Source organism: Acidovorax sp. 106 (assembly GCF_003663825.1).
In the GTDB taxonomy this organism is placed as follows: domain Bacteria; phylum Pseudomonadota; class Gammaproteobacteria; order Burkholderiales; family Burkholderiaceae_C; genus Acidovorax.
Genome location: NZ_RCCC01000001.1, coordinates 4,664,369 through 4,884,083, shown reverse-complemented (window position 1 = coordinate 4,884,083; position 219,715 = coordinate 4,664,369). Strand labels below are relative to the sequence as shown.

General features: G+C 62.9%; 191 protein-coding genes, 5 tRNA genes, 1 other RNA gene, 6 pseudogenes and 1 riboswitch (1 of these 204 only partly in view). Of the genes and pseudogenes, 116 read left to right on the top strand and 87 right to left on the bottom strand.

Annotation, left to right across the window (positions count from 1 at the left end; all coding sequences use genetic code 11):
* Window positions 1-866, top strand: a pseudogene (locus C8C98_RS21470) (putative bifunctional diguanylate cyclase/phosphodiesterase); the annotation flags it as partial.
* 73 nt (window positions 867-939) lie between these two features.
* Here C8C98_RS21470 and dusA read toward each other — a convergent pair.
* Window positions 940-1,912, bottom strand: a pseudogene (gene dusA / locus C8C98_RS21465) (tRNA dihydrouridine(20/20a) synthase DusA).
* A 340-nt stretch (window positions 1,913-2,252) separates the two neighbouring features.
* On the opposite strand from dusA, the pseudogene C8C98_RS21460 reads away from it, so the two are divergent.
* From C8C98_RS21460 to C8C98_RS21710, 3 genes and pseudogenes are all read left to right on the top strand, one after another.
* Window positions 2,253-2,839: pseudogene (locus tag C8C98_RS21460) on the top strand (lysophospholipid acyltransferase family protein).
* Between the two features lie 112 nt (window positions 2,840-2,951).
* A pseudogene (locus C8C98_RS21455) lies at window positions 2,952-3,923 on the top strand (IS1595 family transposase).
* A gap of 112 nt (window positions 3,924-4,035) precedes the next feature.
* Window positions 4,036-4,524, top strand: coding sequence for a hypothetical protein (locus tag C8C98_RS21710; RefSeq protein ID WP_147436444.1), 489 nt, complete (start codon window positions 4,036-4,038; stop codon window positions 4,522-4,524).
* A 712-nt stretch (window positions 4,525-5,236) separates the two neighbouring features.
* On the opposite strand, the pseudogene C8C98_RS22190 reads toward C8C98_RS21710, so the two are convergent.
* Window positions 5,237-7,167 (bottom strand): annotated as a pseudogene (locus tag C8C98_RS22190) (sigma 54-interacting transcriptional regulator).
* Window positions 7,168-7,441: 274 nt separating this feature from the next.
* Between C8C98_RS22190 and C8C98_RS21445 the strand changes: the two are divergent.
* The 6 genes from C8C98_RS21445 (at window position 7,442) to C8C98_RS21420 (ending at window position 13,235) form a co-directional block, all read left to right on the top strand.
* Window positions 7,442-8,917, top strand: a complete 1,476-nt coding sequence (locus tag C8C98_RS21445) for a benzaldehyde dehydrogenase (RefSeq protein WP_121452640.1) — start codon at window positions 7,442-7,444, stop codon at window positions 8,915-8,917.
* A gap of 220 nt (window positions 8,918-9,137) precedes the next feature.
* Window positions 9,138-9,905 carry a coniferyl-alcohol dehydrogenase gene (locus tag C8C98_RS21440; protein ID WP_121452639.1) on the top strand — a complete coding sequence of 256 codons (768 nt, stop codon included), beginning with the start codon at window positions 9,138-9,140 and terminating at the stop codon, window positions 9,903-9,905.
* 15 nt (window positions 9,906-9,920) lie between these two features.
* Window positions 9,921-10,844, top strand: a complete 924-nt coding sequence (locus C8C98_RS21435; protein ID WP_121455917.1) for an alpha/beta hydrolase — start codon at window positions 9,921-9,923, stop codon at window positions 10,842-10,844.
* A gap of 141 nt (window positions 10,845-10,985) precedes the next feature.
* On the top strand, window positions 10,986-11,903 hold the full coding sequence (locus tag C8C98_RS21430) for a transporter (protein ID WP_121455916.1): 918 nt from the start codon (window positions 10,986-10,988) through the stop codon (window positions 11,901-11,903).
* 193 nt (window positions 11,904-12,096) lie between these two features.
* Window positions 12,097-12,489 (top strand): YkvA family protein, encoded by a 393-nt coding sequence (locus C8C98_RS21425; protein WP_121455915.1) that lies wholly within the window; start codon window positions 12,097-12,099, stop codon window positions 12,487-12,489.
* 101 nt (window positions 12,490-12,590) lie between these two features.
* Entirely contained in the window at window positions 12,591-13,235 is a 645-nt protein-coding gene (locus tag C8C98_RS21420; protein ID WP_121455914.1) for a glutathione S-transferase family protein, read from the top strand.
* A gap of 108 nt (window positions 13,236-13,343) precedes the next feature.
* Here the strand turns inward: C8C98_RS21420 and C8C98_RS21415 are convergent, their stop codons facing one another.
* Window positions 13,344-15,884: a Lon protease family protein gene (locus tag C8C98_RS21415; RefSeq protein WP_121455913.1), complete on the bottom strand. Its 2,541-nt coding sequence runs from the start codon at window positions 15,882-15,884 to the stop codon at window positions 13,344-13,346.
* Window positions 15,885-16,054: 170 nt separating this feature from the next.
* Window positions 16,055-17,170: a ferrochelatase gene (gene hemH, locus C8C98_RS21410; protein WP_121455912.1), complete on the bottom strand. Its 1,116-nt coding sequence runs from the start codon at window positions 17,168-17,170 to the stop codon at window positions 16,055-16,057.
* 59 nt (window positions 17,171-17,229) lie between these two features.
* Between hemH and C8C98_RS21405 the strand changes: the two genes are divergently transcribed.
* The 4 genes from C8C98_RS21405 to C8C98_RS21390 all read left to right on the top strand — a co-directional run bounded on the left by C8C98_RS21405 (window position 17,230) and on the right by C8C98_RS21390 (window position 20,593).
* Complete coding sequence (locus tag C8C98_RS21405) at window positions 17,230-17,970, top strand: HAD family hydrolase (protein ID WP_121455911.1); 741 nt, start codon at window positions 17,230-17,232, stop codon at window positions 17,968-17,970.
* An 81-nt stretch (window positions 17,971-18,051) separates the two neighbouring features.
* Window positions 18,052-18,900 (top strand): DUF2189 domain-containing protein, encoded by an 849-nt coding sequence (locus C8C98_RS21400; protein WP_121456444.1) that lies wholly within the window; start codon window positions 18,052-18,054, stop codon window positions 18,898-18,900.
* Window positions 18,897-19,109 carry a DUF2788 domain-containing protein gene (locus C8C98_RS21395; protein ID WP_099655904.1) on the top strand — a complete coding sequence of 71 codons (213 nt, stop codon included), beginning with the start codon at window positions 18,897-18,899 and terminating at the stop codon, window positions 19,107-19,109. Before C8C98_RS21400 ends, C8C98_RS21395 begins: the two co-directional genes overlap by 4 nt.
* Before the next feature lie 158 nt (window positions 19,110-19,267).
* Window positions 19,268-20,593, top strand: a complete 1,326-nt coding sequence (locus C8C98_RS21390) for a hemolysin family protein (RefSeq protein WP_121455910.1) — start codon at window positions 19,268-19,270, stop codon at window positions 20,591-20,593.
* A 34-nt stretch (window positions 20,594-20,627) separates the two neighbouring features.
* Here the strand turns inward: C8C98_RS21390 and C8C98_RS21385 are convergent, their stop codons facing one another.
* From C8C98_RS21385 to hpnC, 10 genes are all read right to left on the bottom strand, one after another.
* Window positions 20,628-21,662: a tripartite tricarboxylate transporter substrate-binding protein gene (locus tag C8C98_RS21385; protein WP_121455909.1), complete on the bottom strand. Its 1,035-nt coding sequence runs from the start codon at window positions 21,660-21,662 to the stop codon at window positions 20,628-20,630.
* Window positions 21,663-21,693: 31 nt separating this feature from the next.
* Entirely contained in the window at window positions 21,694-23,145 is a 1,452-nt protein-coding gene (locus tag C8C98_RS21380) for a sensor histidine kinase (RefSeq protein WP_121455908.1), read from the bottom strand.
* Window positions 23,146-23,154: 9 nt separating this feature from the next.
* Window positions 23,155-23,820, bottom strand: coding sequence for a response regulator (locus C8C98_RS21375; RefSeq protein ID WP_099741495.1), 666 nt, complete (start codon window positions 23,818-23,820; stop codon window positions 23,155-23,157).
* 229 nt (window positions 23,821-24,049) lie between these two features.
* Window positions 24,050-25,054 carry a tripartite tricarboxylate transporter substrate binding protein gene (locus C8C98_RS21370; RefSeq protein ID WP_121455907.1) on the bottom strand — a complete coding sequence of 335 codons (1,005 nt, stop codon included), beginning with the start codon at window positions 25,052-25,054 and terminating at the stop codon, window positions 24,050-24,052.
* A 133-nt stretch (window positions 25,055-25,187) separates the two neighbouring features.
* Window positions 25,188-28,604 carry a PAS domain-containing protein gene (locus C8C98_RS21365; protein WP_121455906.1) on the bottom strand — a complete coding sequence of 1,139 codons (3,417 nt, stop codon included), beginning with the start codon at window positions 28,602-28,604 and terminating at the stop codon, window positions 25,188-25,190.
* Between the two features lie 267 nt (window positions 28,605-28,871).
* Entirely contained in the window at window positions 28,872-30,233 is a 1,362-nt protein-coding gene (gene hpnE / locus C8C98_RS21360) for a hydroxysqualene dehydroxylase HpnE (RefSeq protein WP_121455905.1), read from the bottom strand.
* Window positions 30,233-31,072, bottom strand: a complete 840-nt coding sequence (hpnD, locus tag C8C98_RS21355) for a presqualene diphosphate synthase HpnD (RefSeq protein WP_121456443.1) — start codon at window positions 31,070-31,072, stop codon at window positions 30,233-30,235. The genes hpnE and hpnD overlap by 1 nt, the downstream gene beginning before the upstream one ends.
* A 110-nt stretch (window positions 31,073-31,182) precedes the next feature.
* On the bottom strand, window positions 31,183-32,079 hold the full coding sequence (locus tag C8C98_RS21350; protein ID WP_121455904.1) for an amino acid ABC transporter substrate-binding protein: 897 nt from the start codon (window positions 32,077-32,079) through the stop codon (window positions 31,183-31,185).
* A 105-nt stretch (window positions 32,080-32,184) separates the two neighbouring features.
* A complete protein-coding gene (locus tag C8C98_RS21345; RefSeq protein WP_121455903.1) occupies window positions 32,185-33,585 on the bottom strand; it encodes an L-serine ammonia-lyase in 1,401 nt (466 codons plus the stop codon).
* Between the two features lie 316 nt (window positions 33,586-33,901).
* Complete coding sequence (gene hpnC / locus C8C98_RS21340) at window positions 33,902-34,804, bottom strand: squalene synthase HpnC (RefSeq protein WP_121455902.1); 903 nt, start codon at window positions 34,802-34,804, stop codon at window positions 33,902-33,904.
* 328 nt (window positions 34,805-35,132) lie between these two features.
* Between hpnC and C8C98_RS21335 the strand changes: the two genes are divergently transcribed.
* From C8C98_RS21335 to C8C98_RS21275, 13 genes are all read left to right on the top strand, one after another.
* Window positions 35,133-36,350, top strand: coding sequence for an efflux RND transporter periplasmic adaptor subunit (locus C8C98_RS21335; RefSeq protein WP_121455901.1), 1,218 nt, complete (start codon window positions 35,133-35,135; stop codon window positions 36,348-36,350).
* A gap of 8 nt (window positions 36,351-36,358) precedes the next feature.
* Window positions 36,359-39,532: an efflux RND transporter permease subunit gene (locus tag C8C98_RS21330; protein WP_121455900.1), complete on the top strand. Its 3,174-nt coding sequence runs from the start codon at window positions 36,359-36,361 to the stop codon at window positions 39,530-39,532.
* 105 nt (window positions 39,533-39,637) lie between these two features.
* A tRNA-Leu gene (locus C8C98_RS21325) sits at window positions 39,638-39,724 on the top strand.
* 75 nt (window positions 39,725-39,799) lie between these two features.
* Window positions 39,800-41,110, top strand: a complete 1,311-nt coding sequence (tig, locus tag C8C98_RS21320; protein WP_099655892.1) for a trigger factor — start codon at window positions 39,800-39,802, stop codon at window positions 41,108-41,110.
* 120 nt (window positions 41,111-41,230) lie between these two features.
* Window positions 41,231-41,839 (top strand): ATP-dependent Clp endopeptidase proteolytic subunit ClpP, encoded by a 609-nt coding sequence (clpP, locus tag C8C98_RS21315; RefSeq protein ID WP_099655891.1) that lies wholly within the window; start codon window positions 41,231-41,233, stop codon window positions 41,837-41,839.
* Window positions 41,840-41,934: 95 nt separating this feature from the next.
* Window positions 41,935-43,200 (top strand): ATP-dependent Clp protease ATP-binding subunit ClpX, encoded by a 1,266-nt coding sequence (gene clpX, locus C8C98_RS21310; RefSeq protein WP_121455899.1) that lies wholly within the window; start codon window positions 41,935-41,937, stop codon window positions 43,198-43,200.
* A 130-nt stretch (window positions 43,201-43,330) separates the two neighbouring features.
* The gene (lon, locus tag C8C98_RS21305) at window positions 43,331-45,757 is read left to right on the top strand and encodes an endopeptidase La (protein ID WP_121455898.1); all 2,427 of its coding nucleotides are present in this window, start codon (window positions 43,331-43,333) and stop codon (window positions 45,755-45,757) included.
* An 83-nt stretch (window positions 45,758-45,840) separates the two neighbouring features.
* Window positions 45,841-45,916, top strand: a tRNA-Gly gene (locus tag C8C98_RS21300).
* Between the two features lie 54 nt (window positions 45,917-45,970).
* Window positions 45,971-46,044, top strand: a tRNA-Cys gene (locus C8C98_RS21295).
* A gap of 135 nt (window positions 46,045-46,179) precedes the next feature.
* A tRNA-Gly gene (locus C8C98_RS21290) sits at window positions 46,180-46,255 on the top strand.
* Window positions 46,256-46,407: 152 nt separating this feature from the next.
* A tRNA-Leu gene (locus C8C98_RS21285) sits at window positions 46,408-46,500 on the top strand.
* Between the two features lie 13 nt (window positions 46,501-46,513).
* Window positions 46,514-47,146 carry a DUF6806 family protein gene (locus C8C98_RS21280; protein WP_121455897.1) on the top strand — a complete coding sequence of 211 codons (633 nt, stop codon included), beginning with the start codon at window positions 46,514-46,516 and terminating at the stop codon, window positions 47,144-47,146.
* A gap of 123 nt (window positions 47,147-47,269) precedes the next feature.
* Entirely contained in the window at window positions 47,270-47,794 is a 525-nt protein-coding gene (locus C8C98_RS21275) for a M48 family metallopeptidase (protein WP_121456442.1), read from the top strand.
* Window positions 47,795-47,880: 86 nt separating this feature from the next.
* Here the strand turns inward: C8C98_RS21275 and murI are convergent, their stop codons facing one another.
* Window positions 47,881-48,774: a glutamate racemase gene (gene murI, locus C8C98_RS21270; protein WP_121455896.1), complete on the bottom strand. Its 894-nt coding sequence runs from the start codon at window positions 48,772-48,774 to the stop codon at window positions 47,881-47,883.
* A gap of 183 nt (window positions 48,775-48,957) precedes the next feature.
* Complete coding sequence (locus tag C8C98_RS21265; RefSeq protein ID WP_121455895.1) at window positions 48,958-50,526, bottom strand: fumarate hydratase; 1,569 nt, start codon at window positions 50,524-50,526, stop codon at window positions 48,958-48,960.
* A 178-nt stretch (window positions 50,527-50,704) separates the two neighbouring features.
* Here C8C98_RS21265 and fumC point away from each other — a divergent pair, with 178 nt between their 5' ends.
* A complete protein-coding gene (gene fumC / locus C8C98_RS21260; RefSeq protein WP_121455894.1) occupies window positions 50,705-52,108 on the top strand; it encodes a class II fumarate hydratase in 1,404 nt (467 codons plus the stop codon).
* 66 nt (window positions 52,109-52,174) lie between these two features.
* Here the strand turns inward: fumC and C8C98_RS21255 are convergent, their stop codons facing one another.
* Complete coding sequence (locus C8C98_RS21255; RefSeq protein WP_121455893.1) at window positions 52,175-52,774, bottom strand: TIGR00645 family protein; 600 nt, start codon at window positions 52,772-52,774, stop codon at window positions 52,175-52,177.
* 175 nt (window positions 52,775-52,949) lie between these two features.
* Here C8C98_RS21255 and acs point away from each other — a divergent pair, with 175 nt between their 5' ends.
* Window positions 52,950-54,944, top strand: a complete 1,995-nt coding sequence (gene acs / locus C8C98_RS21250) for an acetate--CoA ligase (protein ID WP_121455892.1) — start codon at window positions 52,950-52,952, stop codon at window positions 54,942-54,944.
* Between the two features lie 540 nt (window positions 54,945-55,484).
* A complete protein-coding gene (locus tag C8C98_RS21245; RefSeq protein ID WP_370450453.1) occupies window positions 55,485-55,943 on the top strand; it encodes a LapA family protein in 459 nt (152 codons plus the stop codon).
* A 108-nt stretch (window positions 55,944-56,051) separates the two neighbouring features.
* Here the strand turns inward: C8C98_RS21245 and C8C98_RS21240 are convergent, their stop codons facing one another.
* The gene (locus tag C8C98_RS21240; protein WP_121455890.1) at window positions 56,052-56,357 is read right to left on the bottom strand and encodes a c-type cytochrome; all 306 of its coding nucleotides are present in this window, start codon (window positions 56,355-56,357) and stop codon (window positions 56,052-56,054) included.
* 116 nt (window positions 56,358-56,473) lie between these two features.
* On the opposite strand from C8C98_RS21240, the gene C8C98_RS21235 reads away from it, so the two are divergent.
* Together C8C98_RS21235 and ilvD are read left to right on the top strand one after the other, a co-directional pair.
* Window positions 56,474-56,716 (top strand): TIGR04438 family Trp-rich protein, encoded by a 243-nt coding sequence (locus tag C8C98_RS21235; RefSeq protein WP_121455889.1) that lies wholly within the window; start codon window positions 56,474-56,476, stop codon window positions 56,714-56,716.
* A 168-nt stretch (window positions 56,717-56,884) separates the two neighbouring features.
* Entirely contained in the window at window positions 56,885-58,744 is a 1,860-nt protein-coding gene (gene ilvD / locus C8C98_RS21230; protein ID WP_121455888.1) for a dihydroxy-acid dehydratase, read from the top strand.
* Window positions 58,745-58,977: 233 nt separating this feature from the next.
* Here ilvD and bfr read toward each other — a convergent pair whose 3' ends face one another.
* The 4 genes from bfr to C8C98_RS21210 all read right to left on the bottom strand — a co-directional run bounded on the left by bfr (window position 58,978) and on the right by C8C98_RS21210 (window position 63,807).
* Complete coding sequence (gene bfr, locus C8C98_RS21225; RefSeq protein ID WP_121455887.1) at window positions 58,978-59,454, bottom strand: bacterioferritin; 477 nt, start codon at window positions 59,452-59,454, stop codon at window positions 58,978-58,980.
* A gap of 174 nt (window positions 59,455-59,628) precedes the next feature.
* Entirely contained in the window at window positions 59,629-62,073 is a 2,445-nt protein-coding gene (locus C8C98_RS21220) for a TonB-dependent receptor (protein ID WP_233574633.1), read from the bottom strand.
* 237 nt (window positions 62,074-62,310) lie between these two features.
* A complete protein-coding gene (locus C8C98_RS21215; protein ID WP_121455886.1) occupies window positions 62,311-63,270 on the bottom strand; it encodes a FecR domain-containing protein in 960 nt (319 codons plus the stop codon).
* A 24-nt stretch (window positions 63,271-63,294) separates the two neighbouring features.
* Complete coding sequence (locus C8C98_RS21210) at window positions 63,295-63,807, bottom strand: sigma-70 family RNA polymerase sigma factor (RefSeq protein ID WP_370450431.1); 513 nt, start codon at window positions 63,805-63,807, stop codon at window positions 63,295-63,297.
* Between the two features lie 141 nt (window positions 63,808-63,948).
* Between C8C98_RS21210 and lgt the strand changes: the two genes are divergently transcribed.
* Window positions 63,949-64,770 carry a prolipoprotein diacylglyceryl transferase gene (lgt, locus tag C8C98_RS21205; RefSeq protein WP_121455884.1) on the top strand — a complete coding sequence of 274 codons (822 nt, stop codon included), beginning with the start codon at window positions 63,949-63,951 and terminating at the stop codon, window positions 64,768-64,770.
* Window positions 64,771-64,982: 212 nt separating this feature from the next.
* On the opposite strand, the gene C8C98_RS21200 is transcribed toward lgt, so the two are convergent.
* The gene (locus C8C98_RS21200) at window positions 64,983-65,429 is read right to left on the bottom strand and encodes a hypothetical protein (RefSeq protein ID WP_121455883.1); all 447 of its coding nucleotides are present in this window, start codon (window positions 65,427-65,429) and stop codon (window positions 64,983-64,985) included.
* Window positions 65,430-66,081: 652 nt separating this feature from the next.
* Between C8C98_RS21200 and C8C98_RS21195 the strand changes: the two genes are divergently transcribed.
* The 7 genes from C8C98_RS21195 to C8C98_RS21165 all read left to right on the top strand — a co-directional run bounded on the left by C8C98_RS21195 (window position 66,082) and on the right by C8C98_RS21165 (window position 73,859).
* Entirely contained in the window at window positions 66,082-66,750 is a 669-nt protein-coding gene (locus C8C98_RS21195) for a GntR family transcriptional regulator (RefSeq protein ID WP_121455882.1), read from the top strand.
* Entirely contained in the window at window positions 66,747-68,255 is a 1,509-nt protein-coding gene (locus tag C8C98_RS21190) for a malonyl-CoA decarboxylase (protein ID WP_121455881.1), read from the top strand. Before C8C98_RS21195 ends, C8C98_RS21190 begins: the two co-directional genes overlap by 4 nt.
* Window positions 68,256-68,336: 81 nt before the next feature.
* Entirely contained in the window at window positions 68,337-69,362 is a 1,026-nt protein-coding gene (locus tag C8C98_RS21185; RefSeq protein WP_121455880.1) for a tripartite tricarboxylate transporter substrate binding protein, read from the top strand.
* A 265-nt stretch (window positions 69,363-69,627) separates the two neighbouring features.
* On the top strand, window positions 69,628-70,434 hold the full coding sequence (locus C8C98_RS21180; protein WP_121455879.1) for an enoyl-CoA hydratase/isomerase family protein: 807 nt from the start codon (window positions 69,628-69,630) through the stop codon (window positions 70,432-70,434).
* 196 nt (window positions 70,435-70,630) lie between these two features.
* Window positions 70,631-72,184 carry a malonyl-CoA synthase gene (locus C8C98_RS21175; protein WP_121455878.1) on the top strand — a complete coding sequence of 518 codons (1,554 nt, stop codon included), beginning with the start codon at window positions 70,631-70,633 and terminating at the stop codon, window positions 72,182-72,184.
* A 189-nt stretch (window positions 72,185-72,373) separates the two neighbouring features.
* Window positions 72,374-73,180 carry a HEPN domain-containing protein gene (locus C8C98_RS21170; protein WP_121455877.1) on the top strand — a complete coding sequence of 269 codons (807 nt, stop codon included), beginning with the start codon at window positions 72,374-72,376 and terminating at the stop codon, window positions 73,178-73,180.
* A gap of 388 nt (window positions 73,181-73,568) precedes the next feature.
* Complete coding sequence (locus C8C98_RS21165) at window positions 73,569-73,859, top strand: hypothetical protein (protein WP_147436442.1); 291 nt, start codon at window positions 73,569-73,571, stop codon at window positions 73,857-73,859.
* Between the two features lie 308 nt (window positions 73,860-74,167).
* Here the strand turns inward: C8C98_RS21165 and C8C98_RS21155 are convergent, their stop codons facing one another.
* Both C8C98_RS21155 and C8C98_RS21150 read right to left on the bottom strand, forming a co-directional pair.
* On the bottom strand, window positions 74,168-75,097 hold the full coding sequence (locus tag C8C98_RS21155) for an EamA family transporter (RefSeq protein ID WP_121455875.1): 930 nt from the start codon (window positions 75,095-75,097) through the stop codon (window positions 74,168-74,170).
* A 131-nt stretch (window positions 75,098-75,228) separates the two neighbouring features.
* On the bottom strand, window positions 75,229-75,966 hold the full coding sequence (locus C8C98_RS21150; protein WP_121455874.1) for a GntR family transcriptional regulator: 738 nt from the start codon (window positions 75,964-75,966) through the stop codon (window positions 75,229-75,231).
* Window positions 75,967-76,149: 183 nt separating this feature from the next.
* On the opposite strand from C8C98_RS21150, the gene C8C98_RS21145 reads away from it, so the two are divergent.
* Window positions 76,150-76,395 carry a hypothetical protein gene (locus C8C98_RS21145; RefSeq protein ID WP_121455873.1) on the top strand — a complete coding sequence of 82 codons (246 nt, stop codon included), beginning with the start codon at window positions 76,150-76,152 and terminating at the stop codon, window positions 76,393-76,395.
* 139 nt (window positions 76,396-76,534) lie between these two features.
* On the opposite strand, the gene C8C98_RS21140 is transcribed toward C8C98_RS21145, so the two are convergent.
* Window positions 76,535-77,542 (bottom strand): LysR substrate-binding domain-containing protein, encoded by a 1,008-nt coding sequence (locus C8C98_RS21140; RefSeq protein ID WP_121455872.1) that lies wholly within the window; start codon window positions 77,540-77,542, stop codon window positions 76,535-76,537.
* 247 nt (window positions 77,543-77,789) lie between these two features.
* Here C8C98_RS21140 and C8C98_RS21135 point away from each other — a divergent pair, with 247 nt between their 5' ends.
* The 6 genes from C8C98_RS21135 (at window position 77,790) to C8C98_RS21110 (ending at window position 83,736) form a co-directional block, all read left to right on the top strand.
* Window positions 77,790-79,022 (top strand): amidohydrolase family protein, encoded by a 1,233-nt coding sequence (locus C8C98_RS21135; RefSeq protein WP_121455871.1) that lies wholly within the window; start codon window positions 77,790-77,792, stop codon window positions 79,020-79,022.
* Window positions 79,023-79,052: 30 nt separating this feature from the next.
* Window positions 79,053-80,273 carry an ABC transporter substrate-binding protein gene (locus C8C98_RS21130; protein WP_121455870.1) on the top strand — a complete coding sequence of 407 codons (1,221 nt, stop codon included), beginning with the start codon at window positions 79,053-79,055 and terminating at the stop codon, window positions 80,271-80,273.
* A 216-nt stretch (window positions 80,274-80,489) separates the two neighbouring features.
* Complete coding sequence (locus C8C98_RS21125) at window positions 80,490-81,365, top strand: branched-chain amino acid ABC transporter permease (RefSeq protein WP_121455869.1); 876 nt, start codon at window positions 80,490-80,492, stop codon at window positions 81,363-81,365.
* A 12-nt stretch (window positions 81,366-81,377) separates the two neighbouring features.
* Complete coding sequence (locus tag C8C98_RS21120) at window positions 81,378-82,259, top strand: branched-chain amino acid ABC transporter permease (RefSeq protein WP_121455868.1); 882 nt, start codon at window positions 81,378-81,380, stop codon at window positions 82,257-82,259.
* The gene (locus C8C98_RS21115) at window positions 82,256-83,026 is read left to right on the top strand and encodes an ABC transporter ATP-binding protein (RefSeq protein ID WP_121455867.1); all 771 of its coding nucleotides are present in this window, start codon (window positions 82,256-82,258) and stop codon (window positions 83,024-83,026) included. The genes C8C98_RS21120 and C8C98_RS21115 overlap by 4 nt, the downstream gene beginning before the upstream one ends.
* Window positions 83,023-83,736 carry an ABC transporter ATP-binding protein gene (locus C8C98_RS21110; RefSeq protein WP_121455866.1) on the top strand — a complete coding sequence of 238 codons (714 nt, stop codon included), beginning with the start codon at window positions 83,023-83,025 and terminating at the stop codon, window positions 83,734-83,736. The genes C8C98_RS21115 and C8C98_RS21110 overlap by 4 nt, the downstream gene beginning before the upstream one ends.
* A gap of 134 nt (window positions 83,737-83,870) precedes the next feature.
* Here C8C98_RS21110 and C8C98_RS21105 read toward each other — a convergent pair whose 3' ends face one another.
* A complete protein-coding gene (locus C8C98_RS21105) occupies window positions 83,871-84,314 on the bottom strand; it encodes a universal stress protein (RefSeq protein WP_121455865.1) in 444 nt (147 codons plus the stop codon).
* A 107-nt stretch (window positions 84,315-84,421) separates the two neighbouring features.
* Here C8C98_RS21105 and C8C98_RS21100 point away from each other — a divergent pair, with 107 nt between their 5' ends.
* The 9 genes from C8C98_RS21100 (at window position 84,422) to C8C98_RS21060 (ending at window position 92,558) form a co-directional block, all read left to right on the top strand.
* Window positions 84,422-86,947, top strand: a complete 2,526-nt coding sequence (locus C8C98_RS21100; RefSeq protein ID WP_121455864.1) for a cation-translocating P-type ATPase — start codon at window positions 84,422-84,424, stop codon at window positions 86,945-86,947.
* Window positions 86,947-87,084, top strand: coding sequence for a cbb3-type cytochrome oxidase assembly protein CcoS (gene ccoS, locus C8C98_RS21095; RefSeq protein ID WP_044398643.1), 138 nt, complete (start codon window positions 86,947-86,949; stop codon window positions 87,082-87,084). The genes C8C98_RS21100 and ccoS overlap by 1 nt, the downstream gene beginning before the upstream one ends.
* Window positions 87,085-87,148: 64 nt before the next feature.
* The gene (gene ccoN / locus C8C98_RS21090) at window positions 87,149-88,588 is read left to right on the top strand and encodes a cytochrome-c oxidase, cbb3-type subunit I (protein WP_121455863.1); all 1,440 of its coding nucleotides are present in this window, start codon (window positions 87,149-87,151) and stop codon (window positions 88,586-88,588) included.
* Window positions 88,589-88,604: 16 nt separating this feature from the next.
* Complete coding sequence (gene ccoO, locus C8C98_RS21085) at window positions 88,605-89,237, top strand: cytochrome-c oxidase, cbb3-type subunit II (RefSeq protein WP_121455862.1); 633 nt, start codon at window positions 88,605-88,607, stop codon at window positions 89,235-89,237.
* Window positions 89,238-89,249: 12 nt separating this feature from the next.
* On the top strand, window positions 89,250-89,387 hold the full coding sequence (locus C8C98_RS21080) for a cbb3-type cytochrome c oxidase subunit 3 (protein WP_121455861.1): 138 nt from the start codon (window positions 89,250-89,252) through the stop codon (window positions 89,385-89,387).
* A gap of 24 nt (window positions 89,388-89,411) precedes the next feature.
* Entirely contained in the window at window positions 89,412-90,320 is a 909-nt protein-coding gene (gene ccoP, locus C8C98_RS21075) for a cytochrome-c oxidase, cbb3-type subunit III (RefSeq protein ID WP_121455860.1), read from the top strand.
* Between the two features lie 80 nt (window positions 90,321-90,400).
* A complete protein-coding gene (gene ccoG / locus C8C98_RS21070; protein ID WP_121455859.1) occupies window positions 90,401-91,858 on the top strand; it encodes a cytochrome c oxidase accessory protein CcoG in 1,458 nt (485 codons plus the stop codon).
* Between the two features lie 45 nt (window positions 91,859-91,903).
* Window positions 91,904-92,191 (top strand): FixH family protein, encoded by a 288-nt coding sequence (locus tag C8C98_RS21065; RefSeq protein WP_121456440.1) that lies wholly within the window; start codon window positions 91,904-91,906, stop codon window positions 92,189-92,191.
* A gap of 73 nt (window positions 92,192-92,264) precedes the next feature.
* The gene (locus C8C98_RS21060; protein ID WP_121455858.1) at window positions 92,265-92,558 is read left to right on the top strand and encodes a hypothetical protein; all 294 of its coding nucleotides are present in this window, start codon (window positions 92,265-92,267) and stop codon (window positions 92,556-92,558) included.
* A gap of 45 nt (window positions 92,559-92,603) precedes the next feature.
* Here C8C98_RS21060 and fnr read toward each other — a convergent pair whose 3' ends face one another.
* Window positions 92,604-93,326 (bottom strand): fumarate/nitrate reduction transcriptional regulator Fnr, encoded by a 723-nt coding sequence (gene fnr / locus C8C98_RS21055; RefSeq protein ID WP_099655852.1) that lies wholly within the window; start codon window positions 93,324-93,326, stop codon window positions 92,604-92,606.
* Window positions 93,327-93,515: 189 nt separating this feature from the next.
* On the opposite strand from fnr, the gene hemN reads away from it, so the two are divergent.
* The 4 genes from hemN to C8C98_RS21035 all read left to right on the top strand — a co-directional run bounded on the left by hemN (window position 93,516) and on the right by C8C98_RS21035 (window position 99,782).
* Complete coding sequence (hemN, locus tag C8C98_RS21050; RefSeq protein ID WP_121455857.1) at window positions 93,516-94,898, top strand: oxygen-independent coproporphyrinogen III oxidase; 1,383 nt, start codon at window positions 93,516-93,518, stop codon at window positions 94,896-94,898.
* 8 nt (window positions 94,899-94,906) lie between these two features.
* On the top strand, window positions 94,907-95,638 hold the full coding sequence (locus C8C98_RS21045; RefSeq protein ID WP_121455856.1) for a sulfite exporter TauE/SafE family protein: 732 nt from the start codon (window positions 94,907-94,909) through the stop codon (window positions 95,636-95,638).
* Between the two features lie 419 nt (window positions 95,639-96,057).
* Window positions 96,058-97,338: an HD-GYP domain-containing protein gene (locus C8C98_RS21040; RefSeq protein ID WP_233574632.1), complete on the top strand. Its 1,281-nt coding sequence runs from the start codon at window positions 96,058-96,060 to the stop codon at window positions 97,336-97,338.
* 32 nt (window positions 97,339-97,370) lie between these two features.
* Window positions 97,371-99,782 (top strand): bifunctional diguanylate cyclase/phosphodiesterase, encoded by a 2,412-nt coding sequence (locus C8C98_RS21035; RefSeq protein WP_121455854.1) that lies wholly within the window; start codon window positions 97,371-97,373, stop codon window positions 99,780-99,782.
* A 52-nt stretch (window positions 99,783-99,834) separates the two neighbouring features.
* On the opposite strand, the gene C8C98_RS21030 is transcribed toward C8C98_RS21035, so the two are convergent.
* The 3 genes from C8C98_RS21030 to C8C98_RS21020 all read right to left on the bottom strand — a co-directional run bounded on the left by C8C98_RS21030 (window position 99,835) and on the right by C8C98_RS21020 (window position 101,705).
* The gene (locus C8C98_RS21030; RefSeq protein ID WP_121455853.1) at window positions 99,835-100,650 is read right to left on the bottom strand and encodes a sulfite exporter TauE/SafE family protein; all 816 of its coding nucleotides are present in this window, start codon (window positions 100,648-100,650) and stop codon (window positions 99,835-99,837) included.
* Between the two features lie 468 nt (window positions 100,651-101,118).
* Window positions 101,119-101,469, bottom strand: a complete 351-nt coding sequence (locus C8C98_RS21025; RefSeq protein WP_121455852.1) for a cell division protein ZapA — start codon at window positions 101,467-101,469, stop codon at window positions 101,119-101,121.
* Window positions 101,466-101,705 carry a DUF904 domain-containing protein gene (locus C8C98_RS21020; RefSeq protein ID WP_099655845.1) on the bottom strand — a complete coding sequence of 80 codons (240 nt, stop codon included), beginning with the start codon at window positions 101,703-101,705 and terminating at the stop codon, window positions 101,466-101,468. The genes C8C98_RS21025 and C8C98_RS21020 overlap by 4 nt, the downstream gene beginning before the upstream one ends.
* 48 nt (window positions 101,706-101,753) lie before the next feature.
* Window positions 101,754-101,994: riboswitch (cobalamin riboswitch) on the top strand.
* 86 nt (window positions 101,995-102,080) lie between these two features.
* Here C8C98_RS21020 and C8C98_RS21015 point away from each other — a divergent pair.
* From C8C98_RS21015 to bluB, 8 genes are all read left to right on the top strand, one after another.
* Window positions 102,081-103,973, top strand: coding sequence for a TonB-dependent receptor domain-containing protein (locus tag C8C98_RS21015; RefSeq protein WP_121455851.1), 1,893 nt, complete (start codon window positions 102,081-102,083; stop codon window positions 103,971-103,973).
* A 17-nt stretch (window positions 103,974-103,990) separates the two neighbouring features.
* Window positions 103,991-105,361, top strand: coding sequence for a cobyrinate a,c-diamide synthase (locus tag C8C98_RS21010; RefSeq protein ID WP_121456439.1), 1,371 nt, complete (start codon window positions 103,991-103,993; stop codon window positions 105,359-105,361).
* 8 nt (window positions 105,362-105,369) lie between these two features.
* Window positions 105,370-105,951 (top strand): bifunctional adenosylcobinamide kinase/adenosylcobinamide-phosphate guanylyltransferase, encoded by a 582-nt coding sequence (gene cobU, locus C8C98_RS21005; protein WP_121455850.1) that lies wholly within the window; start codon window positions 105,370-105,372, stop codon window positions 105,949-105,951.
* Between the two features lie 189 nt (window positions 105,952-106,140).
* Window positions 106,141-107,091 (top strand): ABC transporter substrate-binding protein, encoded by a 951-nt coding sequence (locus C8C98_RS21000; protein WP_121455849.1) that lies wholly within the window; start codon window positions 106,141-106,143, stop codon window positions 107,089-107,091.
* Window positions 107,092-107,134: 43 nt separating this feature from the next.
* A complete protein-coding gene (locus tag C8C98_RS20995; RefSeq protein WP_121456438.1) occupies window positions 107,135-108,178 on the top strand; it encodes an iron ABC transporter permease in 1,044 nt (347 codons plus the stop codon).
* 44 nt (window positions 108,179-108,222) lie between these two features.
* Complete coding sequence (locus tag C8C98_RS20990) at window positions 108,223-109,017, top strand: ABC transporter ATP-binding protein (RefSeq protein ID WP_121455848.1); 795 nt, start codon at window positions 108,223-108,225, stop codon at window positions 109,015-109,017.
* Window positions 109,007-109,576 carry a cob(I)yrinic acid a,c-diamide adenosyltransferase gene (gene cobO, locus C8C98_RS20985; RefSeq protein WP_121455847.1) on the top strand — a complete coding sequence of 190 codons (570 nt, stop codon included), beginning with the start codon at window positions 109,007-109,009 and terminating at the stop codon, window positions 109,574-109,576. Before C8C98_RS20990 ends, cobO begins: the two co-directional genes overlap by 11 nt.
* 17 nt (window positions 109,577-109,593) lie before the next feature.
* Entirely contained in the window at window positions 109,594-110,298 is a 705-nt protein-coding gene (bluB, locus tag C8C98_RS20980) for a 5,6-dimethylbenzimidazole synthase (RefSeq protein WP_121455846.1), read from the top strand.
* Window positions 110,299-110,342: 44 nt separating this feature from the next.
* Here the strand turns inward: bluB and C8C98_RS20975 are convergent, their stop codons facing one another.
* The 5 genes from C8C98_RS20975 to C8C98_RS20955 all read right to left on the bottom strand — a co-directional run bounded on the left by C8C98_RS20975 (window position 110,343) and on the right by C8C98_RS20955 (window position 114,557).
* Window positions 110,343-111,206 (bottom strand): TIGR00730 family Rossman fold protein, encoded by an 864-nt coding sequence (locus C8C98_RS20975; protein WP_121455845.1) that lies wholly within the window; start codon window positions 111,204-111,206, stop codon window positions 110,343-110,345.
* Window positions 111,207-111,307: 101 nt separating this feature from the next.
* Entirely contained in the window at window positions 111,308-111,691 is a 384-nt protein-coding gene (crcB, locus tag C8C98_RS20970) for a fluoride efflux transporter CrcB (RefSeq protein WP_121455844.1), read from the bottom strand.
* Between the two features lie 43 nt (window positions 111,692-111,734).
* A complete protein-coding gene (locus tag C8C98_RS20965) occupies window positions 111,735-113,039 on the bottom strand; it encodes a TRAP transporter large permease (protein ID WP_121455843.1) in 1,305 nt (434 codons plus the stop codon).
* Window positions 113,040-113,054: 15 nt separating this feature from the next.
* Window positions 113,055-113,564, bottom strand: a complete 510-nt coding sequence (locus C8C98_RS20960; RefSeq protein ID WP_121455842.1) for a TRAP transporter small permease — start codon at window positions 113,562-113,564, stop codon at window positions 113,055-113,057.
* Between the two features lie 9 nt (window positions 113,565-113,573).
* The gene (locus C8C98_RS20955) at window positions 113,574-114,557 is read right to left on the bottom strand and encodes a TRAP transporter substrate-binding protein (RefSeq protein ID WP_121455841.1); all 984 of its coding nucleotides are present in this window, start codon (window positions 114,555-114,557) and stop codon (window positions 113,574-113,576) included.
* Window positions 114,558-114,736: 179 nt separating this feature from the next.
* Here C8C98_RS20955 and C8C98_RS20950 point away from each other — a divergent pair, with 179 nt between their 5' ends.
* The 3 genes from C8C98_RS20950 to C8C98_RS20940 are packed head-to-tail and all read left to right on the top strand — an operon-like array spanning window position 114,737 to window position 120,031.
* Entirely contained in the window at window positions 114,737-115,309 is a 573-nt protein-coding gene (locus C8C98_RS20950; protein ID WP_121455840.1) for a winged helix DNA-binding protein, read from the top strand.
* 55 nt (window positions 115,310-115,364) lie between these two features.
* On the top strand, window positions 115,365-116,369 hold the full coding sequence (locus tag C8C98_RS20945) for a TRAP transporter substrate-binding protein (RefSeq protein ID WP_233574631.1): 1,005 nt from the start codon (window positions 115,365-115,367) through the stop codon (window positions 116,367-116,369).
* A gap of 2 nt (window positions 116,370-116,371) precedes the next feature.
* Complete coding sequence (locus tag C8C98_RS20940) at window positions 116,372-120,031, top strand: hydantoinase B/oxoprolinase family protein (protein ID WP_121456436.1); 3,660 nt, start codon at window positions 116,372-116,374, stop codon at window positions 120,029-120,031.
* Window positions 120,032-120,114: 83 nt separating this feature from the next.
* Here C8C98_RS20940 and mnhG read toward each other — a convergent pair whose 3' ends face one another.
* From mnhG to gyrA, 16 genes are all read right to left on the bottom strand, one after another.
* Complete coding sequence (mnhG, locus tag C8C98_RS20935) at window positions 120,115-120,489, bottom strand: monovalent cation/H(+) antiporter subunit G (RefSeq protein ID WP_121455839.1); 375 nt, start codon at window positions 120,487-120,489, stop codon at window positions 120,115-120,117.
* Window positions 120,486-120,764 carry a K+/H+ antiporter subunit F gene (locus tag C8C98_RS20930; protein ID WP_121455838.1) on the bottom strand — a complete coding sequence of 93 codons (279 nt, stop codon included), beginning with the start codon at window positions 120,762-120,764 and terminating at the stop codon, window positions 120,486-120,488. Before C8C98_RS20930 ends, mnhG begins: the two co-directional genes overlap by 4 nt.
* The gene (locus tag C8C98_RS20925; RefSeq protein WP_121455837.1) at window positions 120,761-121,261 is read right to left on the bottom strand and encodes a Na+/H+ antiporter subunit E; all 501 of its coding nucleotides are present in this window, start codon (window positions 121,259-121,261) and stop codon (window positions 120,761-120,763) included. The genes C8C98_RS20930 and C8C98_RS20925 overlap by 4 nt, the downstream gene beginning before the upstream one ends.
* A complete protein-coding gene (locus C8C98_RS20920) occupies window positions 121,258-123,006 on the bottom strand; it encodes a monovalent cation/H+ antiporter subunit D (RefSeq protein WP_121455836.1) in 1,749 nt (582 codons plus the stop codon). The genes C8C98_RS20925 and C8C98_RS20920 overlap by 4 nt, the downstream gene beginning before the upstream one ends.
* The gene (locus tag C8C98_RS20915) at window positions 123,003-123,389 is read right to left on the bottom strand and encodes a Na+/H+ antiporter subunit C (protein WP_121455835.1); all 387 of its coding nucleotides are present in this window, start codon (window positions 123,387-123,389) and stop codon (window positions 123,003-123,005) included. Before C8C98_RS20915 ends, C8C98_RS20920 begins: the two co-directional genes overlap by 4 nt.
* Window positions 123,389-126,352, bottom strand: a complete 2,964-nt coding sequence (locus tag C8C98_RS20910) for a monovalent cation/H+ antiporter subunit A (RefSeq protein ID WP_121455834.1) — start codon at window positions 126,350-126,352, stop codon at window positions 123,389-123,391. Before C8C98_RS20910 ends, C8C98_RS20915 begins: the two co-directional genes overlap by 1 nt.
* Window positions 126,353-126,528: 176 nt before the next feature.
* The gene (locus C8C98_RS20905; RefSeq protein WP_121455833.1) at window positions 126,529-126,930 is read right to left on the bottom strand and encodes a helix-hairpin-helix domain-containing protein; all 402 of its coding nucleotides are present in this window, start codon (window positions 126,928-126,930) and stop codon (window positions 126,529-126,531) included.
* Window positions 126,931-126,973: 43 nt separating this feature from the next.
* Window positions 126,974-128,131, bottom strand: a complete 1,158-nt coding sequence (gene lapB, locus C8C98_RS20900) for a lipopolysaccharide assembly protein LapB (RefSeq protein WP_121455832.1) — start codon at window positions 128,129-128,131, stop codon at window positions 126,974-126,976.
* Window positions 128,121-128,450, bottom strand: coding sequence for a lipopolysaccharide assembly LapA domain-containing protein (locus tag C8C98_RS20895; RefSeq protein WP_121455831.1), 330 nt, complete (start codon window positions 128,448-128,450; stop codon window positions 128,121-128,123). Before C8C98_RS20895 ends, lapB begins: the two co-directional genes overlap by 11 nt.
* A 228-nt stretch (window positions 128,451-128,678) precedes the next feature.
* Window positions 128,679-129,008 carry an integration host factor subunit beta gene (locus C8C98_RS20890; RefSeq protein WP_121456435.1) on the bottom strand — a complete coding sequence of 110 codons (330 nt, stop codon included), beginning with the start codon at window positions 129,006-129,008 and terminating at the stop codon, window positions 128,679-128,681.
* Between the two features lie 165 nt (window positions 129,009-129,173).
* Window positions 129,174-131,000: a 30S ribosomal protein S1 gene (rpsA, locus tag C8C98_RS20885; RefSeq protein WP_255423189.1), complete on the bottom strand. Its 1,827-nt coding sequence runs from the start codon at window positions 130,998-131,000 to the stop codon at window positions 129,174-129,176.
* Between the two features lie 33 nt (window positions 131,001-131,033).
* Window positions 131,034-133,064 carry a bifunctional 3-phosphoshikimate 1-carboxyvinyltransferase/cytidylate kinase gene (locus C8C98_RS20880; protein ID WP_121455830.1) on the bottom strand — a complete coding sequence of 677 codons (2,031 nt, stop codon included), beginning with the start codon at window positions 133,062-133,064 and terminating at the stop codon, window positions 131,034-131,036.
* Window positions 133,065-133,949 (bottom strand): prephenate dehydrogenase/arogenate dehydrogenase family protein, encoded by an 885-nt coding sequence (locus C8C98_RS20875; RefSeq protein ID WP_121455829.1) that lies wholly within the window; start codon window positions 133,947-133,949, stop codon window positions 133,065-133,067.
* Window positions 133,950-133,961: 12 nt separating this feature from the next.
* Window positions 133,962-135,059, bottom strand: a complete 1,098-nt coding sequence (gene pheA / locus C8C98_RS20870; protein WP_121455828.1) for a prephenate dehydratase — start codon at window positions 135,057-135,059, stop codon at window positions 133,962-133,964.
* A gap of 23 nt (window positions 135,060-135,082) precedes the next feature.
* Window positions 135,083-136,192 carry a 3-phosphoserine/phosphohydroxythreonine transaminase gene (gene serC, locus C8C98_RS20865; protein ID WP_121455827.1) on the bottom strand — a complete coding sequence of 370 codons (1,110 nt, stop codon included), beginning with the start codon at window positions 136,190-136,192 and terminating at the stop codon, window positions 135,083-135,085.
* 110 nt (window positions 136,193-136,302) lie between these two features.
* A complete protein-coding gene (gene gyrA / locus C8C98_RS20860) occupies window positions 136,303-138,969 on the bottom strand; it encodes a DNA gyrase subunit A (protein WP_121455826.1) in 2,667 nt (888 codons plus the stop codon).
* 223 nt (window positions 138,970-139,192) lie between these two features.
* Between gyrA and ompA the strand changes: the two genes are divergently transcribed.
* From ompA to ssrA, 4 genes are all read left to right on the top strand, one after another.
* On the top strand, window positions 139,193-139,837 hold the full coding sequence (gene ompA / locus C8C98_RS20855) for an outer membrane protein OmpA (RefSeq protein WP_099655817.1): 645 nt from the start codon (window positions 139,193-139,195) through the stop codon (window positions 139,835-139,837).
* Between the two features lie 168 nt (window positions 139,838-140,005).
* Window positions 140,006-140,716, top strand: coding sequence for a bifunctional 2-polyprenyl-6-hydroxyphenol methylase/3-demethylubiquinol 3-O-methyltransferase UbiG (gene ubiG, locus C8C98_RS20850; protein ID WP_121455825.1), 711 nt, complete (start codon window positions 140,006-140,008; stop codon window positions 140,714-140,716).
* Between the two features lie 9 nt (window positions 140,717-140,725).
* Window positions 140,726-141,391, top strand: a complete 666-nt coding sequence (locus C8C98_RS20845) for an HAD-IA family hydrolase (protein ID WP_121455824.1) — start codon at window positions 140,726-140,728, stop codon at window positions 141,389-141,391.
* Between the two features lie 12 nt (window positions 141,392-141,403).
* Window positions 141,404-141,790, top strand: a transfer-messenger RNA (tmRNA) gene (gene ssrA / locus C8C98_RS20840).
* 471 nt (window positions 141,791-142,261) lie between these two features.
* On the opposite strand, the gene C8C98_RS20835 is transcribed toward ssrA, so the two are convergent.
* The 6 genes and pseudogenes from C8C98_RS20835 to C8C98_RS20815 form a co-directional block, all read right to left on the bottom strand.
* On the bottom strand, window positions 142,262-142,765 hold the full coding sequence (locus C8C98_RS20835) for a nuclear transport factor 2 family protein (RefSeq protein WP_121455823.1): 504 nt from the start codon (window positions 142,763-142,765) through the stop codon (window positions 142,262-142,264).
* Between the two features lie 400 nt (window positions 142,766-143,165).
* Window positions 143,166-143,819, bottom strand: coding sequence for an SEL1-like repeat protein (locus tag C8C98_RS20830; RefSeq protein WP_233574630.1), 654 nt, complete (start codon window positions 143,817-143,819; stop codon window positions 143,166-143,168).
* Between the two features lie 117 nt (window positions 143,820-143,936).
* Window positions 143,937-144,323: pseudogene (locus tag C8C98_RS22260) on the bottom strand (SEL1-like repeat protein); the annotation flags it as partial.
* Between the two features lie 18 nt (window positions 144,324-144,341).
* The gene (locus tag C8C98_RS20825; protein WP_121455821.1) at window positions 144,342-146,096 is read right to left on the bottom strand and encodes a DUF4384 domain-containing protein; all 1,755 of its coding nucleotides are present in this window, start codon (window positions 146,094-146,096) and stop codon (window positions 144,342-144,344) included.
* Window positions 146,097-146,140: 44 nt separating this feature from the next.
* Window positions 146,141-146,569 (bottom strand): hypothetical protein, encoded by a 429-nt coding sequence (locus C8C98_RS20820; protein WP_199726625.1) that lies wholly within the window; start codon window positions 146,567-146,569, stop codon window positions 146,141-146,143.
* A gap of 178 nt (window positions 146,570-146,747) precedes the next feature.
* Complete coding sequence (locus tag C8C98_RS20815; RefSeq protein WP_147436440.1) at window positions 146,748-147,221, bottom strand: hypothetical protein; 474 nt, start codon at window positions 147,219-147,221, stop codon at window positions 146,748-146,750.
* Between the two features lie 610 nt (window positions 147,222-147,831).
* Here C8C98_RS20815 and C8C98_RS20810 point away from each other — a divergent pair.
* Both C8C98_RS20810 and C8C98_RS22255 read left to right on the top strand, forming a co-directional pair.
* Entirely contained in the window at window positions 147,832-148,572 is a 741-nt protein-coding gene (locus C8C98_RS20810) for a response regulator transcription factor (RefSeq protein WP_121456434.1), read from the top strand.
* Between the two features lie 37 nt (window positions 148,573-148,609).
* Complete coding sequence (locus tag C8C98_RS22255) at window positions 148,610-149,449, top strand: sensor histidine kinase (RefSeq protein ID WP_121455819.1); 840 nt, start codon at window positions 148,610-148,612, stop codon at window positions 149,447-149,449.
* Window positions 149,450-149,888: 439 nt separating this feature from the next.
* Here the strand turns inward: C8C98_RS22255 and C8C98_RS20800 are convergent, their stop codons facing one another.
* On the bottom strand, window positions 149,889-150,437 hold the full coding sequence (locus tag C8C98_RS20800; RefSeq protein ID WP_121455818.1) for a phasin family protein: 549 nt from the start codon (window positions 150,435-150,437) through the stop codon (window positions 149,889-149,891).
* Window positions 150,438-150,640: 203 nt separating this feature from the next.
* Here C8C98_RS20800 and C8C98_RS20795 point away from each other — a divergent pair, with 203 nt between their 5' ends.
* From C8C98_RS20795 to C8C98_RS20695, 21 genes are all read left to right on the top strand, one after another.
* Window positions 150,641-151,600 carry a histone deacetylase gene (locus C8C98_RS20795; RefSeq protein ID WP_121455817.1) on the top strand — a complete coding sequence of 320 codons (960 nt, stop codon included), beginning with the start codon at window positions 150,641-150,643 and terminating at the stop codon, window positions 151,598-151,600.
* Entirely contained in the window at window positions 151,597-152,094 is a 498-nt protein-coding gene (locus C8C98_RS20790; RefSeq protein WP_121455816.1) for a thioesterase family protein, read from the top strand. The genes C8C98_RS20795 and C8C98_RS20790 overlap by 4 nt, the downstream gene beginning before the upstream one ends.
* Window positions 152,095-152,202: 108 nt before the next feature.
* Window positions 152,203-153,318: an ISAs1 family transposase gene (locus C8C98_RS20785; RefSeq protein WP_158600189.1), complete on the top strand. Its 1,116-nt coding sequence runs from the start codon at window positions 152,203-152,205 to the stop codon at window positions 153,316-153,318.
* Window positions 153,319-153,700: 382 nt separating this feature from the next.
* Window positions 153,701-154,948, top strand: coding sequence for a nicotinate phosphoribosyltransferase (pncB, locus tag C8C98_RS20780; RefSeq protein WP_121455814.1), 1,248 nt, complete (start codon window positions 153,701-153,703; stop codon window positions 154,946-154,948).
* A 71-nt stretch (window positions 154,949-155,019) separates the two neighbouring features.
* A complete protein-coding gene (locus tag C8C98_RS20775; protein ID WP_121455813.1) occupies window positions 155,020-156,438 on the top strand; it encodes a sodium:proton antiporter in 1,419 nt (472 codons plus the stop codon).
* Window positions 156,439-156,608: 170 nt separating this feature from the next.
* Window positions 156,609-157,601 carry a D-glycerate dehydrogenase gene (locus C8C98_RS20770; protein WP_121455812.1) on the top strand — a complete coding sequence of 331 codons (993 nt, stop codon included), beginning with the start codon at window positions 156,609-156,611 and terminating at the stop codon, window positions 157,599-157,601.
* A 79-nt stretch (window positions 157,602-157,680) separates the two neighbouring features.
* Window positions 157,681-159,291, top strand: a complete 1,611-nt coding sequence (gene rmuC / locus C8C98_RS20765) for a DNA recombination protein RmuC (RefSeq protein WP_233574628.1) — start codon at window positions 157,681-157,683, stop codon at window positions 159,289-159,291.
* Window positions 159,288-160,484, top strand: a complete 1,197-nt coding sequence (locus C8C98_RS20760; protein ID WP_121455811.1) for an MFS transporter — start codon at window positions 159,288-159,290, stop codon at window positions 160,482-160,484. Before rmuC ends, C8C98_RS20760 begins: the two co-directional genes overlap by 4 nt.
* Window positions 160,474-161,505: an adenosylcobinamide-phosphate synthase CbiB gene (cbiB, locus tag C8C98_RS20755; RefSeq protein ID WP_121456432.1), complete on the top strand. Its 1,032-nt coding sequence runs from the start codon at window positions 160,474-160,476 to the stop codon at window positions 161,503-161,505. Before C8C98_RS20760 ends, cbiB begins: the two co-directional genes overlap by 11 nt.
* A gap of 3 nt (window positions 161,506-161,508) precedes the next feature.
* Window positions 161,509-162,756 carry an aminotransferase class I/II-fold pyridoxal phosphate-dependent enzyme gene (locus C8C98_RS20750; RefSeq protein ID WP_121455810.1) on the top strand — a complete coding sequence of 416 codons (1,248 nt, stop codon included), beginning with the start codon at window positions 161,509-161,511 and terminating at the stop codon, window positions 162,754-162,756.
* 71 nt (window positions 162,757-162,827) lie between these two features.
* On the top strand, window positions 162,828-164,297 hold the full coding sequence (locus C8C98_RS20745) for a cobyric acid synthase (protein ID WP_121456431.1): 1,470 nt from the start codon (window positions 162,828-162,830) through the stop codon (window positions 164,295-164,297).
* 93 nt (window positions 164,298-164,390) lie between these two features.
* On the top strand, window positions 164,391-165,452 hold the full coding sequence (gene cobT / locus C8C98_RS20740; RefSeq protein WP_121455809.1) for a nicotinate-nucleotide--dimethylbenzimidazole phosphoribosyltransferase: 1,062 nt from the start codon (window positions 164,391-164,393) through the stop codon (window positions 165,450-165,452).
* A 413-nt stretch (window positions 165,453-165,865) separates the two neighbouring features.
* Window positions 165,866-166,768 (top strand): alpha/beta hydrolase, encoded by a 903-nt coding sequence (locus C8C98_RS20735; protein ID WP_233574627.1) that lies wholly within the window; start codon window positions 165,866-165,868, stop codon window positions 166,766-166,768.
* A 168-nt stretch (window positions 166,769-166,936) separates the two neighbouring features.
* Window positions 166,937-168,043 carry an ABC transporter ATP-binding protein gene (locus tag C8C98_RS20730; protein ID WP_121455807.1) on the top strand — a complete coding sequence of 369 codons (1,107 nt, stop codon included), beginning with the start codon at window positions 166,937-166,939 and terminating at the stop codon, window positions 168,041-168,043.
* Between the two features lie 61 nt (window positions 168,044-168,104).
* Window positions 168,105-169,418 (top strand): PotD/PotF family extracellular solute-binding protein, encoded by a 1,314-nt coding sequence (locus tag C8C98_RS20725; protein WP_121455806.1) that lies wholly within the window; start codon window positions 168,105-168,107, stop codon window positions 169,416-169,418.
* A gap of 291 nt (window positions 169,419-169,709) precedes the next feature.
* Window positions 169,710-170,624 (top strand): ABC transporter permease, encoded by a 915-nt coding sequence (locus C8C98_RS20720; protein ID WP_121456430.1) that lies wholly within the window; start codon window positions 169,710-169,712, stop codon window positions 170,622-170,624.
* A gap of 1 nt (window position 170,625) precedes the next feature.
* Window positions 170,626-171,513: an ABC transporter permease gene (locus C8C98_RS20715; RefSeq protein ID WP_121455805.1), complete on the top strand. Its 888-nt coding sequence runs from the start codon at window positions 170,626-170,628 to the stop codon at window positions 171,511-171,513.
* A 27-nt stretch (window positions 171,514-171,540) separates the two neighbouring features.
* The gene (locus tag C8C98_RS20710; protein WP_121455804.1) at window positions 171,541-172,329 is read left to right on the top strand and encodes a GntR family transcriptional regulator; all 789 of its coding nucleotides are present in this window, start codon (window positions 171,541-171,543) and stop codon (window positions 172,327-172,329) included.
* 37 nt (window positions 172,330-172,366) lie between these two features.
* A complete protein-coding gene (locus C8C98_RS20705) occupies window positions 172,367-173,113 on the top strand; it encodes an aspartate/glutamate racemase family protein (RefSeq protein WP_121455803.1) in 747 nt (248 codons plus the stop codon).
* Window positions 173,114-173,167: 54 nt separating this feature from the next.
* On the top strand, window positions 173,168-173,392 hold the full coding sequence (locus C8C98_RS20700; RefSeq protein WP_056169497.1) for an AbrB/MazE/SpoVT family DNA-binding domain-containing protein: 225 nt from the start codon (window positions 173,168-173,170) through the stop codon (window positions 173,390-173,392).
* A complete protein-coding gene (locus C8C98_RS20695; protein WP_121455802.1) occupies window positions 173,389-173,781 on the top strand; it encodes a type II toxin-antitoxin system death-on-curing family toxin in 393 nt (130 codons plus the stop codon). The genes C8C98_RS20700 and C8C98_RS20695 overlap by 4 nt, the downstream gene beginning before the upstream one ends.
* Window positions 173,782-173,876: 95 nt before the next feature.
* On the opposite strand, the gene nth is transcribed toward C8C98_RS20695, so the two are convergent.
* On the bottom strand, window positions 173,877-174,515 hold the full coding sequence (gene nth, locus C8C98_RS20690; protein WP_121456429.1) for an endonuclease III: 639 nt from the start codon (window positions 174,513-174,515) through the stop codon (window positions 173,877-173,879).
* Window positions 174,516-174,630: 115 nt separating this feature from the next.
* On the opposite strand from nth, the gene C8C98_RS20685 reads away from it, so the two are divergent.
* Together C8C98_RS20685 and C8C98_RS20680 are read left to right on the top strand one after the other, a co-directional pair.
* Window positions 174,631-175,821, top strand: a complete 1,191-nt coding sequence (locus C8C98_RS20685; RefSeq protein ID WP_121455801.1) for a PLP-dependent aminotransferase family protein — start codon at window positions 174,631-174,633, stop codon at window positions 175,819-175,821.
* Window positions 175,822-175,824: 3 nt separating this feature from the next.
* Entirely contained in the window at window positions 175,825-176,058 is a 234-nt protein-coding gene (locus tag C8C98_RS20680; protein ID WP_121455800.1) for a SlyX family protein, read from the top strand.
* 117 nt (window positions 176,059-176,175) lie between these two features.
* Here the strand turns inward: C8C98_RS20680 and C8C98_RS20675 are convergent, their stop codons facing one another.
* Complete coding sequence (locus C8C98_RS20675; protein ID WP_121455799.1) at window positions 176,176-177,438, bottom strand: sensor domain-containing diguanylate cyclase; 1,263 nt, start codon at window positions 177,436-177,438, stop codon at window positions 176,176-176,178.
* A 179-nt stretch (window positions 177,439-177,617) separates the two neighbouring features.
* Here C8C98_RS20675 and C8C98_RS20670 point away from each other — a divergent pair, with 179 nt between their 5' ends.
* The gene (locus tag C8C98_RS20670) at window positions 177,618-177,950 is read left to right on the top strand and encodes a DUF6172 family protein (protein WP_121455798.1); all 333 of its coding nucleotides are present in this window, start codon (window positions 177,618-177,620) and stop codon (window positions 177,948-177,950) included.
* Between the two features lie 83 nt (window positions 177,951-178,033).
* Here the strand turns inward: C8C98_RS20670 and C8C98_RS20665 are convergent, their stop codons facing one another.
* Window positions 178,034-179,299 (bottom strand): DEAD/DEAH box helicase, encoded by a 1,266-nt coding sequence (locus tag C8C98_RS20665; protein WP_121456428.1) that lies wholly within the window; start codon window positions 179,297-179,299, stop codon window positions 178,034-178,036.
* 300 nt (window positions 179,300-179,599) lie between these two features.
* Here C8C98_RS20665 and C8C98_RS20660 point away from each other — a divergent pair, with 300 nt between their 5' ends.
* The 4 genes from C8C98_RS20660 to C8C98_RS21940 all read left to right on the top strand — a co-directional run bounded on the left by C8C98_RS20660 (window position 179,600) and on the right by C8C98_RS21940 (window position 180,923).
* Window positions 179,600-180,058 (top strand): DUF2721 domain-containing protein, encoded by a 459-nt coding sequence (locus C8C98_RS20660; RefSeq protein WP_099741408.1) that lies wholly within the window; start codon window positions 179,600-179,602, stop codon window positions 180,056-180,058.
* Between the two features lie 2 nt (window positions 180,059-180,060).
* Window positions 180,061-180,432 carry a translation initiation factor Sui1 gene (locus tag C8C98_RS20655; protein ID WP_199726624.1) on the top strand — a complete coding sequence of 124 codons (372 nt, stop codon included), beginning with the start codon at window positions 180,061-180,063 and terminating at the stop codon, window positions 180,430-180,432.
* An 18-nt stretch (window positions 180,433-180,450) separates the two neighbouring features.
* A complete protein-coding gene (locus tag C8C98_RS20650) occupies window positions 180,451-180,657 on the top strand; it encodes a DUF3820 family protein (protein WP_099655780.1) in 207 nt (68 codons plus the stop codon).
* 92 nt (window positions 180,658-180,749) lie between these two features.
* Window positions 180,750-180,923, top strand: coding sequence for a LiaI-LiaF-like domain-containing protein (locus C8C98_RS21940; RefSeq protein ID WP_162995942.1), 174 nt, complete (start codon window positions 180,750-180,752; stop codon window positions 180,921-180,923).
* A gap of 111 nt (window positions 180,924-181,034) precedes the next feature.
* Here the strand turns inward: C8C98_RS21940 and C8C98_RS20645 are convergent, their stop codons facing one another.
* Window positions 181,035-181,460 carry a group III truncated hemoglobin gene (locus tag C8C98_RS20645; RefSeq protein WP_121455797.1) on the bottom strand — a complete coding sequence of 142 codons (426 nt, stop codon included), beginning with the start codon at window positions 181,458-181,460 and terminating at the stop codon, window positions 181,035-181,037.
* Between the two features lie 17 nt (window positions 181,461-181,477).
* Window positions 181,478-182,203 carry an iron-sulfur cluster repair protein YtfE gene (ytfE, locus tag C8C98_RS20640; protein WP_121455796.1) on the bottom strand — a complete coding sequence of 242 codons (726 nt, stop codon included), beginning with the start codon at window positions 182,201-182,203 and terminating at the stop codon, window positions 181,478-181,480.
* A 92-nt stretch (window positions 182,204-182,295) separates the two neighbouring features.
* Here ytfE and C8C98_RS20635 point away from each other — a divergent pair, with 92 nt between their 5' ends.
* Window positions 182,296-182,787 carry an Rrf2 family transcriptional regulator gene (locus C8C98_RS20635; RefSeq protein ID WP_121455795.1) on the top strand — a complete coding sequence of 164 codons (492 nt, stop codon included), beginning with the start codon at window positions 182,296-182,298 and terminating at the stop codon, window positions 182,785-182,787.
* Window positions 182,788-182,875: 88 nt separating this feature from the next.
* Here the strand turns inward: C8C98_RS20635 and C8C98_RS20630 are convergent, their stop codons facing one another.
* Complete coding sequence (locus C8C98_RS20630; protein WP_121455794.1) at window positions 182,876-183,919, bottom strand: YiiG family protein; 1,044 nt, start codon at window positions 183,917-183,919, stop codon at window positions 182,876-182,878.
* Between the two features lie 342 nt (window positions 183,920-184,261).
* Window positions 184,262-184,978 carry a phosphoserine phosphatase SerB gene (gene serB, locus C8C98_RS20625; protein ID WP_121455793.1) on the bottom strand — a complete coding sequence of 239 codons (717 nt, stop codon included), beginning with the start codon at window positions 184,976-184,978 and terminating at the stop codon, window positions 184,262-184,264.
* A 322-nt stretch (window positions 184,979-185,300) separates the two neighbouring features.
* Between serB and C8C98_RS20615 the strand changes: the two genes are divergently transcribed.
* Window positions 185,301-185,519 carry a hypothetical protein gene (locus C8C98_RS20615; RefSeq protein ID WP_121455791.1) on the top strand — a complete coding sequence of 73 codons (219 nt, stop codon included), beginning with the start codon at window positions 185,301-185,303 and terminating at the stop codon, window positions 185,517-185,519.
* A 40-nt stretch (window positions 185,520-185,559) separates the two neighbouring features.
* On the opposite strand, the gene C8C98_RS20610 is transcribed toward C8C98_RS20615, so the two are convergent.
* From C8C98_RS20610 to mfd, 5 genes are all read right to left on the bottom strand, one after another.
* Entirely contained in the window at window positions 185,560-185,961 is a 402-nt protein-coding gene (locus tag C8C98_RS20610) for a carboxymuconolactone decarboxylase family protein (RefSeq protein WP_121455790.1), read from the bottom strand.
* Window positions 185,888-186,367, bottom strand: a complete 480-nt coding sequence (locus tag C8C98_RS20605; protein WP_121455789.1) for a MerR family transcriptional regulator — start codon at window positions 186,365-186,367, stop codon at window positions 185,888-185,890. The genes C8C98_RS20610 and C8C98_RS20605 overlap by 74 nt, the downstream gene beginning before the upstream one ends.
* A 319-nt stretch (window positions 186,368-186,686) precedes the next feature.
* Window positions 186,687-187,667, bottom strand: a complete 981-nt coding sequence (locus C8C98_RS20600) for a tripartite tricarboxylate transporter substrate binding protein (RefSeq protein ID WP_121456426.1) — start codon at window positions 187,665-187,667, stop codon at window positions 186,687-186,689.
* Between the two features lie 215 nt (window positions 187,668-187,882).
* Complete coding sequence (locus C8C98_RS20595; RefSeq protein ID WP_121455788.1) at window positions 187,883-188,545, bottom strand: hypothetical protein; 663 nt, start codon at window positions 188,543-188,545, stop codon at window positions 187,883-187,885.
* Between the two features lie 78 nt (window positions 188,546-188,623).
* Window positions 188,624-192,097, bottom strand: a complete 3,474-nt coding sequence (gene mfd, locus C8C98_RS20590) for a transcription-repair coupling factor (protein ID WP_121455787.1) — start codon at window positions 192,095-192,097, stop codon at window positions 188,624-188,626.
* Window positions 192,098-192,193: 96 nt separating this feature from the next.
* On the opposite strand from mfd, the gene C8C98_RS20585 reads away from it, so the two are divergent.
* Window positions 192,194-193,021 carry a 2-C-methyl-D-erythritol 4-phosphate cytidylyltransferase gene (locus tag C8C98_RS20585; protein WP_121455786.1) on the top strand — a complete coding sequence of 276 codons (828 nt, stop codon included), beginning with the start codon at window positions 192,194-192,196 and terminating at the stop codon, window positions 193,019-193,021.
* Window positions 193,022-193,219: 198 nt separating this feature from the next.
* Window positions 193,220-193,699 carry a 2-C-methyl-D-erythritol 2,4-cyclodiphosphate synthase gene (gene ispF, locus C8C98_RS20580; RefSeq protein ID WP_099658678.1) on the top strand — a complete coding sequence of 160 codons (480 nt, stop codon included), beginning with the start codon at window positions 193,220-193,222 and terminating at the stop codon, window positions 193,697-193,699.
* Between the two features lie 61 nt (window positions 193,700-193,760).
* On the opposite strand, the gene C8C98_RS20575 is transcribed toward ispF, so the two are convergent.
* Complete coding sequence (locus tag C8C98_RS20575) at window positions 193,761-195,290, bottom strand: sensor histidine kinase (RefSeq protein ID WP_121455785.1); 1,530 nt, start codon at window positions 195,288-195,290, stop codon at window positions 193,761-193,763.
* A 6-nt stretch (window positions 195,291-195,296) separates the two neighbouring features.
* The gene (ompR, locus tag C8C98_RS20570) at window positions 195,297-196,028 is read right to left on the bottom strand and encodes a two-component system response regulator OmpR (RefSeq protein ID WP_010460834.1); all 732 of its coding nucleotides are present in this window, start codon (window positions 196,026-196,028) and stop codon (window positions 195,297-195,299) included.
* 228 nt (window positions 196,029-196,256) lie between these two features.
* Here ompR and C8C98_RS20565 point away from each other — a divergent pair, with 228 nt between their 5' ends.
* On the top strand, window positions 196,257-196,976 hold the full coding sequence (locus tag C8C98_RS20565; RefSeq protein WP_121455784.1) for an SIMPL domain-containing protein: 720 nt from the start codon (window positions 196,257-196,259) through the stop codon (window positions 196,974-196,976).
* 22 nt (window positions 196,977-196,998) lie between these two features.
* Here the strand turns inward: C8C98_RS20565 and C8C98_RS20560 are convergent, their stop codons facing one another.
* The 5 genes from C8C98_RS20560 to moaA form a co-directional block, all read right to left on the bottom strand.
* On the bottom strand, window positions 196,999-197,325 hold the full coding sequence (locus C8C98_RS20560; RefSeq protein ID WP_121455783.1) for a thioredoxin family protein: 327 nt from the start codon (window positions 197,323-197,325) through the stop codon (window positions 196,999-197,001).
* A 15-nt stretch (window positions 197,326-197,340) separates the two neighbouring features.
* The gene (locus C8C98_RS20555; protein WP_121455782.1) at window positions 197,341-198,693 is read right to left on the bottom strand and encodes a molybdopterin molybdotransferase MoeA; all 1,353 of its coding nucleotides are present in this window, start codon (window positions 198,691-198,693) and stop codon (window positions 197,341-197,343) included.
* Between the two features lie 61 nt (window positions 198,694-198,754).
* Window positions 198,755-199,381, bottom strand: coding sequence for a GNAT family N-acetyltransferase (locus C8C98_RS20550; RefSeq protein ID WP_121455781.1), 627 nt, complete (start codon window positions 199,379-199,381; stop codon window positions 198,755-198,757).
* Between the two features lie 2 nt (window positions 199,382-199,383).
* Window positions 199,384-200,010, bottom strand: coding sequence for a molybdenum cofactor guanylyltransferase MobA (mobA, locus tag C8C98_RS20545; protein ID WP_121455780.1), 627 nt, complete (start codon window positions 200,008-200,010; stop codon window positions 199,384-199,386).
* A gap of 198 nt (window positions 200,011-200,208) precedes the next feature.
* Window positions 200,209-201,345 (bottom strand): GTP 3',8-cyclase MoaA, encoded by a 1,137-nt coding sequence (moaA, locus tag C8C98_RS20540; protein ID WP_121455779.1) that lies wholly within the window; start codon window positions 201,343-201,345, stop codon window positions 200,209-200,211.
* Window positions 201,346-201,565: 220 nt separating this feature from the next.
* Here moaA and C8C98_RS20535 point away from each other — a divergent pair, with 220 nt between their 5' ends.
* Window positions 201,566-202,405, top strand: a complete 840-nt coding sequence (locus C8C98_RS20535; protein ID WP_121455778.1) for a type IV pili methyl-accepting chemotaxis transducer N-terminal domain-containing protein — start codon at window positions 201,566-201,568, stop codon at window positions 202,403-202,405.
* Between the two features lie 175 nt (window positions 202,406-202,580).
* Here C8C98_RS20535 and C8C98_RS20530 read toward each other — a convergent pair whose 3' ends face one another.
* From C8C98_RS20530 to C8C98_RS20515, 4 genes are all read right to left on the bottom strand, one after another.
* Complete coding sequence (locus C8C98_RS20530) at window positions 202,581-203,342, bottom strand: SDR family oxidoreductase (RefSeq protein WP_121455777.1); 762 nt, start codon at window positions 203,340-203,342, stop codon at window positions 202,581-202,583.
* Window positions 203,343-203,409: 67 nt separating this feature from the next.
* Window positions 203,410-204,003: a DUF2889 domain-containing protein gene (locus C8C98_RS20525; RefSeq protein WP_121455776.1), complete on the bottom strand. Its 594-nt coding sequence runs from the start codon at window positions 204,001-204,003 to the stop codon at window positions 203,410-203,412.
* A gap of 58 nt (window positions 204,004-204,061) precedes the next feature.
* Window positions 204,062-205,495, bottom strand: coding sequence for an aldehyde dehydrogenase family protein (locus tag C8C98_RS20520; protein ID WP_121456425.1), 1,434 nt, complete (start codon window positions 205,493-205,495; stop codon window positions 204,062-204,064).
* 123 nt (window positions 205,496-205,618) lie between these two features.
* Window positions 205,619-206,326, bottom strand: a complete 708-nt coding sequence (locus C8C98_RS20515; protein ID WP_121455775.1) for a Crp/Fnr family transcriptional regulator — start codon at window positions 206,324-206,326, stop codon at window positions 205,619-205,621.
* A 215-nt stretch (window positions 206,327-206,541) separates the two neighbouring features.
* Here C8C98_RS20515 and C8C98_RS20510 point away from each other — a divergent pair, with 215 nt between their 5' ends.
* Window positions 206,542-207,066 carry a DUF962 domain-containing protein gene (locus C8C98_RS20510; RefSeq protein ID WP_121455774.1) on the top strand — a complete coding sequence of 175 codons (525 nt, stop codon included), beginning with the start codon at window positions 206,542-206,544 and terminating at the stop codon, window positions 207,064-207,066.
* Window positions 207,067-207,119: 53 nt separating this feature from the next.
* On the opposite strand, the gene C8C98_RS20505 is transcribed toward C8C98_RS20510, so the two are convergent.
* The 3 genes from C8C98_RS20505 to C8C98_RS20495 all read right to left on the bottom strand — a co-directional run bounded on the left by C8C98_RS20505 (window position 207,120) and on the right by C8C98_RS20495 (window position 211,344).
* On the bottom strand, window positions 207,120-208,082 hold the full coding sequence (locus tag C8C98_RS20505; RefSeq protein ID WP_121452643.1) for an IS1595 family transposase: 963 nt from the start codon (window positions 208,080-208,082) through the stop codon (window positions 207,120-207,122).
* A 188-nt stretch (window positions 208,083-208,270) separates the two neighbouring features.
* Window positions 208,271-209,095 (bottom strand): metal-dependent hydrolase, encoded by an 825-nt coding sequence (locus tag C8C98_RS20500; RefSeq protein WP_121455773.1) that lies wholly within the window; start codon window positions 209,093-209,095, stop codon window positions 208,271-208,273.
* A gap of 167 nt (window positions 209,096-209,262) precedes the next feature.
* Window positions 209,263-211,344, bottom strand: a complete 2,082-nt coding sequence (locus tag C8C98_RS20495; RefSeq protein ID WP_121455772.1) for a sodium-translocating pyrophosphatase — start codon at window positions 211,342-211,344, stop codon at window positions 209,263-209,265.
* A gap of 241 nt (window positions 211,345-211,585) precedes the next feature.
* On the opposite strand from C8C98_RS20495, the gene ppa reads away from it, so the two are divergent.
* A complete protein-coding gene (gene ppa / locus C8C98_RS20490) occupies window positions 211,586-212,122 on the top strand; it encodes an inorganic diphosphatase (protein ID WP_121455771.1) in 537 nt (178 codons plus the stop codon).
* Here the strand turns inward: ppa and C8C98_RS21705 are convergent.
* On the bottom strand, window positions 212,103-212,483 hold the full coding sequence (locus C8C98_RS21705) for a hypothetical protein (protein WP_147436438.1): 381 nt from the start codon (window positions 212,481-212,483) through the stop codon (window positions 212,103-212,105). The genes ppa and C8C98_RS21705 overlap by 20 nt on opposite strands.
* A gap of 77 nt (window positions 212,484-212,560) precedes the next feature.
* Between C8C98_RS21705 and C8C98_RS20485 the strand changes: the two genes are divergently transcribed.
* Window positions 212,561-214,336, top strand: coding sequence for a methyl-accepting chemotaxis protein (locus tag C8C98_RS20485; RefSeq protein ID WP_121455770.1), 1,776 nt, complete (start codon window positions 212,561-212,563; stop codon window positions 214,334-214,336).
* A gap of 522 nt (window positions 214,337-214,858) precedes the next feature.
* Window positions 214,859-216,607, top strand: a complete 1,749-nt coding sequence (locus tag C8C98_RS20480; RefSeq protein WP_121455769.1) for a methyl-accepting chemotaxis protein — start codon at window positions 214,859-214,861, stop codon at window positions 216,605-216,607.
* Window positions 216,608-216,738: 131 nt separating this feature from the next.
* Here the strand turns inward: C8C98_RS20480 and C8C98_RS20475 are convergent, their stop codons facing one another.
* Complete coding sequence (locus C8C98_RS20475) at window positions 216,739-217,995, bottom strand: GNAT family N-acetyltransferase (protein WP_233574626.1); 1,257 nt, start codon at window positions 217,993-217,995, stop codon at window positions 216,739-216,741.
* Window positions 217,996-218,099: 104 nt separating this feature from the next.
* Between C8C98_RS20475 and C8C98_RS20470 the strand changes: the two genes are divergently transcribed.
* On the top strand, window positions 218,100-219,715 hold the 5' portion of the coding sequence (locus tag C8C98_RS20470) for an NAD+ synthase (RefSeq protein ID WP_121455768.1). Its footprint extends 43 nt past the window's final position; only the first 1,616 of its 1,659 coding nucleotides appear in the window; its start codon is at window positions 218,100-218,102; its stop codon lies off the right edge, out of view.

Sequence of the window (219,715 nt, the reverse complement as noted above, 5' to 3'; positions counted from 1 at the left end):
ACCTGCTGCGCGAAGCAGACACCGCCATGTACGCGCCAAAGACATGGGGCGCAATCGCATCCGTTTTTATGAAGCCGCGATGCAGGCCGATGTGCAAGAGCGCCTGGCGCTGGAACAAGACCTGAAGAAAGCCGCAGCCGAAGGGCAATTGGCGGTGTATGTGCAACCCCAGGTCAATGCCCAGGGCGCCGTGGTGGGCGGCGAGCTGCTGATGCGCTGGAACCCACCCCGAGCGCGCGGTAACGTGCCGCCCAGCCGCTTCATTCCCCTGGCAGAGGCATCAGGGCTCATCCTGCGCATGGGCGACTGGATGATTGGCCAGGCCTGTGATGCCCTGGCCAAGCTGCAGGCCCAAGGGCAGGCGCTGTCAATCTCTGTCAATGTGAGCGAGCGGCAGTTTCGGCAAGAAGACTTGTGGAGCGTATCCGCAATGTGCTGGCCGCCACCGGCGCCAAGCCCGAGTTGCTGATCCTGGAGGTGACCGAAAGCCTGCTGATTGAGAACCTGGACGACACCATCGCCCGCATGACGGAGCTGGTGCAGCTGGGCGTGCGGTTTTCCATCGATGACTTTGGCACCGGCTATTCCAGCCTGGCCTACCTCAAGCGGCTGCCGCTGTACGAGCTCAAGATTGACAAGAGCTTTGTCCAGGATACCCCGGGGGACCCAACGATACGGCCATCGTGCAATCTATCCTGGCGGTCGCTGGCCACCTGAAGCTGCGGGTGGTAGCCGAAGGGGTCGAGACGCAGGCGCAGGCAGACTTCCTCATCCAAAGCCATTGCGAGTGCCTGCAGGGGTATCTGTTCGGGCGCCCCCAGCCACTATTGGCCTGGCTGGACAAGCAAATGGCCCTTGGCGCATAGCGAGGATGGGCTGGGTCGCCGGGCACAAACCTAAACGCAGACCCAGACCCAGACCCAGCAGGTCATTGAACGATCAATGCTCTTGGTGGTGGAGCAAGGACTCTGCCACTGCCTGTTGGGCCAGTGCAAACACTTCGCGAGCAGGGGCGGTTTTGAGCAGGTGATTGCTCCACACTTGGCGCCAGATGCGCGCGCCCCGGCAAACTGTGGCGCAGGCCCAGCATGTGGCGGGCAATGTGCGCCCAGGGCGTGCCATACAGTGCAGCTTCGCGCTCCATGTACTCCACCATCGCGAGTTCCACCTCTTCACGGCTCAGGGGGCAGGGCACACCGCCCTGGCTGCCGTAGTAGAGCGAGTCCCAGCGTGCCAGCCACCAGGGGTTGTGATAGGCCTCTCGGCCAATCATCACGCCGTCCAGGTGCTCCAGCTGCTGCTGCACCACCGCATCTGTGGTGATGCCTCCGTTGATGGCGATGGTGAACTGCGGAAACTCTGCCTTCAGGTGGTGCACCACCTCATAGCGCAGCGGTGGGACATCGCGGTTTTCCTTTGGGCTCAGGCCTTGTAGCCAGGCATTGCGCGCATGCACGATGAACACGGTGCAGCCCGCGTCCGCCACGGTGCCGATGAAGTCGCGCACAAAGCCATAGCTCTCGTCTTTGTCGATGCCAATGCGGTGCTTCACCGTCACGGGCACCGTCACCACGTCCTTCATCGCCTTCACACAGTCGGCCACCAGTTGGGGCGCTTTCATCAGGCTGGCGCCAAACGCACCGCGCTGCACACGGTCGCTGGGGCAGCCGCAGTTCAGGTTGATCTCGTCATAGCCCCATTCCTCGCCCAGCCGCGCGGCCTGGGCCAGTTTGTCGGGTTCGTTGCCGCCCAGCTGCAGGGCCACCGGGTGTTCCTCGGCGTTGTAGCGCAGGTGCCGTTCGGTGCCGCCATGGATGATGGCCCCTACATTCACCATTTCTGTGTACAGCAGCGTGTGTTGCGTAAGCAGGCGGTGAAAGTAACGGCAGTGGCGATCCGTCCAGTCCATCATCGGGGCGATGGACATGCGCCAAGGGCTGAGTTTGGTTTCCACAGGATTCAAAAAAGAAAAAACAAAGTGAGCGCGGCGGCGCAGGAGCGCGCCAGGTCCGGGTGAGGCAGCCGTGCTGCAATCCCCTCGTGCAGCGGCGGATTATCCCATTTGCCCAGTGCTGCAAAGTAGGCGTTGTGGGTGAAATGCCATCCAAGCCTTTATTGGAAAGCGCTAATAGCTATTAATTTAATAGCTAAATGGCCTGACCAATCCGCAGCTATGCCCCTGCAAATGTCGCAAAAAGTTTCGGCGATACTTGCGGCAGATCCCTGTCAGGGGGCGTTTCCTTTTTTTGTCCATGCACCACACCATTTTTGACACCCCGGTGGTCAACACCTTGCTGCGCGCCTTTTCTGTGGCTACTTTGCGTTTGACCGGCTGGCGGATAGAAGGCGCTTTGCCATCCCACGCGGCCAAAAGCGTGTTGATTGCCGCACCCCACACCAGCAATTGGGATTTGCCATACACGCTGATGCTCGCTTTCACACTGCGCCTGCGCGTGTACTGGATGGGCAAGCACAGCCTGTTCCGAGCGCCGTTTGGTGGCGTGATGCGCTGGCTGGGGGGCATCCCGGTGAACCGGGAGCAGTCCACCAATCTCGTTGCGCGTTCTGCCCAAACCATCAGGGACGCAACAGGCCCCATGCAACTCATCGTGCCGCCCGAAGGCACGCGCGGCAAAACGCGGCACTGGAAGACGGGTTTCTATTTCATCGCCCAACAGGCAGGCGTGCCCATCGTGCTCGCGTTTGTGGACTACGGCCGCAAGGTGGCGGCCTCGGGCCGGTGTTCGAGCCCACCGGCGATTTGGACGCCGACATGGCCGCCATCAAGGCGTTCTATGCCCCCATCCAGGGCAAGAACCCGACGCAGTTCGAGGCCTGAGGGCTTGCGCAAAAAAATGCCTGATTAGCGACATATCTCAGAGTGAGCAGAACAAAGCCTAGGCGCAGGACTCCAACGGACATGCCGAGTTCTCGGCGCCAAGGAGCAAGCGATGTCCATCAACGCGATCCAGTTCCAACGGGGCCTGTCACTGCCTCAGTTTCAGAGCCTTTACTGCAGCGAGCAGCAGTGCGAGCAGGCCCTGGTGGGCGCACGATGGCCCTTGGGCTGGCGGTGCGCGCACTGCGGCTGCAAGCGCCTTTTTTCACACCCGCAATGGCACGGGTCGACTGCCTGTGGGAGTGCTTCCTTTTGTGGCTACCAAAGCTCCTCCATCGTGGGCACTGTAATGGAACACTCCCATGTGCCCCTGAGGCTGTGGTTCCTGGCCATGTACCTGCTGACGCAGAACAAGAATGCCATCAGCGCCCTGGCGCTCAAGCGCCAGTTGGGCGTGTCCTACAAAACGGCATGGCTGATGAAGCACAAACTGATGCAGGCCATGGCCCAGCGCGATGCGCGCTACCTGCTGCAAGGGCGGGTGGAGATTGACGATGCCTACCTTGGGGGCGAGCGGGCAGGACACATCAACGGCGGGCGCCGCGCAGCCAACAAGACGGCCCTTCGTCGCTGCGGTGCAGACCAGCACCGATGGCCGGCCCCTGTAACATGTGCCTGACACCTGTGGCGGACTTCACCAACGAGCACATGCGGCAATGGGCACAGGCTCACCTAGCGGCGCGCTGCCACGTGGTCAGCGACGGCACTCGGGCCTTTGCGCAAGTGCAGGCAGGCGCAGGCTACGCATGAGCGCTACGTGACTGGCGGTGGGCGCAAGGGGGCAACAGACACCTCAGCTGCGTTGGGTGAACACCTTGCTGGGCAACCTCAAGACCAGCATGGCGGGCACCTATCACTCGTTTGAGCCATACCAGGTATGCACCAGCGCTACTTGGCCGAGTTCTGCTGGCGATTCAACCGCCGCTTTGATCTGCCTGCCATGCTGCCCAGGCTGTTGAAAGCCTTGGTGACTGCTGGGCCACTGCCTTTGAAAGTGCTGCGGGTATCTGAGGTAAGTAGCTAATCAGGCAATTTGGCTGGGGGTTTTCGATGCGAGCGGGTGCTAGGGGTGAAGTGCAGACCTGACCCCTCTGATCCTCCAGTGGGCCTAGAATTTGTAACTAGGAGGGTAGAACATGGACGACGCGAAGACCTTTGTGCTGGGAATATTTCAAACAGTGAGAGAGCGATTTGGCAACCCACTTGTGAGTGCATTTGTAGTGGCTTGGGCAATTTGGAACTTTCGTCTACTTTTGGTTTTTTTGGGCAGCGGCGATGGGGGCTGGAAAGCCAAAATCAGCTATATCGATAATTACCTCTTTCCTAAGCAATTAGACTGGCTAATCCACGGCTCTCTAATTCCTCTTGGGATAGCACTTACATGGATTTATCTACTTCCTCCGCTACTCAGAAGAATTGCTGCCGATCACGAAAAAAATTTGAACCGTACTCGTGATGCCATTTTTAGTGCAACAGAAGTTCGCACGCTTTCCTCTGAAGAGGCTCTCCACCTTCGCTCGGTGATGATTAAACAGAGGGCAGAGTGGCAGACAGAAAAAGCAGAAACAGTCCAATCACTTGAGAATTTCGCCAAGCGTACTGAAGAGCAGGCCCAAGGCCCTTGAATTATCGAAGAAAAGGGAAAATGAGCTTGAGGATGAGATTAAAAAGCTCAAGGCTCCCCCGCCCAAAAAACCATTCGATTTCAATGGAAAATCAACGGAAGAGAAAGCTAAAGCTATCGGAATTCAACTGGATTTGATGGCTGCTTTCAAATAATGCACTGGTGACTTTTGATGGAAAGAGAGTCAAATGGCCGTGGTCTACCAATGAGGATGCCAAATTTAATATTCCGCTTGCCCGCTTTGTTGAGAGGTCCGTTACGCGAAGAGACGATGGCAGCGACTTTGCTCATCTATTAAGCTAGGTTATGTAGGGGAAAAAAATGTCTTTCAAAGATTGGGAGGCATTGCTCGAAAAGCATGGATTCAACCGTGCTGCTCAAGAGGTTAACCATCTTTATTTGGGTTGGTGTTCTCAGTGGTTTGTCTGCTGAACCAGCATTCGCTGTGAATGAACAAAATATTCCTTTGTGGCTAGCTCAAATCGGGTTCGCCATAACAATCTCTGAAAAGCCATCGGATTAATATTGCTGAAGGCGCTGTGTGCGAATGGTGGGAATTGTAGGTTCATCTATCCTGCACAACCCTACTGTTGGCACGCGGTCTTGAATATGGGTTGGTGGACAATTTTTGCCATATTTCTGTATTGCTGGATGTGTTTTGATGAAATATGTCCAGATGCTTTATGGTTTTAACAGGCTGAATCTGTGATTCACTATTTCCCAATCCCAAACTTCTTCACCCGATAAGCCATCGTCGCGCGGCTTAATCCCCAACAACCGTCCCGCCAGCGCCACATTCCCCCCCGCACTCTGCAACGCCTGCCGCAGCATCTGCTCCTCCGCCTGGTGCAGCGGCGCCACCACGGGCTCAGCGGCTGGCGCTAGCGCCGCACCAGCCCGCGCACTCGCTGCTGCAGTGGATTGGGGAACCTGCACCGCAGCCCCCACCCCCGCCACCCCCTGCGCATGCAACGTCCCCCCGCTGTTCCCCTGCAAGTGCAGCGACATCACCCCGCCGCCACTTTGCTCACCCCCCGCAAACAGGTGGTGCGGCTCAATTGGTTCGCCGTCCGTCGCCAAGATCACCGCCCGTTCAATCAGGTTCTGCAACTCGCGGATGTTGCCGGGGAAGGGGTAATGAAACATCGCCTTCACGGCAGCCTGGCTAAAGCCGGGCACCTGGCGCTGGTGCTTGCGCTGGTAGTGGGCCAGGAAGTGGCTCATCAGCAGGGGGATGTCGTCGCGCCGGTCGCGCAGTGGGGGCAGGTGGATGGGGAAGACGTTGAGGCGGTAGAACAAGTCTTCGCGGAAGGTGCCTTCGCGCACGGCCTGGCGCAGGTTGACGTTGGTGGCGGCCACCAGGCGCACATCTACGCGCACGGTGCGGGTGCCGCCCACGCGCTCTACCTCGCCTTCTTGCAGGGCGCGCAGCAGTTTGCCTTGGGCTACCAACTTAGCGTGCCGATTTCGTCAAGGAAGAGGGTGCCGCCGTGGGCGCGCTCAAACCGGCCAGGGCGCGATGTGCCTGCGCCCGTGTAGGCGCCGCGCTCCACGCCAAAGAGTTCGCTCTCGACCAGCGTCTCGGGGATGGCCGCGCAGTTGATGGCCACAAAGGGCTGGCTGCTGCGCGGGCTGATGCGGTGGAGCATGCTGGCAAACATCTCTTTGCCCACGCCCGATTCGCCGGTGAACAGCACGGTGGCGGCGGTGGGGCCACGCGCTGCAGCATGTGGCAGGCGGCGTTGAAGGCGGATGAGGCGCCCACCATGGTGGCGTTTGCCGTGGGATCAGCGGCGGTGCCTGCATTGCCTGACGCCGCCTTGCCCGGTGGCACGCCCAGGTAGGTGGTGCGGGCCTTGCCCTGCGCCCCTTCTGGCATGGAGGTGGGCAGTGTTGCGGGCGGGGTGCCCACAAAGTCCTGTGCGTTCAGATAGAACAGGTCTTGCTCGGGGTCGTCCCACAGTTCGGCCGATTTGCCCACCACGCGGCAGTGCGCCGCGCCGGACGAGCGGCAGTCCACCTCGCGGAAGACGATCATGCGGCCAAACAAGGTGCTGACGTAGCCGGTGGCGTAGCCCACCTGCATCCAGCACGCGGGCGAGCCGCCCACGCCGTAGGCGGCGATGTGTTCGTCGTCTTCGCTGGAGTTGTGCCAGAGGAATTCACCGTCGTAGTCGCCCAGCTCGGCGTTGTAGCGGGCGTGCACCACCTCCACCTGCACCACGCCCTCCAGCGCGTGCAGGCGGGTGCCGGCCATGGCGGCGGCGGTGGGCTCGGCATCGGGCCACTGCTGGCGCACCAGGCGGGCATCGCGCGCGCCGCTGACGTAGCCCGCGCGGGTGAGCAGGCCGCGTGCCTTGTCCAGGCCAATGCTGTCGATCAGCTCGCGCCGCAGCGAGCCCAGCGCCTCGGTGTGCACCAGCACCATGCGCTGGTCTTGCAGCCAGATGCGCCCGTCGCCGGGCGAGAAGAACAGGCATTCGCTGATGTCGGCCACCGTGGGGTGGGCGTGCTGGCTGATGCCGTGGGTGTCAAACCCGCCTAGGGCACGGGGGGCTGCGGCGGGCACGGTGCCCAGCAAGGCCTGGCCTTGGCCCACGGCGTTGCGGTGCAGGTCGGCCAGAGAGATGCGGCGTTTGGGCATGGGCGTGGATTCACCAAAAGTTCATCAAAAAGTGATCATTTGATCCATTGTGATGGACGCATTTGATGATGAATGGTAACTATTTGGCGGCAAAAAATCGCCCGCGCCAGCCGTTTTTTTGCCTAGGGAAAGTCCGTAGCGCTCCCTCTCAAAAAGCCCCTGTTTCGGGCGTTTGGGGGTGCCGTGGCCCCGGTGGCTGGTATGCCCGTTGCAATTTCAGTCCACACCGCTGCAGCCATGCGGTGGGTTTTGATTTCAACCAAGGAGCAATGCGATGGGTGTTTCAGAAAAACCAGGCCTGCTGGACAACCGCCTGTGGGCGGGCAAGGCCTTTGATGGTGCGTGGTCTACCGCGCTGAGCACGGCGCGTGATGCGGTCGAGCCAGCCACGGGCCAGGTGCTCAGCCGCGTGGGCATTGCCAGTGCGGCAGACATGCAGGCCTCCATTGGCCGGGCGCAGCAAGCGCAGGCCGCGTGGGCGGCCACGGGGCCGCGCGAGCGTGCGGCGGTGTTCCACCGCGCGGCCAGCATTTTTGAGCAGCACTTTGACGAGCTGGCCATGACGGTGGCCCGCGAAACCGGCGGTATCGTGCCCAAGGGCCAGCACGAGGTGCGCGAGGCCATCACGCTGTGCCAGCTGGCAGCAGCTTTGCCCATGCAGGCCCAGGGCCAGGTGCTGCCCAGCACGCCGGGGCGCCTGTCGATGGCGCGGCGCGTGCCGCATGGTGTGGTGGGGGTGATCTCGCCGTTCAACTTCCCGCTCATTCTGGGCTTGCGCTCTGTGGCCCCCGCGCTGGCGCTGGGCAATGCGGTGGTGCTCAAGCCCGATACGCGCACGCCGGTGAGCGGCGGTTTCATGATGGCCCGCGTGTTTGAAGAAGCGGGCCTGCCCAAGGGCTTGCTGCAGGTGGTGCCCGGCGATGCCGAGGCGGGCGAGGCGCTGGTGGTGGACGAGCGCGTGCCCATGATCGCCTTCACCGGCTCGCCCGCCGTGGGCCGCCGCATTGGCGCGCTGGCGGGGCAGCACCTCAAAAAGGTGTCGCTGGAGCTGGGCGGCGCCAACAACCTCATCATTTTGGAAGACGCCGACCTGGACGCCGCAGCCAGTGCTGCCGCGTTTGGCGCGTGGTTCCACCAGGGGCAGATCTGCATGGCATCGAACCGCATCCTGGTGCACGAGTCGATTGCCGAAGCCATCTTGCAGCGCATGGTGGGCAAGGCCACGCACCTGCCTGTGGGCGATGGCGCCAGCGGCCAAGTGGCCCTGGGGCCGATGATCGACGCCAAGCAACTGCGGCACTTTGACAGCGTGATCAAGGACAGCGTGGCCCAGGGCGCCAAGCTCGAAGCGGGTGGCACCTTTGAGGGCCTTTGCTACAAGCCCACGGTGCTCTCGGGTGTCAAGCCTGGCATTCGTTCGTTTGACGAAGAGCCCTTTGGCCCGGTGGCCAACCTCGTCACCTTCCGCACCGACGACGAAGCTGTGCAACTGGCCAATACCAGCCAGGGTGGGCTGGCGGCTGCCGTCATCAGCCCCAACGTGGGCCGCGCCCTGGCGCTGGGCCAGCGGCTGCGTGCGGGGATGGTGCACATCAACGACCAGACGGTGAACGACGAATGCATTAACCCCTTTGGCGGCCCTGGCCTGGGGGGCAATGGCAGCAGTGTGGGCGGGCCTGCAGACATGGACGAATACACGCAGTGGCAGTGGATCACCGTGAAGGATGCGCCACCCGCGTTTCCTTTCTGACAGCGCATCAACCTCCCGTTCCGCCTGAGCTTGTCAAAGGCAGGGCGGGCTCCGTACCCTGGCTTCGACAGGCTCAGCCCGAACGGTTGGGGGATGGCAAGACGCTGCTCAAGGCGCGCCAGCCCGTTCGACGGAGCACCCCCAGCCCGTTCACGCTGAGCTTGTCGAAGCGCCGCGCTCACCCCTCGCACCACAACAACATTTGCAGGAGACAACTTTCATGACCCTCAACAACAAAACCATCGTCGTCACCGGCTGCTGCTCCGGCATCGGCGCTGACTTTGCCAAGCTCGCCCGCCAGCAGGGCGCCCGCGTGATTGGTGTGGACCGCAATGCGCCCACGCTCACGCTCGACGGCTTTGTGCCCATAGATCTGGGTGATCCTGCGGCGATTGACGCCGCTATGGCACGGCTGCCCGCCAAGGTGGATGCGCTGGCCAATATTGCGGGTGTGCCCGGCACATCGCCCGCCGAGCTGGTCGGCCGCGTCAATTACCTGGGCCTGCGCCACTTCACGCACCGCGTGCTGGAGCGCATGGGCGAAGGCGGTTCCATCGTCAACATTGCCTCCATCCTGGGGGCAGAGTGGCCCCAGCGCCTGGAACCCCACCGCGCCCTGGGGGCCACCGCCAGCTTTGAAGAGGGCGCCAAGTGGCTGGCTGCGCACCCCGTGCCGCAAGAGACCTGCTACCAGTACTTCAAGGAAGCGCTGATTGTGTGGACGTACACCCAGTCGCAAAAGATCTTCATGGAGCGCGGTGTGCGCATGAACTGCGTGGCCCCCGGCCCGGTGTTCACGCCCATCCTGGGCGACTTTGTGCAGATGCTGGGCCAGGAGCGCGTGGAGAAGGATGCCCACCGCATGAAGCGCCCGGCCTTCAGCGACGAAGTGGCGCCGGTGATCGCCTTCCTGTGCAGCGATGCGGCCCGCTGGGTGAGCGGCATCAACCTGCCTGTGGATGGCGGACTCGCCTCCACCTACCTGTGATCGAAGGGCCCGCACATGTCCGCACAACAGCTCCAGGCCATCTTGCAGATGGCCACGCAAAACCCGCCGCCACCGCAAGCCACCCCCGCGCAGTTGCGCGCGTGGTTTGATGCCAGCAATTCGCAGATGCCTATGGCCCAGGGGCTTCCCGTCCGCACACTGCACATCCCCAACGGGGCGGGTGGCACTATGGCGGCCGAGTTGCTGAGCACGGCCCATGCCGATGCGCGCAGGCTTGTCATCTACCACCACGCGGGTGGTTTTGTGTTTGGCTCGCTGGCGTCGCACCGGGCGCTGTGCTCGTACTTGGCGCAGTTCAGCGGGGCGCCGGTGCTCAATGTGGACTACCGGCTGGCGCCGGAACACCCCGCGCCCGCCGCGCACGACGATGCGCTGGCTGCGTACGAGTGGGCGCTGGCCCAGGGCTACGCCGCGTCGGCCATCGTGCTGGCGGGCGACTCGGCGGGCGGCAACCTGGCCTTGTCCACGGCAGTGCGTGCCCGCGACCTGGGCATGCCGTTGCCTGCGGCCATCGTGGCGTTGTCGCCCGCGCTGGACATGGCGTCGGAAGGCGGGTCCCACCACACCGTGGACGACCCGTTCATCACGCGCGAGCTGATGGGCTTTTTCAACGCCATGTACGTGCCAGGCGGCGACGTGCGTTCGCCCACGGTCACACCGTTCTACAGCGCCAACCTGCAAGGGCTGCCGCCCGTGCAACTGCAGGTGGGCAGCCAGGAGCGCCTGCGCGACGACGCCGTCACCATGGCCGCGCGCCTGAAAGCAGCGGGTGTGGAAGCGGACTGCACCGTGTGGGACGGCATGGTGCATTGCTGGCAGCTGTTTGCGCCCGTGCTGGATGAAGCACTGGCTTCGCTGGAGCAAGCGGGCCGGTTCATCGCAGCGCACCAGCGCACGGCGGTGGCGGCTGCTGCATAGCGCAGCGGCACCCCTCAGCCCAACGACCCCAAGGGCCGACGCATCGGCCGCACCGGCACAGGCCGGGGAGCGAGCCTGCGCGCCTTTTGGTCGGGCATTCCTGAAAAAACCTGTTCACACAACAAAAAGGAGACAAGCACCATGAAACATCGGACAAAAAACACACCATCCTCCAGCACACGCCGCCTGGCACTGCTGGCACTGGCCGGCACGCTGTGCACCGGGGTCTTTGCCACCGAGGGCGGGGGCTCCACCTACCCCGTCGGCACTGAAAACTTCACCGCAGGGGCAGCGCCACCGCCCGGCTTGTATGTGCTGGAGTACCTGAACCGTTACACCGCCACGCGGGTGAACGACGCGCAAGGCGATGCCGTGCCTGTGCCCGGCTTCAAGGTGCGGGCCAACGTGGCGGCGACGCGCATCATCTGGGTCACCCCGGTAGAGTTGCTGGGGGGCAATCTGGCGGCCCACACCATCTTGCCGCTGGTAGACCTTTCGGTGCGTGCCGGGGGCGCAAGCGATTCGCGCACTGGCCTGGGCGATGTGACGGTGGGCGGTGCCGTTGCCTGGCACCACTCGGCCAAGTTGCACACGGTGGCGGGGCTGGACGCCGTGCTGCCCACCGGCGCGTACGACCGCAACCGCCAGGCCAACATCGGGCGCAATTACCTCTCGTTGCAGCCCATTGGCGTGGTGACGTGGATGGACCCGCATGGCCTGAACGCCGACGTGAAGGCCACGCTCAACTTCAACCGCACCAACGACGACACGGGTTACCGCTCAGGGCGCGAGTTCATTGCCGACTACGCCCTGGGCTGGGGCCTGGGGGGCGGCTGGATTGTGGGTGTGAGCGGGTATGTTTACCGGCAGTGGAGTGACGACAAGCTCAATGGCGCGGTGGTGTCCGGCGCACGCGGGCGCAGCCAATCCATAGGCCCGTCCATCCGCTACGCCAACGACAAGGGCTGGCTCATCACCGCCAAGGTCGAAAAAGAGTTTGGCGCACGCAACCGTGCGCAGGGCTCGGCGTTTTGGCTGCGCACCACAGTGCCGTTCTGAGTTCATTGATGCACGCCGAGGGCCTGGCTTTGGGGGCCTGGGTGTGCACGCGCTCTGTATGTGCTGTCATGCGCTTTGATGGGGCTTTGCTTGCAACCCCTGCGTTGCTGAAGTGCGAGGCAGGCGACCTCTCTTTGGATCCAAGCGTGGTACATCATGGGAGCTGTGCCCGTTGGCACATCGAAAGATTGGCATGGGCATCGGCAGCACGTTGAAGATTTGGGCCAAGCGCGTCAAGCGCGATGGGGTAACCCTGTGGTTTGCTGGCAAGCACCCCAAGACGCCTTGGTATGCCAAGGCGCTTGGGCTGTTTGTGGTGGCGTATGCGCTGAGTCCGATTGACCTGATCCCCGATTTCATTCCCGTGCTGGGTTATGTGGACGATGTGTTGCTGTTGCCTGGTTTGATCTGGCTGACCTTGCGGCTGTTACCGCCCGATGTGCTGGCCGATTGCCGTGGCCAGGCCGATGCCTGGATGCAGGCCAAGGGCGCCAAGCCCCGCAGCATGGCAGGGGCCGTGCTGGTGGTGGCTTTGTGGCTGGCCGCGGGGGCCGCTTTGTGGATGTGGTTGCGGCCGCTGGGTTGAGGGCTAATGTCAGGTGCTCGGCGCCTGTGGCGATTTTTTGTGACACTGCTCAGCCCGGGGCAGATGGCCTGCCCCTTTGGGATACCAAGGAGGAGTGTGCGATGTACCGTCTTCACAGCTTTTGCCAGTCTGGCAATTCGTACAAGGTGGCGTTCTTTTTACGGGCACTGGGCGTGGCGTGGGAGCCCGTGTTTGTGGACTTCATGAACGGCATGACCCGCACGGCGGATTGGCGCGAGCAGACCAATCCCATGGGCGAGGCGCCGGTGCTGGAGGATGGTGAGCGCAGCCTGACGCAGTCGGGGGTGATCCTGACTTATCTGGCCCAAAGGCATGCGCCAGCGTATCTGGGGGAGTCTGAGGACGACAAGCTGGAGGTGCTGCGCTGGCTGCTGTTCGACAACCACAAGTTCACCAGTTACTTCGCCACGTTCCGTTTCATGAAGGCCTTTGGTGCCACACCGCCCGAGCCCGCACTGATGGCCTGGCTGCAGGGGCGCATGGACAACGCGTTTGGCATTGTGGACAAGCACCTGGAGGGCCGCACCTTCATGGTGGGTGAGCAGCCCACGATTGCCGACTTCTCGCTGTGCGGCTACCTGTTCTACCCGGTGGAGGAAAGCGGCTACGACGTGGCCACGCGCTACCCGCACATCCATGCATGGCTGCAGCGCTTGCGCCAGCTGCCGGGTTGGGCAGTGCCGTATGAGATTTTGCCGGGCGAGCGCATTTTGCCCAAGTGGTAGGGCGGCCACTTTCGCCCCGCCGGGTGGCAGGCTGGGTTTGGGGGGCGTAACCCCCGTGCCCCTTGCTACCAACCAAGCCTGCTTCGCTTGGGGGCGCGCTGGTTGGTATCAGTCTGCGCCAGGCTTGTGTGCCCACCGCGCTGCTGGACGTGTGCGGCCCCGGCGCGTGTGCCCTGCACTTTGGCAGGCGCGTCGGTAGGCACGCAGGGTTTGCTCGGCACGGCTGAGCACGGTTTCTTCGAGTGCGCTGGCGTGGTCTGGAGGCAGGGCGCCGGGGGCCATGCCAGAGGCTTCGCCCGTGAGCAGTGCAATGCCCTCGCTTACATGGCCCACGGTGTAGACGTGGAACAGGCCACGCTGCACGGCCTCTAGCACCTCGCGTGGCAGCATCAGGTGGCGCTGGTTGCGTGACGGGATGAGCACGCCCTGCGTCCCATCCAGTCCTGCTGTGGCGCAGGCGCGAAACCAGCCCTCGATCTTTTCGTTGATGCCGCCCACGGGCAGCACCTCGCCATGCTGGTTCAGTGCGCCGGTCACGGCAATGCCTTGGCGCAGGGGTAGGCCCGACAAGCTCGACAGCAGCGCGTACAGCTCGGCGCACGAGGCCGAATCGCCTTCTACGCCGCTGTACTCCTGCTCGAACACGATGGAAGCATTCAGCGCCAGGGGGGCTACGTGGCTGAACAGCGCGGTGAGGTAGCTGTGCAGGATGAGCACGCCCTTGTCGTGGATGGGGCCGGACATGTCCACCTCGCGCTCAATGTTGAGCAGGCCTTCCTGCCCCGCGAACGTGCGGGCGGTGATGCGCACCGGAAAGCCGAAGCGGTAGTCGCCCAGGTCGATCTGGGTCAGGGCATTGATCTGGCCGGTGACGCTGCCGCTCAAGGTGATGAGGCGCTCGCCCTCTACGATGGATTCGTGCAGTTGCTCTTCCGGGTAGTTGTGGCGCAGTTGGTGGGCGTGTTGGGCTGCGTGCACGTCGGCAGGCTCTACCAAGGCGCCGCTGCGGGCTTGGCACAGGGTGGCGGCTTCCATCAGCAGGGCCTCGATGTGAGCGAACTGGGCGCTTTGGCGGCCTTGGTCATCGGCTTCGCGGTGGGCTTGCTCCAGCAGCAAGGCCACGGCGGGGGCGCTGAAGTGGGGCAGGCCCCGGCGTTTGCAGCTGTGCGCCACAAAGATGGCACTGGCCTGGCGCGTGGCGGGGCTGGCGGCAAAGCGCTCGACAAAGTCCACCTTGGCGCGAAAGCGCCGGGCGGTGTCGGGGTCGGCGTCTTGCAGGGCGTAGTACTCGTCCACCGATCCGATCAGCACGATCTTCACATTCACGGCCACCGCCTCGGGTTGCAGGGCCACGGGTGCGCCGCTGCTGTTGCTGCCGCCAGACTCGTCGATGTGCAGGCGGTTGCAGCGCAGAAAGCGGCGCAGGCGGGCCCACAGGCCTTCTTCGGTCGTCAGGTCGTGCAGGTGCAGCAACAAGAAGCCGCCATGCGCGCGCAGCAGGCTGCCTGCGCGGATGCCGGTGTAGTCGGCGTGCGGGGTGTCGCCGTCGCTGTGCGCCTCGATGCTGCCAAACAGGCTGCGGTGCTGGGGGTTGTCTTCGACGATGACGGGTGCGTGGGTCTGGCCGTGGTGGTCCACGGCCAGGTGCACCTGGCACAGGTGCAGCAGGCGGTTCAGGGCGTTGTGGGCGTCGTCGTCTTCGTCGTCATGGGTGGCGCCGGCCGTGTTGGCTGCGCTGCTGCTTTTATCGCTGCTGGGCTCGGCTGGGCCGTCTTTGGGCTCGATCAGCTCAAACCAGTGCAGGTGTTGCAGCAGTTCTCGCTCGATGTGCTGCAGCCAGGAGGGCAGGGGGTCGGGCTGCTCTGGCAAGGCGGCGCGCACTGCGTCCAGTGCTTGTTGCACCAGGGGGCGCACGGTGCGCTTGCGCAGTTGGTTCAGTGCATCGTCGCGCACCCGCTCCAGAGGGCGCAGGGTGTGGGCAAAGGCCACGATTTCTGCGCGCAGTGCCTGCTCGGCCGCGTCGATGTGGGCGCGCTGCTCAGGGGGCAGGGCGCGGGCTTCGCTCTCGGTCAAGGGTTGGCCGTTGCTGCCGGTGAGCGTGAAGACCATGTGCCCGCCGTCTTCGTCAGTGCGCGACAGGTGGAACTGCCGGGCCTGGGCAAAGGCTTGCAGCGCGGCAAAGGCCTGGGCCTCTTGCGCTTCGTAGGCTTGCTCGATGGTGCGGGCCTGGGCCCGAAAGTCGGGGCTGCTCAGGTGGCGGGGGATGTCGGTTTGCAGGGCCTTGGCCAGCTCGGCCATGGCGCGGCGCAGCACGCGGCCCTGGCCTGCGGGCAGGCGCAGGGCGCGGGGGCGCTCAGGGGCGTCAAAGTTGTGCAGGTAGCACAGGTCAGGCGGCACAGGGCGCAGCGCAGCGGCTGCGTGCATGGCTTGGCGCATGAGCGATGCGCGCCCGCTGCCCACTTCGCCGAGCACAAACAGGTGGTAGTCGGGCTGGGCCATGCCCAGCCCAAACTGCGCCGCTGCCTGCGCGCGTTCTTGCCCAATCCAGGGCAAGGGCAGGTCTTGCAACTCGGCCGTGCTGGCAAAACCCAGGGTGCTGGGGTCGATGGTCAGGCGCAGTTGCGAAGCGGGAAGGGCGGTGGCGGGCATGGCTGAAGTGGAGGGCCTGCAAGCGCCAGGCGCTGGATGCAGAGAATTTCAATAAAAAAGGCTTCTGGCGCAATAGGAATAAGCGCAAGAAGCTATAAATTTAGTAGCAATTTGGTGGATGAAAGGGGTGTGCGTGCATTGCGTGGGGCACGCGTTGCGCACACCGTTTGTCAGTGTGCCACCGGGCAGCGGCCCTGCGGTGCGCCACCTGCATGGGCGTGCTGGCGTGCATCTTCCAGCGCGGCTGCGCTGGCCACTTCGGTGGGCCAGCCTTGCAGGTGCTGCTGGGCCACCTGGCTCAGGGCGCCGATCCAGGCGTGGTTATCGTTCAGGCAGGGGATGTAGTGAAATTCTTTGCCGCCGTGGTGCAAAAAGGCTTCGCGCACTTCCATGTTGATTTCTTCGAGCGTTTCCAGGCAGTCGCTGGTAAAGCCGGGGCAAATCACATCCACACGGTGCGTGCCTTTTTGGGCCAGGGCTTCGATGGTGGGCTGGGTGTAGGGCTCCAGCCACTTGGCCTTGCCAAAGCGCGATTGGAAGGTGATTTGGTAGCGGTCTTCGCGCAGGCCCAGGCGTTCGGCCAGCAGGCGTCCCGTCTTGCGGGCCTCGCAGTGGTAGGGGTCGCCCAGGTGCAGCGTGCGCTCGGGCACGCCGTGAAAGCTCATCACCAGTTGGTCTGGCTGGCCGTGGCGCTTCCAGTGGGTTTCTACGGTGCGGGCCAGGGCGTCGATGTAGCCAGGGTCGTCGTGGTAGTGGTTGACAAAGCGCAGCTCGGGCACGTTGCGGGTGCGGGCGGCCCAGGTGTAGACCGCGTCGAACACGCTGGCGGTAGTGGTTCCAGAGTATTGCGGGTACAGCGGCAGCACCAGGATGCGCGTGGCCCCTTCGGCCTTGAGGGCGTCGAGCTGGCTGGCGATGGACGGGTTGCCGTAGCGCATGGCGTGGCGCACCAGCACGCCGTGCCCCGCCTGGCCCAGCCAGCCGCGCAGCAGGGTGGCTTGCTTGGTGGTCCACACGGCCAGGGGCGAGCCCTCGGGCGTCCAGACGCTGGCGTATTTGGCGGCCGACTTGGCGGGGCGCACGCGCAAGATGATGCCGTGCAGGATCAGCATCCAGACGAGTTTGGGAATCTCGACCACGCGGTGGTCTGACAGGAATTGGCCCAGGTAGCGCCGCAATGCGGGCGCAGTGGGTTCGTCAGGCGTGCCCAGGTTGCACAGCAGCACGGCAGTGCGCTCTGGTTGGCCATGGGTGTAGGGAGGTTCTGGGTGGAAGGGGGATCGCATGCGCCGATTGTGGCAAATGCGCCGGGGCGTTCGCTGCGGTGGAGTATTCTCAGAACCCTATGCTTGTCCCCTCTCTTGATGCGCATCAAGCCTCCCACCCCGCCCCGGTGCTGGACGTGGGCCGCATCCGCGCCATTTCCATCGACCTGGACGACACCCTGTGGCCCATCTGGCCCACCATTGCCAAAGCCGAAGAGGTGCTGTTGCAGTGGCTGGCATTGCACGCTCCGGCCACGGCCCGGCTGTTTGCCAACACCGAAGCGCTGCGCGCTATCCGCAACCAGATGGTGAACTTGCGGCCCGATCTGGAGCACGACCTGAGTGCCTTGCGCCGTGAATCCATCCGCATGGCGCTGGTGCAGGCGGGGGACGAGCCCACGCTGGCCGAGCCGGCCTTCGATGTGTTTTTTGACCAGCGCCAGCGCGTGCAGTTGTTTGACGACGCGCACGACACGCTGGCCTTTTTGTCGACCCGCTACCCGGTGGTGGCTTTGTCCAACGGCAACGCCGATGTGCACCGCGTGGGCATTGGGCATTACTTCAAGGCCAGCATCAACGCCAAAGACTTTGGCGCCCCCAAGCCCGATGTCCGCATATTTCAGGAAGCCGCCCGCGCCGTGCAGGTGCAGCCGCACGAGGTGCTGCACGTGGGCGACGACGCTACGGCCGACGCCCTGGGCGCGCTGGGGGCAGGCATGCAGGCGGTGTGGTTGAACGCATCCGGGCAGGCGTGGCCGCATGGCGCCCAGCCCCACGCCACCGTGAGCAGCCTCACCCACCTGTGCCGTTTGCTGGGTTGATGGCCGAGATGGCCCGGTTCAGCAGCCTGCCTTGCTCCTTTGTTTGTTTGACTGTTTAGCTTGACGATTGGTGAAGCCGCCATGCCCAAAACACCGCTTTCCTTGCCGCAGGTGCGCACTATTGGCCTCATGCAGCCCATGACGTGGCTGGTGCTGGCCTGGCGCGACATGGCCCGCGCTGGCTGGATCAGCTTTGCCCACGGTCTGGCGCTGACGGCCCTGGGCGGCGTGATCCTGGCCCTGGCGCACAACCGCTTTTGGTTGCTGGCGGGGGCGTTGTCGGGTTTCATGGTGGTGGCGCCGGTGCTGGCCACCAGCCTGTATGCCCTGAGCCGGGCGCTGGAGCAGCGCCAGCCCGCAGGCATGGCGGTGGTGCTAAAGACCTGGTTCAACTGGCAAAACAGCCACATCAACAAATGGGGCAACGACTACTGGTGCATGGTGCAGTTCGGCTTGTTGCTGGCGCTGGCGGCCACGGGTTGGGTACTGACTTCTGCGGCGTTCATCACGCTGCTGACGCCGGTTCCTGTGAACACACCCATGGACTTCATGCGCCATGTGGTGCTGGCCAACGATGGCTGGTTGTTTGAGTTGTGGCTGGCACTGGGCAGCCTGCTGGCGGCGCCCATTTTTGCGTCGAGCGTGGTGGCCATGCCGCTGCTGCTGGACCGGCGCGCTTCGCTGCGCCTGGCCGTGTTGACCAGTTGGCAGGTGGTGGTGGCCAACCCGCTGCCCATGGCGTTCTGGGCGGCTTTGATTCTGGGCTTTACGCTGCTGGGGCTGGGCTCCTTGCTGCTGGGGCTGATTTTTGTGATGCCCATGCTGGGCCATGCCAGCTGGCATGCCTATCGCGATCTGGTGGACGCTTCGAGCCTGCCGCTGCGTGATACCTCGGCACCCCAAGGGCAACGCAGTGGAGTGGCATCGTGATTTTTGGTTTTACCGAAGCGCAAATTTCGGGCTTCTTCCTCACCTACGGGGTGGGGGCGTTCATCCTGTACATGCTCTTCATCATTGGCCAGCTGGCGTGGGAGTCCAAGGCGGGGCGCTTTGGCACCTTTGTGCTGTTTCTGGGCTTGGGCGTAGGGTTCATCGGTTTTTTGGCCAAGGTGGTCATCCAGTGGTGGCTTGAGCGGTAAGTTCTGTTCAGGGGGCTCGATATCGGTCGCAGGCCCAGCCAAGCATGTTTCTTGCGTGCCACAACGTGCATGTATCTGCGTGCTTTTCATGAGCGTTTTGCAGAGTTTCTTACAATCAATAGCTTCTTGGTACACAGGGTGCGTTCGGCACCCTTCTTATGGAAATAGCAATACTGTTCGCCCTCATCTGCCTCAATGGGGTCTTTGCCATGTCGGAGATTGCGCTCGTCACAGCGCGTAAGGCCCGGCTGCAAAAGTTGATTGATGAGGGCGACAACGGCGCAGCCGCTGCCGTCAAACTGGGGGAAGACCCCACGCGTTTTCTCTCCACCATCCAGATCGGTATCACGTCGATTGGCGTGCTCAACGGTATCGTCGGTGAGGCCGCTTTGGCCGAGCCTTTGGCGATCTGGTTGGCCTCTGTGGGCGTGCCTGCGCCTTATGGCGGCTACGCGGCCACGGGCCTGGTGGTGTTGCTCATCACCTATTTCTCCATCGTGGTGGGCGAGTTGGTGCCCAAGCGCATCGGGCAGTCTTACCCCGAAACCTTTGCCCGTTTGGTGGCGCGCCCCATCCATTTGCTGGCGTTGGCCACCAAGCCTTTTGTGTTGTTGCTCTCGGGCTCTACCCGCATGCTGCTGCGCTTGCTGGGCGTGAAGGAAACCAGCGGCAGCCCCGTGACGGAAGAAGAGATCCACGCCATGCTGGTGGAGGGCACCACTGCCGGAGTGATCGAATCGCACGAGCACACCATGGTGCGCAACGTGTTTCGCCTGGATGACCGCCAGATTGGCTCGCTCATGGTGCCGCGCGGCGATGTGGTTTGCTTGGATTTGGACGCGCCGTTTGAAGAAAATCTGCGGCGTATTGAAGACTCGGACCATGCTCGTTTCCCGGTCGTGCGTGGTGGCATGGACCACTTGCAGGGCGTGATCAATGCGCGGCAGTGGCTGTCCCGCGCGCTGCGCGACCCAAAGCACACGCTGGCCGACCAGCCCCTGCAGACTGCGCTGTATGTGCCTGAGACCATCACGGGCATGGAGTTGTTGGACAACTTCCGCCTCTCGGACGTGCACATGGCCTTCGTCATTGACGAATACGGTGAGGTGCAAGGCATCGTCACGCTGCAAGACCTGATCGAAGCGATCACCGGCGAGTTTCAGCCACGCGACCCGGAAACGTCGTGGGCGTTACAGCGCGAAGATGGCAGCTGGCTGCTCGACGGGCACATTCCCGTGCCTGAGCTTAAGGACCGCCTGAACCTGGACGCTGTGCCTGAGGAAGAGCGCGGCCGCTACCACACCCTCAGTGGCATGGTGATGCTGCTGACGGGCCGCCTGCCCAAGGTGACAGACACCGTGCAGTGGGAAAACTGGAAGCTCGAAGTGGTGGACATGGATGGCAAGACCATCGACAAGGTGTTGGCCACCCGCATGCAAACCACGGACGATGCTCCCGCAGACAGCGCCGAGCCTGCGGCCTGAGGTTTTTCAAGCCCAATGCGCTCCATTGAACGGGTCAGGGCGCAGGGGCCTTCCATAACCGCAGCCCCAGCTCCTTGGCCAGTACGCGGTAGTCTTCTACGCTTTTTTGCACAAATGCCTCCAGTGCCGCTCCCGTCATGCGGTGGGGGGCCAAGCCATGCTCCTGGCACAGCGCGGCGTAACCTGGGGCGCTGTGGGCTTGTTCAAAGGCGGCCGTCCACGCGGCCACAGCGGCCTCTGGCGTGCCTGCTGCCATATAAACGCCCCGCACGGTGGGCCACACCAGCGCCACGCCTTGCTCAGTGGCTGTGGGCACATCGCGCAGCCGCCCCGGGAGTCGGGCCGGGGCCAGCACTGCCAGCAGCTTGAACTGGGCGCCTTTGGACAGGGCCTTCATGGCTTCTGCCGCATCGCCGGTGAACACGCCCAGGTGGCCGCTTTCCAGCGCCTTGATGGCTTCGCCACCACCTTCAAATGACACAAAGCGCATCTTGCGTGGGTCTTGTTCTGCGGCCCGCACCAGCAGGGCTGCTTTCATCCAGTCCTGGCTGCCCAGGGTGCCGCCAGCGCCAAACACCTGCTTGGAGGGCGCTTCGCGCAGGGCTTGCACCAGCTGTGGCAGGCTGTGGTGGGGGCTGTCGCGGTGCACGGCAACCACGCCGTAGTCGGTGCCCAGGGTGGCAATCCAGCGCACGGCCTGCACCGGGTGGGGGCCAAAGCGCCCTTGTGCAATGTTGAGCAGCGACCCGCTGGAGAACGCCACCAGGGTGCCCGGTCCCCCCAGCCGCCCACTGGCAGTCTGGTCAAACGCCACGGCGCCGATGCCTCCCGGCAGGTAGCGGGTGTGCAGTGCGTTGGCCTGGGGCCGTACCCTGGCGATGGCCTGTGATGCCACAGCACAGGTCAGATCAAAGCCGCCACCGGGTTTGGAGGGAGCAATGCACTCGGCGCCTGCGAACGGGGCCACGGCATCAGCAGCCCAACTGCCGCAGGGCAGCAGCGCGGCAGCGGCGGCTTGCAGGGCTTGGCGGCGCGATGGAGTGAGAGTCGGGTGGGTTGGGGCAAACATGGGGCGGGTGGGCTGCGGGGCCTGATTATGGTCACGCCCCGTTGGGAGCCGGTGCTGGCCACCATACCAACACCCGCAGCCCCGGGCCATGCTCGCACGCCTGCAGCCGCAGTGTGCCTTGGTGCCGCTGCGCGATGGAGCGCGCAATGGCCAGCCCAAGCCCCGAACCAGGCGCCTTGGCTTGTGCCCCCCGCCGAAAGCGCTGGCCCAGTGTGGCGCGTTCTTCCTCGTTCAAACCAGGCCCGTCGTCTTCCACACTCAGGCTCCAGCCCAGATCATCGCCAGCGGCTGCCAGTGTGACCGTGCCGCCCGCCGGTGTGTAGGCAATGGCATTGGCGGCCAGGTTGGTCAGGGCCTCGCGCATCAGGTGGGCATCTGCCAAGGCCATGTTGCGCGATGGCGATGGGGGGTGGATGCCAAAGTCAATCTGCTTGGCGCGGGCCTGGGGCAGCAGCTCCAGCGCCACGCTGCGCAGCAGGGCGGCCAGGTCCGTGGGGGCGCAGTCCAGGGCCGCCGTATCACTGCGGCCCAGTGCTAGCAGTTGCTGTGTGCTCCGCGTGGCGCGGGATATTTCTGCGCCCAGGGCTTCCAGCGTGCTTTGCACCACGGCACTGTCGGGCTCGCGCCGGGCGCAGTCGATCTGCATTTGCAAAGTGGTCAGGTGCGTGCGCAACTGGTGGGAGGCATCGTCCAAAAACTGGCGCTGCTGCGCAATCAGCGCCTGGCTGCGCGCCATGTGTTGGTTGACTGCCGAGACCAGCGGCAGGATGTCAGCAGGCAAGTCTTGGGGGGCTATCGGGTCCAGGTCTTCAGGGTTGCGGTCTTGCACTTCTTGCGCCAGACGGGCCAAGGGGCGCAGCGCCAAGGCCAGCGTGCCTGCCGAGCCCAGCACCATCAGCGCCAGGATCAATCCGTCGCGCAGTGCTGCGCGGCGCACAAAACGCTGGGTGAAGTCCTGGCGCGACTGTGTGCTTTCCCCCACCTGCACCAAAACACCTGGCGCAGCCTCTGCTGCAACGGCGGTGGGCGGCGTGGGGCGCTGGTAGGCCACGAGCCGCAGCGATTCGCCAAAGTAGCTGGCGTCGTAAAAGCGCGGCACGCCGGGTGCCAAGGGGTCGGGTGGCAGGGGTAAATCGGCGTTGCCCAGTTCAACCAGCGCGTCGGAGGACGCCACGCGGAAATACACCGAGCCGCTGGCGGTCAGCTCAAAAAATTCGAGCATGCTGTAGGGCAGTTCGGCCGACAGCCCGCCCGACGCGGTCGATATGCCTGCATCAATGGCCTTGAGTGCTCCCAGCAGCGAGCGGTCATAGGCTGCATTGGCAGCTTCGAGGGCGTCGTGGCGTGTCATCCACAGCTCCAGCACCGTGACCAGCGCCAAAAGAGGGAGCAGCACCAGTGCCAAACGTTGCCACAGCCGGGTGCGGGGGCGCTGCCTGTGGGGTTGCTGTGGTGCCTTTTGCGTCTCAGCGGCCTGTGGCATCGGCCGCATTCAGTCGCACTCCAGTGCGTAGCCCAACCCTCGCAGGGTGGTGATGCGCACGCCGCTGCCCTCCAGGCGTTTGCGCAGTCGGTGCACAAACACTTCCACGGCTTCGGGGTGCACGTCCTCGTCGTCCGAGAAGACGCGGTCCAGAATCTGTTGTTTGGAAAAAGGCTCGCCACTGCGCTGTACCAGCACCCGCAGCACCGCTTGCTCGCGGGGTGATAGGGGCAGGGGCGCACCTTGCAGCGTGAATTGCTTGCGGGCGCTGTCGTACACCAGCGACCCGCAGGCCAGGCGCGGGTGCTCTGTGCCGCGCGCGCGGCGCACCAGTGCGTGCAATCGCGCCTCCAGCTCGGCCAGCTCGAAGGGTTTGGCCAAAAAATCATCGGCCCCGGCGTTGAGCGAGCGCACGCGCTCCTCCAGTGAGCTGCGGGCCGTAAGGATCAGTGCGGGCAAGCGCTGATCGCGTTCGCGCAGGCGCTGTAACACGGTCTGCCCGTCCAGCCCTGGCAGTCCCAGGTCCAGCACCAGTGCGTCGTAGTCAGACTGCTGCAGTGCCCGGTCGGCCATGCGCCCGTCGGTCACCCACTCGACCTGAATGCCTGCGTGCTCCAGCGCACGGCTGAGCCAGGTGCCCAGGCTGTGTTCGTCTTCGGCCAAAAGGATGCGCATGATGGGACGATGCTACCGTTTGTGCGGATGGCGTAGCGCTTGCATTCAGCAGTGGACCATACAACGGGGGGCGGTTACGGCGCGCAAGCGCCAGCAGTCAGCCTGCGAGCACGCGCTGCCCAGGCTACGCGGCCGTGCAAGGGCTGCCCCGCCGCACCGACTGCGTCCCCCTTCCCGACTCGCGCAGCGGGGCGAGAGATAGGGGGAAGACGCGAAGCGGCTCAGGGGGTTAATCTGGTTTGACCTTGGCGCGCAGCAGCACCTTCTTCCAGCGCTCTTGCTCAGCGGCGATGAACTGCGCAAATTGTGCCGGTGTGCCGCCAATGGCCTCTGCCGCATCGGCGTTGAGACGCTCCAGCGAGGCTGGGGCTTTGACGGCTTTCATGGTTTCTGCCGAGAGCTTGTCGAGGTTGGCGGCAGGCATGTTGGCAGGCGCGAGCATGCCGTACCACTGTGTCATCTCAAACCCCGGAAAGCCTTGCTCGGCCACGGTCGGAACATCGGGCAGTTGCGGCAACCGCTTGGTTGAGCCTGTGGCAATGCAACGCACTTTGCCGGATTTGATGAACGGCAGCATGGCGGCTGCGCCCACGGCTGAAGCCTCAAGGCGGCCCGACAGCAGGTCGGTCATCATGGGGCCGGTGCCACGGTAGGGCACGTGCAGCATGAACAGATCGGCTGTCATCTTCAGGTATTCAAACGCCAAGTGACCGGCGCTGCCATTGCCTGCAGACCCATAGCTGAGCTTGCCGGGGTTCTTCTTTGCGTAGGCAATGAATTCCTTGAGGTTCTTCGCCGGCACATCGGGGTGCACCACGTACAGGCTGGGCACCTTGGCCAGCAGGCTCACGGGCTTGAAGTCCTTGTTGGCGTCGTAGGGCAGCTTGTCAAAGATGAATGGGTTGACCGCCAGGGTGCCGATGTGTCCCAGGATGAGGGTGTGTTGGTCTTCAGCGCGTGCCACTTCCGACATGGCAATGTTGCCTGCCGCGCCCGGCTTGTTGTCTACGAACACGCTCTGACCGAGGGTTTTGGACAGCTCGGCCGCCGTGGAGCGGGCTACGATTTCAGAGCTGCCGCCGGGCGCAAAGGGCACGACAAAGCGCACCGACTTGCTGGGCCAGGCTGCTTGTGCAGAGGCCAGGGACGGCAGCATTGCGCCCAGGGTCAGAGCGGAGCCTGCGCTCAGCCACTGGCGTCTTGTGGGGTGAAGGGAAAGGGTGCTTTCCAACATGGTCGTGTCTCCTGGTGTTGTTGTGATGTGGTGGTGAATGATGGCGCGGCTTGCCTTGGTCGTCCATGATGGATGGGTTCAGCAACGCCTGAAATCCAGAGCATGTTGCCGCGCGCTAGCTTTCGGAATGCTGTCAGTGTGGCGGTTGTGTCGGGCCGCCGTGGGGCAGGTCAGGCGCAGCCGTCGCAGACGCTGGTGCCTGTACGACGCGGTTGCGACCGGTGTTCTTGGCTTCATAGAGCGCAGCATCGGCGCTGGCCAGGGTGCTGCCCGAGTGGGTGCCCACGGTGCAGGCGCCCACGCTCATGGTGACCCGGACGGCCTGACCTGTGTCGCTCAGTATCTGGCTATGCTCCAGCGCGGCGCGCAAGCGCTCCGCAATCCCCAGACCCTCTGGTACGGTGGTGTCTGGCAGCAGCACCGCAAACTCTTCACCACCCAGGCGCCCTGCCATGTCGTCCTTGCGCAGCAGGTTGCCTCGCAGCAGCTTGGCCAAGTGCATGAGCACCTGGTCGCCCGTGGCGTGGCCCCAGGTGTCGTTTACCCGTTTGAAGTGGTCCAGGTCCAGCATCAGCACCATGGCCGGTGGGGCACCATGGGCAATGTGGGTGATTTCTGCCTCCAGTCGGGCCATGAAGGCGCGCCGGTTGGGCAAGCCGGTGAGTGTGTCTGTGGCGGCCAGCCGCTCCAGCGTGCGTTCGTGGCGGCGGCGCTCGGTGATGTCTTGCGCCAGCCACAGCCTGCCCAGGTCGTCTCCCCTTCCGGTGCGCATCAGGATCAGGTCGATGCGTGTGGTGCGCCCGTCTTGCAATGTGACTTCATAGCTCGCACTGGAGCCCTCGTTGTGTGGGTTTTCGCGTGAGGGAAGCACGGCCCTGGCTTCAGGGGGCACCAGCGCCAGCAGCGCCTCGCGATCGCAGCCAACCAGGTCCTCGGAGCGCGCGGGCACGTTGAATAGATCGCACATGGCCTGGTTGATGACCACGGCGTCGCCTGCCTGGTTTTGTACCAGCACGCCCCCCGGGAAGTGCTGAATCACCTCCAGCAAATGGGCCTGGGCGGTCGCCAGTGCCTCTTCCGTTTCGCGCCGCTCTGTGGTGTCCACCAGCGTCCACACAATGTCGCCTTCGGGGTGTTCTGGGTCCAGCGGCGTGCCGCGCATCGAGAACCAGCGCAGCGCACCGGTGGCCGTGCGCAGCAGGTATTCCACCTGCACCGCGCCGTGCAGGCGCACGGTGTCCACATATTGGCGAAATTGTGCGTAAGACGCTTCGTGGCGGTGCAGGGCCTGGGTGCTTTTGCCCTGCAAAGGCAGTCCGTCTTCAGAGAAGGTTTCCACCGCGCGTTGATTGGCCAGTGCAATGGTGCGCTCGGGGGTGGTGATGAGCAGGGCTGCCGCTGCGTTGTCGAGCAGCGCACGGCGCAGGTGTGCCTCCTGCATGCGTTGGGTGATGTCTGTCTGCGTACCGATCACCAGCGCCGACTGCCCTGTGGCGTCGGGGGCGACCTTGCCTCTGATCTCCACCCATCGCCACGTGCCTTGTTTGGTGCGCAGGCGCGCCTCTACGTCAAAAGGCTGTCCTAGCGCGACTTGGCGTTGCAGCGTGGTGAGTACGGACGGACGGTCGTCAGGGTGTACCAGGCGCCTCCAGGTGTTCACATGCAGGGGCGCTGGCAGAGTGGCATAGCCCAGGATTTCGTGGCAACGGGTGTCCATCAGAATGGTGTCGGAGTGCGTGTCCCACTCCCACAGCCCGTCTTGAACGGCCGCCATGGTCAGGCGCAGCCGGGCTTCGCTGCGGCGCAGCGTCTCCACCATGGCGTGCTGCTCGGTCACATCGTGGATGTAGCCGTGCCATAAGGTGCTGCCATCGGGCTCACGCTCGGGGTTGGCTCTGCCTGCCAGCCAGCGGACTTCGCCATCAGGTCGTATTTGGCGCCATTCAAAGGACCAGGCCTCCAGCGAGTCTGCAGACTGCCGGATGCTGGCCGCCAATCGATCCATGTCCTCCGGATGCACACTGGCAAAGGCTTGGTGTGCATCGGTTTGCACCGGCTCGGGCGTGATGCCGTAGATGTCCATGATGCCCGGACTGGCATAAGGAAAACAGGCGCTGCCGTCCGTGCGCAGCCGGAACTGGTAAACCATGCCTGGCACCTGTGCCAGCAGTTTGGACAGGCGCGTTTGCATCTCGGCACGCGCGGCTTCCGCCTCATGCCGTTGGGTGACATCCAGGTAGGTGCCTGCGATGTGGGGCGTCGTCTGCGTCGTATCTGGGTCCACCAGCTTTCCGCGCAGGTGCACCCAAATCCATTGGCCGTTTTGGTGCCGCAGCCGGGGTTCGGCTTCAAAGTAATCCGTCTCTCCCCGGACATGGGCTTGCAACGCATCACGCCATTTGACCCAGTCGCTGGGGTGCATGAAGGCCTGCAATTGCTGCTGATTCAATTGCTGGGCTTGCGGTGGCAATCCGAGCAGGGTGGGCCAGCGCACATCAAAGTGCATCTCGTCTGCGCCCAAGGGCCAGTACCAGGTGCCCAGCTTGCCGCCCTCCAGCGCCAGGCTGTAGCGTTGCTTGTGGCGCTGCAGCTGCATGTGGTCCTGCTTTTGCCGTGCAAACAGAACGGCAATCCAGGTGGCAGCCAAAAGCAAGGCCCCTGTGCCCAGCGCATTGCGCCAGCGGCTTTCGCGCACGGCAATGCGTGTAGTCGCCAAAGCTTGGTCGCGTCCCAGCCCTACGCTGACGACGAGGGGGTAGTTGGCCAGGCGCTGCCAGGCATACAGCCGCTCTATGCCATCGACGGAGGCGGGGCTTTGGTACAGCCCGCTGTTGCGCTCGGGGTGGCTCAGAAACTCGCGCTCAGGCGGCATGTTCTGGTCCAGCACTTCGCTTTGCAGATGGGAGCGCGCCAAATAGGCCCCGTCGGCGCGAACCAGCAGTGCCACGTCTTTGCCTTGAGTGAACACTTCACGAAAGTTGCGTGAGAGGTACTCTGGATTGACCGACAGCACCACCACGCCACCAAAGCCTCCTTGGTGTTCCACCGGGTAAGACATTTGCACTGACCATTGGCCCGAGAGGCGCCCCAGGGTCGGACGGCTGATGTAGATGCGTTGCCCAGCGTTCAGCGTATGGGCCTGAAAATGCGCACGGTCTTCTATCGAGACCGCATTGGTCTGTAGCCCGTCGGATGGTGTCAATGAGGAGTAGACGATCTGTCCATTGGCGGCTGCGACGGCAATCTGCAAGAGGCTACCGGGCGGAAAAGTGGCCAACGCATTGCCTGCTGCCAACTGGAAGGCATGCTGCGGATCGCTTTCGTACAGTATTGCCAGGTTGCGTGCTAGATATTCAAGGCCGCCCATCAGCGTACCCACCTGCACTGCCAACGTGCGCGAAACCTGGCTGGCCCGCAACTCGGTTTGCGCTTGAGCAAAGGCGAGCTGATCACGTTGTTGGCCCAGAAGCTGCCACCAATAAGCCGCACAGGCCAACAACAGCAATACCAGGGTGCCAGCAATGCGCCATTGGGCGAGGATTTTTTTCATGGCGCACTTCCGATGGGCGGCATGGGAGGGGAGGCTGGAGGCCCCGCGGTGCAGCCAAGGGCTTGGGCCAGCGCGCCTGTGGTAGGCAGTCTGGCCGTGGGCGGTGTACCGATACACACCGCGTTCTGGGAGAGGACCGGTAGGCGGTCATTGGGCTGCATTGCTGTCCATTTTATCGCCGCGTAGCAGGTTGTAACGGGTCTTGATGTGAGATCAAGACAGCGATCCCTGACATTCATGGGGCGAATGCAGGGTATTTGACGCGGCTCAAGAGACGGCGGCAGAGGCTGGAATGGGGTTGCGGCCCAGCAGGTGTTGAGCGGCCTTCAGGCCGCTCATGGTTGCGCCTTCCAGCGTGGCTGGGTAGGGGCCTTCCGTGTAGTCACCCGCTGCGCACAAGCTGGGCAGCAGCGCCACGGCAGGGCGTTGCAGGGCAGGGGTGCAGGCGAAGGTGGCACGTTTTTCCACCACGGTCTGCAGTGGGACGAGCCCACTCAGACCCAGCTGGCGCTGTGCCTGTTGCAGCACTTGGTGCTCCAGCGTGGCGCGGTCTTGCTCGCTGGCACTCACGACAAAAGCCAGCAAGCCGGGTGGGCCACCCAGGTGGCTGCGGTCAAACACAAACTGGGCAGGTTCCTGCGGTGTTGGGCGCAGCGCCAGCATGGGCTGCGCCAAGGTGTGGCCCATGCCTGTCGTGTCTGCCGCGTGTGGAGCCAGGGCATACACGGTACCGATGGCAGTGAAGTGCAGTGCTTGGGCGGTGTCTGCCCACTGGGCCATCGGGGCTTGTGCTGCGTGAGGCAAGCTGGGCAAGGCCGCGCGCACCAGGCGGGCGGATTCGGTGCTGTGCGTGGCCAGCACCACGGCGTCAAAAGGCGCGCCATCCACCCGCCAGCCTTCGGCGGCACCTGTGTGGGTGTGCTGGAGTTGCTGCACACGCTGGCCGGTGTGCACGGTGGCGCCTTGCGTCGCCAGCCACCGGGCTGCTGCCTCGGGGAACAAGGCGCCCAGGTCCATGCGGGGCAGCAGCAGGTTGGAGCCACCCCGGCCACTGAAGAGGCTGTCACGCAGCACGCGCAAAAACACCTGTGCGCTGGCCTCGTGGGCCGGGGTGTTCAGGGCCGATACGCACAAGGGCTCAATGAACTCTTGCAGCAGGCGTGGCGTGAGGCCGTGGCACAGCTGCGCCACCGACCAGTGCGCGTCGCACTGAAACCCTCGGATTTGCCAGCCTGCACAGGCGCGCAGCAAAGCCAGCTTGTCGGCCCAGCGCCAGCCCCGGGCGCGGGCCACGCCCACCAGGGCGTCCCATGGGGGGGGCAGGTCGGGCAGTTGCAGCCCGGTCTGGTCGGCGTAGGTCAAGGCCAGCGGGGTGCGCAGCAGGGCGCTGGGCACATCAATGCCCACCGTGCGCATCAGGCCCAGGGTGTGGGTGTAGGCACCGATCAGGATGTGCTGGCCGTTGTCGAGCGAGAGCTCGGCACCATTGGCCCCGGTCACAGGTACGCGCCGGGCCCGCCCGCCCAGGGTGCGCGCGGCTTCCAGCACGGTGACTTGGCTGCCGCTTTGCGCCAGCGCCACGGCGGCGGCCATGCCAGCCCAGCCACCGCCTATCACGGCCACGCGCATCACATGCGCCCCAGGGCCTGGACCTTCCATGCCAGCCAGAACTTGCGCAGCGGCGTGAGGCGAATGCGCTGGTGCAGCACCTGGAAGTTCTCGTGCTCGATTTCCCGCAGCAAGGTGCGGTAGATGCTGGCCATCATCAGCCCGGGCTTTTGGGTGCGCCGGTCTGCCGCAGGCAGCATGGCCAGGGCTTCGTCGTACAAGCTGTGTGCACGTTCGGCCTGAAAGCGCATCAGGGCGGTGAACTTGTCGGAGTACTGGCGCTTGAGGATTTCGTGCGCCTTCACATCAAACTGCTGCAACTCACTCACGGGCAGGTAGATGCGGCCCAGCATGGCGTCTTCGCCCACGTCGCGGATGATGTTGGTGAGCTGGAACGCCAGGCCCAGCGTGTGGGCATATTGCGTGGTGCGCTCGTCGGTCTGGCCAAAAATGCGCGCAGCAACCTCGCCCACAATACCTGCCACCAAGTGGCAGTAGCCCTTGAGGCCCGCAAAATCAAGGTAGCGGGTCTGTTCCAGGTCCATCTGGCAGCCGTCGATGACGGCTTGCAGGTGCCGCTGCTCAATCCCGTAGTCTTGGGTGTGCGGCATCAGGGCCTGCATCACCGGGTGGGTGGGCTGGCCGCCAAAGGCCTTGGCCACTTCGGCTTGCCACCAGGCGAGTTTGGTGCGCGCAACGCCCGGGTCCGAGACTTCGTCAACGACGTCATCGACCTCGCGGCAAAAGGCGTAGAACGCCGTGATGGCGGCGCGCCGGGGCGCTGGCAGGAACAAGAAGGCGTAATAGAAGCTGCTGCCCGAGGCGGCGGCTTTTTGTTGGACGTACTGTTCCGGTGTCATGGGGCGGGATTGTCCCATGGGCTGCGGGGCCTGCATCCAAGATTTAGCGCTGTGCTGGCAGGCCTCACCCTTGGGAGGCAATTGCCAGCCACAGCGCAGCCGGGGCTTGTTTAGAAAGCGATTTGCTCTACGCCAATGTCACTGGGGCGGCGCAGGGCTTCCTTCATGAACATGCTGATGGGCAGGGTGCCTTGATCAGAACTGAACCATTTCTTGTACAGCGCAGTCATTTCGCCGTTTTGGATCATGCGGCGCGTGACGCGGTCCACTAGCTCTTTGAACTTGGGGTCGCCCTTGCGCAACCCGATGCTGTAGGGCTCCACCGACAAGCGCTTTTCCAGGAACTGGTAGTCGTTCATGGACTTGCCCAGGCGGGTCAGCGGGATCCAGATGCCGGCATCGTCGGCAAAGGCGGCATCGGCCTCCCCCTTGGCCAGTGCGTTCACTGCGTCCAGGGTGCTTTCGACCAACACGTAGTTGAACTTGCGGGTGAAGGTGCGTTCGTTGGCACGCAGCAGGTTTTCGTTGGTGGTTTTGCCCTGCACCGCGATCTTTTTGCCTTGCAGGTCGTCCAGCGTCTTGATGTTGGAGTTCTTGCGCACCAGGAAGGCCGACGACGCCACAAAGATGTGGTGGCTGAAGGCAATCTCCTTTTGTCGCGCCGCCGTATTGGCGGTGCCGCCGCACTCCAGATCGACCACGTTGTCCTTCACGTCGGAGATGCGGTTCTTGCCGTCCACCAGCAGGTAGTTCACGCGCAGGTCGGGGCGTTTCAGTTCTTTTTTGATCTCTTCAAAAATCTGCAGGCAGATATCGACCGTATAGCCCTGGACCTTGCCGGAGGCCGTGTCCTTGTACGAAAACGGCAGAGACTTTTCACGGTGCCCCAGGCGCAATTCGCCAGAGCTGGCGATGCGCGAGAGCGTGTCTTGGGCGAATGCGGGGACGCTGGCCACAGCCAGGGCTGCCATCAGAGCCCAGGGACGCAGGTTGGAGGAGAGTTGCATCTTGATGAATGGAGGTGAATAGTGCGGTGGGTGTGCCCTGTCACACCCTGTCCCCCCATTGTGATTCGACCCGTGCCCGATGTGCGCATACTTGGTTGCGGCGCGTCAGCATTCCACAACGTTTACAGCCAGGCCGCCGCGCGACGTCTCCTTGTATTTGCTTTTCATGTCGGCGCCGGTTTGCATCATGGTTTTGATGACCTTGTCGAGCGAGACCACATGCTGCCCATCGCCGCGCAGGGCCATGCGCGCGGCGTTGATGGCTTTGATGGCCCCCATGGCATTGCGCTCGATGCAGGGAATCTGCACCTGCCCGCCTACCGGGTCACAGGTCATGCCCAGGTTGTGCTCCATGCCGATTTCTGCGGCGTTTTCCACCTGCTCCGGCGTGCCGCCCATCACGGCGGCGAGGGCGCCCGCGGCCATGGAGCAGGCCACGCCCACCTCGCCCTGGCAGCCCACCTCGGCCCCGGACAGGGACGCGTTGATCTTGTAGATGATGCCGATGGCCCCGGCGGTGAGTAAAAAAGTGGCAATGCCCTCGTCGTTGGCGCCGGGCAAAAAGCGCACGTAGTAATGCAGCACGGCCGGAACCACCCCGGCGGCACCATTGGTGGGGGCCGTGACCACGCGGCCACCGGCCGCGTTTTCCTCGTTCACCGCCATGGCGTACAGGTTCACCCAATCCAGCATCGACAGCGGGTCGCGCAGCGCGGCCTCGGGGTGGCTGCTCAGGCTGCGGTGCAGCTCGGCCGCGCGGCGGCGTACGCGCATGGGGCCGGGCAACTGGCCGGTGGCAGCGCAGCCGCGCTGCACGGCAGCCGCCATGGTGTGCCAGATGTGCTGGAGCTGGCGTTGCACTTCGGCCGGGCTGCGCCAGTGCTGTTCGTTGGCGGCGGTGATCTGGGCCATGCTCAGGCCCGTGGCGTGGCATTGCGCCAACAGCTCTGCGCCGGTGCTGAAGGGGTGGGGCAGCCCTTGGCCATGGCCCTGTGTGTCACCCCCTGCGGCCGGGCCAGGGTTGGTCACGCGCTGGCCTTGCCCGTCCACCACAAACCCGCCGCCCACAGAGTAGTACTCGCACACAGCAATCTCTTCACCTTGGGCATCGAACGCGCGAAAGCACAGTCCGTTGGGGTGGCGCGGCAGGCTTTTGCGGCGCAGCTGCAGGTGTTCTCTGTCAACCCAGGGCACCTCATGTTCTCCCAGCAGTGCCAGTGTTTGCTGTGTGCGGATCTGGGCCACAGCGGGGCCGATCTGGTCGGGGTCCATGGTGTCGGGTTCGTGGCCCGCCAAGCCCAGCAGCACCGCAGTGTCGGTGCCGTGGCCCACGCCTGTGGCGGCGAGCGAGCCGTACAGCTCTGCTGTGACGTGGTGCACAGCCGCCAGGCCATGGCTGGCCCGCAGATGGCAGGCAAATTGCCGCGCCGCAATCATGGGCCCCACGGTGTGGGAGCTGGAGGGGCCGATGCCGATTTTGAAAAGATCGAAGACGCTGACGGACATGGGATAGGGCGTGGGGCGCAGTGCTTTTGGCGCTGCGCTGGCGTTGTGGGGCCGCAGGTTGGGTGGCTGCAGAGAGGCCCCTAGGCTAGCCGCAGCGCCGCAGCCGGGGCATGCGCACAATCCCTGCCCAGCCTGCGTTTGCCGTGGGGCCTGGCAGGTGGACAGGGTGGTGGGCTTGCATACAGCGCTGCTTATTTGCTATTGAAATAATAGCTGCTAGCGCTTGTTGGGTAAGCGCTAGGGTGCATTTTTGTTTGAAGTGAGTGCCCGGTGTGGCGCCGTCGCTTCAGTGGCGCTTGCTGCCCATGAATGTTTCTTACATTGCGATGGCACGCCCCAGCATCACGCACCAATCCCACGCGTGCAGGCGGGGGCGGGTGTGCAGGCTGGCGCCGTTGAGGGCTTCGACCTTGTCCAGAATGCGCAAGCCGCCTTGCACTACCAGCCGCAGCTCCCAGCCCATGCGACCGGGCAGGCGGTGCACCAAGGGGGCACCCCGCAGCATGGTGGCGCGGGCCCAGGCGGCGCTTTCCATGATCAGGCGCATGTTCTCCGGGGTGTTTTGGCGTGCCAGCAATTCGGACTGGCAGGCGCCATGCGTGGCGCAGTCGGCTCGGGGCAGGTAGTGGCGATTGCGTGGAATGTCCACGCTCAGGTCTTGCCAAAAATTGGCCAACTGCAGCGCGGTGCAGATGGCGTCGCTTTCTTGCAGGGCCTGTGCGCTGTTCACACCATATAAGTGCAGCAGCAGCCGCCCCACGGGATTGGCGGAGCGGCGGCAGTAGTCCAGCAGCTCTTGGCGGTCGGCGTAGCCTTCCGCGTCGCGGGTTTTTTCCACATCCTGGGCAAAAGCGCTGAGCAGGTCTGTGAGCAAGGCAACCGGTAGCTGGTGGCGTCTGAGCATGCCCTGCAGCGGCAGGAACACCGAAGCCCAGCGCGCACTGGGGGGCTGGCCTCGGGCAATGGCCCGCAGATCGGCCTCAAAAGCAGCCAAGTCCTGCAGGCGCTGGTTGGCCGTTGCATCGCCTTCGTCTGCAATGTCGTCGGCCGTGCGTGCAAAGGCGTAGATCGCCCGGATGACGGGGCGCAGATGGGCTGGGCACAGCAGCGAGGCGACCGGAAAGTTCTCGTAATGGGTCACGGCTGCGGGCTGCGGCGCTGCGGCGCCGGGCAGGGGCGCAGCGGCCGGGGCGGGTGGGGTGCGTTGTTCTGGCTTCATTGCGGCGTGGATTGTCGCTTGACAAGGTCAGGTGCATCTCATAGATTACTAACCAGTCAGTCAGTAGCTGGTTTGGCGACTGGCTGTTCGGGGTTCGTTCACTTTATTTCCAGACAATGCGCGCTTGGGTTTGAGTTTTCAAACCTTGTGGGTACAGCAGCGCGCGCGTGTTTGTGCGTGCACTTTCAGGCTTGACTGGCTCGGCAGCCGGATGGGGTGTGCGTGCGGATGGAAATTGTTGGCGGGCCCTTGGCTGTGGCGTCTCTGCAAAGTCTTCTTGGCGGTGCAGGGGGCCCCTGGTCGCTCCTTTATCTTCATCGGATTTCCCATGCGTACACCTTCCGCTTCGCGGCCCGTTCACAGGTTCACCAGGTATCTACCGCTTTTGGGCGCAGTGGCGCTGCTGGCGGCATGCTCGCGCCCCGAGCCACCACAAGAGCCGGTGCGCTCAGTCAAGCTGATGACAGTGGGCCTGGGCGCGCTGCAGTCGCAGCTGGAATATGCCGGTGAAGTGCGCGCCCGTGTGGAGTCGCGCCTGGGCTTTCGGGTGGCGGGCAAGATCGTGCAGCGCCAGGCCGAGCTGGGCCAGCGCGTGAATGCGGGCGATGTGCTGGCGCAATTGGACCCCAAAGACTATCAATTGGCTGCCGATGCGGCCCGCGCCCAGCTGGCTGCAGCCACCACGCAGCGCGACCTGGCCGCAGCAGACTACAAGCGCTACGCCGCTTTGAAAGACCAGAACTTCATCAGCGGTGCCGAGCTGGAGCGACGCGATACCACGCTCAAGGCCGCGCAGGCGACGCTGGACCAGGCCCGCGCGCAATTGGCATCACAGGGCAACCAGACCACGTACACGCGGCTGGTGGCCGATGTGTCGGGTGTCATCACCGGCATTGATGCCGAGCCGGGCCAGGTGGTGGCAGCGGGCACGCCAGTGGTGCGCATTGCGCAAGACGGCGCGCGCGACGTGGTGTTTGCCGTGCCTGAAGACAAGGTAGCCCTGATGGCCGCTGGGCAAGAGGTGTCAGTGCGCGGCTGGGCGGGTGGCAACACCATCGCAGGCAAGGTGCGTGAGGTGGCCGCCAGCGCTGACGCCAGCACTCGCACCTTCCAGGTGAAAGTGGCCATTGACCTGGCTGAATCCCCTGCACTGGGCGCCACGGTGTATGTCACGCCCAAGGCCCTGAGCCATGCGGGTGCGCCTGCCATCAAGCTGCCCACCAGCGCCCTGCGCCAGGAGGGGCAGGCTACTGCGGTGTGGGTGTATGACCCTGCCACCAGCACCGTGAAGTCGCAGGTCATCCAGATTGCCACGGCCGATGGCAACGACGCCGTGGTGTCGTCAGGTCTGACGCCGGGCATGCAGGTGGTGTCCACCGGCGTGCATGTGCTGTCTCCGGGCCAAAAGGTCATGGTTTATCAACAAAAATCGGCTCCAGCGCCCGTTGGTAAAGCGCAAGCAGCTACTAATTCAGTAGCGACCGATGCCGCTGTATCGGCCGCCGCAGCTTCGGCCGCCGCAGCGTCCCAGCCCGTCGCCAAGTAAGGCAGACCATGAGCCAGAACCAACCAAAAGAGGGGTTCAACCTCTCCAAGTGGGCGCTCGACCACCCAGCGCTCACGCGCTACCTGATGGTCGTGCTGATGCTGCTGGGCTTTGCGGCCTACTTCCAGCTGGGGCAGGACGAAGACCCACCTTTCACCTTCCGGGTGATGGTGGTGCGCACCTACTGGCCTGGCGCTACGGCGCAGCAGGTGGCCGAGCAGGTGACGGACAAGATCGAGCGCACGCTGCAGGAGGTGCCTTATGCGGACAAGATCCGCAGCTACTCCAAACCCGGCGAGTCGCAAATCATCTTTCAGATCAAGGACTCCTCGCGCCCTGCAGAGGTAGCCAACGTCTGGTACACCGTGCGCAAAAAGGTGGGCGACATGCGCTACACCTTGCCCACGGGCACGCAGGGGCCGTTCTTCAACGATGAGTTCGGCGATGTGTACGGCGTGATCTACGCACTGGAATCTGAAGGCTTCAGCTACGCTGAACTCAAGACCTTTGCCGACGATGTGCGCCAGCAGCTGCTGCGCGTGCCCGATGTGGCCAAGGTCGAGCAGTTTGGCGTGCAGGACGAAAAGCTGTTTGTGGAAGTCTCGCAAAAGCGCTTGTCGCAATTGGGGCTCGACTTCAACCAGGTGCTGTCGCAGCTTGGGCAGCAAAACGCGGTGGAGCCTGCCGGAGCGGTGCAAACGCCGCTGGACCAGGTGCAGGTGCGTGTGGGTGGCCAGTTCAACGCCATTGAAGACCTGCAGGCTATGCCCATTCGCGGCCCGTCCGGGGCGCAGTTCCGCCTGGGCGATATTGCCGAGGTCAAGCGCGGCTATGTGGACCCGGCCACGGTGAAGGTTCGCCACCAGGGGCGCGAAGTGGTGGCGCTGGGCATTTCCATGGCCAAGGGCGGCGACATCATTGCCCTGGGCAAGGCTTTGGAAAAGGTCACCCACAGCATCAGCACGTCACTGCCTGCGGGCGTGAAGCTGGTGAACGTGCAAGACCAGCCCAAGGCGGTGTCCACCTCGGTCAACGAGTTTGTGAAGGTGCTGATCGAGGCCGTGGTCATCGTGCTGGCCGTGAGCTTCATCAGCCTGGGCCTGCACAAGCGCCCCGGCAACCAGCCGCTGTGGAAGCGCTGGTACATCGACCCCCGCCCCGGGCTGGTGGTGGGCATCACCATTCCCATGGTGCTGGCCGTCACTTTCCTGGCCATGTGGTACTGGAACATTGGTCTGCACAAGATTTCGCTGGGCTCACTCATCATCGCGCTGGGTCTGCTGGTGGACGACGCCATCATTGCCGTGGAGATGATGGTGCTGAAGCTGGAGGAGGGCTACGACAAGGTGCGCGCGGCCACCTTTGCCTATGAGCTGACGGCCATGCCCATGCTCACCGGCACGCTGATCACGGCGGCAGGTTTTCTGCCCATCGGCATCGCCAAGTCCATGACGGGCGAGTACACCTTTGCAATTTTTGCTGTGACGGTGATCTCGCTGGTGCTGTCGTGGGTGGTGTCGGTGTACTTTGTGCCGTACCTGGGCACACTGATCTTGAAAGTGCCACCGCATGTGCAAGCTGCGCAGGCGCAAAAAGGCATCACCGAAGACCCACATGAAGTGTTTGACAGCCCGTTCTATACGGCCTTCCGGCGTCTGGTGAACTGGTGTGTGCAGCACCGCTGGATCACCATTGGCCTGACGGTGCTGACCTTTGCGCTGGGCATTGTGGGCATGGGCAAGGTGCAGCAGCAGTTCTTCCCGGACTCCAGCCGCCCGGAAATCATGGTGGAGGTCTGGTTCCCGGAGGGCACCTCGTTTGAGGGCAATGAAGAGGTGACCAAGCGCGTGGAGCAACGCCTGCTGACCGAAGCGGGGGTGAATTCGGTCACCACCTGGGTCGGCTCGGGTGTGCCACGTTTTTATTTGCCGCTGGACCAGGTGCTTCCGCAAACCAACGTGTCCCAGCTCATCGTGCTGCCCACCGACCTGAAGGTGCGCGAGTCGCTGCGCATCAAGCTGCCTGCGCTGCTGGCGCAGGAGTTTCCGGAAGTGCGCGGGCGGGTGAAGCTGCTGCCCAACGGCCCGCCGGTGGCCTACCCGGTGCAGTTTCGTGTGATGGGGCCTGACCCATTGGTGTTGCGTGAGCGCGCCGATGAAGTGAAGGCCGCCCTGCGCAAGAACGCCGACATGCGCGGCGTGAACGACAACTGGAATGAGTCAGTGAAAGTGCTGCGCCTGGAGGTGGACCAGGACAAGGCACGGGCCCTGGGGGTGACCAGCCAGTCGATTGCGCAGGCTGCCAAGATCATTCTGGCGGGCTCGCAAATCGGGCAGTTCCGAGAGGGCGACAAGCTCATCGACATCATGCTGCGCCAGCCGCTGGACGAGCGCAACGCCATCACCGACATCGGCAGTGCGTACCTGCCCACGGCATCGGGCAAGGCCATTCCGCTGACCCAGATTGCCAAGCCTGTGTTTACCTGGGAGCCTGGTGTGATGTGGCGCGAAAACCGCGACTACGCCATCACTGTGCAAGGGGATGTGACGGAGGGCATCCAGGGTGCGACGGTGACCGGTGCCCTGCTGCCCGGCCTGCGCGAGATCGAGGCCCAATGGCATGCCGCAGGGCAGGGGGCTTATCGCATTGAAGTGGCTGGCGCTGTGGAGGAGAGCTCTAAGGGGACAAGCTCCATCATGGCTGGTGTGCCCGTTATGCTGTTCCTCGTTTTTACGCTGCTGATGCTGCAGTTGCACAGTTTTAGTCGCGCCTTTCTCGTGTATATCACCGGATTTCTTGGGATCGCTGGCGTCGCGGGAGCGTTGCTGCTGTTCAACCGTCCCTTCGGTTTTGTGGCGTTGCTCGGCGTTATTGCCCTCATGGGCATGATCCAGCGTAACTCGGTGATCCTGATCGATCAGATCGAGCAAGACCGTGCGCGGGGTGTGCCTGCCTGGGATGCGATTGTGGAGTCGGCCGTGCGGCGTTTGCGCCCCATCGTGCTCACGGCGGCGGCGGCTGTGCTGGCGATGATCCCGCTGTCGCGCAGTGTCTTTTGGGGGCCGATGGCCGTGGCCATCATGGGTGGCCTGGTGGTGGCCACGGTGCTGACGCTGCTGGCTTTGCCCGCCATGTATGCCGCTTGGTTCCGGGTGCGCCGACCGGCGGCAGAAGTGCTTTGAAACAGGTCTTCGTTTTAATTGCCCCGCACATCAGGGTAAAATAGAAGGTTGACCGATTTCACACAGGCGGCGAGCCGTGCTTGCCGCCTGTTTGTTTGTTAAACCGCGCGGGTGGCGAAATTGGTAGACGCACCAGGTTTAGGTCCTGACGCCAGCAATGGTGTGGGGGTTCGAGTCCCCCCCCGCGCACCATCCATGTGAGACTTTGCGGAACACGGCGCTGCTGCGCTGCAGCCAGCACGATCCACATTCATAAGAGGAATAGCCATGGCCGTTACTGTTGAAACCCTTGAAAAGCTCGAGCGCAAGATCACGCTGAGCGTGCCCGTCACCCTGATCCAGTCCGAAGTCGACACGCGCCTCAAGCGTCTGGCCCGCACTGTGAAGATGGACGGCTTCCGTCCCGGCAAGGTGCCCATGAATGTGGTCGCTCAGCGCTATGGTTACTCCGTTCAGTACGAAGTGCTCAACGACAAGGTCGGTGAGGCTTTTGCCGTGGCAGCCAACGAAGCCAACCTGCGTGTGGCTGGCCAGCCCCGCATCACTGAAAAAGAAGGCGCCCCTGAAGGCCAAGTCACTTTTGACGCCATCTTCGAAGTGTTCCCAGAAGTCAAGATTGCAGACCTGTCGGACGCTGAAGTCGAAAAGCTGTCGGCCGAAGTGACCGATGCGGCCATCGACAAGACCATCGACATCCTGCGCAAGCAGCGTCGCAGCTTCGCACAGCGCGCCCTGGACGCTGCAGCCCAAGACAGCGACCGCGTGACTGTGGACTTCGAAGGCAAGATTGACGGCGAACCCTTTGACGGCGGCAAGGCCGAAGACTTCCAGTTCTTGGTCGGCGAAGGCCAGATGCTCAAGGAATTCGAAGACGCAGTGCGCGGCATGAAGTCTGGCGAAAGCAAGACCTTCCCCCTGGCATTCCCCGCCGACTACCACGGCAAGGACGTCGCAGGCAAGACTGCAGACTTCCTCGTCACTGTCAAGAAAATCGAAGCCGCCCACCTGCCCGAAGTGAACGATGCCCTGGCCAAGTCCCTGGGTATCGCTGACGGTTCCGTGGATGGTCTGCGCGCTGACATCAAGAAGAACCTGGAGCGAGAAGTCAAGTTCCGTCTGCTGGCCCGCAACAAGCAAGCCGTGATGGATGCTCTGGTGGCCAAGGCTGAGCTGGATCTGCCCAACGCCAGCGTGCAAGCCGAAATCGGCCGCCTCCTGGAAGGCGCCCGTGCTGAGCTGAAGCAACGTGGCATCAAGGACGCTGACAAGGCTGAAATCCCTGAAGACGTGTTCCGTCCCCAAGCCGAGCGCCGCGTGCGCCTGGGTCTGGTGGTGGCCGAGTTGGTGCGTGCCAACGAACTGCATGCCAAGCCCGAGCAACTGAAGGCCCACATTGACGAGCTGGCTGCCAGCTACGAGAAGCCCGAAGACGTGGTGCGCTGGTACTTTGGCGACCGCCAACGCCTCGCAGAAGTCGAAGCCGTTGTCATTGAAAACAACGTGACAGATTTCGTTTTGGGCAAGGCCAAGGTCGTGGACAAGGCCGTGTCGTTCGATGAACTGATGGGCCAGGGCTAAAGCCCATACCGCCAGTTGCCCCATGGGTGAGGCGGCGGTAATGCGAACCAAGGGGCTTGTGCTTTCGTGCACAGGCCCCAATTCATTTCTGGGTACAGTACCTGCTTGACTGGAGAAAACATGAGCGCATTGGAAACACAAGGCCTGGGTATGGTCCCTATGGTCATCGAGCAGTCTGGCCGCGGTGAGCGGTCCTATGACATCTACTCTCGCCTGCTCAAGGAGCGCGTGATCTTCCTGGTGGGGCCGGTGAATGACCAGACCGCCAATTTGGTGGTGGCCCAGTTGCTGTTCCTTGAGAGCGAAAATCCTGACAAGGACATCTCGTTCTACATCAACTCGCCAGGCGGCTCGGTGAGCGCCGGTATGGCGATTTTTGACACCATGAACTTCATCAAGCCCGATGTGTCGACACTGTGCACGGGCATGGCGGCCAGTATGGGGGCCTTCTTGCTGGCTGCTGGCGCCAAGGGTAAGCGTTTTGCGTTGCCTAATTCCAAGGTCATGATCCACCAGCCGCTGGGTGGCATGCAAGGGCAGGCGACAGAAATTGAAATCCACGCCCGTGAGATTCTCAAGACCCGCGAGCAGCTCAACAGCATCCTGGCAGAGCGTACGGGCCAGTCGCTTGAGAAGATCCAGCGCGATACAGAGCGCGACTATTTCCTGTCGGCCGATGAGGCCAAGGAATACGGTCTGGTCGATCAGGTGATCAGCAAGCGCGCCTGAACCCGGTAGGACACTGGGCGGCGTTTTCCCTCGGGGAAGACGCCGTTTTTATTTGGTTATCATCCTGACAACTTTCAGTAACAAGGCGTTGCCCCATGGCCGAGAAAAAAGGCTCTTCCAGCGAAAAAACCCTTTACTGCTCCTTCTGCGGTAAAAGCCAGCACGAAGTCAAAAAGCTGATCGCTGGTCCGTCGGTCTTTATCTGTGACGAGTGCATTGACCTGTGCAATGAGATCATTCGTGATGAGCTGCCTGTGGGCGAGCTGTCCAAGGAGGCTCGCAGCGATCTGCCGACGCCTATCGAGATCAAGACCAATCTGGACAATTACGTGATTGGCCAGGACTTTGCCAAACGCACCTTGGCGGTGGCGGTCTATAACCACTACAAGCGGTTGCGTCACAAGGACAAGGCACTCAAAGACGATGTGGAGCTGTCCAAGAGCAACATCTTGTTGATTGGCCCCACCGGCTCTGGCAAGACTTTGCTGGCCCAAACCCTTGCTCGCATGCTGGACGTGCCTTTTGTGATGGCCGATGCCACCACATTGACCGAGGCGGGTTATGTAGGCGAAGACGTTGAGAACATTGTCCAAAAGCTGCTGCAGAGCTGCAACTACGACGTAGAGCGTGCCCAGCGCGGCATCGTGTACATCGACGAAATTGACAAGATCTCCCGCAAGTCTGACAACCCTTCTATCACCCGTGACGTGTCGGGTGAGGGCGTTCAACAGGCGCTTCTCAAGTTGATCGAAGGCACGATGGCCAGTGTGCCGCCGCAGGGTGGTCGCAAGCATCCGAACCAAGATTTCCTGCAAATCGACACCACCAATATCTTGTTCATCTGTGGCGGTGCATTCGCTGGCCTTGAAAAGGTCATTGAAAATCGTACCGAGGCTTCGGGTATCGGCTTTGGTGCTGCCGTGCGCAGCAAAAAGCAGCGCTCGCTCACTGATGTCTTCCAAGAGATCGAGCCCGAAGATTTGATCAAGTTCGGGATCATCCCTGAGCTGGTGGGGCGTATGCCCGTGGTCACTGCGTTGGCTGAGCTCAGCGAAGATGCGTTGGTTCAGATCCTGACCGAGCCCAAGAATGCGTTGGTCAAGCAATACAGCAAGCTGCTGGGCATGGAGGGCGTTGATCTGGAGATCCGCCCTGCAGCGCTCAAGGCGATTGCCCGCAAGGCATTGGCACGCAAGACGGGTGCTCGTGGCCTGCGCTCTATCCTGGAGCAGTCGCTAATCGGCACCATGTTCGATTTGCCCAATGCGAGCAATGTTGAAAAGGTGGTTGTGGATGAATCCACGATCGAAGAAAACAAGGCACCGCTGCTCGTTTATCGCGAAGCGGCCAAAAAGGCCTGAGATGCCCGGTGCGGGTCACCCATTGGTTACCCCATTAACGATCGCAACCCTTGTGCCAGCGCTGCTGCGCGCAAGGGTTGAAAATCCCCAAATGTGGACCCATCTTCCACAGAGTTAACTGAGGATTTCCATGTCCGGACATACCCCCCTTCCCGCCACACCCATTGAACTGCCGCTGTTGCCGTTGCGCGACGTGGTGGTCTTCCCTCACATGGTGATCCCCTTGTTTGTGGGGCGCCCCAAGAGCATCAAGGCGCTGGAGCTGGCCATGGAGGCCGAGCGCCGCATCATGCTGGTCGCGCAAAAAGCCGCAGCCAAAGATGAGCCTTCCGCCTCTGACATGTTTGATGTCGGTTGTGTCTCTACGATCTTACAGATGCTCAAATTGCCCGATGGCACTGTCAAGGTGCTGGTGGAAGGCCAGCAGCGTGCTTTGGTCGCTTCGATTGAAGATGCGGAAACCCATTTCACTGCAACCGTGACCCCGGTCGAAGCCGTGGCCGAGGCAAGCAAGCCCAGTGAAATCGAGGCTTTGCGCCGTGCGGTGATGCAGCAGTTTGACCAGTACGTCAAACTGAACAAGAAGATTCCCCCAGAAATCCTTACCTCCATTGCCAGCATCGATGACCCAGGTCGTCTGGCAGACACCATCGCTGCGCACTTGCCGCTGAAGTTGGAAAATAAGCAGGTAGTCCTGGACTTGTCGGATGTGAAGTCGCGGCTGGAAAACCTGTTTGAGCAGCTGGACCGCGAAGTCGACATCCTGAATGTCGACAAAAAGATCCGTGGGCGCGTGAAGCGCCAGATGGAAAAGAACCAGCGCGATTTTTATCTCAACGAGCAAGTCAAAGCCATCCAGAAGGAACTGGGCGAGGGTGACGATGGCGCCGACATTGAAGAAATTGAGAAGAAGATCAAGCTCGCCAAGATGTCTGCCGAGGCTCGCAAAAAAGCCGATGCGGAACTCAAGAAGCTCAAACTGATGTCGCCTATGTCGGCCGAGGCGACTGTGGTGCGCAATTACATTGATGTGTTGACTGCGCTGCCATGGGCCAAAAAGACCAAGATCAAGCACGATCTGCTCAATGCCGAAGGTGTTTTGAACGAAGATCACTTTGGCTTGGACAAGGTCAAGGACCGCATTCTTGAATATCTTGCAGTGCAGCAGCGTGTGGACAAGGTTAAGGCCCCCATCCTTTGCTTGGTGGGGCCACCGGGTGTGGGCAAGACCTCGTTGGGCCAGTCGATTGCCAAGGCCACGGGGCGTAAATATGTCCGCATGGCCCTGGGTGGCATGCGTGACGAGGCCGAAATTCGTGGGCACCGCCGCACTTACATCGGTGCGCTGCCCGGCAAGGTGCTTCAGAGTCTTTCGAAGGTGGGAACGCGTAACCCATTGTTCCTGCTTGACGAAATCGACAAGCTGGGGACCGATTTCCGTGGCGATCCCTCCAGCGCGCTGTTAGAGGTGCTGGACCCTGAGCAAAACCATACCTTTGGCGATCACTATGTGGAGGTCGATTTCGATCTGAGCGACGTCATGTTTGTCGCTACGTCCAACTCGATGAACATCCCGCCAGCGTTGCTCGATCGCATGGAGGTCATTCGTTTGTCGGGGTACACCGAGGATGAAAAGACCAACATCGCAATGAAGTACCTGCTGCCCAAGCAGCTCAAGAACAATGGCGTCAAGGACGAAGAGTTGTTGATTACCGAGTCTGCTGTGCGCGACATGGTTCGCTACTACACCCGGGAGGCCGGGGTGCGCTCCTTGGAGCGTGAGCTGTCCAAGATTTGCCGCAAAGTGGTCAAAGGCCTGCAACTCAAAAAGCTCACGCCCCAGGTGGTAGTGACCGAGGACAACCTTCCGGATTTTCTGGGCGTGCGCAAATACAGCTACGGACGTGCTGAGCTGCAAAATCAGGTGGGACAGGTTGTTGGTTTGGCGTGGACGGAGGTCGGTGGTGATTTGCTCACCATTGAAGCGGCGACGATGCCAGGCAAAGGTGTGATCACACGCACTGGGTCGCTGGGTGATGTGATGAAAGAGTCCGTGGAAGCTGCGCGCACCGTAGTGCGTAGCCGGGCCAAATTGTTGGGCATCAAGGACGAGATGTTCGACAAGCGCGACATCCATATCCACGTGCCTGACGGTGCGACGCCAAAGGATGGTCCCAGCGCTGGTGCTGCCATGACCACTGCTTTTGTGTCTGCCTTGACCGGGATTCCTGTGCGTGGAGATGTCGCCATGACCGGTGAGATCACGCTGCGTGGAGAAGTCACGGCGATCGGTGGGCTCAAGGAAAAGTTGCTGGCGGCATTGCGCGGGGGTATCAAGACCGTGCTGATTCCTGAAGAAAACGTGAAGGATCTCCAGGAGATTCCAGAGAACGTGAAAAGCGGGCTGGAAATTGTTCCCGTTAAATGGATCGACAAGGTGCTTGAAGTGGCCTTGGAGCGCAAACCTGTGCCTTTGACGGATGAAGAAGCGGCTGTGGTCCCCGTGTCGGCAGACAAGGGCACTGCTGCGGTTGGCAGTGATTCTTTGAAGCACTGAACATTTTTTCAAAAACAGCCAAAATATGCGCTACAATTCACTTCATCGCAGCAGACGTTGTAGAATGTAAGGCTTCGGTAAATGCGGGAATAGCTCAGTTGGTAGAGCGCAACCTTGCCAAGGTTGAGGTCGAGAGTTCGAGACTCTTTTCCCGCTCCAATTTCCAAAAAAGGGAAGCAAAAGCTTCCCTTTTTTGCCAAGGCAGTAGTTTCTGGCGCGGTAGCAAAGCGGTTATGCCCCGGATTGCAAATCCGGTTAGTCCGGTTCGACTCCGGACCGCGCCTCCAGGATGCAGCTGACTTGCTGAAATAAGCAAAAGCTTGTTTCAGACGGTTGGAAAGTTTTTGATTTTCTTTTGTTGATCAAAAATTTTGTATTATAATTTAAGTCTTGCTGATGCACTGTTGTGTTGAAGGCAAAATGCGGGAATAGCTCAGTTGGTAGAGCGCAACCTTGCCAAGGTTGAGGTCGAGAGTTCGAGACTCTTTTCCCGCTCCAAATTTAAAAGGGAAGCTTAGGCTTCCCTTTTTTCTTGGTGCAGCGTGGCAGCGCTGGTTTTGTAGTCGCTGCGTTGCTCTTGTTCGATGGGGCGTTGCTTAGCGGTGACGTCCGGGTTACGCTGCCATGCAATCGCGCATACGGTAGCTGGCGCCCCGATGGTGAAATTGGTAGACACTGCGGACTTAAAATCCGCCGCTTTCCTGAAAAGGGGCGTGCCGGTTCGACCCCGGCTCGGGGCACCATTACGATTCAATCATGTCAAGTTACAACGCTCCCTTCGAAATCCATGTCCACGGGCAGGTGCAGCTGCGTGCTGATGCCAGTTTTGACCAGCTCCAAGATGCCTTGAAGCCTTTATGGAAATATTCCGGCGCTCGGTCTTTGGCCGACGGCGCTGCAAGTGCTTACGAAGAGGAGCCTGGCATCAAATTCGATGCACAGGAGCATCTTCTGCAAATCTGCTGGACGGTGCGGGGCGATGACGACTTTCGTCAGACTTTGGACGAGATGTGCATGAGCTTGAACGAGCTCTGCGAGATGGGGGCCGCCTTGGAGGTGACCTTCTACGATGCTGAGTTTGAAGAAGATGAAGGCCAAGATGGTGCCGAGTCGCGCGATGACTTCGTGATGCTGTTCGTGGGGCCTACCCCCGCAGCCATCATGCAGGTGCAGCGTGATCTGCTGGTGCAAGATGTGGTGAACATGATGGAGCGCCACTTTGACGGTGCTGAGCTTGGCGGCGTGGTGGCCGAGATCGACAAGTTGTTCACCCAGCGTTTCGATGCGCTGGTCAACTCGCTCGAAATTGGCAAGCCCCCGCGCGGCCCTGGTGGCTCTGGCAGCGGCCACGGCGGCGGCGGTGGCCGTCGCCCACGCCATTTGCACTGAGTCTTGCCCGGGTGGGGGCGGTTCTGCTTCCTCCCGCAGCCCTTTGTCGGCCGATGGCTTCATGTGAACAAGTTGTCGGCTTGCAAAGTGCCCTTCAACGACCCTGTGGTCGCCATATTTCCAATGATCCCTGATTTGCCCTACCTGCGGTCTTACCCTGCAGAGCTTCAAGGCCAGGCGCGTGAGCTGTTGGCCCAAGGGCAACTGGGGTCAGTGTTGCAGCGCAAGTATCCGCAGGCGCACTCTGTGCGCAGTGACAAGGCTTTGTACGACTACGTGCAAGAGCTCAAGTCCCGTTATCTGCGCAACGCAGGTACGGTCAACAAGGTTCTCTTTGACAACAAGATTCACGTAGTGCGGCACGCCCTGGGTTTGCACACGGCGGTGTCGCGCGTGCAGGGCAGCAAACTGGCTGCCAAGCATGAGATCCGTATCGCGTCGATGTTCAAGCAGGCACCAGACGAGTTTTTACGCATGATTGTGGTCCATGAGCTGGCCCACCTGCGTGAAAAAGGGCACGACAAGGCTTTTTACCAACTGTGCGCCCACATGGAGCCGCAATACCACCAGTACGAGTTTGATCTGCGTCTGTACCTCACGCATGTGGAGAACACGGGTACACGGTTGTGGGGTACTGAGTCCGCGTGATTTCTGCTTCGGGGTAGCTATTTGCTATCGATTTAATAGCTGTTTGCGCTTGTATTTCAAGCGCTACCTCCATTTTTTATCACAAATCAGGGAACTGATACGGTGCGACAGCAATGTGCTGGGAGTTGGAGCCAACGCTGGGCGGCGGCCTCCAGCATGCTCACGGGGCCTGTGGTCAGTAGTTGTACCGGGGGGGTTGCATCTGCGGGGGGTTGTGGTTCGCCACCGTCGTCTGATGGCGTTGGTTGGCGCAGCAAGCCTGCGGCCTCCAGCAGGCGCCGTGTCTGGCGCGCCACCGGCTCACCGGTTTCGATGAATCGGACATCGGGCCCCACTAGTGCGCGCAACTCGTGCTCCACAAAAATGTAGTGGGTGCAGCCCAGCACCAGGGTGTCCATCTGCCCGGCGGCGGTGCCAAATGGGCCCATGCCATTCACATAGCGCTCGCAAAGTGCGCCAGTTTCCGTGCTGTTGATGGCGTTGTTGGCCGTAGTCTCCGGTAGTGTCACACCGCGCTCCACAGCGTGTGCCAGGCCATCACAGGGTTGCACCACAAAGTGGGCCTGATCTGCCAGAGAGGCCATCAGCTTCCCGAATTTGGCGCTGCTGAGCGTACCCCGCGTGCCGATCACTCCCACGTGCCCCGTCTTGGTGACTGCAAGAGCTGGCTTGATGGCGGGCTCCAGGCCGACGAGGGGAAGGTCCGGGTGGCTGCTGCGCACTTCATGAATGGCCGCTGCTGTGGCGGTATTGCAGGCCACCACCAGTGCTTTGATATCGTGTTTTTCGCGCAAATATTGAGTGATGGCATGGGTGCGAGCAGCCACAAACGTATCGCCTCGCTCGCCATAGGGGGCGTTGGCGCTGTCGGCCAGGTACACGAACCGCTCGTTGGGCATGGCTGCCAACAGCATGCGCAGCACGCTCAGCCCGCCGACGCCGCTGTCAAATACACCGATGGGGGAAGAGGACTGCGGCATCGTGGAATCAAGCTCTGGCAGTTAGACAAGCCGTGGATTGTAGGAAAGACGGGGCTGCTGCGCTGGTGTGCCGTTTTCAGTCCACGAGTCCGTCGAAAGGATGTGAAAAAACCGCCCGAAGGCGGTTTTGTGGGGGGCGTTCTCAGGGCTCGCAGTGAAGTTGTGCCCCGGCGGCCCAAGGCATCAGGCTGCGGCTACTTCAATGCCCTTGAACTCGCCCGAGGCGATGCGCTTTTGCCATTCGGCTGGGCCCGTGATGTGGGCACTGGTGCCGCCGGCATCCACGGCCACGGTCACGGGCATGTCCACCACGTCAAATTCATAGATGGCTTCCATGCCAAGGTCGGCAAAGCCCACGACCTTGGCGGTCTTGATGGCCTTGCTGACCAAGTAGGCGGCGCCGCCCACGGCCATGAGGTAGGCGCTCTGGTGCTTCTTGATGGCCTCGATGGCGACCGGGCCGCGCTCGGCCTTGCCCACCATGGCGATCAGGCCGGTCTGGGCCAGCATCATCTCGGTGAACCCGTCCATGCGTGTGGCAGTGGTCGGGCCTGCAGGGCCCACGGCCTCGTTCTTCACCGGGTCCACGGGGCCCACGTAGTAAATGATGCGGTTGGTGAAGTCCACGGGCAGCTTCTCGCCCTTGGCCAGCATGTCCTGGATGCGCTTGTGCGCGGCATCGCGGCCGGTCAGCATCTTGCCGTTGAGCAGCAGCGTGTCGCCGGGCTTCCAGCTGGCCACTTCTTCTTTGGTCAGCGTGTCGAGGTTGACCTTCTTGCTCTTGTTGTAGTCGGGCGCCCAGTTCACGTTGGGCCACAGGTCCAGGCTGGGGGGCGTGAGGTACACGGGGCCTGAGCCGTCCATCACGAAATGCGCGTGGCGCGTGGCCGCACAGTTGGGGATCATCGCAATCGGCTTGCTGGCTGCGTGCGTGGGGTACATCTTGATCTTGACGTCCAGCACAGTGGTCAGGCCGCCCAGGCCCTGCGCGCCGATGCCCAGGGCGTTGACCTTTTCAAACAGCTCCAGGCGCAGCTCCTCGACCTTATCGAGTGCGGGGCCGCCGGTCTTGGCGGCTTCGGCCTTGGCCTGCAGTTCGTACATGTCCAGGTCGTCCATCAGGCTTTCCTTGGCCATGAGCACCGCCTTCTCGGCCGTGCCGCCAATACCGATGCCCAGCATGCCGGGCGGGCACCAGCCAGCGCCCATGGTGGGAACAGTCTTGAGCACCCAGTCCACCACGTTGTCGCCGGGGTTGAGCATGTACATCTTGGACTTGTTCTCCGAGCCGCCACCCTTGGCCGCCACGGTGATGTCCACGGTGTTGCCGGGCACGATCTCGGTGAAGATCACGGCGGGGGTGTTGTCCTTGGTGTTTTTGCGTGCGAACTGCGGGTCGGCCACGACCGAGGCGCGCAGCGTGTTGTCAGGGTGGTTGTAGCCACGGCGCACACCTTCGTTGATGGCGTCGTCTAGACTTCCGGTGAAGCCATCCCAGCGCACGTCCATGCCCACTTTCAGGAAGACGTTGACGATGCCGGTGTCCTGGCAGATGGGGCGCTGGCCGGTGGCGCTCATCTTGCTGTTGGTCAGGATCTGCGCAATCGCATCCTTGGCTGCCGGACTCTTTTCACGCTCGTAGGCGCGGGCCAGGTGGGCGATGTAGTCGGTGGGGTGGTAGTAGCTGATGTACTGCAGTGCGCCGGCAATGGATTCGATCAGGTCTTCTTGGCGAATGGATGTCGTGGTCATGGCTGGAAGTTTGTGGGGATGAAATCGACAGCCTTCGATTATCCCTCTGCGGGCTTGCGTGGTTCTGTCAGGGTTGTCTGGTGGCCTTGGGGGCTGCTTTGAGCCGCGGGCTTGTGTGCCATGCATTGGACTGGTTATGCTGGGTACCGTCCTTTACTAGCAAGCCAGGATCACGCACATGACACTGCACAACGGCAAAGCATCGGCCTACCGCACGGAACGCGACACTTTTGGCCCCATCGACGTGCCTGCACGGCGGTTGTGGGGGGCGCAAACCCAACGCTCATTGCAGCACTTTGCCATCTCGGGCGAGCGCATGGCCCCTGAGCTCATCCGGGCGCTGGCCCAGGTCAAGCGTGCAAGTGCGTATGTGAACCATAGCTTGGGTTTGCTGGATGCCACACGCACCACGGCCATCGTGGCGGCGTGCGATGAAGTGATGGCCGGTGCGCACGAAGAGGAGTTTCCGCTGGTGGTGTGGCAAACCGGGTCGGGCACCCAGACCAACATGAACATGAATGAGGTGCTTGCCAACCGGGCGAGCGAGTTGCTCAGCGGCCCGCGTGGGGAAGGGCGGCTGGTGCACCCCAACGACGATGTGAACAAGAGCCAGTCGAGCAACGACGTTTTCCCTACCGCGATGCACCTGGCTGCAGTGGATGCACTGATTCACAAATTGCTACCAGCCCTGCATGCGCTGCGCATGACGTTGGCCGCCAAGGCCGAGGCGTTTGCGGACATCGTGAAAATTGGTCGCACGCACTTGCAGGATGCAACCCCGCTCACATTGGGGCAAGAGGTGTCGGGATGGGTGGCGCAGCTGGAGCATTCCGAGCGCCATGTTCGCGCGGCGCTGCCCCATTTGTGTGAGCTGGCCTTGGGCGGCACGGCCGTGGGTACTGGCTTGAATGCCCCCGCAGGCTACGCGCAGGCGGTGGCCAAAGAGCTGGCTGACTTGACCGGGTTGAACCTGGTGACGGCCCCCAACAAGTTTGAAGCCCTGGCCAGCTGCGACGCGCTGGTGCAGGCCCATGGTGCGCTGAAGGGGCTAGCGGCCAGCCTGATGAAGATTGCCAATGACGTGCGTTGGCTGGCCAGTGGTCCGCGCAGCGGGCTGGGCGAGATATCCATCCCCGAAAACGAGCCGGGTTCATCCATCATGCCGGGCAAGGTGAACCCGACGCAGTGCGAGGCCTTGACCATGCTCTGCGCTCAGGTCATGGGCAACGATGTGGCGGTTGGGGTGGGCGGGGCATCGGGCAATTTCGAGCTCAATGTGTTCCGTCCCATGGTGATCCACAACTTTTTGCAGAGTGTTCGCCTGCTGGCCGACGGCATGGTCAGTTTTGACAAGCATTGCGCCTGCGGCATAGAGCCTAACCATGAGCGGATAGAAGCGTTGGTCGAGCAGTCGCTGATGCTGGTGACTGCGCTTAACCCCCACATCGGTTACGACAAGGCCGCAGCCATTGCCAAGGCGGCGCACAAGGACGGAATCAGCTTGCGAGAGGCCGCGCTGGCCTCCGGCTATGTCACGGCCCAGGAGTTTGATGCCTGGGTGGTGCCGCGCAGCATGGTGTGACGTATCGGGTCGGCTGCTGGCTTGGTCAGCATGCATGCCTTCCCGAAAGCAAAGTTGGACGAGCTGTCAGTGCTTATCGCCGGAGTGGGACATCAAGCGATCCGTCCACGCAATGGCCAAGGCGCTCAACAAAAATGCCACATGGATGATGGTTTGCCACATCAGTACCTTGAGGTCATAGTTGGCCGCGTTGATGAAGGTCTTGAGCAGGTGGATGGAGCTGATACCGATGATCGCCGTGGCCAACTTCACTTTGAGCACCGAGGCGTTCACGTGGCTCAGCCATTCGGGCTGGTCTGGATGCTCTTCCAGGTGCAAGCGCGATACGAAAGTTTCGTAGCCACCCACAATCACCATGATGAGCAGGTTGGAGATCATCACCACGTCAATCAGCGCCAGTACCACCAGCATGATGATGGTTTCGTTGAGCGCCGTGACCTCAAAGTCACTCTTGTAGCCAATGCTGGTGACCAGTTGCTTGAGGGCAGCGGTGTTGCCAAAGGCGGCTTCCACCAGGTGGACCAGTTCCACCCAGAAATGGAAGACATACACCGCCTGCGCCAGAATCAATCCCAGGTACAGGGGCAGCTGTAGCCAGCGGCTGGCAAAAATAATGGAAGCTAGGGGGCGCAATGGCGCGTTATTTTTTGGCTTTTGGGTGGACATGCTTGCCTGCGTAGGGTGAAGGAAGAAACCGCGCGATTCTAGGGGCGAGCCGTGACAGCCCTCACAACCAAGGGCTAACCCCAACCCGGATCTGCCCTGGCAAGTCAGTAGCATGTAAGTGCCGCAGAAGACAGTAGCTGCCAATTCTTATTCCAATGACCCAGGAGACAACACCATGAGTGCATCAACATCCGCGATCGAGTCTGTGTTGGTTGAAAACCGCGTGTTTCCACCGTCCGACGTCATCGTCAAGGCGGCGCGCATTTCCGGCATGGCCGGTTATGAGGCGCTGTGCAAAGAAGCCGAAACCGATTTCGAAGGCTTCTGGGCCAAGCAGGCGCGTGCCAATGTGCAGTGGTCAAAGCCTTTCACCCGCACGCTGGACGAGTCCAATGCCCCGTTCTTCCGCTGGTTTGACGATGGCGAGTTAAACGCCAGCGCCAATTGCCTGGACAAGCACATTGGCACGCCCACGGAAAATAAGACGGCCATCGTCTTCGAAGCCGATGACGGCACCGTCACCAAGATCACCTACAAAGAGCTACTGGCCCGCGTGAGCCAGTTCGCCAACGCGCTCAAGGCCCATGGCGTAGCCAAGGGCGACCGCGTGCTGATCTACATGCCCATGACCATCGAGGGCGTGATCGCCATGCAGGCCTGCGCCCGCATCGGTGCTACGCACAGTGTGGTGTTTGGCGGCTTCAGCGCCAAGGCCGTGCACGAGCGCATCATCGACGCTGGTGCCGTGGCTGTCATCACCGCCAACTACCAGATGCGTGGTGGCAAGGAACTGCCCCTCAAATCCATCATCGACGAAGCCCTGGCCATGGGCGGCTGCGACACCATTCGCAATGTGTTTGTGTACCAGCGCACGGCCACGGCCTGCAACATGGTGGCCGGGCGCGACAAGACCTTTGCCGAAGCACTGGCAGGACAAAGCACCGAATGTGCCCCTGTGGCTGTGGGGGCTGAGCACCCGCTGTTCATCCTCTACACCAGCGGCTCCACCGGCAAGCCCAAGGGCGTGCAGCACAGCACCGGCGGCTACCTGCTGTGGGCCAAGATGACCATGGACTGGACGTTTGACCTGCGTGCGGACGACGTGTTCTGGTGCACGGCCGACATCGGCTGGATCACAGGCCACACCTACGTCGCCTACGGCCCGCTGGCGGCAGGCGCCACGCAGATCATCTTTGAAGGCATTCCCACCTTCCCGAACGCGGGCCGCTTCTGGCAGATGATCGAGCGCCACAAGTGCACCATCTTCTACACCGCCCCTACGGCCATTCGCTCGCTCATCAAAGCGGCCGAAGCCGACGAGGCAGTGCACCCTGCGCGCTCTGATCTGTCGAGCCTGCGCATTCTGGGTAGCGTTGGCGAACCCATCAACCCCGAAGCCTGGATGTGGTACCACAAGAACGTCGGCGGCGAGCGTTGCCCCATCGTGGACACCTTCTGGCAGACCGAGACCGGTGGGCACGTCATCACCCCGCTGCCTGGTGCCACGCCCCTGGTGCCCGGCAGCTGTACGTTGCCTCTGCCGGGCATCACCGCCGCCATCGTGGACGAAATGGGGAACGACATTCCCAATGGGACGGGCGGTATTTTGGTAATCAAGCGCCCCTGGCCCAGCATGATCCGCACGATCTGGAACGACCCCGAGCGCTTCAAAAAGAGCTACTTCCCCGAAGAACTCAAGGGCTACTATCTGGCGGGTGATGGCGCGGTGCGCAGTGCGGACCGCGGCTACTTCCGCATCACCGGCCGCATCGACGACGTGCTGAACGTGTCGGGCCACCGCATGGGCACGATGGAGATCGAATCGGCCTTGGTGTCCAAGACCGACCTGGTGGCCGAAGCCGCCGTGGTGGGCCGTCCCGACGACGTGACCGGCGAGGCCATCTGCGCGTTTGTGGTGCTCAAGCGCTCGCGCCCTACGGGCGAAGAGGCCAAGCAGATCGCCAACGAACTGCGCAACTGGGTGGCCAAGGAGATTGGTCCCATCGCCAAGCCCAAGGACATCCGTTTCGGCGACAACCTGCCCAAGACCCGCAGCGGCAAGATCATGCGCCGCCTGCTGCGCAGCATTGCCAAGGGCGAGGCGATCACGCAGGACACCAGCACGCTGGAAAACCCCGCAATTCTGGATCAATTGGCCAAGGCCAATTGATCCAGGAGGCGCCGTACAACGGCGCCAGCGCGCAGCGCTTGCGGAGCTTGGGGCACTCATATCGCGCAGCGATGTGACGTGACCACAAAACTCGGGCCGATCACTTACCGCCGGTAATCGAAGTCAAGCCCAGCTGATCCAGAGGGCTCCGTCTATGCCGCGCCAGCGCGCAGCGCTCGCAGGGTTTGTGGACACCTGTGGCCACAGCATCCCGCCATCCTGGACCAACTGTTGCAGACCAACTGACCGCGGGGTCACACCCTTTAAAAAGCGCCTGAGCATCAGGCGCTTTTTTTATGCCCTTGGCAGATACATTGCTTTGCCAAGACCAGCCCGCAGGCACGGTAGGATGCCCCGATCAAGCCCGCCCGCCAGCGTGGAGTCATCCGCGCAAACCAAGTCTTCGCATTGGCAAAAATCATGTGAAAGTGTTTTGGCTCTCTGTGCCGGGCGGCGTGCAACCATGCGCCATGGCCTGTCATACCCGCGGGGGGGGGGGCGGCAGGCACACTTCTCGCATTGAAAGGACTTACCGTGAAAATGCTTTCTACCGTGCTGCTCTTCATCATCGTGGCCATTACCAGTCTGGCAGCGCTCAACTGGGAGGCTCTCTCGGTCGTTTCTGCCGTGTCTGTGGGGTTGACCACTTTCGATGCCCCGCTGGGCTTGCTCATGCTGGGGCTGACCTCGTTGCTGGGTGTGCTGCTGGTGGCGTACGTCCTATCGCTTCAGGGCTCGGTATTGCTGGAGACCCGCCGCCACACCAAAGAGATGCAGGCGCAGCGTGAACTGGCTGACAAGGCGGAAGCCTCTCGGTTTACCGAGTTGCGTGCGTTTTTAGAAAACCAGCACTCACAAGGGCACACCACTGTGATGGCACGGCTCGACAGCCTGGAAACCCGCTTGGCCGCGCGTGCGCAAGAGTCGGACAACACCACTGCGGCTTATGTGGGACAACTGGAGCAGCGCTTGGTTGGCGGGCCAGGCGCGACGGAGTAAACGGGCGCTGGCCAAAAGCACACGGCCTGCAAAGCAAAAAGCCGCACAACCTTGATGGTGTGCGGCTTTTTGCTGCGTGGGGCAAGCCCCACGGCAGGACCACAGGGCTTACTTCTGTGTCAGAACCCAGGCAGCCAGCTTCTTGGCCTCTGCTTCATTGACTTGGGCGTTGGCGGGCATGGGCACGGGGCCCCACACGCCAGAGCCACCCTTGATGATCTTGGCGGCCAACTTGTCTGCAGCGTCTTTTTGACCAGCGTACTTGGCGGCGACATCTTTGTAGGAAGGACCCACCAGCTTCTTGTCGACCGCATGACAAGCCATGCAGTTCTTGGAAGTGGCCAGGGCTTGGTCGGCCATGGCGGGGGCTGCAACGGCAAGCGTCATGGCGATGGTGATCAGGGCACGTTTCATGGTGGGTTTTCCTGTGGTTGGGTTACAGTTCTTTCAACGCGATTGTAGTGACGTGGGTTGACCAAAATTTGTCTTCGGTCAAGGAACGCAAATCGCATCTTTTGGGGGAGCTTGCTATGTATCTTTTAGGCGTTTCGCTGCTGCTGCTGTTACTCAAGTATCTGGAGATCGGGCCCGTAGCCACCTGGTCCTGGTGGGTGATTGTGGGTTCTTTCGGCGCTACTGCGGCGTGGTGGTGGTGGGCCGATGCCACAGGCTACACCAAGCGCAAAGCCATGGAAAAAATGGACGAGCGCAAGAAAGACCGCATCAATAAAAACAAAGAAGCCCTGGGCATGCGTCCGCGCAAGCCCAGGTAATTCGACAAGGGCAGGGGCTGGCGCGCTCAGCCCCTGCGCCTGAAACACCCAAAGGCTCAGGGTTAGCGATCGCCCCTGCCGCCGGTGCTGTTGGTTGTGCTGGAGGATAATTCGCCCGCCGCCTTCTGGCCCTGGCTTCCTCCTACAAACACTTCAACCGACATCACGATGCCCGCTTACCGCTCCAAAACCTCCACCGCTGGTCGCAACATGGCTGGTGCCCGCTCGCTGTGGCGTGCCACCGGCATGAAGGACGACGACTTCAGCAAGCCGATCATTGCGGTGGTCAACTCGTTCACCCAGTTTGTGCCCGGCCACGTTCACCTCAAGGACCTGGGCCAGCTGGTGGCGCGAGAGATCGAGGCGGCAGGCGGTGTGGCCAAAGAGTTCAACACCATCGCCGTGGACGACGGCATTGCCATGGGCCATGACGGCATGCTGTACTCGCTGCCCAGCCGCGACATCATTGCCGACTCGGTGGAATACATGGTCAACGCGCACTGTGCCGATGCCATGGTGTGCATCTCCAACTGCGACAAGATCACCCCCGGCATGCTGATGGCCGCGATGCGGTTGAACATCCCTGTGGTGTTCGTCTCGGGTGGCCCCATGGAAGCCGGCAAGGTCAAGCTGCTCAACCCCACAACCCAGAAGATCGAGTTCAAGAAGCTCGACCTGATCGACGCCATGGTGATGGCGGCGGACGACAAGGTGAGCGACGAGGATGTGGCCGAAGTGGAGCGCTCCGCGTGCCCCACCTGCGGTTCCTGCTCTGGCATGTTCACCGCCAACTCCATGAACTGCCTGACCGAAGCGCTGGGCTTGTCCCTGCCTGGCAATGGCACCGTGGTGGCTACGCATGCCGACCGCGAGCAACTGTTCAAGCGCGCCGGTCACCTGGTGGTAGAGCTGTGCAAGCGCTACTACGAAGAAGATGACAGCAGCATCCTGCCGCGCTCCATGGGCTTCAAGGCGTTTGAGAATGCGATTGCATTGGATATCGCCATGGGCGGCTCCACCAACACCATCCTGCACATTCTCGCCATTGCGCAAGAGGCCGAAATCGACTTCACGATGGCCGACATTGACCGCATGTCCAAGATCGTGCCGCAGCTGTGCAAGGTCGCTCCCAACACCAACAAGTACCACATTGAAGACGTACACCGCGCGGGCGGCATCATGGGTATTTTGGGCGAGCTGGACCGTGCTGGCCGCTTGCACACCGACTTGGCTACCGTGCACAGCAAGACCATGAAAGACGCGCTGGACCAGTGGGACATTGCCCGTAACCCGTCTGACGCGGTCAAGACCTTCTACATGGCCGGCCCCGGCGGCATTCCTACGCAAGTCGCATTCAGCCAAGCCGCACGCTGGCCCAGCTTGGACACAGACCGCTCTGAGGGCTGCATCCGCTCGATCGAGCATGCCTTCAGCAAAGAAGGCGGCTTGGCCGTGCTGGTCGGCAACATCGCACTGAACGGTTGCGTTGTCAAAACAGCGGGTGTGGATGACAGCCTGCTCGTGTTTGAAGGGCCGGCCCATGTGGTGGAGTCGCAGGACGAAGCCGTGGCCAACATCCTGGCCGACAAGGTCAAGGCGGGCGACGTGGTCATCGTGCGCTACGAAGGCCCCAAGGGCGGCCCTGGCATGCAAGAAATGCTGTACCCCACCAGCTACATCAAGTCCAAGGGCCTGGGCAAAGCCTGCGCTTTGCTGACCGATGGCCGCTTCTCGGGCGGTACTTCGGGCTTGTCCATCGGACACGCTTCTCCAGAAGCCGCAGCCGGTGGCGCCATCGGCCTGGTCCGCAATGGCGACCGCATCCGCATCGATATTCCCAATCGCAGCATCAACGTGCTGGTGTCTGACGAAGAGCTGGCAGCGCGGCGTGTGGAGCAGGACAAGCTGGGCTGGAAGCCTGCGCAGCCCCGCCCTCGCAAGGTGTCTGCCGCGCTCAAGGCCTATGCCAAGCTGGTCATGTCGGCCGACAAGGGTGCTGTGCGCGATCTGTCGTTGCTCGACGACTAAGACGCCCCGTTCACGCGACGCCCCGCTGCTGTACTACGGCACCCCGCGCTGTCGGGGCCGCAGCCTTCAGTGGGGCAGGGCAAAAAAACCGCCAAGCATTGCTGTTTGGCGGCTTTTTACATTGAATTGCTATATTTTTGATAGCTGCTAGCGCATGATTTACTTGCGCTGGAGGCCTGTTGGGCTCATTTTTTTGCCCGCAGGGTCCTGCATTGGGTCTCGCCCCGTGCTGTTCAGGCCGCTGGCCGTGACTGGCTTTGCAGATAGTTCGGCAAGCCCATTTTCTCGATCAGGCCCAGTTGCTTTTCCAGCCAGTAGGCGTGGTCTTCTTCGGTATCGCGCAGCTGGGCCAGCAGCAGGTCGCGGCTCACGTAGTCGCGCACGCTTTCGCACAGCTCCATGCCTTTTTGCAGGGCATCGCGCACTTCGTATTCCACGGTCAGGTCCTTTTGCAGCATCTCCACCACCGTGGTGCCGTGCGTGAACGGGTGGGGCCGCATGTCAGGCATGCCGCCCAAAAAGAGGATGCGGCGCAGCAGCGCATCGGCGTGCTGGGTTTCTTCTTGCATTTCATGGTCCAGGCGGGTGTACATCTTCACCAGTCCCTGGTCTTCGTAAATGCGAGAGTGGATGAAATACTGATCGCGCGCCGCCAGCTCGCCGCGCAGCAGGTTTTTGAAATATTCGATGACTTGTGGGTTTCCCTGCATGGTGCATTCCGTTCTTCTGAGGCGAGGAGTATCGCGCCCCCGGCACGGGTTCTGGGTCATAACCCCGTATGTCACTTTGCATGCGAACCGTCATCATTTGCGCTTGCGTTGGACACCCCCTTCGCCGTCCAGTGGGATGGGCGAAGGGACTTTGCGGTGCCTCTTTTTACGGGCTTAGAAGTCGATGGCGGCCGACAGCATCAGCGTGCGCGGCGCGCCCACCGTGACGTAGCCCGAGGCCGTCACCCAATAGGCCTTGTCGGCCACGTTTTCCAGGTTGGCACGGAACACCACGGCTTTGCCTGCCAGCTTGGTGGCGTAGCGCGCGCCAATGTCCAGGCGCGTCCAGGCGGGCATGCGCAAGGTGTTGGCCGCGTCGTAGTACATGGACGAGGTGTTGATCACCCGGCCGTTCAGGCTCAGGCCCTGCACCCAGGGGGTGTCCCAGTCCAGGCCCAGGTTGAAGGTGTGGTCGGGCACGCCGGTGGCATCCTTGCCTTGGTTCACGCCGCCCTGGGTTTTAGACATCTTGGCATCGTTGAATGAGGCACTGGCCATGGCCCTCAGACCGCGCTGGATTTCGCCATACGCCGTCAGCTCCAGGCCCCGGTTGCGCTGTTCGCCGCCGTAGCTGTAGAGGTTGGTGATGGGGTCGGTCAACGCATTGGGCTTGGTGATCTGGTACAGGGCCGCCTGGGTGGTCAGGCTGCCCCAGTCGGCCTTCACGCCCACTTCGTATTGCTTGGTTTTTTGCGGTGCAAACACCTCGCCCCGGTTGGCGGTGCTGGCGCCCGCAATGCCGCCAGCAGCCAGGCCCGCCGTGTAGTTGCCATACACCGAGATGTTCTTTTGCGGCTTAAGCACCAGCCCCACCAGCGGCGTCACGGTGCTGGCCTTGTAGGGGGTGGAGCCGTTCACGCTCTTTTGGTGGATGGTCTGGTCGCGCACGCCCAACGTGGCCAAAAAACGGTTGTTAAAGAACGCCAGGGTGTCGGCCACGGCCAGGCTGGACTGCGCCAGGTCGGCCGTTTTGCTGGGCGCGCCGCGTGCGAAGTCAATGGCCGGCAGCGGGGCGGGGCGGTAGATGTTGGAGGCCACCGTGGCGGAGGTCAGGCGGTAAAAGTACCCGCTTTCGCGCGCCATGGTGTTGGCCGACACCACCAGCGTGTGGCCCACATCGCCCGTTTGAAAGCGCGTGCGCAGGCCCACATCGGCCGAAGTGGTTTTGTTGTATTCGTCGTAGTAGCCATTGGCCACGGTGAAGTTGCCCAGCGCATCGATGCGACGCGTGGCGGTGGGGAAGTTCTGGTTGCTCGTCACGTCGCTGTAGCCCACGGCGCCATAGGCCGTGGTGCGGTCGTTGATGTCGTATTCCAGGCGCGAGATCACGGTCTTGGCCTTGTCTGTCAGCTCGGTGCCGGGGTACAGCGTGGTGCGGTTGTCAGGCACCGCAGGCACCTGGGTGATGCCCGCCAGGAAGGCGCTTTGCGCACGGAATTCGGTCGTCTTGCCGCTGCTGGTCAGCGCGTCCATCGACCAGCGCAGGCCCGCCCCGGCGTAGTCCAGCCCCAATGCCGCCAGCCCCACACGCTGGCGGCCGCCGTCGATGTTGCCTTCGCCATTGCGCCATACCCCGTTGGCGCGCACGCCCCACTGGTTGTCTTCGCCAAAGCGGCGGCCCACGTCCAGGTGGGTGCCCAGCTGGGCCTTGCCCATGTAGGTGGTGGTCAGTCGCGTCAGCGGCACATCGCTGGCGCGCTTGGTCACCACGTTGATGCTGCCGCCCACGCTGCCATTGGGACCGACGCCGTTGGTGAGCGAGCCGGGGCCCTTGAGCACTTCCACGCGCTCGATCATCTCCAGCGGGATGCGGGTGGAGGGCGTCAGGCCAAACAGACCGTTCATGCTGGTGTCGCGGGGCGATACCGCAAAGCCGCGGATCTGAAAGTCATCGCCATAGCCTCCCCGGGCCTGCAGCGTGCGCACCGAGGCGTCGCTCATCACCACGTCCGACACCGTCAGGCCTTGCTGGTTTTCGATCAGCTCGGCCGTGTAGTTGGTGGTGCTGAAGGGCACGTTCATCAAATCCGTCTTGCCCAAAATGCCCAGGTCGCCCCCGCGCGCAAATTGGCCGCCCGAGTAGGTCTTTTGCAGGCCGCCAATGGCCTCTGCCTCTTCCGACACCAGCACTTCTGCCAGCGCTGTTTTTTGCACGGCGGCCCCTGTGCTGCGCAACGCGTAGGCACCGTTGCCCTCGCGCACGGCGCGCCAGCCGGTGCCTTCCAGCGCCTTGGCAAAGCCTGCGTCCACGCCATAGCTGCCTTGCAGCCCGCCTGAGCGGGCACCGCCCAGCTGCGCGGCATCGAAGGCCAGGGTCACGCCTGCAGCGTGGGCGTACTGCGCCAGCACCTGGGCCAGCGGGCCTGCTTCAATCGCAAAGGACTTGGCAGCGGCCGGTGCGCCCGTGGCTTCTGCTGGGGCTGCAGTGCCCTGCGCGTAGGCCAGGGGCGTGAGCAGCGCGGCCGCGCTCAGCGCCGCAATGCGGGCCGCCCGGGCCATGGGGTGCAGGGCAAAGTGGGGGTGGGCGGCGTGGCCGCCGTTCATTCGGGTGCGGGACATGGAGATTCCTCGGTTCGGTTGGATGGAAAAAGTTCGCTTCACTGGTATGCCGAACGAGAGGCTCCGATCATGCAAAGGTTGTTACAAATTAAAGGCAAAAAGTCAGGCGGATCGCTCCATAGATCATGGGTGTTTTAGGCCGCCAGCGCTTATATATCAGGCGCTGAAAGCTATGTTATTAATAGCAAATTTGGTGCGGAGCGTGCTGGTGTGTGGTGGGCGAGTGGCACCAGCCGCTCACGCCGCCTCTACCCGCACCCAGTACCGGGTGCGGTAGTGCACCTGCACGGCAAAGCTGGCGGCCAGGGCGGCCAGCGCCTGGTCGGTGTCGTCCAGGGCAAAAGCGCCTGACACCTTGAGGTGGGCCACCTCGGGCGCGCAGCCCAGGTAGCCGGGGCGGTAGCGGGCCAGCTCCTGCACCAGCTCGGCCAGGGGCATGTCCAGTGCGATCAGCCCGCCATTGCGCCAACTGGCCTGCGCCAAGTGGGCAGCTTGGGGTGGCAGGGCCTCGGTGGAAGAAAAATCCAGCTGCTGTCCGGCCACCAGCAAGCGTGTCTCGCCATGGGTGGGCTGCACGCGCACCGATTTTTCTTGCACCGCCACGCGGGTGTGTTCCGCGTCCAGCACCTGCACGGTGAACCGCGTGCCCAGCGCCAGCACGCTGCCCTGCGGCGTTTGCACGCTGAACGGGCGCTGGTGCAGGTCCGGCCGGGTGCTGATCTGGATGCGGCCAGAGCGCAGCTGCAGCCTTCGCTCGTGCGCGTCAAACTGCTCGTCCACCGCCGTGGCGGTGTCCAGCGCCAGCTCAGAGCCATCGGGCAGGTCCAGCTGCTGGCGCTCTCCCGTGGCGGTGTGGTAGGTGGCGCCCAGTGCCTGCCAGGGGCTGGCTTGCCACGCCAGCCACGTTGCCGCACACCCGCCCAGGCCCAGCGCCACGCCCCGCAGCGCCGCACGCCGTGCCAGCGGGGGCTGGGCCAGGGCCTGCATTGCCACGGGGGCCGGAATGCGCGCCAGCCGCTGGCTAACGGCTTGCACCGTTTGCCATGCTTGCTGATGGCTGGCGTGGGCGCTGTGCCAGTGCTGCCAGGCCTGCTGGTCTGCGGGCGTGGCGGCTTCGTCGTGCAGGCGGGTGTGCCAGCGGGCGGCCTCGTGCAAGGCCTGGCGCTCGGCGGGGGTGCGGGTGGCGGTGGACTTCATGCGGGCGGGCAGGGCGGTGGCCGCTCAGGCCAGGGCCAGACAGCAGTGCTCCATGGCGCGCGTCAGGTAGTTGCTCACGGTGCGGTGTGAGACACCCAGGCGCCGGGCGATTTCGGCATAGGGCAACTCTTCCAGCTGCGCCAGCAAAAACGCTTGCCGCACCTTAGTGGGCAGGGCGCGCAGCAGGGCGTCTACCTCCAGCAGGGCCTGCTGGGCTTGCGCCTGGTCCTCGGGGGAGGGGGCTTGTTCCTCGGGCAAGGCGGCCAGATAGTCCAGGTAAGCCTGCTCCAGCGTGCGGCGCCTGAACAGGTCGGCCACCAGCCCGCGCGCCACCGTCGCCAAAAAGCGCTGCGGCTCGCGCAGGTCTGCGGGCGACAGCTCGGAGCGCATCACCCGCACAAAGGTGTCGTGCGCCAGATCGGCCGCGTCCTCGCGGTTGCCCAGGCGCTTGCGCAGCAGGCTTTGCAGCCAGGGGTGGTGGTCTAGGTAAAGCTCTTGCACGGTAACGAACGGGCAAATGGGCGTACGTGAATGCAAATAGGAATGCTTATCAATTATGCCAAAAGTTGGCATCCCACCCACCCACGGGCTGCCCTGGGCCGCGCCAGGCTGTGGCGCGCAAGGCCCTTTCGCTCCACGCCAAGCCCGTCATGGGTTGCGGGCACAATACCGCCCACCATGCTGACTTACCCCCACATCGACCCCGTTGCCCTGCAGTTGGGCCCCCTCGCCATCCATTGGTACGGCATCACCTACCTGGTGGCGTTTGGGCTGTTCATGTTCTTGGGCACGCGCCGCCTGCGGCACGAACCCTTTGCCTCCATCACTGGCCCCAGCGCCTGGACGCGCCGGGATGTGGAGGACATCCTCTTCCTCGGTGTGGCTGGTGTCGTCATTGGCGGGCGCCTGGGGTACTGCCTGTTCTACAAGCCTGGCTACTACCTTACCCACCCGCTGGAGATTTTTGCGGTGTGGCAGGGCGGCATGGCTTTTCACGGCGGGCTGCTGGGGGTGATTGCCGCCATGCTGTGGTTTGCCCATTCGCGCAAACGCCCCTGGCTGCAGGTGGCCGACTTTGTTGCACCCTGCGTGCCCACAGGGCTGGCTGCAGGCCGGGTTGGCAACTTCATCAACGGCGAGCTGTGGGGCCGCTTTGCCAGCCCCGACCTGCCCTGGGGCATGGTGTTTGCGCACAGCGGCTCCCTGCAGCCCCGCCACCCCTCGCAGGTGTACCAATTCTTGCTGGAAGGGCTGCTTCTGTTCGTGCTGCTGTGGCTGTATGCCCGGCGCGAGCGCAAACAGGGCCAAGTGGCCGCCGCCTTCTTGGTGGGCTATGGCAGCTTCCGCTTCATTGCCGAGTATTTCCGCGAGCCCGACGCCTTCTTGGGCCTCTTGTCACTGGGCATGAGTATGGGCCAGTGGCTGTGCGTGCCCATGGTGGCCGCAGGCGTGGCGCTGTGGGTGTGGGCGCAGCGCCAGCCTGTGGCAGGGCGCAAGTGACCTGCATGCGGCACTGATCGGCCCATCCGCAGCCGAACGGTCCAGGCATCCTGGCGCCGTCGGCGCGGTCTTTGCGGCTGCTTTCCCCATCGATACCCTGAGCCGCAAGGGCTGGCAAGTGCAAATGCAAGCGGGCTTTACCAGCGCTTGGGCAAAACCGTCGTGCTGGCAGTCTGCCGCCTGGTGCTGACGATTACATCGTCAACGAGGGATTAGCCCTCATCGCGCTGCCGCAGGAGCCACGACGAGAACCCGAACCCGAGCCACGGTGCGAGTACTGTAGGTAGCGACCACCACGGAACAACGAACAACTGTTGCAAGCGGACCGACATTGAATACGGCTCAACTTCTGGCGAAAGGCCCGCGGGGAGAAAAGCCAGAAAGCTCACAGCCCAGTAAAGGTGACTGAGGAGCATACCTACAAGAATGGCAGCCAGAAACGTCATGCTCCGGCTTCTGAGTGAGCGGCACACAGCTAGAACGCAGCCGGTCACGAGCAGGAAGACTGGAATCGCACTTGCAAGCTGAATGATGGCAAGGGCAAGTTCCTGTCGTTGCCTGCCGAACCACATGAAGTACTGTCTTGGCACTGCAATTGCAGCAAGGTAGCCGTTGAGAACAACGACAAAAAGCTGGTAGATCGCGATGCCGGCAAGCATGGCTGCACCGAGGTGCAGCCATCGCATTGGGGAGGTTTGATGTGCCACAGTAGTGTGTTCTGCTAGGTCTAACTCTGCAGCAAACTATAGCGTGCCCATAGGTGGAGCCGGGCCCGCCGACTGTGCGCTTCGGGTGCAGCCCCATCTGTTTTGAATGAATGGCTGCTTGGCAGATGGGGCCCGCTGTCGGCTCGGGCCGCCAAGCTGTCTAGCGCTGGCCCCCACGGTCGTTGCCGTATCTCACTGCACGGTGCATGGCTCTTGCCCCTTGTGCATCGCCAGCCACAGTGCGCTCTGCGGTTTGCTATTTATTTCATAGCTGCTGACGCTTATTACAGAGGCGCTGGACGCTGTTTTGGATCAAATTCCACCGCTCCCGTTGGGTCACAGCAGTGCCTGCCACTCAGCCCAACCCAGCTACCCAGGTGTTGCCCCCAGGCCGCACCCCTTAAATTTTGTGCATCCTCAACCCCCAAAACTCAGGGTTTCCCCCTTGTTATTTTGCGTAATTATGAGAAATTACAGTCACATGCAACGCGATAAAAGCTTGCAAAGCAGCGAGTGGTAAGCAGCGAAAAGGGCGATGGTCCAGGCTGCGATAGCACTCCGCAGACTCGGCGGTTTTGCACATTTTCAGGAGCGGTTTCACACCATGCGCCCGGTTCCCAATTCACTGCACGATGAAGTCGCCTCGCGGCTGCGCGAGCAGATTTTTGGTGGTGCACTGCCGCCAGGCAGCTTTCTGGACGAGGCTGCGCTGTGCGAGCGGCTGGAGATTTCGCGCACGCCGCTGCGCGAGGCGCTGAAGGTGCTGGTGGCCGAGGGGCTGCTGCGCCATGAGCCGCGCCGGGGCTGTTTTGTGGCCGAGGTCACCGAGCGCGACCTGGACGAAATCTTCCCCGTGATCGCCTTGCTGGAAGGGCGAGCTGCCCACGAGGCCACGCAAAAGGCCAGCAGTGCCGATGTGGCGGCGCTCGATACCTTGCACCAGCGCCTGCAGCAGTGCGCCAGCGAAGGCCGCATCACCGACTACTACGTCACCAATCACGCCATCCATGAGGCCTTCATCACCCTGGCGGACAACCGCTGGCTGGCGCAGGTGATTGGTGATTTGCGCAAGATTTTGCGTCTGGCCCGTCTGCAGCAGTTGCATGCGCCAGGCCGCCTGCAACAAAGCCTGTCCGAGCACCTGGCCGTGTTTGCCGCCCTCAAGGCGGGCAACAGTGCCGCTGCCGAAGACGCCATGCGCTCCCATTTGTTGCGCCAGCGCGATGCGCTGCGCGATGTGGCCCGTAACCAGCAATCGAGGTTGACACCATGAACAGCACCGCCGAATGGATCTCCCGCAGTGTCTCCCGTCTGCGCGCTGCCGCCCCTGCTGCAGCCAAAGAGGGCGGCAAAGGCCCTGAAAAGCAGGCCCGCACTGCCACCGACAAGTCCGACAAATCCGGCGTGACCGACGTGGTGGCCAAGGTGGCGGTGCCGCGCTCCACCCACGAGCGGCTGCAGGCCACGCTGCGGCGGGGGCAAGAGGCCTTGTCGCCCCGTGCGCTGCGCCGCTTGCACACCGACTTGCAGGAAGTGGTGGCCCCGCAGGTGAGCGAGCTCGAAGGCGGCCGCCGTGCCCAGGCCGTGGCCGAGTGGTATGCCACGGCCGAGGCCGAGGAGCGCCGCGACATGTGGCTGCTGCTGTGTGAGCAGTTTGCGCCCGATGCCACGCAGTTCAAATCGGCCCGCCAGCGCTACGAGGCGGCCGCTGGCACGGCCGAAGAAGGGCAAGCCGAGATCTCGCTGCGCCGCGCGCTGGTGTCGCCGCGCACCCGGCTGCTGCAGCGGTTTGCGGTGTTCCCCGAAGGCATGCGCTTTTTGGTGGACATGCGCGCTGAGCTGCTGCCGCTGCTCAAAAGCGACAAGCGCCTGCTGGCACTCGATGCCGAGCTGGAGCACCTGTTCTCGACCTGGTTTGACGTGGCGTTTTTGGAGCTGCGCCGTCTGTCCTGGGATTCGCCCGCTTCGCTGATTGAAAAGCTCATCAAGTACGAGGCAGTGCACGACATTCGCAGCTGGGCCGATCTGAAAAACCGCCTGGACAGCGACCGCCGCTGCTACGGTTTCTTCCACCCCCGCCTGCCCAACGAGCCGCTGATTTTTGTGGAGGTGGCGCTGGTGGACAAAATCTCGTCCAGCATCACGCCGCTGCTGGACGAGGCCGCCGCCCCGGCCGACCTGGCCAAGGCCACCACGGCCATTTTTTACTCCATCAGCAACACGCAAACGGGGCTGCGCGGGGTGAGCTTTGGCGACTCGCTCATCAAGCATGTGGTGGAGACGCTGACGCAGGAGTTTCCACGGCTGCGCACCTTTGCCACGCTGTCGCCCATACCGGGTTTCCGCGCATGGCTTTCCAAGCATGCGGGCGCCATGCTCGAGCGCCTGGACGACAAGCGCTGCAGCGAGCTGGGCCGTGCGGTGGGGTTTGAGCCGCCACAGACCACGCACTTGCTGGCAGCGCTGGACAAGCCGCTGGAGCTCGATGCCAAATCCCCCGTGCGCCAGATGCTGCTGGAGTGCGCGGCGTACTATCTGGGCCGCGAGATGCAAGAGGGCAAGCCGGTGGACGCCGTGGCGCGCTTTCACCTGGGCAACGGGGCCCGCGTGGAGCGCCTGAACTGGGCGGGCGACCCCTCTGCCAAGGGACTGAAGCAATCGTATGGTTTGATGGTGAATTACCTGTACGACTTGAAGCGCATAGACAAGCACCGCAGCTTGCTTGCGCAGGGCAAAGTGCCAGTGTCGGGAGACATCGACAGCCTTTGCCGCAACTGATTGCCGCTCCGCCGGGGCTTGCTGCGGCGGATGGCAAGGGACGGACCTTCCTATTTTTATAACGACGACAGGAGAAGAGGAATGACGCGAGACAACAACCTGCAGCGCCAGCACCAGCACCAGCACCAGCAGCGGCGCCAACTGCTGCGCGCAGCCGCTGGCACGGGCCTGGGTTTGCTGGGCACGGGCAGCCTGTGGGCACAGGCATCGGCCTGGCCCTCCAAGCCGGTCAACCTGGTGGTGCCCTTTCCAGCCGGGGGCGGCACCGACGCCTTTGCTAGGCCGCTGGCGGCGCAGTTTTCCAAAGCCACCGGCAAGATGCTGGTGATTGACAACCGGGGCGGCGCGGGCGGCACCGTGGGGGCCAGCTTTGCAGCGCGTGCGGCGGCCGATGGCTACACGCTGTTCATGGGCGGCGTGCACCACTCCATCGCCCCCGCCATGTACCCCAAGCTCGATTACGACATCGAGAAAGACTTCATCCCGCTGGCCTTGCTGGCGCGCGTGCCCCAGGTGCTGGTGGTGAACCCCAAGACGCCATCGGCCAACTTCAAGCAGTTCCTCGACCACGTCAAGAAGAACCCCGCCAAGCTCAACTACGGCTCGGCCGGTGCGGGCACATCGCACCACCTGGCGGGCGAGTTGTTCAAGCAGCAAACAGGCACCTTCATCACGCACATTCCCTACCGTGGCGCAGGCCCGGCGTTGCAAGACCTGATTGGCGGCAATGTGGACATGATGTTTGACGGCCTGGGCTCATCGGCCGCGCACATCAAGGGCGGGCGCATCAAGGCGCTGATGGTGTCGGGTGCCAAGCGCAACCCGGCGTTTCCCGATGTGCCCTGCGCCGCCGAAGTGGGCCTGCCCGACTACACCGTCACCACCTGGTACGGCCTGTGGGCCCCCAAGGGCACGCCTGCCGATGTGCAAGCGCGCATCGTGGACGAGGCCAAGCGCCTGGGCACGTTCGATGAACTCAAAACCATCTGGGCCGCCAACGGCGCCGACTACGGTGGCATGACGCAGCAGCAGTTTGGCGCGTTCGTGAGCAGCGAGGTCAAGCGCTGGGCGGAGGTGGTCAAGGCCTCTGGCGCAAAACTTGACTAACCCCCTGAGGCGCTTCGCGCCTTCCCCCTGAAGGGGGACGCCACCCGTGGCCTGGCGAAGCCAGCTCCACGGTGGCCTTGGCGATGGCGCTGCGCGGGCTTTGAGGGCTGATACGGATTCGCCGTTCAGTTCATCCGAGCCCCAACCGTTCGGGCTGAGCTTGTCGAAGCCGGGCACAGTGCGTCGAACGGCTTAACGTGCACGGATGGGTATTTTTGAATGCACATGGATATGAGTAGCTTGCACAAGTGGATGGGTTGCCAAGATGTCGGGTGAAGTATTGATGGGAGTCGATGAGTGCGGTGTGGTGCATGTCACGCTGCGCCACCCCGGGCGGCTGAACGCCATGTCGCGGCCGATGTGGCGGCAACTGCGTGCGGTGTTTGAAGATGTGCAGCGCCGTGCCGATGCGCGCTGCGTGGTGATTGCGGGCGAGGGCGGGGCGTTTTGTGCGGGGGGCGATATTTCGGAATACCCCGGCTTTCGCTTCGATGCCGCAGCACTGCGCGACTTTCATGAAAACGACGTGTGGGGCGGGCTGAATGTCATGCTCCAGTGCGATGTGCCCATCGTGGCCAGCATCAGCGGCGCCTGCATGGGCGCGGGGGTAGAGATAGCCAGCTGCTGCGATGTGCGCGTGGCAGGTGCATCGGCCCGCTTTGGCGCGCCCATTGCCAAGCTCGGCTTTCCCATGGCCCCGCGCGAGGCGCAGTTGGTGGCAGGCGCTGTGGGCGATGTCACGGCCCGCCAGATGCTGCTGGAGGCCGCCACCTTCAACTCTGCAGACATGCAGGCACGCGGCTTTTTGAGCCGTGTGGTGGCCGACGACATGGTCGCCACCGAAGCCCTGGGCAGCGCCAGCCGCATCGCAGCCCTGGCCCCCGGTGCCGCGCGCATGAACAAGCAGGTGCTTAGGGCATTAAAAATGCCGCTAGCGCAGGATGGTAAAGCGCAAGCAGCTATTGAAATGATAGTAAACGGCCCGCAAGACCCCTACGCCTACGCCGACAGCCCTGAGCACCGCGAAGGCATCACCGCCTTTCTAGAAAAGCGGCCGCCCCAGTTTGATTGAGAGTGCCCTTGTGAACTTGAAATACCCGTTCGGGTTGAGCTTGTCGAAACCTTGCGCGACACATGCACAGGCCTGTCCTGAGCCTGCCGAAGGACTCAGCTTGGTTGGCTCGACCCAGTTCGTGCCAGATCCATAACGCGCTTCTTCAACGCTCACCATTTCCTCAACCGCTCACCTCCGTTACTCCTGAATTGCCATGAGCCAACACAACCTCTTCAGCGCCTTGCGCGCCGCCTTCCCGTCTGACCTGGACAGCACCGCCGTCGAAACCACGGCAGCAGACGGCGCCCCGCTGTTCTACACCTGGCGCGACCTGGACCGCGCCAGCGCCCGCATCGCCAACCTGCTCGCCTCGCTCAAGCTGCCCGAAGGCAGCCGCGTGGCCGTGCAGGTCGAAAAATCCGTCGAAGCCATGGCGCTGTACCTGGCCACGCTGCGCGCGGGCTACGTCTTTTTGCCGCTCAACACCGCCTACCAAAGCGCCGAGATCGAATACTTCATCGGCAACGCCGAGCCTGCCGTGGTGGTGTGCAGCCCCGGCAACTTTGGCTGGGTCAGCAAAATCGCCTTCACCCTGGGCACGCAGCATGTGTTCACCCTGGGCGACGACCGCACCGGCAGCCTGCTCGATCGCGCCGCGCACCACGGCGATGAACACCAGACCGTGGCCCGCAGCGCAGACGACCTGGCCGCCATCCTCTACACCAGCGGCACCACCGGCCGCAGCAAGGGCGCCATGCTCACGCACGGCAACATGCTCAGCAACGCGGTCATGCTGAAAGATTACTGGGGGTGGAAGAAGGGCGATGTGCTCATCCACGCCTTGCCCATCTTCCACGTCCACGGCCTGTTCGTCGCCATCCACGGCGCGCTCATCAACGGCAGCAAGATGATCTGGATGGCCAAGTTCGACCCCAAGGCCGTCATCGCCGCCATGCCCCGCGCCACCGTCTTCATGGGCGTGCCCACGCTGTACGTGCGCATGCTGGCCGAGGCAGGCTTGAACAAACAGGCCGTGAAGAACATGCGCCTGTTCATCGCAGGCTCTGCACCGCTGCTCATCGAAACCTTCAAAGACTGGCAGCAACGCACCGGTCACACCATTCTGGAGCGCTACGGCATGAGCGAAACCATCATGCTCACCAGCAACCCCTACGCCGCCGACAAGCGCTACAAGGGCCAGGACGAACGCCGTGGCGGCACCGTCGGCTTCCCCCTGCCGGGCGTGAACCTGCGCGTGCAGGGCGACGACGGCAAGGCCCTGCCCGTGGGCGAGATCGGCGGCATCCAGGTCAAGGGCCCCAACGTGTTCAAGGGCTACTGGCGCATGCCCGAGAAGACCGCCGAAGAGTTCACCAAAGACGGCTACTTCAAGACTGGCGACGTAGGCAAGGTCGATGAACGCGGCTACGTCCACATCGTGGGCCGCAGCAAAGACCTCATCATCAGCGGCGGCTACAACGTCTACCCCGCAGAGATCGAGGGCTGCATCAACGACATTCCCGGCGTAGCCGAAAGCGCCCTGGTCGGCGTGCCGCACCCCGACTTTGGCGAAGTAGGCGTGGCCGTGGTCATTGCCAAGTCCGGCGCCAAGCTGGATGCCGATGCCATCGTGGCCCAGCTCAAGTCGCAGCTGGCCAACTTCAAGATTCCGAAGAAGTGCTTTGTGGTGGCGGAATTGCCGCGCAACACGATGGGGAAGGTGCAGAAGAATCTGCTGCGGGATCAGTACAAGGGGTTGTTTGCGTAGTACGCAAAGGCTAGCCTTATTCCTAACCAGCTAATCAGGCCCGCCATCGCGGGCCTGATTACCTTTGGCGTACAGGTAGCTGCCAGCGTCTATTTTTATACCTGAAGGCAAGTGTGGCTTGGAAAAGGGGAGCAAAAGGCAAGACCTGAAGCGTGTTACCTGACGTACGTTTGAAATTAAAGGAGATTTATGAATAAATCAAGCTTGGACTTCATGTACAGTTTTGACTGTCAAAAAGACATTCAGAATTTTGAAATTTTCTCTGAGGAAATTCAAGGGAGTATTGAGAAAAATATAGTTAAAGTTATATGTGAGTCTTTTGTTGAGTCAGGCGATGAGGATTACTTTACTGCAAGGCTTCTCGCCCAAAAAGGTATGCATCGAGCATTTTTTTGGGCGGCTTCTCAAGCATTGGAAAAGTACTTGAAGGCATACTTGTTGATGAGAGGAATTTCGGTAAAAGAATATGGAGGGCATCCGCTTGAGAAACTTTTTCAGGCAGTCAAAAAGTCAGGAAAAAAATTTCCCTCAATAAGCACGAAATGTCATCCGGCAATCCATATTAATCCTGAAGTATCTAAGTCGTTTCGAGAATTGTCGCCCGATGAATTTATCAAAGAAATAGAGAATCACGGGAGTGCGGATAATCGTTATAACTCCTTTGGTGTTGATTTTGATTCGGGGTGCCTTTTTGCGCTAGACAGCTTTATTTTTCATCTCCGTAATGAGATAGGTGTTCCTCCTATACGACATACACTAAAAAATATGGATCCGGGATTGGTGGATGCTTTTTATCACTATAATCCTTGGTTCGCAGATTCGGATGTGGAGCAAAAATACCCCGAGTTGCCGAATAAGATTTTTAAATTAAGTTTTTCTCACTCCGTCACGACGTTGGAATTCCTTGTTAGCAGTCATGCACCGCGCCATGCCATATATTCACTTCAGTGGCTCGACAAAAAAATGAAATTACCGAGAGAAGTGCAAGTGCAGTGATTTTTTCGACCCTGTAAGGTTCACAAGCATGACTGGAGTCATGCCTTGCCTTTTGCTATGCGGTCCCAAGAGCGAGTAGTCCTGCTGGCTGGGGTGGTCTAAAGACTTTCCGGTAAATCGGTTTTCTCTTCCCCTCGTCAAAGGCTGCGTTCCCCGTATGACCGCAAAAGTTATAGGCTGCATGTGCTGTCGGGGGCAATGTTCAGTTGGATTTTTACAGCCTCGGTAGGCCTCAAAGATGAATCGCCGCATCCTTGCCATCCCCCTCGGAATCGCCTTGGTCGCGATCCTCGGAGCATCCCTTGCCCCTGTCTTTTTTAGCCCTCCGGTTACCCCATGCGCCTACCTGAGCACACCGGTGCGGTTCCTCAAAATTGACAGCCGCCCAGTGCAAGTAGGTAGAGGCACTCGGCAGTTCACTGGCCAGTTCCCAGTGGTGGAATACAGCTACGTCGTTTCCGGCAAGAGCTACACCAGTACCCGAATGTTTTGCAGAGACAGCGAGAGCTTCAAGGTGGAATGGTCCAAGGTCGACCGTTTCTTTCACGATGCTGAAAACGGTGCCGAAGTGGTGGCGTGGTTTGCACCCTCATTACCGGCGGCGGCGTGCATCTCCATCGATGCGGAGTTCGATTACTCCTTGGTGTCGCACACTTCTTCTCAATGCCGAGCCAAGTGAGGCCTCTTGTGGCTGGTGGACGCAAGAGGTGATTGCTATTTAATTGATAGCTTCTTGCGCTTTACCTATAAGCGCTAGAAGCATTTTTTATTAAAGACTGTTCACGCGATGCCTAGCGTCGCCATCGCACTGGCCTAGTCAACCCGCCATGGCTGCAGACGATGCAGGTCTCCTTGCCAATCAGGTAGCGCGCATTGGCGCTGGGCCAGTTGCCGTAGCCGTACTGGATGGCGGCGTCGAACTCGTGCGGTGTCGCAACTTGGCCAGCCGCTGGGTTTCACATCCAGGAAAGTATTTCGGTAGCTTGGTTAAACCTGCAAACAAGTCACTACAAGGCCTAACAGCATCAGGCCCATGCCTAGCATCTCAACGCGGCTGAAGTTTTCGCTGAGCAGTCGGCGCGAAACCAGGTAGCTGAATACGATTTCAATCATCCCCAATGTGCGAACGGGCGCGGCTCCTTGCATGGCGTATGCCGTAAACCAAGCAATTGATGCGGCCGCCCCCATGCAGCCTGCCAGAACGGAAATGCGCCAAGCACGAAAAACTGGTGCCAGCCCTCGGGCTGTGCGCAGCTGAATCCAAAGTCCCAGGCCAATGGTTTGCATCGTCTGTGCGATGAGCACGCCCCAGGCTCCAGACAACCAAGCCGTTTCAGCACCCAGTGCCAATGAGCCTCCACGAAAGCCGACTGTGGCCACAGCAAAGCAGGAGCCGCAGGCCAGGCCGTAAAGTGCCGATCGGTTCATCCAGGCGGATGGTGAGAACAACTGGTCGCGTGGAGGTAGGGTTAACAGCAGCAGGCCAACCGTTGCCACGACCATTGCGGCCAACGCCAGCGGCGTAGGCAGTTCCTGAAGGAAGACAGACGCGAACAAGGCCAATTGCAAGACCTCTGTCTTTGTCAACGTCACGGCGATGGCAAAGTTTCGCTCCTTCATCGCCATCAGCAAGGCCACAGTCCCCGCCAATTGAAAAAAAGCACCCAATGCAATCCAGCCAAGGTAATGCAATGTGAGAGAAGGTATTGCAGGTGATTGCGTTGGTATTTGGTATAGCAGGACCAACCACAGCAAGGCAAATGGTAGGCCGTAGAGGAAACGTACCAGCGTTGCAGACAGAGTGCCCAGTTCTTGAGTAAGACTGCGCTGTGCTGTGTTGCGTATCGTTTGAGCGAATGCTGCAAATATGGTTATCGGAACCCATAGCCAAGCAGTGTCTTGAATGGGGTTTGGCATAAATGGGATGGGGTGGTTGATTTATTAACGGAAATTTTCTAAAAATGATTTTATTAAAAAATCTATGTTCGCATTGATGGTGGATATATATTGATTTTCATAGGTCTTTCCATTTTTAAATATAAAAAGCCCTAATTATCTTTGCGTAGCACCGCAAGCAGGCTTTCCGATGAATTCCAAACATGCTGCTCGGCAAGAGATTTGGCCCTCTTGGGATCGCGATTGCGGATTGCGAGCAGGATGCCGCGTTTTTCCTCGACACTTGCGCAGGCTCGAGAAGCGTGAGAAAGCGAGAGTCTGCGCAGTCGTGCAAGGCGGCTTCTTTGTGATGCCAGATAGCTCGCCATCAGTGCGTTGCCAGCCGCTTCCAGCAGCACTTCGTAGAAGTCCTCTATGGCCTCAATTTGGGCTTCGGCATTGCCCGAGGCTTGGGCCTCATCCATTGCATTGATGCTCGCTTCGAGTTCCTCGATTTGCGCGGGGGTGGCTCGCTCTGCGCACAGTGCAGCCACGTACCCTTCAACGGCTGCACGCATTTCAAATATCTGGCGAATGCTGTCTTCGTCGATCACCGCGACCGTGGGTCCTTTGTAGGGCTCTTTGGTAATCCATCCCTCGGCCTCTAACTGGCCCAAGGTCTCTCGAACGATGCTTCTGCTCACGTCCAAAAGTTCGCAGAGCTTGCGTTCTACGAGTCGGGAGCCAGGTGGTAGATGACCTTCCACGATGGTGTGTTTGAGTTTTTCCACCGCCAATTGCCGAAGCGTAGGGTGCGTGCGCTCCACCGCCATACCTGGGAGCGAACCGACGGTATTTACGGGCGGGGCTGTGCTTGTTTTTGCTTTGTTTTTTGAGGGAGTAAGTGTCATTTTGATAGAACTCCTCTGAGAATTGTAGGATGGTATACCAAAAAAATTCTGTGACGTTGCACCGCTCGCCAAGAGCACGGGCTAACTTGGATGAATGTGGGCCGCGCGCTGCGCCTATCAGCCCATCCCGGCAAGACACTTACTTGTGCGACCCCCAAAAGATCTTGAACAGGTCCTTACATCGTGGCCAACGATCACCAGATGCCCCGAGAGGCCCACGAAGAATCCATCTACCTAGAAGCGGGCGAGGCCTTGGATGAGATTGCGATTGGCCAAAGCACGGGCAGCGGCTGGGGCTGGAATTGGAACTACTTCGACGAATCCAACGCCCTGGTGTCTGAGGGGGTGTGGAACGAAGATGGCGCGTTCAGCGCCGCTGCCTTTTTCAGTATGGCTCGTAACGGGACCAATCCTTTTGTGAACCCGTAAGACAAGATTGCTATTTAATTGATAGCTTCTTACGCTTTATCCATAAGCGCTAGAGCCCTGTTTTTCGTGAGGCGGGCTGCTCGCTCAAAAGCCGGGGCTGGCTATGTGCGCAAGCCGATCCACCATCGCACTGGCTGCATCAACCCGCAATGGCTGCGGCAGTGGCGACGGTGTGGGCTCCCCCCGCGCCCTGCTGTGGCGCGCAAAAAATACAGCCCGCCCCGGCCTCTGCAGTCGCAGCCGCAGCCGCCCCTTCTGCATGGTTGCAGCAATGCTCCAGCCACCCGGCCACCAGTCGGTACACCGACAAGTTGGTGCGGGCCGTGGGTGCGCACAGGTAGTAGCCCAGGGGGCTGTCAAAGCGGTCTTTCAGGGGCTCGACCAGCGTGCCTGCAGCCAGCTCGTCTTCCACCAGGCAGGTGGGCACGATGCCTACGCCAAAGCCTGAAACGGCTGCGCGGATGATGAGCGAGTAGAGGTTGAAGCCCGGCCCGAAGCGGCTGGCGCTGGTGTCCAGGCTGTTGGCCTGCATCCAGTCTTGCCAGGCCAGGGGCACCTCGATGTGTTGCAGCAGCGTGGCGCGCACCAGGTCTTGCGGGGTACGCAAGGGCAGGGCGTCGCGCAGTTGGGGGCTGCAGACGATGCTGGTTTCCTTGCCGATGAGGTAGCGCGCATTGGCGCTGGGCCAGTTGCCGTAGCCGTACTGGATGGCGGCGTCAAACTCGTGCGGCGTCGCAAAGTCGTGCGCGTGCTGGTAGCGCACAAAGTTCAGCGACACCTGCGGCAGCGTGCGCTTGAAGTGGCCCAGGCGCGGGAAGAGCCACTGCGCCGCAAACGTGGGCGGCACCGACAGGTTGAGCGAGCCGCCATCGCCCCCGTAGGACATGAGCTGTGCTGTGGCCGATTCCAGCGCGGCCATGGCGGGGCGGGTGGCGTTGAGGTAGGTGGCGCCTGCCTCGGTCAGCTCCAGCCCGGTGGCCTTGCGGATGAACAGCTTCTGGCCCAGGTAGTCCTCTAGCGCGGCAATGTGGCGGCTGATGGCGCTTTGCGTCACACACAGCTCGCGCGCGGCCATGGTGAAGGCTTGGTGCTTGGCGGCAGAGTGAAAGGCGTTCAGCTCTGAAATCGTGGGGCACAGACGGCGCATAGGGTTATCCCTTGGTATGAGTGGTGCTCATGGGTGGGTGAGATTTTAGGCGTTGCGGCCAAGGGCAATTGGCCTGATAAATGCATCTTGTGACATATCGATGTCATGGATTTACCTCTGAGAGAGGGTGCGTTGCACCAATTAGAGGCCCTGACATTCACCCCTGACACCCGTGGCTTGCACTTTGCAGGCCATGAGTATTCCGGAAGTCCTCCATCACGCTTCTGACACCTTCTTGACCTTGCCCATGACCACTTTGTTGATTGAAAACAGCCGCGTTCTGGATGTGCATGCCCTGACTTTGCGCACCGGCCTGTCCGTTCTGGTGCAGGACGGCCGCATCGCGGCGGTAGGCACCGACCTGCAGGTGCCAGAAGGGACCACCACGCTCGACGCTAAGGGCATGACCCTGATGCCCGGCCTGATCGATTGCCACGTGCACGTGGTGGCCTCGTCGTTCAACCTGGGCACGGTGGCGAAGATGCCCAATGTGTTCACCATGCTGCGCTCGCTGCCCATCATGAAGGGCATGCTGGACCGGGGCTTTACCACCGTGCGCGATGCGGGCGGGGCCGATTGGTCGCTGGCCGAGGCGGTGCGCACGGGGCTGGTGCCAGGGCCGCGCATCTTCCCTGCGGGCAAGGCGCTGTCGCAAACGGGTGGGCATGCAGACTTCCGCCAGCGCAACGATGACCTGGATGTGTGCTCGTGCGCCTACAAGCTGGGCAACATTGGCCGCGTGGTCGATGGCGTGGATGCTTGCCGTCTGGCGGTGCGTGAAGAAATCCTGAAGGGTGCCACGCAGATCAAGGTGATGGCATCGGGCGGCGTGGCATCGCCCAACGACCCGATTGGCAACCTGGGCTATTCAGAGGCCGAGCTGCGCGCCATTGTGGAAGAGGCCTCCAACGCCAACACCTATGTGATGGCCCATGCCTATACCCCCCGCGCCATTGCCCGCGCCGTGCGCTGCGGTGTGCGCACCATTGAGCATGGCAACCTGGTGGATGCACCCACGGCAGAGCTGATGGCAGAGATGGGGGCCTTCATGGTGCCCACGCTCATCACTTACGAAGGCCTGGCCAACGAGGGAGCGCGCTATGGCTTGCCTGCTGCGTCCGTCGCCAAGATTGACAGCGTGCGCGGGCAGGGCAAAGAGGCGATCAAGATCTTGGCCAAGGCGGGCGTGAAGATGGGCCTGGGCAGCGACCTGCTGGCCGAAACGCACTACCTGCAGTCTGACGAGCTGCGCCTGCGCGCCGAGATTCTGGGCAACGGCCCGGTGCTGCAGCAGGCCACGCTGATTGGCGCAGAGATATTGGGCCAGCAAGGTCAGCTGGGCGAGATTGCCCCCGGCGCCATTGCAGACCTCTTGCTCGTCGATGGCAACCCGCTGACCGACATCACCTGCCTGCTGGGCCAGGGCGAGCACATCCGCGCCATCGTCAAGGACGGCGCCTTCGTCAAGAACACCCTCTGAATTCCAACCCTGACCTGACCGGAGATCACCATGCAACGTAGAAATTTCGTCAAGCTCGGCGGCGCCGCCGCGGCTCTGCAGCTCCTTCCCTCCATCGGCTTCAGCCAGCAGGGCGATGTGTTCCGCATCGGCTCGCTCACGCCCATCACGGGCGCGGGCAGCCCCTACGGCCCGGGCATGCAGCAGGCCATTCGCATGGCGGTAGACGAGGTCAATGCCGCAGGTGGTGCCGGTGGCCGCAAGCTCGAACTCTTTACTGAAGACGACCAGACCAAACCCGACGCGGCTGTGCTGGCGGCCAAGAAGCTGATCGAGGTGAACAAGGTGCAGGCGGTGCTGGGCACCTGGGCATCGGGCGTGACGCTGGCTGTGATGCCGCTGACCGATGCTGCGGGCTTGATCCAGATGAACGTGTCGGGCGCGCCCGCCATTTCGACGCTGGACACCAAGGACCTGGTGTGGCGCTTTCAGGCCACCAACGACCGCTTTGGCGCGGCGTTTGCCGAGATCTGCACCAAGCGCGGCTTCAAGCGCCCGGCCACCATGGCGTTCAACAACGCATCGGGCCTGGGCAATGTCGAAGGCTTTACCAAGGCCTGGGAAAAGCGCGGTGGCAAGGTGGCAGCGCACGTCACCTACGAGCCCAGCCGCCCCAGCTACCGCAGCGAGCTGCAAAAGATCCTGGCGGCCAAGCCCGATGTGATCGTGATGGGTTCTTACTTGCCCGACACCACCATCATCCTGCGCGAGTGGTTCCAGTCCGGCGCCGACACCAAGTGGATCATCCCCGGCTGGGCGGCCAACCCCGACTTGGTGAAGGCCCTGGGCGCCGAGGTGTGCGAGGGCATCATTTCGGTGGACACGGTGTCCAACGAAAAGAGCGCTTCGTATGCCCAGTTTGACGCGGCCTTCACCAAGGCCACGGGCAAGGCCGCCTCCACCAACATCTACGCCGCCATGGCGTACGACATGGTGATCTCGCTGGCGCTGGCCATGGAAGCTGCTGGCCCCAAGGCCACGGTAGAGCAGGTTAACGCCAAGCTGCGCGATGTCTCCAACGCCCCCGGCACCGCAGTGTTCACCTTTGCCGAAGGCAAGGCGCAACTGGCCAAAAAGGCCAAGGTGAACTACGAAGGCGCGTCGAGCAAGCTGGACTTTGACAAGGCGGGCGATGTGACGCCGGACTTTGGCGTGTTCATCATCGAAAAGGGCCAGCTGGTGCGCCGCGACGTGGTGTCCATCACCATGTGATGGGCCGTGCCTGGTGAGCCTGCCAGGTGCAGGCCCCGGGCTTTTGTTTGGTGAGTGAGTCGGCATCAACCCACTGAAGCCGTTCACGCTGAGCCCAGTCGAAGCGCCGCGCAGGGCGTGGACAGGCCCAGCCCGAACGGGTTTTTCAAGTTGGAAGATGCAGACTCAATGAGTGCTCCGCACAGCGCGATGTGCACGGGATGACGGAATGACGCAATGACCTGGATCGACTTTGTAAACCTGCTGATCAATGGATTGATCGAAGGCCTGGTGGTGGCACTGCCCGCCTTGGCCATGACCCTGGTGATGGGCGTCAACCGCTTTCCCAACGCAGCCACGGGCGACATGCTGACCACGGGCGCCTACGCCGCTGTGGCGGTGCAACTGCTGGGCGGCTGGCCGCTGTGGGCGGCGGCGCTGGGCAGCATGGTGGTCACCGCGCTGGTGTCTGCGGGGTCGTACACGCTGATTTTTCGCAAGCTGGCGGGGCGGCCCATGGTGTCGTCCATGCTCGCGGCCATTGGCCTGGGGTTTTTGCTGCGCAGCCTGATCGGCTTTTTTGCCGGGCATGACCAGCGCACGTTTGACTTGCCCCTGGTGCGCGCCTGGAACTTTGGCGGCATTCGCATCTTGCCCACTGATTTGGTGATTGCCGCCGTGGCTGCTGCGTGCCTGGTGGTGGTGTTTGTGCTCATCTACCGCACCAGCTTTGGCCGCCAACTGCGTGCCGTGGCCGACAGTGCAGACCTGGCACGGGCCAGCGGCATCCGCGCCAATGGGCTGATGCTTTGCCTGTGGCTGCTGGTGGGGGCGCTTTCGGCCCTGGGCGGAGTGCTGCTGGGCATGAAGGCCGTGGTCAGCCCCGAGATGGGGTGGGAGAGCCTGATCCCCGCGTTTGCCGCCATGGTGCTGGGTGGCATCGGTAGCCCGGTGGGCGCGGTGCTGGGTGCGCTGCTGCTGTGTGTGGCGCAAGAGCTGGCGGTGCCGCTGATGGGGCCGTCGTACAAGCTGGTGCTGTCGTTTGTGGTGTTGGCGCTGGTGCTGCTGGTGCGCCCGGCGGGCATCATGGGCCGCGTGCAACTGGTGCGGTAAGGAGTTCGACCGATGATTGCTTACCTCTGTGCCATTGGCATCGTTGCCCTCATTTACTGCCTGCTGGCGCTGGGCCTGAACCTGCAGTTCGGCCTGACCCGGCTGGTCAACTTTGGCGTGGTGGCGTTCTTTGCCGTGGGCGCCTACACATCTGGCCTGCTGGCGCTGCAGGGCGTGCCGCTGGTGCTGTGCTTCGTGGCGGCGGGCGTGCTGTCGGGCTTGCTGGCGTTGCCCATTGGCCTGCTGTCGCTGCGCTTGCGCGACGACTATCTGGCCATCGTGACGCTGGGCTTTTCAGAAGCCGTGCGCATCTCCATCCAGCAAGAAAGCTGGCTGACCAAGGGCGTGCAGGGCCTGCCGGGCCTGCCCAAGCTGTTTGCATCTTGGGGCAGTGGTGTGTCGGACATGGCGATTTTTGCCACGCTGCTGGCGGTGGTTGCTGTGGTGGCCTGGGGCACGGTGCGCCTGGCGGCCAGCCCGTTTGGGCGGCTGCTCAAGGCCATTGGCGACGACGAGCCCGCGCTGTCGGCCCTGGGCAAGGACCCGGCTTGGTTCAAGGTGCAGGTGTTCATGCTGGGGGCTGCGTTGGCCGGGCTGGCGGGTGCGTTTTACGCGCACTTCATCACCTTCATCACGCCGGAGCAGTTCATTCCGCTCATCACGTTTTATGTGTGGATGGGCTTGGTGATGGGCGGCTCGGGCACGGTGCGCGGCGCGGTGTTTGGCTCGCTGCTGCTCATGGTGTTTCTGGAAGGCTCGCGCTTTGCCAAAGACTGGGTGCCGGGCGTGTCTGAAGTCGGCATGGCCAGCCTGCGTTTGGCTGCGGTGGGCCTGGCGCTGATTCTGGTCACCCTGTACAAGCCCAACGGCCTGTTTGGAGGCAAAACCCAATGACTGCAACAACGATGCTGAAAGTGGAGGCCGTCACGCGGCAGTTTGGCGGCTTCAAGGCGGTGGATGGGGTGTCGCTGCAACTGGCTGCGGGCGAGATATTGGGCATTGCGGGCACCAACGGTGCGGGCAAGAGCACGCTGTTTGCCGCCATTGCCGGGCAGCAGCCCGCAGACGCGGGGCAGATTCACTTTGAGGGGCAGGACATTACCCGCATGCCCCCTTACCGCAGGGCGCGGCTGGGGCTGGTGCGCACGTTCCAGATTCCGCGCGAGTTCAAGAGCCTGACGGTGCACGAGAACCTGATGGCGGCTGCCGCCAACCCGCAAGGGGAGCGCCTGCTGAACGCCTTTTTCCAGACGCGCAGCCTGCGCGAGCACGAGGCGCAGCTCTCCATCAAGGCCGACCGCATCTTGCAGTTTTTGAACCTGGCGCGGGTGCGCGATGTGAAGGCGGGAGGCTTGTCGGGCGGGCAGAAGAAGCTGGTGGAGCTGGGCCGGGTGCTGATGCTGGACCCGCGCTGCATCTTGCTCGACGAGCCGTTTGCCGGGGTCAACCCGGTGTTGATCGAAGAGATTTGTGATCGCGTGCGCGAGCTGAACGGGCAGGGCATTGCGTTCATCGTGATCGAGCACCACCTGCAGGCGCTCAAGGCATTGTCCAACCGCATGATCGTGATGGACCGGGGCGCGATTCTGGCCGAGGGCGACCCGCACACGGTGCTGGACGACCCGCGCGTGCAAGAAGCCTACATGGGAGGAGTGGTATGAGCGGCGCAGACAACTTGCTGCAGATTGCGCAGTTGCGCGGCGGGTATTCCGAGGTGGACATCATCCACGGCATTGACCTGGCCGTGGCGCCGGGCGAGATCGTGACCATTGCGGGCACCAACGGCGCGGGTAAATCCACGCTGGTGAAAGCCCTGCTGGGCCTGCTGCCGCGTGTGGCGGGCACCATCCACCTGGGCGGGCGCGACATCACGGCGCTGTCTGCCGAAGACCGGTTTGACGCCGGGCTGGCCTATGTGCCGCAGGTGGCGAATGTGTTTCCGTCGCTCACGGTGCGCGAGAACCTGCTGGTGGTGCGTGGCGTGGCACACATCAAACGCCGCATGGACGAGGTGCTGGCGGACTTTCCGGCACTGGTGGAGCGGCTGCCGCAGCCTGCCAGCAACCTCTCGGGCGGCGAGCGCCAGCAGCTGGCCTTTGCCCGCGCGCTGATGCCGTCACCCCGCATCATGGTGCTGGACGAGCCCACGGCGGCGCTGGCCCCCTCCCTGGTGGGCAAGGTGTTTGACATGGTGCAAAAGCTGCCCGCTGCAGGCGTGGCGGTGCTGATGGTGGAGCAGCGCGCGCGGCAGGCACTGCAGATCAGCCAGCAGGGCTACATCCTGGACCAGGGGCGCTGCGTGCTGCAGGGCCCGGCGTACGGGCTGCTGGCCGACGAGCGCATGGCGCAGCTGTATTTGGGCAACCACTGAGTCACCCGCAACCCAGGCGGGAATAAAAAACACCGAGAGGGCGCGGAGCCTTCTCGGTGTTTTGCTATGGTTTCAATAGCTTCTAGCGCTTTTTGGATAAGCGCTAGAGCCTGTTTTGATGCATGTTTTGGTGCTTAGCGCAGCACCAGTACAGGGATGTGCGAATGCGTCAGCACATGCTGCGTTTCGCTGCCCAGCAGCAGGCGCTTGATGCCCTTGCGGCCGTGCGATGCCATCACGATCAGGTCGCACTTGTGCTTTTTGGCGGCGGCAATCACGGCCTCGGCCACCATGTCGGACTTGGCGGTGACGGCCTTGACCGTGACCCCTTGTTCCACACCCTTGGCCTTGATGGCATCGACCAAAACCTGTGCGGCGTCGCCCCATTGGCCTTCGATGCGCTTGACGTCGCCAGCCTCCACCGGCATGCCGCCTTCGAAGTAGCTGCGGGGGTAGCGGGGCACCACCTTGAGTGCCACCACGGAGGCGCCGGTCAGTGCGGCGAGGGACAGGCCGCTTTCCACCGCCTTGTCGGACAAGGGCGAACCGTCGGTTGCGATCAGGATGCGTTTGTACATGATGGGCTCCTCAAAGTGATGGAAGAAGCTTAGGATGCGTCATCTTTTGCGACTTGATCCAGGTCAATAAGCATGTCACGTTGCACGGATAGGCTTGAACCATGTCAATGTTTCGCTCTGGCGCGCCCGAATCCGAGGTGACGCCCGCCACCGCTGCTGCACCAAGCACAGCGCAGCCACAGGGAGGGTCTTCGCCTGCGGATGCCCCATCGTTGCTGGACGACCCGCAGGAGTGGTTGGGTTTTGGCCGCCCTTGCACCGAGGCTGGTGCTGCGCTGGAAGTGCCCGCAGGCAGCGACCCGGCCAGCACAGCGTGGGATTCGCACGTGGTGCTCGATGGCATGCACTGCGCCGCGTGCGCCCTCACGATTGAAGATGCCTTGAAGTCTGTGCCCGGCGTGTTGCAGGCCGATGTGAGTGCGGCCACGCGGCGGGCCCGCGTGGTGTGGCAGCCGGGCAGGGTGGTTCCATCGCAGTGGATGGCGGCGGTGCAAGCCGCAGGCTACAGGGCCATGCCCGCCATGGATGCCTTTGTGCGCGGGCAGCGTCAGGTGGAAAACCGCCGTGCGCTGTGGCGCTGGCTGGTGGCTGGCTTTTGCATGATGCAGGTGATGATGTACGCGTGGCCTGCCTACGTGGCGCAGCCAGGTGATCTGTCGCAAGAGATGGAGACACTGCTGCGCTGGGCATCGTGGGTGATTTCGTTGCCGGTCATCTTTTTTGCCTGCGGGCCTTTCTTTGCCAGTGCGCTGCGCGATGTGCGCCGGCGGCGTGTGAGCATGGATTTGCCGGTGGCCCTGGGCATGGGCATCACCTTTGTGGTGAGCACGGCAGGCACGTTTGACCCCAACGGGATTTTTGGGCGCGAGGTGTACTTTGACTCGCTCACCATGTTTGTCTTCTTCCTGCTGACGGGACGCTGGCTGGAGCTGCGGCTGCGCGATCGCACTGCGGGCGCCTTGGAGGCGGTGTTCAACCGCCTGCCAGACAGCGTGGAACGGCTGGGCGCTGATGGCGCATTCACCCGCGTGGCGGTGCGCCGCCTGCAGGTGGGTGACACGGTGCGGGTGCTGCCGGGCGAGGCGTTTCCGGCCGATGGCTCCATCACGCTGGGCAGCACGCAGGCCGATGAGGCGCTGCTGACGGGGGAGTCCACGCCGGTGGATCGACCTGTGGGCAGCACGGTGACGGCCGGTAGCTACAACCTTCAGTCGCCTGTGCAGGTTCGTGTGGAGTGCGTGGGGTCACAAACCCGGTTTGCGCAAATCGTGGCGCTGATGGAAAGCGCATCGCTGCAAAAGCCCCGCCTGGCCCAGCTTGCAGATCGCATTGCCCGGCCCTTTTTGGTTGCGGTATTGCTGGCGGCCTTTATGGCAGCGGCCTGGTGGTGGCCCAAAGACCCAGGCCATGCATTGATGGTGGCGGTGGCGGTGCTCATCGTGACTTGCCCTTGCGCACTGTCGCTCGCCACCCCAGTGGCCATGCTGACGGCAGCGGGTACGCTGGCGCGGCAGGGCGTGCTGGTGCGCAACCTGCAGGGACTGGAGGCCTTGGCGCAGATCGATACCGTGGTGTTTGACAAGACGGGCACCCTGACGCGCGATGCGATGGCGCTGCAGGAGGTGCGGGTCGCGGGCATGGCGCTGGACAAGGCTGCGGCCCTGTCGCTGGCCGCAGCGTTGGCGCGGCAATCGTTGCACCCCGCCTCGCGTGCGCTGGTGGCGGCGGCAGCTGCAGACGATGGGCGCTGGCTGGTCACTCACTTGCAGGAGCAGGCAGGCTTGGGCTTGAGTGCCAATGTGTTTGACCGCACTGCGCAGCAGCCGCTGGGGCGTGTGCGCCTGGGTTCGGCTGTGCATGCCGGGGTGGCTGATGGAGTGACCGATGGTGTGGGGTCAGCGCTTGCCGGGCCCCTGGAGTCAACGGCCTTGTGGGTGGTGCTGGCGCAGGAAGGCGCTCAGTCTGGCCAGGAATCGTTCCTGGAACTGGCCCGCTTTGGGTTGGTCGAGGATGTGCGTGGCGAGGCGGCTGCCGTGGTGCAGGCGCTGGCCCAGGCGGGCTTGGCGGTGCAAATGTTGTCTGGCGACCGCCCCGCAGCAGTGCAGCGCGTGGCAGCGCAGGCAGGTATCGAACAAGCCCGGGGTGCGTGCACACCTCAGGACAAGTTGCAAGCGCTGCAAGCGCTGCAAGCCCAAGGCCACCATGTGGCCATGGTGGGCGATGGGCTCAATGACGGCCCGGTGATGGCGGGCGCCCATGTGTCGTTTGCCTTTGGCCGATCGGTGCCACTGGCACGTTCGCGGGCGGATTTTGTGGTGCTGGGCGACAGCTTGGCGCTGGTGCCGCAGGCGGTCATGTTGGCGCGCAAGACGCTTTCTATCGTGCGCCAAAACCTGTGGTGGGCGGCTGGCTACAACGCGCTGTGCGTGCCTTTGGCTGTGGTGGGCTGGATGCCTGCTTGGCTGGCGGGGCTGGGCATGGCGCTGAGCTCACTGTTGGTGGTGCTGAACGCGGCCCGCTTGTCCAGAGGCTTGCCCGCCGTTCTGTCGGCAGAGCAGGGCGGCCCTTCTTCTTTCACGGTTGCGGGCGTTGTTCCGGCAGCCTCTTCATTCAATGCTGTGGAGCCCGCCTGATGGACATCCTTTATTTGCTGATTCCTTTGTCTGTGGTGCTTGTGCTCATGATCCTGGCGGGCCTGTGGTGGGCTGTGTACCGGGGGCAGTTTGAGAGCGTGGAGCAAGAGGGGGAGCGCATTCTCCGGGACGGTTGACTTTCGTCAATAACCGCAATGCCAGTCTGGTTAAAACTTGTATCGCAATACAAAGAGGTGTCCGATGGATTTTCCAAAAACAAATGCTGCGCACTACAACGACACTGTCGTGCGGCAGTTCTCTATCATGGCCGTGGTCTGGGGGGTGGTCGGCATGCTGGTGGGCGTCATCATCGCCGCCCAGCTGGCATGGCCTGAACTCAACCTCGGTATTCCGTGGCTTAGCTACGGTCGCTTGCGTCCACTGCACACCAATGCAGTGATCTTCGCGTTTGGCGGCTGTGCGCTGTTTGCTACCAGCTACTACGTGGTGCAGCGCACCAGCCAGGTTCGGTTGTTTGCCCCCGCTTTGGCCTCGTTCACGTTCTGGGGCTGGCAACTGGTCATCCTGGCAGCGGCGATCAGCCTGCCGTTGGGCTACACCTCCGGCAAGGAATATGCAGAACTGGAATGGCCCATTGACATCCTGATCACGTTGGTCTGGGTGTCCTACGCCATCGTGTTCTTCGGCACGGTGGGTACCCGCAAGGTCAAGCACATCTATGTGGCCAACTGGTTCTTTGGTGCTTTCATTCTGGCTGTGGCGTTGTTGCACCTGGTGAACAGTGCAGCGGTGCCTGCGGGCTACATGAAGAGCTATTCGGCCTACGCCGGTGTGCAAGACGCTATGGTGCAGTGGTGGTACGGCCACAATGCCGTGGGCTTCTTCCTGACGGCAGGCTTCCTGGGCATGATGTATTACTTCATCCCCAAGCAAGCAGGTCGCCCTGTGTACTCGTATCGCCTGTCGATCGTGCACTTCTGGGCTCTGATCTTTACTTACATGTGGGCGGGTCCTCACCACCTGCACTACACCGCGCTGCCTGACTGGACGCAATCCGTCGGTATGGTGTTCTCCCTCATCCTGCTGGCCCCCAGCTGGGGCGGCATGATCAACGGCGTGATGACGCTGTCTGGCGCATGGCACAAGCTGCGCGACGATCCTATCTTGCGCTTCCTGATCGTGTCCTTGTCGTTCTACGGCATGTCCACATTCGAAGGCCCGATGATGTCCATCAAGACCGTCAACGCCCTGAGCCACTACACCGACTGGACCGTGGGCCACGTGCACTCTGGTGCCTTGGGCTGGGTGGGTTTGATCTCCATGGGCTCGCTGTACTACCTGGTGCCCCGTCTGTTTGGCCGCGAAAAGATGCACTCCATCAAGGCCATTGAACTGCACTTCTGGATGGCCACCATCGGCATCGTGCTGTACATCGCTGCGATGTGGATTGCCGGTGTGATGCAGGGCCTGATGTGGCGCGCCGTGAACCCCGATGGCACGCTGACCTACACCTTCGTTGAAAGCGTGAAGGCCACTTACCCCTTCTATGTGATCCGCGTTGCCGGTGGTCTGCTGTACCTGGGCGGCATGCTGGTGATGGCCTGGAACGTGTGGGCCACTGCAATCTCTGGCCGCTCGGTCAAGGTGGCGATTCCCGCCGTGAACGCAGCCCACGCTTGAGCCTTAAGGAGCCAATATGTCTCAAAACAATAAGCAAGCTTCTACCGGTTTCAGCCACGAGAAGATTGAAACCAACAACTTCCTGATGATCGTGCTGATTCTGCTGGTGATCGCCATTGGCGGTCTGGTGGAAATCGTGCCCCTGTTCTTCCAGAAGTCCACCACTGAGGCTGTCAAGGGTGTAGAGCCCTACACCGCTGTGCAGCTCATGGGCCGCGATGTGTACATCCGCGAAGGTTGCTACAACTGCCACTCGCAGATGATCCGTCCCTTCCGTGCAGAGACGCTGCGCTACGGCCACTATTCGGTGGCTGGCGAGTTTGTGTATGACCATCCTTTCCAGTGGGGTAGCAAGCGCACAGGCCCTGATCTGCACCGTGTGGGCGGCAAGTACAGCGATGAATGGCATCGCATCCACTTGAACAATCCGCGTGATGTGGTGCCCGAGTCGAACATGCCTGCCTACCCTTGGCTGGAGAAGACCACCATTGACCCTACGGATGTCGCGCCCCGCATGAAGGCCTTGCGCACGGTGGGTGTGCCTTACACCGACGCGCAGATCACGGCCGCAGCGGATGAAGTCAAGGGCAAGACCGAGCTGGATGCGCTGATTGCCTACCTGCAAGTCATGGGCCGCGCGCTCAAGTAAAGGAGAGCAGCAATGGACATCACCACCATGCGCATCGTGGCCACACTGGCTTCGATGGCCTGCTTCATCGGCATCTGGGTGTGGGCCTACATGGGTCGCAACCGCGCCAAGTTTGATGAAGCTGCTCGCTTGCCCTTTGAGCAAGAATGAACTCCACCAGAATGAGAAAAACCCATGAGTGACTTCACCAGCAATTTCTGGTCGGTCTTTGTGACCGCGCTGACATTGATCGGCATCATCGGCTGCGCCTTACTGCTTTGGATGGCAGGCCGCAAGAAGGTCGTGGCAACGGCCGATAACACCACAGGCCATGTTTGGGACGAAGACCTGGTTGAAATGAACAACCCCCTGCCACGCTGGTGGGTGTGGATGTTCGTGATCACCATCATCTTTGGCTTGGGCTACCTGGCTGCTTACCCTGGCCTGGGAAGTTCGGCTGGCAAGCTGGGCTGGACCCAGAAGGGCGAGTACGAGGCTGAAGTGGCAAAGGCCAACAAAGAGTTGGAGCCTTTGTATGCACGCTTTGCCGCCATGACCCCTGAGGGCATTGCGGTAGACCCGCAGGCCAAGGCGATTGGCGAGCGCTTGTTCATGAACAACTGTGCGCAATGCCATGGCTCGGATGCCCGCGGCAGCAAGGGTTTCCCGAATCTGGCGGATGGCGACTGGCTGCACGGCGGCACTCCAGACAAGATTCTGGAAACCTTGCAAAAGGGCCGTATTGGCAACATGCCTCCCATGGCTGCAGCGGTTGGCACGCCTGAAGATGTGCGCAACCTGTCGCACTACGTGTTGAGCCTGTCGGGCAGCCCCCATGATTCATTGCGCGCCTCTTTGGGCAAGTCCAAGTTCACGGCATGTGCTGCATGCCATGGCATGGACGGCAAAGGCAACCAGGCCCTGGGTGCCCCCAACCTGACCGACGACATCTGGCTGCATGGCTGGGGTGAGGCAGCCATCACGGCCATGATCAACAACGGCAAGGTCAACCAGATGCCTGCACAGGCAGAAAAGTTGACGGAAGCCCAGATCAAGGTGCTGGCCTCGTATGTCTGGGGCTTGTCAAACAACAAGGCTCAGTAAGCTGGGTACGGGGCGGTATCGGGTGATACCGCCCTTTGTTGTTTGGGTTGAGTAGTTTTGAAGAAATAAAGAGCGCCACCATGAAGCAACCCAGCGAGTCCCCTCGCAAGGTCATTCCCATCGCTCCCGTCGAGGCAGCTGGCTCCGATGCTTCCAGCAGTCAGGTTGAGATCGTCTCCCTGTACGAGGCGCAGAAGAAGATTTACCCGCGCTCGATCAGCGGCTTGTTTGCCCGGTGGCGCTGGGCCATGGTGTTCCTGACCCAGTTGGTGTTTTATGGCCTGCCCTGGCTCGAGTGGGGGCAGCGCCAAATGGTGCTGTTCGATCTGGGCGCGCGCCGCTTTTACATTTTTGGTCTGGTCCTGTATCCGCAGGATTTCATCTACCTTACGGGGCTGCTGATCATCTCAGCACTGTCTCTGTTCTTGTTCACTGCGGTGGCAGGGCGCTTGTGGTGTGGGTTTGCGTGTCCGCAAACGGTTTACACCGAAATCTTCATGTGGATTGAGCACAAGATCGAAGGTGATCGCAGTGCCCGCTTGCGCCTGGATGGCGGTCCGTGGACCTTTGAAAAGGTCAGGAAAAAGTTTTTCAAGCAAGCCGTTTGGATTGCAGTAGCCCTGTGGACGGGGTTCACTTTCGTTGGCTACTTTGTGCCGATCCGCGAGCTGGGCGCTGAGCTGATCGCTTTGCAGGGCAGCTGGCAGATTTTCTGGGTGTTGTTTTACGGTTTTGCCACCTATGGCAATGCGGGCTTCATGCGTGAGCAAGTGTGCAAGTACATGTGTCCCTATGCACGCTTTCAGAGCGCCATGTTTGACAAGGACACGCTCATCGTCAGCTACGACGTTGCGCGTGGTGAGCCACGTGGGCCACGCAGCAAGACCGTAGATCACAAGGCGAAGGGTCTCGGGGATTGCATCGACTGCACGCTGTGTGTGCAGGTGTGCCCTGTGGGTATTGATATTCGCAAAGGGCTGCAGTACGAGTGCATTGGGTGCGGGTTGTGCGTGGATGCGTGCAACACTGTCATGGACAAGGTGAAGTACCCCCGTGGCTTGATTCGGTTCACTACCCAGAATGGCGTCGTGAAGCGCTGGTCGCAGTCCCAGATCCTACGGCGCGTGTTGCGGCCCCGTGTGTTGATTTACAGCGCCGTGCTGGTGACCTTGTGTGTGGCCATGCTTGCCAGCCTGATGACCAGAACGCCTTTGAAGGTCGACGTTGTGCGGGATCGTGCCGCCTTGTCTCGCATCGTTGCGGGCGGTAAGCTGGAGAACATCTACCGTATCCAGATCATGAATGCGACGGAGTTGCCTCAGCGCTACCACGTAGCAGCCAAGGGGCTGGAGGGCTTGGAGGTCGTATCGGAGGCTGCTGTGGACATTGAGCCTGCGCAGTCACGCTGGGTGGCGGTGCGTTTGCAGGTGCCCTATGGGTCCGCAACGCCGGGTTCGCATCCTGTGACGTTTGAGATTGGGGCGGAAGGTGGTGGCGCCCATGTATCGGAAAAAACTGTCTTTTTGGTTCCTCGGTAAGCAGCCTGTGGTCTCGCTGTTTTACCCGTTTTGATGGAGTTTGCTATGTCTTCGATTTCCTCTTCAGCACCCGCACCCGCACCCGTCCAGGCTGCCCCTTGGTGGAAGTTTGGCCATGTTTGGCTGGTGCTCTCAGGCCCCGCGATCGTCGTAGTGGCGGGCTTCGTCACCTTGTGGATTGCAGTGTCCAGTCCTGACCCTGTGGTTGCTGAAGACTACTACCAGCAAGGCATTGACATCAACAAGAGGCTGGAGAATCCGGAGCCCGGCATGGCACCTGCGCTCAAGGGCCGCAACCATGCCGTGACACCACTCAAAGACCAGCCCCGCTAGTTGCGGGGTCAGGGCCTCCATGGCGGTAGGCCCAGGCTTCGACGCCTTCTCAAAACCATACGGAGACACCACGATGTGGACACAGCGTTTGATGTGGATTGCTTGGCCTGCTTTTTTGGTCGCCGGGGCTTTGGAGGTGTTGGTGTTTGCCATGGTGGACCCCCAAGACCTGCACTGGTTTGGACAGCCGCTGGCGTTGTCTCGGCAGGGGGTTTACACCCTGGCGTTCTTTGCCTTTTGGGCGCTCACCATGTTGTCGGGTGCCATGACCACGCTGCTGGCCATGTCACCGTTTGAACTCAACCGCTGCCCTGTGCCTGACCAAGACCGGCCTGACGATTGCCGCAAGACACCATCTTGCCCTTGATGTGGGTTGCAAGCTACCGTTGGGCATGCCCTGCAAGCAGGTTGCTCAATGGCATGCTTGCTGATTGTTCACGATGCGGCGCAGGGCATCGGTGTCCAAGATTCGTACGTGGCGCTGGCGAACTTCGACGGTTCCATCCTCTACGAATTTGGAGAAAGTGCGGCTCACGGTTTCCAATTTGAGGCCCAGGTAGCTGCCAATTTCTTCCCGGGTCATGCGCAGCACCAACTCCGATTGAGAGAAGCCGCGAGCATGCAGGCGCTGTACCAGGTTGAGCAGGAATGCCGCCAAGCGCTCTTCAGCCCGCATGCTGCCCAAAAGAAGCATCACGCCGTGTTCGCGCACGATTTCGCGGCTCATGATTTTGTGCACATGGTGCTGCAGTGCCGTTACTTCGCGTGAGAGTTCTTCAATGCGATCAAACGGCATCACACAGACTTCGGCGTCTTCCAGCGCCACGGCGTCGCAGGTATGGTGATCATTGACAATGCCATCCAGGCCGATGATCTCACCGGCCATTTGAAAGCCCGTGACTTGGTCGCGACCATCCTCAGTGGCGACACAGGTCTTGAAGAAACCTGTGCGAATGGCGTACAGCGAGGTGAAGGCTTCGCCATTGCGAAAAAGTGTGCCGCCGCGCTTGACTTTGCGGCGCACGGCCACCACCTCGTCGATGCGCTGCAGCTGTTCGTCATTGAGGCCAACGGGCATGCAAAGCTCGCGGAGGTTGCAGTTGGAGCAAGCGACTTTGATGGTGAGCGGATTCATGGCACAGAAACCTGGTTGATGTTCGGGCATATCGTGCACGACGAGGGAGGCCGGTATGCCTCGGTCTGCGAGTAGCAGCAGATGATATGCATCAAATTGTCGCTCTTGTGGAGATGACTTCACTTGATGCAGGTCAAGGACGCAAGAGGAGGGGTGCGGCACAGTAAGCTAGTACGCAAGGATATCCCCATGACCGCAGTTACCCCAGAACTCCTGACCCGCTTTGACGTGCCAGGCCCTCGATACACCTCCTACCCCACGGCAGACCGTTTCGTGGAGGCATTTGGCCAAGAGGAATATGCCTTGGCATTGGCGCAGAGGCATCTGGGAACAGGTGCCAAGGCGATGCCATTGTCGCTTTACGTGCACATTCCGTTTTGCGAGTCGCTATGCTACTACTGCGCTTGCAACAAGATCATCACCAAACACCATGACCGCGCCGATGTCTATTTGCGCTACCTGAGCCGTGAGATTGATCTGCACACGGCCCAGTGCGGTGTAGGGCAGGTGGTCAGTCAGCTGCATTTGGGGGGGGGGACGCCGACGTTTCTCTCGGATGAGGGCTTGCGCGAACTCATGTCTATGCTCAAGCGCAGCTTCACGCTGGCGCCTGGGGGTGAGTATTCGATCGAGGTGGACCCGCGGACTGTGAATGCAGAGCGCTTGGCCTTGTTGGCCGAGTTGGGTTTTAACCGGCTGAGTTTTGGTGTGCAAGACTTTGACACCGAGGTACAAAAGGCCGTGCACCGCGTGCAGCCCGCCGAGCAGGTCTTTGCTTTGGTAGAGTCCGCCCGGTCCATTGGGTTTGATTCCATCAATGTGGATTTGATTTACGGTTTGCCACGCCAGACCCCTGAATCTTTTGACCGTACGCTGTCCCAGATCGCTCAGCTCCGCCCGGATCGGATTGCGCTGTACGCTTATGCTCACTTGCCAGACCGCTTCAAGCCCCAGCGTCGCATCATCACTGCCGAGCTGCCTACGGGCGGAGCCAAGGTGGCCATGTTGTCGCGTTCGCTGGATGCCTTTTTGGAGGCGGGCTACGTGTATGTGGGGATGGACCATTTCGCGCTGCCCACCGATGCCCTGGCCATTGCCAAGCGGCAAGGGCGCTTGCACCGTAATTTCCAGGGGTACAGCACGCAGCCTGACTGCGATCTGATTGGCTTGGGCGTATCGGCCATTGGGCGCATTGGTGCCACCTATAGCCAAAATGCCAAGACCCTGGATGAGTACTACGACCACCTCGACCAGGGGCGTTTGCCCGTGGTCCGTGGCTTGGCACTGAATCGGGACGATCTGGTGCGACGTGCTGCCATCATGGCCTTGATGTGCCAAGGAGAGTTGCTCATTGAGCCCATGGAGCAGGCTTGGCTGATTGACTTCCGCCGCTACTTTGCTGCTGAGTTGGATCAGCTCCAGGACATGCAGACCCAAGGCCTGGTGGAGGTCGGTGACGAGGGTGTGCGTGTCACGGCCATGGGGTGGTTCTTTGTGCGTGGCATTGCCATGGTGTTTGATCGCTACCTGCAGGCTGATCGCACGCGTGCCAAGTTCTCTCGCATCATCTGACACTCGATATGACTGGTGCCGTGGCCTGGACTGCGTTGGTGATGGGGCTCCTGGGTGGTACCCACTGCATTGCCATGTGTTCGGCGCCTTGCGGTGCCGTGGTGGGGGCGGGCGCTTCAGTGGCAGGAACTCTCCCGCCAGAGCAGCCTGTGCACTGGATGCCACGCAGCGCAGCACCCTCTGTTCTGCGCCAGTTGGCTTTTCACAGTGGCCGTGTGCTGGGCTATTCGCTGCTGGGGGCCTTGGCGGCCTGGGCGATGGACAGCCTGGCCTGGGTCACCCAGCAATCCATGGCACTGCGGCCTGTGTGGACGCTCATGCACGTTGCTGTGCTGGGTTGGGGGCTGATGATGATGGTTCAGTTGCGCCAGCCTGCCTGGGTGGAGCAGGCCGGTCGCTCAGTGTGGGCGCGTGTCAGGCCCTTGGTGGGCAGCCCTGCCGGGGTGGCGTCGGCTGGTATGTTGTGGGCTCTGATGCCCTGTGGGCTGCTTTACTCAGCGCTGTTGGTGGCAGCGCTCAGTGGCGGCCCGGTACAAGGGGCGTTGTCTATGGCGCTTTTTGCAGTGGGCAGCGGCCTGTGGCTGGTCGGTGGCCCGCTGGCATGGCATTGGGGGCGCAAGCACCTCCAAGCGTTGCGGGGTGATTGGGGGGCTCGTATCAGTGGCGCCTTGTTGTGTGGCGTTGCGGTGTGGGCGTTGTGGATGGACTTGGTATACAAGCCTTCACTGTGGTGTCGTTGAGTCAGGCGCTTGGCCCTGCCTGCCAAGAACCTGTTCAAAGAGCTGGCCGACTGCTTTGGCTTGTATAGCTAGCGATCAGTCCGTCACTTTTTGGCAATTTCACCACACTCCGTCAGCTTTTACATCTTGCTGGACCAGCTGATCTATCTTTGCGGGACAGCCATTTTTCTGCTTCTGCCGAACCGTGCGCTGAGATGGCCCCGGCTGGGCACAAGGTTTTGCGGCTTTTGCGTCTGAGTTCGACCTCTTTTCCAGAAAAGCGCTGCTGGAAATAGGGGGTAAACGCCTTGCTCAGGCGGCCATCAGAACTGGTGATAATGGGCTTAACAATTGCCGCGGTATTGTTACATTTTCCCACTGTCACCTATTGCGCTGTGAATACCTCAGTTCTTATCGATATCAGCCAGTTGCGAATTGGCATGTATATCCAGCTGGATTTGAGTTGGATGCAGCATCCGTTTCCCGTCAGCAATTTCAGGGTGGGCTCTGCGGAGCAGATCGCAACCCTGCGCGAGTTGGGGCTCACCCAAATCAAGGTGCTGCCCAAGAAAAGCGACCCCGAGTTTCGCCATGGCGTGATTCCGCCAGAACTCGAAACTCCGCCAGCATGCCCAGAGCCTGTATCGCCTGAGTCCGTTGTTGCGGATCAATCCTCTGCATTGACCGCTGGGGCTGAGAATGCCCTGGCGTTGCGGCGCAGGTTGCTGCTGGCAGCCCAAAACGCTTCTTTGATGGCCTGCGATCAGCGCTTTCGCTTGGCCACTCGCCAGTATGTGGCGATGGAGAAGCTGGTCAGTGACCAGCCCCAGGCTGCGCAAGCTGAAGGGGCATCGCTCGTGTCAGAGTGTGTGGGTGAGCTGCTTGAAAACAGTGACTCGGTGATCCGCCTGCTCTCTGAGGGCGTTGGTGAGCCGGGTGCACTGCATCCCGTGAATGTCATGGTGCTGAGCCTTTTGCTGGGCAAAGCGCTGGGTATGAAAAGCGCCGAGTTGCATGACCTGGGTGTCGCGGCGTTGCTGCACGACATCGGAAAAATGGGCATGCCGCTGCAACTGGCCCATGTCTCTTCTTCCATGACCCTCGCTGAACGCTCGCGCTACGAGGGCCATGTGGCCGCCTCGGTAGCGTTGGCCACGCGCATGGGTTGGGGCAAATCTGTGCTGACCGCCATCGCGCAGCACCATGAAATGGTCGATGGCTCGGGCTTTCCTTTGCGTCGCGGCGCGGCAGAGCTGGGTCGATCCAGCCAAGTGGTGGCGCTGGTCAATCACTATGACCGCATTTGCAGCCCGATCGGTGGAGGGGGCCTTACGCCCCACGAGAGCTTGTCTGTGATCTTTGCACAGCACAAGTCGCGGTTTGATTCTGTGGTGCTGGGTGCCTTCATCCGCATGATGGGGGTGTACCCCCCGGGCTCCATCGTCCAGTTGGTCAATGACCGTTATGCCATCGTGGCATCGGTCAACTCTTCGCGGCCCCTGCGTCCTCGGGTGATTGTGCACGATTCGCGCATCCCCAAGGACGAAGCCCCGATCCTGGATTTGGAGACGGTGCCAGAGCTGGGCATTCGGCGCAGCCTGAAGCCTTCGCAGTTGCCTCGTGATGCGCTGGATTACCTCTCCCCGCGCAAGCGCATCTGCTACTTTTTTGAGCGTGCAGTCAGCCCAGACTCCGTCGCAGCAGAGGCCCAGGCGTTGTGACATACCCACTGCCGCAGCCTTGGCTGGATGCGATGCTGGAGGCTGTCTGTCTGGTGGATGAGAAGTCTCTGGCAGTTCTGGCAGCCAACGAGGCCGCCGCCAAGCTACTGGGGCGTACCGTTCAGGAGCTGGTGGGGCAATCTGTGCTGGGTTTTGTTGCCACCCCGCAAGACCATGTGTTTTGGGCACAGCCTGTGGATGCCATCGCGGACGGCATCCACTCTGAAACCAGTGTGCTGCATGCCAATGGCGCGCTGATTGCGGTGGAGCGGCAGTTGCGCCGCGTGCCATTGCCGGGGGGCGGCACGGCCTTCTTGCTGGCGATGATGGACCGCAGCCAACAGCAGACGACCGAGTTGGAGCTGGAGACCTTGCTGTCGGAGTTGAGGGCGACGCTGGACTCTGCTGCAGACGGGATGCTGGTGTGTGCCATGGATGGCAGCATTCGGGCTTTCAACCAGCGTTTGGTCAAGCTGTGGCGCATCCCGCCAGACATGTTGACCCGCCGTGATGACCCGGCCGTTTTTGCCCACATGGCGGATCAGGTGCGCGACCAGCAGGGCTACTCCGGGCGGATGGCGGCCATCATGGCCGACCCGATGCAAGAAAGCACCGATATTCTGGAGCTGAGCGCTGGCACAGTACTGGAGCGTCGGTCTGTGCCGCAGCTCAGCCGTGGCTTGCCCGTTGGGCGGGTCTATTCATTCCGTGACATCACGCGCCAGACAGAAGCCCAAGCCAGTCTTCGGTTGGCAGCCAGGGTGTTCGAGTCGAGTCTGGACGCTATCTTCATTGCCGATCGCCAGCATCGGATCTTGCGGATGAACCCGGGTTGCGAAAAACTCATGGGTTCTGCCGCCCCCATTCATGAGGGGCAGTTGGCCGCTTCCCTGTTCAGGCCTTTGGGTGATGCCCTGCTGATGGAGCGGGTGGGTGAGGGCTGGAAGAAGTCGGGGTTTTGGGAGGGGGAGTTGTGGATGTCGCGCCGAATAGGGAGCGACTGCGCAGTGCAGTTGTCCTGGGTGGCCCTGCACGACGAGAGCGGGCAAGTCATGCAGAGCATTGGCTTCATGCGCGATCTCACGGCGCAGCACGCCGCACAGAAGCGCATTGAGGAACTCGCCTACAGCGACGTGTTGACGGGATTGCCCAACCGTTTGTTGCTCGCGCAGCGCGCGGATGCGGCCATTGCCGCAGCACAGCAACAAGGCGGCAGTTTTGCCATCTTGTTTTTGGATCTGGACCGCTTCAAGATCATCAATGACTCGCTGGGGCATCCGTTTGGTGATCGGGTCCTGCAGTTGGTGGCCGAACGTTTGCAAACCTGCCTTCGGCAAACAGACATGCTGTGCCGACTGGGAGGGGACGAGTTTGTCATCTATCTGCATAGCGGCGATGCCACCGTTGCAGAGGCGGTGTCGCGCCGCATTCTGGACGAGATGCTGCGCCCCTTTGGGCTGGATGGCATGGGTTTCTCTATCCAGTGCAGCATTGGCATTGCGTTGTTCCCGCACGATGGGCTTTCGCTGGACGACCTCATCAAGCAGGCCGACACAGCGATGTACCGCGTCAAGGAACGTGGCCGGGGCAGCTACGGCTTTTACCAGCCGCAGATGAATGCCAACCTGCTCTCCCGCATGAAGCTGGAGCATGCCATGCGCCAGGCTTTGGGACTGAAGCACATGTCGGTGCACTACCAGCCGCAGGTCAGTCTGACCACGGGTGCCATCACGGGGGCCGAGGCGCTGATCCGTTGGACGGACCCAGAAATGGGCCCTGTGTCACCGGGGGCGTTCATTCCTCTGGCCGAAGAATCTGGCTACATCGTCACGCTGGGTGCCTGGGTGATGGAGCAGGCGATACGGGAGGCTGCGGGCTGGATGCAGTCCGGGAGCCCCATTGTTGTCTCAGTGAATGTATCGGCATTGGAGTTTTTGCAGCCCGATTTCGTGAGCCGACTGGTCTCTTTGCTGGACGTCCACGGACTGCCGCCAACCTTGCTGGAGCTAGAGTTGACGGAGAGCATTTTGCTGCAGGACGCGCAGGAGATGGCGCAGCGGCTGGGGGTGCTTGCCAAACTGGGGGTCAGCCTGGCCATCGATGACTTTGGGACGGGCTACTCCAGCCTGGGCTATCTGAAGAAACTCCCGATCCACAAGCTCAAGGTGGACCAGTCTTTTGTGCGTGGTTTGCCCGACGATGATGGTGACCATGCCATCGTGAGTGCCGTGATCAGCATGGGACACGCGCTGCGCATTGCCGTGGTGGCCGAAGGTGTTGAGACCATGGCCCAGAAATCCATGCTGCAGCAAATGCAGTGTGACCACTTCCAGGGATTCCTGTGCGCGCCAGGGCTGCCTGCGCAAGACTTTCGCCTGCTGCTTGCCGACCCCGGCAAGGTGGTGCGGCGTATGCAACAGCAGGGATTTGCGGCGGCGGCCTGAGGCTTGTTTGGCGGCGATTGCAGTTGCTAACAACCGGGTGCACTGGCTCGGTTCAAGAAGCCAGCACACCTTTCCAGAACATGTAGGCCGCCAGCGCAAACAGCAGACTGGCAAACACGCGCTTGAGTTTTTTCACGGGCAAGTTGTGGGCTGCTTTCGCACCCAATGGGGCCGTCAGCACGCTGCAGGTGGCAATCACTCCCAGTGCTGGCAGCCACACATAGCCCAGCGAGCCTGCTGGTAAATCGGCCACCGACTGGCCGCCCAGCACATAGCCAATCACGTTGGCCAAGGCAATCGGAAAGCCCAGCGCAGCGCTTGTGGCCACCGCGTTGTGGATGGGCACGTTGCACCAGGTCATGAACGGCACACTGACAAAGCCTCCCCCTGCGCCAACCAAGCCCGACAAAAATCCAATCACCCCGCCTGCACCCATCTGGCCTGCCGAGCCAGGCATTTGCCGCGTGGGGGCAGGTTTTTTGTCCAGAAACATTTGCGTGGCAGAAAAGCTGACGAACAGGCCAAAGAAGATGGCCAGAAAAGAGCCTTTGAGCAGAGCAAAGACCCCCAGGCTGGCGGCGAAGCTGCCCAGCACAATGCCAGGAGCTAGCTTGGTCACGATGTCCCAGCGCACGGCTCCCCGCTTGTGGTGCGCACGCACGCTGGAAATGGAGGTGAACACAATGGTGGCCATCGATGTGGCAATGGCCATCTTCACGGCCAAATCTGGGCCCACCTGCTTGGCGCCCAGGATGTAGGTCAGAAATGGCACCAGCAGCATGCCGCCGCCAATGCCTAGCAGCCCGGCCAGAAAGCCGGTGCACAAACCCAAAACGCCCAACTCAACAATCAGCAGAGGATCCAGCATAAGGGAGGGGTACCGTAGGTGTTGGAGTGGGGGCTGAGCTGCCGCTCGGCAGCGCTTCGCACAGAGAGTGCCAAGCGTAAGAAGAAGGTGTCTGCGAATGCCACCGGACCGGCATCCTGAACCGGGGGTTCAGGGGGGCGAGGGCAGCCTGACGTTGGGTTCATCTGACGCGAGACGATCACGCTCACCAGGCAATTACCAAGCCCGAGCTCAGGGAGCATTGGTTCAAGGAAATATAAAGCCCGGCAGCACCGCAGACCTCACCATTGTAGGCCTTTGGCCTTGAGGTTGCAGGCAAAGCGGTGATGTATTTGGGGATGGGTTGCGAAGCCTGGGCCAAACGCCGTGGCCGACGCGTTTGCGCTCTGGGCTGGCGGCCACGGGGCCCGCCATCTGGCCCGTGCAGCCATGCCTAAAAGCCGAAACACACCATGGGCTGCCTGCCCAGGGTGGCCGCAGCCAGCACCGTCAAAGCAGCTGGCCGTCTTGCTCCAGCGCCTGGTCCAGGCGGCCCAGCAAGCTTTGCAGGCGTTGGTTTTCTTCATCGCTGGGGGCTGTGGCCGCCAGGGTGGGGGCAGGGGTGTGCACTGGCATTGCTGCTGCCTTGGCCGCCGCTGCATCGCGGTCGGCGATTTCAAAAGCCAAGTTCAGCGCAGCCAGCACGGCGATGCGCTCGCGGGCGCGGACTTTACCGGCATCGCGGATGCGGGTCATGGCGGTGTCGACCCGCTCCACTGCATCCAACAGGCGCGATTCTTGCCCCTCGGGGCAGGCCAGCAGGTAACTTTGCTGCAGGATCTGCACCTCGATTTGCTTCATTCGATTTCCTTGGTGGGGGCGGGCGCGACGGGCGCGGTGTTGGCAGGCAGGCGCTCCAGCAAGGCATCGATTCTGCCGCGCGCTGCGTTCAGGCGGGATTTGAGTGAATCGCGCTCCTGGGTCAGGGCGCTGACTTGATCGGCCAGCAAGGCATTGGTGCGTTGCAACTCGGCGTGGCGTACCAAAAGGCGCTCAACGCGCTCGGCGATCTGATCGGTGGTGGAGGGTTCTGCCATACAGCCCTCAATTGTAGGGTCGTCTGTTCCAGGCGGGGAATGCAGAGGCCCTAAAATCCGCGAGTTGGTGCTCGCTGCTTGGTTCACAGGCCGCAGTTCAACGGGAAGCAGGAAGGCGACCACCACGGTGGCGTGCCCGGCCTGCGCTGCCCCCGCAACGGTCAGCGGACGGATCGAGTCGATCCTCTCTCCATTCACACATGCCACTGGGGGCCTTGAACAAGCCCCTGGGAAGGCTTTGGAGAGCGTTCCGCCAGCCCGGATACCGGCCAACACGGTGGTTGTGTACGCCTTATCAAAGGGCGGCACAGCCTTATCACCCACACGCTGGCGGGGAGGCCGGCACGGGTTGTTTGTTGATTGAGTTCCCCCACGATGAGTTACCCCATCCCCCGCGCCCGGAAGCTGGCGCCGTTGTCTTTGCGTCCGAATTTGTTGGCGCTAGCCGCCACTGGGCTGTGCGTCTTGTCGGTGCCCGCCCACGCCCAAACCGCCGCTGCAGGCGCCACGGTGCTGGCGCAAAACCTGCGTACGCCTTCTTTGTCTGAAACCGTGGTGGCCGCCACGCGCACTGAGCAGCCACTTTCCGATCTGGTGGCCGATGTGTCCATCGTGGACCGCGACAGCATTGAACGCAGTGGCGCCACCGGCCTGGGCGATTTACTGGCCCGCCTGCCAGGGGTGGAGATGTCGCGCAATGGCGGCCCAGGCAATGCAACCAGCCTGTTTCTGCGCGGTGCAGAAACCCGCTTCACTGCCGTGTACATCGATGGTGTGCGCATGGACTCGCAGTCCACCGGCGGCGCCGCGTGGGAGGCCATTCCGCTCGGGCTCATTGACCGCATCGAAGTCTTGCGTGGCCCTGCGGGCGCGGTGTATGGCTCTGACGCCCTGGGCGGTGTGATTCAGATCTTTACCAAGCGCGGTGAAAAGGGCTTCGCGCCGTTCGTTTCTGTGGGCGTGGGCAACCGGGGCACGACCAAACTTGAAGCCGGTGTGAGCGGGGCCAGTGGCACGGTGGACTACGCACTGGGCCTGATGCGTGACGAGAGCGATGGCTTCAACGCCCGCCCCATCGCCGGCCAGAACCCCGACAAGGATGGCTACCGCAACACCGCTGGCAATGCCCGCGTGGGCTTGCAACTGAACGCGGTGCACCGCCTGGAAGGCACTCTAATGGTGGGTGACACCAACAGCGGCTACGACAGCGGCCTGGGCAATGACGACCGTAGCCTGCACACCATGCACGCGCTGGGCCTCAATTGGCAGGCACAGTGGAGCAGCGCCTACAAGACCAAGTTCAGCGTGACCGATTCGCGCGATGAATACGAAACCAAGCCCTCGGTGTACCTGTCGGACACGCGCCTGCGTGGCTATTTGTTCCAGAACGAATGGCGTGAGGGGGCCCACCAACTGACGGCCGCACTGGAGCGCCGCGAAGACCACCTAGAGAACAACCCCATCGACCGCGACCGTTCGCAAAACGGCGTGGCGCTGGGCTATGGCTACAACGCCGGTGGGCACACGGTGCAGGTCAACGTGCGCCACGACGACGACAGCGAGTTTGGCGGCAAGGACACGGGCAGTATTGCGTACGGCTACGCCATCTCGCCGCAATGGCGCGCCACCGCCTCGGTGGGCACCGCCTTCCGTGCGCCCACGTTGTACCAGCGCTTTAGCCAGTACGGCGTGGCCAGCTTGAAGCCCGAGTCGGCGCACAACGCTGAACTGGGCCTGCGCTATGCCCAGGGCAGCAGCACCTTCTCGGCCGTGGCTTACCGCAACCGCGTTACCAACCTGATCACCTTTGTGGGCGCTTCGGCATGTTCGCCCACGCAGACACAGGGCTGTTACGCCAACACCGCCCGCGCCGAATACAAGGGCGTGACGCTGGCCGCATCGCACCGCGTGGGCACCGTGCAACTGCACGGCTCGCTCGATCTGCAGCGCCCGCGTGATCTGGACACTGGCAAGCAACTGGCCCGCCGCGCCAAGCACCACGGCACCTTCGGGGCCGATACCGTGGTGGCTGGGTGGACGCTGGGGGCAGAAGTGCAGGCCTCGGGCCGCCGCTACGACACCATTGCCAACACCAACGTGCTGGGCGGCTACACCCTCATCAATCTGTATGCCAGCACCCGCGTTGCGCGCGACTACACCTTGCTGGCCCGCGTGGACAACCTGGCCGACAAGGACTACCAGCTGGTCCGCAACTACGCCACCGCAGGCCGCACGCTGTTTGTGGGCTTGAAGTGGGCACCGCAGTGACCTTGACCGCAGCCGGGATGCAGACGCCCGCCCGCTGCCCCGCCTTGTTGATTGCTGCCCCGGCCTCGGGGCAGGGCAAGACCACGGTGACGGCGGCGCTGGCGCGGCTGCACACGCGCCGGGGCCTGCGTGTGCAGGTGTTCAAGTGCGGTCCAGACTTTTTGGACCCGCACTGGCACCAGCTCGCTAGCGGCCAGCCCGTGCACCAGCTCGATCTGTGGATGAACGGCGAGGCCGACTGCCGCCAGCGCTTGCATGCCGCAGCGCAAAGCAACGACCTCATCCTCATTGAGGGCGTGATGGGCCTGTTTGACGGCACCCCCAGCGCGGCCGATCTGGCCCAGCACTTTGGCGTGCCGGTGCTGGCGGTGGTGGACGCATCGGCCATGGCGGGCACTTTTGGCGCGCTCGCCTTTGGCCTGCAACATTACCGCGTAGACATGCCCTGGGCCGGCGTGCTGGCCAACCGCGTGGGCAGCGAGCGGCATGCGCAGATGCTGCGCGATGGTCTGCGCGACAGCGCCGACTGGATGGGTGCGCTGATGCGTGTGAGCCATGGCGAAGAGCCTGCTGGCGCCAGCAAAAAGGGCGCGGCCTTGCTGCCCGAGCGCCATCTGGGCCTGGTGGCCGCACACGAGCTGGCCGACAGCGCCCAGCGCCTGGATGCCGCCGCCGATGCACTGGCCGCCACCCCGCTGGGCCAAATGAGCCCGCAAGACCTGCAGCGCTGGGCGGTGGACTTTCCCGCGCCCGAGCATGCAGAGCCCGTGCCTGCCTTGCTGCAGGGCCGCACCGTGGCCGTGGGGCGCGATGCCGCGTTTTGCTTTACCTACGCCGCCAACCTGCAGACGCTGGAGCAACTGGGCGCGCGCGTGGTGTTCTTCTCGCCCCTGCACGATGCCGCCTTGCCCGATTGCGACGCCGTGTGGCTGCCCGGTGGCTACCCCGAGCTGCACACCGACCGTATCGCTGCCAACACCGGCATGAAGGCCAGCCTGATGGCCCATGTGCTGCAGCGCAAGCCGCTGTGGGCCGAGTGCGGCGGCATGATGGCGCTGTTCGAATCCATCACCCACACCGACGGAACCCCCCACCCCGCTTGGGGCCTGCTGCCCGGACATGTCCGCATGCAAAAGCGCCTGGCCGCGTTGGGCCCGCAGCAACTGGTGGTGGATGGGCGCACGCTGCGCGGGCACACCTTCCATTACTCCACCGCGCAAAGCGATGCACCCGTGGTGTCGCGCACCTCGCGGCCCGATGAGCCGGTGGCGGCCGATGCGGGCGAGGCGCTGTACCGCCTGGGCAGCATCCACGCCAGCTACTTCCACGCGTGGTTCCCGTCCAGCCCCGTCGCTGTGGCACGCCTGCTGGGTGGAGTGACTGCGTGAGCCAATTCATGCCAAACAGCCGCTCCGAGCTGATCCTCGGCGGACAGAAAAGCGGCAAGTCCCGCCGCGCCGAGCTGCAGGCGCGCGACTGGCTGGCCCAGTCGCCCGCACACAACGCCGTGCTGATTGCCACCGCCCAGCCTTGGGACGGCGAGATGCGCGAGCGCATCGCCCGCCACCAGCGCGACCGCGCCGAGCGCGTGCCCGGCCTGCGCACGCTGGAAGAACCCCGCGACCTGGCAGCCGCCCTGGCCCAGCACAGCACCGCGCACACGCTGGTGGTGGTGGACTGCCTCACCCTGTGGCTCACCAACTGGCTCATGCCTGCTGGTGACGACGCGCTGGATATCAAGCAAAAACAGGCTCTAGCGCTTGATTGGAAGGCGCAAGCAGCTCATTTTTTGATAGCAATTGAAAAAGCCCCCGGCCCCGTGGTGCTGGTGGGTAATGAGATCGGCCTGGGCGTCATCCCCATGGGCCGCGAAGTGCGCGCCTTTGTCGATGCGCTGGGCGTGCTCAACCAGCAAGTGGCGCAGGCGTGCGATCGCGTCACGCTGATGGCGGCTGGGCTGCCGCTGAAACTGAAATGAATCACCCCCTGAGTCGCGTCGCGCCTTCTCCCTCTCTCGCTTCGCGGGAGGGGGACGCCGTCCGTGCACACAAGCGAAGCGCCGCATCTGCGGCTTGGCGGCCCTTGAACGACGGCCCTGGTCTGGATCGCGCCAGTTTTGAGCGTGGTGGGTTGTTTTGTACAGCAACGAATTCACTGAGATAGAACTATGAAACCCACCCCCGTGCGCCGCATCCTCTGGGTGATCGCCATCCTCATCGTTCTGGGCCTGCTCATGGCCGGGCTGGCGCGGGCGCAGCCCGTGCAGGTCACAGACGACCGGGGCCGCACCATCACCTTACCCCGGCCACCCCAGCGCATCGTGAGCCTGCTGCCCTCGCTCACCGAGACCATCTGCGCGCTTGACCAATGCCACCGTCTGGTGGGCACCGACCGCTACTCCAACCACCCCGCCAGCGTGCAAAAGCTGCCCAAGGTGGGCGGCGGGCTGGACCCGAGCATCGAATCCGTGGTGGCGCTGCGGCCCGATGTGGTGGTGATGTCCGTTTCGTCCCGTGCGGGCGAGCGGCTGGAGGCACTGGGCATTCCCGTCGTCACGCTGGAGCCCAAGACCCAGGCCGACGTGCAGCGCGTGCTGGTCAAAATGGCCCAGCTGCTCGGCCAGCCAGACGATGCAGCGCACAAGGTGTGGCGCGTGATTGATGCTGCGGTGTCTGCCGCCGCCCAAAGCCTGCTGCCGGAGGCCCGCAACGCGCGGGTGTACTTTGAAGTGAGCCGGGGCCCGTATGGCGCGGGCGAATCCTCGTTCATCGGCGAGACGCTCACCCGCTTGGGCGTCAAGAACGTCATTCCTGCATCGCTGGGGCCGTTTCCGCGCCTGAACCCCGAGTTTGTGGTGCGCGCCAACCCCGACCTCATCATGATGGGCAACCGCAGCATGCAGGCTGCTGCGTCCTACCCCGGTTGGAACACCCTCCAGGCCGTGCGCCTGCAGCGCCTGTGCGTGTACGGGCCCGAAGAGTCCGACGCCGTGGTGCGCCCCGGCCCCCGCATGGCCGAGGCCGCGCGCATCATGGCCCAGTGCATCAACGACAAAATGGCCCGCAAGACGTCCGCTGCGCCACCGGCCCCGCCCCAGGCTTCCAGTACAAAGCCGTGAAGAACTGCCCATGAGCCAGCTTCCCGATCCCGCCATGGCCGACATGCCCACGCGCAACGCCGCCGCTCACGCCCACGCGCGCCTCACCACCCCGCGCCAGCGCGCAGCGTGGCTGCTGCTGGCGCTGGCCGTGCTGACGGTGCTGCTCACCGCCCTGGGGGCCAGCGTGGGCAGCACGGGCTTTGACAGCGTGCTGCGCCTGGCCGACGACCCCATGGCCGCCCGCATCGTGTGGGACATTCGCCTGCCGCGCAGCCTGGGGGCCTGGCTGGCGGGCGCGCTGCTGGGCTTGTCGGGCGCGGTGGCGCAGGGCCTGTTCCGCAACCCGCTGGCCGAACCGTTTTTGCTGGGCAGCGCCTCGGGCGCATCGCTGGGCGTGGCTTCCGCTCTGGCCCTGTTTGGCACCGCCCCCGCCACGGCGTGGCTGGCCAAGCTGGGGCTGACGGGTGCGGCTTTTGTGGGGGCCGTCGTGGCCGTGCTGCTCACGCTGCAACTGGCGCGTGGGGTGCAGCACACCCTGCGCCTGCTGCTGGCCGGGGTCATCGTGGGGGTGGTGCTGGGCGCTATCAAAGACCTCATCACCCTGGCATCCCCAGACATCATTGCCGCCATGCAGGGCTTTAACCTGGGCAGCGCGGGCTTTATTGGCTGGGCGTCTTGCGTGCTGATGGCGCTGGCTTGGTGCGTGTGCATGGCTGGGGCCTGGGTGTTCAGCCGCGCGCTCGATGGTTTGAGCCTGGGCGAATCCACCGCCGCCAGCCTGGGCTTGCCGCTGGTGCCCATGCGCGTGGCGCTGGTGGCCGTGCTGGCCCTGTCCACCGGCACGGCTGTGGCGCAGACGGGGCTTATCGCCTTTGTGGGCTTGGCCGCGCCGCATTTGGTGCGTTCCATGGTCAAGGTCACCCATGCGTGGCTGGTGCTGCTGGCCAGCCTGATGGGCGGCGTGCTGCTGCTGGGGGCCGATGTGCTGGCCCGCTGGGTGATCGCCCCACAAGAGTTGCCCGTGGGCGTGCTCACTGCTGTGCTGGGTGGAGGCTATCTGCTGTGGCTGATGCATCGGCGCACAGGGCAGGGGGGCGTGTTGTGAGTTCGGTGCATGCTCCTGAGTTGATAGCGCTTTACGCCCATCAAATGGGCGCTAGCGTAGGTCCATGCCCTGTGCTGCAAGACATTCATCTGCCGCTGCTGGCCGGGTGCTGGACGAGCATCGTCGGCCCCAATGGCGCAGGCAAATCCACCTTGCTGCGCGCACTGGCGGGGCTGATACCCCACACAGGCACCGTGCACCTGCTCGGGCGCGATCTGGCCGACTGGCCCCGGCGCGACAAGGCGCGGGCCCTGTCGTGGCTGGGGCAGAACGAAGCCGCAGCGGACGACCTCACGGTGTACGACGTGGCCATGCTGGGCCGCCTGCCGCACCAGCCCTGGCTGGCCCCGCCCAGCACCGCCGACCACGCTGCGGTAGAGCAAGCCCTGCGCGCCACCCATGCGTGGGACTGGCGGCAGCGCACGCTGGGTGGCCTCTCGGGCGGGGAGCGCCAGCGCGTGCTGCTGGCCCGGGCCCTGGCCGTGCAGGCCCAGGTGCTGCTGATGGACGAACCCCTGGCCAACCTCGACCCTCCGCACCAGGCCGACTGGCTACTGCTGGTGCGAGCGCTGGTGGCTGAAGGCAAGACCGTGGTCAGCGTGCTGCACGAGGTATCGATGGCGCTGCAGGCCGACCACGTGGCCGTGCTGGCGCGTGGCCGCATCGTGCACCACGGCGCTGCTGCGCACCCTGATACCCACCGCGCTGTCGAGCGCGTGTTTGACCGCCGCATTGCCATCCACAGCGTGGCCGGGCAATGGATGGCGCTGCCGCAGTTGCACGCTACGGCTGTGCCACCTTCCAATGATTTGAACGAGAACCCACCCCATGCAAATTGAAGCTGCTCCCACCGAAAAACGCTACGAAAAGCCCGAGGGCGAACGCCGTGGCCTCATCATCGTCAACACCGGCGACGGCAAGGGCAAAAGCACGGCCGCTTTTGGTTTGGCACTGCGCGCCCATGGGCGTGGCAAGGCCGTCAAGATTTACCAGTTCATGAAAGTGCCCACGGCCCGCTTTGGCGAGCACCGCATGTTCGAGCAGATCGGCATCCCCATCGAAGGCCTGGGCGACGGCTTCAGCTGGAAGAGCCAGGACCTGGAGCACTCTGCCCAACTGGCCCGCGACGGCTGGGAAAAAGCCCGTGCCACCATCATGGGCGGCGAGCATTTCTTGGTGGTGTTGGACGAAATCACCTACCCGCTGATTTACGGCTGGCTGCCGCTCGAAGGCGTGCTGCAAACCCTGCGCGACCGACCCAAGGATGTGCATGTGGTGCTCACGGGCCGTCGCTGCCCCGAAGAGATCATCGCGCTGGCCGACACGGTGACTGAGATGACGCTCATCAAACACGCGTTCAAGGCCGGGGTGCCTGCGCAGCGCGGCATTGAGGACTGAGCGCTTTGCTTGCACCCATGTCCGGAGCAGAGCCCACCACGCCCACCGTTCCAGCCCAGCCCTACACCGAGGCCGAGCGCAGGGCCGTGTACCGCGCCATTGAAGAGCGGCGCGATATGCGCCACTTTGCTGGCGGTGCCGTGGCCCCAGAGGTACTGCAACGGCTGCTGCGGGCAGCACACCACGCGCCCAGCGTGGGCTTCATGCAGCCGTGGCGCTTCATCCGCATCACACGGCCTGCGCTGCGCCAGCAACTGCACGAGGTGGTGGAGGCCGAGCGTTTGCTCACGGCCGATGCCCTGGGCGTGCGGCGCGAGGAATTCATGCGGCTCAAGGTGCAAGGCGTGCTTGACGCTGCCGAGCTGCTGGTAGTGGCCCTGGCCGATGGGCGCGAAGCCCACATCTTTGGCCGCCGCACCCTGCCGCGCATGGATTTGGCGTCTGCCGCCTGCGCCATCCAGAACCTGTGGCTCGCTGCCCGCGCCGAAGGGCTGGGCATGGGCTGGGTATCCATCTTTGACCCCGCTGCCTTGGCCGCCCTGGTGGGCATTCCAGCAGGGGCCGAGCCCATCGCCCTGCTGTGCCTGGGGCCGGTGCACGGCTTCTACGAAGAGCCCATGCTCCAGCAAGAGCGCTGGGCCCAACGTGCGCCGCTGGGTGATGTGGTGTTTGACGATGTGTGGGGCGTTGCATCGTCAGTGGTTGCGCCAGCGCAGGGCTAGCCCTTGGGACTGAGCCCGGCCTGGGTGCCGCGCAGCGGTAGCGCTCAGAGCTGGTAGAACGCCTTGATGTAGTCCCACGCTTCCTGCGGGTCGTCCGTGTAGTGAAAGAGCTTGAGGTCTTGCGCCGAGATGGTGCCTTCTTCGACCAGCGCCTCGAAGTTGATGAGCTTCTTCCAGAACGCGGTGCCGCACAGCACGATGGGCACAGGCTTGGCCTTGCCGGTTTGCACCAGCGTCATCACTTCAAACAGCTCGTCCAGCGTGCCAAAGCCGCCGGGGAAGGCGACCAGGGCCTTGGCGCGCATCATGAAATGCATTTTGCGCAGCGCGAAGTAGTGGAACTTGAAGCACAGCGATGGTGTGATGTACGGGTTGCCGCTTTGCTCATGGGGCAGGGCAATGTTCAGGCCCACGTTCAGTGCGCCTTCGTCGTGCGCACCGCGGTTGGCGGCTTCCATGATGCCGGGGCCGCCGCCGGTGCAGATGTACAGGCGCTCGGACTCGGGCTTGCCATTGCTGTACTGCGCCACCAGGCGTGAGAACTGGCGGGCCAGGTCGTAGTGCTGGGCGTTGCGCACGGCCTGCTTGGCGCGGGCGATGAGCGCGGTGTCGCCACTGGCTTCGGCGTCGGCCAGTTGCTGTTGCGCGGCCTCGGGGTCTACAAAGCGGGCGCTGCCAAACACCACCACCGTGTTTTCAATGCCCTGGTCGGCCTGGCCCAGGTCGGGCTTGAGCATTTCAAGCTGGAAGCGGATGCCGCGTGTTTCGCGGCGGAAGAGAAACTCAGGATCGGCAAAAGCCATGCGGTACGCGTCAGAGTGCAGCGGGTTGCCGTTGGTGGCGTGTGTGTGCAGATCGGCCCAGGCATCGGCCAGGCGGCGTTCGTTGAGTTGGGTGTTGGCTTCCATGGTCGGATTGGTCTATGTAATCGATGAGAGAAACGAGCGGGTGCGGAGCGCAAAGGGGCTGCTGGAGACTAAATATCAAATGAGGGCGTAGCGCTTGAATATCAAGCGCGGCCAGCTATTAAAAATGTAGCGCTTTGCATACCCAGCACGGTGAGCAATAGCGAGCCCAGCAGGTGCACGCTGGTGGTGCCCAGGGCCAGGAGGTAGCGCTGCTGTTGCAGCATGGCCACCACTTCGGCAGAGAAACTGGAGAAGGTGGTGAGCGCCCCCAAAAAGCCGGTGACCAAGGCCAGGCGCCAGGCGGGGTCGAGCTGCGGAAGGGCCTGGAACACGGCCACGCACACGCCGATGAGGTAACCACCAATCAAGTTGGCGGCCAGCGTGCCCCAGGGAATCAGTCCACCGGGGTTGAGCCACAGCCCCAAGCGCCAGCGGGCCAGGGCTCCCAGGCACGCGCCTGCGCAGATGGAGAAAACTTGCAACATGCCATGACTGTAGCAGCCGTGGCACGGGCGTTGAGTGACAGTTTCAGCGTGCTGCCATCTGCTGTGGCAGCCAGGTGACGATGCCCGGAAACACGTAGATCAGCGCCACGGCGCCGCACATGAGCAGGAACATCGGCATGGCTACTTTGGCGATCCAGGGCAGCTGGCGCCCGGTCATGCCTTGCAGCACAAACAGGTTAAAGCCCACCGGCGGCGTGATTTGCGCCATTTCCACCACCAGCACGATGAAGATGCCAAACCAGATGGTGTCGATGCCTGCAGCCTGTACAGTGGGCATGAGCACGCCCATGGTCAGCACCACCATCGAGATGCCATCGAGGAAGCAGCCGAGGATGATGTAGAAAATGGCCAGCGCCACAATGAGCTGGGCTTGGTTCAAGCCCAGCGAGGCGATCCATTCCGCCAGATGGCGCGGCAGGCCGATGTAGCCCATGGCCAGCGTCAGGAAGGCTGCGCCCGCCAGGATGAGCGCGATCATGCAGTACAGGCGCGTGGCGCCCATCAGCGATTCTTTGAAGGTGTTCCAGCCCATCGACCCCTGCACGGCCGACAACACCAGCGAGCCAACCACGCCCACGGCGGCTGCCTCAGTGGCGGTGGCAAAGCCGGTGTAGATGCTGCCCAGCACGGCAGCAATCAGCAGCACCACGGGGATCAGGCTGCGCGACTCGGAGAGCTTTTGCATGAAGGTCATGCGCACGTCGGCGGCGGGCACTTGGTCTGGGTGGCGCAGCGCCCACACAATGATGTAGCCCGAGAACAGTGCCGCCAGCAAAATGCCCGGCAGCACGCCCGCGATGAACAGCTGCGAGATCGACACCTCGGCTGACACGCCATAGACGATCATGATGATCGACGGCGGTATCAGCAGGCCCAGCGTGCTGGCCCCGGCCAGTGTGCCCACCACCATGTGCTCGGGGTAGCCACGGCGCGTCAGCTCGGGCAGCGTCATCTTGCCGATGGTGGCGCAGGTGGCGGCACTCGACCCCGACACGGCCGCAAAGATGGTGCAGCCCACCACGTTGGTGTGCAGCAGGCGTCCTGGAAGGGCCTGCACCCAGGGGGCCAGGCCTTTGAACATGTCTTGCGACAGGCGGGTGCGAAACAGAATCTCGCCCATCCAGATGAACAGGGGCAGGGCCGTGAGCGTCCAGCTGGAGGCGCTGCCCCAGATGGTGACGGCCATGGCGTCGCCCGCAGGGCGGGCAGAGAACAGTTGCATCCCAATCCAGGCAACGCCCGACAGGGTCAGCCCGATCCATACCCCACTGCCCAGAATCAGGAACAGGGTCAGCACCAGCAGGCCGGTAATGGCGATATCACTCATGGTGTGTACTCGGGTTCATTCGTTGCGCAGGGCTTCGCCTTGCTGTGCATCGGCGCGTTTGCCCAGGATTTCGAGCACCAGCTCATCCAAGAAGGCGATGGCCAGAACCACGGTGCCCAGGCCCATAGCGATCTGCGGAATCCACAGGGGCGTGGCATCGCTGCCGGTGGAGATGTCGTTGAACTCATACGACTGCCAGGCCAGCTTGCAGCTGTACGCCGCAAACAACAGGGCCAGCAGCGTGGCAATGGCCAAAGCCCAGACCTCGAATGCCTTCTTGGCCTTGCCCTTGAGGGCATTGAGCAGCAGCGTGACGCGGATGTGTTCACCGCGCTTGAGTGTGTGGGCCAGGGCCAAAAAGCCGGCGGCGGCCATCAGGTAGCCTGCGTAGGCGTCAGTGCCCGGCACATGAAAGTGCAGTTGGCGGCTGGCGATGGACAGCAGCACCATGCCCAGCAAGCCCACCATGAAAAGCGCCGCCAGGGCGGCGGCGCTGTTGTAAATGAAGTCCAGAAAACGGCGCATGGTGCCTGCTTATTTGCGGTACGCGTCCACGAGTGCCTTGCCGTCCGGCCCGGCCTTTTCCAGCCATTCTTTGAGCATGGTCTCGCCCACCTTGGCCATGTCGGCCTTCAGGGCGGCGGGTGGGGTTTCAATGCTCATGCCGTTGGCTTTGAGCTTGGCGATGGTGTCGGTGTTGACCTTGGCGCTTTGGGTCCAGCCACGGGCTTCGGCGTCAGCAGCGGCCTTGAGCAGGGCGTCTTGCGATGGCTTGTCCAGCGCATCAAAGGCTTTCTTGTTCACCATGACGGCGTTCTTGGGCAGCCAAGCCTGGGTGTCGTAGTAGTACTTGAGGCTTTCGTACAGCTTGCTGTCCACGCCCGTGGCGCCAGAGGTCATGGTCGCTTCCACCACGCCGGTGGCCAGGGCTTGCGACAGCTCGGCTTGTTGCACCGTGACGGGCTGGGCGCCTACCAGCTCTGCAATGCGCGCGGTGGCAGGGCTGTAGGCACGCCACTTGATGCCCTTGAGGTCGGCAGCGCTGGCCAGCGGCTTTTTGGTGAAGATGCCTTGCGGTGGCCATGGCACCGAGTACAGCAGCTTCATGCCTTGCTCGGCCAGCTTCTTGTCGAGGAAGGGCTTTTGCGCGGTGTACAGCTTGTGGGATGCCTCGTAGCTGTCGGCCAGGAAGGGCAGGCCGTCTGCACCAAAAAGCTGCCATTCGTTCTGGAAGTTGGCCAGCAGGATTTCGCCCATTTGTGCTTGGCCACCTTGCACCGCACGCTTGATCTCAGGGGCCTTGAACAGTGCTGCGTTGGCATGCAGCGTGATCTTGAACTTGCCTGCAGTGGCCTTGTCCACGTCGCTGGCGAGTTGGGCCAGGTTCTCGGTGTGGAAGTTGGTGGCCGGGTAGGCCGTCGCGAGGTCCCACTTGGTCTGCGCAAAGGCCGAGGTGGCCGACATGCCGCAAGCCAGGGCAACGCCCAGGGTGGTGGCAGAAAAGATTCGACGCTTCATGGGAGATCTCCGCGAGGTTGAGGTCAATGAAAAGTGACGTGCCACTGTATCGGATGCCCGCTGTTGCGCGCTAGGTGTTTTGCCTCAACGTCAACAAAATGGCATCAAATTATTGGCAACGTGCCTACAATAAAACGGCATGCACATCTTGTGCCAGATGAATGTTTGAGAGGGTTTTTATGCCAGCCAAGCCAGTCGCCGTTGCAAAAGCCAAGACGCAGCAAGCCCCCAAGACCCAGCGCAGGGCAGAGTCTGGCCCTATTGTTTCGTCGGCCCATCTGGTGTCAGCCCGCAGCGCCGAGATGAGCGAGTTTGAGTTTGGCCTCATCGTTTCGGGCAACGCCTTTCACCGCTGGGTGGTGCATTGCATGGCGGCCGCTGGCCTCAAGGACTTGACGCCGCTGGATGTGTTGGTGCTGCACCACGTCACGCACCGTGCGCGCGATAAGCGCCTGGCAGACATCTGTTTCATCATGAACGTGGAAGACACGCATCTGGTGAACTACTCACTCAAAAAGCTGCAAGGCCTGGGCGTGGTGGCCTCGCACAAGAGCGGCAAGGAAGTCACCTATGCTGCCACCGACCTGGGGCGATCGCATGTGCAGCGCTACCGCGATATTCGCGAGTCGTGCCTGATCGATGCGCTCAAGGCCGACGACGCACTGAACAAAGACATTGGCGAGCTGGCCCGATTGCTGCGCGTGCTCTCGGGCATGTACGACCAGGCCGCACGCTCGGCCGCGTCTTTGTGAGATGGGGCCGAAGCAAGGCAGGTTCGATTTTGATTCGTTAATTGGGAGCTATGGGATGCAACGACGTGAGATGCTGGGTACGGTGATGGGCGCCCTGGGGGCCGTGGGTGTGATGGGCGCGGGTGTGGGGGATGCGAGGGCTGCGACCCAGTGGAAGCTGGCCACGGGCTACAAGCCAGAGACGTTGCACACGCAGAACATTGAGCAGTTTGCACGAGAGGTCGAGAAGGCAACGGCGGGTGACCTGAAGATCACAGTGCATCCCAACAACAGTTTGGTCAAGCTGCCTGAAATTTTGGGAGCGGTGCAGTCGGGCAAGCTCGAGGCGGGTGAGATGCTGATGTCCGCCATGGTCAAGGACGTGCCGTTGGCGGGGGCTGACTCGGTGCCTTTCATCGTCTCCTCTTACAAAGACGCCCATCGCCTGTGGCAGTACCAATCGCCCTTGCTTGAAAAGCACCTGATCGATGAAAAGGGCGTGGTGCCGCTGTATGCCGTGCCTTGGCCTCCACAGGGCCTTTTTACCGTGAAGCCTGTGCGCACCAAGGCAGATTTTCAAGGCCTGAAAATGCGCACCTACAACGCCACCACGGTGCGCATTGCCGAGCTGTTGGGTGCGCAGTCTGTAGACGTGGCCACGGCAGACATCCCCAAGGCGCTGGCGTCGGGGCAGATCGATTCCATGATCACTTCGTCACTCACGGGCGTGGAAAGCCAGATCTGGACGCACACCAAGTACTACTACGAGCTCAACGCCTGGATACCGAAGAACCTGGTGTTTGTGCAGAAGAAGGCGCTGGATGCCCTGTCGCCCGCCACGCGCAAGGCCGTGCTGGAGGCCGCAAAGGCCGCCGAAGAGCGCGGCTGGGCCTTGAGCGAGGCGGCACTGCGGGCGTCGGTGAACGAATTGCGCAGCCACGGCATGACGATTGACCGCATCTCGCCCGAGCTGAGCAAGGACATCAATCGTTTTGGCGAAAAGTTTTCGCGCGAGTGGGTGCGCACCGTGGGCAACGACGCCACGCGCTTGTTTGTTCCCTTCTACACGCAGGCCCCATGAGCATGTTGTCTTCTGCACCCTTGGCGCCTTTGCGCTGGCAGTTCTGGATCGACCGTGGCGGCACCTTCACCGACGTGGTGGGCCGGCGCCCCAACCCGGATGGATCGTTCACGCTGGTCACGCACAAGCTGTTGTCCGAGAACCCTGAGCAGTACAAGGACGCTGCCGTGGCCGGCATCCGCCACCTGCTGGGTTTGAAGCCTGGCGAGGCGGTGACGCCCGAACTGGTGGAATGCGTGAAGATGGGCACCACCGTGGCCACCAACGCGCTCTTGGAGCGCAAGGGTGAGCCCACGCTGCTCATCACCACCAAAGGCTTCAAAGATGCACTGCGCATCGCCTACCAGAACCGCCCGCGTTTGTTTGACCGCCGCATCGTGCTGCCCGAGCTGCTGTACGAGCGCGTGATCGAGGCGCAGGAGCGCGTGGGCGCGCAGGGTGAGGTGATCGAGCCGTTGGACGAAGACCACCTCAAGGAACGCCTGTGGGCCGCGTATGACGCAGGCCTGCGCAGCGCGGCCATCGTGTTCATGCATGGCTATCGCTACACCGCACACGAAGAGGCTGCGGCCCGCATTGCGCGCGCAGCGGGCTTCACGCAGGTGAGCGCATCGCACGCTACCAGCCCCATGATGAAGCTGGTGAGCCGGGGCGACACCACGGTGGTGGATGCGTACCTCTCGCCCATCCTGCGCCGCTATGTGGACCAGGTGGCCAGCGAAATGCCGGGCGTGAAGCTGTTCTTCATGCAATCGTCCGGTGGCCTCACGGATGCGCAGGTGTTCCAGGGCAAGGACGCGATCCTCTCCGGCCCGGCTGGCGGCATCGTCGGCATGGCACGCACTGCTGGTTTGGCGGGCCACGACAGGGTCATTGGCTTTGACATGGGGGGAACCAGCACCGACGTGAGTCACTACGCAGGCGAGTTCGAGCGCGAGTTCGAGACCCAGGTGGCCGGTGTGCGCATGCGCGCGCCCATGATGAGCATCCACACCGTGGCGGCCGGTGGCGGCTCCATCCTCGGTTTTGACGGCGCACGTTTCCGCGTCGGCCCCGAAAGCGCGGGCGCCAACCCCGGCCCTGCCAGCTACCGCCGGGGTGGCCCGCTGGCCGTGACGGATGCGAACGTGATGGTGGGCAAGATCCAGCCCGCGCATTTCCCCCAGGTGTTTGGCCATGGCGCCAATGAAGCGTTGGATGGCCATGCGGTAGCGCAAAAATTCGACGGCCTTGCGATGCAGACCGGACGCAAGGCAGAGGATGTCGCCCACGGCTTTATCCAGATCGCCGTGCAGCAGATGGCCAATGCCATCAAGAAGATCAGTGTGGCGCGCGGCTATGACGTGACGCGCTACACGCTGCAGTGTTTTGGTGGCGCAGGCGGCCAGCATGCGTGTCTGGTCGCAGATGCATTGGGCATGACGCGCGTGTTTGTGCACCCGCTCACCGGTGTGCTCAGCGCCTATGGCATGGGCCTGGCCGACCAGAACGTGATCCGCGAGCAGGCGGTGGAAACCAAGCTCGCGCCCGAAGCACTGGCAGGTATCGAAGCCACGCTGGGGCAACTGGCCACCACCGCACGCACCGAGCTGGAGCGCCAGCAGTCGGGCAGCGGCACAGCCGTGGTGCACCGGCGGGTGCATGTGCGCTATGAGGGCAGCGACTCGGCGCTCATTGTGCCGTTTGGCTCTATGGCCGAGATCACCACTGCGTTCGAGAACGCCTACCGCCAACGTTTTGCCTTCCTGATGCAGGGCAAGGGCCTGGTGGTGGAGGCAGTGTCGGTCGAGGCCGTAGTGCCCGGCGATGCACCCGTGGAGCCGCGCCACGCACTGCATCCCGCGCGGGAAGTGCCGCGCCGCAGCACCGTGCGCATGTACACGGGCGGCGTGGACGGCGTCGCCGCGTGGCAAGACGCTGCGCTGGTAGTGCGCCAAGACCTGCGCCCCGGCGATGTGATCCCCGGCCCGGCCATCATTGCCGAGAAGAACGCCACCACCATCGTGGAGCCCGGTTGGGAGGCTCAGCTGACCGACCTGGACCACCTGCTGCTCAACCGTCGCGTGGCGCGCGCCGTGCAGCACGCAGTGGGCACCACCGTGGACCCAGTGCTGCTGGAGGTGTTCAACAACCTGTTCATGAACATTGCCGAGCAGATGGGGCTGCAGCTGCAGAACACGGCGTACTCGGTCAACATCAAGGAGCGGCTGGACTTCAGCTGCGCGTTGTTCGACACCGCGGGCAACCTGATTGCCAACGCGCCGCACATGCCCGTGCACCTGGGCTCGATGGGCGAGAGCATCAAAACGGTGATCCGTGAGAACGCGGGCAAGATGCAGCCCGGCGATGTGTACGTGCTCAACGACCCGTACCACGGTGGCACGCACTTGCCAGACATCACGGTGATCACGCCGGTCTACCTTGCCGATGAAGTCACACCCACGTTCTATGTCGGCAGCCGGGGGCACCACGCGGACGTGGGGGGGGTTACGCCCGGCTCCATGCCGCCGTTCTCCACGCGCATCGAGGAAGAGGGCGTTCAGATCAACAACGTGAAGCTGGTGGGGCGCGGCGTGCTGCGCGAGGCGGAGATGGTTGCGCTGCTCGAAAGCGGTGAATACCCCAGCCGCAACCCGCAGCAGAACATGGCCGACCTGCGCGCACAGATCGCCGCCAACGAAAAAGGCCAGCAGGAGCTGCGTCGTATGGTGGGCGAGTTTGGCCTGGACGTGGTGCAGGCCTACATGCGCCACGTGCAGGACAACGCCGAAGAATCCGTGCGCCGGGTGATCACGCGCCTGAAGGACGGTGCATTCACCCTGCCGCTCGACAACGGCGCGCAGATCAGCGTGAGTGTGAAAGTGGATGCGGCCAGCCGCAGTGCCACCATCGACTTCACTGGCACCAGCCCGCAGCAAACCAACAACTTCAACGCGCCCACGGCAGTGTGCATGGCGGCGGTGCTGTATGTGTTCCGCACGCTGGTGGACGACGACATTCCGCTCAACGCCGGGTGCCTGAAGCCGCTCAACGTCATCATCCCGCCGGGCAGCATGCTCAACCCGAACCCGCCAGCCTCAGTGGTGGCGGGCAATGTGGAGACCTCCACCTGCATCACCAACGCGCTGTATGGCGCTTTAGGCCTGATGGCGGCGGGGCAGTGCACCATGAACAACTTCACCTTTGGCAGCACGCGCTACCAGTACTACGAGACCATCTCGGGTGGTAGCGGCGCGGGCGGTGTGTGGGATGCCGATGGGAAATTGGTGGGTGGTTTTGACGGCACCAGCGTCGTGCAATGCCACATGACCAACTCGCGCCTCACGGACCCCGAGGTGCTGGAGTTCCGCTTTCCGGTGCGGCTGGAGGGCTACGAAATCCGCAAGGGCTCGGGCGGCGCGGGGCAGTACAAGGGCGGCGACGGCGGTATCCGCCGCGTGCGCTTTCTGGAGCCGATGACGGCCAGCATCTTGTCGAACGGCCGCCACCATGGCGCGTTTGGCATGGCCGGTGGCCAGTCGGGTGCTACGGGCATCAACAAGGTGGTGCGCAGCGATGGCAGCGTGGAGCTGCTGGACCACATCGGCCAGGTGCAGATGCAGCCAGGCGATGTGTTTGAGATCCACACGCCGGGTGGCGGCGGGTTTGGCACGCCTCGGTGATTTTTTAATGAAAATGGCTGCTAGCGCTCTCTGGTAAAGCGCTGGCAGCTATTGAGTTGATAGCAATTGCCAGGGGCTCGGCCTCAAGCGCTTTTCTTGCGGCTGCCAGGCGGGGCGCTCAGGCTGCGGGGCACGCGTTTGCCGGTCTGGCGTGCTCTGAACAGCGCCGCGCGCATCAGGAAGATGGTGCTCACCGGCACGGTGATGGCCACAAACACCGCGATCAAAATGGCGTGCAGGGCCAGCTGGCCATCGGTGAAGGAAAAGTACAGCACCGTGGCGTGCACGATGCACCAGCAGCCCATGGTCGCAATGATGGAGGGGGCGTGCACGCGCTCAAAAAAAGTACGCAGCCGCAGCAGCCCGAGGGAGCCGAGCAAAGCCAGCCCTGCGCCCAGCAGCACCAGCACGGCCACCAGCACCTGCAGCCACAGGGGCAGTGCGGCGTGGGGGCTCATTCGATCACCTCACCGCGCAGCAGAAACTTGGCCATGGCCATGGTTCCCACAAAGCTCAGCAGCGCCAGCAGTAAGGCGGCCTCAAAGTAGTTCTTGCTGCCGTAGTGCAGGCCCAGCACCAACATCAGCAGCATGCCATTGAGTGCCATGCAATCGAGTGCCAGCACCCGGTCTTGCGCAGAGGGGCCTATGAGCACGCGGATCAGCGCGCAGCCCATGGCCAGTGCCAGCATGATGAGGGCCACTGGCAGGGCCCATTGCAACACAGGGGTCATTCAAAAATCTCCATCAGGGGGCGTTCGTAGTGCTGCTGGATGTGGGCGGCGATGGCGGCGGCGTCGTCCAGCTCCAGCACGTGCAGCAGCAGGGCGCTGCGGTCCAGTGCCAGCTCTGCCCAGGCGGTGCCAGGGGTGATGCAAACGATCATGGCCAGCGCTGCCAGCGCGTTGGGGTCGCGCAGCTGTAGTGGAATGCGCACAAACCCCGCTGGGTGGCGCCTGCGCTGGGGTGCCAGCAGCAGTCGCACCACGGCCAGGTTGGACTGCAAGGTGTCTGCCATTACCGTGAGCAGGAGCCTGAGCACGGCCCCAGGACGGCGAATGCGCACGGGCGTGGGCCGCAGGCCTGCGGTGAGCACCGGGATGGCCAGCGCCAGCAGGCCACCCAGCAGCACATGCCCGGCGCTGAGCGAGCGGTTGAGCAGCAACCACATGCCTAGCAGTGCCAGGGACAGCAGTGGGGCGGGAAGCAGTTTGTGGAACCAGTGCTTCATGGCTGGCCCCCTGGCACCGAACCTTGGCGCCCAGCGCTGGCCGGTGCGGTTTTTTGGGCAGGGGCCGGGTTGGGCTTGGGCTGGGCAGACATGACGGCCTGGATGTAGCCCGCAGGGGTGTGCAGGGCGTCGGCCGTGGCCTGGGTGTAGCGCAGCACGGCCCCCGCCTGCCAGGCCAGTGCGCCGCACACCACCAGCAGTGCGGCCACGGGCAGGCCCTCCAACACCAGCAGCTTGGGGGCGGCGCGGTCGTGGGCCGCCCAGAAGTGCAGAATGCCAACCCGCGTCAGCGCCACCAGTGCCAGCAGGCCTGAGCCGACCATCAACGCCACGATGACCCAGCTGAGGCCCCCCGCCGATGAGGGTGAGCCTGCACCCAGCCCCAGGGGGTTGAGCAGCGCATGGATCATGGCGAATTTGCCCACAAACCCGGGCAGGGGGGGTAGGCCAGCAATGACCAGGGTGCAGGCGATGAAAGCCAGCCCCAAGAACGCGGCGGCCGCTGGAATCACCTCGCCGATCAAAGCCTCTTCCTTGTCGTCCAGGTTCAGCCCCTCGCTGGGCACGAGGTCGGCAGATAGGAAGGGAGCATCGTCCGTGCGCTCGTAGGGGGCGAGGCTGTAGCCGTCGTTGCGCCAGCGGTCGATCAGGTCGGTCAGCAAGAACAGTGCACTCACCGCCAGGGTGGAACTGAGCAGGTAGTACAGCAAGCCACCGGTGAGCGGGCTTTGGCCCAGGCCCACCGCCGCCAGCAGCGTGCCCGATGACACGATGGCGCTGAAGCCCGCCAAGTGCCCCAGGCGCTGCGAGCCCAGCATGCCGATCGCGCCAAACACCAGCGTGACCATGCCGCCGCCCACCAGCCAGGCGCTGCCAAACTGGGCTGAGGCCCCTGCGTCTGGGCTGAACAGCAGGGTCCACAGCCGCAAGATCACGTACACCCCCACTTTGGTCATCAGCGCAAAGAGGGCACCCACGGGGGCCGTGGCCGCGCTGTAGGCCGGCACCAGCCAGAAGTTGAGCGGCCACACAGCGGCCTTGATGAGAAAGGCCACGCCCAGGATGGCGCAGGCTGCGTGGAGCAGGCCACGGTCGCTGTCGGCCACACCGGCCATGCTGCGCGCGAGGTCGGCCATGTTGAGCGTGCCGGTGATGCCGTAGAGCATGGATACGCCAATCAGGAACAGCGACGACGCGGCCAGGTTGATGGCGATGTAGTGCAGCCCAGCGGCCACGCGCGGGCGCCCCGAGCCATGCAGCAGCAGCCCGTAGGAGGCGGCCAGCATGATCTCGAAGAACACAAACAGGTTGAACAGGTCGGCCGTGAGAAAAGCCCCGGCCAGCCCCATGAGCTGCAGCTGAAACAGGGGGTGAAAGTGCACACCGGCCCGGTGCCAGCGGGCGCTGGCGTACAGCGCTGCGGCCAACGCGATGGTGCTGCACAGCACCAGCATCATGGCCGAGAGCCTGTCCAGCGCCAGCACGATGCCAAAGGGCGCAGGCCAGTTGCCAGGCAAGTAGATGCCCAGGGTGCCTGGCATGCCGGGCTGCTTGGCTTGCGACAGCAGCAAGATGGCAACGACCAGCCCCAGCAATGTGGAGCCCACGTTCAGCAAGATCTTGGTGCGCTGCTGCTCTTCGCGCAGCAGCAGCATGAGCCCTGCGGTGAGCATGGGCAGCATGATGGGCGCAAGGACGAGGTGGGGCATCCAATGCGCGGTCACCCAGCTGGTGATGGCGCTCATGGCATCACCTGGTGCGAGTCTTGCCAGTCAGGGGCTTTCTTGGCGTGGGCTCCATCCACATGGTCGGTGCCAGCCATGCCACGCGATGCAAGCAGTACCACCAGGAACAGCGCCGTCATGGCAAAGCCGATGACGATGGCCGTGAGGGTGAGTGCCTGGGGCATGGGGTCGGCATAGTGGGCCAGGTCTTGCAGTAGGCCCGGTTTGAGCACAGGCTCTTTGCCGATGGCCAGGCCCAGTCTGCCCATGCTGAAAATGAACAGATTGACGGCATACGACAGCAGCGACAGGCCCATGATGACCTGGAAGGTGCGTGGGCGCAGCAGCAGCCATACGCCAGAGCCTGTGAGCACGCCGATGGCCAAGGCCAGAACGATTTCCATCAGCGGTCTCCTTGGTGGTTGGTGAGGGGGACGGTAGGGGGAAAGGTGGAGAGCTTTGCCGCATCGTCATCGGCTGCGCGGGCATGGAAGCGGTGGCTGCGCACCGATTGGTGGGCAATGGCCGTGAGAATCAGCAGGGTGGAGCCCACGACCAGTGTGAACACGCCAATGTCAAAAAACAGGGCGCTGGCGACGTGCAACTCGCCCACCCATGGCAATTGCCAGTGGGCCGTGTGGCTGGTGAGAAAGGGGTAGCCCAGCCACAGCGAACCTAAGCCAGTGGCCAGCGCAACCAGCATGCCCGCACCGATCCAGCGGCGCGGGTGCAGCGGCAAGTGCGCTTCAACCCAGGTGGTACCCGAGACGATGTACTGCAGCAGCAACGCCACCGAGAACACCAGCCCTGCCACAAAGCCGCCACCTGGCTCGTTGTGCCCACGCATGAAGAGGTACACAGCCACCATGGTGGCAAAGGGCAACAGCAGCCGCACCAGCACGGCGGGCACTGTGAGGTAGCCAATGGCGGTGTCCGCCGTCTGCCTTGGGTTGGCCAGGTCGGTGGCCACGTCGGGTGGCAGTGCCCGTTGTTGGGGCGGCAGGTCCATCACCTCGCGCGCAGGCCGAAAGCGCCGAAGCAGCGCGTACACCGTGAGGCCCACGATGCCCAGCACCACAATCTCGCCAAAGGTGTCAAAGCCACGAAAGTCGACCAGCATCACGTTGACCACGTTGGTGCCGCCACCTTCGGTCAGTGCGCGCTCCAGGAAGAAGGTGGAGGTGCTTTCGGGAAAGGGGCGGCGCATCATTGCCAGCGACAGCAAGGCCATGCCGCTGCCTGCCGCCACTGCCACGGCCAGGTCGCGCCAGCGGCGCAGTTGGGTACCACGCACTTGTGCCTTCTGGGTGCGAAGGCGTTCATCCCGCTTGGGCAGCCAGCGCAGGCCCAGCAGGATGAGGATGGTGGTCACCACCTCCACCACGATCTGGGTGAGGGCCAGGTCGGGCGCAGAGAACCACAGGAAGGTGATGCATACGCACATCCCCGCAGCGCCCAGCAGCGTGAGGGCGGCCAGGCGGTGGTATTTGGCCTGCCAGGCGGCGGCCAGGGCACACATCCCGCCAATGGTCCACAGCAGGGCAAAAGTGGGAGACAGTGGCAAGCCTGTGCGCTTGCCAATGTGCAAGCCGCCCAGCCACAGCGGCCAGGTACTGGACACCACGGCGGCCAGCACCAGCCACAGCATTTGCCATTGCAGTCGGCGCGTGCCCAGCAGGCGCCTGCCTGCGCGGCCCGCCATGCTGGCGCGGGCCAGGGTGTATTCAAACAGGCGTTGGCCGTTCAGTCGGTGCATCAGCGGTGGCGCGTCGATGGTGCCGCGCGTGCGCTGCTGGCGCAGCAGCAGGTACAGCGCGATGCCCCCGCCCAGTGCCACCAAGCTCATGATGAGCGGCATGTTGACCCCGTGCCAGATCGCCAAGCTGTACGCGGGCAGCTCGCCCCCCACCACGGGCCGTGCGGCAGCGGCCAGATAGGCCCCCACCGACCAGGCGGGCAGGGTACCGACCACGATGCAGGCCAGCACCAGCAACTCCACCGGCACGCGCATCCAGTGCGGAGGCTCGTGTGGGGTCAGGGGCAGGTCGGTGGCGCGGGGGCCCCAGAACACATCCACCGTGAAGCGCAGGGAATACGCCACGCTGAACATGCCCGCCACCGTGGCCGCAATGGGCAGCAGCCACTGCAGCCAGGGGGTTGCGTCGACCAGCACGGCTTCGGTAAAAAACATTTCCTTGGACAGGAAGCCATTGAGCAGTGGCACACCCGCCATGGCAGCGCTGGCCACCATGGCCAGCGTGGCGGTGATGGGCATCATGCGCCGCAGGCCCGACAGGCGGCGGATGTCACGCGTGCCGCTTTCATGGTCCACAATGCCCGCCGCCATGAAGAGCGATGCCTTGAAGGTGGCGTGGTTCATGATGTGGAACACCGCCGCCACGGCGGCCAGAGGGCTGTTCAGGCCCAGCAGCAAGGTGATGAGGCCCAGGTGCGAGAGGGTGGAGTAGGCCAGCAGCCCCTTGAGATCGTGCTGGAACATGGCGGCGTAGCCCCCCACCAGCAGCGTGCACAGCCCGGCCCCGCCCACCAACCAAAACCAGGGCTCGGTGCCGCTGAGCACAGGCCACAGCCGGGCCAGCAAAAACACCCCGGCCTTCACCATGGTGGCCGAGTGCAGGTAGGCCGACACCGGCGTGGGGGCCGCCATGGCGTGCGGCAGCCAGAAGTGGAAGGGGAACTGCGCGCTCTTGGTGAGGGCGCCCAAGAGAATCAGCACCAGCGCCGTGAGGTACAGCGGGTGTGCCTGGACCTGAGCGGCCGAGGCCAGCACCCGGTCGAGCTCGTAGCTGCCCACGATGTGCCCCAGCACCAGCATGCCCACAAGCATGCACAGCCCGCCGGTGCCCGTCACGGTGAGCGCCATGCGTGCCCCCCGGCGCGCGTCTTTGCGGTGGTGCCAGTAGCCGATCAGCAAAAACGAAAAGAGGCTGGTCAGCTCCCAGAACAGGGCGATCTGGACGAGGTTGCCCGACAGCACCACCCCCACCATGGCCCCCATGAAGGCGAGAAAGAACGAAAAGAAGCGGGGCACGGGGTCGGCTGCCGACATGTAGTAGCGCGCATACAGCACCACCAGGCTGCCCACGCCCAGCACCAGCATGCAGAACATCCACGCAAAGCCATCCAGGCGCAGCACCAGGTTCAGCCCCAACTGCGGTATCCATTCGATGCTTTGGTGCAGCACCCCGCCATGGGCGATGTCCGGGAAATACAGCGCCGCTTGCACGGTGCAAAACACGGCGATCAGGCCAGCCAGGGTGGATTCGGTGTTGCGTGCGTTGGCGGGCAGCACTGCGGCCAGCAGGCTACCCAGAAAGGGAAGAAGTAGGAGTGTGATCAGGGGCATGCCCGACCCATTCTAGGAGGTGCCTGGGCGCACCTGCGCAAAAGGGCGGCGTGGGCTTGGGCTTTTGGGGAGGCTGCACAAAGCCCGGCACACATGCCGGTGCTCATCCCTGGGCAGGTGGGGCGGGCCCCACCCTGTCTTCCCGTCGCGTGGACCGCCGCAGGCTGCCGCTTGGGTCAGGGCTTGGGCGGTGCGCTGGGGCTTGGTGGCTGGCTGGGAGGTGTGCCTTCTGCCTGTTTGGGGCGGGCTGCACCATGGCTGCTGCCATCTGCTTTGGCTTTTGCCTTGGCTTGCGCTCTGGCCCAGGCTGTGGCATTGAATCGCTTGCCCTGCACCGTCATGCCGCCCGAGGAGAACTTGGTGGCGGTTTTCTCGCCAATGCCTTTGACGCGCTCAATCAGGTCGGCCCAGTCTTTGAACTCGCCCTTGTCGCGCTCTGCCAAGATGCGCTCCGACAACCCGGGGCCAATGCCGTGGATACCATTGAGTTCGGCCTCGGAGGCCTGGTTCACATCGATCGCCGCAAACGCTGCCGTTGCAAAAAGCAGGGCGATGGAGATCAGCAGTTTCTTTAGCATGGGGGCTCCTGGATGGCTTGGCTTAAGGGCGGTTGCTGGGCGTTCAGAGTTCTTCCACGCGCCGCGCTGGGTAGCTGTCCCAGGTCTGGCAGCCGGGGCACTGCCAAAAATGCTGGCGCGCTTCAAAGCCGCAGGCCGCGCAGCGGTAGCGCGTGAGGGGCTTCACTGCGTGGTCCAGCGCACGTTGGATCTGGGGGTGGAACTCGTCATGCTCCAGCTTTTCACCGGCCAGCCACTTGGCGGCAGCCACCAGCGATCGTTCTTTGTCCAGGTGCTGCACGTAGCGTTGGCGTGCAGTGCTTTCGGTGGCCTTGTCGGCCGTTTCCATGGCCACGATGCTTTCGAGCACGTCCAGGCTGGGGGCTTGCGCATAGTGCGCCAGCAGACGCTGGTGTACCTCGGCCTGGCGTGCGGTGGCGTTGCCTGCTTCCACCATCAGCGGGGCGGCCAGGGGCAGGGCGGCGGGCGTGCGCTCGCCCAGCGTTTGCAAGGCGTCGAGCACAGCATGGGGTTGACCCATGAGCAGCAACAGGCGGGCCATTTCAATGCGGGGGCGGGCGGCATCGGGGGCGGCGGCAATGGCTTGCTCCAGCAGCGCCTGGGCGCCGGGGCGGTCGCCTTGGGCGCTCAGGGCCAAGGCCTGCTCGCACAGGTAGTGGGCCTGACGCGTGCTGAAGTCACCCTGGTCGGCTTCGTGCATCTTGCGGGCAATGCTGGCGGCATGCGGCCAGTCGCGTGAACGCTCGTAAATGGCCAGCAGCGCCAGGCGGGCCTGGGCTTCAAACGGCGTGCCTTCCAGCCGGTTCAGTGCGTCTTCGGCGCGGTCCAGCAGACCGGCTTTCAAAAAGTCGAGCGCCAGGGCGTGCTGGGCCCGTTCACGGTCGGCTGCAATCAAGTCGCCGCGCGAGAGCAGGTGCTCGTGCACGCGTACGGCGCGGTCGTACTCGCCCCGGCGGCGAAACAGGTTGCCCAGGGCAAAGTGCAACTCCGAGGTGTCGGGGTCGTTCTGCACGGCCTCGATGAAGGCATCGATGGCCTGGTCTTGCTGCTCGTTGAGCAGAAAGTTCAGCCCCTTGAAGTAAGCCTTGGGGGCGCGGCGGTTTTCTGCGCGCAGCTGGCGCAGGTCAAAGCGCGATGCCAGCCAGCCCAAGACAAAGGCCACTGGCAGGCCCAGCAGCATCCAAGTGACATCAAATTCCATGGACAGGCGGGTAGTCGTTAGGGATGGTGGTGGGCGTGACTACAGCGGGGGCTGCTGCTTGTGTCGGGGCCGGTGCGGCTGCTGCTTGCTGGGCCTGGGCCTTCAAGGCAATGTTACGGTGCCGCCACCAGCGCGGCACCATGCCCAGCACGCCGGTCGCCAGGCCTGCGGCAAACGCCGTGAGCACCACCAGCACCAGCGGAGCGCGCCACTGCGTGCCAAAAAAGAAATGGACCGTGGCGTCTTGCTGGTTGTTCAGCGCAAACGCAAACAGGGTAAAGAAAATGGCTGCCTTGAGCAGCCACAGGAGGTATTTCATGGTGTCCCCGGTGGTGGGGCGATTCTAAGAGCTTGCCCGAGGGGTTTTCTCCGGGTGCTCTGTGGCGTGTCTGTTTGGGCAACGGTGCACAGTCAGGCACGTTGGGCGCTGAATATTCACAAAAAATAGGCTCTAGCGCTTGATATATAAGCGCAAGCAGCTATCAATTTTGATGTGCCGGAGGCGCTGTAGCCTGCGCCGGGTGTGGGCGCGGTGTGCTGCTCGGACTTAGCCCACTCGGCGTACAGGTGCTTCGGGCAATGCTTCTGCCGCCTCTGTGCGTTGGTCTACCGCTTCTCTCAGTGCCTTGCCTGGCTTGAAATGAGGCACGCGCTTTTCAGGAATGGCCACGGCTTCGCCGCTGCGCGGATTGCGGCCCATGCGCGGGGGACGGTGGTTGACCGAGAAACTGCCAAAACCCCGAATCTCAATGCGGTGTCCTTTGACCAAGGCATCGCCCACCGCGTCCAAAATGGTTTTAACGGCGTATTCGGCGTCCTTGTGCGTGAGCTGACCGAAGCGGGCGGCCAGTTCTTCAACAAGGTCAGATCGGGTCATGGAGTCTTGTGGCATGTGCGTAGTGCAAGTGCTTATGAAACAAGTGCTGATGGAATAAGAACGGGCGCATAAGTGACCCGCTGCACAGAGACATTCAACAATCTCCTGTGCAACGGGCGCTCATGCGCCCGGTGCCATCCGACCGGTTACCCGGTCAGCGCAGTTTTACTTTTCCGAGTTGTCCAGCTTGGCGCGCAGCAGGGCGCCCAGGCTGGTCGTGCCGGCGCTTTCGCGGGCCGATTGCTGCGACAGGCTTTGCATGGCTTCTTGTTGGTCAACCATGTCCTTTTGCTTGATCGACAACTGGATGTTGCGGGTCTTGCGATCCACATTGACCACCACAGCAGTGACTTCGTCGCCTTCCTTGAGCACGTTGCGGGCATCTTCCACGCGGTCGCGGGAGATTTCCGAAGCGCGCAGGTAGCCCACGATGTCTTCGCCGAGGTCGATTTCAGCGCCACGGGCGTCCACGGTCTTAACCTTGCCGGTCACGGTCTGGCCCTTGTCGTTCACGGTCACGAAGGTCGTGAATGGGTCGCCGTCGAGTTGCTTGATGCCCAGGGAGATGCGTTCGCGGTCCACGTCCACAGCCAACACGATGGCTTCGACTTCTTGGCCCTTCTTGTAGTTGCGAACAGCGGCTTCGCCGGTTTCGTTCCACGACAGGTCGGACAAGTGCACCAGGCCGTCGATGCCGGCAGCCAGGCCCACGAACACGCCGAAGTCGGTGATCGACTTGATAGGACCCTTGACGCGGTCGCCGCGCTTGGTGTCCTGGGCGAATTCTTGCCATGGGTTGGCCTTGCATTGCTTCATGCCCAGGCTGATACGGCGCTTGTCTTCGTCGATTTCCAGAACCATGACTTCGACTTCGTCGCCCAGCGAAACCAGCTTGGCGGGAGCGATGTTCTTGTTGGTCCAGTCCATTTCAGACACGTGCACCAGGCCTTCGATGCCGGGTTCGAGTTCGACGAACGCGCCGTAGTCGGCAATGTTCGTGATCTTGCCGAACAGGCGTGTCGATTGTGGGTAGCGGCGGTTCACGCCCATCCAAGGGTCGTCGCCCATTTGCTTCAGACCCAGCGAGACACGGTTCTTTTCGGTGTCGAACTTCAGGATCTTGGCGGTGATTTCTTGGCCAGCGGTCACCACTTCGGATGGGTGACGCACGCGGCGCCATGCCATGTCGGTGATGTGCAGCAGGCCGTCGATACCGCCCAGGTCCACGAACGCACCGTATTCGGTGATGTTCTTGACCACGCCTTGAACGATGGAGCCTTCCTTCAGGGTTTCCATCAGCTTGGCGCGCTCTTCGCCCATGGAGGCTTCCACCACAGCGCGGCGGCTCAGCACCACGTTGTTGCGCTTGCGGTCCAGCTTGATGACCTTGAATTCCATGGTCTTGTTTTCGTACGGCGTCAGATCCTTGATCGGACGTGTATCGATCAGCGAGCCGGGCAGGAATGCGCGGATGCCGTTGACCAGGACAGTCAGGCCGCCCTTGACCTTGCCGCTGGTCGTGCCAGTGACGAATTCGCCGGATTCCAGGGCCTTTTCCAGGCTCATCCAGGAAGCCAGACGCTTGGCGGTGTCACGCGACAGGATGGTGTCGCCGTAACCGTTTTCGATGGAGCCGATGGCCACCGAAACGAAGTCACCGACTTGGACTTCAACTTCGCCCTTGTCGTTTTTGAACTCTTCCAGCGGCACGTAGGCTTCGGACTTGAGGCCAGCGTTCACGACCACGAAGTTGTGCTCAACGCGCACGACTTCAGCGGTGATGACTTCGCCTGGGCGCATTTCCGTACGCTGCAAGGATTCTTCAAAAAGGGCGGCAAAAGATTCGGACATGTGTTTCCTTGCCACAAACAGGATTCCAGTAGCACCATTGCTACTGTTTTTATAGCTGCTTGCGGTGGTTTTTTGCGGTGTGACCGCGGTTAGGTTAAAGATCCAGTCCACCGGTGCGCTGGCGCGCGAGAGGGGCGGCATGGGCCTGTGGCAACGCCTTGCGGCTTTGCCGAATCAACCCTGTGCAGAGGCTGCAAAAGGCTGACGTTCCAGCCACCAGGCAAGCACCTGTTCGACGGCTTGTTCAATCGTCAAAGAGGAATTGTCTAGCACCAGAGCATCCTGTGCGGGCTTGAGAGGTGCCACGCTGCGGGAACTGTCCCGGGCGTCGCGCGCTTCCAAATCTGCACGAAGGTCGTCGATATTAGCCTGAAAACCCTTTGAAATCAACTGTTTATGGCGGCGCTCCGCGCGGCAGGCCGCGCTGGCTGTCAAAAACACCTTCAAAGGGGCGTCTGGGAAGATCACGGTGCCCATGTCGCGGCCATCAGCCACCAGGCCGGGCAGGCGCTGAAAGCTGTGCTGCAGGTCAACGAGTGCCGCGCGCACCGCAGGCAAGGCGGACACGCGGGATGCGTTCATGCCCGCTTCTTCGGTGCGAATGGCTTCGGTGACATCTTCGGTGCCCAGCAGCACATGGCCGTTGTCAAAGCGCACGGGCAGGGTTTGGGCCAGTTGGGCAATCTGCGCTTCATGCGCAGCATCAATGTGCAGGCCCGCTTGCAACGCGGCATAGGCCGTGATGCGGTACATGGCGCCGGAGTCGAGAAAGCCATAGCCCAGGCGGCGGGCCAGTTCGGCGGCCACGGTGCCTTTGCCAGAGGCCGTGGGGCCGTCGATGCAGATCACCGGGATGCGTGCCGTGGGCAGCGTGGTGGTGCCCAGGAAGGCCTCGAAGTACTCTGGGAACGTCTTGGCCACGCACTTGGGGTCTTCAATGCGCACCGGCAATTTGGCCGGATTGAAGGCGGCCAGCGAGAAGCACATGGCCACCCGGTGGTCGTCATAGGTGTGGATGCTGGCGGCCTTCCAGTCCTGCACGTGGGCGGGCGGGGTGACCTGGATGTAGTCCGCCCCCTCTTGCACCGTGGCGCCCAGTTTGCGCAGTTCTTTGGCCATGGCGGCGATACGGTCGGTTTCCTTCACACGCCAGCTGGCAATGTTGCGCAGGGTGGTGGTGCCTTCGGCATACAAGGCCATCACGGCCAGAGTCATGGCGGCGTCGGGGATGTGGTTGCAGTCCAGGTCAATGGCTTTGAGGGGCCAGGTGCCGCGCTGCACTTGCAGCCAGTTGGGGCCGCCGGTGACTTGTGCGCCCATGGCCTGGGCCGCTTCCACAAAGCGGATGTCCCCCTGGATGGAGTGCAGTCCCACGCCCATGATCTTGATGCTGTTTCCGGCTTCAGCGCTTGATGCGATAGCGCCAAGTGCTATGAAATAGCTAGCAGAAGATGCATCCGCTTCGACGTGGATGCTGCCGGGCGACTGGTATTGGCTACCCGCTGGGATGGTGAAGCGCTGCCAGTTGTCGTGGCTGACATGGATGCCGAACTGCACCAGCAACTGCAGGGTGATGGCGATGTAGGGTTTGGAGATCAGCTCCCCCACAACCTCAATGTGCACCGCCTGGGTGGTTGCCACCAAGGGCAGTGCCATGAGCAGCGCCGTGAGGAACTGGCTGGAGACATCGCCGCGCACCTGGATGGGTTGGTGCAGCGCCAGGGCTGGCACCCCTTGGGCGTGGGCGATGCGCAGCGGGGGGTAGCCCGGGTTGCCGAGGTAATCGATTTGGCAGCCGAGCTGGCGCAAGGCGTCTACCAAGTCGCCAATGGGGCGCTCGTGCATGCGGGGTACGCCGGAGAGTTCAAACTCGCCCCCCAGCAGGGCTAGGGCTGCAGTGAGTGGGCGCATGGCTGTGCCTGCATTGCCCATGAACAGCGCTGTGGGCGAAGTCGGCTTGAGGCCGCCCAAGCCTGTGATGTGTACGGTGCTGCCTGCCTCCACGACCTCGCAGCCAATCTTGCGCAGACCGTCGAGCATTACGCGTGTGTCGTCTGACGCCAGCAGGTCATGCACGGTGGTGGTGCCCAGGCTCAAGGCTGCCAGCAGCAGCACCCGATTGGAAATGCTCTTGGAGCCCGGCAAGAGAACTTCACCCCCAGCAGCGTCAAGAGCGGGGAGGTCCAGAAAGGCAGTGGTGAACATTTAGCGTGGTTTGGAGGTGCGTTGGGCGCCCATGCGCCAGTGGGCGCGGGTTTCGCTGGCGAGGGTCAGCATGTCTTCCAGGGCCTGCGAGTTGCCGTTGGCAATGGCTTGCTCAAGCTGCGCCAGGGCTTGTTGAAAGACCTTGGATTGCGCCAGCAACTCTTCACGATTGGCCAGCATGATGTCGCGCCACATCTTGGGTTCGCCAGCGGCAATGCGAGTGAAATCGCGAAACCCTGGGCCTGCCAGTGACAAAAACTGGTCGCCGTCGGGCTGCCCGGTCAGGCTGTTCATCATGGCAAATGCCAGCAGATGGGGCAGATGGCTGACGGCGGCGAAGGCGGTGTCATGCGATTCGGGTGACATGCTGCTGACGCGGCAGCCAATCGCTTGCCACACCTCTTGCGCTTGCACCAATTGCGCGGTGAGGGTGCGCTCGGTAGGGGTCAAAATGACCTGGCGGCCGTAGTACAACTCGGCGTCGGCATGCTCTACGCCGGCCACTTCGCGCCCGGTGATGGGGTGCGCGGGCACGAAAGAACCCACCTGGTCACGCAGCGCTCGGCGCGCCGCCTGCACCACGTCGGCCTTGGTGGAGCCCACGTCCATGACCAACATTTGGGGCGTGACCAAGTGCTTGATGGCCTTGAGGGTGGCTTCGGTGGCAGACACGGGGACCGCCACCAGAACAATGTCTGCACCCGCCACGGCCAGCAAGGCCGATGGCGCTTCCACATCGATGACACCCATCTGGCGTGCGCGGTCGGTGGTGGAGGGGGACTTGCTATAGCCCACGACCCTTTTGACCAGACCCGCCTTTTTCAGCGCCAGCGCAAAGGACCCCCCCATGAGGCCACAGCCAATCAGTCCAAGTTGTTCAAACATCGCGAACGCCCTTCACGAGGCCACGGGGTAGGTCCCCAGCACTTTGTAGAACGCGCAGAGGCCTCGCAGCTCTTCCAGCGCCCGTGCCACATGGGGCTGGGCCGGGTGGCCGTCCAGGTCAATGTAGAAATAGTATTCCCACTGGCCTGTGCGTGCGGGGCGGGACTCGAAGCGGGTCATGGACACGCCGTGCTTTTTGAGCGGCACCAACAGGTCGTGTACCGCGCCGGGCTGGTTGGGCACCGAGACGATCAGGCTGGTGCAGTCCTTGCTCGAGGGCGGTGGCGTCTGCAGGGTGTGGGGCAGGCAGATGATGGCGAAACGCGTGCGGTTGTACGCATCGTCCTGGATGGCGTGCGCCACGATGTGCAGGCCAAACTGCGTGGCCGCGCGCTCGCTGGACAGGGCTGCCCAGGCCGCGTTGGTCGTCGCCAGGCGTGCGCCTTCGGCGTTGCTGGACACCGGGCGGCGCTCGGCGTGCGGCAGGTGCTTGGTCAGCCACGACTGGCATTGCGCCAGCGCCTGGGGGTGGGCCAGCACCACTTCAATGTCGTCCAGCGAATTGCTGGTGCGCAGCAGGTTGTGCCGCACCAGCAGGCTCACTTCGCCCACCACATGCGTGGGAGTGTGCAGGAATAGATCGAGCGAACGGGTCACTACGCCTTCGGTGGAGTTTTCTACCCCCACCACGCCATATTGCGCGCTGCCAGCGGCTGTAGCGTGGAAGACTTCGTCGAAGTTAGCGCAATACATCAAGTCTGCGGCACCGCCGAAAAACTCGATGGCCGCTTGCTCGCAGAACGTGCCTTCTGGGCCGAGCACGGCCACCCGCTGGGGCGACTCCAGCGCCAGGCAGGCCGACATGATTTCGCGCCAGATGGCAGCCACATGCGCGCCTTTGAGGGGGCCGGGGTTGGCGGTCTGGATCTTGTCAATGACCTGCGCTACCCGGTCTGGCCGGAAAAAGGGGGTGCCTTCGCGCTTCTTGACTTCGCCCACCCGCTCGGCCACCAGCGCACGCTGGTTCAGCAGCGTGAGCAGTTGCTGGTCGATGTTGTCGATCTGAACGCGCAGACTGGCGAGATCGGGGGATGCTTGCGGAGTATTCATGGGTGGGCGTCGGTGGCGTGCACTCAGGCGTGCTTTTGTTCAAATTCTCGCAGGTAGGTCACCAGCGCCTGCACGCCCTCGATGGGCATGGCGTTGTAGATGCTGGCACGCATGCCGCCCACGGACTTGTGGCCCTTGAGTTGCAGCAGACCGCGCTCACGGGCGCCGGTCAGGAAGGCCTCGTTGCGGCTTTCGTCACGAAGGAAGAAGGGAATGTTCATGCGCGAGCGGCAGTTGGCGGCCACCTTGTTTACGTAGAACTGGGAGTTGTCGATGGCGCCGTACAGCAGCTCGGCCTTGGCGGTGTTGCGCTGCTCCATGGCGGCAATGCCGCTCAGGCCACCTTCGGTCTGGCGCTTGAGCCATTGGAAGGTCAGGCCAGCCATGTAGATGCCCCAGGTCGGCGGGGTGTTGTACATCGACTGGTTTTCTGCCACCACCTTGTAGTCGAATGCGCTGGGGCAAATGGGCAGTGCGTGGCCCAGCAGGTCTTCGCGCACCACGACCAACGTCAGGCCTGCAGGCCCCAGGTTCTTTTGCGCGCCACCAAAGGCCACGCCCACGCGTGACCAGTCCACACTGCGCGAAGCGACGTGGGAAGAGAAATCAATCACCAAAGGTGCATCGCTGCCCAGGGCTTGCAAATCGGGCAGTTCTTGAAACTCGACGCCATGGATGGTCTCGTTGCTGCACAAGTGCACGTAGCTGGAGCCCTTGCTGAGCTGCCATGTGGCCGGGGCGGGCAGGGTGGTGAAGTTGGATTCTTGTCCTGATGCCACCACACGCGATTCGGCGGCGTATTTGAGCGCCTCTTTTTGCGACTTCTGGCTCCAGCTGCCAGTCACCACAAAGTCCACCGTGCCAGCGCGCGACAGGTTCATGGGAACGATGGCGTTCTCTGCCAAGCCGCCGCCTTGCATGAACAGAATCTTGAATTGGGCGGGCACTGCCAGCAGCTCGCGCAGGTCGGCTTCGGCTTGCTCGTAAATCGAGATGAACTCTTTGCCCCGGTGGCTCATCTCCATCACGCCCATGCCACTACCGTGCCAGTCGAGCATTTCGCTGGCGGCTTGTTCAAGGACTTCGGCGGGAATCGCGGCCGGGCCGGCGGAGAAGTTGTAGGGGCGGTTCATCTGGTAGTGATAAAAAGAGCTTCCAGCGCTTGCTGATTAAGCGGTAGAAGCTCTGATTTTGATAGCAATCGCAGCCCCGACATTGCGGTGTGTCTGCGATCGGGTGGGGCTTAAGCGTCTGGGGCTTCACCGCCCTCGGTGGTGGGGTTGCCTTCGGCATCGTCTCCGCCTTCAGCAGTGGATTCCGCCACATTGGCGTCGTTCTCTACAATGCGCTGCAGGCCGCTGAGCTTGGAGCCCTCGTCCAAGGCAATCAGCGTTACGCCTTGTGTCGCCCGGCCCAGTTCGCGAATCTCGCTCACCCGGGTGCGCACCAGCACGCCCTTGTCGGTGATCAGCATGATCTCGTCGTCGGCGTGCACCAGTGTGGCGGCGACGACCTTGCCGTTGCGCTCGCTTTGCTGGATGGCGATCATCCCCTTGGTGCCACGGCCGTGGCGCGTGTACTCGACGATGCTGGTGCGCTTGCCGTAGCCGTTTTCGGTGGCGGTGAGCACGCTTTGTGTCTCGTCTTCGGCCACCAGCATGGCAATCACGCTCTGACTTTCTTCCAGCATCATGCCGCGCACGCCTCGTGCTGCACGGCCCAGCGGGCGCACATCGTTTTCATCAAAGCGCACCGCCTTGCCGCCGTCGCTGAAGAGCATCACGTCGTGCTTGCCATCGGTCAGCGCAGCGCCGATCAGGTAGTCGCCATCGTCAAGATTCACGGCAATGATCCCGCCCTTGCGCGGGTTGCTGAATTCGTCGAGCGCTGTCTTCTTGACTGTGCCCATGCTGGTGGACATGAACACATAGCGATCAGCCGGGAAGGTCCGCATGTCGCCTGTGAGGGCCAGCACCACGTTGATCTTCTCGCCGTCTTGCAGCGGGAACATGTTGACGATGGGGCGGCCACGTGAACCGCGCGAACCTGCAGGCACTTCCCACACCTTGAGCCAGTACAGGCGGCCTCGGTTGGAGAAGCACAGAATGTAGTCGTGCGTATTGGCGATGAAGAGCTGATCAATCCAGTCGTCTTCCTTGGTCGCCGTGGCCTGCTTGCCGCGCCCGCCACGCTTTTGGGCGCGGTATTCAGACAGGGGCTGGCTCTTGATGTAGCCGGTATGGCTGAGCGTCACCACCATGTCGGTGGGAGTGATCAGGTCTTCTGTGGACAGATCTTGCGCGCTGTATTCGATAATGCTGCGGCGTGCGCCCAGCTTGTGCTGGCCAAACTCTGTCTTGATCGAGGTGAGTTCGTCGCCAATGATGGCGGATACCCGCTCAGGCTTGGCCAGAATGTCCAGCAGGTCTTCAATGACCGCCATGACTTCCTTGTACTCGGCCACGATCTTGTCTTGCTCCAGGCCTGTCAGGCGCTGCAGGCGCATCTGCAGGATTTCCTGGGCCTGCGTTTCAGACAAACGGTATAGGCCATCCTGGCCCATGCCGAATTCTTTTTCCAGGCCTTCGGGGCGGTAGTCATCGGCATTGATCACACCGCCATCGGCGCGGGTGCGCGTCAACATTTCGCGCACGAGCTTGCTGTCCCATGAGCGGGTCATCAACTCGGCTTTGGCCACTGGTGGGGTGGGGGCGTTGCGGATGATGGCGATGAAATCATCGATGTTGGCCAGTGCCACGGCCAAGCCTTCGAGCACATGCCCGCGATCGCGTGCCTTGCGCAGCTCGAACACCGTGCGGCGTGTCACCACTTCACGCCGATGTTGCAGGAAGACGCTGATCAGGTCCTTGAGGTTGCACAGGCGCGGCTGACCATCGATCAGCGCCACCATGTTCATGCCGAAGGTGTCCTGCAGCTGGGTCTGCTTGTACAGGTTGTTGAGCACCACCTCGGGCACTTCGCCGCGCTTGAGTTCGATCACCAGGCGCATGCCCGACTTGTCGGACTCATCCTGAATGTGGCTGATGCCTTCGATCTTCTTTTCGTGCACCAGCTCGGCCATGCGCTCCTGCAGCGTCTTCTTGTTGACCTGGTAGGGCAGCTCGTCGACGATGATGGCTTGGCGTTGGCCGCGATCAATGTCTTCGAAGTGGCACTTGGCGCGCATCACCACTTTGCCACGGCCTGTGCGGTATCCATCCTTTACGCCGTTGATGCCATAGATGATCCCGGCAGTGGGGAAGTCGGGGGCCGGGATGATTTCCATCAACTCATCGATGGTCGTCTCGGGGTTGCGCAGCATGTGCAGACACGCATCCACCACCTCATTGAGGTTGTGCGGCGGGATGTTGGTTGCCATGCCCACCGCAATACCTGCCGAGCCATTGACCAGGAGGTTGGGGAGCTTGCTGGGTAGGACCAGCGGCTCTTTTTCACTACCGTCATAGTTGGGGCCGAAATCGACAGTTTCTTTGTCGATATCGCCCAACATCTCATGGGCGATTTTTGCCAAACGGATTTCAGTGTAACGCATCGCCGCAGCGTTGTCGCCGTCTACCGATCCGAAGTTACCTTGTCCATCCACCAGCATGTGGCGCAGCGAGAAATCCTGCGCCATGCGAACGATCGTGTCATACACCGCCGAGTCGCCGTGAGGGTGGTACTTACCGATCACATCACCCACAATACGGGCCGACTTTTTGTAAGGTCGGTTCCAGTCGTTGTTGAGTTCGTGCATGGCAAACAGCACGCGGCGATGGACCGGCTTGAGGCCGTCACGAGCGTCAGGCAAGGCCCGGCCCACGATCACGCTCATTGCGTAGTCGAGGTAACTGCGCCGCATTTCTTCTTCAAGACTGATCGGCAGGGTTTCTTTGGCAAACTGGGTCATTTGGACGGCGGTGGCAGCAAAGGAGAGCCATTTTAGGCTGAGATGCTTGTAGCGCCTATGCAACATATGCGGGCTATTGCGGTTTTGTCCTACGGTGCCTTATGCGCTAGAGCCTCTTTTCGCCTGTTACGTATGGCACAATCGTTTTAACGTTTTTGGTGGTGGTCACCCTAAACGTCCTGATTCGCAGCGAGGCTGCGGCTTTTTCCCCAAGAGGAGAACCATGAAGAAACTGAACAAAGTGGCGATGTTGTTTGCCTCTGCAGCGCTCGCAACCGCCGCTGGCGCACAATCCGTGGACAACTGGAAGAACGGTTCCGGCGACCTGGTCTGGAAGAACGGCACCAATGAATACTGCTGGCGCGATGCCAACTGGACGCCTGCTACCGCAGCCGCCGGTTGCGATGGCGCTATCGCAGCAGCTGCTCCAGCTGCCGCTGCCCCAGCTTCTGCAGCTCCAGCTGCCCCAGCTGCTGCAGCTCCAGCTGCTGCCGCTCCAGTCGTGGCCGCCCAAAAGGTGACTTACGCTGCTGACGCTTTCTTCGACTTCGACAAGTCGGTTCTGAAGGCTGAAGGCAAGGCAAAGCTCGACGACCTGGTTTCCAAGGTCAAGGACATCAACCTGGAAGTCATCATCGCCGTGGGTCACACTGACTCCGTGGGCTCCGATGCTTACAACCAAAAGCTGTCTGTGCGTCGTTCTGAAGCCGTGAAGGCTTACTTGGTGTCCAAGGGCATCGAAAAGAACCGTGTCTACACTGAAGGCAAGGGCGAGAAGCAACCAGTGGCAGACAACAAGACTGCCGAAGGCCGCGCAAAGAACCGCCGCGTGGAAATCGAAGTGGTTGGCACTCGTGCTACCAAGTAATCTTTGATTACTCCAAAAAAAGCCCCGTCAGGGGCTTTTTTTTATGCCTGAGTGATTTTCATCATTTTGGCGAATCTCAGGCTTTTTCAATTTTGATGGCGAGGTGATGACTGGCCGATGGCAATTGCCAAAAGCCATTGAGGGTATGGAATAGAGGAAAATGGCGAAATGATCGAATCAATCAACGCAGACCCTGCTGAGCTGGCGAAATTCTCTGATTTAGCGCACCGTTGGTGGGATCCAGAAAGCGAGTTCCGTCCGCTACACCAAATCAACCCGCTTCGTTTGGACTGGATCAACACCCACGCAGGTTTGGACCGGTGCAGAGTTCTGGATGTTGGTTGTGGAGGAGGGATCTTGGCCGACTCCATGGCCCGTAAAGGGGCCGATGTGACGGGTATTGACTTGGCCACCAAATCCTTGCGTGTAGCCCAACTGCATGCACTGGAAACTGGCACCCCCCACATTCAATACCGAGAAATCAGCGTAGAAGCTCTGGCTGAAGAACAACCCTCCAGTTTTGATGTGGTGACCTGCATGGAAATGCTGGAGCATGTGCCGGACCCACACTCTGTGGTGCAAGCCTGCGCCCAACTGGTGAAGCCCGGTGGATGGGTTTTTTTCTCAACCTTGCACCGCAACGCCAAGGCTTTTATGCTGGCCATTGTGGGGGCGGAGTACCTGCTGAATATGCTGCCCCGAGGTACGCACGAGTACGCCAAGATGATCAAGCCCAGCGAACTGGCATCCAGTTGCAGAGCGGCAGGCCTGGATGTGCTTCACACCAAGGGGCTTGAATACAACCCGGTCACGCGCCGGTATTGGCTCAGCGCCGACACCAGTGTCAATTACATGCTGGCAACCCAAAAATTTTCTTGATTGCTCCGTATGTTCAACAACATTGAGGCTGTGCTGTTTGATCTGGACGGTACCTTGATTGACAGTGCACCGGACCTTGGAGCGGCTGCCGACAAGATGCGCACTGACCGCGGCCTCTCCTCCTATCCCCTCGATCTGTACCGCCCGATGGCTGGCGCTGGTGCCCGTGGCATGTTGGCGCAAGCGTTCGGAATGAACCCCGAACACCCCGATTTCCCGGGGATGCGGGAGGAGTTCTTCGTGAACTATGAACGCCGCATGACCGTATCGACGTCCATCTTTGATGGGGTGGCTGAGATGCTGGAAGCCTTGCGGTTGCGCCAGCTGCGCTGGGGCATCGTGACAAACAAATCGATGCGCTTTACAGACCCTTTGACACGCTCCATGCCTCTGCTGGCGGCCGCTGAGGTCGTTATCAGTGGTGACACAACACCCCACGCCAAGCCCCATCCCGCTCCTTTGCAGGAGGCTGCTAGGCGTTTAGGGGTGGACCCTGGTCGCTGCATCTATGTGGGCGATGACGAGAGGGATATCATCGCCGGACATGCTGCCGGTATGGCGACGGTGGCTGCAACCTATGGCTATCTTGGTGCGCAAACCGACATCACGCGGTGGAATGCCCACACCTCAATTAATTCTCCGCTGGAGCTCTTGCAACGGATCGCAGTGGCCTAAAATAGAAAGCCTGGGGCTGTCCTGGTTTCGACGTGGGTTCGGAATCGGTGTGGTGCATGTCGAGCTTGAGTCACGCTCGTAAATCTCGATTTAAAAAACTAACTGCAAACGACGAACGTTTCGCACTCGCTGCTTAATTGCCAGTGAGCCTTGCAACAGTTGGCCGATGGGCTGGGCAAGGGGGTTCTGAGCAATCAGAGCCTCCCGGCTGCAAGGATAATTACATGGGCTGGCCCTGATCCGGGTACCTTGGATTGGGGTAAGAAAATAGGGTGCTGGCTGCTGTTGTAGCGTGCGACTGCGCGATGACGGTGGCGAGATTCAAAACAGACCGCTAAACATGTAGATCTGCTCGATGAAGGCTTGCGGACGCGGGTTCAATTCCCGCCAGCTCCACCACCATAACGTCCAAGGGCGTTCGCTGACTTCCAGCGAACGCCCTTTTTCTTTGGTAAATCAACGACTTACAGTGCATGAACGTGCATAGTCGTCCGTGTGCATCCAAGGCAAAGCGGGGGAACGGATGGGGGAACAAACCAGAAAAGTCGTAGACTGCGCCCAGTTGTTCCCCCGTTTCCCTATGGGGGAGGCCGTTCCCCCACCCAAGGGCGTTCGCTGAAATCCGGCGAACGCCCTTTTTCTTTGGTAAAGCAACGATTTACGGCCTATGGCTGTCTTCAGGCACCCATCCAGCCTTGAAAAATTGGGGGTACGGCCGGGGGTACAACCGCCCCAATTTGGTGTGATCGGTGTTTTGTACGCCCAGGTTGATGCACTTTGAGTGCTTTAGAAATCTAAGGGGCTCGTGCGCTAGTTTGGTTGCTGCCGCTGCAGGCGTGGATTCGCGTGCATCAGCGCACTCCCGCTGACTCAGCGGCGCAGTGCAGGGTCCCAGTGCTCCACAATCTTCCCATTCGCTATCCGGAACATGTCAAACCACGTAGTAACGTAGCGTTTGGTCGAGTCCTTGGGGTCGGGGTACTCGCGGCCAAAGCTCAGGATGACCAAATCACGTTCTGCAACGATGGAGACCAGCGGGGCTTGGATGTGTGGGGTGACGGTTTGGGGCTTTTTGATTTTGGAGAAAAAATCGACAAAGGCTGCGCGACCGCTTTGCACATTGGGGTTGTGCTGCACGTATTCGTCTGACAGGTACTTGTCGGCAAGCTCCATGTGCCCGCCCTCAAATACTTCCCGCCAGAAGTCAAACACCAGCCGCTTGTTGGCGGCCAAGGCAGGGTCGTTGCTGATCAGTAAAGAGGATTGCTGATCAGGTGCGATGAACGACATTTCAGCGTGCGACGCGATGGATGCGGTGCCGAGCAAAGCGGCCACCAATGCTGCCTTGGCCAAAGATCTGCGCAGGTTTTTCATAGATGACAACGGTACTTGGTTGTGTTTTCCGGGACTATGCAGTTTGTTGTCTGCGAAGCGTTGGAGTGGTTGATGCAGCATGCGAGGCCATTTCGCGATGGATCCAACGGCGGCGATTCAGAAAACAAAGCCATGCGCTGCATCAACAGCAATGCCTGATGCCCGTCCTCTCCTGAGTGGCTAATTTCTACCCACCGCCAGTGCCGCCAGAACAGCGATGCTACCTGTGCGGTAGAGCCCCCAGAGTTGAGGGATGGCTGCGTAGATTTCGATGGCAGCCAGCGCAAACCGATAGCTGATTCTCCATTTGAGCCCCAGGGCCACCGGTGTTGTCTTTGGTTCAGGCGTCGCAAGGGTTTGGCATCGCAGCCGACACGATCATTGCACCTCCGTCAATTCATCAGGGCGCGGATGTAGCTCTCGTGGCAAGCCACTGCGGTGGGATCAGTCCATACAAGGGGCTTGGATCTCGTTGCCATGTGTGGGGAGACAACGGGGTCGTGGCATTTTGCGTGGAGCCGTTGGAGTCGGGGTTCAGCGCCGCAAGCTGCTGCATCCATGCCAAGTCCACTGTCCCACTGGGCGTGGGGCGCGAGAAGATCAACTCCAGCATTCTGCGAGCCTTCTCATCGCCGCTGCTGGCTGCAATTTGGTACAGGCGCACTGCCTCTGCGTAGTTGGCTGGCACACCGTCACCACGGTGGTAGCGTTGCGCTTCGGTATACCAAGCCTGTGCGTTGTTGCGGATGGGTTGGTGGTGCAGCTTGGATGGGCTCGGCTGAATGCGCTTGCGCAGCAGATGGGCATTGGCTGCTGCGGCGGCAGATCTGGGGGCCGCGGATTGGAATTGCGCGAGTGCCTTTTCGAGCTGGCCGGTTGCCAGGTATTCCAGCCCTAGCTCGTTCGTCGCCTGGGCATTGCCTGCATTGGCTGCAGCCAGCAAAAGTGGGTGTGGACCTTGGGCTGGCTCCGATGTGGGCGATGGTATGGGCGCGATCGCCTGGTTGACCAACCATTCCAGATATTTGGTCAGACCTGGCGTTCCTTTGGTCAACTGCTGGATCCAGGGGATGGCTGCTGCAGGATTAGGGGCGCTCAGGCACCCCATGATTTGGCACCATGCCAAACCTGCGGGTGCCAAAGGGTGCCGTAGCGCCTGGGCTTGTTCAAACCAATGTTGTGCCTGGGCTGTGTCTGTGGGCGTGCCTACACCATGCAGGCTTAGCAGACCTAGCAGCCAAGCAGCTTCGGCTGGGCTCGTGGGTGTCTTGGGGGATGGGGTCGTGGATGGGCGCTTTGGTGTAGCCGGTGCAGGCGCGCTGCCCAGCGCTGCCGCACGCAGCGCCTGCACCGCTTTCTCAACTCGGAGGGGATTATTTGTAGGCGCAGATGGTGAAGGAGCATGTAGCGTTTCAGGATCCAGACCGTTCTCCACAGATTCGGATATGCCCCTGGCTGCAGCCTGCACCACAACGGGTGAGAACAAACAAAGTCCAAGTGCCGCTATCCACAGCAGGTTGGTGGGTGAGGCCAATGGCAGGCGATGTGGCTCGGACATGGGGCTGCCGCAGTGTTCTTATTTGCGGGGGAGTGGTGCTGCGGAGGTGGCGGTAGGGGTTCGCCGGGGCACCACATTCCAGTACACCGCATTGCCTGTGTAGCCGGTGCTGCCCCATGCCTTGGCAAAGGCTTCGTTGATCTTCTCCAGCGTGCGGATACCCTGGATGGCCTTCAGTGCTGGGCCTCGCAAATCATCAGGCAGCTTGGCGGTGCTGTCGTCGTCGGTCGCAAAGCAGGCAACCCCCTCGCGGCCCGGGCTGGCTGCATCCATCACGAACCCTGGGTTGGGACTCATCCAGTCCGGGATGCGGACAGCCTGGTTGGCAGACACCCAGCCCACCGTATTGGCCTGGTTGGGCAACAAGCGCATGACGGTACCGGTGGCATCGGCCAGATAGCACTGCAGAAAAGATGCGCGTGAAACAGTGGCAGACAAGAATATTTGTTCGCCGACCTCAAAGTCCGTGCGGTCCAGTAGCACGTTCTCAATCTGCATATTCAAGATGCGCTCTGCTGCGGGGGCGCCATACATCAGCGCGCTGGTAACCACAGGCTTTGTGGGCTGGTCTGCGGCCTCTGGCTTGGGCTGCACCGGCTCGGCATGCGTAGAACTCCAACCGATGCGCGCCAATGTGCCGTCCGCAGCCAAGTCTACAAAGTGGCGCAAAGCCCGCTCGTAGGTCGGGAAGTCCACCACACCTGTCACCACCATCCCGTTGTCGGCCTGAAAGCGTGCCAATGCGGCCCGAAGCTGGGGGTTGGGTTCTGACAGCGAACTGCTGCTGGGAGGGCTGGCTGGGCTAGCACCTGCCGCGATGTACCCCCGGCTGATCAATGAGCGCGTGACCAGCTGGATGCGCACCGATGCCGAGCCCTCGTCATACCAGTCGCGCAACTGTCGCTGAAAGTCGGGGTGGTTTTGCTCCAAAGTGAGGCATTGCCAGTAGGGCACACGTGCCCATTTGCCCACCAGCTCAATCGTGGCCAAGTCCACCAGCGTCCGCATGGCGCTGCCAGCGCCTTGGGTGTAATCGCGCCCGACATTGAATTGCACCCCATAGGTGCCAATGCGGCCCGCCAGATCCACGCCCTGGCCGCCGCTGCCCACAATGACCTCGTTGGCCGAGTCCAGCCCCGGTATCAACGTGCGGGTGCGGAAGTCGCCCAGGTGCATTTCCAGTCCGATGATGGTGGCGTTGCGGCTTTGGCTGTAGCCCAGATCAACGCGGGGGCCAGACAGCCCCGTGTCAAAGCGGTTGTTGATCACATTCTGGTCCGCAAACGCAACAGCGCCAGAGATATACAACGCGGGCCTTTGCAGTTGGATCTGGTTGTTGTTGAGCAGGATGGTGGTCAGGTTCTGCACCGTGTCTTGCCGCGCAATGTCCACCTCGTAGTCCACAAACCGAAAGGCATTGCTCAGGCGCGACATTTGCGATAGTGCCGTGATCACCATGTCTTTGCTGGCCACGGCCACGCGGCCAGAGTAATCGGGAATCTGCTTGCTGGTGATGAGCGTGGTGGGCTGCTGGGCGTCACGCAGCATATGGTCCATGCACACCAGCGAATCGGAGAAACTGGAGATAGAGCGGGTGGGCCGGGTGACGGGGCGGTCGGTGATGGAGGCACGTTCCTGAAAGGGCTGATCCTTCCTGGGGTCCATGGGGGTGGCGCAACCACTCAGCCACAGGCTGGTAAAGATGGCCACAAAGGTGCTCCAGCGCAAAGAGCTGTGCAAGTGCCTGGCCTGCGCCAAGTTGGGGGATGGCATGGGTTTGCTCCTACCGCTGGTGCAGCGCAAGATGGGCCGCCTGGCTACTTGCAGATGTTGACCAGATCGCCGCGCAGCACCACCACTTGCGGCGCGGCCGTTGTACCGTACCTGGCGGTGTTGGCGGAGCCGCTGGAAACGGTATTGCTACCCACTTCCTGCACGCAGGTCTTTTGCATGCCCTGTGCATTGGCCGTTGTGACCACATCGTTGTTGGTTAGCACTCCAGAGGTGTCCTCCGAAAACGCCTTGGCTTCATAGCGTGCGATGCGGGCGCGCAGCCAAGCGGGCATGCTGGTATTGCCGTCCAAGTTGGATGAGGGCGTGGCTGCACTGGTAGGTTGCATTTGCACGGTGAGCTTCTTGGTCAGGATGACCGGGTCCTCGCCAGGAGCCTGGGCCCAAGCAGAACCAAAGAGATTGAGGCACAGGCTCCAGACTGCGAGCTTGCCCCAGGTGTAACGAGTGCTCATTGAACATCTCCTGGTGTGGAAAAAGGCGCGCTCTTCAAAGGCATGCGAACTGCACCATGAGGCCTGCAGCCGCAGCGCAAGAGGGCTTTCAGGTCGCTGGATCGAAGAGTGGTTAGCCCATTGCGATCCAGCAGCCCATTGAGCGGGCCGCTGAATGGAGCCCGCTTATGCTCGCGCCTTAGTTAGGCCAGTTGCTGGTCTTGGTAGGCTGGCAGGTGAAGCAGGCGTTGTTGGTGGCGATGTTTTGCACCGCCTTGCTGTTGCTGCCGCTGGACAGGTTGGCGATGGTGGCGCCAGTGAGGGCTGTGAACTGGAGCGAGTTGCCAGAGATCGTGACTTCACCCACGTTCGACGACAGGTTCTGGCTGGCGTAAGCGTCGCTGCCGCTGGCGGTATTGGTCACACTGCCGCCCACCCCCAGCACCCCTTGGATGGAGTTGCCGCCCACGGTGACGTTGCCCGTGTTGGAGGCCACGTTTTGAAATGCCTCGCTCTTAGAGCCTGTGGAGTTGTTGCTGGCAGAGACATTGGCCAGCGAAGCGAATTGCACCGAAGTGCCCGTGATCGAGATATCGGGGGTGGAAGACACAGGGCCTGTGGCCATGGCAGCGGAAGCAATAGCACTGAGAGCAATGAAAGCAAGGGTTTTCATGACAGATCCTTCGATGATGGGTGTCGACACGGTCTGCATCGCAGCGAATCTGCGGTGCAGTGGAATGGACAGCTCGGCTTGGCTCTCACTTCCTTTGAGGAGTGATGGCGCTTCCTCGCTGCCTGGAGTCAGTGTCTGCGGCCCCCTCGCTGATACAAATACGGGGGACTGGCTACTCCATACGGTGGAGCGCTCTTTCACGCAAAACGCTGGGAAGCCTTGTGCGTCGCGGGAGTGAACCAGCCCCCTGGCCTGATGTTCAGTGAAAACCTAGGTAGTAACTGTTTGTGACATTTGAAACCATTTTGAGATTTCAAACAGCACGCGTGAATTTTGTTGCATTGTGTTCGCTAACGAACGGAGTGGAGAGCACGCTGCGGTCACGATGCAGTCAGCTCAAAACCTGTGTGCAAACGTAAGGCGCGCGCAATGGCCGCACCAAGCGCCAGTGATGTCGTTGCCAGCTGCCGTCACTTAAACGGCTGCATGGTGGCTTTGCCTGGCACTGCGGCATCCAGGGTTCTGCGCGGCTTTCAATGCAATTCAAGTTCCCTAGGGAGTGTTTATCGTGAGCAATCGTGGGCAAGTCGAATCCTCTGCCGCGCCAAGCGTGCATCCCTCTGCGCCTTCGGGCCAGTTTTCCACCTACTCCAATCCACCATCGGTGTGGCCCGCTTTTCTGGTGGGTCAAGAGTCCAATCCCATCAGGGTGCTGCTCGTGGATGACGATGCGCACATTCGGATGGTGATTGCGCAGGAGTTGATGGCAGACCCGCGCACATTGCTGGTAGGCCAGGCCGCCAGCGTCAGGGAGGGGCGCAAGGCTATCAAACAGCATGAGTTTGATGTTTTGCTCGTGGACCTGAATCTGGGTGATGGCGAGGCCTTTGAGTTACTGGAGTTCTTCAGGTCCTTTCGCCCCTCGGCGCAAGCGGTTGTCATTTCTGTGATGGAAAACGACGAGCAGGTGATGCGGGCCTTTGAGCTGGGTGCTGCGGGCTTTGTGGGCAAGAACTCCTGGTTTGGCAACTATGCGCAATCGGTGCTGCAGGTGGCAAACGGTGGTGCGTCTATCACCCCCAACCTAGCGCGTCGCCTGCTACAGCGCTTTGACCGCACCAACGCAGCAGAATCCAAGCGGCGCCAGCCCGACGATGCCGACCGGTTATCTACCCGTGAGAAAGAGATTTTGCGCCTGGTCGCCAGTGGGTACACCAGCGTGGAAGTCGGGTCGCGCCTCTTCATCAGCAGCATGACGGTCAACACCCATCTGCGTAACATTTACCGCAAGCTACAGGTCAGGACCCGCGCACAAGCCGTGCGATTCGCCTCCTTGAGGGGATTGTTCTAGCCAAGGTTGCCATCACCGAAGGCTTGCCGCCCGCGCTATGTTTCGCACCCGTCCCGCTTGGTTTGCAATCACTTGCGTCTCCCTCTGGCTGCTGCTGTTGGTGTTGACGTTGCTGTCTTTTGGATGGTTTTGGGGTGTCGATGGTGGTGTTCGTCGGTGGTTGCAAGGTGTGACGCTGCTCGTCTGCTTGGCATTGGGGGGGCTGCTGCTCATTCAGCTGCCCAGGGCCTTGCAGTGGCGACCGCGCCTGAGTCCACGGCCGAGCCCGGAACTGCATGCCGAACGGCGGCGCATTGCCCGTGACCTGCACGACAGCCTGGGCTCTCAGCTGGTGTGTGCCATGGCACTGCTTGACTCCAAGCCCTCTAGCGACAGCGAGGTGCTGAGCGTTCTGGAGCGCTGCATGCTCGATCTGCGCCTGATTGTGGACTCCATGGACGGAGAGGGAGAGTCGGTGACCGAGCGGCTGGCCCGTCTGCGCCACCGCTTGCAGCCCGTGCTGGAGCGCCGTGGTATCCAGATGACCTGGGACGTGCAAGTGTTTGATGGAGCCATGCAGTTGCATGGGCACTGCGCCACCCATTTGGTGGCGATTGTCCAAGAGGCGTTGAGCAATGTGCTGCAGCATGCCAGGGCCACCGAAGTGGCTGTCAGCGTGCACTACCTGGCTGCATCGGGCTCCTGGTATGCCGAGGTCAGCGATAACGGCATTGGCATGGACGCGCACCATGACGATGCCCAGGCGCATGCCGGCTCAGGCATTGCAGGCATGCACCGGCGTGCGGAGCTGGCAGGAGGGCAGTTCAGCTTTCTGCCGCGCCAGGGTGGAGGGACTTGTGTGTGGGTGATCGTGCCGGGCGGCGCTGCGGATAGCTAGTCCACTGAATCTTTGAAATCAGCGGTACGTGAGGGTCTGGCAAGGCCGCAATCTAGGCGCCGGGCGCAGCCGGGTTGGACACCCGGCGAGCACGGCAACGACGAGTGCGGCCTTGCCAGACCCTCACCCTGCGGGCCGGGGTTGCAGCGGGCGCCCGGCTGCGTTGCATGCTTTGCCAAGGCACCCAGCCTTGGCGGCAGCATGCGCCTTGCCGCGCATCCCGCTGCAGCCCCGGCGAACCGCCGATTTCAAGGATTCAGTGGACTGGTCCCCAAAGCCAGGGCCTCCGCAGGTATCTCTCAGACGCGGCCCATAGGCAAAAAAAAGCCCGGCAGGTGCCGGGCTTGAAATGGATCCCTGAAACCCAGGTTTCGAGAGGATCCAAGGAGACAACTGGAGTCAGGAACAACGTTCCTAGCAACCGGTGTGCACTCAGCGCTTAGCGCTTGCGTGGGGCGGCCGTCTTGGCAGCGGACGCGGCGGTGTTGGCCACGGCGTTGAAGTTGGCTTCGGCCACGTCGCTGGCTTGCTTCACTGCCTTTTGCACCGATTCAAAAGCATTGTTGGCGGCAGACACGGCGCTCTTCATCACAGCGACTGCGGTTTCAGAGCCTGCGGGTGCGTTCTTTGCAGCGCTGTCCACCAAGTTGGTGAAGGCCTTCTGTGCGTCGGTGGCTTGGCTTTCAAAAGCCTTGCCAAACTCAGCGCCGGTGCCAGAGGCGATGTCGTACAGGTGGCGGCTGTAGGCGGCGGTCTTTTCTGCCAGGGGCTGGAACAGACCGGCTTGCAGGGCCAGCAGCTCTTGTGCGTCCTTCACGCCCAGCACGGCTTGGGTGTGGGTTGCGGCTTCCGACAGGGCAGCGCGCGAGGCAGTCACGTTCAGTTCGACCAGCTTTTCCACGCCTTCAAAGGCTTTGGTGGTCAGGCCAAACAGGGTTTCGATGTTGGCTTTGTGGGAGGCCAGGATTTGTTCTGCGGTCAACGTCATGTCATATCTCCTAAAAAAGGGGGCCGATGGTGGCCGGTTACTTACAGACATCTGCTCTGACGTTGTGATTCGGATGAATCATGTTGCAGTGCAGCATGGGTTGAATTTTAGGCCGCTGACCGGCTATTGCAAGTGTTTTTTGTTGCAGTGCAGCAAATTAGAGGCAAGGCTCCAGGAATAGGGCGCCTTGCCACAATGGCGTCATGCACGCCTATTACGCCGACCAGTTCGTTTTGCCTTTGCCCGAGGGGCACCGCTTTCCCATGGCCAAGTACCGCATGCTGCGCGACCGCATTGCGAAGGAGCTGCCCGGCGTGGCCTTGCATGTAGCGCCCATCGCGACGGATGCCGAGCTGGTGCTGGCCCATGCGCCTGCCTATGTGCAGGCGGTGGCTACGGGCACGCTCACGCCTGCAGAGCAGCGGGAGATCGGTTTTCCCTGGAGCGAAGCCATGGCCGAGCGGGCGCGCCGCTCTGTCGGGGCCACGCTGGGCGCTTGCCGCGCAGCACTGCGCGATGGGGTCGCGGGTAACTTGGCGGGCGGCACGCACCACGCCTATGCCGACAAGGGCAGTGGCTTTTGTGTTTTCAACGATGTGGCCGTGGCCGCACGCCTGATGCAAAGCCAGCACGCGATGGCCCAAGACACCGCCCCGGAGGCTGGCCTTGAACCCCTCAAACCTCTGCAGGTGGCCGTGATCGACCTGGACGTGCACCAGGGCAACGGCACAGCCCATATCTTTCAAGGCGATGCCAGCGTGTTCACGCTGTCGCTGCACGGTGAGCGCAACTTTCCGTTCCGCAAAGAGGCCAGCGACCTGGACGTGCCGCTGCCCGATGGTTGCGGCGATGCGGACTACCTAGAGGCACTGGACCAAGCGCTGCAGGTGCTGGCGCAGCGCTTTCGCCCCGACCTGGTGTTGTACCTGGCAGGGGCTGACCCGCACGAGGGCGACCGGCTGGGCCGCCTGGCGCTGACCTACGACGGGCTGCAGGCCCGCGACCACCGTGTGTTCGACTGGGCCTGGCAGCGCCGCGTACCGCTGGCTTTCTCCATGGCCGGGGGTTATGGGCGCGACATTCACAGCACCGTGCAGGCCCAGCTCAACACCTGGCGCGTGGCACTGCAATACCACGCCCGCTGGCAAAATGTGGCGGCATGAGCACGCCCACCTCCGCATCCACCGCAGCCGCTGCACCCACAGTGCAGACACCCACCCGCCCAGCGCCGCAGCCCCGCAGTGCCTACCAGGCGTTTCGCTCCATCAGCACCCGCTGGGCCGACAACGATGTGTACGGTCATGTGAACAACGTCGTGTATTACAGCTGGTTTGACACCGCCGTGAACGCGCACCTGATCGAGCAGGGCGTGCTCGACATCCATGCGGGCTCCACCATCGGGCTGGTCATCGAGACCCAGTGCAACTACTTTGCGCCGCTGGCCTTTCCGCAGACGGTGGAAGCGGGCATCCGGGTGGCGCGGCTGGGCGGCTCCAGCGTGCGCTACGAGGTGGGGCTGTTCGCCCAGGGCGAGCCCCTGACCGCCGCCGCAGGCCACTTTGTGCATGTCTACGTCGACCGCGAGACCCGCCGCCCCGTGCCTGTGCCGGCCCCGCTGCGTGCCGTGCTGGAAAAGCTGGTGCCCCATCGCGATTGAAGTGCGATCTCCGTGCGATGCGCGTGCGCTCAGGGTAATCGCATCTAAATAGATGCTGCCACTATTTGCGGCGAAACTGTAGCGAGTGATCACCCAACCAACGCTCCCGTGACCCTGCTGCAGCACCTGCAAGTCATCCCCGACCCGCGCCTAGAGCGCACGCGTCGCCACGAACTCCAATCCATCCTGGCCATAGCGCTGTGCGCAACCATCGCAGGTGCAGACAACTGGGTGGAAGTAGCCGAGTTCGGCGAGTTGCACCACGACTGGTTCATTCGTTTCATTCCGCTGCCCTCAGGCATTGCCTCGCACGACACCTTCGCACGAGTGTTTCGCCTGCTTGACGCCAAGCAACTGGAGCTGGCCTGCCAACAGTGGCTGGCCCAGGTGGCGGGCCGGGTATACGGCACAGTGGCGATTGACGGCAAAAGCGTGCGCGGCAGCAGCAAAGGGGATGCTCGCAGGCCACTGCACATGGTCAGCGCCTGGGCTGCAGACATGGGATTGCTACTGGGCCAGTGCAAGGTCGATGGCAAGAGCAACGAGATCACCGCCATCCCCGAGTTGCTCAGGCTGCTGCACCTCAAAGGCTGCATCGTCACCATCGATGCCATCGGCTGCCAAAAGAGCATCGCCCAGCAGTTGCACGAGCATGGTGCGGCTTATGTTCTGTCGCTCAAAGGCAACCAGCGGCACATGCACGCAGTGGTGCAAAAGCACTTTGAAGTGCAGGCGAGCCAAGAGCCGCCCGATGAGAACACCTACACCGAGCGCTCAAGCGGCCATGGGCGCCAGGAACTGAGCAGCTACCGGCTCAGCCCTGTGCCCGAGGCATTGCAGCGAGCGGCAGTGCACTGGCCGGGGCTTGCCAGCGTGGTGCAAGTCACGCGCCAGCGCCAACAAACGGGAAGCCCCGCCAGCGAAGAAGTCAGCTACTACCTGAGCAGCTTGCCTGCGCACACGCCTGCAAGGGTGCTGGCGCACAGCATTCGCGCGCATTGGGCGGTGGAGAACCAGTTGCACTGGAGTCTGGATGTGGCGATGCGCGAGGATGCGGCGCAGTGCTACAAGGATCAGGGACCGCACAACCAAACGCTGCTGCGGCGCATGGTGCTGCAGTTGCTCAAGAGGGACACTTCGGTGAAGGTGGGTGTGCAGGCAAAGCGCAAGCGCGCTGGCTGGGATGTGGGCTATCTCGCTCACATCTTGGGTATCTTTATTTAGATGCGATTGCCCTGCGCGTGCGCTTTGGTTGCTATTGAAAACATAGCTGCTTGCGCTTGCTTGGTAAGCGCTAGAGCCTGATTTTTATTAAATCCCGGCGCGAGGGTGGCCCCCGCAGGTCGTGGCCTTGCTGCAGTGCCGGGCACCCTGCAAGGGCTACACTTTGGCGCCTTGCTCCTGAGAGCGCTCAAACCACCCCCCTGGCACCTTGGTTCCGCCGTGTCGCACTGCCTGCATCGCCTGCAGCAGGGCCCCCGGCCCAGGTCGCTTTGGGGATGGTGTGGGCGGTCCTTGGTGCGCACGGTGCGTTGTGAAACCAGATCCCTGACCCTATGGCCTTCCCCGGGCCTTTCCGGTCTTTTGCGAGGGCGTCGCCCAGTCCATGATCATCACCAGCTTGCTCGACACCGACCTGTACAAGTTCACCATGATGCAGGTGGTGCTGCACCAGTTTCCCAGTGCCCAGGTCGAATACCGCTTCAAGTGCCGCAACCCCGGCGTGCAACTGGCGCCCTTTGCCAACGAGATCCGCGACGAGATCCGCTCGCTGTGCGGCCTTCAGTTTCAGGATGCCGAGCTGGCCTACCTGCGGTCAATGCGTTTCATCAAGAGCGATTTTGTTGATTTTCTCGGGCTGTTCCGCCTGAACGAGAAGTACATCACCATCACGCCCCTGCCCACGGGCGAGATCGAGATCACCATCCGGGGCCCCTGGCTGCACACCATCTTGTTTGAGATTCCCGTGCTGGCCATCGTCAACGAGGTGTACTTTCGCAACACGCAAAAGGTGCCCGACTTCCCCGAAGGCCGCCGCCGCCTGGATGCCAAGATCGCGGCGCTGCAGGCCGATGGATTGGGTGAGCTCAAGATTGCCGACTACGGCACGCGCCGGCGCTTTTCTCGCGCCTGGCACGAAGAAGTGCTGCGCGTGCTGGTGGCCCGCCTGGGCACGGGCGACCGCCGCCCCGGCGCGCCCACCGGCCCCGGCCAGTTCGCAGGCACCAGCAACGTCCTGTTTGCCATGAAGCTGGGCCTGACGCCGCTCGGGACCATGGCGCACGAATACCTGCAGGCCTGCCAGGCCCTAGGCCCGCGCTTGCGCGACAGCCAGGTGTTTGGCTTTGAAATGTGGGCCAAGGAATACCGGGGCGATCTGGGCATTGCGCTGTCGGACGTGTATGGCATGAGCGCCTTCCTGCGCGACTTCGACCTGTACTTTTGCAAGCTGTTTGACGGCGCGCGGCACGACAGTGGCGACCCCTTTGCCTGGGGCGAGCGCCTGCTCGAGCATTACCGCAAGAACCGCGTCGACCCGCTGACCAAGACCCTCATCTTCAGCGACGGCCTCACCATTCCGCGCACCATCGAGCTGTACCAGCAGTTCCGTGGGCGCTGCCAGCTGGCTTTTGGCATTGGCACCAACCTGACCAATGACCTGGGCGACGCGCCCGCGCACGAGCCGCTGCAGGTCGTCATCAAGATGACCCGCTGCAACGGCCAGCCCGTGGCCAAGCTGTCGGACACGCCGGGCAAGGGCATGTGTGACGACGAGGCCTACCTGGCCTACCTGCGGCAGGTGTTTGAGATCCCTGCACCGCAGTCAACGCAGTCAACGCAGCCAGCGCTGTGAATGCATTGACTGAGCCCGCCACCGCACCCGTCTGTTTTTCAAAAAGAACCGCACTGATGGAGACAAGAACAATGACCCTTTCTCGCCGAGCGGCCCCGTGGATGGCGGCGGCTGCAGCCCTGTTGCCCAGCCTGAGCCAGGCGGCTGAACTGGACGGCAGTGCGCTGTCCGCCCTGTGGGGTGTACCGTTTGCAGGCCTGTTGCTGTCGATTGCGCTCATGCCCTTGCTGGCCCCCATCTTCTGGCACCACCATTTCGGCAAGGTGGCGGCGGGCTGGGCGCTGGCGTTCTTGCTGCCGTTTGCAGTGGTTTTTGGCCCCGGTGCGGCGGGCGCGAGTTTTGTGCACGCGCTGGTGGCCGAATACATCCCCTTCGTCATCTTGCTCACGGCGCTCTTCACCGTGGCGGGGGGCATCTACATCCGGGGCAACCTGCATGGCAGCCCGGCGCTCAACACGGCCATCCTTGCCATTGGTGCGGTGCTGGCCAGCTTCATGGGCACCACGGGCGCGTCCATGCTCATGATCCGCCCGCTGATCCGCGCCAACGACAACCGCAAGCACACGGCGCATGTCGTGGTGTTTTTCATCTTCATCGTCTCCAACGCCGGGGGCTCGCTCACCCCGCTGGGCGACCCGCCGTTGTTCCTGGGCTTCTTGAAGGGCGTGGACTTCTTCTGGACCGTAGGCCACATCTTTCCCGAGACCCTGTTCCTGGTGGGTGCGTTGCTGGCCATCTTCTTTGCGATGGACTCCTGGTACTACCACCGCCGCGAAGAAGTGCTCAAGACAGACCCGACCCCTGACACCCAGGCCATTGGCTTTGACGGCAAGGCTAACTTTGCCCTGCTGGGCGTGGTGGTGGCACTGGTGCTGATGAGCGGGCTGTGGAAATCCTCCGTGTCGTTCACCGTTGCCGGGGCCGAGGTGGGCCTGCCCGGTATCGTGCGCGATGTGGGCCTGATCCTGGTGGCGCTGGTGTCGCTGCGCCTCACGCCGAAAAAGGTGCACGAGGACAACCAGTTCAGCTGGGGCCCCATGCAAGAGGTGGCCAAGCTGTTCGCAGGCATCTTCCTCACCATCGTCCCCGTCATCGCCATGCTCAAGGCCGGCGTCAATGGCCCGTTCGGCGCGGTGGTGGCCGCTGTCACCCGGCCCGACGGCACGCCCGACCCAGCCATGTACTTCTGGGCCTCGGGCGCACTCAGCTCGTTCTTGGACAACGCTCCGACCTACCTCGTGTTTTTCAACACTGCCGGTGGCGACCCTGCCGTGCTGATGACCACGCTGGCCCCGACGCTGGCGGCCATCTCGGCGGGCTCGGTCTTCATGGGCGCCAACAGCTACATCGGCAACGCGCCCAACATGATGGTCAAGGCCATTGCCGAGGACCGGGGCGTGAAGATGCCCAGCTTCTTTGGCTACATGGTGTGGTCGGGCAGCATCCTGGTGCCGCTCTTTATCGTTATGACTTTCATCTGGTTTAGGTAGTGCACATCCCCCTGAGCGGCTGCGCCGCTTCCCCCTTCTCTCATCGCTGCGCGATGGGAAGGGGGACGCCACCGGTGCGGCGGGGCGGCCCTTGCACGGTGGCCACTGGCCTGGGCTGCGCGAGTTGCACCGCCCTGCGGCCGTATCAAGACATTGGAGATTGAAGACTTATGAGCAAACCCCGCATCCTGGTCGCCCGTGCGATCTTCCCCGACATCGTGGACCGTCTGCGCGCGCATTTCGACGTGCAGGACAACCCAGACGACGTGATCTGGACGCAGCAAGAACTGGCCGAGCGCCTGGCGGACAAGGACGGCGTGCTGACCACTGGCAGCCAGCGCATCGACGCTGCTTTGCTGGCCGCTGCGCCGCAACTCAAAATCTGCGCCAACATGGCCGTGGGCTACAACAACTTTGATGTGGACGCCATGACCGCTGCTGGCGTGCAGGGCACCAACACCCCCGATGTGCTCACCGAGACCACAGCCGACTTTGGCTTTGCGCTCTTGATGGCCACGGCCCGCCGCATGACCGAGAGCGAGCATTACCTGCGCGCTGGCAAGTGGACCAAGTGGAGCTACGACATGTTTGCGGGCAGCGACATCCACGGCAGCACGCTGGGCATCATCGGCATGGGCCGCATCGGGCAGGGCATTGCCAAGCGCGGCGCGCACGGCTTTGGCATGAAGGTGATCTATCACAACCGCTCGCGCCTGTCGGCTGACCTGGAAGCCGAATGCAAGGCCACCTACGTGGGCAAGGAAGACTTGCTGCGCACGGCAGACCACGTCGTGCTGGTGGTGCCGTACAGCGCGGCATCGCACCACACCATCGGCGCGGCCGAGCTGGCGCTGATGAAGCCCACGGCCACGCTCATCAACATTGCGCGCGGCGGCATTGTGGACGACGCTGCGCTCGCCGTAGCGTTGCGGGAGCGGCGCATTGCCGCAGCGGGCCTGGATGTGTTCGAGGGCGAGCCCAGCGTGCATCCCGATCTGCTCACCGTGCCCAATGTGGTGCTCACGCCCCACATCGCCAGCGCCACCGTGCCCACGCGCCGCGCCATGGCCAATTTGGCGGCAGACAACCTGATCGCCTTCCTGGGCGGGCGCGGGCCGCTCACGCCGGTCAACCAGCCCGTGACCGGCTTGCGGGTGCAGTGATACTGGAATCTAAGAGAAATTGGCCGCCAGCGCTTGATTCATAAGCGCTAGCAGCTATTGAAATGATAGTAAATCTGCCTTGACTACCGATACCCTCGTTCTGCTGGCCGCCCTGGCCCTGGTGTTCATCGTGCTGGCGCTGCTTGCGCTGCGCCGCCCCCGCGTCGATTTGCCGCCCGAATGGCTGGTGCGCCTGCAGGCGCTGGAACAAACCGCCCGGGCCACCCAACTGGCCGTGGCCAAGAACGATGGCGCGCTGGACGGAATGGGCCAGCAGCTGCGCGGCTTCACGCAGACCACGCAGGCCACGCTGGAGGGGCTGCGCCACGCCGTCGATGAGCGCCTGACTCAAGCGGTGGCCGAGTCACGCAACGGACGCGCTGAGCTGTTGGCCGCGTTTGGCGTGTTTGAGGCGCGGCTGGAGCAGCGCCTCACGGCCCTGGACGCAGCCACGCGCCTCACGCTCGATTCGCTCAAGGGCGACACCCAGTCGCAACTGGGCGTCATGTCGCAGGCGCTCAAAGACCAGCTTGAAGCCAACAGCTTTCAGATCAAGAACCAGTTTGCCGTGCTGCAAGACGCCGTGTCGCAGCAGCTCACCGGGCTGGTGCAAGGCAGCCAGCACAACGCAGAGCAACTGCGCACCGCGCTCAACGAGCGCCTGGCCGCCATCCAGGCCGACAACGCCACCAAGCTCGAAGAAATGCGCCGCACGGTGGACGAAAAGCTCCACGCCACGCTGGAGCAGCGCCTGGGCGAATCCTTCAAGCTGGTGAGCGACCGGCTCGAACAAGTACACAAGGGCCTGGGCGAGATGCAGACCCTGGCGGGCAGCGTGGGCGACTTGAAACGCGTGATGACCAACGTGAAGTCGCGCGGCACCTGGGGCGAAATGCAGCTGGGCGCCATCATCGACAACGTGCTCACACCCGAGCAGTTCGCCCGCAACGTCAAGACCGTGCCGGGCAGCGACGAGCTGGTGGAATTTGCGATCCGCCTGCCGGGCAAGAGCGACGAGCACCCCGTGTGGCTGCCCATCGACTCCAAGTACCCAGTGGAGCAATACCAGCGCCTGATGGACGCGCAAGACGCGGCCGACAAGGCGGCCATCTTGTCGGCGGGCAATGCGTTTGAAACGTCCATCAAGCTCGAAGCCAAGAAGATTTTCACCAAGTACGTCTCGCCCCCGCACACCACCGACTTTGCCGTGCTGTACCTGCCCACCGAAGGCCTGTTTGCCGAGGTCATGCGCCGCCCCGGCCTGGTCGAAGCGGTGCAGAACGAGTGCCGCGTGATGATCACCGGCCCGGCCAACCTGGCGGCCATGCTCAACAGCCTGCAGATGGGCTTCAAGACCCTGGCGATTGAAAAGCGTTCGTCTGAGGTGTGGAACCTCTTGGGCATGGTCAAGACCGAGTTCGCCAAGTTTGGTGATGTGGTCGAGGCCACCAAAAAATCCATCGACGCCGCCGCCAAAAAGTTTGATGAGGTGGGTGTGCGCACCCGCGCCATCCAGCGCAAGCTGCGCGATGTGCAGGACCTGCCTGTGCCGGGGGGCGATACCGCCTTGCCCGGCGGGGGCGATGGCGCCTTGCACGGCGGGGGGAATGGCGCCTTGCTCGGCGGGGTGGATGGCGCCTTGCTCGGCGCCAAGGCATCGCTGCTGGGCCTGGAGGACGACACCCCGTGAACATGGCCCTGGCCCGGCTGATTGCCGGGCAAATCTTTTTGCACGCCTGCATGACCGGCATGCGCATGGCCACGCCGCTGCTGGCCCTGCGCGAGGGCTACAGCGCTGCCGCCGTGGGGGTACTGCTGGCGCTGTTCGCGCTCACGCAGGTGTTTCTGGCGCTGCCAGCAGGGCGCTACGCCGACCGGCACGGCCTTAAGCGCCCCGTGGGCATTGCGGTGGCCATGGCGTGTGTGGGGGCAGGGGCGTCGCTGGTCTACCCGGTGTTTGCGGTGATGTGCTTTTCGGCCCTGCTCACGGGCGGGGCTGCGGGCCTGGCCATCATTGCGCTGCAACGCCATGTGGGTCGCGCCGCGCACGACACCACCCAGTTGCGCCAGGTGTTCAGCTGGCTGGCCATCGGGCCTGCGGTGTCCAACTTCATCGGGCCGTTTTTTGCGGGGCTGTTGATTGACCACGCAGGCAGCGCTGCGGGCAGCACCGAGGGCTACCGCGCCGCGTTTGCGCTGCTGGCGCTCATGCCACTGGCCACCTGGTTCTGGGTGCGCCACACCGAAGAGCTGCCGCCGGTGATTGCCGCCGAGGGCGGGCCGCCCCGGGGCTCGTGGGATCTGCTCAACGAGCCCGCCTTTCGCCGCCTCATCATCGTGAACTGGGTGCTCTCGTCGTGTTGGGATGTGCACACCTTCGTCGTGCCGCTCATCGGGCACGAGCGGGGGCTGTCCGCCTCGGTCATCGGCTCCATCCTGGGCGCATTTGCCGTGGCCGCGGCCGTGGTGCGCCTGCTGCTGCCGCTGGTGGCCAAGCATGTGCGCGAGCATGCGGTGGTGGCCGGTGCCATGGTGATCACGGCGGTGCTGTTTGGGGTGTACCCGCTGCTGGCGTCGGCCCTGGCCATGGGCGTGTGCTCGGTGCTGCTGGGCTTCACCCTCGGGTCGGTGCAGCCCATGGTGATGAGCCTGCTGCACCAGATCACGCCCGAGCACCGCCATGGCGAGGCCCTGGGCCTGCGGCTCATGGCCATCAACGCCTCCAGCGTGCTCATGCCCATGCTGTTTGGCACGGCCGGTGCCGTCATCGGTGTGGCGGGCGTGTTCTGGGTGGTGGGCGCCACGGTGGGCGCCTGCGCGCGCACCGCCTGGCGTATGAACACCGACACCCATCCCGTGGCAGGTGGCGCGCATGGCCGATAGTGGGCTGCACAACGGGTGGCTTGGCTGGCTCAGCCTGCTGGGAGGCCCAGGCAGCACCGAGTGGGCATTCGTCTGCGCACTGGCCCTGGGGCTGGCGCTGCTGCTGGACTGGCGCTTTGGCGAGCCACCGTTGCCCCTGCACCCCGTGGTGTGGATGGGGCGCTACCTGGGCTGGGCCGGGCGCCGCGTCGCCCCGCTGACCACGGCAGACCCACCGCCCCATGTGCAAAAGCGCCGCTCCTTCTGGCTGGGCGCGCTGGCCTGGTGCGTGGGGGCGGGCGGTGCAGGGGCGCTGGCCTGGTGGCTGCAAAGCCACTTGCAGCAAGGCCCCTGGTGGCTGGCTGCGCCGGTGCTGGCCGTGCTGCTCAAGCCCCTGCTGGCGTGGCGCATGCTGCGCGATGAAGTCTTGGCGGTGGAGCGGGCGCTGGCCCGCTCGCTGCCCGAGGGGCGCGAACAACTGGCCCGCCTGGTCAGCCGCGACGTGAGCCAGCTCACGCCCAGCGAGGTGCGCGAATCAGCCATCGAATCGCTGGCCGAAAACCTCAACGATTCGGTGGTGGCGCCCATCTTTTGGTTTGTGCTGCTGGGCCTGCCGGGCGCGGCCATCTACCGCTTTGCCAACACGGCCGATGCCATGTGGGGCTACCCCGGCAGCCGGGGCGCCCGCTACTGGCAATGGGCGGGCAAGTGGGCTGCGCGGGCTGACGATGTGTTGTCGTGGCTGCCCGCACGCCTCACTGCGCTGCTGCTGGCTGCGCTGCACGGCGGCCTGCCTGCCCGTGTGCTGGCGCAAGAGGCTCGCAAAACCCCATCGCCCAACAGCGGCTGGCCCATGGCCGCCATGGCCCTGGCGCTGGGCGTGCGGCTGGCCAAGCCCGGCGTGTACACCTTGCACCCTGACGGGCATGAGCCGGGCCCGCTGGACACGCACCGGGCAACTGGCTATGCACAAAAAGTGATTCTGGCGCTTATTCCATCAGCGGTAGCAGCTCTTTTTTTTATAGCAATGGCCGGGGGCTGACGCATGCAGCTGCCTTTACCCACTTCTCCCACTTTGCCGGGCGACCACGCCGCCGATGCCCCTCACCGCCTTGTCGGCGTGCACGGCGGCCCTGATGCGCTGGGCGTGCCCGCGCACGACTTCTCGACCAACAGCAACGCCTGCGGCCCGTGCCCTGCGGTGCTGGCCGCCCTGCAGCAGGCCGATGCCACCCGCTACCCCGACCCGGCTTACACCGCGCTGCGCGCCGCGCTGGCGGCGCTGCATGGTGTGGCACCTGGGCGCATCGTGGTGGCGGGCAGCGCGTCTGAGTTCATTCACCGCATCACCACCTGGGCGCAGCTGCAAGGCGCGGCGCAGGTGCTGCTGCCGCCGCACAGCTACGGCGACTACGCCCAGGCGGCCCAGGCCCACAGGCTGGCCGTGCGGCGGCGCGGGGCAGGGGGCGCGGATGGTGCGGATGGCGTGTACGGTGTTCATGTTGCGTCCACCACCCTGCAGTGGGCCTGCGAGCCCGCCAGCCCGCTGGGCACGGTAGATGCCGCGCTGGCTGCATGGCATGCCGCCCCTTTGCCGGGCGGCGTGCGCGTGCTGGACTGCGCCTACCACCCCTTGCGACTAGAGCCCGCTGGCCCCGCTCCCGCACTGCCCGCATCGGCCTGGCAGCTGTGGTCGCCCAACAAGGCTCTGGGCCTGACGGGCGTGCGCGCCGCCTACGCCGTGGCGCCTGCGGGGGCCGAGGGCATGGTGCTGGCGTTGCAAGGCCTGGCGGCATCCTGGCCCGTGGGTGCACACGGCGTGGCCCTGCTGCACGCCTGGGCCACGCCCGCCGTGCAGCAATGGGTGGCGGCCTGCCTGCCCACCTTGCGCCAATGGAAGGCCCGCCAGCAGGCGCTGTGCACCGCGCTGGGCTGGGCCGTGCTGCCCGGCAGTTTGGCCAATTACTTTGTGGCCACGTTGCCCGGCCCCAGCGTGAGCACCGCCGAGACGGTGTTTGGCGATGACCTGCCAGCGCCCCACCCACCCGTTCGGGCCGCGCCTGTCGAAGCCAGGGCGCGCTCTGGCGCCGCACATCTGTGTGGACCTGGGGTAGCGCATCCCGCAACCTCTGCGTTGCAGGCTGCCCTGCGCCAGCACGGTATCAAGCTGCGCGACTGCACCTCTTTCGGCCTACCCGGTGCCGTGCGCTTGGGCGTGTTGCCCCCCGCATCGCAAGACGCTTTGCAGGCCGCCTGGCATGCCGTGCAGGCTGATCCCACCCTAAGAACCTGAATGCACCCATGAATGCCACCGCAAGCGACACTTTGAACGCACCTTCCTCTCGCCCGCTGGCCCGTTGCGTGATGGTGCTGGGCACCACCAGCGGCGCAGGCAAAAGCTGGCTGACCACGGCCCTGTGCCGCTATTACAGCAACCTGGGCCTGAAGGTTGCGCCCTTCAAGGCGCAGAACATGAGCAACAACGCGCGCGTGGTGGCCAGTGAAACGGGCCATGGAGAAATCGGCTCTGCCCAATACTTTCAGGCCCTGGCCGCCCGCGCCGAGCCCGAGGTGCGCATGAACCCGCTGCTGCTCAAGCCCGAGGCCGACACCCACAGCCAGGTCGTGCTGATGGGGCAGGTCAGCGCCGAGCTCACGGCCTTGCCCTGGCGCGGCCGCAGCGCCTTGGTGTGGCCGCACATTGCCGCTGCGCTTGATGCCCTGCGGGCCGAGAACGATGTGGTCGTGATCGAAGGCGCAGGCTCGCCCGCCGAGATCAACCTGCATGCCAACGACATCGTCAACATGCGCGTGGCGCGGCATGTCGGTGCCGCCTGCCTGTTGGTGACTGACATCGACCGGGGCGGCGCCTTTGCCCACCTGTATGGCACCTGGGCGCTGCTGCCTGAGGACGAGCGCGCACTCATCCACGGCTTTGTGCTCAACAAGTTTCGCGGCGACGCCAGCCTGCTCGCCCCCGCGCCGCAAATGCTGCAAGAGCTGACCGGCGTGCCCACCGTGGCCACCATCCCCATGAACTGGCGTCACGGCCTGCCCGAAGAAGACGGCGTGTTTGACGACCGCAGCACTGCTGCTGGAACCGTGCACACCACCGTGGCCGTGGTGGCCTACCCGCGCATCAGCAACCTGGACGAATTCCAGCCCCTGAAAAACGTGCCCGGCGTGCGCCTGCTGTGGGCCCGCAGCCCGGCTGATCTGGCGGGCTTGAAGGCCAGCGACTGGGTGGTGCTGCCTGGCTCCAAGGCCACGGCGGCCGACCTGGCCTGGCTGCGCGCGCAGGGGCTGGACCAGGCCATAGCCCACCATGCAGGGCAGGGCGGTACCGTGCTGGGTGTGTGCGGCGGCCTGCAGATGCTGGGCGAGGCGCTGATCGACACCGCAGGCATTGACGGCAACGCCCCCGGCCTGGGCCTGCTGCCCTTGGTCACCACCTTCGAAGTCGCCAAAACCGTGCAGCGCACCCAGGCGCAGTTTGGCGCGGTGCAGGGGCCTTGGTCTGCGCTGGCCGGGGTGGCGGTGCAGGGTTACGAAATCCACCACGGCCAGACGGCCCAGCACCCGGCCATGGCCGCCAAGGGCGATGTGGCGCGCGAGGTGATCCCTGGCATGTGCTGGCAAAACGCGCAGGGCAACGTGCTGGGCTTGTACCTGCACGGCCTGCTGGAAGACCCCGCCGCACTGCAAGCCCTGTTTGGCCGCGAGGGCGCAGCCCCCGTGCCCACGCTGGATGCCGTGTTTGATGGGTTGGCCGCCATGGCCGAGGCGCACTTTGCCCCGGGCTTCTTGAAAGGCCTCGTTGCGCAGCCCGACTGATCCCCGCATTCGTTGATATCCGTGCTTGCGTGGGGTCGCTGCCCGGCGCAGCATCGGCCCCTTGTTTTTGAACTGACAGCATTGCCGCACACCATGACGAGCTTCACCCTACCCACCATTGCCGATCTTCACGACACTGCCTTCACCGCCCGCCTGCAGCATGTGCTGGACCACAAGACCAAGCCGCTGGGCTCGCTCGGCCAGCTCGAAGCCTTGGCCCTGCGCATAGGCCAAGTGCTGGGCACGGAGGCCCCCGTGCTGCAGCAGCCGCAGATGCTGGTGTGCGCGGGGGACCACGGCTTCGCGGCGAAGGGCGTGTCGGCCTTTCCCAGCGATGTGACCTGGCAGATGGTCGAGAACTTTCTGGCCGGTGGCGCGGCCGTGAGCGTGCTGGCCCGCCAGCACGGCCTGGGCCTGACGGTGGTGGACTGCGGCGTGGCCAAAGACATTGCCTCGCGTGAATCAGTCCCCGGCCAGCCCCGCCTGCTGCTGCGCAAGGTGGCCCCCGGCACGCAAGACGCATCCGTGGGCCCCGCCATGACCGAAGCCCAGTGCCAACAGGCCCTGGCGAATGGCGCCGAGGTGGTGCGCAGCCTGCCCGGCAATGCGCTGCTGCTCGGTGAAATGGGCATTGGCAACACCTCGGTCGCGTCGCTGCTGCTGGCCCGCCTAGGCGGTTTGCCGCTGGCCGATTGCGTGGGCGCAGGTACGGGGCTGGATGCTGCGGGCATCGAGCGCAAGCGCGCCGTGCTGCAGCAGGCGCTGGATGTGAATGCGCAAGCCACCACGCCTCTGGCCGCCTTGGCCGCATTGGGCGGCTTTGAAGTGGCCACTCTGACAGGCGCGGTGCTGCAAGCCGCTGCCGAGCGCCGCGTGATCGTGGTCGATGGTTTCATCACCAGCGCTGCGGTGCTGCTGGCCAGCCGCATCGCGCCAGCGGTGCTGCAGCGCTGCGTGTTTGCCCACCGCTCGGGCGAGCGCGGCCACAGCTTGATGCTGGCGCAGATGCAGGCAGAGCCCTTGCTGGAGCTGGGCCTGCGCCTGGGCGAAGGCTCCGGCGCCGCCCTGGCCTGGCCGCTGCTGCAATCGGCCTGCGCCGTGCTGCGCGAGATGGCGAGCTTTGAATCTGCCGGGGTGGATGGGCAGGTGAAGTGATTCCATTTCTAAATCACCTCTGACGTTGTTGCTTCGCCTTGTCGTGCTTCAGCACTGTCTGCGGCTTCGCGCCTAGTCAGGAATGATTTGGAAATGGAATGAGTGGTACGTAGTGCAGGGGCTTGGGTGTTTTTGCGTGATGGGGTACGAGTCTCAGATGCTTCCCACTCCCTCTCCCCTTGTGGGAGAGGGCCGGGGAGAGGGGGCAATCCCCAGCGCTGCTGTGGATGCAAAGACGGATGACCTCCTTTGAGATATGCACCTACTCAAGTGTTTTGGCCTGTAGCGCTTATCCAATAAGCGCTGGTAGCTATTGAAATGATAGTGAAAGAGACGACGAGCAAAGCAGTTGGGCGCAGTCAGCGCGGTGCGTGTCGCCCGCTGTGCCGCGCCGATGCTGCGTGGGGCGCGCCATGAGCATTCGTCGCTGCGCCGCCATCGTTTTGGCCCTGTGGGTCTGCGCCATGGGCGTGCTGTGGAGTGCGGGGGAATGGCTCAGCCATCCCGCGCACCGCACCATCGGCCCGGCCCCAGCAGACTTTGCGGCGCAATCGGTGCGCATCCCCATCCCAGCGCCGGTGCCCGTTCCTGCGCAAGCAGGGCAGTTTGTGGCTGGGTGGTTCAAGCCAGGGCAGCCCCATGGCGGTGCGGTGTTGTTGCTGCACGGTGTGCGCGCAGACCGCACCCAGATGCTGGCGCGCGCGCGGTTCTTGGCCGCAGCGGGCTACGCCACGCTGTTGGTCGACCTGCCTGCGCACGGTGAGAGCAGTGGCGATCACATCACCTTTGGCGCCCGCGAGGCAGACGGGGTGAAAGCCGCGCTGGCGTTTCTGCGTGCCCAGGCGCCGGGCGAGCGGGTGGCGGTCATCGGGGTGTCGCTCGGGGCGGCCTCCACCGTGCTGGCACTGCCCCAGCCTGCGCCCGATGCGCTGGTTCTGGAGTCGATGTTCCCCACCATCGAAGACGCGGTAGGCAACCGGCTGGCGGGCACGCTGGGGCCCGCGGGCCGCTACCTTGCGCCTTTGCTGTTGTGGCAATTGCCACTGCGGCTGGGCGTGCACACCGCCGATCTGCGCCCGGTGGAGCAGCTGGCACAGTGGCATGCGCCTGTGCTGATTGCTTCAGGCAGCGAAGACCGCCACACCCCCTGGCATGAGACCGAACGCCTGTTTGCCGCAGCGCAGGCGCCCAAGGAACTGTGGAAGGTGCAGGGTGCGGCGCATGTCGATTTGCAGGCCTTTGCTCCTGCGCCTTACGAGCGACGGGTGCTACAGTTTTTGGCAGTGCACTTGCGTGGGGCGCCTCCTGCGCCTTGAGCGGGCTTTGTATTGAGCGCGGTCCTTTGATACCGCCGCCGCAGGCTCGCGCGCGGTGCATGCCACTTGGGCAGGGGCGGGGATATTCCCCGTTGCAGTGCATTTTGTATACAAAACAGTGCATGCATTGTGCGCAAAGTTGGCACGGCGCTTGCGTAGTGCATTGGCATGCAAGCCCACACCTCTGCACCCGCACCTTCGCAACCCTCCGCCCAAGCCGCATCGGCGCCCGCTGGCATTGAAGTCGTCGCGCTGACCAAGCGCTACGCCAGCGGCAAGCCCGCCGTGGATGCCATCAACCTGCGCATTCCCAGCGGCAGCTACTGCTGCCTGCTGGGCCCTTCGGGCTGCGGCAAGAGCACCACCTTGCGCATGATGGCGGGGCACGAGTCAGTCACCAGCGGCGACATCCTGCTGGAGAACCGCAACATCACCGATCTGCCCGCCGCCGCACGCGGCACGGCCATGATGTTTCAGAGCTTTGCGCTGTTTCCGCACCTCTCGGCGCTCGATAACGTGGCCTTTAGCCTCAAGATGAAAGGCGTGGCCAAGGCCGAACGCCAGGCGCGGGCGCGTGACCTGCTCGAGCGCGTGGCGCTGGGCCACCTGGCCGATCGCAAGCCTGCCGAACTCTCGGGCGGGCAGCAGCAGCGCGTGGCGCTGGCGCGCGCCCTCATCACCGAGCCGCGCGTGCTGCTGCTCGATGAGCCGCTGTCGGCGCTCGACCCCTTCCTGCGCATCCAGATGCGTGCCGAGCTGCGCCGCTGGCAAAAGGAACTGGGCCTGACCTTCATCCACGTCACCCACAGCCAGGAAGAGGCCATGGCCCTGGCCGACACCATGGTGGTGATGAACCACGGCGTGATCGAGCAAGTGGGCAGCCCGCACGAGGTCTACAACCGGCCTGCCAATGAATTCGTGGCGCGCTTCATGGGCGGGCACAACGTGATCGACACGCCGGACGGCAAGGTGGGGGTGCGCACCGACCATGTGCAGGTGGCCGCCGCTGGCGTGGCGCTGCCGCCTGGCGCGCAGCACATGCTGGCCGTGGTGACCGATGTGGAGTACCAAGGCACCTATGTGCTGCTGGGCCTGCAAAAGCAAGGCGTGGCGTTGTCGGCCAATGCCACGGCGGCTTACTCGGTCATGGTGTCTGAGGCCGCCTATGCCGCAGCCCCTTACGTGGTGGGGCAGGCGGTGCAACTGCACTGGCAGCCGCACCAGGCGCACCCGCTGTCTGCACCGCATACCGAGCCTGCCGCTGTTGCTGCCTGATTCCGATTTCCGTTCGCTTTCCCTGTTCCGTTCCCCCAACCGCAACCCAAGGAGTTTTTCCATGTCCGATGATTCCCGTGCCGATTCCCCCGCTGTTGTCACCGAAGCCGCTGGCGTGATCCGTGAAGCCACTGGTGTGGCTCGCCGCTCGCTGCTCAAGGGCACGGCGGGCATCCTGGCCGCAGGCATGTTCCCGGCCGTGCACTCGCAGGAAAAGATCGTGCTGCGCTACCTGGGCACGGCGGTGAACCAGGACAAGGCGATTGCCGAAAAGTTCAAGGCCGACACCGGCATCGAGATCCAGTACGTGGCCGTGACCACTGACGACGTGACCAAGCGCGCCGTCACCGCGCCCAACAGCTTCGATCTGATCGACACCGAGTACTTCTCGCTGAAAAAGATCGTGCCCACGGGCAACCTCAAGGGCATCGACACCAAGCGCATCAAGAACGCCGACAAGATCACCACGCTGTTCACCACCGGCATGGTGGCGGGCAAGGCCGTGGGCGACCAGGGCACGGCGCCCAAGAAGGTGATCTACCTCGAAGGCGAAAAGTCCAAGAAATTCGCGACTGCGCCCACGCAGTTCATGAGCCTGATCCCCACCGTGTACAACGCCGACACGCTGGGCATCCGCCCTGATTTGATCAAGCGCCCCATCAACTCTTGGGCCGAGCTGCTCAACCCCGAGTTCAAGGGCAAGACAGCCATCTTGAACATCCCGAGCATCGGCATCATGGACGCTGCGATGGTCGTGGAGGCCATGGGCATCTACAAGTACCCCGACAAGGGCAACATGACCAAGAAGGAGATTGATCTCACGATCAAGACCCTGATCGAAGCCAAGAAGCAGGGCCAGTTCCGCGCGCTGTGGAAGGACTTCAACGAGTCGGTGAACCTGATGGCGTCGGGCGAAGTGGTGATCCAGTCGATGTGGAGCCCGGCCGTCACCGCCGTGCGCACCAAGGGCATCGCCTGCAACTTCCAGCCCCTGAAGGAAGGCTACCGCGCCTGGGCGGCGGGCTTTGGCCTGCCTGCCACGCTGAGCGGCCGCAAGCTCGATGGCGCGTACGAGTTCATCAACTGGTTCCTGGACGGCTGGGCCGGTGCCTACCTGAACCGCCAGGGCTACTACAGCGCTGTGCTGGAGACGGCCAAGTCCAAGATGGAAGCCTACGAGTGGGCCTACTGGATGGAAGGCAAGCCCGCCACGCAAGACATCAAGAGCCCGAACGGCGACGTGCTGGCCAAGGTCGGTGCGGTGCGCGATGGCGGCAGCTACGAGTCGCGCATGGGCGGTATTGCTTGCTGGAATGCGCTGATGGATGAGAACAACTACATGGTCCAGAAATGGAACGAATTTGTAGCAGCTTGAGGGGCTGAGGGCTGTGCCCTGGCTTCGACAGGCTCAGCCTGAACGGTTTGGGGGAGCGCGCCCACTTCCCTCCGCCCGTTCGCACTGAGCTTGTCGAAGTGCCGACTCAGGTGCTTGTTCTTGATGCCGATCTGTTTTCAGTAAACCCCTCAACCGTTCACTGAGCGCAGTCGAAGCGCCGCGCAAGGCTTCGACAGGCTCAGCCCGAACGGGTGGTTGGATCGACCATCGAACACCCATTCCAATGAAGCACCACGCTCCTATGAGCCCACCTTGCCTGAATTGATTGCCATGAGCACGACCACCACACCGTCCCTACCTGCTGCTGCCGTCCCCGGGCGCAGCATTGCCGCCTGGTGGCAGGCTGCGCCATTCACGTTGGTGTTCGCGCTGTTTTTCCTTGTCCCGCTCGCGCTGATCGTGATGGTCAGTTTTTGGGACTTCAACGAATACGAGCTGTTGCCCGGCTTCACGTTCAAGAACTACGTGTCGATCTTCGCGGGCTGTGGCGATGCGTCAGAGGGCCTGTGCGTCACGCTCAAGACGTATTACTCCACGCTCAAGTTCAGTTTTTTGGTGTGGCTCATCACGCTGGTGATCGGCTTTACCGTGGCCTATTTTTTGGCCTTCCATGTGCGGTCGCCCGGCATGCAGACGCTGCTGTTCGTGCTGTGCACCATTCCGTTCTGGACATCCAACGTGATCCGCATGATTTCGTGGGTGCCGCTGCTGGGGCGCAATGGTTTGGTCAACCAGACGTTGGTGGGCATGAACCTCATCGAGACGCCCATTGAGTGGCTGCTGTTCTCGGATTTCTCGGTAGTGCTGGCCTTTGTGCACCTGTACACCATGTTCATGATCGTGCCCATCTTCAACAGCATGATGCGCATCGACCGCAGCCTCATCGAAGCCGCCAGCGACAGCGGCGCGAGTGGCTGGCAGACGCTGTGGAATGTGATTGTTCCGCTCTCGCGCACTGGCATCATCATTGGCTCGATTTTTGTCATCACCATCGTTATGGGTGACTTTGTGACGATTGGCGTGATGGGCGGCCAGCAGATCGCGTCCATCGGCAAGATCATTCAGGTGCAGACGTCTTATCTGCAGTTTCCGCTGGCGGCGGCCAATGCCGTGATTTTGCTGGCCGTGGTGCTGATGATCATCTGGGGCCTCACGCGCCTCGTAGACATTCGCAAGGAGCTGTGAGATGAAAGTCCGTGAATCTCGTCCCGCCAGCTTCTGGCCCCTGGCCATCTTTTTTGCGCTGTTCGTGCTGTTCATGTACGGGCCCATGTTCGTCATCTTCATCCTGAGCTTCCAGGGCCCAGAGGGTGGGCTCACTTTCCCCATGCGCGGCGTTTCGCTGCACTGGTTCTCCAAGCTGGCCGAAGGGCTGGGCGTGGTGGACATTGGCGCGGCGCTGTGGCGTTCGCTGGGTCTGGGCCTGGCAGTGATGCTGTGCACGGTGGTGCTGTCGGTGCTGGCGGGCTTGGCGTTTCGCAAGCGGTTGGCAGGGGGCAACACGCTGTTCTTCATTGTGGTGGCCAGCCTGATCATGCCGTCCATCATCGTGTCGCTGGGCATCGGGCTGGAGTTCCGGCTCATCGACAACGGCATCAAGGCGGTGCTGGAATGGTTGGGCATGGAGAGTGCGCTGGAGGGCTACGGCACATCGCTCGGCCTGTTCACATCGGCCCTGGGCGCTCACCTGACCTGGACGCTGCCGTTCGGCCTGCTCATCATGTTTGCGGTGTTCAACCGCTTCAACCCTGCGTATGAAGAAGCCGCGCGCGACTTGGGTGCCACGCCCTGGCAGGGCTTTGCGCACGTGGTGCTGCCGTTGATTGCGCCCTCCGTGGTGGGCATTGGCATGTTCGGCTTCACGCTCAGCTGGGATGAGATTGCCCGCACCTCGCAGGCCATTGGCGACGTGAACACGCTGCCGCTCGAGCTGCAGGGCCTGACCAGCACGGTGACCACGCCGTCCATCTATGCGCTGGGCACGCTGACCACTGTGGTGTCTTTTGTGGTCATGGGCATCACGTTGGCGCTGGTGTGGGCATTGGGCCGCAGGCGCAAGGGCCGCGCGGGTTAAAAACGGCGCCCACCTGCATCAGCCTTTATGACCAACCCCATTTCCAAGCCCCGGCGCACTCGCGCTGCAGCGACCTCGCCACGCGTACGGGCCTCTGTTCAGCCTTCTCTTGAGCCCGAGGTAGCAGCCCAGCTCAGCGACAACGACATGTACGACCGCATGGTCTCGGCCATCCTTGACCACCGCCTGCCGCCCGGCACGAAGCTGGTGGAAGACAAGCTGGCAGCGGCCTTTGGCGTGTCACGCACCCGCGTGCGCCCTGTGCTGGTGCGCTTGGCCAATGAACAGGTGGTCACGCTCACGCCCAACCGGGGCGCATCCATTGCCCAGCCCACGCCGCAAGAGGCGCTGGAAGTGTTCGAGGCCCGCCGTCTGCTGGAGCCACGCTTGGTAGAGCTGTTCATTGCCAATGCCACCGACGCCGACATCGCCGCGCTGCGTACCTGCATCGACGACGAAGAGGCCGCTCGTGCCAGCGGCGACATGCGGCGCGCCATCCGCCTCTCGGGCGACTTTCACCTGCACATTGCGCAGGCCGCAGGGCACCAGACGCTGGGGCGCATCCTGCGCGAGCTGGTTTCGCGCACCTCGCTCATCCTCATGACTTATAGCCCCAGCCACGCGCAGACCCGCGAAGAAGCCACGGCCTGCGGCTGCCGCGAGCACCGCGCGCTGATCGACGCCATTCGCCTGCGCGACCCCAAAGAGGCGGCCCGTCGCATGCTGGACCACCTGGTGCGCATCGAAGCGCAGCTGGAGTTCACGCCCCCGTCTGCCGACGCACCCGATCTGGCTCAGATGCTGGGTGGCGTTTGATTCTGGTCCCTTTGATCCTGTTCACCTTGCTTACTCCATGCGTCAACTGCTTGTCATCAACCCCAACACTTCGGCCCATGTCAGCGCGTTACTGCAGCAGCATGTGCAGGGGGCGGCAGGCTCGCATGTGGCGGTGCGCACGGCCACGGCACGCTTTGGCGCGCCCTATATTGCGTGCGAAGCCAGCTACGCCGTGGCGGCCCATGCGCTGCTGGATGCCTGGGCACACGACCTGGCCCAGCCGGGGCCGCAAGCCGATGCCGTGCTGATCGGCTGCTTTGGTGACCCTGGCCTCATGGCGCTGCGCGAGAGCAGCCCCGTGCCCGTCACGGGCCTGGCCGAAGCATCGTTCATCGAAGCGGCTCGCCACGGCCGCTTTGCCATCGTGACGGGCGGCGAGCGCTGGGGCCCCATGCTGCAGCGCCTGGCGCAAGCGCTGGGCCATGCCCATGGACTGGCAGGCATCCACACCGTGGCCCCCACCGGGGCGCAATTGGCGGCAGAGCCCGCAGCCGCCCGCGCGCTGCTGGCCCAAGCGTGCCGCGACGTGGTGCGCCAGATGGGCGTGCAGGCTGTCATCTTGGGTGGGGCAGGGCTCGCCGGTATGGCCGCTGCGGTGCAGCCGCAGGTGTCGGTGCCCGTCATCGACAGCGTGGTAGCAGGTGCCACCTGGGCCCTGCGCGCCCATCCCGTTCCGCCTGAGCGCAAGGTGGCGGGGTTTGATGTGGCGTGGGCGGGGGTGTCGCGGGAGATGGCTGCGCTGGGGTTGAATCGCGTGGTTTGACGTTGCGGGGAGGAAAGTCTAGTATTACGTTTGTAATTACCTGGAGGTTCTTCCATGCACACCCTCAAACTCACCCAAGTCGGTAACTCCGTGGGAGCCATTTTCCCTAAGGAATTGCTGGCGCGATTGCAACTGGAAAAGGGTGATGAGTTGTATGTGACGGAGTCGCCCGATGGCTTGCGTATCACCACCCACAACCCTGAGTTTGAAGCCCAGATGCGCGTGGCGCGCGAGATCATGAAAGAGCGCCGCGCTGTGTTGCACGAGCTGGCCAAATGAGCCAGTGGGTCTGGCTAGACCGTGCCGTCATCGTTGCCATCCATGAAATGCAACTGGCCGAGCACGGTGGCGGTGCGGGCGTGCGGGATGCTGGTTTGCTCGATTCAGCGCTGGGCAAGCCGCTTCATCTGAGCCACTACGGCGAGCCGCCACCTGATGCTGCTGCGCTGGCTGCTTCTTACGGCTATGGGATTTCGCGCAACCATCCTTTTATCGATGGAAACAAGCGCACGGGCTTTGTGGCAGCCGAGCTCTTTTTGCGTCTCAATGGGTGGGCGCTGGCCGTTGACGACGCATCGTGCGTGCTCACCATGCTGGCCGTCGCCGCTGGAGACATCACCGAGGAAGCCTTCGCCGCCTGGCTGCGGGAGCATGTCGTGGCTCGGTGATGTGAGTTGCAGTATTTTTGGCCGCTAGCGCCTATCTAATAAGCGCTGGCAGCTATAAAAATAGAAGCGGTTCCCCCCGCTTTCCTGTCTTCTCTTTAAGCAGCCAGCGTCTTCGGCTGGTGGTCGCAATACTGGCTCACTGCACATTCCCAGCAGCGCGGCTTGCGTGCCTGGCACACATAGCGGCCATGCAAGATGAGCCAGTGGTGCGAGTCCACCGCGTAGGCTGCTGGCACGCGTTTCATCAATTGCAGCTCCACCGCCAGCGGGTTCTTGCCCCGTGCCAGGCCCGTGCGGTTGCTCACGCGAAAGATGTGCGTGTCCACCGCCATGGTGGGTTGGCCAAAGGCCACGTTCAGCACTACGTTGGCGGTCTTGCGGCCCACGCCGGGCAGCAGCTCCAGCTCTTCGCGCGTGCGGGGCACCACGCCGCCGTGGCGCTCCACCAGGATGCGGCAGGTTTCCATCAGGTTCTTGGCCTTGGTGCGGTACAGGCCGATAGTCTTGACGTAGCCCTCCAGGCGTTCCAATCCCAGCTCCAGAATGGCCTGCGGCGTACCCGCCACGGGAAACAGTTTGCGCGTGGCCTTGTTCACCCCCACATCGGTGGCCTGGGCCGATAGCAGCACGGCGGCCAGCAGCTCGAACACGGTGGTGTATTCCAGCTCGGTGTTGGGCAGGGGGTTGGCTGCTTTCAGCGTGGCAAAAAACGGTTCGATCATCGTGGTTTTCATGCCGCGCAGTGTAGGGGCTGGCGCCGGTTTGCGCGCAGGCTGCGGCTGAGCAGGAAACCTGCGCGCCAATTGGCGACAATGCAGGGTCCATAGCCATTTTTCTTCAGCACACGCCATGCAATTTGCCGACCGCCTGAACAACGTAGAAACCTCCGCCATCCGCGAACTTTTCAAGCTGCTGGGCAAGCCCGGCATCATCAGCTTTGCGGGCGGATTCCCGGACAGCGCGATGTTTGACGTGGACGGCATCCGGGCGGCCAGCAACGCCGCCCTGGCCGAAGAGCCTGGCGCCGCGCTGCAGTACGGCGCGACCGAAGGCTACAACCCGCTGCGCGAACAACTGGCGGCCTTCATGGGCAGCAAGGGGGCCAAGGACGTGGCGGCCGACAACCTCATCGTCACCACCGGCAGCCAGCAGGCGCTGGATCTGCTGGGCAAGACGCTCATCAGCCCCGGCGACAAGGTCATCGTGGAAGGCCCCACCTTTCTGGCCACCATCCAGTGTTTTCGCCTGTATGGTGCTGAACTGATCAGCGCCCCCATCGATGGCAATGGTGTGAAGACCGACGAGCTGGAAAAGCTGATTGCCGAACACAAGCCCAAGTTTGTCTACCTGATCCCCACCTTCGGTAACCCCAGCGGCGCCATGCTGAGCCTGGAGCGCCGCAAGGCTGTGCTGGAGATGGCTGTGAAGCACAACACCCTGATCGTCGAGGACGACCCCTACGGCGACCTGTACTTCGGCGAAGCCCCGCCGCCCAGCTTGCTCAACCTGTCGGCCACGGTGCCCGGCAGCCGCGAGCTGTTGGTGCACTGCGGCAGTTTGAGCAAGGTGCTGTCGCCCGGCCTGCGCGTTGGCTGGATGATTGCTCCGGCCGAGCTGCTAGGCAAGGCCACCATGTGCAAGCAGTTCAGCGACGCGCACACCAGCACGTTTGCCCAGGCCACGGCCGCGCAATACCTCAAGGCCGGCCGCATGCCAGGCACGCTGGCCAATGTGCGCAAGGTCTACGCCGAGCGCGCCCAGGCCATGGGCGATGCGCTGCGCAAGGAGCTGGGAGATGCCATCGAGTTTGTGCAACCCCAGGGCGGCTTGTTTGTGTGGGCGCGCCTGACGGGTGCGGGCGGTAAGGTGGCCGACGGCAATGTGCTGGCCAAGCGCGCCATTGAAAAGGGTGTGGCCTTTGTGCCCGGCACGCCGTTTTTCTGCGCCAACCCTGACCATGCGACCTTCCGCCTGTCGTTCGCTACGGCCGACGTGGACAAGATCCGCGAAGGCGTGGCGCGCCTAGGCCAGGCCATTTAAAGCATGCCAGACGCCAACGCCAACGACCTGGATCAGGTGCACCAGCGCCTGGAGAGCCTGGAGATCAAGGCCAGCTACACCGAGGACTTGCTGGACCAGCTCAACATGACGATCTACCAACAGCAGCAGTTGATAGAGCGGCTGGTGGAGGAGATCAAAACCCTGCGCCAGCAGGTGCCTGATGGGGGAAGCGGCAGCGTGCGCAATCTGCGCGACGAACTGCCCCCGCATTACTGAAGCGCGATGAAAGCATCCACCGCGCGCCCTTGGGTGCGCTGGGTGGATGCGTGCCAGTGGCCGGGCTCCTCGGCGTCGGTGTACTGAGCTGGTTGGTCGGGCGGCGGCTCCTCGGCATCAGCCCACTTCGTGCTCTGCCGACGCAATCTGGTTGCGTCCCCGGTTCTTGGCCAGGTACAGCGCCTGGTCGGCGCGGTCCAGCATGTCGCGCAGACTGCGGTCTGTGGTGCGGATGGCGCCCATCCCCAGGCTGGCGGTGATGTGGTACGGGTTGCCAGTTTCGTCCCGCAGTTCCAAGTCTGCAACGCCTTGCAGGATGCGGGTTGCGACTTCCACGGCCTCGGTCGCGGAGGTCAGCGGCAACAGTACACCAAACTCTTCACCGCCCAGCCGCCCCACGATGTCAGACGCGCGCAGGTGCACCCTGACGGCGTGGGCGAACTCCACCAAGGCCCTGTCGCCCTCGAGGTGGCCCAGGCGGTCGTTGATGGCCTTGAAGTGGTCCAGGTCCAGCATCAGCAGGGTGAGCGGCTCGGTATGCGTGCGTGCGCGCTCGTAGATGGCCGTGGCGGTTTCCAAAAAAGCCCGCCGATTGGCCATGCCGGTCAGCATGTCGGTGGTGGCCAGGCGGTGCAGTTCGCGCTCCAGGTTTTTGCGCTGGGTGACGTCGCGGTAGATCCCTTCCACCCCCGCAAAATTGCCAGCGTGGTCGTACAGCAGGTGGCTGCTGATGGAAATGTCGATGATGGAGCCGTCGCGCCGCACCATCTGCCCCGGGAAGTCTGAGACCTCGCCTTTCTCCATGATGGCGGCCTTGAAGGCGTCTCGGTCGGAGCTTTGGGGGTAGTACGACTCTGCCGTGCGTCCCTCGATCTCGTGGGGCTCGTAGCCCAGCACCCGCCGCACCCCTGGGCCTACGTGCAGTACCACGCCCTGGCTGTCGGTGCGGTAGTAGACGTCCTGCATGTTCTCAAACAGGCGACGGAAGTTTTGCTCGCTCTCGCGCAGCTGCGCCTGGATCTCACTTTGGTGGGTCATGTCCAGCCCGCACATCAGCACGGCGGGGGCTCCTTGCCACTCAATGGCTACGCTGGAGATCAGCACCATCCGCAACTGGCCTTTGGCAGTGCGGATGCGGAATTCGGAGGATTTGTTGGGGCGGCCTTCCTGGTCGGGCTCGGCCACTTGCTGGATACGGTTGGTGGAGCGCACCTGGTCCATGGGGTGCACAAATTCGCCGGACTGGTGGCCCACAAGATCTGCTGCGCTGCCCGCCTGTAGCAACGCCACGGCGGCGGCATTGGCAAAGCAGATTTTGCCCTCCTGCGTGATGAGCACGGCCCCGGGCAGCACCTGCAACAGATCGGCGTTGTGCGACATTGGTTTGGAACAATCCAAAGTGTTGCAACATTTTGGCACCCGAATCGCCTGGATGGAATTCATTTTGGTGCGTGCAGGCCCTGTGCAAGTCCTGTGCGCGTCACTCGGCTTACCCCGCTTGGGGGTATGAAATGCTCAAACCGGGGCGCCCGGGGTGACCACAAGCGGTACCATCGCCCATGAGAAAAACTTTCCAACTCCACGTTGAAGGCAAGAACCGCGACCGCGTTCTGGACGCCGTCAAGCATGAAATCCGCAAATACATCAAGCGTGAGCGCCGCCGTGATGTGCCAGAGGGCGCCCATTTTTGGGACTTTGATTGCCGCTTTGGGCTGAGCAAGGACGCTGCTGAAGCAGTGCACCTGTCGGCGCTGACGGAGCGCATCAACGCCGTGGCGGCAGAGGGTGGGGCGCAGTTTTACGTGGAGATCCTGGCCAAGCCCGGGGTGCGCAAACCGCGTGCGCCTGGCGAAACGGACGATGCCGAGCCAGACGATTTCGACGCGGAGTGAGTACCAGGGGGCAGAAGGCCCCCTGATTGCATTCGGTGTTTGACCGTTTTTTCTGCGAAAGCAGGAAGCAGCCTGGGCGGCAGTCAGCCTTTTTGGGGGCCCACCGTACCTGATGTGCCTGCTGCCAGGGCGGCAGCGGCGCGCAGTTTGTCTTTTTTGCTGGGCCGTTTGCCCTTGATGCCGCCGTTGCCCTCACCCCTGTCTTGCACGGGTGGCTCGGTCGGCTCGAAGCCCGCTACCGTCTCGCGCGGCAGGCTCAGGTTTTGCCGCTTTTCAATCAGCCGGAAATGCGCCTCTGACTCTGCGGTGACAAAGCTCACGGCCACGCCGCTTTCGCCCGCGCGGCCGGTGCGGCCAATGCGGTGGGTGTAGTCGTCGGTCGAGCGGGGCAGGTCGTAGTTCACCACGGCATGCAGTTGCGCAATGTCAATGCCCCGGGCGGCGAGGTCGGTGGTGACCACCACCTGCCAGCGTTCATCCTTGAATTCCTGCAGCACCTGGGTGCGTGCGCCTTGGCTCAACCCGCCATGGAAAGGTGATGCGTAGATGCCCGCTTTGTAGAGCTTTTCGGCAATGTGCTCTGCCGCATATTGGGTGGCCACAAACACCAGCACGCGCGACCATTGGTGTTGCTCGACCAGGTGCTTGAGCAACTGGGTGCGCCGGGGGGCATCGACGGCAATCGCGCGCTGGGCGATGTCTGGCTGTGTTTGTTCGGTGGGGGCAATGTCCACGCGCACGGGCTCGCGCAGCAGGCTGTGGGCCAGTGCCTGCACCGGCGGGGCGAAGGTGGCTGAGAAGAACAGGTTTTGCCTGCGCTCGGGCAGCAAGTCCAGCACCGCTTGCAGTTCCTCGGCAAACCCCAGGTCCAGCAGGCGGTCTGCTTCGTCCAGCACCAGGTGCTGCACCTGGCCCAGCCGCAGCGCGTTGTGCTGCACCAGGTCCAGCAGGCGCCCCGGCGTGGCCACCACCACATCAGCCCCGCCGCGCAGGCGCATCATCTGCGGGTTGATGGAAACGCCGCCGTACACCACGGCCACCTTGATGGGATGGGCCAGGCGTTGCGCCAGCAGGGTGATCACTTCGCCGACCTGCGAGGCCAGTTCGCGTGTGGGCACCAGTATCAGCACCTGGGTGTTGCGCTGCTGCGCTTCGGTTTGCAGCATCTGCAGCAGGGGCAGGGCAAAAGCGGCGGTCTTGCCAGAACCTGTCTGGGCGCAGCCCAGCAGGTCTTGCCCCTTCAAAACGACAGGAATGGCCGCCGCCTGTACCGGCGTGGGGGCTGTGAAGCCGCTGGCTGCTGCCGCGTCGACGAGGGCGGGGGAGAGACCGAGAGAAGCAAAAGGCATGGCGTGTAGCGCTGGGACGGCGGCAAGGTGGCGCGCAATGCGCGGTAGGGCAAAAGAGACACTGGGGTGGTTGGCACCACCCATGGAGGGCTGGGCGACGCAGGTTCCCACAATGCCGTGCGGCTGGGTCGTCGAGAGACTGCGGCGGGGCGCGGAGTTGGCGCCGATCCCCCGATTGTGAGGCACAGGGTAGCGGGTCGCGCCAAGCGGTCGAGGTTTTCACGCATTGGGCCTGGTGCGCTGGCCTGCTGTGCGGGATCACACCGATAATCGTTTCCCCACCGCATACGCAGACACAAAATGAGCTTCGCCATAGAACCCGGCACCATCACCCACGGCATCCAGCTGGCCGTAGCCCCGGTGTTTTTGCTGACCGCCGTGGCCGGCATGATTGGCGCCGTGGCGGGGCGCCTGGCGCGCATCATTGACCGGGCCCGGGTGGTCGAGGACCGCGCGCGCAACTCCAGCGACACCGAGCACCACGACCGGGCCATGCTGGAGTTGGGCTACCTGCGCACCCGGGGGCGCCTGGCCAATGCCTGCATTGGGCTGCTGACGCTGTGCGGCTTCCTGATCGGGGTCACCATCGTCTTGCTGTTTTTGGGGGAAACCATGGATTTTCGGGGGCACAGCTGGGCTGTGGCGAGCTTCTTGAGCGGGGTGATTTCATTTTTGATGGCGCTGGTGCTGTTTTTCACTGAGACAGTGATGGCCACGCGCCTGCTGAACTTTCAGCTGCTGAGTGCGCAGGGGAAGTGACCATGGCCTCATTGCGTGATCTCAAAAGCCTGGGCGGCCTGGTCTATTCCACCGATCACGGTCGCATGTGCCCGGACTGCAGCCAGCCCCAGGCACAGTGCGTTTGCAAGCAAAACAAGCCCTTGCCCACGGGGGATGGCATCGTGCGGGTATCGCGAGAAACCAAAGGCCGGGGAGGCAAGGCCGTTACCCTGGTCAAAGGCCTGTTGCTGGATGCCGCGGCGTTGGAGCAGCTGGGTAAACAGCTCAAAACCGCGTGTGGCACGGGCGGTACCGTTAAGGACGGGGTGATTGAGGTACAGGGCGATCACATTGACCGCGTGATGGCTGCGCTGCAAAAGCTGGGCCACAAGGTCAAGCGCGCGGGGGGCTGATCCATGGACATTGCGGGCATGGACCCGGCCACGCTGCAACGGCTGGTGACTGTGCAAATGCCGTATGGCAAGCACAAGGGGTGCGTGATTGCCGATTTGCCTGGCAATTACCTGAACTGGTTTGCGCGGGAAGGCTTCCCCCACAACGACCTGGGGCGCCTGTTGGCCCTGATGCACGAAATCGACCACAACGGGCTGACCGACCTGCTGGCGCCATTGCGATAGGGTTTGCGGTCAGTCAGGCCTCACGCGTTGGCCAGCGCCATAATCGCCACAGCATCAATTCGGCATCTGTTTACCAACTTGAGGGAGTGCCAATGAAAGGCAATATCGCAGCGATTGTGCTGGTCGTTTTGGGCGTGTTTTTCTTGCTGACCAACCTGGGGCTGATCAGCATCAGCCTGCGTGAGTTGTTGCGCGTGTGGTGGCCGGTGGCGCTCATCGCGGTGGGTTTGGCACTGTTCTTCACCCCCGGCGGCAAAGGCCGATAAACCCAAGCAGAGGCCTTGACCCAAGGCCATTGCACGCAGTGCTGGGCATGTGGGAAGCGCTGAACGCCACGAAGCCCCTCAGTGGCGGCAAGCGGCCCTGTGAACAGCTACTTAGCCTTGCGCGTGGGGCTCCTGTGGCTCTGCTGCTGCAAACGCAGGCAGGCTCCCAAAATACCCTCTGAACAAATTGCGGGCCACGCCATGGGCTGCCGCTTGCAAGCCGTGGGCCACCTCGGGGGCAAACAAGCGCGCGGTGTGCCCGTTCCACAGGTGCACCCATGCTGCAAAATGGGCGGGGGTCACGTCCTGCAGCGACAGGTGCTTGTCCAGCACATTGCCTTTGAAGCTGCGGGTGCCCAACAGCACGGTGCTCCAAAAATCGACCAAGCGGTGCAAGTGGGTATCCCACTGCCCATGCAGCGCCTTGTCAAACACCGGGCCCAGCAAGTCGTCCTTGCGCACATCTGCATAAAACGCATGCACCAGCTCGGTGATGCTTTCCTTGTCGGGAGTGCGGTGTGCGGTGGTGACTGGCATGGGCGCAGTGTGCACGATCAGTTGCAGCTACAAGCTGATGTACCGCAACCTTGCGTGGTGGCCGCTGCTTCAAACTGTGGGAACAAAAGGTTGTTCTCCAGGTGAATGTGGTTGATCAGGTCTTCTCCCAACTGGGCAATGCCCGCATACAGGGCGCGCCAGGTGTTGCAGGCGCCTTGGGGTGGGGTGGCGTCGTGGGTCAGGGCATTGAGCTTGTCCAGCGATGCCCCGTGGTCTACGTGCTCGGCGCGCATCACGCCAATGGGCTGGCCCACAAACGGATTGCCGCCCGCCTTGAGCATGGGGAACAACACGACCTCTTCCTTTTGCATGTGCGAGAGCAGTTCTTCGTGCATGGCCTCCAGGGTGTCGGCCAAGCCAGCAGGCACCAATGGGTGGTCGCGGTGCACGGCTTCCACGCGGCGTGCCATGCGAATCAGCTCGGGCAGTTGCACGCGATGCACTTCGTGGTATCGCTCCAGAATGTGGTCGATCAGCTCTGTGGGCGATGTCACCCCAGGCAGGCTGCTGCTGCGCTGCAGTTGCGACAACTCTGCCATCACGGCATCCACATCCAGCGACTTTTGGGTGGCTGCTTCGCGCAGGCTGACCTGGCCGCCGCAGCAAAAGTCCAACTTCAAGCGGCGAAAAATCGCTGTCGATCCCGGCAGTTGCACGGCGATCTGACCAATGGCTTGCTCTGCGCTCAGAGCGGGTTGCGTTTCTTGAAGTCGAGCATTCATGGGGGATTCCTTAAAGATTCATTTATTGTGAATATTTTAGTTAATAAAATTCAGATAACAAGCATCTTTTAAATTGAGCCAGGACAAACTCTATGCGCCTTACCCAATGGACGGACTACACCCTGCGTGTGCTGATGTATTGCGCGGCCACCCAGGGCCGCGAGCAGCCCGTGACCATCACCGAGGTGGCCGAGGGCTACGGCATATCGCGCAGCCATTTGATGAAGATCGTGCAAGAGCTGGCAGCACAAGGCCTGCTGGAGACCACGCGCGGGCGTGGGGGCGGCATGCGCCTGATGAAAGCCCCTGCCGAGATCAATCTGGGCGCCGTCGTGCGCCAGACGGAGACGGACTTTCACCTTGTGGAGTGTTTTGATCCCCATGTGAACCAGTGCCGGCTGAGCGGCAACTGCCGCCTCAAAGGGGTGCTGGGCGACGCTATCAATGCCTATCTGGCGGTGCTCGATGGCGTCACGCTGGCCGACTTGGTGGATGCGCCCAATCCCAAGATGCTGGCGCAGCCCTTGATTCGGCGCAGCATGCGGGATGCGAAACCGGTGACGGGTTTGCCTATCAAGGGCTGAGGAAACCTGCAGGCACTCTGCCTGCAGGCTCAAGACCGGCCGCGTGCGAGGGGCGTGTGAGGGGCCTGCCCAGGCGCCCTCGCTTCCGTCAGAAATCGTTGCTTTTGTCGACCAGCTCGTTGTAGGTCTTCAGCAATTTTTGGGGGCTGCCTTCCACCATCCAGCCAGAGCCTGTTTGCATGATCATGCGGTCCCCCTCGTTGTAGGGCACTCTGTCGCGCACGCGGCGAAACCGCTCTTTGGCTGTCTGGCGGAATTGTTCGGTACTGCTCTCAAAAAAGCTCCAGTGGATATCGCGGCCGTCTTTGTGCGCTTTGGCATATACCAACGATTCGTCGGCAAGGGCTTCGTAGGCTGACAGGCGTGTTTCGGCCATGGCCACATCAAACTTCTCTTCGCCCAGCAAGTTGACCAGGGCCTTGGCGCGCGCCATCAGGGCCATGCGGTAGTAGGTGTACTGCTTTCCTTCGGTCTTTTCCACGTCGGCCAGTTTGGCTGCCAGCACTTTGTCGTTTTCTACATCCAACTGGTCAGAGAAGGCGCTGCTGGCTTTTTGGAACGCCTCAAAGCTAGCCACCAGCGGGGCATGCATGGCCTTGCCTTTGGCGAACTTGTCGTCCTTGTAGTTGTCGCGGCTGTAGTAGTTGTTGGCCTCGGTCACCTGGGTGTCCATGGCATCAAGCGCCTGGATGTAGGCGGCGCCCGCTGCATCCAGCGCCTGCATGGCGGGCTTTTGCGCTGCGGACGTGGCAAAGCTGGTTTTGCACTTCGCAGTGCTTTCGGGGTCGGTGGCGTACAGGCCGTACACCACGCTTTCGCGGCCTGTGGGGCCGGTCTTCATGTTTTTCACCCAGGTGGCGTAGCGCTCGATGGACTTGTGGGCTCGGCCATCCAGCCTGTTGTAGCAGCCGATGTAGTCCTGCAACTTGGCTGCGGCACTGGGTTCCTCCACAGGGGCCTTGGCGGGGGGCGTCGCAGCGGCGGGTTTGCCACTGGCTGGCGCTTCGTTGACAGCGATGCTGGGCGCCGCAGGGGCATTGGCGGTGTCTTCAGATTTGGAGTTGCAGGCAAGCAGGGCCAGCAGCAGCGGTGCGGCCAACAGCGCACGGGTGGCGCCAGCGAAAGAGGTCATAAGTGCGGGGCGCCAAAGCGCAACAGAGGGTGGCAAAGTGGGGCGGTGTGGCCCCGTGCGGGCGGATTGTGCCGACGCCTTTGCCCTGCCAAGGGCATTGCTGCCCTCTGAAGTGCAACAAGCTGTGCACTTTTCCTCAAACGCCCGCGCTTTGGCGGCGCACCCTGCACTCTGCCTGAGGGATGTCCTGCATAACTCCCTGCGGTCTGTGATAGCGCGGCCTCGGGCGGTCCGCTGCGTTGCTTTTCTTGCCAATAGCCCAGCTATTGGCTGCCAAAAGACGCCTTGCGGCCCCTCCCGATCCGCACTACCACCGCCTCGCGAGGGTGATGCAGGACATCCTTAGCGGCTGAAGACTTCCAGCAATCGGTCCAAGCCGCCTTGGTTGATGGCCACCTTGGCCTGCGCGCGCACGGCTGGCTTGGCGTGGTAGGCCACAGACAGGCCCGCAACGCCCATCATGGGCAGGTCGTTGGCCCCATCGCCCACCGCAATCGCCTGCGATGGTGAGATGCCCATGAGCGAGGCCAGCTCCAGCAGGGTGCGGCGCTTCTCGGCGCCGTCGCAGATGTCGCCCCAGGGCTGGTCCACCATGCGGCCGGTGAGCAAGCCGTTGTCCACCTCCAGCATGTTGGCGCGGGCAAAGTCGATGCCAAGGCCCGACTTCACGCGGTCGGCAAAGAAGGTGAAACCACCCGATACCAGCAGCGTGGTCAGGCCAGCAGCCTTGGCTGCGGTGATGAGTTCCTGGGCGCCAGGGTTAAAGCGCAGGCGCTCTGCAAACACCTGCTCCATGTGTTGCACCGTCACGCCTTTGAGCAGGGCCACGCGCTGGCGCAGGCTCTCTTTGTAGTCGGTGATCAGGCCTTGCATGGCGGCTTCCGTGATCGCCGCCACTTCGGCTTTGCGGCCTGCGGCATCGGCGATCTCGTCCACGCATTCGATGTTGATGAGGGTGGAGTCCATGTCGAAGGCGATCAGCTTGTAGCTGGACAGGGACAGGAGCGGGTCGATGCCCTGGACCACAAGGCCAGGGGCAAATTCGGTGGTGTTTTTCATGGCGAAGGCGCTTGAGGCAAATGCTGGAATCAGAACCCGTAATGGTATCGCCCATGGACTGCGGATGGACTGTGAGGGTGGCGGTCTGGGTGGACAAGAGGGCTGGGCTGCGGCGAGGAGGCCAGAGCGTTGGCGATGGGGCGCGGGCGGGCTTCTCAGCCCAGCGTGCAGAGGAGCAAGGCGGCCGTGACCCGGTCCAGGTTGATATTGACCGATGTGGCGGCATGTTTGTGGGGTAGCCTTGGCGATCCGCACACCCATCCTCACGAGCCCGCGAGAGCCAGCCATCGCTCGCGAGACCATATACCGATCCGCCCCTCAGATGAAAACCATTGACGAGATGTTGAACCTGGACCTGCTCACCCCTGAGCAGCATGCCGAAATCAGCGCGTGGATTGCACGCTCTGCGTCACCCGATGAGATTTTGCAGATGCCCGCCCCGCTGTGGCAGGCCGTCGAGCGTGCCAGCAAGGTGATGGGCATCGATGAGGACCTGCTGCGCCCGCCAGCGCTCGACTATGGCGCGCTGGCGCCCGGCTGATACGCCCTGGCCGCAGCGGTCGGCGCCTTTGAACAGGTTCTTATGCGGCAGCTGCGCTGGCCTCCGCCACCGCAAACACTTCACGCGCTGCGGCCAGCCCGTTCAGCGCTGCCGGAAAGCCCGCGTAGACGGCCATCTGCATGAGGACTTCGACAATCTCTTCGCGGGTGACGCCCACGTTCAACGCGGCCTGCAAATGCACTTTGAGTTGGGGTGTGGCGTTGCCCAGCGCCGTGAGCGCGGCCACCACGGCGATCTCGCGGCTGCGCAGGTCCAGGCCGGGGCGCGAATAAATGTCGCCAAACGGGAACTCGATCAGATAGCGGGCGAAGTCTGGCGCAATGTCGGCGAGGCTTGCTACGACGTGCTCACCGGCTTGGCCGTCGATTTCGCGCAGCTTGGCGAGGCCCTGGAGGTAGCGGGGACTGGTGTGTGGAGACATGGGGGCTTCCTTGGCGGGTGGACGATGGTGTGTGGCGAAGGGGAGCTTCCAGGCCCTGGTAGTGCCCGATCTTGGCTTGCAGCACCTGCGCGGCTTGCTGCATTGCAGTGATCGTTGCCAGCACCTGTGCAAGATGCTGCTCCAGCAGTTCGCGCCGCTGCGAGGCGGTTGCATTCCCCTCGCTGCGCAGCCGTGCGAAGGCCTGCATCTGCCCAATGGGCATGCGGGTCTCGCGCAGGCGCAGCAGGAATCCGATCCATTCCATGTCCGACGCCGCGTAGCGCCGCTGGCCACCGGGCGCACGCGCCACAGGGGCAATCAAGCCCGCGCGCTCGTAGTAGCGCAGCGTGTGGACGGACAAGCCCGTGCGTTCAGCGACGTCGGTAATGGTGAGGAGGGATGCCATGGGACGAATTCTGGAAGTTGGAGTGCACTCTAAGTCAAGCACTTTGAACAGGCTCTTTGAGCGCCTTACCCAAATCAGCGCACCCGCCCTGACCCCTCGGCCCGTCGCAGCCTGTCAACGCATTGCAAGCCCAAGGGCAAACCGGGGCATCGGTGCCAGGGTGAGGGGTGCCGCCTTTCCCGTGCCAGTGGGTGTTGGCGGGCTACCGCTGTGGCACAGAAGGGGTAGGGGTCGGCGCCTCCCAGCGCAGGCTGCGCCAGTCTTTGCCCCTTGTGCCGAAGCCATGCGCGGGCCTGCCCGCTTGCCACGCAAGGGCGCTTTACTGCGGCACCAGCCCCGCCGCCTTCACCAGCTCGGCGTGTACCTTGATCTCCTGCGTGATCGCGTCTTTCAGCTGCTGGCTGGTGCCTGGTGCTACCTCCATGCCGCTGGCGGCCAGCTTGGCCTTGGTTTCAGTGTCTGCCAGGGCTGCATGCGCTGCACGCTGCAGCCGGTCGATGATGGGCTGGGGCGTCTTGGCCGGGGCGAGCAGGCCCACCCAGGCGGAGAGGTTCATCTCTGGCGCACCCGCTTCGGCCATGGTGGGTGTCTGCGCCAGGGTGCCGGTGCGTTGCGCGGCCATCAGCCCCAGCGCGTGCAGCTTGCCCGACTGGATGTGTGGCAGCGCCTCGGGCAGCACGGCAAACAGCATGTCCACCGTGCCCGCCAGGGCGTCGTTGATGGCGGGGGCGCCGCCCTTGTAGGGCACGTGCAGCAGATCGGTTTGGGTGCGGGTGGTGAACATCAGCCCCGCCAGGTGCTGCGGGCTGCCATCGCCTGATGAGGCATAGGTCAGCTTGCCTGGTGCCGCCTTGGCGGCGGCGATGACGGCGGCCACGGTGGGGAATCTCTGCTTGTCCTTGACCACCAGCACCATGGGCTGGTTCACGAACTTGGTGATGGGCACAAAGTCGGCCTCGGGGTCGTAGGGCAGGGTCTTGAAGATGCTCTTGTTGGTGGTGAGGAACGACGCGGGCGAGACCATGAGCGTGTAGCCGTCCGGCGCGGCGCGCGAGACCAGCGGCGTACCGATCTGGCCTGAGGCCCCCGCCTTGTTGTCCACCACAAAGGGCTGGCCCAGGTCGGCCGCCATCTTCTGCGTCACCACGCGCGCAATCATGTCGGCACTGCCGCCAGCGGGCAGGGCCACGATGACTTTGACGGGGCGATCGGGGTAGCTGCCTTGGGCCAAGGCGGGTGTGATGGAGCCCAGCGCAAAAAAGCTGCAGGCCAAAGCCAGGAAGAGACGCCGAAAATGCATGAACAACTCCCAAAAGTGGATGGACAGACCCGCCGGGTGAGGGCTCCCGGTTGCGCTGCGGGCATTCGCTTTTTTGCGGGAATACCGCGCGTTCCGTTCTCAAGCAATTCCTGCACCACACACTGGTGGCTCGCCAGTCGGTGGTCTGGCCCTGTTGGAGATTGCTTCTCTTTTGATAGCTGCTAGCGCTTATTTTGTAAGCACTGCAGCCATTTTTAACGTAAATAGAGATCGTCCGACCAAGTGGCCAGCCATGCAGGCTTGAACGCCACAAACACCGCGCACAGCATGCCCGTGACCACCGCATCGCCCCAGGCCATCAACCAGCGTGCGACCAGCGAGAGCTGATCGCCCACACCCGACAGCGTGTGACCGCTCCATTGCGACAAGCTGCCCGCTGCAAACAGGCACATCGCCGTGCCCAAAAAACCCCGGCCCAGCACATAGACGAAGGCGCGCACGCCTGCGAGCGGGCGTGCCCCCGCAAGGCGGCGCAGCACCACGCCCAGCAGCAGTGCCAGCGTGGCAGGCACGACGCCTTGCCACACGGCCATGCCCAGCGCCTCGTCCCACCCCAGGCTGGGCGAAAGCAACGCCGCCGTGGCGCCCACCGCCAGCAGCGTGGGCACCGCCAGGGGCCAGCCCAGCATGAGCAGCACCAGGCACGCGCCCGACCATTGCAGTTGCAGCGGCATGTGGTGCAACGTAGGCAGGGCCCAGGCCCAGGGCAGCAAGACGAGGGTGGCCAGCAGCGGCGTCCACAGCGCGGCAGGCGCGCCCTGCGCTTCGTGAGCCAAGGGTTTGCGGCTGGCCAGCAGCCGCCAAGGGCGGGCCAGCAACGCGACAGCCAGGGCGATCAGGGCCAGGGTGGCTTCCATTTGATACTATGATTTTGATAGCTGGTAGCGCTGGATAGATAAGCGCTGGAGGCTATTTTTAATCATATCTTCCAGGCGCTAAGCCGCCACTGGCTGCCCCAGCGCCCGCAGGATGTCCCGCACCGCCTGCGCACGGTCTTTGGGCTCTTTCACCTCGCGCTCAATGCGCAGCTTCTCGTTGCCCGCCAGCTTGATGTGCTTGTGCTTCTGGATCAGCTCAATGATGCGCATCGGGTCGATCGGCGGCTGGGGCTTGAAGGTGATGTTGATCACGCCCGGGGCGGCATCCACCTTCACCACGCCGTAGGGCTGGCTCAGCACGCGCAGGCGGTGCACGTCAATCAAGGTCTGGGCCTGCGGAGGCAGCTTGCCGAAGCGGTCCACGATCTCTTCGAGCAAGCCGTCGATCTGGTCGGGCGTCTTGGCCGTGGCCAGCTTTTTGTAGAACGACAGGCGCAGGTGCACGTCGCCGCAGTAGTCGTCGGGCAGCAGGGCGGGGGCGTGCAGGTTGATGTCGGTGGTGACGGACAAGGGCGAGAGCAGGTCGGGTTCTTTGCCCGCCTTGAGCGCCTTGACGGCCTCGTTCAGCATCTCGTTGTACAGCTGAAAGCCCACCTCCAGCATGTTGCCGCTCTGGTTCTCGCCCAGCACCTCGCCCGCGCCGCGGATCTCCAGGTCGTGCATGGCCAGGTAGAAGCCGCTGCCCAGTTCCTCCATCTGCTGAATGGCGTCCAGCCGCTGCTGCGCATGTTTGGTCAGCCCTTCAATGTCGGGCACCATCAGGTAGGCGTAGGCTTGGTGGTGGCTGCGGCCCACACGGCCGCGCAGCTGGTGCAGCTGCGCCAGGCCGAACTTGTCGGCACGGCTCATGATGATGGTGTTGGCCGTGGGCACGTCGATGCCGGTCTCGATGATGGTCGAGCACAGCAGGATGTTGTAGCGCTGGGCCACAAAGTCGCGCATCACGCGCTCCAGTTCGCGCTCGGGCATCTGGCCGTGGGCCACGGCGATGCGGGCCTCGGGCAGGATTTCTTCGAGTTTCTGGCGGCGGTTCTCGATAGTCTCCACCTCGTTGTGAAGGAAGTAGACCTGCCCGCCGCGCTTGAGTTCGCGCAGCACCGCCTCGCGGATCACGCCCGTGCCCTCGTTGCGCACAAAGGTCTTGATCGCCAGGCGCCGCTGCGGCGCGGTGGCGATGACCGACAGGTCGCGCAGGCCTTCGAGCGCCATGCCCAGCGTGCGCGGGATGGGTGTGGCCGTCAGCGTCAGCACATCCACCTCGGCGCGCAGGGCCTTCATCTGCTCCTTGTGGCGCACGCCAAAGCGGTGTTCCTCGTCGATGATCAAGAGGCCCAGGTTGTGGAACTTGGTGGATTCGCTGAGCAGCTTGTGCGTGCCGACCACGATGTCCACCGTGCCGTCGCCGATGCCCTTGATGGCGGCGGTGATCTCCTTGCCCGAGCGAAAGCGCGAGACCTCGGCAATCTTCACCGGCCATTTTGAAAAGCGGTCCACCAGCGTCTGGTAGTGCTGCTCGGCCAGCAGGGTGGTGGGCGCCAAAAAGGCCACCTGTTTTCCGCCCGTGACGGCCACAAAGGCGGCGCGCAGGGCCACCTCGGTCTTGCCAAAGCCCACGTCGCCGCAGACCAGGCGGTCCATGGGGCGGGGGCTGATCATGTCCTGGATCACAGCGTGGATGGCTGCATTCTGGTCGGCCGTTTCGTCAAAGCCGAAGTCGTTGGCAAAGGTCTCGTAGTCCTGCGGGCTGTAGCGGAAGGCGTGGCCTTCGCGCAGTGCGCGGCGGGCGTAGATGTTGAGCAACTCGGCAGCGCTGTCGCGCACCTGCTCGGCGGCCTTGCGCTTGGCCTTTTCCCACTGGCCGCTGCCCAGCTTGTGCAGCGGCGCCTCGTCGGCGCTCACGCCGGTGTAGCGGCTGATCAGCTGCAGCTGGCTCACGGGCACATACAGCACGGCCTTGTCGGCGTATTCCAGGTGCAAGAACTCCTGCATGGCGGGCGTGCCGTCGGGGTTCTTGTTGCCCACATCCATGTTGATGAGGCCCCGGTAGCGGCCAATGCCATGAGCGCTGTGCACCACGGGGTCGCCCACGTTCAACTCGGCCAGGTCCTTGATCAGGGCCTCGACGTCGCTGACTTGCTCTTGCTTCTTGCGGCGGCGCGTGGTGGGGCCGGCGGCAAACAACTCGGTTTCGGTGACGAAGTCGATGCCGTCTTCGATCCAGCTAAAGCCTACGGTAAGTCCAGCCGTGGCAATGCCCACCTTTTCGTCGGCCGTGGCCTGGAACTCGGCCAGCGAATCAAAGGCCGGTGGGTTCACCCCGCTGGCGCGCAAAAAGTCGAGCAAGCTTTCGCGGCGGCCATCGCTCTCGGCCAACAGCAGCACGCGGTGCTGCGTGTTGCGGATGTGGGCATGCAGGCGGGCCAGCGGGTCCTCGGCCCCGCGCACCACCGACAGGTCGCCGAGTTTGTGGAAATGCGGGTTGTCATCCACGTCCTGCACGCCGGGGCGCAGCGACAGCTGGGCGTGTGCGTTGGCACGCGTGTAGAACTGGTCGGCCGAGAGGAACAGCGCCTCGGGCGGCAGCGCCGGGCGCTCGGGGTCGCCCTGCACCAGGCGAAAGCGGTCTTTGGTGTCTTGCCAGAAGCGCTGGAACGCGGGCTCCAGGTCGCCATGCAGCACCACCGTGGCCTCGCCGCCCAGGTAGTCGAACACGGTGGCCGTCTCGTCAAAGAACAGCGGCAGGTAGTACTCGATGCCCGCCGTCGCCACGCCCGCGCCCATGTCTTTGTAGATGCGGCTCTTGGTCGGGTCGCCCTCCAGCATCTCGCGCCAGCGGCTGCGGAATTTGGCGCGCGCCTCGTCGTCCATGGGGAACTCGCGGCCTGGCAGCAGACGCACCTCGGGCACGGGGTACAGGCTGCGTTGGCTGTCGGGGTCGAAGGTGCGGATGGAGTCGATCTCGTTGTCGAACAGGTCCACGCGGTACGGCACCAGCGAGCCCATGGGGAACAGGTCGATCAGCCCGCCGCGCACCGCGTATTCGCCCGGGCTCACCACTTGCGAGACATGTGAGTAGCCCGCCAGCGTGAGCTGGGCTTTGAATTTGGTTTCGTCGAGCTTTTGCTTGACCTTGAAGTGGAAGGTGTAGCCCGCAAGGAAGGACGGTGGCGCCAGCCGGTACAGCGCCGTGGTGGCGGGCACCAGCACCACGTCGGCGCCGGTGTCCTTGTCCTTTTGGCTGATGCGCCAGAGGGTGGCCAGGCGCTCGCTGATCAGGTCCTGGTGCGGGCTGAAGGTGTCGTAGGGCAGCGTCTCCCAGTCGGGGAACAGCGCGCATCGCAGGCCGGGGGCAAAGAAGGCCATTTCCTCGATAAGGCGCTGCGCATCGGTGGCATCGGCCGCCACGATGGCGGTGGTGTGGCCTGCCGCCTTGTCGCGCTCGGCCAGGCGGGCCAGCAGCAGCGAGTCGGCGCTGCCCACGGGGCGGGGCAAGGAGAAACGTTTACCGGGAGTGAGTTTGGGGAGTTCCATGCGGGACGGTGTCTGCAGCCCCGGGGCACCCCCTGGGGCGCGGTGCGCGCACGGGCCGGGTGGATCGGGGAGTGGAGATTCTAGAATGAGCCCCTCATGACTGCACCGCTCTTGCCCACTGCCCCTGTTCCTTTGTCTGCCCACGGCCGCTTTTGGGGCCTGGTGCCCTGTGCGGGCATGGGGCTGCGTGCAGTGCCTGCAGGGGGCTCTGCAGGCGCAGTGCCTATCGCGCAGGCACTGCCCAAGCAGTACCACCTGGTGGCAGGGCAGCCCATGGTGCTGCACACCTTGGCCGCGTTTGCCGGGGTGGGGCGTTTGTTGGGCACGCTGGTCGCGGTGGCGGCGGGTGACCATTTTCTGGACGCTTATGCACACCCCTCTTTTTTCAAGGTGGAATGTGGGGGCCCCACGCGGGCGGACACGGTACTGGGAGGGCTCAAGGCATTGCGGGAGCGGGGTGCGCAGCCCGAAGACTGGGTGCTGGTGCATGACGCGGCCCGCTGCCTGATCACCACCGCCCTGATCGACACCCTGATTGATACCTGTGCCAATGACGGGGTTGGGGGGCTTTTGGCGCACAAGCTGGCCGACACCCTCAAGACCTCCATTGACGGCCCGGGCGGCGTGCGGGTGGCCACCACGGTGGACCGCAGCGACAAGTGGCTGGCGCAGACACCGCAGATGTTCCGCATCGGCCCGCTGATGGCCGCGATCGAGCGCATTGGCCCCAGCGTGACCGATGAGGCCAGCGCCATGGAGGCCATGGGCCTGCACCCCCGGCTGGTGCCCGGTGGCGCGCAGAACTTCAAGGTGACCTACCCGGACGACTTTGCACTGGCGGGTGCCGTGTTGGCCCAGCGCGGCCATGGCACCACGCTGGAGCGCTTTGGCAGCTTGCGTGGGCTGCCACCCACGGGGGGGTGATACCCATTTGCGTTCAAAAATATCAATCCGTTCACGCTGAGCTTGTCGAAGCGCTGCGCAAGGCTTCGACAAGCTCAGCCCGAAGGTTTGGTTTCTGATGAGCTGAGTGCGAATTCGTATGAGTGGCGCTGCCCGCACAGCGGGCGCAGGTTGCCGTTTTCCTTTTGATTGGCCCTGCAATGGGCAGAGAGCGATGTGATGAATTTCAGGATTGGTGAGGGTTGGGATGTGCATGCCTTGGTGCCCGGCCGCCCTTTGGTCATTGGCGGCGTGACGATTGAGCACAGCATGGGCTTGCTGGGCCACTCGGACGCCGACGTGCTGCTGCACGCCATCACCGACGCCATCTTGGGCGCCGCTGCGCTGGGCGACATTGGCACGCACTTCCCAGACACCGACCCGGCATTCCGTGGGGCCGATTCGTCGGTGCTGCTGGCCGAGGCAGGCCGCCGCGTGCGGGCTGCTGGGTTTGAGATTGCCAATGTGGACAGCACCGTGGTGGCCCAGGCGCCGCGCCTAGCGGCCCATATCCCCGGCATGCGCGCCTGCATTGCGCAGGCGCTGGGCCTGGCGCCCGATCAGGTCAATGTGAAGGCCAAGACGGCCGAGCGCCTGGGGCCGGTAGGCCAGGGCCTGGCGATGGAGGCGCGTGCCGCCACCTTGGTGTACCGCCGCTGAGCGGCTGTGGGGAGGGATGCGGGGCGATCCCCGTTGAGGACCGCCCGCTGCGCTGACGTGATCAGGCTTGGTCTTGCGCCCGCTTGCGGGGCAATTGGCGCTTGATGGCCGGGCGCTGCAGGCGCTGCTTGGGGTCTACGCCTGCGGGCAACTCGGTGGCGCGTTGCAGCTGGATGTGGGCCACCAGCCCACCCGTGCTGGAGTTGGCCAGCGCAAAAATGCCGCCCATGCGCTGCACGGTCTTGTCCACAATCGACAAGCCCAGCCCCGCGCCCGCCGCAGCCGTGCGGGCCGAGTCGCCCCGGAAAAACGGCTTGGTCAGGTTGGACAACTGCTCAGGCGGCACGCCCGCGCCGTGGTCGCGCAGCTTGAGCAGCACCCAGCTCTCGCGGCCCTTGGCGGCAATGTCCACGCTGGTCACACCGGTGTCGGCAGCCTTGCCATAGCGGCGGGCGTTTTCCAGCAGGTTCGATATCACGCGCGCCAATTCCACTTCGTCGGCCAGCACGTTCAGGTCTTCGGGCACCTGCATGGTGATTTGCAGCTCGCGGTGGTCTTGCACGGCATAGACGCACGATGACACCACTGCGTGCAGGTTCACCGGAGTCAGCGTCACATGGTCGGGGCGGGCGTAGTCCAGGAACTTGTCGATGGTGGCGTCGAGCTGAACGATGTCGGCCACCATGTGCTCGCGGGCAATGTCGTCCGTCACGCTCATCTCGGTTTCCAGCCGCAGGCGGGCCAGGGGCGTGCGCAGGTCGTGTGAGATGCCGGCCAGCATCACGGCGCGGTCTTGTTCCAGCTTGGCCAGCTTTTGCGCCATGCGGTTAAAGCCGATGTTCACCTCGCGGATTTCGCTGGTCACCACCTCTTCATCAAGGTGGCTGGCGGCAAAGTCGCCGTCGCGCACGCGGTTGGCGGCATACGACAGTTGCTTGAGCGGGCGGTTGATCAACCGCGCAATGGCGGCAGCTCCGGCCAGCGACAGGGCCCCGGCGGTGATGAGCCAGATGAGCCAGGTGCGCCCACCTGCAGGGCTGAAGCGCGAGCGATCCATCAACAACCAGTTGGGGTCACCATTGATGTTGAAGCCCACCCACAGACCGTTTTCGCCATTCACGTTCTGGGCCACGATGGTGTCGGGACCCAGGCGGGCGGTGAGTTCTTCGGTCAGGCGGTTGCCCAGGGCGTTGCCATCGAGCAGCGTGAACTTGTCGCCCGGCTCGCGGGGCAGGATGCGCACGCCTTCCTGGTCGGCCATGGTCTTGATGAGCGAGACGCGCGCGATGGCGTCTGAGTGCACCAAGGCGGCCCGGCTCAGGTTGACCAGCGAAGCGATTTGCTGGGCCGTGTGCAGGGTGCGGGGTTCAAACTCCAGCGCCCGCAAGGTTTGCAGCCATGCCAGGATACTGCCCACCAGCAAGAGCGCCAGCAAAAAGAAAGTGCGCCAAAACAGATTCAGACCCACGCGAGCGCGTTGCTCGCGTGCGTTGCGCAGCGACGACTCCAGCGGCGCGGGGCTGGTGGCGTCGGCTTGCGGTCCTTCGGGTTTGCGCCTGCGGGGCCTGGTGTTGCCTTCAGGCTTGTTCATCGTGAATTAGCTCGTTCCGTCCGGTACAAATACATAGCCCACACCCCACACGGTCTGGATGTAGCGGGGCGCCGCCGCGTCCACTTCCACCAGCTTGCGCAGGCGCGACACCTGGACGTCCAGGCTGCGGTCAAAGGGCTCAAACTCGCGTCCGCGTGCCAGCAAAGCCAGCTTTTCACGCGACAGCGGCTGGCGCGGGTGGCGCACCAGGGCCTTGAGCATAGCGAATTCACCGGTGGTCAACGGCAACTCTTCGCCATTGCGCTGCAGTGCGCGGGTGCCCAGGTCGAACGTGAAGGGGCCGAAGGTGACCACTTCGTTGTCGCCCGATGGGGCGCCCGGGGCTTCTTGTGCAGGGCGGCGGCGCAGCACAGCGTGGATGCGGGCCAGCAACTCGCGCGGGTTGAAGGGCTTGCCCAGGTAGTCGTCGGCGCCCACTTCCAGGCCCACGATGCGGTCCACGTCCTCGCCCTTGGCGGTGAGCATGATGATGGGGGTGCGGTCGTTGGCGGCACGCAGGCGGCGGCAGATGGACAGGCCGTCTTCGCCAGGCATCATCAGGTCCAGCACGATGATGTCTACGGTTTCGCGCAGCAGCAGGCGGTTCAGCGCCTTGCCGTCTTCTGCCACCATGACTTCAAAGCCTTCTTGCGTCAGGTAGCGGCGCAGCAGGTCGCGGATGCGTGCATCGTCATCCACCACCAAAACTTTGTCGGTGCGATTGGTTGTAGTGGCCATATTGCTCTCAAGTCCAATTTGTAACAGAGCCGATTCTGACCAAGTTGGACGCCGAAGTTCGGTTTTTACCCCCGGGTTTGACCAACTGTTACAAGTTTTGCCCTAACGTCAACCCTGTCTGACAAAGCTTTGCGGCGCGCGCCTACACACTGAGGGTTGGCGTGTGGATAGGTGTTTGGGCATGGTGCCTGGGCAGGCTGTTCACTGCATCTGAAAGGGCAAGTACCGATGAAAAATGCTATTCGTTTGGTAGCTGCCAGCGCTTTGCTGGCAAGCGCTGGGGCTGTTTTTGCACAAAATGGAGCGGCCGTGGCGGTGCCTGCTGAGCCGCGCAATGTGGTGCAGTTGTCTGCCGCTGGGTTGGTGGAGGTGCAGCAGGATGTGCTGGTGATCACCCTCACTGCCACCAAGGACGCCCCCACGCTGGCTGTGGCCCAGACGCAGCTCAAGCAGGCGCTGGATGCCGCCCTGACGGAAGCGAAGGCCAGCGCACAGGCTGGGCAGATGGACGTGACCACGGGCTCGTTCAGCCTGTCGCCACGCTACAGCAAGGACCAGAAAATCGTGGGTTGGCAGGGGCAGGCCGAGTTGACGCTGCAGGGGCGTGATTTCGCTCGCATCACTACCGTTGCAGGCAAGCTCCAAACGATGGCGGTGAGCAACGTGATGTTCACGCTGTCACGGGAGTCTCGTGCCAAGGCCGAGAGCGAGGCCCAATCCCAGGCCATTGAACAATTCAAGAGCCGTGCAGGGGAGTTGTCGAAAGCCTTTGGCTTTGCGGGCTATGGGTTGCGTGAGGTGAGTGTGTCGGGCCAAGGCGTTGGTGTGACGCTGATGGGCATGGCGGAGCGCTCAAAGATGGCCTCGTTTGCATCGGCTCCCGTGCCTGTGCAGCCAGGGCGTGAGCAGGTCAGCATCAGCGTGTCGGGCACGGTGCAGATGCGCTGACCGGGACGTTGGCCCGCGCGGCTCAGTCCAACGCTGCGCGCAGCGCCTCGTTCACCTCGGCCCGGGTGGTGGGGCGCACGGCGCGGGCCCGTTCTTGCCCATCTTTCAAAACGATGAGCGTCGGCCACAGCTTGACCTTGTAGCTGCGCCCCAGGCGCTGGCCGGGCCCGTCTTCCACCTTAATGTGCTGCACCTGGGGCAGGCCTTGCAGGGCCTGTTCGATCAGCGGCTGCGCCCCTGTGCAATGCGGGCACCAGGGGGTGCCAAATTCGAGCACTGTGGTGCCTTGCAGCGTGTCTAACGCAGCGCGGGTGGGCGCCTCGGCCAGGTGTTGGGCGGTATAGGGCATGGCGCGGGTCCTCTGTTAAATCACGCCGTCAAACACCATCACATCCACCGTATCCCCCACCGCTACATTGCCCTGCTGGTGGTGCAGCACGATGAGCCCGTTGGCCTGCACCATTGAGCTGAGCACGCCCGAGCCCTGGTTGCCGGTGGTGCGCACCTGCAGGCTGCCGTCAGGGGCGGTGGTGACGGTGCCGCGCTGGTATTCGGTGCGCCCAGGCTTTTTGCGGATGGCTTCGGTACTGGTGGCGCGCAGCAGGGGCGGGGCAGGGCGGGTGCTGCCCATCATGCGCAGCAAGGCTGGGCGCACAAAGGCCAAGAAGGTCACCATCACCGCCACCGGGTTGCCCGGCAGGCCAAACAGAATGGCACCGCCGGGGTTGGTGCTGATATCATTTTGATAGCTGTCAGCGCTTGTGGATTGAGCGCTAGGAGCTGATTTGATATCAAGATTTGGCGCGGCAATCCGCCCCACGGCCATGGGGCGGCCGGGTCGCATGGCGATGCGCCAGAAGGCCACGTCGCCCAGCTTTTTCATCATGGCGCGGGTGTGGTCGGCCTCGCCCACGCTCACGCCGCCGCTGGTGATGATGGCGTCGGCGCGCTGCGCCGCTTCGGTGAAGGCTGCTTCGAGCAGGGCTGGATCGTCGCGCACCACACCCATGTCGATCACCTCCACGCCCAGGCGGCAAAGCAGGCCAAACACCGTGTAGCGGTTGCTGTCGTACACGGCGCCTTCGCGCAGGGGCTCGCCCAGGCTCAGGATTTCGTCGCCGGTCGAGAAATAGGCCACCCGCAGGCGGCGCGATACCGTCACCGTCTTCAGCCCCAGGCTGGCCACCAGGCCCAGCGCGGCGGGGGTGAGCAGCTCGCCTTGCGCCAGGGCCACGCCGCCCTCCATTAGGTCCTCGCCCTTGAAACGGCGGTTGTCGCCCAGGCGCAGCACATCGGCAGCGATGGTGATGTGCTCGCCCTGCGCGGTGGTGAATTCCTGCGGCACCACCGTGTCCAGCCCGGCGGGCATGATGGCGCCGGTCATGATCTTCACGCATTCGCCGGGCTGCACCGTGCCTGCCCAGGCCTTGCCCGCCAGGGCCGTGCCCATGTTGCGCAGCGTCAGCGGCTGGCCTGCCACCAGCTGGCTGCCCGCAAAGGCATAGCCGTCCATGGCCGAGTTGTCGTGCGGTGGCACGCTGATGGGCGAGATCACATCGCGCGCCAGCACGCGGCCCAGGGCCTCGAAGATGCCGACTTCTTCGGTGCCTTCCACGGGCTGCACCAGCGCCTGCAAAAACGCGTTGACCTGGTCTGCGTGCAGGGCCTGGGGGTCGTAGCCGGCCAGTTCGGCGGCAATCTGGGCGATGGATTTCATGCGAAAGCGGTGGTTGGGTCGGTGGGTAAAACGGCGCGTTGCACCTTGGGCGGGCGGTGCTCTAGGTGGCGATGGCGACCGGGGTGGGCGCAGAGGGTAGCAAAAGCAGCATGTGCAGTTTGTCGTAAGGTACACCGTCGACCACGATAGCGCCCGGCAGCAGGCCCCAGGCGCGAAAACCTGCTTGCTCGTACAGCCGCACCACATGGGTGTTGCTGGCCGTGACGGTGAGCACCAGTTGCGTCAGCCCCGGCACCTGGCGGGCCAGCTGGATGCAGGCCGCCACCAGTTGCTGCCCAAGGCCACGGCGCTGGGCCTGGGGCGCCACCATCATGCCCACCACCACGGCGCAGTGCCGCTGTTTGGTGCGCTGCTCGCGTTCGCAACCCACACAACCGAGCAGGGCGCCGGTGTCATCAAACGCCCCCAGGAAAAACTGGCCCGAAGCGGGGTCGCCAAACCGCCCCACATAGCTCTCGGCCAACCGGCCCACCGAGGATTCGTAGTCGGAGGTGAACGCATCGGGCGCGCTGCGCAGGGCCTCGTCACGCAGGGCTTTGTAGGCCGCAGCATCGCTGGCCTGCAGGGGGCGTATCTGCACGGCAGCGCGCTGCGGGTGGGCGGTGCCGGCAGGGGCGTCTGTGGCGATGGTTGCGCTTGTGGCGAGTGCGGCGCGGAAGGGCGGCATGGTCAGCTTGCGCGTTCTAGCGCCTGCAGCTCGGCCAGCGTGTTGGCGTTGAAGAACGCCTTGGGATCATCGCCGGGCTGGTCAAACGGCACGGTCACGCAGCGGTGCGTGGCGGTCCATGCATCGATCTTGCGCCCACCGGCCTGGGTAAAGCGCACCAGGCTTTCGAGCAGGTCCACCCGCAGCAGGCAAAACACCGGCTGCGTGCGCACGGTGGTGTGGCCGGTGCCGTCGTCTTCAGGGGCAGCAGCCATGGCGATTTCTGCCTGTTGCTCGTCGGCAGCCTGCGCCATGCGGGCCGCCAGGTCCAGGGGAAACAGTGGCGTATCGCACGGCACCGTCAGCAGCCAAGGGGTTTCGCAGCGCTCCAGCCCGGTCAGGAAACCGGCCAGCGGCCCGGCGTAGTCGTTGCTGGCATCGGGCCACACCGGCGCGCCAAACGATTCATAGGCCGCCAGGTTGCGGTTGGCATTGACCAGCGACGCGCCCACCTGCATCTGCAGCCGCATCAAGGTGTGCAACGCCAGCGGCAGGCCGCGAAAGTTCTGCAGGCCTTTGTCCACCCCGCCCATGCGGGTGCCTCGGCCCCCTGCGAGGACAAGGCCGGTGATGTTTTGGGTATCAATCATTGGTGTTCTTTAACTATTCAAAGGATCGCAGGCCAGAGTTTCCCGTGGCCTCGAAGTCAGAACTGCGCACAAGGCCATGGCAGCCAAGCAAGGGCCTTGGCCGGCCGCGCCGCCCCGCCGCGAGGGCTGCGTCCCCCTTCCCGCGCGCAGCGCGAGAGAAGGGGGAGGCGAAGCAGTCGCTCAGGGGGTTGTGCCATGTTATCCACCGATGTAGCTCATCTCCACCCGCCGCGTGCCAGCGCCCGCATCAGCAGGCAGGCTGCTGCGCAGTTCAGAATACCGGTCGTTGCGCTGCTGCCAGATGGGCGCGATGGCAGCGGCAATGTCTGCATCGCTGGCGCCGCTGCGCAGCAGGCCACGCAGGTCATGCCCTTGGGATGCGAACAGGCACAGGTACAGCTTGCCCTCGGTGGACAGGCGGGCGCGGTTGCAGTCGTGGCAAAACGCCTGCGTCACGCTGCTGATGACGCCCACCTCGCCCAGCGCGCGGTCGTACTGCCCGCTGGCATCGGCATAGCCCCAGCGCTCGGCGGTTTCGCCGGGGCTGCTGGGCGACAGGGGCACCAGCGGCAGCTCGGCGCGCAGGCGCGCGACCAGCTCGGCCGAAGGCAGCACCTCATCCATGCGCCAGCCGTTGGTGGCGCCCACGTCCATGTATTCGATAAAGCGCAGCGTGGTACCCGTGCCGCGAAAGTGGCGGGCCATGGGCAAGATTTCATGGTCATTGGTGCCGCGCTTGACCACCATGTTCACCTTGATTTGCGACAGCCCCGCGGCCTGCGCGGCATCAATGCCTGCCAGCACATCGGCCACCGGAAAGTCCACATCGTTCATGCGGCGGAAGACTGCGTCGTCCAGTCCGTCCAGGCTCACCGTCACGCGGTTCAAGCCCGCCTCCTTCAATGCCTTGGCCTTGCGTGCCAGCAGCGATCCGTTGGTGGTGAGCGTCAGGTCCGGCGCCTTGCCGTCCACCGTGCGCAGCTGCGCCAGTTGGGCGATGAGGTCTTCGATGTTCTTGCGCAGCAGCGGCTCGCCGCCCGTGAGGCGAATCTTGCGCACCCCGTGCGCCAGAAACAGCGACGCCAGCCGCGTGATTTCTTCAAAGCTCAGCAGCGCGCTGTGGGGCAGGTAGGGGTAGTCCTTGTCGAACACTTCCTTGGGCATGCAGTAGTTGCAGCGGAAGTTGCAGCGGTCCGTCACGCTGATGCGCAGGTCGCGCAGCGGGCGCCCCAGGGTGTCCACTAGCAAGCCAGTGGCTTGCGAGGGGTGCAAAGGAACCAGGGCTGCCAAGTCAGCGCGGCGCAGGTCCACCAGGGGAATGACACGTTCAGCCATGGCCGAATTGTGCCCGAAGGCCTGTTTCCCACACCAGGCAAGTCCTTCATTGTCTTGATCCGTGTCAAGACGGGGACGGGTTGTGCACTTGGCTGGATCTTCGCCTTGGGCTGCTGGCGGCATATTGATCTGGCGCAACGGAGCGGGTTGACATTGTCATGACAATTCCATGACCTTCAAGGGTTTACCCCAGTTACTTTGACAGAAAGCAGGCTCCGTCATGACATGCAGCAATCCAACCGTGGTTCCGTGGTCGCGCCAACGTCGGCGCCTTGTGCAATGGGTGACGGCGGGCGTGGTGTTGCCTACCTGGGCGGCCACCGTGCAGGCGCAGATGGCGCTGTCTGCGGCCATCAACGTGTCGGGCTCGTTCCGGGCGATGTCGCAGCGCATGGCCAAGGCCTATTGCCAGCAGCAGCTTGGTGTGATGCCAGATGCCGCACTGGAGGTGCTGACCAAAGCGCGCAAGCAAGCGCAGGTCGGGGCCGCAGATTTGGCCAAGGGCTCCACTGCGGGTGCCTGGCCTGCCGAGCTGAGTCGCCAGCTGGAAGAGGTGCAAAAGCAGTACAGCATCTTGAATACGCTCACGGCCGTGGCGCCTTCGAAGGCATCGGCCGTGGCGGTGGCCGAGCAGGCCGACCGCATGATGGTTGCGGCGCAGACCGCCACCGAGGCGCTGGAAAAGCTGGCCCGCGCACCCAGCGCCAAGCTCGTGGGTTTGGCAGGGCGCCAGCGCATGCTGTCGCAGCGCATGGCCAAGCACTATTTCTTGATGGCAGCGGGCGTGGAGCCCAAGGCATCGCAAACCCAAATGAATGCCGACGCCGCCGAGTTCAAACAGGCGCTGCAAGCCCTGGCGGCAGCGCCAGTGTCCACCGCCGCCATCCGCACCGAGCTGGACCTGGGGCAGGCCCAGTGGCTGTTTTTTGAAACCGCCATGCGCCGCAACCCCGATGCCCAGGGCATGTCTGCCGTGGCCACCACCAGCGAGCGCTTGCTGGAGGTGACGGACCGGCTGACCTCGTTGTACGACGCAGCCCTGCGCGAAGTGCTGGGCTGAAGTCCCGGGAGGGCTGTTGGCGGTCTTGAGAGAGATCGCCAATAGGCTTTAGAGCGGCAAACACGACTCAGCGAAGTGGCCCTGGCTAGGCGTTCCGCGGCAGGCAGTACAGGGGTAAGACAAGACGGGACAACGACTCCAGGGGGGTTGTGCTAGCCGCTCTTGGAACAGGTTCTTAAACGCAGCGCGCCCCGTCCACCTCAATGCACACGCCGCTGATGAAGGCGGCTTCGTCGCTGGCGAGGTACAGCGCCGCATTCGCCACGTCTTGTGCTGTGGAAAACCGCCCCAGCGGGATGGTCGCCAGGAACTTGGCGCGGCGGGCGTCGTCCACCGGGCCGCCCGCAAACTCTGCCGCCAGCCCGGTGTCGGGGTTGAAGACGGGGTTCAGGCAGTTGACGCGGATGTTGTCGGGCCCCAGCTCGGCTGCCATCGACTTGCTGATGGTGATGACTGCGCCCTTGGAACCGTTGTACCAAGTCAGCCCCGGGCGTGGGCGCAGCCCGGCGGTGGAGGCAATGTTGATGAGGCTGCCCCCGCCTGTGCGGCGCAGCGCGGGCACGGCGTGGATGGCGCTGAGGTAGATGCTCTTGACGTTGATGGCGAAGACCTTGTCGAACTCTTCTTCGCTCACCTCCAGCATGGGGCGGTTGCGGTGCGTCCAGCCCGCGTTGTTCACCATGGCATCGAGCCGGCCAAACAGGCGCTCGGCCTCTGCCACCAAGGCTTGGACTTGGGCGGATTGCGTGACATCGGCCTGGAAGAAAGCGGCCTTGCCCCCGGCCGCCGTGATCTCGGCCACCACGCGCTGGCCGCCTGCGGTGTGGATGTCGTTGACCAGCACGTTGGCGCCTTCTTCGGCCAGGCGTTTGGCAATGCCTTCGCCAATGCCATTGCCAGCGCCGGTGACGATGATGGATTTGTTGTGCACGCGCATGCGGGGTCTCCTGGTAAAGGGTGGTTTGCTCTGCTTTTAATAGCTGCTTGCGCTTTATGGATAAGCGCTAGAGGCTCTTTTTGCTTGAGGAATGCGATGGGCCAGAGGGCTGCACATTGGCTGACCCGCGCCCATAGAACTGCGGGAAATACTCTTTGACGCCGTTGCCCTCAAAGTCCCACCCTGTGCACTGGCCCAGGTGGCGGGGCGGGGTGTCTGGGTCACCGCCGCCAAAGGCTGCGGGCAGGGTCTGGAAGGCGGCGGTGGCCATGTTGAACAGCAGCTCGCGCAGGTGGGTGCAGCTGGCTACGCCGCCCAGGTGCTGTGCAATGGCCTGCCGCCAGCCGCGCGCCATGCAGGTGCCCACCATGCCTTGCAATGCCGGGCGGGCCTGGGGGCAGTCTTGCAGCGGGTGGGCATCCATGGCGGCTTCGATGGCGTGCACCACCAGTTGCCGGTCGATGGTGACGCGCAGCCACATGTGGTGGATGGGATCGCCCGCCAGGCGAACGCCCTCGCGCCGGAAGGAGGGCATGTCGTGCGCTTTGCTGTCGTGCAACTCGGCCTCGATGTCCCACAGCCCGTCTTCGCGTTCGTAGCCCTGGTAGGTCACTCGGCGGATGTGGCTGGCTTTGCGGGGGGCTGCGGGGCTCAGAGGCATGGCTTGGCCGGGTTCAGTCGTTTCTGGCAGTCGTTCGCGGGTAAGCGGGCGGCCCAGCTCAGCCGTGCTTGATGGCCACGGTCTTCAGGGTGGTGAAGCCATACAGCGCCTCAAACCCCTTCTCGCGCCCGTAGCCGCTGGATTTGACACCGCCAAACGGCAGCTCCACCCCGCCGCCCGCACCGTAGTTGTTGATGAACACCTGCCCGTTGTGCACCCGCCGGGCCATGCGGAACTGGCGTGCGCCGTCGCGCGTCCAGATGCCGGCCACCAGCCCAAACTGCGTGGCGTTGGCCAGCTCCACCGCGTGGTCTTCGTCCTGGAAGGCCATGGCGCAGAGCACGGGGCCAAAAATTTCTTCTTGCGCCAGGCGGTGGCCCACGGGCACATCGCGCAGCAGGGTGGGGGCCTGGTAGAAGCCGCTCTCAGGCGCCTCGTCCACCACCACGCCTTGCGCCACCATGGGGATGCCCGCCACTTGCGCGTCCGACAAAAAGTCCCACACACGCTGCTGCTGGCTTTGGCGGATGAGCGGGCCCACGTCCAGGTCCATGGCGGCGGGGCCCACGCGCAGCTTTTCAAAGGCGTGGCCCAGGCGCTCGAGCAGGGGCTCGTAGATGAGCGAGTCGATCAGCACGCGCGATCCGGCCGAGCAGGTCTGACCGGCGTTTTGCACGATGGCGTTGAGCACCACCGGCACAGCGGCGTCGAGGTCGGCATCGGCAAAGATGATTTGGGGGCTTTTGCCGCCCAGCTCCAGCGTCACGGGGCAGTGGCGCTCTGCCGCCACTTGCTGGATGAGCGTGCCCACCTTGGGGCTGCCGGTGAAGCTGATGTGGTCAATGCCGGGGTGGCGGGCCAGCGCATCGCCTACCTCGTGCCCGTAGCCCGTCACGATGTTGATCGCGCCGGGCGGAAAGCCCACCTCGGCCGCGAGTTGCGCCACGCGGATGAGCGACAGGCAGGCGTCTTCGGCAGGTTTGACCACGCACACATTGCCCGCCGCCAGCGCGCCGCCCACGCTGCGGCCAAAGATCTGCATGGGGTAGTTCCACGGGATGATGTGGCCCGTAACACCATGCGGCTCGCGCCAGGTGAGCACGCTGTAGCCGTCCAGGTAGGGGATGGTTTCGCCATGCAGCTTGTCGCAGGCCCCGGCGTAGAACTCAAAGTAGCGCGCCAGCGCAACGGCATCGGCACGGGCCTGTTTGGTGGGCTTGCCGCAGTCGCGCTGCTCCAGCGCCGTCAGCTCGTCGGCATGCTCAAGCACCTTGGCCGAGAGCTTTTGCAAAAGCCGCCCCCGGTCGGCCGGGGCCATGCGTTGCCACACCGCGTGGTAGCAATGGCGCGCAGCGTGCACGGCCGTGTCGATGTCGGCGGCGTTGCTTCGCTGAATGTCGTCAAAGGGCTGGCCGTCAGAAGGATCCACCACCGCAAGCGTGCGGCCAGAGGCAGACGGAACGGAGGCGTTGGCGATGTAGTTCAGTTGCATGGTGCCATTCTGCATAGAAATCGAATGCGTGCTTACTATTAATCAAATGGGCTGCTAGCGCCTGTAAAACAATCGACAGCAGCTATGGTTTTGATAGTGAAGGCTGGCGTGGCCTGGGCGGTCTCAGGCGTAGATGCGCCGCAGCCCGGCCAGGTCCATGATCTCCACCTCGCCGCGCTGCACGCGCACCAACTGGCGCGCTTCCAGGTCTTTGAGGATCTGGTTGGTGGTCTGGCGCGAGATCGACAGCATTTGCGACAGCTGCTCTTGCGACAGGGCAATCACCCGGCGGGTGAGGCCCCCGGCGTTCCACTGGCCGTAGCCCTCGGCCATCATCACCAGCCTGCGGGCCAGGCGCTGCGGGGCGGGCAGCAGGGCGGCGTCTTCCAGCGCGATGAAGGCGGTGCGCAGCTTGTCGGTCACCAGCAAGGCCAGGGCGTGCCAGTGCTCGGGGTGGCTGCGCAGCCAGTCTTGCAGGGCGTCGTGGGGCACGTGCAGCAGGGTGCATGGCTCGGCCGCCACGGCGTCGTGGCTGCGGGCGTTGCCGTCAAACACCGAGATTTCGCCAAACCACTGGGGCGGCTCCAGTCGGGTGAGCAGGGCCGAGCGCGCATCGTCGGCCCGCCCGCCGGTGCCAGACACGCTGAGCGCACCGCGCAGCACGGCATACAGCCCGCAAGGCGCATCGCCCCGCAAAAACAGCGCCTGGCCTACGGCCAACTGGCGGATGCGGCCCATGCGGATCAGGGCGTCAGAAAAATCAGAGGGCAGCTGGGCAAACCAGCGGCCCGATTGGAGTGCCAAAAGGTGGTCGGAGACTTCGGTCGTCATGCAGGTCAAGAAAAGCGGCGGGCTTTGGCGGGGCCGATGAGGCCGTTAAGGCCAAAAAAATGGCGGGTAAAGCCGTGGTGTGGTGGGTGCTGGGGCGATGGCGGTGAGAGGGGCGTGAGCAGGGCGGGCGCCGATTTTTGTCGGCTGCACGACAGACGTTAGCGCCATTCACGCCAGACATTCGATCCTGCGCAAAACAACGAACGGAGACACCCATGAAAACCCTGATCGATCACCTGGCCCAGTACGCGGCCTACCACCGCGACCCCCGCAACATCCATACCCATTTTGTGGGCGTACCCATGATCATGTTTGCGGTGGTGCTGCTGCTCTCGCGCCCCGTGTGGTGGGCGGCAGGGGTGCCCGCCAGCCCTGCGCTGGTGTGTGCGGTGGCAGCGGGCGCCTTTTACCTGCGGCTGGACTTGCGCCTGGGGCTGGTGATGGCGGCCCTGTTGGCCGCCATGCTGGCGCTGGCCCAGGCCATGGCGCCGCTGGCCACCACGGCGTGGCTGCTGTGGGGCGTGGGCCTGTTTGCCGTGGGCTGGGTGATCCAGTTTGTGGGGCACTACTACGAAGGGCGCAAACCCGCGTTTGTGGACGACATCATGGGCTTGCTGGTGGGGCCACTGTTTGTGGTGGCCGAGTGGGGCTTTGCTTTGGGCCTGCGCAAAGAGGTGCAGTCAGCCATCGAGCAGCGCAGCGGCCCGGTGCGCCTGCGTGACCTGGGCAGGGCGGCTTGAGGGGTGGCCGTGGCCTTGTCCGCGAAGGACAGGATATGAATAAAAATTCCTGATTAGCTACTTACCTCAGATACCCGCAGCACTTTCAAAGGCAGTGGCCCAGCAGTCACCAAGGCTTTCAACAGCCTGGGCAGCATGGCAGGCAGATCAAAGCGGCGGTTGAATCGCCAGCAGAACTCGGCCAAGTAGCGCTGTGCATACCTGGTATGGTCAAACGAGTGATAGGTGCCCGCCATGCTGGTCTTGAGGTTGCCCAGCAAGGTGTTCACCCAACGCAGCTGAGGTGTCTGTGCCCCCTTGCGCCCACCGCCAGTCACGTAGCGCTCATGCGTAGCCTGCGCCTGCTGCACTTGCGCAAAGGCCCGAGTGCCGTCGCTGACCACGTGGCAGCGCGCCGCTAGGTGAGCCTGTGCCCATTGCCGCATGTGCTCGTTGGTGAAGTCCGCCACAGGTGTCAGGCACATGTACAGGGGCCGGCCATCGGTGCTGGTCTGCACCGCAGCGACGAAGGCCGTCTTGTTGGCTGCGCGGCGCCCGCCGTTGATGTGTCCTGCCCGCTCGCCCCCAAGGTAGGCATCGTCAATCTCCACCCGCCCTTGCAGCAGGTAGCGCGCATCGCGCTGGGCCATGGCCTGCATCAGTTTGTGCTTCATCAGCCATGCCGTTTTGTAGGACACGCCCAACTGGCGCTTGAGCGCCAGGGCGCTGATGGCATTCTTGTTCTGCGTCAGCAGGTACATGGCCAGGAACCACAGCCTCAGGGGCACATGGGAGTGTTCCATTACAGTGCCCACGATGGAGGAGCTTTGGTAGCCACAAAGGAAGCACTCCCACAGCAGTCGACCCGTGCCATTGCGGGTGTGAAAAAAGCGCTTGCAGCCGCAGTGCGCGCACCGCCAGCCCAAGGGCCATCGTGCGCCCACCAGGGCCTGCTCGCACTGCTGCTCGCTGCAGTAAAGGCTCTGAAACTGAGGCAGTGACAGGCCCCGTTGGAACTGGATCGCGTTGATGGACATCGCTTGCTCCTTGGCGCCGAGAACTCGGCATGTCCGTTGGAGTCCTGCGCCTAGGCTTTGTTCTGCTCACTCTGAGATATGTCGCTAATCAGGTAAAAATGCCCCCTGGCGCTTGATAGATAAGCGCTAGAAGCTATGAAATAGATAGCGTTGGATGGCGTTTCGCAGGCGTTTGGCCTCGGGCCGCATCAGCCCCTCTCGCCCACCAGCGTGAAGCGGCTGCGGTTGCGCTGTAGCCATTCGCCAGACAGCGGGCTGGCCTGCTGGCTGGGGTGAAAGTCGCGCCGCAGATAGTCCTTCCAGGGGCGCCAGGTGTGGCGCACCAGCCCGGCGGGGCCCATCAGCGTGCGCCATGCGCTGGCCCAGGTGCTGGGCTGGTACAGGCTGCCATCGCTGTGCAGGTTGTGCAGGATCTGGCGCGTCACATCCAGCACAAACATGAGCGTGGTGCGCCGAAACCAGACGATGCGCCAGCGGTGGTCGCCGCCCAGGGCCTGGTACACGTCAAACGCGGTGTTTTTGTGCTCAGCCTCTTCGGCGCTGTGCCACAGCCACAGGGTTTGCAGGCGCTCTTCGCTGCCCGCCAGCATGTCAGGGTGGCCCAGTAGCCATTCGGCCAGCACGGCGGTGAAGTGTTCATTGGCCGCCGTCACCGCCAGGGCGTGGCGCGGGTCCAGGCCTTCAAACTGCTTGCGCTGCTTGGCGATGGACTGCGCCCACAGGTTGCGCAGACCGCGCTGCTCCAGGTGGCTGTTGAACAGGCCGTGGATGCGGCGGTGTGTGGCCTCTTGCCCCATAAAGCCGCGCACCTCGCTGGCATAGCGGGCGTGTTGCTCAGGGGGCATGGATTTGTGGCCATCTCGCACGGCATCAATGAAGAACTGCTCCCCCATCGGAAAGCTCATCGACAGCGCATTGAACAGCGCCGTGCGAAACGCGTCGCCCCCGCACCAGTGCTGCGCCATGGGCTGGGCCAGGTCAATCAACAGGCGGCGAACGACCAGTTCGGTCATGGTGTGTCTCCTTCCAACAGTAACGCGCTCGCCTTGCATGGTGGAGATGGGGGGGCGGTGCGTCAATGAATGTTTGCGCAAGGGGCGGGGCCTGCCGCGGTCTGCTTGATGTGGGTCAGGCAGGCGCGGCCCCTGGCGCCGGTTATGGGCCTTTGGCAGGCAGCCCGTCACCCCCCGTGGAACTTGACCACCAGCGGCACGATGAGCAGCGCCACGATGTTGATGATCTTGATCAGCGGGTTGATGGCCGGGCCTGCGGTGTCTTTGTAGGGGTCGCCCACCGTGTCGCCCGTCACGGCGGCCTTGTGCGCCTCAGATCCCTTGCCGCCGTGGTGGCCGTCTTCGATGTACTTCTTGGCGTTGTCCCACGCGCCGCCGCCGGTGCACATGCTGATGGCCACAAACAGCCCCGTGACGATGGTACCCATCAGCAGCCCGCCCAGCGCCTTGGGGCCCAGCAGCAGGCCGACCACCACCGGCACCACCACAGGCAGCAGGCTGGGGATGACCATTTCCTTGATGGCGGCGGTGGTCAGCATGTCCACGGCCTTGCCGTATTCGGGCTTGGCGGTGCCTTCCATGATGCCCGGGATATCGCGGAACTGGCGGCGCACCTCTACCACAACGGCCCCGGCCGCGCGGCCCACGGCCTCCATCGCCATGGCGCCGAACAGGTACGGAATCAGCCCGCCTATGAACAGGCCCACGATGACCAGCGGGTCAGACAAATCAAATGTGATGGCCCGGCCATAGCTTTCGAGCTTGTGCGTGTAGTCGGCAAACAGCACCAGCGCGGCCAGTCCGGCCGAGCCGATGGCGTAGCCCTTGGTCACGGCCTTGGTGGTGTTGCCCACGGCGTCCAGCGGGTCGGTGATGTCGCGCACGCTGCTGGGCAGCTCGGCCATCTCGGCAATGCCGCCTGCGTTGTCGGTGATGGGGCCATAGGCGTCCAGCGCCACCACAATGCCCGCCATGCTCAGCATGGACATGGCCGCCACCGCAATGCCGTACAGGCCCGCGAGTTGGTAGGCCGACAGAATGGCCAGGCACACAAAAATCACCGGCCAGGCCGTGGACCGCATCGACACGCCCAGCCCCGCAATGATGTTGGTGCCGTGCCCGGTGGTGGACGCCTGGGCAATGTGCTGCACGGGTGCGTATTGCGTGCCGGTGTAGAACTCGGTGATCCACACCAGCGCCGCTGTCAGCACCAGCCCCGTGGCGCAGGCGCCGAACAGCTTGATCTGGCTGCCCGTGGCGGTGATGGCGTTGTCCGGGATGATCCACACCGTGACGAAATAGAAGGCGATGAGCGACAGCACCCCTGCAATCGCCAGGCCCTTGTACAGCGCGGGCATCACGTTCTTCATGCCCGGCGTGGCCTTGACGAAGAAGCACCCAATGATGGACGCAATGATGGACACCGCCCCCAGCGCCAGCGGGTAGACCACGGCGCTCATGGCGGCAGAGCCCACCAGCAGGGCGCCCAGCACCATGGTGGCGATCAGCGTCACGGCATAGGTCTCAAACAGGTCGGCCGCCATGCCTGCGCAGTCGCCCACGTTGTCGCCCACGTTGTCGGCAATCACGGCGGGGTTGCGCGGGTCGTCTTCGGGGATGCCGGCTTCGACCTTGCCCACCAGGTCGGCGCCCACGTCAGCGCCTTTGGTGAAGATGCCGCCGCCCAGTCGCGCAAAGATCGAGATCAGCGACGAGCCAAACGCAAACCCGATCAGCGGGTTGAGCAGCGTGGCCAGGTGGGCCGTGGGCGTGAGGTTGCCGTTGCCCACCAGGAACCAGAAAAAGCCCGTGACACCCAACAGGCCCAGCCCCACCACCAGCATGCCGGTGATGGCCCCGCCGCGAAACGCCACGTCCAGCGCCGGGCCAATGCCCTGTGTGGCCGCCTGTGCGGTGCGCACATTGGCGCGCACCGACACGTTCATGCCGATGAACCCGCAGGCCCCCGAGAGCACCGCGCCCACCACAAAGCCCACGGCCGTGGTGCCATCCAGAAATACCCCGATCAGCACCGCCAGCACCACGCCCACCACGGCAATCGTCTTGTACTGGCGGGACAGGTACGCCGCAGCGCCCGCCTGGATGGCGGCGGCGATCTCTTGCATGCGGGCGTTGCCAGGGTCTTTGGCCAAGATCCAGCCCCTGGCCCAGATGCCATAGGCCACGGCCACCAGTCCACAGACCAGGGCGAGAAGAAGGGGAGGGGTCATTGCTGCGTTTTCAGCCATTCGGTGCTCCTATGAAGGCAGTTGCACGGATGGAAACACGACGCATCGGTGGTGCTTCCGCTGCGTTGCTTCCTCGGGCCCCGCGCTGCAGGGCCGATTGGCCAACGGGCCCAATTTACAGCCAAAGCCCCAAATGCAAGCGGGTAGAAAGGGGTGTGCCCCTAAAATCAGGGTTAATCCCGACGCAATATGGCATGCCATGCTTCGCGGGTTACCGTTGCTAACCACTATTTTTAAAGACATGTCCCTCAACAACGTCACCCCCGGCAAGAACCTTCCAGAGTCCTTCAACGTGGTCATCGAAATCCCGATGAATGCGGACCCGATCAAGTACGAAGTGGACAAGGAGTCGGGCGCCATTTTTGTGGACCGTTTCATGACCACGGCCATGCACTACCCCACCAACTACGGCTACGTGCCCCAGACCCTGTCGGGCGACGGCGACCCCGTGGATGTGCTGGTGATCACGCCTTACCCCCTGCACCCCGGCGTGGTGGTGACCTGCCGCCCCCTGGGCATCTTGATGATGGAAGACGAGGCCGGTGTGGATGGCAAAGTGATTGCTGTGCCCACGTCCAAGATCCTGCCCATGTACGACCACTGGAAGACCATTGACGACGTGAACGCCATGCGCCGCAACGCTATCGCCCACTTCTTTGAGCACTACAAGGACCTGGAAAAGGGCAAGTGGGTCAAGGTGCTGGGCTGGGAAGGCATTGACGCCGCCAAGAAGGAAATCACCGACGGCGTGGAAAACTTTAAGAAATCGCAGAACTGAGCAGTTTCGATAGCAGTTTCGATCTGAAGGCCTGAATCGTTTTACTGATTCGGGGCTTTTCTAAAGCATGCAGCCTGTTGGGGCTGCATGCTTTTTTTATTGCCCCGGTGGTTTTATCGGCTGGATGCCGCAGACGTCCTGCTGTCTTGAGAGGCCTGTGCCTGCCGCCGGAGAGGTCCGGTGCAAACGTCTTTTGACACGCTGCATCGTGCTGTGTCGTGTGGATGCATGCATGCAATTTGGGATTGTATTTTTGAGAAAAATGATTTAAGATGAAAATATGATAAATTTGAACTTCTGATGAGTCGTTTTCAACCGCGTGTTGGCTCTCAAAGTTCTTGTCATTGCTGGGGGATTCCATGTCCGTTTGAGCTTTGAATAGCCAACGTTGACCTTCGGCACATCGTTTCAATTTCTTCCAACTACACGGAGGTGGGCATGTTTAGTAGATTCATCCGCAGTATTTCGGGTCGTTTGTACACGACGACAGTGGTTCTGGCCTTGGCTTTTTCTGGCGTCGCCTGGTACTCCTATGTGCAGCTCACGCGGGTTTCGCATTTGGCTGTGGAAATTCGAGACGTGAATATTTCGCAATTTGCGCGTATTGCAGGCGTGGAGCTGAACGTCACCCGTGTTTCGCTGCAGTTGCGTCATGCGATGTTGGCAAGAAATGTGCAGGAGCGGGATGCGTCCTTGAATGACATTGCAGAGAAAAGACGGTTGCTGGAAGAGGCGCTGAAAAGCTACGAAAAGGCCATTTCCACGCCTGATGAGCGGCAGCTTTTTGATAAGTTTCCACCTTTGTTGGCCGAATTTTGGCGCCATGGCGAGGGCAACATTGCGCTGATCACTTCGGATAAAAAAGACGACGCGATGGCCTACTTGGTCGACAAGACCATTCCCGCTCGCAACGCCGTGCTGCAACTGACGGCTGATACCGTCAAGCTCCAACAGCAGTTGGTGGCTGCCGATGTGAGCCGGATCGACACCAACCTTCAGTCCACCCTGGTATTCCTGGTTGTATCCATTCTTGGTGCTGTGTCTGCTTTGGTTTGTTTGGTGATATGGACTGGGCGTGCACTGCAAAACAGGGTTTTACAAGCCCAACAGGTGGCGGAACGTGTGCGTGATGGCAACCTTATGCAGTCTGTGCAAGACACCCGTCAAGATGAGTTTTCACCTTTGATTTCAGCCCTGGGCGACATGCAGAATTCGCTCACGCGTGTTGTGTCTGGCGTGCGCAGAAATGCAGAAAGCGTGGCCTCGGCCAGCGCCGAGATCGCCTCGGGCAACAACGACCTGAGCGCGCGCACCGAACAACAAGCCAGTGCCCTGGAAGAAACCGCCGCCTCCATGGAAGAGCTCGGCTCCACGGTGCGCCAAAACGCAGACAACGCCCGCACCGCCAACCAACTGGCCATGAGCGCATCGACCGTCGCCACCCAAGGCGGAGAAGTTGTGGCCGAAGTGGTGGAGACCATGAAAGGCATCAATGCCAGCAGCAACAAGATTGCAGACATCATCAGCGTGATCGACGGCATTGCGTTCCAGACCAACATCCTGGCGCTGAACGCAGCGGTGGAAGCCGCGCGAGCAGGCGAACAAGGCCGAGGCTTTGCGGTGGTGGCCTCTGAAGTACGCAACCTGGCAGGGCGCAGCGCAGAAGCGGCCAAAGAAATCAAAAGCCTGATCATGGCCAGCGTAGAGCGGGTAGAGCAAGGCACCCTGCTGGTAGACAAAGCGGGCAGCACCATGACCGAAGTCGTCACCGCCATCCGGCGCGTGACCGACATCATGGGAGAAATCAGCGCGGCCAGCAGCGAACAGAGCCAGGGCGTAGGCCAAGTGGGCGAAGCCGTCACGCAAATGGACCAGGCCACACAGCAAAACGCGGCCTTGGTGGAAGAAATGGCGGCAGCGGCCAGCAGCCTCAACAGCCAGGCGGGCGAATTGGTGAACGCGGTGGCGGTGTTCAAACTGGCGCACGATGCCAGCGGCGCCAGCTACAGCGCCCCCAGCAGCAGCTATACCGCCCCGCGTCCAGGCAGCACCAGTAGCTTCAACCCCGTTGGCAGCAGCGCGGCCCGGCCTGCACTGAGCAAGCCCAAGGGGGCAGCGGCCAAGGCGCCGGTGGCGAGCTTGGCAGCCTCCCCGGCGCCTGCGCCCAAGGCAGCGAAGGCCGGTGGCAATGACGATGAGTGGGAGAGCTTTTAATCGGAGCCAAGTTGCATTGCGTGGACGCAGAGGAGGGCATTGCCCTGCTCTGCGTCCAAGCCAACACCCATCAAAAGCACGCCTCAGGGCGTGCTTTTTTGTTTTGGGGTGACCGGCTTTTCGAGACCTGAGGGCGCCACAGGGTTGGACGCCCGCGCCTCAACTTGGTGAGTTTTGCTCTAGATCAAGGACTACCCAAGCACTGGGTTGGGGCGTACGATGGCCCGCATATATTGATGAATGCGAATCGCTATTTTTAGCAAATTTATCCGTCGCGTGGCTGCGACAGCGCACCTCATTGAAGAATTTATATGGTCAAACAATGGTTAATTCATTAAAATTGATGCATGTGATAAAAATTTGCAGTATAATTCACAATTGTGTGTGTCAAATTGTTTTGGTGCGGTGACAGTGCGCTGTCGCCTTCTGTCTGAAGCACTCGATTGAAGACAAAAAAGATGCTGGCGGTGCCGTGAGGGAGGCCGCCTAGCTGCATATATCAGCCTTTTGTGGAGAACCGTCATGAACCACCTCAAAATTGGTACCCGTTTGGGATTGGCATTTGGCCTCATCCTTTTGATAACGGCTCTGATCGCCGCCCTCGGCGTTTGGCGTCTGTCGACCCTCAAAGAGGCTACGGTACGTATTTCCACCGTGGAAATTGATCGCAACGAACTGGCCATGGAGTGGAAAGCCGCCATTGATCTGAACTGGGCGCGGGCTTCTGCGGCACTCAAAACCAACGACGCCGCATACATCGCATCCCTGGGCGCCGAAATGGCAGCCACCACCAAATCGGTGACGGAGCGACAAAAGCAGCTGGAAGCCCTGATGGAGGGTGCCAAGAGCAAGGAGCTGCTGGACAAGGTGGCCGCCACGCGCAAGACCTATATCGACGCCCGCTCCAAACTGCTGGAGCGCAAGAAGGCTGGTGAGGATGTGTTTGCATTGGTGGACACCGAGCTGCGCCCTCTAGCGCAGAACTACATCAAGTCTCTGGAAGACGTCACCAAATACACCCACGACGAACTGAATTCATTTGAAGAGTCTGTTCTGAAAGCTGCTGCCGCGAGCCAGTGGACTTTGGGTATCGGTGCTGGCGTTTCTTTGCTGCTGGGCCTGTTGTTCGCCGTGTGGGCCACGCGCTCCATCACCACCCCGGTGCAGCGCGCTATGGAAGCGGCCGAAGAAATCAGCAAGGGCAATCTGTCGATCGACATCGACGCCCAGGGCAAGGACGAGCTCGCTCGACTGCTTCACGCCCTGTCGGCGATGCAGCAGAGCCTGTCGCGCATCGTGGGCCATGTGCGTGAGGGCTCTGAGAACGTTGCGACGGCTTCGTCTGAGATTGCCCAGGGCAACAATGACCTGAGTGCGCGCACGGAGCAGCAAGCCAGTGCCCTGCAGCAGACCGCTGCGTCGATGGAGCAACTCAATTCCACCGTGCGTCAGAACGCGGACAACGCCCGCCAAGCCAATCAACTGGCCATGAGCGCCTCAACGGTGGCCGTGCATGGTGGCGAGGTGGTGGGCCAGGTGGTTGAGACCATGAAGGGCATCAACGACAGCTCGCGCAAGATCAGCGACATCATTGGTGTGATCGATGGCATCGCCTTTCAGACCAACATCCTGGCGCTGAACGCCGCTGTGGAAGCCGCCCGCGCGGGTGAGCAAGGCCGTGGCTTTGCCGTGGTGGCCAGCGAGGTGCGCAACCTGGCCGGTCGTTCGGCCGAGGCGGCCAAGCAGATCAAGACACTGATCAACGACAGTGTGGAGCGAGTGGAGCAGGGCACCTCGCTGGTCGATCAAGCTGGTAACACCATGACAGAAGTGGTGGGTGCCATCAAGCGTGTGACGGATCTGATGGGCGAAATCAGTGCTGCCAGCGGCGAACAGAGCCAGGGGGTGAGTCAGGTGGGCGAGGCCGTGACCCAGATGGACCAGGTCACTCAACAGAATGCCGCCCTGGTGGAAGAAATGGCCGCAGCGGCCAGCAGCTTGAACAGCCAGGCGCAAGACTTGGTGGGCACCGTGGCGTTTTTCAAGTTGTCACCCGCCGATGAGCAAAACGCCCAGGCCCACCGAGCACAGGCTGCGGCGCCACGCTCGCACTTTGCACCGGCCCGGGTGGCGACTCCGGCGGCCAAGGCCTTGAAGGCCAAGGTTGCAGGGGCAGCCGCCCCCAAAGCGGCTGCGCCCCAGGTTCCTTTTAGCAGCGCTGCCACGCCCAAAGCGGCGGGGGGAAATGATGCAGATTGGGAGTCGTTCTGATAGCGCTTAGCCCCAAGGGTTCAGCCCCTTGGGGTTTCGCTGGCGGCTGTATTCGCCAGCGTTGAATGTTGTAAGGCCGGTACATGATGCCCCGGCCTTTTTTTGGCCTGTGCAGCGGGTTGAATGGGACGCTACCCAGGTGCCGATCCGGTCGCCTGGCGAAAAGGCGTTCTCTCTTGCAGTGACTCCAGGTATTCGCCAATGCCTTCGCCCTCACGCTCCAAAAAGCGCTCGACTGCATCGGCAAATGCGGGGTGTGCCAGCCAGTGGGCGCTGTGGGTTTGCACCGGCAGCAAGGCCCGGGCCATTTTGTGCTCGCCCTGGGCACCGCCTTCAAAGCGTTGTACACCTTGCTCAATGCACCACTGCAAGGGTTGGTAGTAGCAGGCCTCAAAGTGCAGGCAGTCCACGCGCTCCAGTGCGCCCCAGTAGCGGCCATAGGCCACAAGCTCTTGGCCATTTTGGCCACTAGCGCTTGATTCATAAGCGCTGATAGCTATCAAACTGCTAGCAATGGGTGCGCCATCGCGCTCGGCGATGAACAGCAGCCAGGCGTCGGGCAGGTGCTGTGCCATCTCGGCAAAGAAGGCACGGCTGAGGTAGGGCGGGTTGCCATGCTCCAGGTAGGTGCGCTCGTAGCAGCGGTAGAAAAAATCCCAATCTGCTTGGCTGATGGCGCGGCCTTGCGAGCAGCGGAACCGCACGCCCGCATCGGCCACACGGCGCCGCTCTTGGCGAATCTTCTTGCGTTTGTCTTGGCTGAGGTGGGCCAAAAAATCGTCAAAGCTGGCAAAGGAGCTGTGGGCAGGTGGCAAGGGGGTGCCTGGGCCTGCTGCATTGGCGGGCTCGGGGCGTGTGTTCTGCCAGTGAAATTGCACCGTGTGGCGCAGCATCAGGCCTTGTTCAGCGCAGATGGCGGTGTCTTGCTCGCTGGCAAACAGCACATGCAGCGAGGAGATGCCTTCGTCCACGCACCATTGCCGCGCTGCTTGCACCAGCAGGGCCCGGGCGGCGTCGTCGCGCGCCAGCAAGCGGCTTCCGGGCACAGGAGTGAAGGGCACGGCCACCACAGCCTTGGGGTAGTAGGGCACGCCGTGCTGCTCGTAGGCATTGGCCCAGGCCCAGTCAAACACGTACTCGCCGTACGAGTGGTCTTTCAGGTACAGCGGGCAAGCGGCGATCAGCACGTCGTCCTCCCACAGCGAGATGAAGCGTGGCGTCCAGCCCGTGCGCGGGGTGGCGCTGCCGCTGCGCTCCAGGGCCGCAAGGTATTCGTGGCGCATGAAGGGTGTCGCATGGGTTTGCTGGGCCAGCAGCGCATTCCAGGGCTCTGCGGGCAGGTCCAGCATGCTGGGGTGCACGCGGGCGATAATGTGCGACTCAGCCACGGCGTGCCTTGGGGTTGCAGGGATCCATAGGGGGTGTCTGCCTCTGCTTTACAGGGCCCGCGTGGGCGTTGTCCAACCAGGCCTGCGGGGCCTTCTTCAGTTCCATGACGCTCTCCATTTGCACTGCACAGCTCAATTTTGTGGTGGGCGATATGCCCGGCAATGCGCAAAAAATCATTGCCGCCGCGCGCGAAGCCCATGCCCAGGGGGCGCAGTTGTTGCTGACCCCCGAGTTGGCGGTGTGCGGCTATGCCGCAGAAGACCTGTTCTTGCGCCCAGCCTTTTTGGCCGCCTGTGATGATGCCGTGAAAACCGTGGCCCGCGAGACCGCAGGGTTACAGGGCTTGGTCATTGTGCTGGGCCACCCGCAAGCCGTGGCCGCGGGCGCCCCGGCCTTCAGCCCCTGTCACAACGCGGCCAGCGTGCTGCGCCATGGGCAGGTCGAGCAAACCTATTTCAAGCGCGAGCTGCCCAACTACCAGGTGTTTGACGAGCGCCGGTACTTTGTGGCCGAGCAAACGCCTTGCGTGGTGGAGGTGGCCGGCGTGCGCGCAGGGGTGCTGATCTGTGAGGACGCTTGGTTTCCTGCGGCGGCGCGGGATACGGCTGCGGCCGGAGCGCAACTGCTGGCGGTGATCAACGCATCGCCCTTTCACCTGGGCAAGAGCGCCGAGCGCGAGCAGACCATGCGCGAGCGCGTGGCCGAGACGGGCCTGCCCCTCATCTACGCGCATCTGGTGGGTGGGCAGGATGAGGTGGTGTTTGAGGGGCGCTCGTTTGCCCTCAACGCCAACGGCGCGGTGGCGGGCCGGGCCCCGGGTTTTAAAGAGAATCTGTTTGTAGTGCGCACCCAATCTGCGCAAGGTGCTATTGAATTGGTAGCGGATGTGGCGCCAGTGCCCAGTGCTGAGGCCGATCTGTGGGATGCCTTGGTCTTGGGCGTGCGTGACTATGTGGGCAAAAATCGCTTTCCGGGGGCATTGCTCGGCTTGTCGGGCGGCATTGATTCCGCGCTGGTGCTGGCCATCGCCGTGGATGCGCTCGGTGCCGACAAAGTGCGTGCGGTGATGATGCCGTCGCCTTACACCGCTGACATCAGCTGGATTGACGCCCGTGACATGGCCGAGCGGCTGAACGTGCGCTACGACGAAATTTCGATCAAACCCCAGTTTGAAGCCTTCAAGGCAGCGCTGGCCACCGAGTTTGCGGGCTTGCCTGAAGACACGACCGAAGAGAACCTGCAGGCGCGCATTCGCGGCACGCTGCTCATGGCGTTGTCCAACAAGTTTGGTGCGGTGGTGCTGACCACGGGCAACAAGAGCGAGATGGCGACAGGCTACTGCACGCTGTACGGCGACATGGCCGGAGGCTTTGCCGTCATCAAGGATGTGGCCAAGACGCGGGTGTTTGACCTTGCGCGCTGGCGCAATGCCAACGACCCGTATGGCGCGGGCGCCAACCCGATCCCAGATCGCATCATCACCCGCCCGCCCAGTGCCGAACTGCGCCCCGACCAGAAAGACCAGGACAGCTTGCCGCCCTATGAGGTGCTGGACGCCATCGTGGCCCGGTACATGGAGAATGACGAGCCCATTGAGTCCATCATTGCCGCCGGTTTTGCCCGTGCTGATGTCGAGCGTGTCACGCGCCTCATCAAGCTCAATGAGTACAAGCGTCGCCAGGCCCCTGTAGGGGTTCGCGTCACGCGCCGCAGTTTTGG

Excerpts from the sequence above, each read along its gene's own strand:
- C8C98_RS21710 (WP_147436444.1), top strand. The coding sequence starts at position 4,036 with ATGGACGACGCGAAGACCTTTGTGCTGGGAATATTTCAAACAGTGAGA.
- C8C98_RS21445 (WP_121452640.1), top strand. The coding sequence starts at position 7,442 with ATGGGTGTTTCAGAAAAACCAGGCCTGCTGGACAACCGCCTGTGGGCG.
- C8C98_RS21440 (WP_121452639.1), top strand. The coding sequence starts at position 9,138 with ATGACCCTCAACAACAAAACCATCGTCGTCACCGGCTGCTGCTCCGGC.
- C8C98_RS21435 (WP_121455917.1), top strand. The coding sequence starts at position 9,921 with ATGTCCGCACAACAGCTCCAGGCCATCTTGCAGATGGCCACGCAAAAC.
- C8C98_RS21430 (WP_121455916.1), top strand. The coding sequence starts at position 10,986 with ATGAAACATCGGACAAAAAACACACCATCCTCCAGCACACGCCGCCTG.
- C8C98_RS21425 (WP_121455915.1), top strand. The coding sequence starts at position 12,097 with ATGGGCATCGGCAGCACGTTGAAGATTTGGGCCAAGCGCGTCAAGCGC.
- C8C98_RS21420 (WP_121455914.1), top strand. The coding sequence starts at position 12,591 with ATGTACCGTCTTCACAGCTTTTGCCAGTCTGGCAATTCGTACAAGGTG.
- C8C98_RS21415 (WP_121455913.1), bottom strand. The coding sequence starts at position 15,884 with ATGCCCGCCACCGCCCTTCCCGCTTCGCAACTGCGCCTGACCATCGAC.
- hemH (WP_121455912.1), bottom strand. The coding sequence starts at position 17,170 with ATGCGATCCCCCTTCCACCCAGAACCTCCCTACACCCATGGCCAACCA.
- C8C98_RS21405 (WP_121455911.1), top strand. The coding sequence starts at position 17,230 with ATGCTTGTCCCCTCTCTTGATGCGCATCAAGCCTCCCACCCCGCCCCG.
- C8C98_RS21400 (WP_121456444.1), top strand. The coding sequence starts at position 18,052 with ATGCCCAAAACACCGCTTTCCTTGCCGCAGGTGCGCACTATTGGCCTC.
- C8C98_RS21390 (WP_121455910.1), top strand. The coding sequence starts at position 19,268 with ATGGAAATAGCAATACTGTTCGCCCTCATCTGCCTCAATGGGGTCTTT.
- C8C98_RS21385 (WP_121455909.1), bottom strand. The coding sequence starts at position 21,662 with ATGTTTGCCCCAACCCACCCGACTCTCACTCCATCGCGCCGCCAAGCC.
- C8C98_RS21380 (WP_121455908.1), bottom strand. The coding sequence starts at position 23,145 with ATGCCACAGGCCGCTGAGACGCAAAAGGCACCACAGCAACCCCACAGG.
- C8C98_RS21375 (WP_099741495.1), bottom strand. The coding sequence starts at position 23,820 with ATGCGCATCCTTTTGGCCGAAGACGAACACAGCCTGGGCACCTGGCTC.
- C8C98_RS21370 (WP_121455907.1), bottom strand. The coding sequence starts at position 25,054 with ATGTTGGAAAGCACCCTTTCCCTTCACCCCACAAGACGCCAGTGGCTG.
- C8C98_RS21365 (WP_121455906.1), bottom strand. The coding sequence starts at position 28,604 with ATGAAAAAAATCCTCGCCCAATGGCGCATTGCTGGCACCCTGGTATTG.
- hpnE (WP_121455905.1), bottom strand. The coding sequence starts at position 30,233 with ATGCGCGTGGCCGTGATAGGCGGTGGCTGGGCTGGCATGGCCGCCGCC.
- hpnD (WP_121456443.1), bottom strand. The coding sequence starts at position 31,072 with ATGACACCGGAACAGTACGTCCAACAAAAAGCCGCCGCCTCGGGCAGC.
- C8C98_RS21350 (WP_121455904.1), bottom strand. The coding sequence starts at position 32,079 with ATGCAACTCTCCTCCAACCTGCGTCCCTGGGCTCTGATGGCAGCCCTG.
- C8C98_RS21345 (WP_121455903.1), bottom strand. The coding sequence starts at position 33,585 with ATGTCCGTCAGCGTCTTCGATCTTTTCAAAATCGGCATCGGCCCCTCC.
- hpnC (WP_121455902.1), bottom strand. The coding sequence starts at position 34,804 with ATGAAGCCAGAACAACGCACCCCACCCGCCCCGGCCGCTGCGCCCCTG.
- C8C98_RS21335 (WP_121455901.1), top strand. The coding sequence starts at position 35,133 with ATGCGTACACCTTCCGCTTCGCGGCCCGTTCACAGGTTCACCAGGTAT.
- C8C98_RS21330 (WP_121455900.1), top strand. The coding sequence starts at position 36,359 with ATGAGCCAGAACCAACCAAAAGAGGGGTTCAACCTCTCCAAGTGGGCG.
- tig (WP_099655892.1), top strand. The coding sequence starts at position 39,800 with ATGGCCGTTACTGTTGAAACCCTTGAAAAGCTCGAGCGCAAGATCACG.
- clpP (WP_099655891.1), top strand. The coding sequence starts at position 41,231 with ATGAGCGCATTGGAAACACAAGGCCTGGGTATGGTCCCTATGGTCATC.
- clpX (WP_121455899.1), top strand. The coding sequence starts at position 41,935 with ATGGCCGAGAAAAAAGGCTCTTCCAGCGAAAAAACCCTTTACTGCTCC.
- lon (WP_121455898.1), top strand. The coding sequence starts at position 43,331 with ATGTCCGGACATACCCCCCTTCCCGCCACACCCATTGAACTGCCGCTG.
- C8C98_RS21280 (WP_121455897.1), top strand. The coding sequence starts at position 46,514 with ATGTCAAGTTACAACGCTCCCTTCGAAATCCATGTCCACGGGCAGGTG.
- C8C98_RS21275 (WP_121456442.1), top strand. The coding sequence starts at position 47,270 with ATGATCCCTGATTTGCCCTACCTGCGGTCTTACCCTGCAGAGCTTCAA.
- murI (WP_121455896.1), bottom strand. The coding sequence starts at position 48,774 with ATGCCGCAGTCCTCTTCCCCCATCGGTGTATTTGACAGCGGCGTCGGC.
- C8C98_RS21265 (WP_121455895.1), bottom strand. The coding sequence starts at position 50,526 with ATGACCACGACATCCATTCGCCAAGAAGACCTGATCGAATCCATTGCC.
- fumC (WP_121455894.1), top strand. The coding sequence starts at position 50,705 with ATGACACTGCACAACGGCAAAGCATCGGCCTACCGCACGGAACGCGAC.
- C8C98_RS21255 (WP_121455893.1), bottom strand. The coding sequence starts at position 52,774 with ATGTCCACCCAAAAGCCAAAAAATAACGCGCCATTGCGCCCCCTAGCT.
- acs (WP_121455892.1), top strand. The coding sequence starts at position 52,950 with ATGAGTGCATCAACATCCGCGATCGAGTCTGTGTTGGTTGAAAACCGC.
- C8C98_RS21245 (WP_370450453.1), top strand. The coding sequence starts at position 55,485 with ATGCTTTCTACCGTGCTGCTCTTCATCATCGTGGCCATTACCAGTCTG.
- C8C98_RS21240 (WP_121455890.1), bottom strand. The coding sequence starts at position 56,357 with ATGAAACGTGCCCTGATCACCATCGCCATGACGCTTGCCGTTGCAGCC.
- C8C98_RS21235 (WP_121455889.1), top strand. The coding sequence starts at position 56,474 with ATGTATCTTTTAGGCGTTTCGCTGCTGCTGCTGTTACTCAAGTATCTG.
- ilvD (WP_121455888.1), top strand. The coding sequence starts at position 56,885 with ATGCCCGCTTACCGCTCCAAAACCTCCACCGCTGGTCGCAACATGGCT.
- bfr (WP_121455887.1), bottom strand. The coding sequence starts at position 59,454 with ATGCAGGGAAACCCACAAGTCATCGAATATTTCAAAAACCTGCTGCGC.
- C8C98_RS21220 (WP_233574633.1), bottom strand. The coding sequence starts at position 62,073 with ATGTCCCGCACCCGAATGAACGGCGGCCACGCCGCCCACCCCCACTTT.
- C8C98_RS21215 (WP_121455886.1), bottom strand. The coding sequence starts at position 63,270 with ATGAAGTCCACCGCCACCCGCACCCCCGCCGAGCGCCAGGCCTTGCAC.
- lgt (WP_121455884.1), top strand. The coding sequence starts at position 63,949 with ATGCTGACTTACCCCCACATCGACCCCGTTGCCCTGCAGTTGGGCCCC.
- C8C98_RS21200 (WP_121455883.1), bottom strand. The coding sequence starts at position 65,429 with ATGCTTGCCGGCATCGCGATCTACCAGCTTTTTGTCGTTGTTCTCAAC.
- C8C98_RS21195 (WP_121455882.1), top strand. The coding sequence starts at position 66,082 with ATGCGCCCGGTTCCCAATTCACTGCACGATGAAGTCGCCTCGCGGCTG.
- C8C98_RS21190 (WP_121455881.1), top strand. The coding sequence starts at position 66,747 with ATGAACAGCACCGCCGAATGGATCTCCCGCAGTGTCTCCCGTCTGCGC.
- C8C98_RS21185 (WP_121455880.1), top strand. The coding sequence starts at position 68,337 with ATGACGCGAGACAACAACCTGCAGCGCCAGCACCAGCACCAGCACCAG.
- C8C98_RS21180 (WP_121455879.1), top strand. The coding sequence starts at position 69,628 with ATGTCGGGTGAAGTATTGATGGGAGTCGATGAGTGCGGTGTGGTGCAT.
- C8C98_RS21175 (WP_121455878.1), top strand. The coding sequence starts at position 70,631 with ATGAGCCAACACAACCTCTTCAGCGCCTTGCGCGCCGCCTTCCCGTCT.
- C8C98_RS21170 (WP_121455877.1), top strand. The coding sequence starts at position 72,374 with ATGAATAAATCAAGCTTGGACTTCATGTACAGTTTTGACTGTCAAAAA.
- C8C98_RS21155 (WP_121455875.1), bottom strand. The coding sequence starts at position 75,097 with ATGCCAAACCCCATTCAAGACACTGCTTGGCTATGGGTTCCGATAACC.
- C8C98_RS21150 (WP_121455874.1), bottom strand. The coding sequence starts at position 75,966 with ATGACACTTACTCCCTCAAAAAACAAAGCAAAAACAAGCACAGCCCCG.
- C8C98_RS21140 (WP_121455872.1), bottom strand. The coding sequence starts at position 77,542 with ATGCGCCGTCTGTGCCCCACGATTTCAGAGCTGAACGCCTTTCACTCT.
- C8C98_RS21135 (WP_121455871.1), top strand. The coding sequence starts at position 77,790 with ATGACCACTTTGTTGATTGAAAACAGCCGCGTTCTGGATGTGCATGCC.
- C8C98_RS21130 (WP_121455870.1), top strand. The coding sequence starts at position 79,053 with ATGCAACGTAGAAATTTCGTCAAGCTCGGCGGCGCCGCCGCGGCTCTG.
- C8C98_RS21125 (WP_121455869.1), top strand. The coding sequence starts at position 80,490 with ATGACCTGGATCGACTTTGTAAACCTGCTGATCAATGGATTGATCGAA.
- C8C98_RS21120 (WP_121455868.1), top strand. The coding sequence starts at position 81,378 with ATGATTGCTTACCTCTGTGCCATTGGCATCGTTGCCCTCATTTACTGC.
- C8C98_RS21115 (WP_121455867.1), top strand. The coding sequence starts at position 82,256 with ATGACTGCAACAACGATGCTGAAAGTGGAGGCCGTCACGCGGCAGTTT.
- C8C98_RS21110 (WP_121455866.1), top strand. The coding sequence starts at position 83,023 with ATGAGCGGCGCAGACAACTTGCTGCAGATTGCGCAGTTGCGCGGCGGG.
- C8C98_RS21105 (WP_121455865.1), bottom strand. The coding sequence starts at position 84,314 with ATGTACAAACGCATCCTGATCGCAACCGACGGTTCGCCCTTGTCCGAC.
- C8C98_RS21100 (WP_121455864.1), top strand. The coding sequence starts at position 84,422 with ATGTTTCGCTCTGGCGCGCCCGAATCCGAGGTGACGCCCGCCACCGCT.
- ccoS (WP_044398643.1), top strand. The coding sequence starts at position 86,947 with ATGGACATCCTTTATTTGCTGATTCCTTTGTCTGTGGTGCTTGTGCTC.
- ccoN (WP_121455863.1), top strand. The coding sequence starts at position 87,149 with ATGGATTTTCCAAAAACAAATGCTGCGCACTACAACGACACTGTCGTG.
- ccoO (WP_121455862.1), top strand. The coding sequence starts at position 88,605 with ATGTCTCAAAACAATAAGCAAGCTTCTACCGGTTTCAGCCACGAGAAG.
- C8C98_RS21080 (WP_121455861.1), top strand. The coding sequence starts at position 89,250 with ATGGACATCACCACCATGCGCATCGTGGCCACACTGGCTTCGATGGCC.
- ccoP (WP_121455860.1), top strand. The coding sequence starts at position 89,412 with ATGAGTGACTTCACCAGCAATTTCTGGTCGGTCTTTGTGACCGCGCTG.
- ccoG (WP_121455859.1), top strand. The coding sequence starts at position 90,401 with ATGAAGCAACCCAGCGAGTCCCCTCGCAAGGTCATTCCCATCGCTCCC.
- C8C98_RS21065 (WP_121456440.1), top strand. The coding sequence starts at position 91,904 with ATGTCTTCGATTTCCTCTTCAGCACCCGCACCCGCACCCGTCCAGGCT.
- C8C98_RS21060 (WP_121455858.1), top strand. The coding sequence starts at position 92,265 with ATGTGGACACAGCGTTTGATGTGGATTGCTTGGCCTGCTTTTTTGGTC.
- fnr (WP_099655852.1), bottom strand. The coding sequence starts at position 93,326 with ATGAATCCGCTCACCATCAAAGTCGCTTGCTCCAACTGCAACCTCCGC.
- hemN (WP_121455857.1), top strand. The coding sequence starts at position 93,516 with ATGACCGCAGTTACCCCAGAACTCCTGACCCGCTTTGACGTGCCAGGC.
- C8C98_RS21045 (WP_121455856.1), top strand. The coding sequence starts at position 94,907 with ATGACTGGTGCCGTGGCCTGGACTGCGTTGGTGATGGGGCTCCTGGGT.
- C8C98_RS21040 (WP_233574632.1), top strand. The coding sequence starts at position 96,058 with ATGTATATCCAGCTGGATTTGAGTTGGATGCAGCATCCGTTTCCCGTC.
- C8C98_RS21035 (WP_121455854.1), top strand. The coding sequence starts at position 97,371 with ATGCTGGAGGCTGTCTGTCTGGTGGATGAGAAGTCTCTGGCAGTTCTG.
- C8C98_RS21030 (WP_121455853.1), bottom strand. The coding sequence starts at position 100,650 with ATGCTGGATCCTCTGCTGATTGTTGAGTTGGGCGTTTTGGGTTTGTGC.
- C8C98_RS21025 (WP_121455852.1), bottom strand. The coding sequence starts at position 101,469 with ATGAAGCAAATCGAGGTGCAGATCCTGCAGCAAAGTTACCTGCTGGCC.
- C8C98_RS21020 (WP_099655845.1), bottom strand. The coding sequence starts at position 101,705 with ATGGCAGAACCCTCCACCACCGATCAGATCGCCGAGCGCGTTGAGCGC.
- C8C98_RS21015 (WP_121455851.1), top strand. The coding sequence starts at position 102,081 with ATGAGTTACCCCATCCCCCGCGCCCGGAAGCTGGCGCCGTTGTCTTTG.
- C8C98_RS21010 (WP_121456439.1), top strand. The coding sequence starts at position 103,991 with ATGCAGACGCCCGCCCGCTGCCCCGCCTTGTTGATTGCTGCCCCGGCC.
- cobU (WP_121455850.1), top strand. The coding sequence starts at position 105,370 with ATGCCAAACAGCCGCTCCGAGCTGATCCTCGGCGGACAGAAAAGCGGC.
- C8C98_RS21000 (WP_121455849.1), top strand. The coding sequence starts at position 106,141 with ATGAAACCCACCCCCGTGCGCCGCATCCTCTGGGTGATCGCCATCCTC.
- C8C98_RS20995 (WP_121456438.1), top strand. The coding sequence starts at position 107,135 with ATGCCCACGCGCAACGCCGCCGCTCACGCCCACGCGCGCCTCACCACC.
- C8C98_RS20990 (WP_121455848.1), top strand. The coding sequence starts at position 108,223 with ATGGGCGCTAGCGTAGGTCCATGCCCTGTGCTGCAAGACATTCATCTG.
- cobO (WP_121455847.1), top strand. The coding sequence starts at position 109,007 with ATGCAAATTGAAGCTGCTCCCACCGAAAAACGCTACGAAAAGCCCGAG.
- bluB (WP_121455846.1), top strand. The coding sequence starts at position 109,594 with ATGTCCGGAGCAGAGCCCACCACGCCCACCGTTCCAGCCCAGCCCTAC.
- C8C98_RS20975 (WP_121455845.1), bottom strand. The coding sequence starts at position 111,206 with ATGGAAGCCAACACCCAACTCAACGAACGCCGCCTGGCCGATGCCTGG.
- crcB (WP_121455844.1), bottom strand. The coding sequence starts at position 111,691 with ATGTTGCAAGTTTTCTCCATCTGCGCAGGCGCGTGCCTGGGAGCCCTG.
- C8C98_RS20965 (WP_121455843.1), bottom strand. The coding sequence starts at position 113,039 with ATGAGTGATATCGCCATTACCGGCCTGCTGGTGCTGACCCTGTTCCTG.
- C8C98_RS20960 (WP_121455842.1), bottom strand. The coding sequence starts at position 113,564 with ATGCGCCGTTTTCTGGACTTCATTTACAACAGCGCCGCCGCCCTGGCG.
- C8C98_RS20955 (WP_121455841.1), bottom strand. The coding sequence starts at position 114,557 with ATGAAGCGTCGAATCTTTTCTGCCACCACCCTGGGCGTTGCCCTGGCT.
- C8C98_RS20950 (WP_121455840.1), top strand. The coding sequence starts at position 114,737 with ATGCCAGCCAAGCCAGTCGCCGTTGCAAAAGCCAAGACGCAGCAAGCC.
- C8C98_RS20945 (WP_233574631.1), top strand. The coding sequence starts at position 115,365 with ATGCAACGACGTGAGATGCTGGGTACGGTGATGGGCGCCCTGGGGGCC.
- C8C98_RS20940 (WP_121456436.1), top strand. The coding sequence starts at position 116,372 with ATGTTGTCTTCTGCACCCTTGGCGCCTTTGCGCTGGCAGTTCTGGATC.
- mnhG (WP_121455839.1), bottom strand. The coding sequence starts at position 120,489 with ATGAGCCCCCACGCCGCACTGCCCCTGTGGCTGCAGGTGCTGGTGGCC.
- C8C98_RS20930 (WP_121455838.1), bottom strand. The coding sequence starts at position 120,764 with ATGACCCCTGTGTTGCAATGGGCCCTGCCAGTGGCCCTCATCATGCTG.
- C8C98_RS20925 (WP_121455837.1), bottom strand. The coding sequence starts at position 121,261 with ATGAAGCACTGGTTCCACAAACTGCTTCCCGCCCCACTGCTGTCCCTG.
- C8C98_RS20920 (WP_121455836.1), bottom strand. The coding sequence starts at position 123,006 with ATGAGCGCCATCACCAGCTGGGTGACCGCGCATTGGATGCCCCACCTC.
- C8C98_RS20915 (WP_121455835.1), bottom strand. The coding sequence starts at position 123,389 with ATGGAAATCGTTCTGGCCTTGGCCATCGGCGTGCTCACAGGCTCTGGC.
- C8C98_RS20910 (WP_121455834.1), bottom strand. The coding sequence starts at position 126,352 with ATGCCCCTGATCACACTCCTACTTCTTCCCTTTCTGGGTAGCCTGCTG.
- C8C98_RS20905 (WP_121455833.1), bottom strand. The coding sequence starts at position 126,930 with ATGCTAAAGAAACTGCTGATCTCCATCGCCCTGCTTTTTGCAACGGCA.
- lapB (WP_121455832.1), bottom strand. The coding sequence starts at position 128,131 with ATGGAATTTGATGTCACTTGGATGCTGCTGGGCCTGCCAGTGGCCTTT.
- C8C98_RS20895 (WP_121455831.1), bottom strand. The coding sequence starts at position 128,450 with ATGAAATACCTCCTGTGGCTGCTCAAGGCAGCCATTTTCTTTACCCTG.
- C8C98_RS20890 (WP_121456435.1), bottom strand. The coding sequence starts at position 129,008 with ATGACCCGATCTGACCTTGTTGAAGAACTGGCCGCCCGCTTCGGTCAG.
- rpsA (WP_255423189.1), bottom strand. The coding sequence starts at position 131,000 with ATGCCGCCCCTCTCGCGCGCCAGCGCACCGGTGGACTGGATCTTTAAC.
- C8C98_RS20880 (WP_121455830.1), bottom strand. The coding sequence starts at position 133,064 with ATGTTCACCACTGCCTTTCTGGACCTCCCCGCTCTTGACGCTGCTGGG.
- C8C98_RS20875 (WP_121455829.1), bottom strand. The coding sequence starts at position 133,949 with ATGTTTGAACAACTTGGACTGATTGGCTGTGGCCTCATGGGGGGGTCC.
- pheA (WP_121455828.1), bottom strand. The coding sequence starts at position 135,059 with ATGAATACTCCGCAAGCATCCCCCGATCTCGCCAGTCTGCGCGTTCAG.
- serC (WP_121455827.1), bottom strand. The coding sequence starts at position 136,192 with ATGAACCGCCCCTACAACTTCTCCGCCGGCCCGGCCGCGATTCCCGCC.
- gyrA (WP_121455826.1), bottom strand. The coding sequence starts at position 138,969 with ATGACCCAGTTTGCCAAAGAAACCCTGCCGATCAGTCTTGAAGAAGAA.
- ompA (WP_099655817.1), top strand. The coding sequence starts at position 139,193 with ATGAAGAAACTGAACAAAGTGGCGATGTTGTTTGCCTCTGCAGCGCTC.
- ubiG (WP_121455825.1), top strand. The coding sequence starts at position 140,006 with ATGATCGAATCAATCAACGCAGACCCTGCTGAGCTGGCGAAATTCTCT.
- C8C98_RS20845 (WP_121455824.1), top strand. The coding sequence starts at position 140,726 with ATGTTCAACAACATTGAGGCTGTGCTGTTTGATCTGGACGGTACCTTG.
- C8C98_RS20835 (WP_121455823.1), bottom strand. The coding sequence starts at position 142,765 with ATGAAAAACCTGCGCAGATCTTTGGCCAAGGCAGCATTGGTGGCCGCT.
- C8C98_RS20825 (WP_121455821.1), bottom strand. The coding sequence starts at position 146,096 with ATGCCATCCCCCAACTTGGCGCAGGCCAGGCACTTGCACAGCTCTTTG.
- C8C98_RS20820 (WP_199726625.1), bottom strand. The coding sequence starts at position 146,569 with ATGAGCACTCGTTACACCTGGGGCAAGCTCGCAGTCTGGAGCCTGTGC.
- C8C98_RS20815 (WP_147436440.1), bottom strand. The coding sequence starts at position 147,221 with ATGAAAACCCTTGCTTTCATTGCTCTCAGTGCTATTGCTTCCGCTGCC.
- C8C98_RS22255 (WP_121455819.1), top strand. The coding sequence starts at position 148,610 with ATGTTTCGCACCCGTCCCGCTTGGTTTGCAATCACTTGCGTCTCCCTC.
- C8C98_RS20800 (WP_121455818.1), bottom strand. The coding sequence starts at position 150,437 with ATGACGTTGACCGCAGAACAAATCCTGGCCTCCCACAAAGCCAACATC.
- C8C98_RS20795 (WP_121455817.1), top strand. The coding sequence starts at position 150,641 with ATGCACGCCTATTACGCCGACCAGTTCGTTTTGCCTTTGCCCGAGGGG.
- C8C98_RS20790 (WP_121455816.1), top strand. The coding sequence starts at position 151,597 with ATGAGCACGCCCACCTCCGCATCCACCGCAGCCGCTGCACCCACAGTG.
- pncB (WP_121455814.1), top strand. The coding sequence starts at position 153,701 with ATGATCATCACCAGCTTGCTCGACACCGACCTGTACAAGTTCACCATG.
- C8C98_RS20775 (WP_121455813.1), top strand. The coding sequence starts at position 155,020 with ATGACCCTTTCTCGCCGAGCGGCCCCGTGGATGGCGGCGGCTGCAGCC.
- C8C98_RS20770 (WP_121455812.1), top strand. The coding sequence starts at position 156,609 with ATGAGCAAACCCCGCATCCTGGTCGCCCGTGCGATCTTCCCCGACATC.
- cbiB (WP_121456432.1), top strand. The coding sequence starts at position 160,474 with ATGGCCGATAGTGGGCTGCACAACGGGTGGCTTGGCTGGCTCAGCCTG.
- C8C98_RS20750 (WP_121455810.1), top strand. The coding sequence starts at position 161,509 with ATGCAGCTGCCTTTACCCACTTCTCCCACTTTGCCGGGCGACCACGCC.
- C8C98_RS20745 (WP_121456431.1), top strand. The coding sequence starts at position 162,828 with ATGGTGCTGGGCACCACCAGCGGCGCAGGCAAAAGCTGGCTGACCACG.
- cobT (WP_121455809.1), top strand. The coding sequence starts at position 164,391 with ATGACGAGCTTCACCCTACCCACCATTGCCGATCTTCACGACACTGCC.
- C8C98_RS20735 (WP_233574627.1), top strand. The coding sequence starts at position 165,866 with ATGAGCATTCGTCGCTGCGCCGCCATCGTTTTGGCCCTGTGGGTCTGC.
- C8C98_RS20730 (WP_121455807.1), top strand. The coding sequence starts at position 166,937 with ATGCAAGCCCACACCTCTGCACCCGCACCTTCGCAACCCTCCGCCCAA.
- C8C98_RS20725 (WP_121455806.1), top strand. The coding sequence starts at position 168,105 with ATGTCCGATGATTCCCGTGCCGATTCCCCCGCTGTTGTCACCGAAGCC.
- C8C98_RS20720 (WP_121456430.1), top strand. The coding sequence starts at position 169,710 with ATGAGCACGACCACCACACCGTCCCTACCTGCTGCTGCCGTCCCCGGG.
- C8C98_RS20715 (WP_121455805.1), top strand. The coding sequence starts at position 170,626 with ATGAAAGTCCGTGAATCTCGTCCCGCCAGCTTCTGGCCCCTGGCCATC.
- C8C98_RS20710 (WP_121455804.1), top strand. The coding sequence starts at position 171,541 with ATGACCAACCCCATTTCCAAGCCCCGGCGCACTCGCGCTGCAGCGACC.
- C8C98_RS20705 (WP_121455803.1), top strand. The coding sequence starts at position 172,367 with ATGCGTCAACTGCTTGTCATCAACCCCAACACTTCGGCCCATGTCAGC.
- C8C98_RS20700 (WP_056169497.1), top strand. The coding sequence starts at position 173,168 with ATGCACACCCTCAAACTCACCCAAGTCGGTAACTCCGTGGGAGCCATT.
- C8C98_RS20695 (WP_121455802.1), top strand. The coding sequence starts at position 173,389 with ATGAGCCAGTGGGTCTGGCTAGACCGTGCCGTCATCGTTGCCATCCAT.
- nth (WP_121456429.1), bottom strand. The coding sequence starts at position 174,515 with ATGAAAACCACGATGATCGAACCGTTTTTTGCCACGCTGAAAGCAGCC.
- C8C98_RS20685 (WP_121455801.1), top strand. The coding sequence starts at position 174,631 with ATGCAATTTGCCGACCGCCTGAACAACGTAGAAACCTCCGCCATCCGC.
- C8C98_RS20680 (WP_121455800.1), top strand. The coding sequence starts at position 175,825 with ATGCCAGACGCCAACGCCAACGACCTGGATCAGGTGCACCAGCGCCTG.
- C8C98_RS20675 (WP_121455799.1), bottom strand. The coding sequence starts at position 177,438 with ATGTCGCACAACGCCGATCTGTTGCAGGTGCTGCCCGGGGCCGTGCTC.
- C8C98_RS20670 (WP_121455798.1), top strand. The coding sequence starts at position 177,618 with ATGAGAAAAACTTTCCAACTCCACGTTGAAGGCAAGAACCGCGACCGC.
- C8C98_RS20665 (WP_121456428.1), bottom strand. The coding sequence starts at position 179,299 with ATGCCTTTTGCTTCTCTCGGTCTCTCCCCCGCCCTCGTCGACGCGGCA.
- C8C98_RS20660 (WP_099741408.1), top strand. The coding sequence starts at position 179,600 with ATGAGCTTCGCCATAGAACCCGGCACCATCACCCACGGCATCCAGCTG.
- C8C98_RS20655 (WP_199726624.1), top strand. The coding sequence starts at position 180,061 with ATGGCCTCATTGCGTGATCTCAAAAGCCTGGGCGGCCTGGTCTATTCC.
- C8C98_RS20650 (WP_099655780.1), top strand. The coding sequence starts at position 180,451 with ATGGACCCGGCCACGCTGCAACGGCTGGTGACTGTGCAAATGCCGTAT.
- C8C98_RS21940 (WP_162995942.1), top strand. The coding sequence starts at position 180,750 with ATGAAAGGCAATATCGCAGCGATTGTGCTGGTCGTTTTGGGCGTGTTT.
- C8C98_RS20645 (WP_121455797.1), bottom strand. The coding sequence starts at position 181,460 with ATGCCAGTCACCACCGCACACCGCACTCCCGACAAGGAAAGCATCACC.
- ytfE (WP_121455796.1), bottom strand. The coding sequence starts at position 182,203 with ATGAATGCTCGACTTCAAGAAACGCAACCCGCTCTGAGCGCAGAGCAA.
- C8C98_RS20635 (WP_121455795.1), top strand. The coding sequence starts at position 182,296 with ATGCGCCTTACCCAATGGACGGACTACACCCTGCGTGTGCTGATGTAT.
- C8C98_RS20630 (WP_121455794.1), bottom strand. The coding sequence starts at position 183,919 with ATGACCTCTTTCGCTGGCGCCACCCGTGCGCTGTTGGCCGCACCGCTG.
- serB (WP_121455793.1), bottom strand. The coding sequence starts at position 184,978 with ATGAAAAACACCACCGAATTTGCCCCTGGCCTTGTGGTCCAGGGCATC.
- C8C98_RS20615 (WP_121455791.1), top strand. The coding sequence starts at position 185,301 with ATGAAAACCATTGACGAGATGTTGAACCTGGACCTGCTCACCCCTGAG.
- C8C98_RS20610 (WP_121455790.1), bottom strand. The coding sequence starts at position 185,961 with ATGTCTCCACACACCAGTCCCCGCTACCTCCAGGGCCTCGCCAAGCTG.
- C8C98_RS20605 (WP_121455789.1), bottom strand. The coding sequence starts at position 186,367 with ATGGCATCCCTCCTCACCATTACCGACGTCGCTGAACGCACGGGCTTG.
- C8C98_RS20600 (WP_121456426.1), bottom strand. The coding sequence starts at position 187,667 with ATGCATTTTCGGCGTCTCTTCCTGGCTTTGGCCTGCAGCTTTTTTGCG.
- C8C98_RS20595 (WP_121455788.1), bottom strand. The coding sequence starts at position 188,545 with ATGGAAGCCACCCTGGCCCTGATCGCCCTGGCTGTCGCGTTGCTGGCC.
- mfd (WP_121455787.1), bottom strand. The coding sequence starts at position 192,097 with ATGGAACTCCCCAAACTCACTCCCGGTAAACGTTTCTCCTTGCCCCGC.
- C8C98_RS20585 (WP_121455786.1), top strand. The coding sequence starts at position 192,194 with ATGACTGCACCGCTCTTGCCCACTGCCCCTGTTCCTTTGTCTGCCCAC.
- ispF (WP_099658678.1), top strand. The coding sequence starts at position 193,220 with ATGAATTTCAGGATTGGTGAGGGTTGGGATGTGCATGCCTTGGTGCCC.
- C8C98_RS20575 (WP_121455785.1), bottom strand. The coding sequence starts at position 195,290 with ATGAACAAGCCTGAAGGCAACACCAGGCCCCGCAGGCGCAAACCCGAA.
- ompR (WP_010460834.1), bottom strand. The coding sequence starts at position 196,028 with ATGGCCACTACAACCAATCGCACCGACAAAGTTTTGGTGGTGGATGAC.
- C8C98_RS20565 (WP_121455784.1), top strand. The coding sequence starts at position 196,257 with ATGAAAAATGCTATTCGTTTGGTAGCTGCCAGCGCTTTGCTGGCAAGC.
- C8C98_RS20560 (WP_121455783.1), bottom strand. The coding sequence starts at position 197,325 with ATGCCCTATACCGCCCAACACCTGGCCGAGGCGCCCACCCGCGCTGCG.
- C8C98_RS20555 (WP_121455782.1), bottom strand. The coding sequence starts at position 198,693 with ATGAAATCCATCGCCCAGATTGCCGCCGAACTGGCCGGCTACGACCCC.
- C8C98_RS20550 (WP_121455781.1), bottom strand. The coding sequence starts at position 199,381 with ATGCCGCCCTTCCGCGCCGCACTCGCCACAAGCGCAACCATCGCCACA.
- mobA (WP_121455780.1), bottom strand. The coding sequence starts at position 200,010 with ATGATTGATACCCAAAACATCACCGGCCTTGTCCTCGCAGGGGGCCGA.
- moaA (WP_121455779.1), bottom strand. The coding sequence starts at position 201,345 with ATGGCTGAACGTGTCATTCCCCTGGTGGACCTGCGCCGCGCTGACTTG.
- C8C98_RS20535 (WP_121455778.1), top strand. The coding sequence starts at position 201,566 with ATGACATGCAGCAATCCAACCGTGGTTCCGTGGTCGCGCCAACGTCGG.
- C8C98_RS20530 (WP_121455777.1), bottom strand. The coding sequence starts at position 203,342 with ATGCGCGTGCACAACAAATCCATCATCGTCACCGGCGCTGGCAATGGC.
- C8C98_RS20525 (WP_121455776.1), bottom strand. The coding sequence starts at position 204,003 with ATGCCTCTGAGCCCCGCAGCCCCCCGCAAAGCCAGCCACATCCGCCGA.
- C8C98_RS20520 (WP_121456425.1), bottom strand. The coding sequence starts at position 205,495 with ATGCAACTGAACTACATCGCCAACGCCTCCGTTCCGTCTGCCTCTGGC.
- C8C98_RS20515 (WP_121455775.1), bottom strand. The coding sequence starts at position 206,326 with ATGACGACCGAAGTCTCCGACCACCTTTTGGCACTCCAATCGGGCCGC.
- C8C98_RS20510 (WP_121455774.1), top strand. The coding sequence starts at position 206,542 with ATGAAAACCCTGATCGATCACCTGGCCCAGTACGCGGCCTACCACCGC.
- C8C98_RS20505 (WP_121452643.1), bottom strand. The coding sequence starts at position 208,082 with ATGTCCATCAACGCGATCCAGTTCCAACGGGGCCTGTCACTGCCTCAG.
- C8C98_RS20500 (WP_121455773.1), bottom strand. The coding sequence starts at position 209,095 with ATGACCGAACTGGTCGTTCGCCGCCTGTTGATTGACCTGGCCCAGCCC.
- C8C98_RS20495 (WP_121455772.1), bottom strand. The coding sequence starts at position 211,344 with ATGGCTGAAAACGCAGCAATGACCCCTCCCCTTCTTCTCGCCCTGGTC.
- ppa (WP_121455771.1), top strand. The coding sequence starts at position 211,586 with ATGTCCCTCAACAACGTCACCCCCGGCAAGAACCTTCCAGAGTCCTTC.
- C8C98_RS21705 (WP_147436438.1), bottom strand. The coding sequence starts at position 212,483 with ATGGAATCCCCCAGCAATGACAAGAACTTTGAGAGCCAACACGCGGTT.
- C8C98_RS20485 (WP_121455770.1), top strand. The coding sequence starts at position 212,561 with ATGTTTAGTAGATTCATCCGCAGTATTTCGGGTCGTTTGTACACGACG.
- C8C98_RS20480 (WP_121455769.1), top strand. The coding sequence starts at position 214,859 with ATGAACCACCTCAAAATTGGTACCCGTTTGGGATTGGCATTTGGCCTC.